Origin of the sequence: Haloplanus rubicundus (assembly GCF_003342675.1) — an archaeon.
GTDB lineage: Archaea > Halobacteriota > Halobacteria > Halobacteriales > Haloferacaceae > Haloplanus > Haloplanus rubicundus.
The window spans coordinates 221,005-442,335 of the sequence record NZ_CP031148.1 but is presented as its reverse complement, the minus strand read 5'-3'; the positions used below and the strand labels follow the sequence as shown (position 1 = coordinate 442,335).

The following is a 221,331-nucleotide window of genomic DNA, read 5'->3' as shown; positions in this document are numbered from 1 at the left end:
CGCCCGAATCCGTCTTCGAGGCGTCCGGCCACCTCGACGGCTTCGACGACATGCTCGTCGAGTGCGGCGAGTGCGGCGAGAGCCACCGCGCCGACCACCTGATCGAGGACGCGAGCGATATCGAGGAGGCCGAGAGCCTACCGCTCCCCGAGGTAGAGGAGTTGATCGCCGAGTACGAAGTGGCCTGCCCGTCCTGTGGCGCCCCCCTCGCCGGCCGGTCGGTCGAGGAGTTCAACCTCATGTTCGAGACGGCCATCGGTCCCGGCTCCGGCCAGCCCGGCTACCTCCGGCCCGAGACGGCACAGGGCATCTTCGTCGAGTTCCCGCGGCTGAAGGAGTACGCCCGGAACAAACTCCCGTTCGGGATCACACAGATCGGTCGGGCCTACCGCAACGAGATCAGTCCGCGCAAGGGTATCGTCCGCACCCGGGAGTTCACGCAGGCCGAGTTGGAGCAGTTCGTCGACCCCGACACCGACGAACCGCCCCTCTCCCGCGTCGCCGACGTGTCGGTGAAACTCTACCCCGCCGACGAGCAGGAGGACCCCGACGGCGGCTACGTCGAGACCACAGTCGGCGAGGCGGTCGAGGAGGGCATCGTCGCCAGCGACTGGGTGGGCTACTACCTCGGCGTCGCCCGCGAGTGGTACGACCGGATCGGCGTCGACGGCGACCGGTTCCGGTTCCGCCAGCACCTCCCCGGCGAGCGTGCCCACTACGCCGCGGACTGTTGGGACGCCGAGAGCGAAGTCGGCGGCGTGGTCGACGACCCCGACGATCCGACCGACGGCGACTGGATCGAAATCGCGGGCTTCGCCTACCGCGGCGACTACGACCTTTCCAAGCACGCCGACCACGGCGACGACGACTTCACCGTTTTCGAGCAGTACGACGAACCCCGGACGGTCGAGCGGGCGGTCGTCGACCCCGACATGAGCGTCCTCGGCCCCGAGTTCGGCGGGCGGGCGGGCGACGTGGCCGACGCTCTGCACGCCCTCGCGGAACGGAACCCCGACGCCTTCGACGGCGACGAGGTGACCGTCGAGGTGGGCGGCGAGGACGTGGCCGTCGACGCCGACGTGGCGAACTTCCGGATCGAGGAGCAGACGGAGGCGGGCGAACACGTCACGCCCCACGTCGTCGAACCCTCCTTCGGCGTCGACCGGACGGTGTACACGCTGATCGCGCACGCGTACGATCAGGACCTGATCGACGGCGAGGAGCGCACGTATCTCTCGCTGGCGCCGGAGGTGGCGCCGACGGACGTGGCGGTGTTCCCGCTGGTGGGCGACGACGCGCTCGAAACGCTCGCCGACGAGGTGGTGAACGACCTCCGCGGCGCCGGTCTGTCGGTCGCCCACGACGACTCGGGCAACATCGGGCGCCGGTACCGCCGGCAGGACGAGGTCGGCACGCCGCTGTCGGTGACGGTCGATCACGAGAGCGTCGAGCGCGACGAGGCGACGGTGACGGTTCGGGACCGCGACACGACGGCACAGGTTCGGGTGCCGGTCGCGGACCTCGCCGAGCAACTGGAGGCGGTTCTCGCCGCCGGCGGCACCTTCGAGAGCCTGCTCGAAGCGTACGACGCGGTCGAGACGGACGTGACGCGCTCCTGAGGATGGCGGGCGCGCGAACGGGGCGGCGACCATGACCACGGGCGCCGAACTCAAGCGGCGCGCCGTCCACGCCAGCGGGGTCGGGTTCCCGGCACTGTACCTGTTCGACGTCGTCGACTGGCCGACGCTCGGCTGGCTTCTCCTCGTCGGCGCCGGCGTCGCTGCCGGCCTCGAAACGATTCGGCTCGGTGTCGGCCTCGACTGGGCCATCTACGAGACGCTCACCCGGGAGTACGAACGCGACAACGTCGCCGGCTACGCGCTCTACATGTTCAGCATGACGGGCGTGGCGCTCGTGTTCGAGCCACCGGTCGCGGTGCCGGGGATGTTGATGCTCGCCATCGGCGACCCGGTCAGCGGCCTCCTCGGCTCGAACGAGGCCGGGCGGGCGAAACGCGTCGGCGTCCTCGGCGTCATGTTCGCCGTCTGTTTCGGGCTCGCGGCGGTAGTGCTGGTGGGAGCGGTGCCCCTCGTGCCGGCCCTCGGCGCCGCCGCCGTCGGCGCCGCGGGAGCGACGGTCGCCGACGGGTTCACACCCGTAATCCGGGGATACGTCCTCGACGACAACCTCACCATCCCGCCCGTAGCGTGTCTGGGCATCTGGGTCGTGTTGCGCGTGGCTGGCTAGGCCGGCACGGGCGAACCGAGGCGGACGGCGACGACGAACGCGCCAACATGCCCCGGAAGTTCAACATCGGCGTCACGGGGTGTCGGGAGGGCTGTGCGCAGGACGCGATCGACGGCATCGGGCTCGAACCGGCGGAAAAAGAAGTGAACGGAGCGGTCGTCACCGGCTTCAACGTCCGGATCGGTGGCGGCCTCGGCGGGCGCGAACCCCGACGGGCGCGTGACCTCGACGTGTTCGTCACGCGCGAGAACGCCTACGAGGTGGTTCGCGGGTTCGGCGAACTCTACCACGAACACGGGCGGCGGGACAACCGCCAGGGGAACCGGAGTCGCTTTTTCATCGACGAGGAGGGGACCGAGGCGATCCGCGACCGCCTGCAGGCGGAGTACGTCGACATCGACCTCCACCGCGCCGGGCAGAACGTCCGCGAGGCGTACACGTACAACGCCGGCAAGCCGCCGGCCGCGGGCAAGGCGGACCACGTCGGCCGGCGGCGTTCGGGACGATCCGGCGGTGCCCACCGAGTAACCGCGCCGAACCTGTCGAGAAACCTATATTCCGTCCGGTGGCGTACGGTGAGGGATGGAAGACGTGGACGACGAAATCGAGGGGCTGGAGGCGAGTCTCACGGAGGCACGGCGCTTTCTCGACGAACAGCTGTCGAGCATCGACAACGTGGATGGGAAGGCGATTCAGCTGTTTCAGGTGGTGACCGTCCTCGTCGGGATACTGCTGAGCCTCCTGTCGTTCGTCTACGAGGGACGTGAAGCGGCGGCGATTGGCTTGCTCAACCCGTTCACGCTCGCCGGAATCACCTTCCTCGTGGGCGCGATGGCCGCCGCGGCGATCACTTACTCGACGGGGGAGTACCACGCCGGCGTCGGCGTCGAGGACCTTCGATGGATCGTCGACGAAGGGTACGCGGACGGCGAATTCCGGCGTGGACTGTACGAGGACCTCCTCGTCGGCTACGCCGACTGGATCGAGGCGAACGAGCGGGCGAACCAGCGCCAGGGCGTGTTCATCACGACGACGATCCTCGCGATCATCTACGGCGTGGCTTTCCTCACCGTCGGCGTCGTGAACGTCCTCCTCCCGGCCCAGTGGCTGCCGTTCGCAGCGGTGCTGGGGCTCCTTCTCGTGGCTATCACCCGGCTACTCGAACCGCTCACACAGCTCCACCAACTGTTGGAACGACGATAGGAAGATAGAGTTATGCTCTCAGCCGTCGTCCGTAGATGCATGGGCAACGAGCGCAACCGCCGTCGTTTCGCGGGCGGGACCGTCCACCGACGGTTCGAACGGGAAGACGAGGAAGAAGAGGAAGAGTAACGCATCGAGCGGGCACGGAGCGTCCGTTCGCAAGATATTTGTAGCGAGCCACGATTTCTAGCGACAATGGACCGGACATCGGCGCTCACAGCCGTCCGCCACGTCCGCCGACCGCGACGACGGGCCCGTTAGGCCCACCTCTCTCTCACTCCCTTCGTTCGACGCTGCAGCCACCCCCCCCACGAGCGTCCCGTTTCTCATTTTATTTCAATTACAAAAACGTAGAATTTAAGTCCGTAAAGGGTCGAGAAGTCGGTAATGACACGTGTGGCACTCGCGTTCTCCGGCGGTCTCGATACGACAGTATGCGTCCCGCTCCTCGAAGAGGAGTGGGGGTACGACGAGGTCGTCGGCGTCACGGTCGACGTCGGACAGCCAGCCGAGGAGTTCGCCGAGGCCGAGGAGACGGCCGAGGCGCTGGATCTGGAACACCACGTCGTGGACGCGACCGAGGAGTTCGCGGCCATGTGTATGGAATCGGTGCGGGCCAACGCCACGTATCAGGGCTACCCGCTCGGGACGGCGCTGGCGCGGCCGGTCATCGCCGAGGCCATCCTCGACGTGGCCGAAGCACACGACTGCGACGCCGTCGCCCACGGCTGTACGGGGAAGGGCAACGATCAACTGCGCTTCGAGGCCGTCTGGCGCGCCTCGGATCTGGAGGTCATCGCGCCGGTGCGCGAACTCGGCCTGACCCGGGAGTGGGAGATCGAGTACGCCGCGGAGAAGGAGTTGCCCGTCGAGGGCGGCAACGAGGGGGTCTGGAGCATCGACACGAACCTCTGGAGTCGCTCCATCGAGGGCGGCGACCTCGAACAGCCCGGCCACGTCCCCGGCGAGGAGATTTACGACTGGACGCGGGCGCCAGCCGGCGACACCGAGGAGATCGAACTCACGTTCGAGAACGGCTACCCCGTCGCCGTCGGCGGCGAGGAGATGGCCCCCGTCGCCCTGATCGAGCACCTCAACGAGGTGGCCGGCAAGTACGGCGTCGGGCGCACGGACATGATGGAGGATCGGATGCTCGGCCTGAAGGTGCGCGAGAACTACGAACACCCGGCGGCGACGACGCTGCTCAACGCCCACGAGACGCTGGAGTCGCTCGTGCTCACGAAAGAGGAGCGCGACTTCAAGCGCCTCGTCGACGACGAGTGGTCCCAGAAAGGGTACGAGGGGCTCGTCGACGCGCCGCTGATGGAGGCGCTGGAGGGCTTCATCGACGCCACGCAGACCCGCGTGACGGGGACGGTCACCATCCGATTCGAGGGCGGACAGGCCCGCCCGGTCGGCCGCGACAGCGAGTACGCCGTCTACGACGAGTCCTTCGCCTCGTTCAACACGGAGGACGTGGGGTCGATTACGCAGGCCGACGCGACGGGCGTCGCCAAGTACCACGGCTTCCAGGAGCGCCTCGCCGCGAAGGTGCTCGCGAAGGCCAAAGAGGAGGAGTAGCCGTGCACGTCGGCCTCCTCTACTCGCGGATCAGGCGGGACGAGAAGCTCCTGCTCTCGGAACTGCGGGAGCGCGACCACGAGGTGACGAAAATCGACGTGCGGAAAGAGCGGTTCAACATCGGCGAGGCGCCCGAAGCGTTCGACGACGTCGACATCGCCATCGACCGCTGTCTCGCCACCAGCCGCAGTCGGTACGTCACGCGCTTTCTCGACGCCTACGGGGTTCCCGTGATCAACGCCGCCGACACCGCCGAACTCTGTGCGGACAAGGTGAAAAACAGCCTCGTGCTGGAGGCGGCGGGCGTCCCCACGCCCAACACCGACGTGGCCTTCACCACCGACAGCGCCCTCGAATCCATCGAGGAATTCGGCTACCCCTGCGTGTTGAAGCCCGTCATCGGGTCGTGGGGACGCCTGATGGCCAAAGTCGACTCCCGGAGCGCCGCCGAAGCGATTCTGGAGCACAAGGCCACCCTCGGCCACTACGAGCACAAGGTGTTCTACATCCAGGAGTTCGTCGAGAAGCCCGGCCGCGACATCCGCGTCGTCGCCACCGACGGCGAACCGGTCGCGGCCATGACCCGGAGCTCCGACCACTGGCTCACCAACGCCGCGAAGGGCGGCGAAGTCAACGAGTTCGAGGTGACCGACGAGGTGGCGGAACTCGTCGAGCGCGCCTCCGACGCCGTCGGCGGCGGCTTGCTGGGTGTCGATCTGATGGAGACCGGCGACTCCTACACCGTCCACGAGGTGAACCACACGGTCGAGTTCAAGGCGCTCGACTCCTGTGTCGACTTCGACGTGCCCGCCGCCATCGTCGACTGGCTGGAGGAGAAGGCGGCCCAGGAGGCGCCGGCATGACGGAGACGTACACCGCGAGCGTCGTCGGCGCGAGCGGCTTCGCTGGCGGCGAACTCCTCCGCCTCCTGAACGGCCACCCCCACTTCGAGGTGGCACAGGCGACGAGTCGGAGCTACGAGCGCAAGACGGTGGGGCACCAGCATCCCAATTTGCGGGGCATGGACCTCCGCTTTACCTCGCCGACGGAACTCGACTCCGTCGACGTGCTCTTCGCGGCGACGCCCCACGGCGTCTCGATGGATCGCATCGACGCGTTTCGGGACGCCGCGGACACCGTGGTCGACTTAAGCGCCGACTTCCGCCTCGGGAGCGAGAAGCAGTACGACGAGTGGTACGACGGGCACACGCGCCCGGAACTGCTCGCGGAGTCGGAGTACGCCCTCCCCGAACTCAACCGCGACAACCTCGCCGGCGCGGATCTGATCGCCTCCGGCGGCTGTAACGCGACGGCGACGATTCTGGGACTCAAGCCCCTCTTCGACGCCGGCATCCTCGCGGGCGACGAACAGGTCGTCGTCGACGTGAAGGTGGGGTCCTCGGAGGGCGGCGCCGGCGGCGGCGCGGCCTCCTCGCACCCCGAACGCTCGGGCATCGTCCGCCCCTACGCCCCGACGGGCCACCGCCACGAGGCCGAAATCGAGGAGTTCCTCGGCCTCTCCGTCTCCTTTACCGTCCACGCGGTGGACATGATCCGCGGCGCGGCCGCGACCTGTCACGTCTTCCCGGACGGCCCGGTCAAGAAAAAAGAGCTGTGGAGCGCCTACCGGGACTCGTACGGCGACGAACCGTTCATGCGCACCGTCGCCGGGGGCGGTGGCGTCTACCGCTACCCCGAACCGAAGGCGGTGGCGGGCACCAACTACGGCGAAGTCGGCTTCGAAATCGATCCCTCGAACAAACGGTTAGTAGTGTTCTCGGCCATCGACAACATGATGAAAGGCTCGGCGGGACAGGCGGTCCACGCCGCGAACGTCGCCCTCGGCATCGAGGAGACGGCGGGCCTGGAGTTCGAGGGGCTACATCCGGTGGGGGCGCCGTAGGATGTCGGTGGTAGTCAAGATCGGCGGCGCGAAGGCGGTCGATCCGGCGGGCGCCGTCGCCGACATCGCCGGCCTCGTCGACGACGGCGAACCCGTCGCCGTCGTCCACGGCGGCTCCACCGCCGTCGACGACCTGCTGGATCGGCTGGGGATCGACCCCACGTACGTCGAGACGCCGGGCGGCGTCGTCGGGCGCTTTACCGACGAGGCGACGATGGAGGCGTTCACGATGGCGATGGGCCGCGTGAACAGCGACCTCGTGGCGACGTTCCGCGAGGCGGGCGTCGACGCCGTCGGTCTATCGGGCGTCGACGGCGGCCTCATCACCGGCCCCCGGAAGTCCGCGGTCCGCGTGATCGAGGACGGCAAGAAGAAGATCAAGCGCGGCGATCACTCGGGGAAGATCGAATCGGTGAACGCCGACCTGCTGGAGACGTTGCTCGGGGAGGGCTACACGCCCGTCGCGGGCCCGCCGATGCTCGCCGACGACGGCGTCCCGGTCAACACGGACGCCGACCGCGCGGCCGCGGCGGTGGCGGGCGCCCTCGGCGCGACGCTCGTCGTCCTCACCGACGTGGCGGGGGTGTACGCCGACCCCGACGACTCCAGTACCCTGATCGAGTCGGTGACCACGCCCGCGGAGTACGACGCGCTCACCGACGCCGCGGAGGGGTTCATGACCAAGAAGGTGATGGCCGCTACCGAAGCACTGGAGTCGGGAGCGAGCGAAGTGATCGTCGCCGACGCCAACGCCGACGCCCCCGTTACGGCAGCACTGGGCGGAAGCGGTACACACATTCATCGGAGTGCTCTAGAGGACCCATGAGCGGTTTCGTCTTTTCCGAGAAACCAATCGGGATCGAACGCGGCGAGGGGGCCTTCCTCTACGCCGACGACGGCACCGAGTATCTCGACTTCGGTGCGAGCTACGCCGTCACGCCCGTCGGCCACTGTCACCCGCGGGTCGTCGACGCCGTGAAGGCACAGGTCGAGGACCTCATGTACGTCCAGGCGTCCTATCCCGTCGAGGCGCGGACGGAACTGTACGGGAAACTGGCGACGGTGTCGCCGCCGGGACTGGACAACGTCTGGCTCTGCAACTCGGGCACCGAGGCCAACGAGGCGGCGATCAAGTTCGCGCGCAACGCCACGGGCCGGGGGAAGATCGTCGCCACGCGCCGCGGCTTCCACGGCCGCACCCTCGGCGCCCTCTCGATGACGTGGAAGGACAAGTACAAGAAGCCGTTCGAACCCCTGATCGACGGCGTCGAGTTCGTCTCCTACGGCGATAGCGAGGAACTCGCGGAGGCGGTCGACGAGGAGACGGCCGCCGTCTTCCTCGAACCCATCCAGGGCGAGGGCGGCATCCACCCCGCGGACGCGACGTATCTGCGTCGCGCCCGAGAAGTGACCGAGGAGGCGGGCGCCGCCCTCGTCTTCGACGAGATTCAGACCGGCGTCGGCCGCACGGGGACGCTCTGGGCCTGCGAACGCTCCGAAGTGGAACCGGACATCCTCACGACGGCCAAGGGCATCGCCAGCGGCCTCCCCCTCGGCGCGACGGTGTGTGCGGACTGGATCGCCGACGCCGACCCCGAACACGGCTCGACGTTCAGCGGCGGGCCGGTGGTCTGTGCCGCCGCCAACGCCACTCTCGACGTGGTCGTCGAGGAGGACTTGCCCACCCGCGCCGCGGACGTCGGCAGTTACCTGATGGAGTCCGTCGAGGACGCCGACCTGCCGATCCGCGAGGTGCGGGGGCAGGGGCTGATGATCGGCCTCGAAGTGAAGCGGGGGTCGAACCGCCTGCTCCGTGACCTCGCGCTGAACGAGCAGGTGCTCGCGCTCCCGGCCGGCCGGACCGTCCTCCGCTTGCTCCCGCCGCTGATCATCGACGAGGAGCACGCCGACCGGTTCGTCGAGTCGCTGGAGGCGGTGTTATGACCGCGAGCGAGGAGGTACTGCCCGACGTGGGCGACGTGGAGTTGACCGAGGCCCAGCGCTTGCTAGTCGACCTCGTCTCCATCCCCTCGCCGTCGGGCGAGGAGGCCGCAGCGGCCGAACGCCTCGTCGACTTCTTCGAGGCCCACGACCGTGAGGTGTGGGTCGACGAGGTGGGGAACGTCCACGCCCCGGCCGACGACGCCGTCCTCCTGACCTCCCACATCGACACCGTGCCGGGCGACATCCCGGTCGAGATTCGGGACGGCGAGGAGGGGAAGGAACTCTGGGGCCGGGGGAGCGTCGACGCCACCGGCCCGCTTTCGGCGATGGCCGTCGCCGCGGTGGAGACGGGCGTGAGTTTCCTCGGCGTCGTCGGCGAGGAAGTCGACTCCCGTGGCTCCCGGCACGTCGTCGAGAGCGGCCGCGCGGAGCCCGGCGCCGTCGTCAACGGCGAGCCGAGCGGGTGGACGGGCATCACGCTCGGCTACCGTGGGCTGCTGGCGGGGACGTACGTCGCCACCAGCGAGTCGGGGCACACCTCCCGCCCGGAAAACAACGCGATTCAGGACGCGATGGACTGGTGGACGCGGGTGGAAGACGAGTTCGACCCCGACGAGTACCTCCCCGTCTTCGAGCGGGTGACCTGCAAGCCGACGGCGTTCGAGGGCGGCCCCAGCGCGGACGGCCTCTCCGTCGAGGCGACGATGGAGGTGCAGTTCCGCGTGCCGCCGAAGTACACCGTCGACGACGTACGGGAGATGGCTGACGGCCAGCTCGACATCGGGACCGTCCACTGGTACGATCACGTCCCGCCGGTGATGCAGAGCCCCCGCACCGACGCCGCGCGGGCGTTCCGCGCCGCCATCCGGGAGGCGGGCGGCGAACCGCGCCTCCTCCGAAAGACGGGGACCGCCGACATGAACGTCTTCGCGTCCGCCTGGGACTGCCCGATGGTCACGTACGGACCCGGCGACTCGGATCTGGATCACGCGCCGAACGAACACCTCCTCCTCGACGAGTACGATCGCTCCATCGAGGTGCTGATCGACGCCTGCCAACGACTACAATGATCGAAGCGACCGACGTCCTCGACGTGGACGACCTCACGGCCGAGGACCTGACGACGGTGTTGGATCGTGCGGCGGCCATCAAGGCCGGCGAAGACGACACGGACCTCGACCGGCAAACGCTCGCGATGGTGTTCGAGAAGCCGAGCACGCGTACCCGCGCGTCGTTCGAGACGGCGATGACCCGGCTCGGCGGCCACGCCATCTTCCTCGGCCCGGACGACATCCACCTCGGGAGCGGCGAACCGGTCAAGGACACCGCCCGCGCGCTCGCGGGCTACGCCGACGCCATCATGGCGCGGCTGTTCGACCACGCCGACGCCGAGGAACTCGCCGCCTACGCCGACGTACCGGTGATCAACGGCCTGACCGACGACGCCCACCCCTGTCAGACGCTCGCGGACCTGCTGACGATCCGCGAGCGGTTCGGCGGGTTCGACGACGCGACTGTCGCGTGGGTGGGCGACGGCAACAACGTCGCGCAGTCGTTCGTCCTCGGTGCGGCGCTCGCGGACCTCGATTTCACGGTGACGACGCCGCCCGAGTACGGCATCGACGACGACGTGCTGGATCGGGCGGCGGCGCTCGGTCGGACGCCCCGATTCGTCGACGACCCCGCCGACGCCGTCGCCGACGCCGACGTGGTCTACACCGACGTGTGGGTGTCGATGGGTGAGGAAGACGTTCGCGAGGAGAAACTGCAGGCGTTCGAGGGCTTCCAGTTGAACGCCGACCTCCTCGCCGGCAGCGACGCGCTGGTGATGCACTGCCTGCCCGCCCATCGGGGCGAGGAGATCACCGACGAGGTGGTCGAGAGCGACCGGTCTATCGTCTGGCAGCAGGCCGAGAACCGCTTGCACGCGCAGGCGGGGTTGCTGGTCGAACTGCTGGCGGAGTAGACCGTCAGACCGGCGTCTCGAGCAGTTCCCGGATGTTGTCGTCGATGGCCTGTTTGTCCTCCTCGAAGATGCCGAACATGGCGAAGTGGCCCCAGAGGCTGGGGATCGGCCGGAGTTCGCTGTCCGGGATCATCGACTCCTCGTGAGCGCAGTCGCTGACGGGGAAGAACATGTCCTCCTCGAAGGGCATGACGAACGTCTTGGCCTCGATGCGGCCGAGCGCGGCTTCGAGGTCACCGTCGGTGTTCCGGCTCACGTCCCCGTTCTGCCACTTTTTGGCCATCGCCAAGAGGTCGTTCGGGTCCATCCGCAGGAACCAGTCCTCCCAGAAGTTAGCCATCAAGTCTTCGACGGACGTGAAGCCGGCCCGCTCCCACGCGCGTTCCTCGTAGTGGTAGAACTGCGTACACAGCCCCATCACCGACCAGATCTGGGCGTGACGCTTGAGACCGGTGATGACCGCGTGCGGGTCGTCGTAGAAGCCGTCGTTCCACGCCGGATCGGACCGGATGGCCTCCATGTGCGCGTCGATGAACAACCGGTCGTGGGGCGTCACCTTCGCCGTCCCCGCGATGGGCGCGGCGCGTTTGACCATCTCCGGGTACCGCACTGCCCACTCGTAGGTCTGCTGGGCGCCCATCGACCACCCGAGGACGAGCTCCAGTTCGTCGATGCCGAACTCCTCGGTGACCAGCTTGTGCTGGGCGCGGATGTCGTCCTCGATGTTCACGTCCGGGAAGTTACCCATGCCGCCGTCCTGTGGCGGCGTGTTGTGCGGCGACGTGGAGAGCCCGTTGCCCAGTTGGTTGGGCATGATCACGAAGTACTCCTTCGGGTCGATGGCCATGTCCTCGCCCACGTACATCTCCATGTCTCGATGGGTGCCCGAGTACATGTGCGGGAAGACGATGGCGTTGTCCTTCCCCTGGTTCAGTTTGCCGTGGGTCTGATAGGCCAGTTTGCAGTCCGGAATCCGCCGGCCCGACGCCAGTTCGAAGTCGCCGAGGTCGAACAGGTCGTAGTCGCCGTGTTCGGCCTGCGTGTAGTACTCGTTCTCCAGATGACGGTCTTCGAGCGTCATAACGTGTTGTTCGCATGAACATTATTAATAATTAACTAGTGTGTCGCGGCCGCGTGGGGGCCGCGCCGGTCGTGTGACTCGTTCGCACAGCACCGAAACGGGCTTATCGAGGCTCGAACATCGTATATGACCCTTTTGACGCCGTGCGCCGCCAGTGCCCGACTCCCGAACGGAAATGTCGTTGTGAGAACTCTTCCCGATCATGTCGACGACGACAGAAACGGTCGGCGAAACCGGCGAACTGGGCGGCAACTGGCAGGCCGGCGTCCTCGGCGGCATCCTCGGGGCGCTGGCGATGGGGGTGCTCGTCCTCGCGATGAGTCCGCCGGTACTGGCGGTGGCGATTCCGTCGCTGTACGGGCTGGCGCCGCCACCGAATCCCGGTCTCGGAATGATCGTCCACGTCTCCCACGGGGCGGTGTTGGGCGTGGTCTTCGCGGGTCTCGTCGGGGCACTGGGAATCGAGGGCACGACCCGGCGCGTCGGTCTCGGCGCCGCGTGGGGCGTCGTGACGTGGGTCGGGCTAGCGGCGCTCGTGATGCCCGTCTGGTTGAGCGTCGTCGGCTCCCCCGCGTCGCCGCCGTTCCCCAACTTCGCCCTGCCGTCGCTCCTGTGGCACGTCGTCTACGGGGCGGTGCTGGGTGGAGTGTACGCGGTGACTGCGGATCGGGTGTGACCCCGATACTTTAATCCCGTCACGCGTAACCCCTCCTGTGGCAGAAACGGCGGGGTACGAGCGGTTCTTCCCCTACGACGACCCGTATCCGAACCAGCGGGAGGCGATGGACCGCATCGCCAACGCCCTCGAACGCGGCCAGGACGTGCTGATGGAGGGCGCACCGGGGACGGGCAAGACGCTCTCGGCGCTCGTGCCGGCGCTCGCGCACGCCCGCGAGCACGACCGGACCGTCGTCATCACGACGAACGTCCACCAGCAGATGCGCCAGTTCGTCGAGGACGCCCGCGCCATCAGGGAGGAGGAGCCGATTCGGGCGGTCGTCTTCAAGGGCAAAGGCTCGATGTGTCACCTCGACGTCGGCTACGAGGAGTGCCGGAGCCTGAAGGAGACGACGCGGTCGCTGGTCGAGGCCGAAACGGACCGGCGCGAACTCGCCGAGCGCAGCGAGGCGCTCCTCGACGACGTGCGCGCAGGGAGCGAGGAGGCGGGCGAGGCCCGCGCCGCCGTGATGGACGAACTCGAAGCGCTGGAAGAGGAGATCGAGGAACTCGAAGCCGCGAACGTCTGTGACCACTACCGCGCGAACCTCACCCGCGACACCGACGCCTTCCACGACTGGCTGTTCGAGGACGTGCGGACGCCGGAGGAGATCTACGCCTACGCCGACGAGCGTGGCCTCTGTGGCTACGAACTCCTCAAGGAGGGGATGGAGGGAATCGACCTCGCCGTCTGCAACTACCACCACCTGCTCGATCCGACGATCCGCGAACACTTCTTCCGGTGGCTGGATCGTGACCCGTCGGAGGTGATCACCGTCTTCGACGAGGCCCACAACGTCGAGTCGACGGCCCGGGAGCACGCGACCCGGACGTGCTCTGCACGGACGCTGGAGGGTGCGCTGGCCGAACTCGACGAGGCCGACGATTCGCGCGCCGGGCGGGCGAGAAACGTGATCGAGGCCTTCCGGCACGGCCTGGAGACGGCCGTCGACGACGCCCTCGGGTTCGGCGAGCGCGAACAGGTTGGCGACGACTGGCACGACCTCGCCATCGCCAACGACGACCGGCGGGACGATCTGACGCTCGCCTTCCTCGACGCCTACGAGGGCGAGGGGATCGATACGGAGGTCGATCTCGCGCTGCAGGTCGGGGAACTGCTGGACGAGGCGTACGAGGAGGCCTACCGCCGTGGCGAGACGACGACCCGGACGGAATCGGCCACCCTGCAGGCCGCGGGCTTCATCGCCGACTGGATGGGTCACGGGACGGACCTCGGACGACATCCGATGGCCGCGGTGCGACGCGACGCCGGGACGGGGGAGGTGTACGGCCGGGCGGAACTCTACACCTGCATCCCGCGGGAGGTGACCGAGGGGCTGTTCGACGAGGTGGCCGCGAGCGTCCTGATGAGCGCGACGCTCCGCCCGTTCGACGTGGTCGGGGACGTACTCGGCCTGAGCGATCCGGTGACGATGGCCTACGGGCTGGCGTATCCCGAGGAGCGCCGGCGGACGTTCGCCGTCGAGGGCCCGGCGCTCTTTGCCAGCGAGCGCGACGACCCCGAGACGCAGGCGACGGTGGCCGAGACGCTCGCCGACGCCGTCCGGATGACACCCGGCAACACGCTCGTCTTCTGTCCCTCCTACGCGGAGGCCGAGCGGTACCACGACCGGCTGGACCTCGCGAACAGCTACCTCGACGAGGCCGGAACGCCGACCGAGGACCTCCGCCAGCGGTTCGTCGCGGGCGGGACGTCTTCGACATCCCGGAACGGTGGCGAGGCGTCGGCGACGCCTCGAACCGCCGGCGAGGAGCGACGCTCCTCGGGCAGCGAGGGACGCGGTCCCTCGGGCAGTCGGCCGGAGGCCGACGACAGCCGGACGCAGTCCGGTAACGGCGAAGCCGGCGGATCGACCCTCTTTACTTCGCTGTGGGGGACGCTCGGCGAGGGCGTGAGCTTCGACGGCGACGACGCCCGGACCGTCGTCGTCGTCGGCGTCCCCTACCCCAACCTCTCGGAGCGCCTCGAAGCGGTACAGGACGCCTACGATCGGGTCTACGACGACCGACGGGAGGCGGGGTGGCGCTACGCCGTCGAGATTCCGACGATCCGCAAGACGCGGCAGGCCCTCGGCCGGGTGATCCGCTCGCCCGACGACTTCGGCGTCCGGATTCTGCTGGACAAACGCTACACGCGCGCCGCCCGCGACATGGGGAAATACGGCGTCCGCGACTCGTTCCCGCCGGAGGAGCGGGACGAACTCATCGACGTCGCGCCGGAGAAACTCAAGTTCGCGATCCTGAATTTCTACGCGGACCTCGACGCGTACGACGGCGACCCGCCGGCGCCGTGACCGGCAGAAAGCATTTCACGCAGGACCGACGGCACCGAAATATGCGGCACGGTGCCCTCCCGCTGATCCTCGCCGTACTGCTCGCGGGCTGTGCGGCCCCGATAGCCGGGCCTCCGGACACCGCCGAACCGACCGACTCAGCGACGGCGACGGCGACGGCGACGCCGACGGCCACGACCACGACCACCCCCCAGCCCGTCGGCGTCGAGTACGCCGTCCGCGCCGGCACGATTCCCGACGAGTTCGAGTCGGTGACCGTCACCCTCCGGGTGGTCTTCGTCGAGCGAACCGAGGACATGGGACCGTGCTGGCGCGAGACGTTCTCCGGGCCGTACGAGCCGACGATAACGCCCATCGCCCCACCGACTGGCGAGTGTCATCGCTCGGAATCGGTCACGGTCGACCTCACCGAACTCGACGGTGAACGCTCGTTCGTGCGGCTCACCGCCCCCGGACGCTTCGCCGCGGGCCACGCGCTGATCGCCACGAACACGACGGCGACGTACCGGAACGGGACGACGGTGACCGGAATGCGGGGGTCGAGCGACAAACTCGTCACCACCGTCGAAGGGCGGCCGGCCGGCCAGCATCGCGTGACGCTCTCGGTCGCGGCCTACGACGACCGGCCGTACGACTACTGGCTGGTGGCCGAGGACGACGGCGCGGGCTGACCGGCCACGCGCTTATATCGCTCCCAGCCCAACGCCGGGCGATGCCCCCGCAGTCACGGTCGCGGTCACGGCCCCCCGGCCCCCGCGGCGAACCCGTCTTCGGCAACAGCAGACAGTACGCGCGCGACCCGTTCGGCTTCCTGACGGCGTGTGAAGCGGTGTACGGTGACGTAGTGAGCGTCGACTTCGGGCCGCTGTCCGCGTACGTCCTCACCAACCCCGCGGACATCGAACGGGTGCTCGTCGGCGACCACGCGCGCTACCGGAAACCGGAGTTTCAGGCGGACGAACTCGGCCGCCTCCTCGGGAACGGCCTCCTCCTGAGCGAGGGTGAGACGTGGCGCCGGCAGCGTAGGCTCGCGGCGCCCGCGTTCGACATGTCGCGGGTCGCGGGCATCGCCGACACGATGACCGCCCACGCCGAGGCGACGGTCGAGAGGTGGTCGACGGGCGACGACCTGGACCTCGAAGCCGAGATGGCGCGGCTGACGGTGCGGATCATCGCCGACGCCATGCTCGGCGTCGACCTCTCGGCCGAGCGGGTGCGGGCGATCCAAGAGACCCTCGATCCACTCGGGAAGCGCTTCGAACCCGACCCCGTCCGCTTCGTCACGCCGGACTGGCTCCCGACCCGCGGAAACCGGGCGTTCGAGGACGCGGTCGAGCGGCTGGAGGGCGTCGTCGACGACATCGTCGAGGAGCGGCGCGGCACCGAGGGCGACGCCGACGCCGACAACCCGCCGATGGACCTGCTGTCGATCCTCCTCCGGGCACGGAATCGGGGCGAGGTGAGCGACCAGCAACTCCGCGACGAGGTGCTGACGATGCTGCTCGCGGGCCACGACACGACGGCGCTGACGCTCACCTACGCCGGCTACCTGCTCGCCGAGCATCCGGCGGCCGAGGGGCGACTCCACGCCGAACTCGATTCGGTCCTCGACGGGGCGCCGACGTTCGCCGACGTGCGGGAGCTGACGTATCTGGATCGGGTCTTACAGGAGACGATGCGGCTGTATCCCCCGGTGTACGCCATGTTCCGCGAGCCGCTCGTCGACGTGAAACTCGGCGGGTACCGCATCCCCGAAGGGGCGGCGGTGATGTGCCCGCAGTGGGCCGTCCACCGCTCGCCGCGATGGTGGGACGACCCCGAACGCTTCGATCCGGACCGGTGGACGCGGGAGCGGGCCGCCGACCGGCCCCGATTCGCACACTTCCCGTTCGGCGGCGGGCCGCGCCACTGCATCGGCAAGCAGTTCTCGTTGCTGGAGGCGACGCTCATCCTGGCCGTGATCGGACGCGAGTACCGCCTCGACTACTGCGGGGACGGCCCGCTCGACCTCCAGGGGTCGCTGACGATGCATCCGGAGGGCGGGATGCCGATGCGGGTCGAGCGGCGCTAGCGCGGCAGCGACACCGTCCACACGGCCTCGCGACGGGCGCGGCTCCAGAGGTGGAGTTCGGAGACGGTCCACGTGATGGGGTCGATGTCGACGGCTCGGAGGCGGTCGAGTGCCGACGCATCGCCGGGGGCCAGCGGCGTCGCCGACGCCTCGCCACCTCCTCGCGCCAGCGTGACGTGCGGGACGTACGCCTCGCCCTCCAGGTCGTCGTGGACCGCGCCGAACGCCGCGACGAGTCGCCGGTGCAGGTCGTGGAGGCCGGGACTCTCGACGGCGAGGTAGACCACCGGGCCGGGACCGTGCGTGGGCGTCTCGAAGGCGTCGATACCCGTAACCTGCGCCTCAAAGGCAGGGGTAGGCGAGAGCGCGACCCGGAGGCGCTCGCGCAGGTGGTCGTACTCGGCCTCGTCGGCCTCGAAGCGCTTGCAGACGAGCGTGTGGCGGTCGCGAATCCGGTCGAAGGCGACGAGTTGCGGGTGGAGGTCGGCCGCGAGGCGCTCGGCCGCGGGGGGGACGGGAACGTTCAGACTGTACACGAGTCGGGATACGCGGGGGCAGAAAAGAACGTACCGGAGCGTCAGATCCGGTCGAGCAACCAGAGGACGATCAGCACGACGATGAGCACTCCGATCACCGTCGGGAAGAGGTTGAGCAGGCCGACGAAGAGGTCGAACACCTCACCGACGATTTCGAGGGCGAGCCAGACGACGACGAGGACGAGGACGACTTTCAGGAGGTCCTCGACTTCGACGGCGGCGCGTGACATGACTGTCGGTGGGCGTGGCGCGCGCAAAAGTGTGGTGGCGGGATTACCGTCGTCGGGCGAGGACGCCGAATCCCGCCAGCGCCAGGAGGGCCGCGAGGGGACCGAAGCCGGGGGCCGAGCCGTCGGTACCGGGCATCGGCGTCGCCGTGGGCGTGGGCGTGGGCGTCGACGGACGAACGGTCGGTTCGGGCGTCGGGGTGGCCGTCGCCGTCGCCGTCGTCGTGGGCGTGGACGTCGTCGCCGCGGCGGTAGGCGCGACGGCGAACTCGGAGAGGTCCGGCGAGACGGCGCGGTAAGTCACGTGCGTCCGATTCTGTGCCCGCACGCGCGTCTGGAGGGCCTGCCAGGTCCGATTCTCCGTCCGGTAGCGATAGAGGCCGACGTTCTCGGCGGCGACGGTTCGCTCGCGCAAGCGCGTCCGATTCAAAGTGAACGTGAACGTGGCGTTGGTGACGTTCGCGTTCGGCACCGTGTGGGTCACGTTGAGGTAGCCGAAGGGTGAGGCGCCGGGGAAGCGCTCGGCACCCGCGCTCGCCCGCGCCCTCGTGTGGACGGCCACCCGATACTCGGGGTCACCGGCGGTGACGGTCATCTCGCGGAGGCGCAGCCCCGTCTCCGGGCTCTCGACCGTACGCCGGAAGCGGACCTGTACGGTGCGGTTCGTCCCGGCGTTGCGAACGGTGATCGAGGCGTTGCCGGGACCCCGGTGGTCCACCGACACGTTCGGCCCGGGACCGGACCCGTCACCGCCACCCGGTGTCCGCTGGCCGTCGCCGCCGTCGCCCCCACCGGGTCCTCCACCACCCTGCTGTGCGACCGGGGAATCGAGCACGATACCCGCACTCCCACCGACGACGACGAGGAGAACGACCACGCCGACCGTGAGTCCGGAGGGCATGATGTTAGATATTTCACATTACATCATAAGCGCTTCGGCGACGGGGCGCGTGGTGTGAACCCCCACGCTGCCGTCGAACCTCAAGGCTTTTTAGACGGAGTACGCTACGGGCACGCTGACAATGAGTCGTGACGCGGTCGACGGCGTGTTGCCCATTCGTTCGAACACTCCCCACTTCGTCCCAGCGTCGTCGCACCAGCCGGTGACGACGGAGCGCATCGACGCCTGATCACGACGGACCAATGAGTGCCTCGTCATCCGACCGCGTCCAGAAGTGGTTCCTGAAGTATCAACACGTCTTCGTGTTCTCGGCGCCGGTGCTGTTCATCGTCGGCGTCGTGTTCGCGGCGCCGACGACGCCGAACGACCCAGGACTGGACTACTGGCTGGAGTTCTGGTGGCTGTTCGTCCCCTTCCTGCTGGGTGCGACCATCGTGAACACCGTGGGGATCAGCGGGTCGGCCATCTTCGTCCCCTTCCTCATCTTCATCTTCCCGCTGTTCGCCAACCCCCTCGAACCCGAGACGCTGGTGAAGGTGGGGCTCATCAGCGAGGCGTTCGGCCTCTCGAGTTCCTCCGTCGCCTTCATCCAGTACGGCCTCGTCGACCGCCGACTGGCGCTCACGCTCGTCGGCGGGGCGATTCCCTTCGTCGTCGGCGGCGCGCTCCTCTCCTTCGTGATTCCGGAACCCGTCTTCCACGCGTTGCTCGGGCTCGCACTGCTCGCGGCCGCCTACCTCCTCTTCAAGACGAATCTGGATCACGGCGGGAGCGAGGACGACGCCGACGCGGCGGCCGACGGCGGGACGGCGGCGGCCGAATCGGCGGCGGCCGATCTCCCCGACGACGCCGACAAGCTCGGCCCTGCGGGCGTCGAGACGGCCGCCGACGGGACGGTCACGCGCGTCGACCGCGACGGCGACGACTACTCCTACACCCGTGGGGGCTACCTGCGCCGGGCGGCGAACTACAGCATCGGCGGCACCTTCCAGGGGCTCGCGGGCTTCGGCATCGGCGAACTCGGCATCATCTCCATGCTCGGGACCAAGGTGCCGGTCCGGGTCGCCATCGGCACGAACCACATCGTCGTCGCGCTGACGGCGATTCTCGCCTCGCTCGTCCACGTCTTCGGCGGCGGCCTCGTCGGCGGCCACTCGCTCTCGATCGCGTCCACCCCGTGGAACATGGTCGTGTTCACCGTGCCGGCGACGGTGACGGGCGGACAGATCGCCCCCTACGTCTCCAACGCGCTCAGCACGCGGACGATCAAACGCTTCGTCGCCGGGCTGTTCGGCGTCATCGCGACGGCACTCTTCCTGATGGCGGCGGGGCTGGGATAGGCGGCGAAAAGGCGTCAGCGCTTCGGATCGAGGGCGTCGACCCGCATGTCTACGTATTTCCGCGGCCACTCCGCGAGATGGGCGGCGAGGCGGCCGAGGAGACTGTGCGAGGTCGGACCGTCCGGGGTCGGTCGTTCGTCTCCCGGAAGGCGAGAGGGATCAGTTTCGTGGCTCATCCGTGTCACCTAGTAGCATATTACCGCCGCGCTATAAACGTTGGTGATAGTTGCCACGACTCCGGCACGCACAGGGAGTGGCGGAAGTCGTCGAACTCCTCAAGCCGTGCTAAGTGTCGGCAACCGACTGAACAGGAAACGCGTGTGGACCGTCTCACCCGTCGCCGCGATTCTCGCGGGCAGTCAGTGCGGCCCACACCGGCATCGCACGCGGGTTCGTAAATGACTGGCGCGGGGGGCGTACGCATCCGGTCTCGAATGTTCCTCGATAGCTACTCTCGGTCCCCCGATGTCCGAGACCCCGAGTCGGTCATCTCGTCTCTGGCGTGAATCTTGGCCTGTTCGCGAGCGCTGGGATTGACTGACTCCTTGAACGGCACCTTCGCTACCGTCGCATAGACGGGGTCGCCGGCCTCCTCCGCGTACTCGTCCGGGAGGTGAACTTCGAACTCCATGTCGACGTCCGCGTCGTATATCGAGTCGTCGAGCGGCACGTCGGTCGCGGCCTGCAGTTTCGCCGCCGGCACGAATGCGAGGGCGAGATTGGCTTCGAGACCCGGATTCCACCACGCCGACGTCACGTAGCCACACTCCTCGCCGGTCTCCGGATCCGAGACGATCCAGAAGTCGGGGGCGTAGTCCCGGATCGGTTCGCCGGCCATCTTCAGGCCGACCAGTTTGTGCGTAAACGGGAACGCACCGTTCTCGATGGCCTCCTGCTGGCGTTCCAGTTCGGTCTTGCCGACGTAGTCCGCGTCCTTGTCGTCGGGAACCTGAAAGCCGAGGTTGACCTGGAACGGCGACGTCTCGTCGTCCATGTCCTGTCCCAGCGACATGATTCCGGCAGCGATACGTCGTTGATGGGATATCCCCGTCACGGCACCGCCGTGGGCTTCGACCGTCTCGAGGACCGGGTTCCACACCCCTTCGGCGTTCTCCGTCGCCTCACGGACGTATATCTCGAACCCCGCCTCTCCGGAGAAGCCGGTCTGACTCACCAGCACCGGGATGTCGTTGACCGTGGCTTCCATCAGTCCGTAGTACGGGATGTCTTCGACCACGTCTCCGACGAGTGCCTCCATCACGGCAGGCGATTTCGGGCCTTGCACTTGCATCGGCGAGACGTCGATCTCGTCGATGTCGACCTCGAAATCGGAGTTGACCGTGACCCCTTGCAGCCACTGTTTCAGGTCGGCATCTGCGATCGAGAACCAGAACTCGTCGTCGGCGAGTCGTAACAGGACGAAGTCGTTGAGGATACCGCCGTCCTGGTTGCAGCAGATGGCGTATTTCCCACGCATCGGCTCGATCTCGGTCGCGTCTCGCGTGATGACGTAGTTGACGAACGCCTCGGCATCGGGCCCTTCGACACGGATCTGACGCTCGACGGCGACGTCCATCAGCGTCACCTCCTCGACCAACAGATCGTACTCGGCGTCCAACCCGCCCTCGTCGGGGTCGATGTACGCCCGCGGGTGGTACATGTGATTGTACACCGTCGCCTGTCGACACCCCGCCTCGACGGAGAGGTGCCAGAACGGCGACTGCCGAACTCGGGTCGATATCAGGAGGTCGACGTCTGCGTCGCCCGTCTGACGGAGATTTCTGGGGATGGTACGATCCGATTGGTCGACGTCGGGGTGGTTCGGATGGTGGTGATTACTCGTCATCGTTGCTCTATAGTGGTGGTCCAGCGTAATAGCCGACTAGCGTCGTCCAGATACGCCGGAACCGACTGGCGTCGAATGCCGTTGAGGCCTTCTCGGGGAGGGAGAATCGTGATGCAGTAGCTCTGGCTCGGTCGCCGCCACTGTGTCTACGTGCCATACCACTGAACGACACATCGTGACCGTATCCCTCTGTAGCTTATTCGTATAACCCGTTTATACGGGGGCGGAAGATGCAGTGTGCCTCTGACTCCGTCCGTCTACTCCGAATCGGTGGCGCTGGCTTCGACGGGCCGCGCTCTTATGTCGGCCCCAACGACCGCCGTCTCACCCACCAGCAGAGACGCTCGCCGGGACGGTCCGGCGAGACTCGCCGGACAGCCGCCCTCTCAGAACTCCGCGTCGAACTCCGGGGCGATGCCGTCGTCGGCGTCGTCGAACGCCCAGTCCTCGCGGAGTTCGCGGATCCGGTCACGGATGTCCGCCGCGAGTTCGAACTCCAGGTTGTCGGCGGCGGCCGCCATCCGCTCTTCGAGCGCCTCGATGCGGGCGCGGGCCTCCTCCTCGCTCTCGGGTGCGTCGCCGGTGACGCCCGAGGTGTCCGTCTCGCTCCCCGGCAGGTTCGTCTCACCCACCTCCTTCTGGATGGTCGTCGGTTCGTGCCCGTGTTCCGCGTTGAACTCCTGCTGGATGCGGCGACGGCGCTGGGTCTCGTCGATGGCCGACCGCATCGAATCCGTCACCTCGTCGGCGTAGAGCACCACCTCGCCGTTGACGTTGCGGGCGGCCCGGCCCATCGTCTGGACGAGCGTCGTCTCCGAGCGGAGAAAGCCCTCCTGGTCGGCGTCGAGGATGGCGACCAGCGACACCTCGGGGATGTCCAGTCCCTCCCGGAGGAGGTTGATGCCGACGAGCACGTCGAAGTCGCCGAGGCGCAGGCCCCTGATCAGTTCGTGGCGCTCCAGCGTGTCCGTCTCGTCGTGCATGTACTCCACCGCGACGCCCGCCTCCGAGAGGTACTCCGTCAGGTCCTCGGCCATGCGCTTGGTGAGCGTCGTGACGAGGACGCGCTCGTCCCGCTCGATCCGGTCGTCGATCCGATCCATCAGGTCCTCGACCTGCCCCGTCGCCGATGCCACCTCGACGGCGGGGTCGACCAGATACGTGGGGCGAACGATCTGTTCGACCACCTGCTCGGAGTGTTCCTGCTCGTAGTCCCCCGGCGTCGCCGAGACGTAGAGCGCCCGATCCGTCTTCTCCTCGAACTCCGCGAAGGTGAGCGGGCGATTGTCGTAGGCGGTCGGGAGCCGGAAGCCGTTCTCGACCAGCGAGTCCTTGCGCGACTTGTCGCCCTCGTACTGGCCCTTGATCTGCGGGAGGGTCTGGTGGGACTCGTCGACGACCGTGAGGAAGGTATCGGGGAAGTAATCCAGCAGGGTGTAGGGCGACTCGCCGGACGCCCGGTCCGAGAGGTGGACGGAGTAGTTCTCGATGCCCGAGCAGTAGCCCGTCTCGCGCAGCATCTCGATGTCGAAGGTGGTGCGCTCCTCGATGCGCTGGGCGGCGACCAGATTCCCTTGCCGCTCGAAGTAGGCCACCCGATCCTGCATCAGCTCCTCGATTTCGTCGATGGCGTTTTCGAGCCGTTCCTCCGGAATGGAGTAGTGTTCGGCCGGGTGGATCAGGGCCGCCGGCTCCTGACTCTTCACCTCGCCTTCCAGCGGATCGAGCTTCGTCAGGCGGTCGATTTCGTCGCCCCAAAACTCCACGCGGACGGCGTAGCGGCCGTACATCGGGAACACCTCGACGGTGTCGCCGCGCACCCGGAAGGTGCCCTGCGTGAAGTCCACGTCGTTGCGGTCGTAGTTCAGGTCGACGAGCCGGGCCAGCAGGTCGTCGCGGTCGATCTCCTGACCCGTCTCGAGGCGCATGGCCATGTCGACGTAGTTCGCGGGGTCGCCCAGCCCGTAGATGGCCGACACGCTCGCGACGACGATGACGTCGTTGCGAGTGAGTAGCGACCGGGTCGCGGAGTGGCGCAGGCGGTCGATTTCGTCGTTGATCGAGGCGTCCTTGTCGATGAACGTGTCCGTCTGCTCGACGTACGCCTCGGGCTGGTAGTAGTCGTAGTAGGAGACGAAGTATTCGACGGCGTTGTCCGGGAACAGATTTCGGAACTCCTCGTACAGCTGGGCGGCCAGCGTCTTGTTGTGGGCGATGACGAGCGTCGGCTGCTGGAGCTCCTCGATCACCCACGAGACGGTGTTGGTCTTGCCCGACCCCGTCACGCCGAGGAGGGTCTGCTCGTCCATCCCGGCCTCGTAGCCGGCGACGAGTTCCTCGATGGCGTCGGGCTGGTCGCCCGCGGGATCGAAGGGCGCGTCGACCCGGAAGGGCCGGTCGGCGTCGGGCCGGTCCGGCTGGAGCGGCCCGGAGTTCGTGTCGCTCACGGTGGAGTGTGGTCGCTCGACGAACTTGACCGATTCGCTCCAACGGAGGAGTGCGCGAAAACGGACATGTCGAGCCGTGAGAGCGAGAGTTAATACCGACTCGCGCGTAGTTACCTCCGGAGAAAATGTAAAATTTCTATCAAGACTCAGACGGCCGAACCGATGTCGGCCGCCACGACGAACGAGTGGCTCGCCGGCGCCGGCGGCGGCTTCGTCGGCAGCGTGCTGTTCGGCCTGATCATGATGTACGTGGTTCCGGCGCCGATGCTGTCGGTCGTCATCCCGGCGATGTACGGCATCGAGGGACCGGCCCTGCTGGCGGGGTGGGCCATCCACCAGTTCCACGGGGTCGCCCTCGGCCTCGCGTACGTCGCGCTCGTCCGGGCGCTGCCGGGACGGGTACGGAGCGCGGCCCGCGACCGCACCGCCGCACTCGGCCTCGGCGTCGCGTACGGTGTCCTGACGACGGCCGTCCTCGCGGTCCTCGTGATGCCGGTGTGGCTCGGCGTCGTCGGCTTCGCGGGCGCGCCGCCGTTCCCGAACGTCTCCTACCCCGGAACGCTCGTCTCGCTGGTCGGGCACGTCGTCTACGCGATTCCGGTCGCCGTCGCCTACGCGCTGACGCCGTCGGAGTGACGGCCGTGTGCGCCCGCCGAGCGCTCGCGCCGCTACGGGGCACACCCGGCGTACTACTTTACGCCCCGGCGCCGGCGTACTACTTTAGGCCTCGGCGTCGTCGTACCGCCCATGTCCGCCGACGACTTCGACCTCAGTCAACCCGAACTGACGACCGAGGACTTCCTCGTCCTCGACGACCCACGCTTCGGCCCGGAGACGGTCGCCATCGTGACGGGCGCGGCGTCGGGCATCGGCCGGGCAACGGCGATTGCCCTCGCGGCCAACGGCCTCACCGTCGTCGCCGCCGACATCGACGAGGCGGGACTGGACGAAACGATGGCAAAAGCCGCCGACCTCGACGCGCCGGGGACGATCCACGCGGTGCCGACCGACCTCACCGACGACGACGACGTGGCGGCGATGGTCGACGCCGCGGCCGAGGCGGGCGACCTCCGCTACGTCGCCAACGTCGCGGGGATGCAACACATCGCCTCCATCCCCGACTTCCCGATGGAGAAGTACGACCTCCTGCTCGACATCATGCTCCGAGCGCCCTTCCTCGTCGCCAAACTCGCCATGCCGCACATCCGGGCGACGGACGACAGCGAGGCGTCTGACGACGCCTCGGGCAACCGGACGCAGTCCGGTGACGGGGTCGGTGCAATCGGCAACATGTCCTCCGTCCACGGCCGCTACGCCACACAGGACAAGGCGGCGTACATCACCGCCAAACACGGGCTGAACGGCCTGACGCGCTCCATCGCCGCCGAGGGCGAGGGTCGGCTCCGGGGGTTCTCAGTCAGCGTCGGCTACGTGCTGACGCCGCTGATGGTGAACCAGATCGAGGACACGGCCGAAGAGCGGGGCATCTCCGAGCGGGAGGTGGTCGAGGACGTGATGCTCGGACAGGCGCGGACGAAAGAGATGATGACGCCCGCGGAGGTGGCCAACCTGTTCGTCTTCGGCTTCTCCAAGCACGGCAAACACCTCAACGGCGGCGACATGCTCCACGACGGCGGGTACAGCACGACGTATGAGTGAGGGCGGGAGCGAGGGACGGGACAGCGACGACGGCGCCGGCGGCGATACCGACGACCCGCTCCCGGTCGCCATCGCCTGTCAGGGCGGCGGGAGTCATACGGCGTTCACCGCGGGCGTGCTGAAGGGGCTGTTCCGCGAGTGGGACGACGACTACCGCCTCGTCGGCATCAGCGGCACCTCCGGCGGCGCGTTCAACGCGCTCGCGGCGTGGTACGGTCTCGTCACCGCGGACGCCGAGCGATCGATCGAACTCCTCGACGCCGTGTGGACCGACCTCGCCGCGGACACGGTGAGCGACCGGCTGACGAACGACTGGGTGGTCGGCCTGAACCGAATCGAGAGCAGCGGCCTGCCCTTCCCCCGCGTCAGCCCGTACCGGAACCCGTGGTCCCGGCTGGGCAAGCGACGCATCGAGCGGACCCTCAACCGCCACATCGACTTCGACGCGGTGCCCGACCTCTGTACCCGCGAGGCGCCCGAACTCGTCGTCGGGACGGTCGACATCAACGGCGGCGTCTTCGAGACGTTCACGAACGAGGACGTGACGCCCGAGGCGTGCTGGCCTCGGCGGCCGTCCCCGACCTGTTCGAGGCGGTGGAAATCGACGGCCACTACCACTGGGACGGCCTCTTCTCGCAGAACCCGCCCATCGACGACCTGCTGACCGTCGACGCCCACCACAAGCCAGCGGAGCTGTGGGTGATCCAGATCAACCCCCAGGAACGCGCCGGCGAGCCCACGTCGCTGGAGGAGATCACCGACCGCCGAAACGAGCTCTCCGGCAACATCTCGCTGAATCAGGAACTGCGGTTCGTCGAGCGCGTCAACGCGTGGATCGACGAGGGCCACCTCCCCGAGAGCGACTTCACGCGAACGGAGATTCGCCGCATCGAACTGGGTCGGACGTACCACTGCTCGACGAAGGTGGATCGGAGCCCCGACTTTCTCGACGAGTTACTGCAACTGGGCGAGGAGCGGGCCGCGGCGTTTCTCGCGGAGCGCTAGCCCCGCCCGCCGGCCAACTTCGCCGCGTCGGGGAGGCGACCGAGCCACTGCATCGAGAGCGTCCCGAGGAGCGGGCCGACGACGAGCGGGGCGAAGGCCCACCGCCAGCCGACGGCGTCGACGACGACGGGGATCAGCTGGATCGAAATCGTCGTGAGGAGGAAGCCGATGGCGGTCTGGAGGGTGAGCGCCGTCCCGACGTAGGACGGCTCGGCCAGCTCCGAGACGGCGGCGGAGAACTGCGCGGAGTCGGCGACGATGGCGACCCCCCAGATCAGGACGAAGGGGACGAGCAGGAGAAGGGAGCGGCCGAAGACGACGCCGGCGGCGAGGCAGGCGAGGCCGCTGACGGCCATGCTCGCGCTGGTGACGCGGGTGCGCCCGAATCGGTCGGCGGCGGACCCGGCGGCGACGGCGCCGACGCCGCCGACGGCGATGGTCGCGAAGGCGAGGAGGGAGGCGAGCCCGGCCGACTCGTCGCCGCCGCTCGCGGCGATGCTGGCGACGAGGTAGGCGGGGATCCACGTCCAGACGGCGTACAGCTCCCACATGTGGCCGAAGTAGCCGCCGTTGGCGAGCATCGTCCCCCGGTCGCGGAGGATGCGCCCGATGGCGCCGGGGTCGAACGGCGCCGCGGGCGCCTGATACGGGCCGGGTTCGATCAGCAGCGCGAGGAGACCGCCGACGGCGGCGAGGACGGCGGAGCCGTACAGCACCACCCGCGGCTGGCCGACGCCGCCGACGGCGCGGATGAGGTGGGGGAGCGCGGAGCCGACCGTGAGCGAGCCGACGAGGACGCCGATAGCGAAGCCCCGGCCCTCGCGGAACCAGCCGGCGAGGAGCTTCATGCCCGGCGGGTAGACGCCCGCGAGGGCGACGCCGGTCAGGAAGCGGAGGCCGATGGCCGGGAGCGCCGAGGAGACGGCGGCGGCGATGGTCGCGGTGAGGACCGCGCCGGCGACGGCCGATCCGGCGACGAGATACCGGGGGCGGATCACGTCGGAGAGCGTGAGCGCCGAGGAGAGGAGGGCGCCGACGACGAAGCCGAGCTGGACGGCCGTCGTCAGCCACGCGGTTTCGGCGTCGGTGAGCCCCCACTCGGCGGCGAGTTCGGGTGCGGCGGCCGTCGCGCTGAACCACAGCGACATCGCCAGCAGTTCGGCGACGGCGACGACGAGCAGGACGCGACGCTTCCGTGACGGCATGCGTGACGGGAGCCGAGCGTCGTGATGACAAAAGGGCACCGAGGACGTGCGAGGGCGACGCGAACGTTACTGAAGTCCCCAGAAGGTGGCGAGCCCGAGCGTCGTCACGACGGTCACGAGGAGTTGGAGGGGAGCGCCGACGCGGAGGTAGTCGGTGAACCGGTAGCCGCCGGGACCGTACACCATCAGGTTCGTCTGGTAGCCGATGGGCGTCATGAAAGCCGTCGAGGCGGCGAACATCACGCCGAGCAGGAAGGTGAGCCGGTTCGCCCCGATCCGGGCGGCGGTGTCGACGGCGACGGGGATCATCAGGACGACGGTGGCGACGGGCGTGATGACGTTCGCCAGGAGGGAAGAGAGGAGATACACCAGCGCGAGCACGCCCAGCAGGGGGAGGACGGCGGCGCTCCCGGCGAGCAGGGAAGAGAGGAGCGCGTCGCCGCCGGTGCGTTGCATCGCCAGGCCGAGCGGGAGGACGCCGGCGAGCAGGAAGACGACGTTCCAGCTCACCGCGTCGTAGGCGTCGGCCGGCTTCAGACACCCGGTGACGATCATCGCTACGACGCCGCCGAGGGCGGCGATGACGATGGGCAACAGACCGAGGGCCGCGACGGCGATGACGGCGACGAGGATGCCCGCGGCGACTGGCGTGTGGGGGTCGAGCGGGGTGGGCGCCGATTCGGCCCGGGCCGCCGCGTCGAGGTCACCCGGATCCTCGGCCTCGTGAGTGACGAACACCTCGTCGCGGTCCGCGAGGTAGGCGACGGTGCCGGCGGTGGTCTGGAGGAGGAGCGTGTCGCCACGGCGGAGTTCCACGTCGTCGAGGTCACGGTTCGTGACCGTGTCGCCGCGGCGGACGGCGAGCACCGTCGTATCGAAGCGCTCGTCGAGGGCGGAGTCGCCGATGCGCTTGCCGACGAACCGCGACTCGCCGGGGATCACCACCTCGACGAGCGTGCCCTCGTGGGGCGTCTCGGACAGGTCGTCCTCGGTCACTTCGTCGCGGTGGCGGTGCCGGAGGCCGTAGTCGGTCGCGACGCGGTTGGCGACCTGCAGGGTCGTGCGGACGGTGAGCAGGTCGCCCGCCTCCAGCTGCCGGTCGGTCGAGGTGGCGAGATACGACTCGCCGTCGCGTTCGATCTGCAACACGTCGAGATCGGCGGCGTCGGCGTCCATCTCCGCGACGGCCTCGTCGACGGTCAGGCCGACGAGCGGGGAGGCCTCGCGGACGACGAGGCGGACGAGGTGGTTCTCCAGCGCGAACGAGCGCGTGAGGTCTGCGTCGGGGTCGATGCGGGCCGGCGTGAGCCACCGGCCGACGGTGAGCAGGTACGCGGCGCCGGCGAGGAAGACGAGGACGCCGAGTTTCGTGAACTCGAACATCGAGAGGGGATGGCCCAGCAGCTGTCGGGAGAGGTCGCTCGCGAGGATGTTCGTCGCCGTGCCGACGAGGGTCAGGGTGCCCCCGAGCATGGCGGCGTAGGAGAGCGGGAGGAGGAGCTTCGAGGGCGAGAGACCGTGTCGTCCCGCGAGGTCGGTGATCATCGGGATGAAGACGGCGACGATGGGGGTGTTGTTCACCACGCCGGCCGCGAGACCCGTCGTCCCGATCGTCGCCCCGAGGAGGCGCCGTTCGCTCCCCCGCGTGGCGCGGCCCAGCAGGTCGCCCAGGCGGTCGACGAGCCCCGTCCGCTGGACTCCCTCGCTCAACATGTACATCGCGACGATGGTGAGCGTCGCGGGGCTGGCGAAGCCCGAGATGGCCTCGGTCGCGGAGACACGAGTCCACGGCTCGAAGACGACGAGGGCGACGACGACGGCGAGGGCGGTGGTGTCGCTGGGAATCCGCTCGGTGACGAACAGGAGGAGGGCACCGGCGATGAGCGCGAACACGAGCACCATGCCGGGCGGAGCGGGCGACGCCATCGGTCGTCGTTGGACGGGTGGAGGGATATAGGTGGAGGGCGACGGAGGAACAGACCCTTGACCCCCACGGGCGTAGCGGCGGACATGGTACACGAGGAACTCCAGCGAGCGAGCGAGGAACTGCAGGCCGCGGCCGAGGCGGCCGACGGCGAGGAACGCGAGCGTCTGGAAGGGCAGGCCGAGGCGTTCGCGAAACTGGCGAAAAGCGGGACGGACCACGGCCGCCTCGCCCGCCACGAGAACGCGCTGCGGGAGATCAAGGCGGCGACGGGTGAGACGGTGGGCGAACACGTCGACGCGGCGATGGCGTCGATCACCGCCTACCGCGAGACGCTGGACGGTGTGTGAGCGCGTCCCGAACCCCTTCGCTTCGGGTGGAAGTAGCCTCCTCAGCAGACGTTTTTCGGCTTGACGCCCATCGACTCTAGCCGTTCGACGTAGTCGTCGTAAGCCGCCTCGACGACGGCCGTCGCGGCGTCGGCGGCACGGTCCCAGTCGTCGTCGGCACACGCCGAATCGAGGGCGTCGACGACGCGGCTCCGGTCGGCGTCGACGCCGTCCCGGAGGTCACGGAACTGGTTGGCCGTCGAGGGGTCGGCGTCGCCGACGAAAAAGCCCACCATCTGCCCGACCGTCCGGTCGAGGACGAGGAGGTAGCCGAGGGCGCCGCCGAGGCGGGAGACGGCCCCGTCGAGGCCGGCGAGGGTGGCGTCGACGCGTCGGTCGGCGGGCGAAACGTCGGCGTCGACGGCGTCTCGGCGGTCGGCCGCCGACGTGGCGAGGGCGTCGAACGTCTCGGCGGCACCGTCCGCGTCGGCCCACGCCCCGAACGTCGCGGCGGCCGCGGCGGCGTCGGCGGCCGCGGCGGCACGGACCGCCTCGCCGGTCATGTCGCCGTCGGTCAGGGCGTACAGCCACTTCGAGGAGCCGAGTCGGGAGAGTTGGGTTTCCAGGTCGTCGGTCACCGTGTCGACGAGCGTCGTACCGTCCATACGCGGCGATACGACGGCCCCTCGTTTGTATGCATCGCCAGCGGCTGGAGGGAGCGAGTTCGACTCGAAAGAACGGGTGGTCGGAAGGGTCGCGGGCGAACGGGCGTCGTCAGTTGCCCTTCTCGATGGGGGCGCCGACGAGGTTGCCCCACTCTGTCCAGGAGCCGTCGTAGTTGATGGTGTCCTCGTAGCCGAGGAGTTCGTGGAGCGCGAACCACGCGACGGAGGAGCGCTCGCCGATCCGGCAGTAGGCGACGGTGGTGCCCTCGCCGTCGATGCCTTCCTCGGCGTAGAGGTCCGCAATCTCCTCGCGGGTCTTGAACGTGCCGTCGTCGTTCGTGACGGCAGCCCACGAGATGTTCTTCGCGCCGGGGATGTGGCCGCCGCGCTGGGCGGTCTCCTGCAGTCCCGGGGGGGCGAGAATCTCGCCGGAGAACTCCTCGGGGCTTCGGACGTCGACCAGCGGCAGGCCGCGCTCGACGGCGTTCTCCACGTCCTCGCGGTACGCGCGGATGCTCTCGCGGGGACCGGACGCCTCGTAGTCGACGGCCGAGAACTCGGGGACTTCCTCCGTGAGCGGATAGTCGTTCTCCAGCCAGTAGTCGCGGCCGCCGTCCATCAGGCGCACGTCGTCGTGGCCGTAGTACTTGAACTGCCAGTAGGTGTAGGCCGCGAACCAGTTGGAGTTGTCGCCGTAGAGTACGACGGTGGAGTCCTCGGAGATGCCGTGGCTGCCGAGCAGGTCCTCGAAGTCGTCCTTCGAGAGGATGTCGCGCGTGGTCTGGTCCTGCAGCTGGGTCTCCCAGTTGAAGCCGATGGCGCCGGGGGCGTGGCCCTCGTCGTACGCCTCCGTGTCCACGTCGACTTCGACGAGTCGGTGAGCCGGGTCGTCGCTCTGGAAGTCCTCGAGGTGGTTTTCCACCCAGTCCGCCGAAACGAGGACGTCCTTCGCGTACGCTGAGTCTGACATAGCACTCACCGGTACGGTACCCTCCCCTATAATCCTCACACAACGGGCAGACACGGCCATTCCTCGGGTTAACCGGAGAATATTGCCACCGTTCGGTCGGACGAACGGTCGTGGGCGACGACTGAAGCGGGAGGACCGCGGACAGCGGAACAAAAAGAAGCAAATATTGTCGGTAAATGGGACGGGATCCGAAACGCCCACAGTATAAACCCGACGGGGCTGTACGACCGGCCATGACCGAGGACATCGTCGTGTCGGTCGACTGGCTCGCGGACCACCTGGACGAGGTGCGCGTCGTCGACGTGCGCGACGCGTGGGAGTTCGACGGCATCGGGCACGTCCCCGGCGCCGTCAACGTGCCGTTCGACCGCTTCCGGAGGGGCGAGGGCGACGAGGGGATGTTGCCCGGCGCGGAGCGGTGGACGGCGCTGATGGAGGAGGCAGGTATCGAGACGGACGACACCGTCGTCGCGTACGACGACGAACACGGCGTCTTCGCCGCGCGCTTTCTCGTCACCGCCCTCCTGTACGGCCACGAGAACCTCCACCTCCTGAACGGCGACTTCAGCGCGTGGAGCCGGGAACACGAGACGGCGACCGAGGCGCCGTCCGTCGAACCCTCGACCTACGCGGTGCGGGAGCCGGCAGCGTCGCCGCTGGTCGATTTCGGGACCGTGCGGGCGGCGCTCGACTCCGACGCCGTAATCGTCGACACCCGTGAGGAGTGGGAGTACGAGGAGGGGCATCTGCCCGGCGCCGTCCAACTCGACTGGCGCGAACTCGTCGACGCCGAGACGCGGGGGCTGAAACCCGACGCCGAACTCGAATCGATCCTCGGCGAGCGGGGGATCACGCCCGACCGCCGGATCGTCCTCTACTGCAACACCGCCCGGCGGATCAGCCACACGTACGTCGCGCTCCGGCATCTGGGCTACGACGATGTGGACTTCTACGAGGGGAGCCTGACGGAGTGGAGGGAGCGGGGGGGGCCGCTGGCCGGCAGCGAAGTGGAGTGAGCGCAGAGGGCGACGGGATTGGGCGAGGAAATCGGGTAGCTCAATCCTCAGAGACGGCCACCTCGTTGAGTTCCTCGGAGAGGTGGTCCCCCATCTCGACGACGAGCGCGACGGCGAGGGGGCCGGCGATGATGCCGACGGGGCCGAGCGTCAGGAGGCCGCCGACGAAGCCGACGAAGTAGAGGCTTCCGGGGAGATCGGCCGTCTCCCGGGCGAGTCGGGGGCGAATCAACACGTCGGGAAGCCACGCCACGAGGACACTGCCGAGGACGAACACGAGCGCCGCCCGAGCCGGATCGCCGACGGCGAGATGGGCAACGGCGAGCAGAGCGATCAGGATCGACGGACCGACCACGGGGAGGAACTGGAGGACCGCCGAGAGAACGGCCAGCGTGAGGAAGTACGGATAGCCGAGCAGGAAAAAGAGAACGAGCGCGACCACGAACGTGCCCGCCGCCGTCGCCGCCTGGAGGACGTAGATGCCGAAGAGGGTGGCGCGGGTTCGGTCGCTCAGCGCTTGGACCACGTTCCGGTAGGTGTGCGGAACGAGGGCGATGATCGCGCGGTGGGTCTCGGCGGTGCGCGAGAGGAGAGCGAAGACGACCATCACGAACACCGTCAGCTTGAGCGCGAGGACGGGAATCGCGAGCGCGAACGACCGGGCGATCTGGCGGCCGAAGGCGACGACTGCCGCCCGAGTCTCGGCGAGGGTGATGGTCGCCGAGACTCCGTAGAGTTCGACCGTGAACGTCGGAGGAAGTGCGGAGAGGAAGGCGATGATGGCGTCGATACGAACGACGACGACGAGGATCAGGGGGAGAGCGAGGACGCCGACGGCGATGACGGCCGCCGCCGTCGAGACGAAACTTGCGCCCCACGGCGAGAGCCGACGCCGGGCCAGTTCCTTGCGGAGGGGAAAGAGCAGGTACGCGACCGTCACGGCGAAAAAGACCGTCCCGAGAACGTCCGCGAGCATGACCGCGGCTCCGACGGCTATGAGACCGAAGAGCGCGCCGAGCACGTACCGCCGGTCGAGCGTCACGGCGTCACGTGCAACAGGGAAGGGGAAAACGGTTTCCCGGTCCCCTCACGGCGGCCAAACGCCACGACTTTAGCCGCGGCGAACCCGGATAGAGTCGAACATGGTTGGCCGACGGCGACGATTCAGGCTAGCGGACACCGCACAGCAGGTCGTGGGCGGGTTCCTGCTCGCCGGACCGTTCGTCGTCACGGAGGAGGTGTGGGTTCTGGCTGCGAATATGACGTGGCTCCAGACGCTGTTGACCGTCGCCATCGTCTTCGGCATCGGCTACGGCGCGCTGTACAAGGCCGACGACCGGGACCCCGAGAGCGAGACGGAGGTGGGTGGCGTGCCGCTCCGGTTCGTCTCGCTCGTCCTCGTGTCGTACTGTTCGGTGTTCGTCCTCGCCGTCGCGTTCGGCGCGCCCGGAACCTTCCTCGCCGACACCGCTGGGGGACGGACGGTCGGGGTGGGCCCACTTCAGGTCGCCGTCCTGACGCTCGAAGTGACGATCAGAGCGGTCAGCGTCGGCGCCGTGTTCAGCGTCGTCGGCGCCGCGACGGCCGACTCGCTGTTTTGAGACCCGCCGAACCGGACCACCCGCAGTCTTAAGTCCATCCGGTCGGAGAAATCGATATGGATTACACGCTCGCCATCGACGGCGCGCCGGAGACCATCCCCGGCGGGACTGGGGTGCTCCTCCTCCACCCGAGCATCGGCGAGACCGACCGGATCGACACCGACTTTCTGAAGACCGACACCGACAACTTCCTCGTCATCTCGACCCGAACCACCGCCCGCGAGGTCGAACAGAAACTCGAACACTACGACGTCGACGAGTCGCGAGCGGACATCCTCGACACCCTCTCCGTCGAGCGGGGCTACTCCCGACGCCCCTCGGATCGGGTTCACTACGTCGCCTCGCCCGACGACCTAGACGGCATCGTCGCCAAAACCGAGGCGTTCCTCGACTCCCACGGCGGGAAGCGCCGGGTGAGCGTCGACTCGCTCACCGAGATGGCGTACTACGCCGACGAGGAGCGGGTGTACGAGGCGACGAAACAGATCCTCGAACTCCTGGCGGAGTACGACGCCGTCGGTCTCTTCCACCTCTCGAAAGAGGTCCACGACGAGGAGACGCTGGAACGCTTCCGCGACCTGTTCGACGGCGTCCTCGATCTCGGCGTCGACGGCGGCGTGGCCGTCGACTTCGTCGACGACTGATCGAGTACCGGTAGCGTCCTCACTCGTCGCCGAGCGTCTCGAACGTCTTGCTCGCCCACCGAACCGCGTAGTCGGCGCCGTAGTCGACGTACGCCGTCGTATCGAGCGCCGCGAAGGGCGCCGGCAAGTCGAGGCCGTGCTTGATCGCGGCGCAGGCGAGTTCGGTCGCGTCCGGGAACTCGGTCTCGCCGCGAGCGACCGCACCGGGCAGGTCGGCGACGCGGTCCCGGAGTCGGTCGCCGGCGTCGACCCACGCGTCGTGGAGCCCGGGGTGGTCGTCGGCCCACGACCGGAAGACAGGCCGGGTCTGGAGTCCCAGCCACCCGTCGTACAGCGCGGCGCCGATCTGATAGACCGACGCGGAGTCGAGCGGCACCGCCGCGTCGAGGTCCGGGTAGCGGTCACCGAAGAAGGGGAGAAACGACTCGGGAACGTCGAGACCCACCTGGACGAGCGCCTCGGCGATCAGAAAGTCGAGGAAGGCGTCTGGCGTGCCCGCCGCACGCGCCTTGCAGAGGACGATAGGGGGATCGGTCTGACGCGTCCACGTGACCGTTCCGTCGCCCGGGAGGCCGATGGTGAAGTCCGATCCGGCGTACCGATGGAGCGGACGGGGGGCGTCGTCCGGCACCCACGCGGCGGGATGCGTGACCGGGTCGAGGGCGTCGACCAGGAGGCCGAGGTCCTCGGCGGCCGCGGGCGGCAGCGTCTCGAAGTCGCTGTCGACGTCGAGAACGATCACGTCGGGGGCGTGGTCGGCGCGAACGGCCGCCAACTCCCCGGAGAGCGACCGGCGCTCGAACATCAGCCGAGGAGGATGCCGACCACGAGCGCGGCCGCGAGGACCGCCGAAATTCCAACCGTTCCGAGCACGACTTTGGTCGCCTGACTCATGCCCGAACAGTCGGCACGGCGTCTTATAACCGTTTCAGTCCCGACGCCAAGGGCGGGTGGACGGGAAACGTCGACGGTGATCCGAGCGAGTCGACCCCTCGACGCAACCGGCACAGCGTCGTTTCTATTCCAGCGGTAATTGGGGATAGAACGACTCAAAGTCGTCAAAAATGGGTATTTGCAGCAGAAACGAAGGGGTTTGTGTCGGAAGCGAGCGGCTGGCCGATAGAAGCGTGGAGCGCGATGAGGGGACGATACGGGCCGGCCCGGGACTGCACGACACGGGGCGGAAGACGTCCGGAGACGAAACGACTGGCGACGCGATAAAAAGGATTACGGCTCGCCGTCGGGCTACGGCTCGCCGTCCCGCCACGTGTCCACGACTTCGATGACGTAGTGGCCGTCCTCCTGGAGCGAGATGATGCACTCCTGGCGGTCGTACAACTCCATCAGATTGAGTTCGTACTGCCCGGGTTCGAGGATTTTGATGCTCTCGAACTGGTCGTTGAGCTCCGCCCGCAGGTCCTCGATGCCGGGACCGTCGGTTTCGTCGTCCGAGTCGGGTGGAATCGTCCGTGCGGCGTCGTCGGCCGAGGGCGGTGGAGTCGTCGCGTCGTCGAGTTCGTCGCGGGTGACCACGTCACGGCGGGCGTCGGCCTGTGCCGTGTCCTCCTCCAGAACGCTCGGGTCCGACTCGGCCTCGATGTAGTCGGCGTCGGCGTCGGGGGTCGGTTCCGGGGCCGACGGCGCGCGACCCGTCGGGGCGTCGGACGGGGTGCCATCCGGGGACGGATTGGAGGCGGCGGTGCCGTCCGGTGACGGGTCGGACGCCGTGCCGTCGGACGGTGACCGGGCGTCGGCGTCGTCGCCGGGTCGAACCGACCGGGTGGGCGTTGGTTCGCCGGACACCTCGGCATCGTCGGTGCCGTCGTCTCCCAGCGTCGGCGTCGGCGTCGACGAATCCGGCTTGAACTGGAACTTGTTGCCGCCGCAGTCGGGGCAGCCGGAAAGCATCTCCTTGGAGCCGTCGGGGAAGACCCGCTCACAGTTCGTGCACTGGTGGGGCATGGCTACTTGCGCGAGACGAGCGCGCTGATGAGGTTTTCGTCCTTGTGGAGCGTCTGGATCTGGTTGGCCGGGCCGATGACGGTGAGTTTCTTCGTCGACTCGCGGCCCATCAACCGGTCGAGGAAGCTCCGGTCGGCCGTCTCGGATCGGGGGTAGGTCTCGATTTCGATACCGTTGAACTCGTCGGGACTGATCTCCGTCATCGTCACCTCGATGAGCTTCGACTCCTCGTCCGGAGAGAGGCCTTCCTCGAGGATGACGATATTGCCGTCGCGGACGCCGTCGAGGATGAGGCGAATCTTCTCCATGCTCGCCATCCCCTCCATCCGGGCGCCGCTGATGAGGTCGATCTGGACGCCGTCCTCGGCGTCGGTCGGAGTGGCTTCAGGCATCTCCATCACCCGAAGTACTCCGCGATCTTGTCGTACACTTCGTCCATGTTGTCCCCCTCGAGCGCCGACAGCGGAATCGTCCGATGCTGGGGGAAGGCGTCCTCGATGCGCTTGACGTTCGAGTCGTCGAGGTCCGTCTTGTTCGCGAGGATGAGCACCGGGAGGTCCTGGCTCTCGATGATGCCGATGAGCATGGTGTTGACCTGCGTGAACGGGTCCTCGGTGCTGTCGAGAACGTAGATGACGCCGTCGACGTCCTCGCGGAGCCAGTGCATCGCCTCGGCGACGCCCTCCGTCGCCTCGCGGGAGCGACGGACCGCGTCCTCCTCGTCGATGTCGTGTTCGAGGAATTCCTTGTAGTCGACTTTCGTCGTCACGCCCGGCGTGTCGACGATGTCGATGGTGACGGTGCGACCGTTGCGTTCGATTTCGACGTTCTCCTTCCGCCGCGCCCGCCGAGTCTCGTGCGGGACGTGACTCTCCGGGCCGATGGCGTCGCCGGTCCAGTCGCGCGCGATGCGATTTGCGAGCGTCGTCTTCCCGGCGTTCGGCGGGCCGTAGATCCCGATGCGTTTGGGATCGCTGGCCGAGAACAGTCGTTCTGTAACTCGTGTAATGCTGTCTCTGAGTCCTGTGAGCAGTCCCATCCTATCCTCCCGCACCTCCCGTCTATCGCCGCGAGAGGGGCGTATGCGGGATGAACGTCACGCCGTTCACTTAAGTGTGCGTCAGACAACCATAAAGGACCTGTCAGTAGTTTCAGGGCGACCGACTGCTCGGCGGCGGACTGGGAGTGGACGACTGACGACTCTCCGGTCGAGAGGGGTGGACGGGAGACAGTAGGCGGGAGGTAACGGACGACACCTCGATCGGGCCGAGGTTGGACGGCACCCGAACGCGAAGCCCCCCACCCCTTCGTTTCGGGTGGAACACCGAACCGCCGGGTGGTCGGACGGCCGGATCCCGGCGTCGACGACCTAGCTTCCCCTTTCCACCCCTACAAAATAACTCTTCTATAAGGAGTACGGATACTGTTTTAGACGGAATGTCTTATACTTTTCCCAGTCTAGGAGCCCGTCAGTGCGCCCTCCCCCCACCCCCTCTCTTATCGCGTTCCACCCGAAACGAAGGGGTGGGGGGGTTGGTCGGGGCGGACTGGGAGGGCAGCGTCGGTGGCCGTCCCGGTCAGCCGCTGGTTCGGCCGTGATCGTGACGGTCGTGTCGACCTCCGATACGTCGGCTCCCGATCCGCCGCCCGAGACGACGACTCCCGCCCCACCGTTTCGTGTCGGTCCGCCGCCGCTCGCTCCCCGAGGGGAAACTTTTTCTACCACCCCCACCACTGTTTCCTCTGGATCATCTCGACGCGTGGTACCGGTGCTGGGGATGGGGGCGTCCGGGTTTCCCAGATACGCTGGCGTCTTCCACTCGAAACGATGGGGTCTCAACGGATGGATTCAAACGATACACCGCCCGACGAACGCCCTGATGCCGAGCGGTCCGACGACACGGATCTCCGTGACGCCCCCGCACGCGACCGGACCGCCGACATCTCCCGCGACGTCGACATCGACGACGTCCTCGACGACGAGGAAGACGACAGCCAGGGGCTGTTCGACGACCTGCTCTCCGGCGAACCGATCTTCGAGAACAAGGAGGTTCTCCGTCCCTCCTACACACCGCACGAACTCCCGCATCGAAACGAGCAGATCAACCAGATGGCGACCATCCTCGTCTCGGCGCTCCGCGGCGACACCCCGTCGAACATCCTCATCTACGGGAAGACGGGGACGGGCAAGACGGCGAGTGCGAAGTTCGTCAGCAAGGAACTCGAATCCACCTCCCAGAAGTACGACGTTCCCTGCGAGGTGGAGTACATCAACTGCGAAGTGACCGACACCCAGTATCGGGTGCTCGCCCAGCTCGCGAACAAGTTCATCGAGAAGAACCGGGCCGTCGTCGAGGATCGGCTCGACGAACTGGCCGACCTCCGCTCGGCGGTTACGGACGGCGGCGAGACGCTCATCGACACCCAGTTCGACTCCCTCGACGCCGTCGAGGACCGGGTCGAGACGCTCGAATCGGATCTGGAGGGGATGGAGCCCGTCCCCATGACGGGGTGGCCGACCGACCGCGTCTACAGTTCCTTCTTCGAGGCCGTCGACTACCACGAGCGCGTGGTCGTCATCATGCTCGACGAAATCGACAAGCTCGTCGAGAAATCCGGCGACGACACGCTCTACAATCTCTCCCGGATGAACTCCGAACTCGACAACTCCCGCATCTCGATCATGGGCATCTCGAACGACCTGAAGTTCACCGACTTCCTCGACCCACGGGTCAAATCGAGCCTCGGGGAGGAGGAAATCGTCTTCCCGCCCTACGACGCCAACCAGTTGCGGGACATCCTCCAGCACCGCGCCGACGTGGCGTTCAAGGGGAACGCCCTCACCGAGGACGTCATCCCCCTCTGTGCGGCCTTCGCGGCGCAGGAACACGGCGACGCCCGCCGGGCACTCGACCTCCTGCGCACCGCCGGCGAACTCGCCGAACGCGGTCAGGCCGACACCGTCGAGGAGGAACACGTCCGGCAGGCCCAGGACAAGATCGAACTCGACCGGGTGGTCGAGGTAGTACGCACCCTCCCCACGCAGTCGAAGATCGTCCTCTTCGCGATCATCCTCCTGGAGAAGAACGGCGTCCACAACATCAACACCGGCGAGGTGTACAACATCTACAAGCGCCTCTGCGAGGAGATCGACGCCGACGTGCTCACGCAGCGACGCGTCACCGACCTCATCTCCGAACTCGACATGCTCGGCATCGTCAACGCCGTCGTCGTCTCGAAGGGCCGGTACGGCCGCACGAAAGAGATCAGCCTCTCGGTTCCCGTCGAGGAGACCGAAGCCGTCCTCCTCTCGGACTCCCGCCTCGGCAACATCGAAGACGCGCAGCCGTTCGTACAGGCGCGATTCGACAACTGAGCGCCCGCCACTCGTTTTCTCACCCCCGTCGTCGACGGACCGGAACGCCGCCCCCGGCGTCACGCCACCCTACGACCCGGCCAGCGCGGCCGTTCGATCCGGAATCGGCGTCGGCTCCGTCGCCGTCGCCCCTGCTCCCGCCGACGCCCCCGTCGACTCCACCGGCGTCACTGCTTCGGCCACCGTCGGCGTCGTCCCCTTCTCGATCATCCCGGGCGTCGAATCGAGGACGACCCCGGAGACGCCGAGGCGGACCCAGCCCAGATACGGGATTCTGACCCGTGCGGTTCCGACGATCCAGCCGGGTTTGACCGGTTCGCTGATTCCGTTCACCTGATCGTACCCCCCGTTGGCGTCGCCTTTCGTCACGAACCCGGCGTGGGGCGCGGGACAGTTCCGCATCTCCCCGCAGTCCGCCGCGCTCACGTAGTCGGGGTCGGCCCGGTCGTACCAGTTCTCCCCCTCATCGACCCAGAAGTGGGCGCGGTGGATCACGGGTGGGCCGGCGTCGCCCGGGTCGTCGTAGACGATCACCGACCCGTAGCCCCCGAACTTCCAGTAGTCGGTGTCGCGGGCCACGTCCCGGGGGACGATGCCGGTGTCACCGTGGGCGGCGTCGGGCGCGAACCGGCCGGTGTCGGTGATGAAGACCAGGTCGCCCTTGTGCATGTGTGGCTCCATGCTCCCGCTCTCGACGGCGACCATCGGCGGCCAGACGCCGCTGATGGCAAAGAGGAGGAGGCCGATGACGACCACGGCGCTGACCGAGAGGGCCGTCTCGCGAACAACTAGGAGGGGACCGTCCGTCGCCGTCAGCACCCGTCGGAGCGGGCCGGTCGCCCCACCGTCGCCACCCTCGGGGCCGTGACCGTCCGGAGGGCGGGGACCGTCGTCGGCGCTCATCGGTTTCCGTTTACCCCCGCCCGAGTTGAAGGTTCTGGACTTCCGGCACGCTTTTGCCCGAACCCACCCACCCCTCGGTGTGCCTCTGGAGACGCCCGCGCGCATCGTTCGCGAACTCGCTCGCCGCGGCTACAACGCCGAACGCGAGGCCGTGACCCTCCTCGCCGGTGCCCCGGACCCGGCGGCCGCCCTCGACGCCGCCGTCGAGGCGGCGCCCGACGACGCCCTCCGACTCACGGTGGCGCACGTCCGCACGACCCTCGACGCGGACGATGTGGCCGACGCCGCGGACGATGTGACTGCCGCCGGATCGACGCCCGCCGGCCCACCCTCGTCCGAGACGACATCTGACTCCTCCTCACCTGACTCCTCCTCACCTGACTCCACGCCCGACGCCTCCACCGAACACCCCTCCGTTTCGACTCCAGCGTCTCCCACGCAGTCGGGGACTCAGGCCCCCGATGTTCCAGTTGAAACGAAGGGGTCTGCGACGGATGGAACGGAAGAGTCCCCGTCGTCCACGGACCCGGACCCGGACCCGGACGCTGGCGGCGTCGACGCCCTCGACCGAACCGTCGACGTCGCCGGCGACGTGACCGGCCGCAGCACCGGCACCGGCGAGTACGGCGACTTCGTCTCCGTCTTCCGCGACCGGTACGAGAAGCTTTCCGGCAAGCTCCGTGGTCGGGTAAACCACCGTCCGGCGTCGGCCATCGCGGACATGCCCGGCGGGAGCGACGCCGCGATGATCGGTCTCGTCAACGACGTGCGTTCCTCGGCCAACGGCCACTGGATCGTCGAACTCGAGGACACGACCGGCACCTTCCCCTGTCTGATCACGAAGGACCGCGACATCGCGCCCCTCGTCGACGAACTCCTCCTCGACGAGTGTGTCGCCGTCGAGGGGACCCTCTCTGACGACGCGGGCATCGTCTTCGTCGACGCCCTCCACTTCCCCGACGTGCCCCGGACGTACAAGCCCTCGACGGCGGATCGCCACGTACAGGCCGCCCTGATCTCGGACGTCCACGTCGGTAGCCAGGAGTTCATGGCCGACGCGTGGGGTCGGTTCGCCGACTGGCTCCACACCGAGGAGGCCGCGGCCGTCGAGTACCTCCTCATCGCCGGCGACATGGTGGAGGGCGTCGGCGTCTACCCCGATCAAGACGAGGAACTCGACATCGTCGACATCTACGACCAGTACGACCGGTTCTCGGAACACCTGAAGGACGTCCCCGGCGACCTGGAGATCGTGATGATCCCCGGCAACCACGACGCGGTCCGCCTCGCGGAGCCACAACCGGGCTTCGACGAGGAGCTTCGGGAGATCATGTCGGCCCACGACCCACGGATCGTCGGCAACCCCGCCACCGTCACGGTCGAGGGCGTCTCCATCCTGATGTACCACGGCGTCTCGCTCGACGAGGTGATCGCCGAACTCCCCGAGGAGAAGGCGAGCTACGACCACCCCCACCGGGCGATGTACCACCTCCTGAAGAAACGGCACGTCGCCCCGAAGTACGGCGGCCACATGCGCCTCGCGCCCGAGGAACGGGACTACCTCGTCATCGAGGACGTGCCCGACATCTTCCATACGGGTCACGTCCACAAACTCGGCTACGGGAAGTACCACAACGTCCTCGCGGTCAACAGCGGCTGCTGGCAGGCCCAGACGGCCTTCCAGAAGAGCGTCAACATCGATCCCGACGCCGGCTTCGCGCCCATCGTCGACCTCGACACGCTCGATCTGACCGTCCGGAAGTTCGCCTAGGCGGGGTCGAGACGATACCGCACCGTCGACTGCCCGTCGAATCGCGGTCCCGAGCCGCGTCGACTGAATCCAGCCGCCTCGGCCGCCTCCCGGATCGACTCGTCGTCCGCGATAGCCAGCAGTTCGACGGTCATCCCCTCCGTCGTGGCGAACCGGACGGGTTCGGCGAGCAGTCGTTCACAGGCTGTCGTCGTCCCCGCCAACTGGGTCACGTGAACGGTACCGTCGCGCACGTCGAAGCTGACGAACCCGGCCACGTCCCGCCCGTCGTCGTCGGCCGTGTCGGCGTTCGGTCCCGCCGTCGTCGCCTCGCGCCGGGCGACCCGGACCGTCCGGTCGTGGATCAGGTTCCGAATTACGTCCGCCGGCACGTCCGCGATGGCGGAGAGCGCGTCGGCGTCGGCCTCCACCGCGTCGCGCACTTCCATACCCGTCTTACTCGCGGGAGCCGTTTAAACGCTCGCTCCGGTGCGGTGGGCACGGCCGGGTCGCCGGTCAGTCGTCGGCCGCCGTCGCCGAGTCCCCACCGCTGGCCTCGATGGCGACGGCCGCGGCCTTGTACTCCGGAATCTTCGCCCGCTCGTCGAGCACGTCGTTCGTGAGTCGGTTCGCCGACGACGCTGCGAAGTGGGGCGTCGTCCACACCGTCCCCTCCTTGATGTCCTCGGTCACCTGCGCACGCACCTCGATTTCCCCGCGTCGCGACCGAAGCGTCACCGTGTCGCCGTCCGCGACGCCGTACCGCTCGGCGTCCGCGGGATGCACGTCGACGAAGTTCTCGGGGTGCTGGCGGTTGAGCGTCGGCGACCGTCGGCTCATCGTCCCGGTGTTGTAGTGTTCGATCAACCGTGCCGTCGTGAGGATCAGGGGATACTCGTCGTCGGGCACCTCCTTCGGCGGCTGGTGGCGCACGCCCTCGATGTGTCCCAACCCGTTCGGCGTCGTGAACGCGTCCTCGTAGAGGTAGGGGTCGCCTTCGTCGCCGGGTTCGAGGCAGGGCCAGTGGATCCCCTCAGTCCCGAGCAGGTCGTAGGTCATGCCGTAGTAGATCGGACACACCTGTCGGAGTTCCTCGAACACGGCCTCGGGACCGTCGAAGTCGAAGCCACCGTCGGCGCCGAACAGCCGGGTTCCGACCTCGGCGAGGATGTCGAGGTCGTCTTTCGTGTTCTCGTACACGGTATCGATCCCGCGCATCAACTGGACGCGACGGTCCGTGTTGGCGACGGTACCACCGCGTTCGGCCCACGAGGTGGCCGGCAACACCACGTCAGCGTAGGCGACGGTGTCGGTCGGGAAGATGTCTTGGACGACCAGAAACTCCAACTCGGCCAGCCGCTTCTCGACCTCGTTGGCGTCCGGTTCGCTCATGATCGGGTTCTCACCCATGACGTAGAGTCCCTTGATCGACCGCCCCGCCTCGTGTGAGATTTCGACGTTCGTCAGTCCCGCTTTCGACGGCACCTCGAAGCCCCAGACGTCCTCGACCGCCGCCCGCAACTCGTCGTCCTCGACGTTCTGGTAGCCGGGCAGGGTGTTCGGCATCGCGCCCACGTCACAGGTGCCCTGGACGTTGTTCTGCCCGCGCAGGGGGTTGACGCCCGTCCCCGGCCGACCGACGTTGCCCGTGATCAAGGCGAGGTTGATCTCGTTTTGCACGTTGTCGACGCCGCAGGTGTGTTGGCTCATCCCCATCCCGGTGAAGATGGCCGCGTTCTCCGCCGTGGCGTACACCTCCGCGGCGCGTTCGATGTCCTCGAGGGGGACGCCACAGATGTCGGCGGCGGCCGCCGCGTCGAAGTCCCCCAGCGTCTCCACGAGATGGTCGAACCCCTCCGTCCGCGCCTCGACGAACTCCTCGTCGACCCAGTCGTTCTCCAGAATCGTCTTGAGGACGACGTTCAGGAGGGGAATGTCCGTCCCCGGTTCCACCTGGAGATGCTGGTGTCGCTCGGTCCCCTCGATGTCGAACGACCGCGTCGTCTTGTTGGCGTGGGGGTCGATCTGGATGACCGTCGCCCCCTCCAGCACCGCCTGCCGGAAGTAGACGCTGTTGGCGATGGGGTGTTGCTCGGCCGGGTTGGCGCCCTGAATCCAGAGCACGTCGGCCGACTCCATCAGGTCCCGCATGCTGTTGGTCATCGCGCCCGCGCCCAGACTCCGGCGGAGGGCGTACACCGTCGAGGCGTGGCACATCCGCGTGCAGTTGTCGACGTTGTTCGTGCCGTAGCGCCGCGCGAGTTTCTGGAGGAGGTAGTTCTCCTCGTTCGTCGCCTTCGAACAGCCGAAAAAGCCCATCGCGTCCGGACCGTGTTCGTCGCGAATGCGCTCCATCTCGTCGACGATCAGGCCGTAGGCTTCGTCCCACGTGGCCTCGTGGAGTTCGCCGTCGTCGCCCCGTATCTGGGGGACTTTCAGTCGGTCCTCGTGTTCGACCACCTCCATCGCCGCACCCCCCTTGATGCAGATGCGTCCCTCGTTGACCGGTGCGTCGCCCCACGGCGCGAACCGCATATCCTCGGTGATCGCGATGCCACACCCGACGCCGCAGTACGGACAGATCGTGTTGGTTTGCTCGGTCATCTGAATCTCCCAAGTGTTATTCTATTGACTCCAACGAACAAAAGACCTCCTGCGGGCGGCGGCCGCCGCGGCCGCCGCGGCCGGCGCGTGGCAAGTGAACACAGTTATTACCGTCCATCTCGCTACCACCGGCCATGCCTGCATATCCGTCTGCCATCGTGGAGGCTCCACGATGCGCGTAGTCGCGAAGTTCGGCGGGACGTCGCTCGGGAGCGGCGACCGGATCGAGCGTGCGGCCGACACCGTCGCGAAGGCGGTCGAAGAGGGTCACGAAGTCGCCATCGTCGCCAGCGCGATGGGATCGACGACCGACGAACTCCTCGAAGAGATTACGTTCGAGGCCGACGACGCCGACCGCGCCGAAATCGTCAGCATGGGCGAGCGGACGAGCGTCCGGATGCTGAAGGCGGCGCTGCGCTCCCGCGGCGTCGAGGCCACCTTCCTCGAACCCGGCAGCGAGGACTGGCCCATCATCACCGACGAGTACGGCGAGGTCGACGCCGAGGAGACGCTGAAGCGCGCCCAGTCGCTCGCCGCGGAACTCGATCACGTCGTCCCCGTCATCACCGGCTTCCTCGCCCAGACCATCGACGGCAAGGTGACGACGCTCGGCCGCGGCGGCAGCGACACCACCGCCGTCATGCTCGGGAAGTTCATGGACGCCGACGAAGTCGTCATCGTCACCGACGTCGAGGGCGTGATGACCGGCGACCCGCGGGTCGTCGAAGGCGCCCGCAACGTCGGCCACATCACCGTCGACGAACTCCGTAACCTCTCCTTTCGCGGCGCCGAAGTCGTCGCCCCCAGCGCCCTCTCGTATAAGGACGAGGACCTCTCGGTCCGCGTCGTCCACTACCAGCACGGCGACCTGTTGACCGGCGGCACGAAAATCGAGGGCCAGTTCCAGAACCTCATCGACATGCAGGACGAACCCCTCGCCTGCATCACCGTCGCGGGGCGCGCGCTGCGGAACCGGCCGGGCATCCTCGCGGACCTCGCGCAGGCGCTCCGGAGCGAGGACATCAACATCGACGCCGTCGCCAGCGGCATGGACTCGGTCACCTTCTACGTCAACGAGGACCTCGCCGAGGACGCCGAGTACATCCTCCACGAACAGGTGGTCGACGACGAGACGCTCTCGTCGGTCACGGTGGAGAGCAACTACGCCGTCATTCGCGTGACCGGCGGCGAACTCCCCAACCGCCCCGGCATCATCCTCGACATCGTCCAGCCCGTCTCGGAGGCCGGCATCAACATCCACGACCTCATCACCTCCGCCACCTCCGTCGCCATCTTCGTCGGTTGGGACGACCGCGAGGAGACGCTCGAAATCGTCCAAGAACAGACGATATAGCTCAGCGCCCTTCCAGCAGCCGCGTCCCGATCCGGCTCGGCAACCCCGCTTCCGTCACCGCCTCGACGACCGTGTCGACGTCGTACGCCACCCGTCGCTCCTCGACCGTCACCGCGTCGCCGCCCGATCCCTCGCCCAGCTCGACGACCGCGTAGGCCGCGTCCGGGTCGCCGTCGCGCGGCTGACCGACGCTCCCCGGATTCATCACCACGCCCTCCTCGAAGACGCGGTGGCCTTGGACGTGGGTGTGACCCGTCACCAGCAGGTCCTCGCCCCGGAGCATCCGCGGAGAGAACTCCTCGGGGTAGGTGTAGCGGTCCGGATCGTCCGGGTGGCCGTGGACGAGTTTCACCCGCCCGTCCGCGACGGTTCGCTCGGGCGGCAGGTCCGCCAGCCACGCGAGGGCGTCGTCGGCCAACTGTTCGCGGGCGTAGTCGACGCCCGCCGCCGCCATCGAGTTGAAACGGAAGGGCGTCTCGCCCGCGACGGCCCGGTCGTGGTTGCCCATCACCGTGGGGATCGACCGCTCGCGGACCGCCGCGACACAGTCGGTCGGCCACGGGTTGTAGCCCACCACGTCGCCGGCACAGACCAGCCGGTCCACCTTCGGCATGTCGTCGAGGACGGCTTCGAGGGCGACCCGGTTGCCGTGTACGTCGGAGATGACGCCGAGGCGCATGGGGGCGCTTGCGGCCGGCGGCGGTTAGGCCTTGTCGTGCCCCCAATCCCGACGCGTACCGGGGTCGCCCCGGCTCTCCCTGCGCGACGCCGTGCGCCGCCGCGACCTCCCCGACTAGTCGTTCACGATAGCCGTCGTCACGCCGTCGTCGACGGCGACGCCCGCCGCACAGACCGCGTGTTCGAAGTCGCAGTCGTACGCCTCGCGGGCCGCCCCCGCCGCGTCCGTCGCCGCGAAGTCGAACGCCCGCGGCTCGTCTTCCTCGTAGGTGGCGACGAGCGTCGGTTCCGTGACTTCCTCGACCAGCAGGGCGTCCCGGCGGACGATACCGACCGTCGCCGCGTCGTCCGCGACCACACCTGCGATCCGGGGCGTGTCGTAGTCGTCCTTCTCGTAGTCGAGCGAGAGCAGCGCCGTCGCCAGCGCGTCGCGGGCGGGGTAGCCCATGTCCAGTTTTTCCGTCACCGGGTCGACGTGGGAGCCGTTGCCGAGGACGGCCCGCCCCTCGCTCTCGCGGACGCAGTTGTACGCGATGTAGGGGTTGTCCGTCTCCGGGGCGTCCGGCGTCGGGGTGACGGTGAGGGTGCCCTCGCGCTCGACGATCTGTCGGTTCGGAAACGACCGGGACGAGACGCGGTAGGCGCCGACGCCCGGGCCGACGACGATGAAGCGGCCGACGTACATGCTCCATGCTCGCATCGACCGCCGAATGTAGGTGTCGGTTCCTCCGCGCCGCAAGCGCCTTGACCCCGCCCTCGTTTCACCACACATGGTCGCCGCCGCGACGGTTCCCGGCTGGCCCGCCGTCGGCTCCCTCGCCGCCGGCGTCGGCTCCCTCGCGCTCGCGCGCTTCGTCGTCCGCTATCGCGACCAGCCGGGCGCCACGTGGTTTCTCGGCGTCCTCGCCGCGCAGGCGCTGTGGTGTTTCGCCTACGGCGTCGGCCTCCTCGTTTTCGACCCGACGCTCCGCGTCGCCTTCGAGGCCACCGTCTGGGTCGGCATCGTCTGGACCGGCCTCACCTTCCTCGCGTTCGCGCTCTCGTACACCGGCCGCGGCGACGTGGTGTCCAGCCCCGCGTTCGGTGCGGTCGTCGCCGTCGGCGTCGGCGTCTCCCTCCTCGCCGTCACGAACCCGCTCCACGGCGCCCTGTGGACGGACTTCCGGCTCGCCCCGGTCTTCGGCGTCGCCACCGTCACCTACCGCCTTCAGCCGCTCGCGTATCTCACCCTCGGCGTGGCGACGCTCGCCGTCGTCGCGAGCGTCGTCCTCCTCGTCGACACCTTCCTCAACTACGGGCCGCTGTATCGCCGCGAGACGGCCGCCGTCGCCGTCAGCGCCCTCCCGCCGGGGCTCGCCCTCCTCGCGTGGGCCGGCGGCGTCGGTCCGGTGCCACAGCTCAACCTCGCGCCGATCATGTTCGTCCCGCACGTCGCGCTCGACGCCTACGCGTTCGGCCGCGCCGAACTGTTCGAGCGCAACCCGACGACGGTCCGGGCCGCGGAGCGCACCGCCATCGACGACCTCGCCGACCCCATCGTCGTCGCCGACCGCGAGGGGCGGGTCGTCAGCCTCAACGACGCGGCGCGGGCGGCGTTCGCCGGCGACGCCGCCGACCCGCTCGACCGCCCCGTGTCCGCCCTCCTCGGTCTCGACCTCACCTTCGACGGCGACAACGACCCCTTCGAGACTCGGGTCGACGGCGAGCGCCGAACGTACGCGGTGTCGGTCTCCCGGCTCGCCGATCCGGGGGGCACCCACGTCGGCTGGACCGTCGTCCTGACCGACGTGACCGAACGGGAACGCCGTCGCCAGCAACTCGAAGTCCTCAATCGTGTTCTCAGACACAACCTCCGCAACGACGCGGGCGTCGTCCACGGCTACGCCGACTTCCTCGTCGACCGACTGGACGACGCCGAACTGGTTCGGATGGCCGACGCCATCGAGCGCCGTTCGGCCGCGCTCGAAGCCCTCGGGGAGAAGGCGCGGACGGTCGAGACGCTCGTCGACGGCGAACCCCGGTCGCCGGTAGCGGCCGGCTCGCTCGTCGAACGGATCGTCGCCGACGCCCGCGAGGCGACGCCCGACGCCGAGGTCCACGTCGACGTTCGCACGGACGCCACCGTCTCGGTCGCGGAGCGAGCGCTCGCCGCGGCGGTCGAGAACCTGCTCGAGAACGCCGTCCGCCACCACGACGGCGAGGGGATCGAGCGCCCCGACGGCGGGCCGTGGGCGACGGTCACCGTCGACCGCGTGGACGGCGCGCTCGTCGTCCGCGTCGCAGACGACGGGCCCGGCATCCCCGACGCCGAACTCGACGCCATCGAGGCGGGCGAGGAGACCGACCTCCAGCACGGCTCCGGGCTCGGCCTCTGGGTCGTCCACTGGGCCGTCGCGACCCTCGGCGGCGACGTGACGTACGCCGACCGGGAGCCCCGCGGCACCGTCGCGACCCTCCGGATGCCGGTCAGATGAGATCGAGCAGTCGCTGGTAGGTGGCGCCGAACGCGTCGTCCGAGCGCTCGCGGGGGCGCTCGATCCCCACGTCGACGACTTCCCGCACCCGCCCCGGTTCCTTCGCCATGACGACGACGCGGTCGGCGAGTTTGACCGCCTCCTCCACGTCGTGGGTGACGAAGAGGATCGTCTTCCCCGTCTCCCGCCAGATGTCGAGGAGTTCGTCCTGCAGCATCTTCTTCGTCTGGGCGTCGACGGCGCCGAACGGCTCGTCCATCAGGAGGAGACCGGGATCGACCGCGAGCGCCCGCGCCAGCGCCACCCGCTGTTTCATGCCGCCCGAGAGGTCGCGCGGGTAGGTGTCCACGAAGCCGTCGAGACCGACCAGTTCGAGCAGTTCGTCCACGCGTCGCTCCCGTTCGGCCGTCGCCACCCCCTCCTGTTCGAGGCCGAAGCCGACGTTGCCGGCGACGGTCCGCCAGGGGAACAGGTGATACTCCTGGAAGACGAGGCCGAGGTCGGTGCTGGGGCCGTCGACTCGGTCGCCGTCGAGGACGACCCGGCCCGTGGTGGCGGGTTCGAGGCCGGCGATGATCCGAAAGAGGGTCGTCTTCCCACAGCCGGAGGGACCGACGATACAGACGAACTCGCCGTCGGCCACGTCGAAGGAGACGCCGTCCAGCGCCTGGACCGGGCCGTTGCTCCCCTCGTATCGCTTGCCGACGCCGTCGACGCGAACCCGCGGGGCTACCGCCACGACAGCGCCCTCCGTTGGAGCGCCCGGAACGCCACGTCGACGACGAGGTAGGTGAGGCTCAGGACGAGGATGTAAGTGATGACCACGTCGACCTGGAGGTTGTTCGACGCCCGGAGGATGCGCCGGCCGATGCCGGCGACGCCGAAGATTTCGGCGGCGACGACCAGCATCCAGCACCGACCGATGCCGGTCCGGATCCCGGTCGTGATCTCCGGGAGCGACGCCGGGACGACGACGGTCCGGATGAGGGCCAGATCACCCTCGACGCCGAGGCTTCGGGCCACGTCGAGGAGGTCCTCCGAGACGCCCTCGACGCCGCCGTAGGTGGCGTAGAAGTTGATCCAGAACGCGCCGACGGCGATGACGAAGGCCGCCCCGGCGTGGTTGATGCCGAACCACGCGATGGCGAAGCCGATCAGCGCCAGCGGCGGCACCGGGCGGAGGACGCGCACGACGGGCGAGGTGACGTCGTCGAGATACGGGCTCCAGGCGAGCGCGATGCCCGCGGCGACGCCCAATCCCGTCCCGAAGACGGCGCCCGGAATCCAGTGGAGGACGCTGTTGCCCAGCGCGACGAACATCTCGCCGCTCGCCGCCTGTGCGACGAACGTCTCCGCGACGACGAGCGGGGAGGGAAGGACGTAGGCCGGCTGGGTGAGCGATGCCCCGGTCCAGACGAGGAGGAAGGCGAGGAGGCCGACGAGACCACGGACGATCCGCCGTGCGTCGACGTCCGCGACGCTCCCGCCGAGCGCGCCGGTCGCGTGGTCGACGTCCTCGGATACGTCGATGGCCATGTTACAGGTTCTCGTAGACGCTGTAGTCGAAGATCTGCTCCAGCGACAGCTCCTCGTCGATCTGCCCGTTCTCGGCGGCGAACTCCGAGAAGATCGCCGTCCCGTTCTCGATCGCTTCGGGGTCGGTCACGAAGTTCGAGAGCGGGCCCTGGAGCGCCGAGAGTGCCTGCTCGGCGTCCATGCCGATGCCTGCCTCGACGATGTCGGCCGTCGCTTCCGGGTTCTCCTGGATGAACTCCGTCGCCCGGACGTGCTGTTCGAGGAACTGCGTCGCCGCGGGCGTCCCGCGCACGTCGTCGCTCATGAGCGTCACCGCCGCCGGCTGGCCGGGCATGATCTCCGCGGCGGTTCGGAACGTCCGGACGGCGACGCCCTCCCGTGCCGCCCGCGTCGGTACCGGCTCCATGATCGACGCGCCGTCGACTTCGCCGTTGGCGATGGCCTGCCACACCGCGTTCGCGCCGTTGATCTCGACGATCTCGACCGCCGACGCCTCGACCCCCTCCTGTTGGAGCCAGTACCGCAGGAGTACGTCCGGCACCGACCCCTGCGGGAAGGTGCCGAAGCGGAACTTTTGGCCCGTCTCTTCCTGCCAGACGGAGAACGCGTCGGCGCCGTGGTCGTCCCACATCGCCTGCAGGTCCTCGTGGGCCATGATCGCCATCGGCTCTTTGATGTTCGCGGCGGTCACCTTCGCCGGGATGCCCCGGTCGATGACGATCATCGACGGGACGATGCCGAACATCGCCACGTCGAGTTCGCCGCCGCCGTACGCCTGTACGATGGCCGGGCCGTCGGTGAACTCGCTGCCTTCGACCGTCGCGTCGACGTTCTCGAAGTAGCCCTCCGACTCCATCACGTAGTACTGGAGGTCGGGAAAGATCGGCATGTGCGCCACCGCGAGCGAGTCGCCGCCGCCACCGCCCATGCAGCCGGCAACCCCGGCCGTCGCGGCGGCGCCCGCCCCCGCGAGATAGGTTCGGCGTGAAATCTGCGTCATGTCCGCGGTAGTCGACAGATCGGTATAACCCGCCGGGAACTGGCAAGGCTGTTCCGTACTCCGGATCGACCCAAACGGCCGGAATAGCTGGTTTCGCCCCGTCTATCCGTCGAATCTCGATTCTATTCGTTCCCCCGCCTCCAAGATAGCAGTAATATTCCCCGCTACTGTCGTCCGGTGCGGAGGCGTCCGCGCCCAAAGAGCCTTGAGCGTTCCCGCCGATCTAGCCCCGTGTTCGACCCGGCCGACTACGACCCGAACGAACTCCGCTCGCTCGCCGGCGTCGACGACGCCGACGCGGGGACGGGCGTCAGCCTCCCGCCCGTGGAGGGATCGGGCTACCGGCCGGCGGCGCCGGACGAACCCTCCCGCGAGCAGTGCGAGCGGCTGGTCGCCATCGGCGGCGTCGACCCCGCGGCCCTCGGCGAACGGCCCTACCTCCCGACGTTCCCGGACGTGCCCGCCGGCCGCCGCGTCGGGCGCGACTGGATCGCCTATCTCGTCCGAACCGCGGGTGAGGCGGCGACGCGGGACGCCATCGGCCGCTACCGCGCCCTCGGCTGGCTCGGCGAGGACGCCGCGGCGACGCTCGACGCCCGCGTCGGCGACGCGGTGGCGGTACTGGATTCGGGTGACGACGACCTCGACCGGGCCGATCACCTGCTGAGTTTCGCGCACGTGATCCGGTTGCTGGGGATCGAGGTGGAGTGACGTGGTTCGGGCGGCGCCGGAACTCGGTCAGTCGACTCGCACCCAGCGTTCGAGCGTGAAGTCGTCGTAGTCGGTCCGTTCGCGTCGCATCCACGCGTCGCGGTCCCAGTCGGGAAAGTACGCATCGCCCGCGTACGTCCCCGGAATCCGACTGAGAACCATCTCCGTCACGACGGGCTGGAACAGTTCGTAGATCGTGGCGCCACCGAGGACGTACGTCCGCTCCGCCGGAAGCGTCGCCGCGGCGGCGACCGCCTCGTCGACGCCCGTAACGTACTGCACCGTATCGAGCGACGCTTCACGTGCGCTCCGACTCAGGGCGATCTGTGCGCTCCCGGGCGGGTCCGCCCGCATTGAGTCGAAGGTCCGGCGACCGAGAATCACGGGGTGGCCGGCGACGCGGGCGCGATACTGCCGTCTGTCCGCCGGGATGGCGGGCCACGGCAATCCGTCGTCCGTGCCGATCACGCCGTTGTCAGCGACGGCGGCGACAGAGACGAGATCCATGCCTCTTCCTCGGCCGTGAGGGAATAATCGTTGTCGCTCACCGTGGGTTCGATGACGCTCCGACCGATCCGGACCGCACCGACGCCTCGTCCCGACTACCGCCCCGACCCGTGCATCTCGATGTACGGCCGCGCTCATGATCGCGTGTGCGTCCTCTCGATCGTCGAGCGGTCAGTAGCGGCTATCTACGACTGTGTGGATCGGTTCATAACTGGCCGTTCTCCCCGCAAGTTACGGAAAATTCGAGGCGAAAGCCTCGCCCTTTCAGGGGCATGGCGAGAGCGAAGCTCTCGCTGCAACCGAAAAGCTCCGCTTTTCGAGGACGGGGATGAAGCCGACCAACAGTATTCAACCGACGACGACAGCATAGACGGGGGTCCAACGCAATCCTTAAGCCGACCGACTGTGATAGTATGCATAGATGGTAAAGAGTACCCGTCACGCGAAATATGAACTCTATTACCACATAGTATTCGTGCCGAAGTATCGGCGTTCGAACCTGACGGGGAAGACGAAGGAACGTCTCGAAGCCATCTTCGCGGAAATCTGTGAGGACAAGGGCCTCGAACTGGCCGAGTGCGAGGTCATGCCCGACCACGTACACCTGTTCATCGGGAGTCCACCCAAGAACGCCCCGTCACTCATCGTCAACTGGGTCAAGGGCATCTCCGCGCGGAAGTACAACCAGCGACACGAAGATCGCGTGAAGTGGACTCGTTCCTACTACGTCGGTACGGCGGGAAGCGCCTCGAAGGGCGCTGTCGAACAGTACATCGCTGAACAAGAAGGTGGAGACGCATGAAGCGCGTCAACACCTTCGAGGTCGTCCCACAGACCGAGAACGACAAAGAGTGCCTCCTCCGACTACTTGACGCCTCCGCATCCCTGTGGAACGAACTCACCTACGAACGCCGTCAGAACTACTTCGGTGACGGCGACGTGTGGGACACCTCCGAGTACCGAGGACGCTACAACGGCGTCGTCGGCAGTGCGACCGTCCAACAGGTCACGCGCAAGAACAGCGAAGCGTGGCGGTCGTTCTTCGCCCTCAAGGAGAACGGCAAGGACGCCAACCCGCCGTCGTACTGGGGCAACGAGGAAGACGGACGCGAACTCCGCACCTACATCCGGAACAACCAGTACACGATTCAGTGGGGCAAGCGTAGCCGTCTCGAAATCCCTGTCGGGCAAGAACTGAAAGACGAATACGGACTCGGCTACCACGAACGACTCCGCCTCGAACTCCGAGGCAACCCGAAGTGGGACGGCAAACAGGGTCGTCTGGAACTCGAATACGACGAGGTTAACGACACGTTCAGGGCTTTTCAACCAGTCACCGTCCCTTATTCTCGACTGGATTCACCACTGGCTTCCGAAGAAGCCGCCCTCGACGTTGGCGCAAACAATCTCGTCGCCTGTTCCACGACCACTGGGAACCAGTACCTCTACGACGGGCGGGAGTTGTTCGGACGGTTCCGCGAGACGACCGACGAAATCGCCCGCCTTCAGTCGAAACTCCGAGAGGGACGCTACAGTTCCAAACGGATTCGACGGCTGTACCGACAGCGGACGAAACGCCGTGACCACGCACAGAACGCGCTGGTGCGCGACCTCGTTGAACGACTGTACGACGAGGGCGTGGCGACGGTGTACGTAGGCGACTTGACCGACGTGCTGGAAACGCACTGGTCGGTCAGGGTGAACGAGAAAACGCACAACTTCTGGGCGTTCAAGAAGGTCACCCACCGTCTCGCGTGCGTCTGTGAGGAATACGGCATCAGTCTCGAAGTCGAGTCGGAAGCGTGGACGAGCCAAACGTGTCCCGAGTGTGGCGACCACGAGGAGACGGTTCGCCACGAGGAGACGCTGACGTGTTCGTGTGGCTTCGAGGGACACGCCGACCTCACGGCGTCAGAGACGTTCCTTCGAGAAAACAGCGATACGGAAGTCAGGCCGATGGCACGGCCCGTGCGATTCGAGTGGGACGACCACGAGTGGTCGGGGAAACCACACCCTCACGACAGTCCCAAAGAAGTGCGCACAAACCCGCAAGTTGCCTCCGTGGGTCGGTAGTCGAACCCCCAACGGAGGAATCCTCGCGCTTTAGCGCGGGGAGGATGTCAAGAGATGCCGGACGCCGTGACGCCGCCCGAGGCGGACGGTGAGACGTCGCTCGGACTGGAGTAACTGCCCGCCGACGCACCGACTTCGCAACACTCATATGCGATTCGCGGCTACTGGTTAATGCAGATTCCGACGAAGCGTACGGAATCAAACATGTCAAGTCCCATGGGGTAGCGGCCAATCCTGAAGCCTTCTGGGGGCTTCGACCCAGGTTCGAATCCTGGTGGGACTATTCTACTAACTCACTTTGAGGCTTCTTACGCCACTTCAACGGATAATTCGTGAATAGCCGCTGTTGCGACTATAGCCGAATTCCGCTCTGTCCGAATGACAGAATTTTTATGTTCTCGGCTGGGTCGCCGCTTGTCGCACTCTCCTCCTTGCGCTTGCGGGACTGTCCGTTCGGGATGGCCTCACCACGATTTTGAGAGCGCGTTCCGGGACTGAGGGGTCACCACGTCGGCGACCGGATCGCGTCGGTGTCTCTGCCAGTTTCGGACAGCCGGTGCTGTCGCTCAACTTGGTGCTGGTCCGCTATCGAACTCGGCCCATGTGGCGCAACATGTATGTTGGAGACGCCGGTACGATCACGTATGACAACCGACGAGGCACCGGAAGAGACGACGGTTAGCGACCGGGGTATGGTCACGATTCCGGCGTCGCTCCGCCGTCGTCTCGACATCGAGCCAGGGGATAAGTTCCGCTGGCAGATCGATGAAGAAGGCAATCTCTCCGTCGAAGTGGTCAAACAGCGCTACCGGGCCTTCGAGGACGACGACATGAAGGCTCCAATGGGAGGTGACAGCCTCGACACACACGACTTCGCCGGGAACGAAACGGACCCCGCGTTCACGGAGGATGCCTGAATGGCGGTTTCGGTAGTCGATTCTAACATCCTCATCGACTACAAAGACACGAGTTCGGACACTCGCCACGACCGGGCGGAACGTATCGTCTCCGCTATCGACGGTGGCTCCCTCCCGACCGCCCGAATCACGAACTACGTGCTGCTGGAATCGCTGAACTGGATTCACGAGCGACAGCGCCACGATATCGCCGTTGACCTGCGGACCCGCCTCGTCAAGTCCGCAGGCTTCGAGTTGGTCCACTGTGCACAGAAGGATTTCACCAGAGCCGTTGACCTCTTCGAGACACACGAGCGTCTCGCCTTCGGCGACGCGACGACCGTCGCGTACATGGAGCGCGAGGGGATCGAATATCTGTATAGTTTCGACGACGATTTCGACGTGATCGAAGGGATCACGCGACTATCGACGGCGGACGATCCGTTCGGCTGAGAACAGGGTCGTGGGATTCGCCAGCCTCTGACTGTCGTCGTCACTCTCTCATTTTCTCCGTCCTGCGACTCTAGTAGGTCGTCGGCGTCGTTGACCGCGTCGGGTTGCAGCAGGGAGAACCCCCACGACGGCAGTGAAACGCGCCGTCCCACCAGTCTCGTGGCGTCGAGATGTCGGAAGGCACAGCGAGGAGAGTCCTTCCGACGGAAGTGAATTCCGAGGCCGACCGAGCGCGGCGGCGAGAGTGGCGGCGCTTGCGCGCAGCGGACTAGTCATCCACCAGATCCAAGTGTGTCAATACCTAACACGAATGTGGGCCAATGCACGTGCCCAGCGTCCACACGGACCGATCGGCGTTTGACCGCATCCGCGACGCCATCCTCAACCGCGAGGACCCGGACGACGAGAAACCGACGGGACCCGGCGCGCCGACGCCGGGCTGAGCGCCGGGTCCCGCGTCGGTCCTTCGCCCGTCTCACGCCGCCGCCACGCTCGCCGTTTCCTACCGCCCGTACCGGAGATACGAGTAGCCGAGGAACCCCAGGACCGTCCCGCCGACGATGCCGAGCACGAACCCGGGCGGCCCGGCGACCGACCGGAGGGCGAGGCCGACGAGGACGCCGACGACGGCGCTCCCCACCACGACGAAGAAGCCGGTCTGCCAGTCCTCTATCAGGTCGACGACGGTGCGGTCGGCCATGGACTCACCTCAGTTCGACCCGCTCCCCGTCGGCAGTTTCGGGATGAGCCACGAGAGAAAGGCGTCGGGACTTCGGGTCTGGGTCCAGACGGTGCCCTCGCCGCTGAACTCACAGACCAGCCCCTCGCCGCTGAACAGCGTCGACTTGAGGCCGCCGACGCGTTTCACCTCGAAATCGAGCGTCTCCTCGAACGCGACGACGTGGCCGGTGTCGACGATACGCGTCTCGCCGGGGTCGACGTGGTGTTCGTCGATGGCGCCGTAACTGGAGATGAACGCCGGTCCCGTTCCCGACAGTTTGAGCAAGAAGAGTCCCTCGCCGCCGAAGAAGGTCTTGCCGCCCCCGAACTTCGTGTCGACTTCGATGCTCGGGTCCGAGGCGACGAACGAGGTGGACTGGACGAACAGCGTCTCGTCCTCCAGTCGGTGGTGTTGCACGTCGCCCGAGAGCGCCGGCGCCAGGTCGAGGTGGCTCTCGCCGTTCGCGGTGAACGTGTTCATGAAGAAGGATTCGCCGCCGAACACCGACCGCGAGAGCGACTTCAGGAGTCCGCCCTCGGCCCCCGTCTCGATGTCCAGGTCGCCGGCGTAGCTCACCATCGCGCCGGCCTCGGCGCGCACCGACTCGCCGGGGGCGAGCGAGAGCGTGAGCTGGGCGTACGACGGACGGTGGGTGATTTCGTGATCCATACGGGGCGTTCGACGAGCTGACACATAGGTGTGGTGCCGGACGACGATTCCTGCGCCCGTACCACTATATTCCTCCGGCGTGACCCCTCGCCAGCATGCGGACACCCTCCCGTCGCGCCGTCCTCGGCGCCATCGGCCTCGCCGCGACCGGCGGCGTGGCCGGCTGTCTCGACGTCCCCCGATCGACCCCCGGCCGCATCGACGACGACGGCCTCCCCGCGTCGGCCGTCGCCACGACGACGTTTCGGGGTGGTCTCCGCCGCCGCGGCGTCTCCCCCGACGCGACGGTGCCCGACGAGCCACGGGTCGCGTGGACCATCCGCGACGTGAACACGGGGGATCACACGGCGGCGAAGGCGAGCCCCGTGGCGACACCCGACGGCGACGTCGTGGTCCCCGGCGACACCGGCGAGGTGTGGCGGGTGACGCCGGGCGGCGACGTCGTCTGGACGGCCGCCGTCGAGGAGGCGGCGCGGGGCATCCACGGGACGCCGACCGTCGTCAACGGGACGGTCTACGTCGGCGCCTACGACGGCGCGCTCTACGCGTTCGACCTCGACACGGGAGAGCGGTTCTGGCGGCGAAAGCTCGGCGACGCCATCGGGTCGAGCCCCGGCTATCACGACGGCGTCGTCTACATCGCCGTCGAATACTACGCGCCGAGCGGCGCGATGTTCGGCGTCGACGCCGTCACCGGCGAGGTGGTCTGGGAGGACCGGCGACCGACGGATCACCCGCACTCGACGTGTGCGATCGACCGCGACGCCGGACGGCTCGTGGTCGGATCGAACGACGGCCGGCTGTACGCGTGGACGTATCCCGATCTGACGTTCGCGTGGGCGTTCGAGACCGGTGACGCGATCAAGGGGCCGGTCGCCACCCACGACGGCAGCGCCGTCTTCGGCTCGTGGGACGACCACGTCTACCGGGTCGCCCTCGACGACGGGGTCGAGGAGTGGGCCGTCGAGACGGGTGGGATGGTGATGTCCGGCCCGGCGGTCGAGGCGGCGACCGACACCGTCTACGTCGGGGGCCACGACTCCCGGCTCCGTGCGCTCGACGCCGCGACCGGCGACGCCCGGTGGACGTTCGACACCGACGGGTGGATCACCGGCTGTCCGACCGTCGCCGGCGACGCCGTCCTCGTCGGCTCCTACGACCGGCGGTGTTACGCGCTGGAGAAGCGGACGGGCGAGGAGCGCTGGGCGGTCGAGGGCGTCGGCGACGTGACCAGCGCGCCGACGGTCCTCGACGGCGCCGTCTACTTCACCGACCGGGCGTCCGCGGCGCATCTCGACGGCGGCGACGGGCCGACGGGCGGGCTGTACAAGCTCGTAGAGGCCCAAGACGGGTGAGCGTGCCGTCGGGTCGGCGCGGACGGAGGGCCTAAGAGTCCGACGGGCCTACCGGCCCCAATGAGCGAGGCACTGCTGATCGTCGCGCACGGGTCACATCTGAACCCGAAATCGAGCACGCCGGCGCAGGACCACGCCGACGCCATCCGGGTCGCGGGCGCGGTCGACGAGGTGCGCGAGGCGTACTGGAAGGAGGAGCCGTCGCTGCGGAACGCCCTCCGGACCGTGACCGCCGACGAGGTGTACGTCGTCCCCCTCTTCATCAGCGAGGGCTACTTCACCGAGGAGGTGCTCCCCCGGGAACTCCGCCTCGACTTCGACGCCGACGACTGGGACTCGGACGGCACGAGCGCCGACTTCGTGACCTGCACGCCCGCGGACGTGGCCAAGGCGGTCCACTACTGCGGGCCGGTGGGCACCCACGACGCGATGACCGACGTGATCGTCCGCCGCGCCGAGACGGTGACCGGCGACCCCGAGGTGGGCGCGGGCGTCGGCCTCGCCGTCGTCGGCCACGGCACCAAACGCAACGAGAACTCCGCGAAGGCGGTGGAGTACCACGCCGACCGGGTGCGCGACCGGGGGCGATTCGACGAGGTTCGTGCGCTGTTCATGGACGAGGACCCCGAAATCGACGACGTGACCGACCACTTCGAGAGCGACGACGTGGTCGTCGTCCCCCTCTTCGTCGCCGACGGCTACCACACGCAGGAGGACATCCCAGCCGACATGGGCATCGCCGACGGTGTCGGAGGGTACGCGGTCCCGACGCGCCTCGACGGCCACGACATCTGGTACGCCGGCGCCATCGGCACCGAGGCGCTGATGGCCGACGTGATCCTCGAACGGGCGGCGGACGCGGGGGCCGACGTCGACCGCGGCACCGGGAACCGCACGCCGACGGCGGCCACGGACGGTGACTGAGATGGTCGATACCGCCGCGGCCCTGCGCGAGGCCGCTCGCGACGGCGTCGACTTCGACGGCCTCCGGGCTGCCCGGACGCCCGACGGCTTCCGCTTTGCCGTCCCCGGGACGAGCGCCGACGGACTCTCGGCGGCGGCGTTCGACGAACTCGCCCGCGACCACCGCGCGTACGTCGACAACTGGCTGTTCTGGCACGCGGACGCGCCACAGGCCGAGGCCGAGTGGGCGTTCCTCCGGTGGCTCGAACGGGCCGACGACCGGTCCGTCCCGGAGCGATACGACCGACTCGCCGACGGCTGCACCCGCGAGTGGGGGCAGGTCGCCGTCACCGTTCGCCGAGACGACGGCCGGCGCCGCTACGCGCTCCGACACGTCGACGAGGCGGACGCCGACCCCCCGTCGACGTACACCGACCCCTACGAGGCCCGCCGCCTGCGGAAAGTCGACGACGGCGGCGACTACCGCCCGCTGTCGACGGCGCCGACGCTCCCGCACGGCTGGGCGTTCGTCGACCTCGACGCGACGGCCGTCGTCCGGGCAATCGACGGCTTCTATCCGGCGACGATAGCGAACTGGCACCGCGAGCGCGAGGGGGACCTCGACGTGACCCACTGGCACGACGCCGTCAGCCGGCAGACCGGCATCTACGGCGTCGTCCGGACGTGGGATCGCGGCGAGGGCCACGACCACGTGAACTGGGTCGCCGAGGCGTGCTGTGCCGACTCGCAGTGTCTGAAGCGCCGCGAGTGGGGGTACGACGCGGAGACGCCGCTGGACGTAGCGGGCGGCGACGGCGTCTTCCCCTGCCGCGAGCCGTGTTCGCTGGTGATCGCCGCGGCGCGCACGTGGACGCGCCTCGAATCCGAGCAGTCCCGCACCTACACCTTCGACCTCACGCCGAGCGAGAAGGAGCAACTGGAGGGAATCGTCGACGCCGTCGCCGACGGCCGGGTCGACGAGATTCGCGACGGCGACACGAGCGACGGTGCCAACCGGTTCCGGGCGCGATTCCTCCGGGCGAAACTGTTCGACGACGACGGCAACCTGTGTGGGGTGCCGACGGGCGCGGACGCGGAGTGAGTTCCGGCGAACCCTCCGCTGACGACAGTGTGAGCCGCTGACACGAGTTCTCGAATCGGATAGATCACTTGGCGTGGCGCGAAGACTTCCCCCGAAGTAGACAATCTTAACACGCGATAGCGACAACTTCGTAGTGATGACTGGGTCAACCGACTGGTGGCCGAATCAACTCGATTTGGACATCCTCAAGCAGAACGCGCAGCAGCCCGACCCGCTCGGCGAGGACTTCGACTACGCCGAGGAGTTCCAGCAGCTCGATCTCGATGCGGTGAAGGCGGACATCGAGGAGGTCATGACGGACTCTCAGGACTGGTGGCCGGCCGACTACGGCCACTACGGGCCGCTGTTCATCAGGATGGCGTGGCACAGCGCCGGCACGTACCGAACCAGCGACGGGCGCGGCGGCGCCGCCGGCGGACACCAGCGGCTCCCGCCGATCAACAGCTGGCCGGACAACGTCAACCTCGACAAGGCACGTCGCCTGCTCTGGCCGGTCAAGCAGAAGTACGGCAAGCAGCTCTCGTGGGCCGACCTGATCGTCCTGGCCGGGAACGTCGCCCTGGAGTCGATGGGCTTCGAGACGTTCGGCTTCGCCGGCGGCCGCGAGGACGACTTCGAGGGCGACGACGCCGTCGACTGGGGGCCGGAGACCGAGTGGGAGGCCACCTCCGAGGAGCGCTTCGACGAGGAGGGACGCCTCGACGACATGCTCGGCAACACCGTGATGGGCCTCATCTACGTGAACCCGGAGGGCCCGAACGGCGAGCCGGACCTCGAAGGCTCCGCGGCGAACATCCGCGATACGTTCGGCAACATGGCGATGAACGACAAGGAGACGGTCGCGCTCATCGCCGGTGGCCACACCTTCGGCAAGGTCCACGGCGCCGACTCCGGCGACAACCTCGGTCCCGAACCCGAAGCCGCCCCCATCGAACAGCAGGGGCTCGGCTGGGAGAACGAGTACGGCGAGGGCAAGGGTGCCGACACCATCACCAGCGGCATCGAGGGGCCGTGGACGAGCGCGCCGACCCAGTGGGACATGGGCTACGTCGACAACCTGCTCGACTACGAGTGGGAGGCCCACCTCGGTCCCGGCGGCGCGTGGCAGTGGCGCCCCGCCGGCGACGGACCGGGGGCCGACATCCCCGACTCCGTGCCGGACGCCCACATCCCGGACGAGTTCGTCGACCCGATGATGCTCACGACCGACATCGCGCTGAAGAAAGATCCCGACTACCGGGAAGTGCTGGAGGAGTTCCAGGAGGACCCGGCGGAGTTCCAGGCAGCCTTCGCGAAAGCGTGGTACAAGCTCATCCACCGCGACATGGGCCCGCCGGAGCGGTTCCTCGGTCCCGAGGTGCCCGAGGAGACGATGATCTGGCAGGACCCGCTCCCCGACGTCGACTACGACCCCATCGACGACGAGCAAGCCGCCGAGCTCAAAGCGGAGATCCTCGACTCCGATCTGACCGTCGCGCAGCTAGCCAAGACCGCGTGGGCGTCGGCCTCGACGTTCCGCAAGAGCGACAAGCGCGGCGGCGCGAACGGCGCCCGCATCCGGCTCGAACCCCAGACGAGCTGGGAGGTCAACGAGCCCGAGGAGCTGACGACCGTGCTGCGGACGCTGGAACACATCCAGGAGGAGTTCAACGCCTCGCAGTCCGACGACACGCGCGTCTCGCTCGCCGACCTCATCGTGCTGGGCGGCAACGCGGCCGTCGAGCGGGCGGCGGCCGACGCCGGCTACACCGTCGAGGTCCCCTTCGAGCCGGGGCGGGTCGACGCCGCCCCCGAACAGACCGACGTCGAGTCCTTCGAGGTGCTCGAACCGGACGCCGACGGCTTCCGTAACTACCTCGGCGACGGCGACGAGGGCCAGCCGGAGGAGCTGATGGTGGACAAGGCGGAACTGCTGAACTTGACCGTCGACGAGATGACGGCCCTGGTCGGCGGCATGCGCGCGCTCGGTGCGACCTACGGCGACTCCGACCGCGGCATCCTCACCGACCGCCCGGGCACGCTGACCAACGACTTCTTCGTGAACCTGCTCGGCATGAACACCGAGTGGGAAGCCGTCGACGACGACGAACGGCTCTTCGAGATTCGCGACCGCGAGACGGGCGAGGTGGAGTGGGAGGCGACCCGCGTCGACCTCGTCTTCGGCTCGAACTCCCGCCTCCGCGCCATCGCGGAAGTCTACGGCGCCGACGACGGCGAAGAGCAGTTCGTCCACGACTTCGTCGACGCGTGGCACAAGGTGATGACCAACGACCGGTTCGACCTCGACTGAGCCACACCGTTCGCCTCGACGACGGGCCGGAACGGGCCCCTGACTTCGCCGGCTTCCGTCCGCACCGCCCGACCGGAGCGTATTCCCGTCCCGCCCTCCTACCGCGGCACCGATGGTCTCTCAACGTGCCGCCGACGTGACCCCGTTCATCGCCATGGACGTGCTCGAACGGGCGAACGAACTCGACGACGTGATCCATCTGGAGGTGGGCGAACCGGACTTTGCCCCGCCCGACCGCGTGATCGAGACGGCCGTCGACTCGCTGCGGGCGGGCCACACGACCTACACCGCCGCGCGGGGCAAGCCCGAACTCCGCCGCGCCATCGCGGCCCACTACGACCGCGAGTACGGCGTCGATATCGACCCCGACCGGGTGGTCGTCACCCCCGGCACCTCGCCCGGCCTCTTTCTCGCGATGGCCGCACTGGTCGATCCCGGCGACGAGGTGGTGCTCACCGACCCCCACTACGCCTGCTACCCCAACTTCGTGCGGGTCGTCGACGGCGAGGTTCGGACCGTCACCCTCCGCGCGAGCGAGGGGTTTCGGCCCCGCGTCGACGACTTCGCGGCGGCGGTCGGCCCCGACACGAGCGCCCTCCTCTGCAACTCGCCCGCCAATCCGACGGGGGCGGTGATGGACGGCGAGACGCTCGCGGGCCTCGCCGAGGTGGCGGCCGACGCCGACGCGACACCCGTCGTCGACGAGGTGTATCACGGCCTCTCGTACGACGCCGCGGAGCACACGATGCTCGAGTACACCGACGACGCGTTCGTCCTCAACGGCTTCTCCAAACGATTCGCGATGACCGGGTGGCGGCTGGGGTGGGTGATCGTCCCCCCCGACTACGTCGACGCGGTGAACCGCCTCGCCCAGAACGTGCTGATCTGTGCGCCGAACTTCGTCCAGGACGCGGGCGTCGCCGCCCTGGAGACGCCGGCCGACCGACTGGACGAGATTCGGGAGACGTACCGCGAGCGCCGTGACCTGCTGGTCGACGCCGTCGAGGGCTGGGGACTCGACCTCGGCTACACGCCACAGGGGGCGTACTACCTGCTGGCGGACGTGAGCGACCTGCCGGGCGACGCCCTCGACGTGGCCGACCTGTTTCTGGAGGCGGGTGTCGCCGTCACCCCCGGCGTCGACTTCGGCGACGCCGCTTCGGACTACCTCCGGTTCTCCTACGCGACCGACGCCGACGCCATCGAGACGGCTATCGAACGGATCGACGCGCTGTTGGCGACGGTCGAGCGGTAGTCACGTGTCGGCATCCCCGTCGACGTCGCCGTAGTCGCCGTGACGGTCCAGCCGTGCGCCCTCGACGTCCGTCGTCTCACGCCCCGCCAGCTATTTGCTCGCGGTCCGTCTCTTGGCCCCATGGGCGGCTACGCCACCCTTCCCCGGTTGCTCGACGCCCGTCGCCTCCGAGCCGCCGGCCTCGCCCTCCGGGCCGATCCGGCCGCGACCGCTCCGCCCCACGACCCCGACCCGTCGCTTCTCGCGGCGGTCGAGGAGCCGTTCGACACCGTCGACGGCGTTCTCGACCGGCTGCGTGCCCTCGAACGTCGCCTCCGGGCCGCCGGCGACCGCCGCGCCGTCTTCCTCACGATATACACCCGCATGACCGCGGCGGTCCGCGACGCCATCGCTGCCGGCCAGTTCCACGATCCCGACTGGATGCGCCGCTACACCGTCGCCTTCGCGGACTACTACCGCCGGGCCTTCCGCGACTTCGAGCGCGGCGCCCTCGACGCCGTCCCCGATCCGTGGATCGTCGCCTTCGCCACCGCCGTCGAGGGGTCGGCCCTCGTCGCACAGGACGCCTTCCTCGGCATCAACGCCCACATCAACTACGACCTCGCCCTGACCCTGCGGGACGTGGGGATCGACCCCGCTCGCCGGCGGAAACGCGCCGACCACCGCGCGATCAACGGCGTGTTGGCCGGCCTGATCGACGCCCAGCAGGTCGCCCTCGCGGAGCTGTACGCCCCGGGAATCGACGACATCGACGCGACGCTCGGTCGGTTCGACGAGGCGCTCTCGCTGTTCTCGATGACCGAAGGGCGGGCGTGGGCGTGGCGGGTCGCGACCGCCCTGACGGACGTCCAGTGGAGTCCCGTGCGCCGGGCCGTCCGCTGGCTCCTCCGGACGACGGCGACCGGCGGCGCGACCTTCGTCCGCTCGCCGCCGGTCGATCCGGGGGTGCTGGGGGCGCTCCGACGGATCGAGGCGGGCCGGTCGCTCGACGACACCCTCGCCGCCCTCGGCGCCCGCCTCGACGGGGCTATCGGCGGCTGAACTCCGCCCACAGCGGGTAGTGATCCGAGATTCGCCACGAGAGCGACGCGCGCGTCAGGTCCCGTCGCGGGAGCGCGACGTCCACGAAGTCGAACGATCCGCCGCGGACGTAGTCGAGGGAGAGGGCGGGTTGGCCGGCGTCGCCGGTGAACCACGCGATCTGATCGTAGAAATGTTCGCCGGGGTCGCCCGGGTCGGCGAAGATGGTCCGCGGCACCGCGTGGAGGTCCGCGGGCACCTCGAGTCCCGTCGAGACGAAGGCGTCGTAGCGCTCGTCGCCCCGGCGGTCGATGTTGAAGTCGCCGAGGGCGATCAGGTTGTGATCCCACGCGTTCACGTCCCGCGCCCACTCGTCCAGCCACTCGGCGATGGCGCGGAGTTCGGGCGTGCGTTCGTCCGGTCGATCCCCCCAGAGGACGTGGAGGGTCACGAGCACGAACGTCTCGCCGCCGGACTCGAAGGCGACGGCGTAGGGCGTCCGCGCGAACTGCCGGTCGAGGGCGTCGGGGTCGATGCGGTCGAACTCGTCGGCCGGAACGACCAGTTCGCCGGCCAGCCCGCTGATCCGGGTCGTCCGCCGGTCGAAAATAAAGCCCAGGCGCTCGTCGTTCCCGGGGTCGCCGCGGGTCACGTCCGTGAGGACGAACCCCCAGTCCGGCCCGAGTGCCTTCATCGTGTGTCGGAGCGCCTTCAGGTCGCCCCGTATCTCCTGGACCGCCACCACGTCGAACCGGCGGATGATCTCCGCGATGACCCGGATCGAATGCAGGTCGCGTTTCGGGCTGTCGTCGTCGCCCGCCCGCCACTGCTCGGTGAGGCCGCCGAAGTGCCGGACGTTCCAGGTGCCGATCAGCAGGTTGCGGTCGATGGTCCGTGCCGGCAGGCACTCGTCGAGCGCGTCCCGGAGGCCGCGCAGGTCGCGCGCGACCGCCTCCGGCGGTGCGTCGGTAACGTGGGGCACGCTCACGCCTCCGGCGAGACGGGATGACACCGATTCATACCGTCGAATGATCGCGCAGCGACATATACGTGTGCCTCGTTGGCACGGGACGTTCTCTAGCGACACTCTAGACCGATCTGGTTCGAATTATGTTGATAGTTTGAAAAATATTCATGCCCTCGCCCGCCGCCGATACCGGTGGAGGCGAGACGCCTCCCGATCGCTATGACAGGACATCGACCGACGCGACGACGGCTGCTTCGCTACGGCGCCGCCCTCGGTGTGGGCGGCGTCGCCCTCACCACCTCGGCGGCGGCGAACCCGGGGAAGGGCGACGAGCGCGGGAACGGCAAGACGTTCGGGCGCGTCTACGCGAACGACGTGCTCTGGCGGACACACGTCGTGAAAATCCTCGACGACCGGCCCGATCCGGAGGACAAAATCTACTTCCTCCACGACGGCAGCGGGCCAATCGTCGACAATCCGGACGCGAGCGACGACCAGGCGTCGCCCTTCGTCTCCGAATCGGCGCCCGGGGACCGCGACTGGAACGGCGGCAAGTGGACGCACTTCTCGGCGGAAGTGACTGACCTCGACGCGTTCAACGAGGACGCCCCGCTGACGAACGTCGACGACGTGCTCGACGCGGACTACGTCGAGGTGACGCTGGGGCGGCCCGGCTTCGGCCCGCCGGACTTCTTCATCTGCCCGCTCAACGGGCGCGCGTAACGGCCTCGATCAGTCGTCGGCCACCGCCGCGTCCGCGTCGTCCGACACGGCCGGGTCGACACCGCGCCGGCGGCCGTCGAGCGCCGAGAGGCCGTACACTAGCCCGACGAGTGCGACGACGCCGACCGACAACAGGAGCCACGGCGTGATGCGGGTGTATCCCCACACGACGAGCAGGGCGGCGGCGACGACTCCGACGGTGACGGCGTAGTACAGTTGGGTGCGGACGTGATCGACCAGGTCCGCACCGGTAAAGGTCGCGGAGAGGACGGTCGTATCGGAGATGGGCGAGGCGTGATCCCCGAAGATGGCGCCGGAGAAGACGCTGCCGACCAGCGCCGCGACCATGGTGTGATCACCGGTCAGCTCCCAGGCGACCGGGACGGCGATGGGGGTCACGATCGCCATCGTCCCCCACGAACTCCCGGTCGAGAACGCGACGAACGCGGCGGTACCGAGCACGACGACGGGCAACAGCGCCGGATCGAGCACCTGTCCGGCGACGCCGCCGACGTACTCGCCGGTCCCGAGCGCCTCGACGACGTTGCCGATGGACCACGCGAGGACGAGAATCGTCACCGCGGTCAGCATGATCCCGAACCCGTCGATGGTCGTGTCGACGCTCTCGCCGAGGGTCAGCCGGCCGGTGGTGTAGCCGAGGACGTACGTCGAGACCACCATCGCGAAGGAGCCGAAGATGAGCGCCACCGCGTAGTCGGCGTCGATCACCGTGTCGTACAGCGAGGCGCCCGGCGCGTACCCCGTCCAGAGCGCCGTCCCGAGCGTCGCGACGACCAGCACGCCGATGGGGAGGAAGAAAGCGAGCAGCCGCGGGTTCTCGACGCTCGGTTCGCCGAGTTCGGCCGCCACGTCCTGCATCGGCCGGGCGTCCTCGCGGGTGACCCGCCCCGTCTCGGCGGCCCGATGTTCGGCGGCGAGCATCTCGCCGTAGTCCCGGCCGCTCAGGACGACGATACCCACCATCGCGATGGCGAGGATGGCGTAGGCGTTGTACGGGATCGATTCGAGAAACACCGCGAAGGCGTTCGGCACCTCGCTGGCGGCGATGTCGGCCGCCTCGTAGCCCGACTCGATCATCGACAGCTGAAAGGCGACCCACGAGGAGACGGCGAGCGTCGCCACCGGGGCGGCCGTCGAGTCGACGAGATACGCCAGCTTCTCCCGCGAGATCCGCAGGTGATCGGAGACGTCGCGCATCGTGCTCCCGACGACGGCCGTGTTGGCGTAGTCGTCGAAAAAGAGGAGGAGGCCGAGCAGCCACGTCGCGACGCCGACCTTGCGCCGCGTGTCGAGGCGCTCGATGGCCCAGTCCCGCACCGCGTGGGAGCCGCCGAGGCGCCAGATCATCGCGACCGCCGACCCGAGCAACAGCGTGAAGATGATGATCTGGGCGTGGAACGTGCTGTCGCCGATGGCGGCGGCGATCCACTCGAACGTCTGCCCCAGCCCGAACCCGCCCGTGAAGATGACTCCCCCCGCCCACACGCCGAGGAAGAGCGACAACACCGCCTTTCGCGTCACGATAGCTAACCCGATGGCGAGCAACGGGGGAACGAGCGAGAGTGAGCCGAACTCGGCCATGCGCCCCCCTACTCCCCATCGGTAGTAAAAGCTCGTGCCACCCGTTCGTGACGGGTTTTATTTTGTCCGCGGCCCTTCCATCCCGTATGGTATCCACCGGCGACACCGCCCCGATCTTTACCGCGACGCGTGGCACGGCCGAACACGAATCGTTCGACCTCGACGACCACCTCGGCGACGGTCCCGTCGTCCTCGCCTTCTTCCCCGGCGCCTTCACCCCGCCCTGTCGGAACGAGATGCTCGGGCTGCAGGATCACCTCGACGACTTCCACGACGCCGGAGCGACGGTGTTGGGTATCAGCGCCGACTCGCCGTTCTCACAGGGCGCGTTCCGCGAGGAACACGGCCTGGAGTTCGACCTCGTGAGCGACATGGACGGCGACACCATCGAGGCCTACGGGCTGACGATGGACATCCCCGACCTCGGCCTCTACGGGATCGCCAACCGCGCCGTCTTCGTCCTCGACGACGAGGGCACCGTCACGTACACCTGGGTGGCCGACGACCCGACGAACGAACCCGACTACGAGGCCGTCCTCGACGCCGCCCGGTCGGCATAGGCATACTGTCGGCTGGAACTGTTTCAAAACGTTCGCCACCCCGGGTGGCGAACGTCTCGATTGACTTACAGCCGACAGTATCACTCGCGCCCGTCGTCCATCTCGACGCCCCGCACGTCGATCCGGGCGCCGCCCGCGCCGCTCTCGCTCACGGCGACGGTCCAGCCGTGGGCGGCGGCCATCTTCTCGACGATAGATAGTCCGAGCCCGGTTCCGGTCGCCGTCGTCGAGTAGCCGCGCTCGAACACCCGAGCACGCTCGTCCTCGGGGATCCCGACCCCGTCGTCTTCGACGTAGAACCCGTCGTCGAGGACGCCGATGCGCACCGTCAGTCCGTCGTCGTCGGTCGAGCCGTGCTCGACCGAATCACCGGCGTCTCCGCGCCGGTTGTCCGTGGAGCCATGCTCGACCGAATTCCGAAACAGATTCTCCAGTAGCTGTCGCAGCCGCGCCTCGTCAGCCAGAATCGGGGCGTCGCCGTCGAGACGGAGTTCGGCCGTCCCAGTTTCCACCGTCTCCCAGCACGCCCGCGCCGCCCACCCCAGCGCCACCGGTTCGGCGTCCGTGACGACCGCCCCCTCCCGCGTGAGCGTCGTGAGGTCGTCGACGAGCGACCCCATCCGGTCCAGCGCGCGTCGGCAGCGGTCGAACTGTTCGGTCTCCCCAGTCGCCTCGGCGAGTTCGAGCGCGCCACCGAGCACGGTGAGCGGATTGCGCAGGTCGTGAGAGACGATGCTCGTGAATTCCCGGACCCGTTCGTTCTGCGTGCGGAGGCGGGCGTTGGTCTCGTGGCGGTCGAGTGCGACGCCCACCCACCGCGAGAGCAGGTCGACGAGCGTCAGCTCCCACTCCGAGAACGCCCCGTCGTGGGGGTCCGTATCGTAGAAACAGAACGTCCCGTCCGTCTCGCCGTCGATCACGACGGGGGCGCCGACGTAACACGCGAGGTCGGACTCGGCGGCGGGCGTCCGGGCGTCGCAGTCCGGGTCGTCGCTCACGTCCGCGACGGCGACCGTCTCCCCGCTCCGGACGACGCGCTCGCAGTTCGTCGCGGTCAGCGCGACGGTGTCGCCCTCGGCCGGCCCGCCGTCCCCGACCGCTTTGCCGTCCTCGTCGGGCGCGTGGACCACCTCGAAGGCGTACTCGTCCCCGTCGACGCGGGAGAGGATGCCGTACCGAACGTCGAGGACGTCGGCGCCGATCGCCAGGAGCCGCCGAACCCCCTCCTCGACCGACAGCGACGGGTCGGCGATCACCTCGTACGTCTCGCGGAGGACGCGCTCCCGCCGTCTCAGTTCCCGCTGGCGCCGCACCCGGTCGGTCACGTCCTGTGTCATCGCGATGCCGCCGTCGACGGCGCCCGTCTCGTCCCGCACGGGCGCGACGTGGGCCTCGAAGGTGCGGTCCGCGTACTCGAACTCGAAGGTTCGCTCCGCGCCGTCGAGGACTGCCCGGTAATGCTGGAGGTAGGCCTCGCAAAACGCCGTCGAGTGGACGGCCGTCAGCGCCTCTCCCTCCATGTCCTCGGGCGAGAGGTCCAGGTCATCGAAGACGGCGCCCCCGACGACGGTGTATCGGAGGTCGGTGTCGAAGAGGGCGATTGCGCCGTTGGGGAGGGCGTCAACGAGCGTCCGGTAGTGGCCTTCCTTCCGGGTCCGTTCGGCCGCTCGCCGCGATTCGAGTCGGCGTCTGGTCTCGGCCGCTTCGAGCGCCCGACCGATCGTCTCGCCGAGTTCCTCGAGGACGCTCAGCTCCACCTCGTCGAAGGCGTGTGGGCTGTCGGCGTAGATGGCCAGGATGCCCGTCCGGCCGCCACCGTACGACAGCGGCACGACCGTTACCGACTCGTAGCCGTACCGTTCGGCCACGTCGTGCCACGGTGCGAACGAGGGGTCGTCCGGAATGTTCTGGGCGACCTGGAGTTCGTCCGTCCGGATGGCGCGGCCGCCCGGCCCCTGCCCGCGCGGCCGGTCGTCGTGGTAGATCGTCACCTCGTCGAGGTAGTCGTCGGCGTCGCCCGCCGAGGTCCGGGGGACGATTTCGCCGTTCGCTTCGGGTTCGCCGATCCACGCGAACCGGAAGGGGGTGGCGTTGGTGAGCGTCCGACAGACGGCGCCCTCGATGTCTTCGACGGTGTCGGCGGCGACCAGCCGGCGGTTGCTCTCCCTGATCAGCGTGTTGATCCGCTCCTGTCTGGTCGCTCGGGCACGGATTCGCGCCGCCTCGACGGCGTTGACGATCCGGTTGAGCAGAATCTCGTACTGTTCGCTCCCCGGAGCCTTCTGGAGGTAGTCGGTCACGCCGGCCGAGATGGCCTCGCTCGCCACCTCCTCGCTACCCTTCCCGGTGAAGAGGACGAACGGACGGCCATCCCCCGACGCGCGGACGCGTTCGAGGAAGTCGATACCGTTCAGTCCGGGCATGTCGTAATCGGAGACGATGCAGTCGACGTCGGCATCGTCGAGGCGTTCCAGCCCCTCGTCCGCGCTCGTGGCCGTGGCCACCTCGATCCGGTCGTCCTTGCGTTCGAGTAACGTCGCCGCCACGTCGAGGAAGGCGGGGTCGTCGTCGACGTGAAGTACGCGGATCGGGTCGGTTCCGGGTCCCATCTCCACCTACGCCCTCGCGGAGTGAACGGATAAGTAATCCCCCACGGTCATCGGCGGCCGAGCACCGCTCGGAGCGACGCGAGCAGCGTCTGGTCGGTCGATTCGAACCGGCGGAGCTGTGCCGCGTCGGTGAACGCCGCGCGGCCCAGCAGGAGGCTGGCCGTCATGCTCGTCAGCCCGCCGGCCGCGAAGATCATCCCCATGATGACGAACTGGTACTCGGCGGCGTAGATGGGGTTTGCGCCGCCGAGGATCATCCCCGCCATCATGCCGGGAATGTAGACCAGCCCGAGCGTCCGCATGGCGTCGACGACGGGGATGAGCGACGCCCGGACGGACTCGGTGACGAACGCCGAGATGGCGCGTTCGGGGGGGACGCCGAGCGCGAGGACGGCTTCGATCTCGTCCCGGTTCGACTCGATCTCCCCCTGGAACCGGTCGAGGGTGAGCGAGTTCGTCTTCATCGCGTTCGCGATGATCATCCCACCGACGGGGACGAGGTTGCGGACGGTCCGCTCGATGGCGCCCGCGGCGACCATGGTGACGATGACGACGGCCGAGCCGACGGCCAGCGAGACGACGGAGATGCGGAAGGCCCGGGGGACGCCGTCGCCCCGCTTGCGCGACTCCCACGCCGCGTAGACGACCATCGCCGCGAGCAGGAGGCCGGAGAAGGAAAGCGGGATGGTAAAGAGGACGCCGATCAGGGCGCCCATCGCCAGCACCTGGACGAACCCGCGGACGAACGACCCGCCGAGTTCCCGCTCCAGTCCCAGATCGCGGATCGACGAGATGCCGATGACGACGGCCGCGATGGCCGCCGCCGCCGCGACCTGAAACAGCCCCTCGATCACGACGGGATCGGTCAGCCCCTCGGGGAGGGCGCTCACGCTCACGTGATCACCTCCCGCGGCGTCCCCACGGCGACGATCCGCCCGTCGGCCATCCGTGCCACCCGGTCGGCCAGCCGCTCGGCCTGTCGCTCGTCGTGGGTGACGAGGACGACGGTCCGCTCGCCGGACGCGAGGAGGTCGGCCAGCAGGCGTTCGACCTCCGCCTCCGCCGCGCTGTCGAGGCTCGCCGTCGGTTCGTCGAGCAGGAGTACCTCCGGATCGTTGATCACCGTCCGGGCGATGGCGACTCGCTGGGCCTCACCACCCGAGAGGTCGCCCGCGTCCCGGTCGGCGTAGCCCGCGAGCCCCACGGCGTCGAGGACCGCGGCGAGTCGTTCTTCGCTCACCGACTCCCCCCGCAGCCGCGGGCCGATGGTGACGTTGTCGCGGACGGTACCGTCACGGAGCGCGGGGTTCTGGGGCACCAGCCCGACCCGCTTGCGGAGCCGTTCGGGCGGGAGCGTCCGGTAGTCGGTGCCGTCGAGGTAGACCGTCCCCTCGGTCGGCTCGTCGAGGCGGTTGCACAGTCGGAGCAGCGACGACTTGCCGGCACCCGACGGTCCGACGATGGCGACGGTCTCCCCGCTCGCCACGTCGAGGCTCACCCCGTCGAGGATGCGCTCGCCGTCGACTTCGTAACTCAGTCCGTCGGCACGCAGATGCGTCATGAGTCCCCGGGCGTGCGGTCGATTCGCGCCCGTATCGAGCCCTTGCACCCCGGCGCGCATGAACGTTCGGCCCCGAAAGACCGAAGGTCCATTCTTGTGAATAGTTGTCATATGACAGTCGACACCGGCGAGGCACCGATCACCGGAGCGGTCGTCGAGCGCGTGGCCCAGGGGGTCGACCCCACGCCGTCGGCCATCGCCGACGCGCTCCTCGCGCTCAACGCGGAGTTGATCGGGCGTCACGGCGAACTCGAACGGCGGGCGGAGCACGTCACCGTCGACGGCACGCGTGCGTATCGGGTCGGCCGCGACGAGTGGGCGGCCCTGCTCGACGACTTCGACTTCGACGAGTCGACGGCCGCGGCCCTCCGTCTCGCCCACACCGAACAGGCGCGGCTCCTCTTCGCGACGGCCGTCGGCGCCGACGACCGCTTCACCTCCGACGAGGCGGGTGTCGTCGTCGGCATCGACACCGCGGAGCAGTTCTGATACCCTTCCGAGCGGGAAGCGCTCCGCTGTCGGACTGTCCGCACACCGGATCGCACGACGGTGTCCGATGACTCACGAACGCTACTCTAACAAGCCGCGGGTCCCACGTCGACACCGTGTCGGACCTCGACGGCGGGTTGGCGGTCGTCCCCTGGCGCTCCTCGACGCTCTACGTCATCCTCTCGTGTTCGCTGATGGGCGTGATGGGCGTCTCGCTGGTCAGCCCCGTCCTCCCCGACCTGCGGCCCGTCTTCGGCGTCACCGACGCACAGGTGGGGCTGGTGATCACCGCCTACACCCTCCCCGGCGTCGTCGTCACGCCCTTCGTGGGCCTCGTCGCCGACCGGTTCGGGCGTCGGCGGGTCGTCGTCCCCCTCCTCGTCCTCTTTGCCGTCGCCGGCGCGGGCGTCGCCTTCGCCCGCACGTTCGCCGAGGTGATCGCCCTCCGCTTTCTCCAGGGCGTCGGCGCGAGCGCGCTCATCACGCTCGCGGTGACGCTCATCGGCGACGTCTACGAGGGGCCGCGACGCGACGCGGTGATGGGGGTCAACGGGAGCACCATCGGCACCGGCGCGGCGTTCTACCCGCTTCTGGGCGGCGCACTCGCCGGGATTCGCTGGTCGGCGCCGTTTCTCTTCTTCGGCGTCGGTGCCGTCGTCGCCGTCGTCGCCGTCGTCGCCCTCGAGGAACCCGACGCCGAGCGCTCGACCGACGTGCGGACGTATCTCGGCCGCCTCCGGGCCGTGGCTACCCTGCCGCAGGCGCTCGGGGTCTTCGTCGCGCTCTTTGCCGCCTTCCTCATCTTCTACGGCGCCGTCCTCACCGCCCTCCCCTTGCTCCTGCGTGACGCCTACGCCCTCGGCACCGGTCGGATCGGGGCGACGCTCTCGGCCGTCGCCGTCGCGAGCGCCGTCGTCTCCTCGCAGTACGGCCGTCTCTCCGACCGGCTGGCGGCGCCACGCCTCGTCGCCGTCGGCTTCGTCGCCTACGGTCTCGGGCTGTTCGGCGTCCGACTCGCTGGCTCGCCCCGCGCCGTCGCCGCCGCGCTTCTCGTGTTCGGCGTCGGCTTCGGCGTCGTGATGCCCGCCATCGATACGACCGTCGTCACGCTCGTCGACGACGACCTCCGGGCGGGCGTGATGGGGCTTCGGACCAGCGTCCTCCGCCTCGGCCAGACGGTCGGCCCGGTCGCCTTCACCGCCACCGCCGATATCGCGTTCGAAAGCACCGTCGCCGGCTACCGGACGCTCCTCGTCGTCGCCGGCGTCGTGGCCGTCGTCGCCGGCGGCGGCTACCTCCTCCGGACGCGGTAGCGTACTACGCTTCCGCCTTCCGCTTCTGTTCGACCGTCACCACGGGCACGTCCGCGTTGGCGAGAATGAGCTTCGAGACGCTCCCGAGCAGGATCTTGCCCAGCCCCGTCCGCTTGCGCGAGCCGATGACGATGTAGTCCGGGTCGATATCCTCGGCCACCTGCAGGATGTGATTCGCCGTCCGACCGGTGGGCAGGTCACGGCGCGTCTGCTCCGGCATGATCCGGAGGTCCACGCCCTCGAGGGTTCCGATCACCGACGTGACGATGTCCTCGACCTGTTCCCGTGCCTTCTCCTCGTTCCCGTCTTCGGGCACGACGTGGAGGATCACCAGCTCCATGTCCATGCTCGTCGCGAGTTCGTACGCCGTCTCGACGACCCCTTTACAGCCGGGGTCCCTGTCAATGGCTGTCAGTATCACCATGCGAACAGTAATTCCTAACGATAATTAAAGCACTTTCGACCGCGTCATTCGTTACTATCCGCAGTCGGTCTCGCCCGCCCCACGTAGACGGGATATCGTACTGCAGTCGGGCGATTCGCCGCGTCGGGATCGTATTAAATGACCTTAAGGAATATGGACTTCATGATAAATCATGCAAAAAGTGCACCTTTCCGCATTTATACCACGTTCACTATCTTTCGTCGGGTTGGACATGCGGCAGAGACCATCACGACTCATCTCCACGCCGAGCTCTCTCGGCACCCCCGGACGTATCGCTCAGCTGCAGCCAGGTTTCACACGGACGGGTGGTGACCCGACGTGAGCACCGGCACGGCCGACGCGACGGAGCATCGGATCTCCGAGCCGCCGTCGTCGATCAAGGAGTTCCTCAGTTACATGGGGCCGGCGTGGGTGTTCACCGCCTCCCAGATCGGCGGCGGTGAGGTGCTGAGCGTCCCGCTCGGCGGCGCGTACCTCGGCATGGAGGGCATCTGGCTCATCCCGCTGATCACGTTCACGAAGATCTTCGGCCAGTACTACCTCGTTCGCTACGGCGTCATGACCGGCGATACGTTCCTCGACGCGCTCTACGAACGCAGTTGGGCGCTGAAGTGGATCTTCTACTACGTGTTCCTCGGCGGCCTCATCTACGCCATCGGCCTCTCGGGCCACCTCGGCGAGACTGCCGGCGCGTTCAACTCACTGCTTCCGGCCATCGGCACGACCGGCTGGATGCTCATCACCGTCGCCGCCGGCCTCCTCGTCGTCGGCGTCCGCTCGTACGGCCTGATCGAGAAGCTCGCCACGTCGCTGCTGTGGATCTTCCTCATCCTGATCGCGTTCGTCTCGCTCCAGACCGCCGGCGTCTGGGCGCCGAACCTCGCGTCCGGCCTCGTCCCGTCCATGCCCGGCCGCGTCGACGGCCTCGGCGTCGGTGGCATGGCCTTCATCCTGACCATGTTCGGCTGGATCGGTGCCGGCTTCGGTCCGACCGTCTCCTACGTCTGGTTCGCGAAGGACAAGGTCATGGGGATGTTCGAACCGCTCGACGACGGCGTCGAAATCGACAAGTACGACCTCACGGACGAGGAGGTGTCCCGCCTCAAGGGCTGGGGCGACATCGTCCTCTGGCAGAACCTCCTCTCCTCTGTCATCCTGGCCGTCTTCTCCTTTTTCATGTGGACGGCCGCCGCCGCGACCCTGCACGTGCAGGGCATCCAGCCGAGCGGCTTCACCGTCATCCCCGAGATGGCCGCCATCTTCACGACGCAGTTCGGCGAGTGGTCCGCCATCCTGTTCCTGCTGACTACCGTCGCCGCGCTGTTCTCGACGCTGATCGGCCCGCTGTACGGGATGTCCCGCCTCTGGGAGGACGCCTTCGCGCTCCACGGCGTCTTCGACAACTACAACATCACCCGGGACACGACGTTCCGGGCGACCATCGTCCTGTTCGCGGCGATTCCGCTCTCGCTCAACCTCTTCATCGAGGCGCCGCTGATCCTCTTTGCGCTCTCCGGCGCGCTCTTTGCCCCCGCGATCGGACTCATGTACCTCTCGGTGATGTACATGTCCTTCGACATCGACATCGACTCGCTCTCGCCGGTCCGCAAGTGGGCCGTCGCCCTCGCCGTCTTCGCGGGCGTCGTCATGATCGTGTCCGGTCTCTGGGAGGCACGTGGCTCGATCGAGACGATCGTGGGGCTGCTGTAATCGGCCACCATCCGACGGGATCGCCCCGTCCGCGTTCCTTCTTCGATCGCACTACCTCGCCAGTGGCGACGCCGCTCGCCGTTGGAACGCCGGATATTTGCTCGTCGCCCCCGTAGCTGCCGAGCGCATCCGATGCCCTCCACACGCTCCGACGGACGCTCGCGACGACACGCCCTCGCGGGACTTGGAACGGCGATCATCGGGAGTCTCGGCGGCTGTAGCGGCCGCCTCGGTCCCGAACGCCTCGACGCCGAAGCGACGGTCGAGGACGGCGAACTGCGCTGGCAGTATCCCCCCCGCGACGGCGACCGTGACGGCCTCGGCGACGCCGGGGTCGCGGTCGACGGTCGTCGCCGTCGGGCGTCGCTCCCGCCAGCCCTGCGGCTCACGCTCGACTCGACTGTCGGCGGTATCGCCGCGAGCGAGCCGTACCGCGACTATCGGCTCGACCGGGTCCGGTTCCGACTGTGGCCGCCGACGACGTACGAGGCGACGCTCCACCACAGCGTCCGGGTCGCCCCACCCGGGCAGTGGGAGGCGTTCTCGACGTACTACGACCTCCGCGGGGACGTTCGCCGGACTACCGTCGAACTCCGGAACGTCGAGACAGGGGGGACCGTCGAGATACCGGCCGTCTTCGACCCGGGGACGGCCCCACTTCCGGAGCGGCTGCACTGTTCGTTCACGCTACAGGCATCCGGTCCCGGACTCCTCGAAAAGACGGTTCGCGTCACCGGGCGGGCGACCCTCCCGCTGGCGGGGTAGTCGGCCGCGGGCCGCGCTCACCCGAGTCGCGGTCCGGGGTCGTCGACGTGCTTCCGCGCCTCGTCGAGCTGGAGCTTCCGCTCGGCGCGGGCGACGACGCGGCGCACCTCGTCGACGGCGTCGATGTTCGACGAGAGGGAGGTGATCCCCTTCTCGACGAGGAACTTCGCCATGTCCGGGTGGGACCCCGACTGGCCGGTGATCGTCGTGTCCACGTCGTGCTCGTTACACGCCTCGATGACCTCCGCCATCGCCTCCAGAATCGTGGGGTGGAAGTCGTCGAAGCGGTCGGCGACCTGCGCGTTGTTGCGGTCGACCGCGAGCATGAACTGTACGATGTCGTTGGTGCCGAGGGCGACGAAGTCGATGCCCTCGTCGATGATTTCGTCGATGGCGCGGATGCTGGCCGGCGTCTCGACCATCGCGCCCCAGTCGTGTTTCTCCCGGTCGATGCCCACCTCGTCCATCAGCTCCCGCGCCCGCCGCACGTCCGACGCGTCGTTCGGCAGCGGGAACATGACCTCGACGTTGTCGTAGCCCATGTCGTGCAGGCGCTTGAACGCCCGCAGTTCGAGTTTGACCATCTCCGGCTCCTTCAGCGACCGCCGGATGCCGCGGTAGCCGAGCATCGGATTGTGTTCGTGGGGTTCGCTCTCGCCGCCCTCCAGCTCCGCGAGTTCGTCCGTCGGCGCGTCGAGGGTCCGGGCACGGACCGGCCGTGGGTAGAACGCGTCCGCCACCTTCCGAATCTCCTCGGAAATCTCCTTGACGAACGCCTCCTCGCCGTGGTCGGCGACGTACTTTTCCGGCGTCTTGCTCGTCGAGAGCAGGATGTGTTCCAGCCGCAGGAGCCCCACGCCGTCGGCGCCGGTGTCGGCCGCCCGCTGGGCCGCGTCGGGGATGGAGACGTTCACCTTCACCTCGGTGGCCGTGGTCGGCGGGCCGCCGCTGCCACCTTCCACGTCTCGACTCCCCTCCGGTTCGGCGTCCTCGACTTCTTCTTCCGCGACGACGACCGTTCCCTTCTGCCCGTCGAGTGTGACCCGCTGGCCGTCGGTGAGCACGTCGGTCGCGTCGCCACAGCCGACGATGGCGGGGACGCCGAGTTCGCGCGAGACGATGGCCGCGTGGGAGGTCATCCCGCCCTCGTCGGTGAGGATGCCCGCGGACCGCTTCATCGCCGGCACCATGTCGGGCGCGGTCATCTCGGTGACGATGACGTCGCCCTCGTCGATGCGGTCGGCCTCCTCGATGTCCTCGATGATCTTCACGGGGCCGGTCGCGACGCCGGGACTCGATCCGTAGCCCGTCGTGAGTTCCGTTCCCGGTTCCAACTCCTCGTCGACTGCCTCGGTCTGGTTTGCCATTTAAATGTCGCCGATGCCCATCACGTCGTTCGTCAGTTCGATGCTCTCCTCGGCGTCGGCCTCGCCCATCATCGCGCGGATGGCGTCCACGTTCTCCGGCACCACGTCGCTCTCGCGGTGGATGGACTGGAAGAGGTGGAGCTGCGGCCCGTCCATGCTGATGGAGTCCTCGAAGATCTGGTTCTCGTAGAGGTTCATCCGGTCGCGGCCCCGGTCGAGGGCGAACTCCTGCAGCTCCCACCCCGAGTCGATGCCCAGGTCGCCGTCGACGACGTGGATGCGCGACTGCGAGGCGAGCAGGTCACGGACCTCCGCGGCGCTCGGCTCCGCGCCGAGTTCGACGTTGATGCCGTGGAAGTGGTGCCGAACCGTCGGCACCTTCATACCCATCGTCATCACCGGCCCCATGTCGGGGATCACTTCGAGCGCGTCCGGGCCGTGGTGGGAGGGGAGACCGACCGGATCGGCCGAGATGACCGCGTGCTCGCCCCGACAGCGCACGAGCGTGATGGACGCGCGCTCGACGCCGTACTCCTCGTGGAGCGGCGCGAACATCCGGTTCAGCCCCGTCGTGTTACAGGAGACGATCCGGACGTACTCTTTGTCCGTCGCTTCCGAGTAGTTGGCGCGGGCGGTGAAGCTCGCCTCGGCCACGTCCGCGCCCTCGCCGCCCTGGAACAGGGCGGGGGTGTCGTGGTCCTCGTAGATGGGGCGGTACTCCGCGCCCATCCCGGCCGGCGTCGCGTCGGCGACGATGTCGCTCGCGTCGATGAGATCCTCGATGTCACCCGCGACGGCCATCCCCACGTCGTCCCAGCGGTCCTCGCGCCCGTCGGGGACGTAGATGTCGTAGCCCCGCTCCGCGGCCGCGTCGGCCGTGTGGTTCGGACTGGCCTTGCCGATGCCGACGAGTTCCATGTCGGGCATCGAGTTCACTGCGTCGGCAACGCGTTTGCCGATGGTACCGTACCCGTTGACGCCTACGCGAATCATACCGGTCGTTGACCGCTACCTCATATAGTGTCGGCGCCAGTCGCATATTTTGCATGAACTTTCGTCTTTAATGATCGGGGACCCCCAGCACAGCCAGCGTCAGATGTCTATGGTCAATCCGAAACAACAGGTCTCGAGTCGTGGTATCCGTCTCCTCGGTGTCTTCGTCGCCGTCTACCTCCTGATCGGGTCGTACATGTACTTCTACCTCGAACTCCCCGACCTCGCGTACGTCGCCTACGGCATCCTCAGCTGGCTCGGCGGGATGCTCCTGTTTTACTACCTCCACGTCTCCTACATGGCGAGTTTCGACCCCTGATCGCCCGGCTCCTCGTTCGACGCCACCCGGCGAGCCGCATCTGTCAGTAATGATCATTTACGTTATCGGCAGAATCCTTCAGTATCGTTCATTTTAATCACGGTCGATAATTACCTCGTTAAATATATTTGGATCCCTCCATAATTTGCAAGGAGAACGATGGCCGCCGTCGACGACCTGAACCAGTGGAAGACCGGGGTAGGGAGCGGCGTAGACAGCGCGCGGGTCGCCCTCGGCGCAGTGATGCTGGCGACAGCCGCCGTCGTCGCCCTCGCTGCACACGTTTTCGGGCCGGCGACCGCCGCCGCGGCCGCGGTCGCGATGCTTCCGATTCTGTTCGTCTCCACGCTCCGGGCGCCGCTTGACGGCTGCTCCGTCTACGGCTCCCTCGCCCGTCGCCGGTAACCGACCCTCCGACCCCGCGTCACGCCCCTCGACACTCCCCCCAGAGCCGCCGCCCGACTTCGTTTCGAACCCGCTGGATCGGCTGGGTGAGTCCCGCCGCCCGCGCTCGCCGATAGAGCCGCCGCGTCCACGTCGCGTCCATCACCTCGGCGTATCGCTCCGGATACTCGCGTTTCAGGCGCCGCTCCAGCGCCGGATCGAACGCCGTCCGTGGCACCTCCGGGTGACACATCCGAAACGACGGCTCGAAGCGACAGCGCCCGTCGGCTTCGGCCTCCATCCGCCACCCGAACTCCACGTCCTCGCGCCACTCGGAGAACGCCGACCGGAACCCCCCCACGTCGAGGGCGGCCGCCCGCCGGGCCGCGAGGTTACAGCCGACGTAGTGACGCGGGCCGAAGCTCCGACAGCCGCCGTACACCGGCCCCTCCAGACAGACCAGGTCGGGGTTGGCGTCGAAGGCCGCGTACGCCGTCGCCAGCCAGTCGTCCGGTGGCCGCGTATCGTCGTCGGTCATCGCCACCACCTCGGCCGACGCCGCCTCGAGCCCCCGGTTCCGGGCCGTCGACCGGTCGGCGCTCCCGTCGTCGACGAGCACGATTTCGTAGGGCACGGCCACCTCCTGGGCCGCCAGCCGGGCCATCGTCGGTTCGTGGTCGTACGCGGGTACCGACGGCACGACGACGGATATCGCCGGCTCCCGCGCCCGCTTGACGTACTCGACTCCCATGCCCGGTCCGTGGGGCGCGTGGCCGATAAGCGTGCGCCACGACCCCATCCGTTTTATCGATCGGCGTGGTACCGTTCCTCATGGCATCCGCGTTCGAGACCGAGTCGCTCACGCGCCTCCACTGGGTCGGCATCGTCCTGGCGTCGATCACCGGGGTCGTCCACCTCTACTTCGGCGCCCTCGCCCTCGACACCGTCCAGGGGGCCAGCTTCGTCCTCGCCGGCATCGCCTTCTTCGTCGCCATCGTTCTCCTCCTCCTCGACGTTCGCCGCCGGCTGCTCTATCTCGTCGGGATTCCCTTCACCGGACTCCAGGTCGTCCTCTATTTCTACCTGAACTGGCCGAACGTGCTCAACCCCGGCGGCATCGGCGACAAGGTGGTGCAGGTCGGCCTGATCGCGATTCTGGTCGTGCTCTACCGTCGGGAGTCGCAGTCGGCTTCAGCCGTCCGGTGACTCCGCCCCGCCCGTCCCGTCGCTCGCCACGAGCATGACCGCGGTGACGACGCCGCCACCCAGCGTCGGCATCCAGAAGGCCGCGGCGCGGTAGACGAGCGTCGCCGCGACGGCGACGGGTGCCGGCACGCCGCCGACGGCCACGAGCAACCCAGTGAGCAGCGCCTCCGCGCTCGCGGTCCCGCCCGGCGTCGGCGAGGCGCCCGCGAGCCGCGCGACCGGGACCACGACGGCGACCCGGACGGGCGAGACGGCGGCGTCGAGCGCCGCGAGCGACAGCCACAGCGTCGTCGCCACCGCCAGGTGCCCACCGACGCCGAGCAGGAGGACGGCACCGAGTCGCCGCCGCGACCCCCCGACCCGTTCGAGCGCCGCGACGAACCCTGCCGCTCGGTCGACGACGACCCCTCGATCCGGCGGCTCGACCCCCGGTATCGCCCGCCCGACGCCGACGAGCGCCCGCCCGAGTCCCCGGCCGACGCCGACGGCGAGTCGCTCCCGTCGCCGCCACGTGAGCACCGCCGCGACGCCCACGCCCGCCACCAGCGCCAGCGCGACGCCGAGGGCGGCGCGGACGGCGGCGTCCCCGGCGGCCGTCGCGAGGAGGACGCTCCCCCCGACGACGCCGAGGCCGACCACCGCGACGGCGTTGGCCGCGCCCACGCTCACGACGCCCGCCAGCCCCCGTTCGAAGGGGACCCCGCCGACCCGCGCCACCAGCGCCCCGCCGAGCGGATCACCGCCCGCCTGTCCGAACGGCGTCACGTTGTTCAGAAAGCCCGCCGCCGCGAACAGTCCGACGGACCCCGGGAGCGTCGTCGGCACGTCGAGGCCCCGGAGCACGAGGTGGAGCGAGCCCCCCCAGAGGAGGACGGGCACCCACCCGACGGTGACGAGTACCGCGGCGTCGACGGGGGCGACCCGACCGAGCGCCGCCGCGATGGCGCCGACGCCGACGGCCCGCACGTAGAGTGCGAGCCCCAAGAGCGCGACGAGCGTCCACGCCGCCGTCCGCCGTCGCCGGGCGCGCATCGCTACCCGGGAACGCGATAGAGCACGTCGTAGCCGTGAGCGACGTAGCTCAGTTCGCCGGCGTCGAGTTGGCGGCGACGGGTCCGCAGCCAGTCGGTCGCGCCGTCGACCCGCCCTTCGATTGCCGCGGCGACGAAGTCGAGAATCGTCGCGAGGAACCCCCGCTCGTCGGCCGGATAGGGCGGATAGACCACCCAGTCCGACGCGCCGACCGCGAGCAGGTCGCCGTCCCGCGCCCGACACCGGTCGAGCAGGTGGCGGCCGGCGCGGCTGTCCCGCCCCGGTTCGGCGTCGATGGCATCGTGATACGCCGCCACGACGGCGTCGTCGGCCGGGTGGTCGGGCTGGAAGGCCGTCTCGCCGTCGAAGGTGATCGGCGCGTACACCAGCCCCCCCGGACGCAGGGCGTCGACGAAGGCGTCCAGCGCGTCGTCGACGGGCACCAGATCGAGAAACGCCTGCGCGACGAGACAGTCGGCGCCGTCGCCCGCGAACGCCGTCAGCGCGTTCCCCTGCTCGAACCGGACGGTCAGGTCGTCGACCCGAAACCCATCCGTTATCGCCTCGCCGCCACACTCGCTCGCTCGCCGCTCCCGGGCCAGCGCGACCACGTCGGCGTCGCGGTCGACGCCCACGTAGTCGCCGGCGGTGACGCCCCAGTCCAGCAGCCGCGGCACCGTGACGCCCGTCCCGGCGGCCGCCTCACGGATTCGGGGCGCCGCGGGGAGTTCGTCGAGAAACCGGTCGCGGACGCGCCGGTCGAGCGCCCGGTCGTCCACCGTCCGTTTCGCTTCGAGATACTGCCCGTCGGCGTGGTTCATCGGAGGGTGCGCTCGTGGCTCGCCCACGCGTCCTCGTCTTCCCACATCCGGACGGTCAGTTCCGTGGGCACCTCGGTGGGTACCCGGTCGACGAACCGGTCGCCGAACAGGCGGGCGAATCGCTCGACGCTCGGATTTCGCCCCTCGAACTCCGGTAGGTCGTTCAGGAGCGCGTCGCGATACCGGTCCTCGAGGGCGTCGAGCGCGTCGTTCACGGCGTCGATGTCGACGAGGTAGCCGTACTCGTTCAGTTCGGGACCGGCGAGACGGACGGCCACCTCGAAGTGGTGGCTGTGGACCTCCCCCTCCGGGCCGGGGTTCGGGACGGTGAGGAAATGCTGGGCGACGAAGTCCCGTGAGACCGAGAGCCGGTACATATTCGTTCGTGGCCCGGGAGCGACTTATACTGTCGGCCGCGTGTCGCCTACTCGTGGGTCAACAGCACCTGCAGCGCGTTCTCCGGCCCCTCGTCGAGCAGGCGGTAGGCCTCCGCGGCGTCCGCGAAGGGGACGCGGTGGGTCACGAGGCGGTCGGTGGGCACGTCGCGCAGGCGCTCCCACGCGGTCCCCATCCGGCGCTCTTTCGTCCACCGTCCCCGCAGGTCTGGCGCGAGCGTGCTCACCTGACTCGACGAGACGTCGATCCGGTTGCGGTGGAAGAAGCCGCCGAGATCCGTCTCGGCGCGCTTGCGCCCGTACCACGATCCGACGACGACCCGCCCGTCGTAGCCGACGGCGTCGATGGCGTCGTCCAGCGTCGCAGGCTGGCCGGAGAGTTCGTACGCCAGGTCGGCCCCGGGCGGGTCGCCCCGCGTCCCGACCTGCGCCGCGTCGGCGGGCGTGAGCGTCTCGTCGGCGCCGAGGGTCGCCGCCATCTCCCGCCGGTGGGAAACGGGTTCGACCACCGTCAGTCGCTCCAGCGGGAACTCGGCGAGGATGCTCGTCGTGACCAGCCCGACCATCCCGGCGCCGAAGACGACGACCCGTTCGCCGACCCGCGGGCGGCCGTCCATCACGAGCGTCGTCGCCGTCTCCGCGGTGGGGAGGAGGGCGGCCGTCGCCGGCGACACGTCCGCCGGCACGGGCACGAGGTCGGCCGGCTTCGCCGTGAAGTGGCTCTCGTGGGGATTGAACGCGAAGACCGTCCGGCCGCGCCAGCCGTCGTCGACGTTCCCCCCCGTCGCGGCCACGTCGCCGACCGTCGCGTAGCCGTATTTGAGCGGGTACGTGAGGTCACCCGCGAGGGCGTCGATGGTTTCGTCGGCCGGCAGGTCTTGGGGCATCTCCCCCCGGTAGATCAGGAGTTCGGTGCCCGAACTCACTGCCGAGACGCGCGCCTCGACGATCACCTCGTCCGGGCCGGGGTCGGGCACCGTCTCGGATTCGATCCGTACCGTTCGGGGGCCGGCGAAGTAGAGTGATCGGCCGCTCGTTGGCGGGTCGACACCGGATCGCCCGCCCTCGACGCTCCCTGTCACGCCCACCCTAGCGTCGCGGCTCACTTCATACTGCCGCCCTCGTCGGTCGGCTCCGACGCGACCGACGGTACCGATCCCAGCCGCCCCGTGACGGCCAGATAGTCCCGCGCGAACACCGCGAGCGACGGCGCAACGACGACGAGGGCGAGCGGGTGGAGCACCGACGCCGGCAGGACGGGTGCCAGCGCGACGGCGATGAAGCCCATCTGGAGCGCGGCCAGTGGGCGGCGAATCCGGCTCGGGGGCAGGTCACCGACCGACCGTCCCCGGTACTCTCGCCACCCGATCCCCGCCCGGTAGACGTACCGCGCGGCCGACAACGAGAGGTACGCGACGGGGAGGCGACCCCACGCGACGGCCACCAGCGGCGCGACGAGGAAGCCGAGGGTGTCGAACGCGAGGTCGAGTTTCGCCCCGAGGTCCGTGGTGCGCCCGGTCCGCCGGGCGAGGCTCCCGTCGACGTAATCGAGGACGACGCCCGCCCCGTAACACGCCGCGGGCACCCACCGTATCGTCGGGTCTGGCGCTACGAAGACGAACCCCGCCGTCGCGGCGTACAGCCCGCCGCGGACCAGCGTAACCAGGTTCGGCGGGGCGAACGCCGAGCCGACGCCGTCGGCGTCGAGATGGTACGCGAGGTAGGCGACTTCGTACGCCAGCACCGCCCCGGCGACCAACACCCACCGGTTCGCCGCGTCGTGCGAGGCGGCGTCGGCGACGAGCGTCCACCCCCCGACGGCGACGGCGGCCGCCGCCGCCCCGACCGTCGCCGTCGCCGCCGCCCGCCGTCGCTCGTGGACGGTCTCCCCGCTCATCGGCCGAACTCCGGATCTTCGAGGGTCGCCAGGCGCTCCCGGTCCGCGTCGGTGAGGCGATAGCCCGCGGCGGCGAGGTTCTCGACGACGTGGTCGGAGTCGGTGCTCGACGGGATGGGGACGACGCCCCGGTCGACGTTCCAGGCGACGACGGCCGCCGCGGGCGAGACGCCCATCTCCGCCGCCGTCTCCCGGACCGCGGCGTCGTCGAGGAGCCCCGGCGCCGACAGCGGCGAGTGGGCGACCACCCGAATCCCCCGCTCGTGACACCACGACACCAGGTCGCGCTGTGGGCGGTATGGGTGGTGTTCGACCTGCACGACCGCCGGTGGCACCCGTGCGAACTCGACGACCCGCGATAGCGTCGCACGGTCGACGTTACAGACCCCGAGCGACGCCGCGAGGCCGCGGTCGTGGAGGGTCTCCAGCCCTCGCCACGCCTCCTCCAGACTCACGTCGGCCGTCGCCCGCTCCCCGTCGTCGTCCTCCGGGAAGGTGCGTGCCTCCTGCTTCGCGACCGGCAACTCGGCGAGGCGGCGCAGGGGACCGGTGTATTCCCACGCGTCCGGCCAGTGGAGCAGGTAACAGTCGAGGGCGTCGACGCCGAGTTCGTCGAGCGTCGTCTCGCAGGCCTCCGCGACGTGGCCGTGGTTCGTGTTCCAGACCTTGCTTGCGAGAAAGAGCGCGTCGCGGTCCGGGGTTCCCGGCGCCGCCAGTAGCTCGCCGATCCGCGCCTCGTTGCCGTACAGCTCCGCGGAGTCGAGCAAGCGGTAGCCGGCGTCGAGTGCCGTCGCGATGGAGTCCCGGCGGTCGACGTACTCGTCGCCGCGGTAGCGCGAACAGCCGAAGCCGACAGGCGGGAGGCGGAGCGCGGCGTCGGGCGGGTGGGGGGCCTCCTCCGCGCCGCACCACGCCACCCGCTGCCGGTCGGGTCGGTCGACGCCGGCGTCCGTGACGGCGACGCTCGTCCCCGCCTCGTCGGCCCGCTCGACGGCGTTACAGACGGCGACGACGTGGCTCGCGCGCCGCGCCGACGCCCGGTCGGGCCGCCCCCGCCGGACGCTCGCGGCCAGTCGCTCCGGTCCGGCGAGGTAGGGGGTCCGCCGCGACGGCTTCTGGATGGGCATCGGCGCGTAGCCCCGCCCCTCGCGCCCGAAGGCGACGCGGTGGCCCGCCTCGCCGCCGAGGTCACCGGCGTCGTCGAGGTAGAGCGAGCCGTCGTCGCCGTGCAGTTCGAGGCTCGTGAACTCCCGGCTCCGGTGGGGGGCGTAGAAACTCGCCGTCAGGCGGACCAGCGGGCCATCGGCGAACGCGAGCGTCGCCTCGACGTGACTCGGTCGCGCCGGCCGCTTCGCCTCGCGGTCCGGCCACGGGTCGGTGGCGTCGGCGACTCGAACCCGCTCGACGGGACCGAACCACGCCACGAGGAGGGTGAGGGGGTAGACCGCACCGTCGTACAGCGGCCCGACCCGGAGGAAGGCGTCGGGGTCGTCGTGCCACGCGGTCACCCGGCCGACGTGGGCGTGGGCGTAGGCCAGGCGCACCGTCCCGAGGCGGCCGTCCGCGAGCGCCCTCCCCGCGTGTCGCTGGGCCTCGCAGTCGGCGTTGATCGGCGCACAGCCGAGCGCCAGCCCCCGGCGCTCGGCGAGCGCGACCAGTTTCCGCGCCCGGTCGGCGTCGACGGCGAGCGGTTTCTCGCTCCAGACGTGGCGCCCCGCCCGCAGGGCGCGCTCGGTCACCGCGGCGTGGGCGTCGTGGCCCGTGAGGTTCAGCACCAGAGGGACCGCCTCGGCGTCGAGCATCGCGTCGAGGTCGGTGTACGCCGCGGCGTCGTGGTCGGCCGCGAAGGCAGCGGCGCGGTCGGCATCGAGGTCACAGACCGCCGTCACCGAGAGCGCCGAGGCGTCGACCGTGGCGGCGTACTTCCGGGCAACCGCCCCACACCCCACGAACGCACACTCCATACCTCCTGGCAGGGTGCTGTCGTGAAAAGTCCCGCGCCGGATGGGAGTTGATACTGCCGGCTGTAAGTCAACCAAGACCCCCGTCACCCCGGAGTGACGGGGATCTTGAAACAGTTACAGCCGGCAGTATAAGACGGTCGCCCCCCGACGGGCAGACATGGCACGGGTGGCGGTCCTCCACAACACGCTCGACGGCCGCGGCGGCGCCGACACCGTCTGTCTCCACGTCTGCGAGGCGCTTCAGGCCGTCCACGACGTGACGCTGGTCACCCTCTCCCGCTCGTCGCTCGCGGAACTCAACGCACTCTTCGACACCGACGCCGATGTGCGGGTCCGCCGACCGCCCGGGACCGAACTCGTCTGCCGGGGGTTCGATGCCCTCCCCGACCGCTACGGCCCGCAACTGGCGGCGCGGAGCGTCCTGCTCCGCCGCCTCTTCGCCCCGCACGCCGCCGACTTCGACGCCGCCGTCAGCACCGCCAACGAGTTCGCCCTCCCGCTCCCCTCGCTCCAGTACGTCCACTTCCCGCAGTTCAATCGCCGGCACGCCCCGGCCGGCGGGACGCCCCGTCTCGACCCGCTGTGGAGTCGGTTGGCCGGCGTCGGCGACCGACGGCTCCCGGACGACGCCCGTCTCCTCGCCAACTCCGCGTGGACGGCCGACGCCGTCGAAGCCATCTACGGACGGCGCCCCGACGTGCTCCACCCGCCGGTCGATCCCGTCCCGAACCCGCGGCCGTGGGCCGAGCGGGAGACCGGCGTCGTCGTCCTCGGCCGTCTCGCGCCGGACAAGCGCCCGCTCCGGGCCATCGACGTCGTCGACGGCGTCCGCGCTCGGGGGTACGACCTGCATCTCCACCTCGTCGGGTCGTCGTCGACCATCTACGCCGACTACGGCCGACGGGTGGCGGCCGCGGCCGCCGACCGGCCGTACGTCCACCTCGACCGCGACGCACCCCCCGAGCGGGTGACGGAGCTACTCGCCACCCACCGCTACGGCCTGAACTGCAAGCCCGAGGAACACTTCGGGATGGCGGTCGCCGAGTACGTCGCCGCGGGGATGGTGGCGTTCGCGCCCGACGCCGGCGGCCAGCGGGAGGTGCTCGCCGGCCGTTCGGACCGGCTGTTCGATTCGACGCCCGACGCCGTGGCGACGATTGCCGCGGCGATTGTGGACGACGCCCGGCCCACGCTCCCGCGGGACCGCTACGCGAGCGACCGGTTCCACGCGGCGGTTCGTGAGGGAGTCGCGGCGCTCCTGCGGGCGGAGAGCGAGCGCGGAGGATAGCGCCCTGCGGACGGGATCAGTTCCCCTCGGCGTCGTCGCGCGTCTCGCTCAGGTGTTCCCAGATTTCGGTACAGCCAGCCCCGGGTTCGACATCAGAGAGATGGTTCCGTGCGTCCGCAGCCTCGTCGTCGTCGGTTTCCTCCGACGGCGTCGTCACAACCTCGCTGTTCTCGGTCATCGAACACCGGTAAACGGTACGTCTGCATAAGGCCGCGTTCGGGCATAATTGCTACCCGTTCTCCCGTATTGGGGCGGTCCTTTCCGGTATCCGTGACGGGCGGTTTCGGGACGAATCCCGACCTCGTCCGTCGATCACGCCCGAATCACCCCCCAATTTCCCGTCCGAGGACCGGCAAGCGTCGCAGCCGCCGACGGGCTTACCGCCGTCGGGGCGGTATCGGAGGTCATGACCACCTCGGTTCACCAGCTTGACGACGGGGCGTGGGTCAGCGTCAACGACTCCCGCGAGGTGAACGTCAGCGATCTCTGGCGGCTCGCTCGCCACGATTTCTGCCCGTGCCGGCTCGCCGACTTCCTCGCCGAGGGGTTCGTCGAAGTGGCCCCCGACGGCGCCGACGTGGAGGCGCGGGTCGCCGGCCAGTGCATCCAATGTGGCACGAGCGGCGTCACCGACTGGCTCACCCTCGGCCGCGTCGACCCCGACACCGGCGCGTTCCGCCCCGTCGTCCCCGAGAGCGTCCACGTTCCTGGTCGCCGGTCCCGACGCGCGACGCCGCTTCGACGATAGCGGCAACATTTGTCGTGTCCCCGGAGAGCCGGGGAAGGTTGACGACGTGCCCGACCGTATATGTTCGCGTCTATTCTAGCTCCCCATGCCAACCAAGGTCGAACGCTGGAAAGACGAGACCTACGGGATGGAGATACGCGACCATCTCTTGCGGTTCGCCGAGGAGGGATGGGACGCCATTCCGGAAGACGAGCACGACGCCTGGTTCGAGCGGTTCAAATGGTGGGGCCTGTACCACCAGCGGAAAGGACAGGAGAGCTACTTCATGATGCGCATCGGGACGCCGATGGGCCGGATGACGCCGGAACAGCTTCGGACCGTCGGCGAGGTGGCCAAGGAGTACGCCACCGGCCCCGTCGAGAACCCCGAGTTCGGCGACGCCTACGCCGACTTCACCACCCGCCAGTCGATCCAGCTCCACTGGATCAAGGTGGAGGACATCGCGGACATCTGGGACGAACTGGAGTCGGTCGGTCTCTCGACGATTCAGGCGTGTGGCGACTCGTGGCGCAACATCGTGGGCTCCCCGGTTGCCGGCCGCGACGCCGACGAACTCATCGACGTCTGGCCGGTCGTCCAGGAACTCCACGAGACGTTCAAGGGCAACGACCTCTACGCCAACCTGCCCCGGAAGTGGAAGGTGGCGATGACCGGCGACCGCCGCGGCTCCGGGCAGGGCGACATCAACGACCTCGCCTTCGAACCCGCGACCAAGGAACTGGACGGCGAGGAGGTGGCCGGCTTCAACGTCAACGTCGGCGGCGGCCTCGCCCGCAAGGAACCCCGGTTCGCCCGCGACATCGACGTCTTCTGCCGCCCCGAGAACGCCACGGACGTAGCCGCGGGGCTCTCGGCGCTCTTCCGTGACTACGGCGACCGCGAGGACCGCTTCAACGCCCGCATCAAGTTCCTCGTCGACGAGTGGGGACCGGAGAAAGTGCGCTCGGTCCTGCAGGACGAGTACGTCGACTACGAACTCCCGACCGCCGGCGAGGGCCTTCGCGACGAGTACGACTACAACGCCGGCCGCGCCGACGCCCCCGGCGACTACATCGGCGTCCACGACCAGCACGACGGCCAGAACTTTCTCGGTCTCTACGTCCTCGTCGGCCGCATGGCCGCCGACGACGTGATCCAACTCGCCGACCTCGCCGAGGCGTACGGCTCCGAGATGATCGGCCTGACCCAGCGTCAGAACGTCATCGTCGGTGACATCGCCGACGAGGACCTGGACGACTTCCTCGCCGAGGACCTCCTCGACGACTACTCGCCGGACCCACACCCGTTCCTGCGCGGCTCCATCGCGTGTACGGGCACCGAATACTGCTCGCTATCCATCGTCGAGACGAAGAACCGAATGGTCCGGTACGGGCGCTGGCTGCGGGACAACGTTCCCGTTCCCGAGGGCGTCGAGGACTTCCACATCCACCTCTCGGGCTGTACCGCCTCGTGTGCCCAGCCACAGATCGCCGACGTCAGCCTGCGCGGCATGAAGACGCGCAAGGACGGCGACGCCGTCGAGGCGTTCGACGTGGGGCTGGGCGGCGGCCTCGGCGAGAACCCGCAGTTCGCCGACTGGGTGAAGATGCGCGTCCCCGCCGACGAGGTGCCCGGCTACATCGCCAATCTCCTCGAAACGTACGAGGAGGAGCGCGCCGGGCCGGAGGAGTCCTTCCGTGACTTCGTCGCCGACCGCGACGAGGACGAACTCGCCGCCCTCGCCGAGTCCGAGGAGACGAGCTACGAGGACCCGTACCTCGGCAACACGAAGATGACGTGGTATCCCTACGCCGAGGACACGTCGATGGACGCCTCGCCCGCGCCGACGGACGGGCAGGGCGAACCGCTCCCCTCCGACGACTGACCATGGCCGACCGCGTGCTGAAGGTCAACGCCTTCACGACGTTCGACCTGCTCGACGCGAGCGTCGAGGGCCACGGCTTCGAGGAGGGAGCGTTCGCCACGCTCAACGTGCGGACGGCCCGCGAGAACCCCGAGGAGATCACGCTCGAACTCGAACTCGACAACACCGAGTTGGAGTCGGTGCCGCCCCACGCCGACCGGGTGACGCTCTCGGCCGCCGAGGCGCGGACCCTCGCGGACGAACTGGGGAGCGCCGCCGACCGCGTGGCGGCCGCGGAGGGGGAGTGACGTGAGCACCATGACGACCGGCACGGTGTATCTCGTCGGCGCCGGTCCGGGCGACCCCGAACTCGTGACGGTGAAGGCCCGGCGCCTCCTCGATTCGGCCGACGTGGTCCTCCACGACTCGCTCGTGGGCGACGGCGTCGTCGACACCATCCCCGACGACGTGCGCGTCGAGAACGTCGGGAAACGCGCCAACGGCGACCGGACGCCGCAAGCCGAGATCAACGACCGGCTGATCCGGGAGGCCAAGGCCGGCCGCGAGGTGGTCCGCCTGAAGGGCGGCGACCCCACCATCTTCGCCCGCGGCGGCGAGGAAGCCGAACACCTCGCGCGCCACAACGTCCCCTTCGAGGTCGTCCCCGGCATTACGAGCGCCGTCGCCGCGCCCGGCGTCGCCGGCATCCCGGCGACCCACCGCGACCACGCCTCGGCGCTCGCCGTCGTCACCGGCCACGAGGACCCGACGAAGGCGGACAGCGCCCTCGACTGGGGCGCCCTCTCGGATCTCGTCTCCGCCGGCGGGACGCTGGTGATCCTGATGGGCGTCGGCCGCCTCCCCGACAACGCGGCCGCGCTCCGCGCCGCGGGCGTCGATCCCACGACGCCCGTCGCGATGGTCGAACGCGCCACCCTTCCCGACGAACGGGTCGTCACGGGGACGCTCGACACCATCGTCGACGTGGCGGACGCGGCGGCGGTCGAACCTCCCGCCGTCACCGTCGTCGGCGACGTGGTCGGCGTCCGCGAGACGGTCGCGCGCTGTCTCGGCGGCAGCGACGCGATGGCCGAAGCGCCGCTCACGGCCGCCAACGGCGTCGTCGGGGTGACCGACAGTGACTGACGCCGCCGACGGCGACTGGCCGCTCAAGCGCCTCATGACCGAGGTGGTGGGCTCGGGGACGAAATCCGCGGAGGACATGACCCGCGAACAGGCCGCCGAGGCCATGCGCCGCATCTTCGACGGCGACCCCTACCCGACCACGCTCGGCGCCTTCTGGCTCGCCAACCGCTGGAAACACAACACGCCCGAAGAACTCGCGGCCTTCACCGACGAGATGTGTGAGCGCGCCGAGTACGCCACCCCCGACGCCGACCCCGTCGACTGCGGCGCCAACTACGACGGCAAGGGCCGGACCGCCATCCTCGGCGTCGCCGCGGGCGTCGTCGCCGCCGGCGCCGGCACGCCCGTCGTCGCCCACTCCGGCGACCGGACACCCACCCAGAAACAGGACGTGTACAAACACGTCCTCGACGAACTCGGCGTCGCGACGGAGTTGACCCCCCGCGACTCCGCCGCCATGGTCGACGAGACGGGCGTTGGCTTCTACTACCAGCCCGCGTTCAACCCCGCCGTCGCCGACCTGTTCGACGCCCGGGACCGGATGGGCGTGCGCACGTTCGTCAACACCGTCGAGACGCTCGCCAACCCCGCCGGCGCGAGCGTCCACCTCGGCTCCTTCTACCACCTCGCGTTCGCGAAGAAGGTGGTCGAGACGTTCGCGGAGAGCGCGTTCCACGACCTGGATCGAGTTGTCATGTTCCAGGGGATGGAGGGCTACGACGACATCCGCCCCGGCTACACCAAGGTGGCCGACTGGTCGGCGACCGGCGGCTTCGACGACTACGAAATCGAGACGGCCGCGTACGGCATGGACTTCGCGGAAGAAGACCTACAGGTCGACGACGTGGCCGAAGACAGCGCCCGCCTCACCCGCGAGGTGGTCGCCGGCGACCGGACCGACCACTGGTACGACGCCGTCGCCCTCAACGCCGCCGTCCGGATCTACGCCCGCGACGACGCCGACTCCCTCGATTCGGCCCTCGACGCCGCCCGTGCGGCCGTCGACGACGGGTCGGCCGCCGCCGTCCTCGACGACCTGCGGGCGTTCTAGCTTTATCCCCCCGCCGCCACTACCGCACCCATGACCGACACCGACGACGTACTCCGCCCGAGCGACGTTGGCGACGCCGACGCGCCGCCCGTCGACGAGAAGCCGTACAAGATCATCTTCGAGGCGAACAAGTGCATCGGCACCGGGAAATGTGCCGAAGTCTCGTCGAACTGGGCCCTCGACCTCGACACCGGCCTCGCCCGCCCGAAGACGTACTACGTCGGCGAGGACGATCTGGATCACAACGTCCGCGCCGCCGAGGTCTGTCCCGCGAAGAAGGGCCGGGGGGTCATCCACGTGATCGACCGCCGCACCGACGAGGAGATCGCGCCCGACCCCGCGGGCGACGGCAGCCTGAGCGTCGACTGGTAGTTGGACTGCCGGCTGTCCGTCGACCGTATCAGGCGTCGTCGCCGTCGTCGCCGAGCGCGTCCGCCAGCACCCGCTCGGCGGCCCCGCGTACCGCTTCGCCGTCACCCTCGCGGGCCGCCGTCCACACCGCCTCGGACTCGGCGACGGCGCGGATCGCCGCCCGCCGTCGATCCGGCTCGACGCCCCGGTCCTTCAACGCCGCCCGAAGCTTCCCCACCACCCTCGCCACGGCCCCCGCGCCGTCGACGACTGACTCCAGTTCCCGGCGCAGGTACCGGCTCACCGCTGGACTCGTGCCCCCCGTCGTCACGGCCACGCCGACCGGACCGTCGTCGACGGTGGCGGGGACGACGACGCTCCCGCGGCCCCGCCCGCCGCTCCGGTCCGCGCGGTTGACGAGGACGCCTCGGCCCCTCGCTGCCGCCTCGACGGCGGCGTTGAGCGCCGCATCGTCGGTGGCGGCGACGACGAGCGCCGGGTCGGCGGCGTCGAGCCACGAAGGGACGTCGTCGGGGCCGGGCGCGGCGCGGACGAACTCGCTCTCCCCGAAGTCGGCGTCCGCGAACGTCGGGCTGACGACGACGACCCGCGCCTCGCGGGCGAAGCGACGCGCCTTCCGGGCGCCGACGGTCCCGCCGCCGAAGACGAGGACGGTCTCGCCGTCGAAGTCGTGGACGAGTGGGATCACGGTCGATCCTCGCCGCGGGCGGTGAAAAGTTCCCCCGAACTGTTTTGTCGTCGACGCCGTATCTCGGCCCATGCTCGGGCGGGTGCTCGCGTGGCTCGGCATCGGGGACGACGACACCGACACCGACCTCGACTGGACCGACCCCGACGCCGCGTACGGCGGCGACGGCCCGCCCCGGCGCTACACGTGCCCGGAGTGTTCGGCGACCGTCGAGGGCGTCGGCCCCGACGAACAGGTGACCTGTCCCGAGTGTCACACGACGTTCAAGGGGGTCCTCGTCCCCGACTGTGCGATCTGCCCGGACTGTGAATCGCGGATCGACGACTTCGCGTTCTACCCGGCGACGCGGCGCGACACCGAGTACGCGTCGTGTTCGTGTGGCTACCGGTGGGAGAGCGATCCGCGCTAGCCCCCGCCCTCGATCAGCGTCGTCTCTTCGCCCTCGGCGTGGTGGAGGGTCACGTCGTGGCGGGTGTGACGGGCGTGGGTCCGCGCCCAGCGCCGGGCGGCCGTCTCGGAGAGGCGTTCGACGCCGTCCGGACACCGCCGACACACCGCCCGCCACGTCGACACGCCGTCCGGATAGTGCCCCGTGTGGCGTTCGTGGTCGAGCGCGAACTGTTCGATAGCGCGATTGCCGGCCATCAGTTCGTCGAGTTCGTACGAGAGCTCCCACTCGCGACCGCACCGTTCGCAGGTGACGGTCGGGACGTTGTCTGACACGGGGAGGAGTACGGCCGCGACGCTATTGAACGTGTAGCCGTCTCGATCGGCTCGCCGACGTTCGAAAGGGGGGAGAAACCGTGGCAGGGGGGGACGCCACGGTTCGCGATCGGCGATCAGCTGTCCACCGGCACGACGATAATCGACGTGTGGGGTGCCTCCACTGACCGGCGGACGGCATAATACTCGGATCGGACTGTGGTAATCTTTTCCATTCCATTCTATCCCCCCTGACAGACCAAGCCGGCTGGGGTCGACCCCCAGACTGCCGCGTTAGAAGAGACCGCTGACGTTGCCGTCCGCGTCCACGTCCATCCCCTCCGCCGCGGGTTCGGCGGGGAGGCCGGGCATGGTGAGCACGTCGCCCGTCAGGACGACGACGAAGCCGGCGCCGGCGTCGGGGTAACACTCACGCACCGTGAGCGTCCAGTCGTCTTTCGGCGCGCCCTTCCGCGTCGGATCGTCGGTCGTCGAGTGCTGGGTCTTCGACAGGCAGACCGGCATGTCGCCGTAGCCCTGTTCCTCCAGTCGTTCCAGGTCGTCCTGAGCGTCCTCGGTGAAGTGGGCGCCCTCGGCACCGTACACGTCCGTGGCGACGGTTCGGATCTTCTCCTCCAGGCTCGCGTCGAGGTCGTAGAGGGGTTCGAAGTCGCCCTCGTCGCTGTCGGCGAGATCCTTCGCCGTCTCGGCGAGTTCCGCGGCGCCCTCCCCGCCGTCGGCGAAGGCGTTCGAGACGACGACCGGGTAGCCCTGTTCCTCGCAGTGGTCGACGATGGCCTGAATCTCCGCGTCCGTGTCCGTCGGGAAGCGGTTGATGGCGACGACGAAGGGCACGTCGAACCGCTCGACGATGCCGGCGTGGTGGTCGAGGTTCACCATGCCGTCGCTCACGGCCTCGGGGTTCGGTTCCTTCAGTTCGTCGTAGTCGACCGGCCACATCTCCAGGCCGTGGTACTTCATCGACCGGACGGCGGTCGTGAGCACCACCGCGTCGGGCGCGACGCCGTGGCGGGAGACGATGTTGCCGAACTTCTCGAAGCCGAGGTCGGCGGCGAAGCCCGCCTCGGTGACGAGGTAGTCGCCCAGCGCGAGGCCGAGTTTGTCCGCCACCAGCGAGTTGGTGCCGTGGGCGATGTTGGCGAAGGGACCGCCGTGGACGAACGCGGGCGAGCCCTCGATGGTCTGGACCAGGTTGGGCCGCAGGGCGTCCTTCAGGAGCATCGCCATCGCGCCCTCGATGCCGAGGTCCGAGACAGTGACGGGGTCGCCCGTCGAGTCGTAGGCGACGATGGTCCGCGAGAGTCGTTCCTTGAGGTCCGCGAGCGAGTCCGCGAGACAGAGCACCGCCATCACCTCCGAGGCGGCCGTGATCTGGAAGCCGTCCTCCCGGGGCGGGCCGTTGGTCGAGCCGCCGAGACCGACCACGACCTCCCGGAGCGCCCGGTCGTTCATGTCGAGCGCGCGCTTCCAGCTCACCTCGTCGACGTCGACGTCGAGTTCGTTGCCGTAGTGGATCTTGGTGTCGAGGGTGGCCGAGACGAGGTTGTGCGCCGTCGTCAGCGCGTGGAGGTCGCCCGTGAAGTGGAGGTTGATGTCCTCCATCGGGAGCACCTGCGAGTAGCCACCGCCCGCGGCGCCACCCTTGATGCCGAAGACGGGACCGAGCGACGGCTCGCGGACCGCGACCACGCCGCGCTCGCCGAGGTGGTTCAGCCCCTGGCCGAGGCCGACGGTCGTCACCGTCTTCCCTGCGCCCTTCGGCGTCGCCGTCGTCCCCGTGACGAGGATGAGGTTCCCCTCCTCGGCGTCGGTGAGCGTCCGCTGGATCGCGTCCTGTTCGATCTTGGCGATGCCGTTGCCCTGCGGGTCTAGGTCCTCGGGACCGAGCCCGAGATCACCCGCTACGTCCTCGATGGGGCGCGTCTCCGCCGCGCGCGCGATCTCCATGTCCGTCGGTGCGTCCTCGCCGTCAGTGTCATCCGAAGCCATTCTGGGAAGATACAGGATGGGTGCCTATGTAAGCGCCGGGGGCGTTTTTGACACGGGTTTTTACCGGAACCCCCGCCGCTCTTTAGGGACGTCCCCGCCTGACCGGTCCGCGACGACCCGTCGCCTCCCTCACTTCTCCACGTCGAGCAGCGCGACCCGTTCGGCGACGAGGTCGGTCAGGTCGCCGTCCGTCGCGTCGAGTTCCGCCGCGGTCACGTCGAAGAAGGCCCGCACCCGGTCGGCGTCGTAGTCGTCGAGCGTCGCCGCCGGATCGAGCAGGGCCGCGACGTCGTCCGCCGCGGCCGCCTCCCTCGACCCGTCGCCCGCGGCGTCGCTGACGACGACGGCCGCCGGCGTCCGCCCCTCCTGTACTCCCATCGCCAGCGCGTCGTCGATCTGTCGGCGGCCGGCCGCGTACAGCAGGATCTCCACGCCCCGCTCCCGCGCCACGTTCTCCTCCCGGGCGATGGCCCGGTCCGCCAGTTCGACCGCGCGTTCGAGGTGGCCCCGGCCGACGACGTAGCGCGCGTCGAACGCCTGTACCGTGACGCCGTGGTCAGCCGCAATCCCGTCCAGTCGGGCGAGGAAGGCGTCGAGGTCGGCTATCTCCGCGACGCCTTCGACGACTCTCATCCGAAATCACCCAGGCTGGCCTGGCCGTCGGCGTCTCGGGCGTCCGAGGTGTCGCCCCCGTCCTCCACGTCGACGCTCACCGTCTCCATCGACGGGTCGCGCCGCCCCGCGTTCTCCAGGATGCGCTCGGCGGTCCGCTCGCGCCCCCGGAGCGCGCCGAGGACGACGGCCTTGTCGGCCTCGCGCAGGTCGGCGCGGGACTCGACCCCCGCCTCGTAGAGCCGGCGGGCGCGCTTGCGCCCCACGTTGCGCACCCCTGCCAGATCGAGCAGTTCCTCGCGGACGCCGTACTGGACGCGCTTTTTCGCCTCCCGGACCGCGACGACGCAGTCGAGGTCGAGGTCGGTCGCGAGTCGCTCGGCCGCGCCCAGCAACCACTCCGCGGTGTCGACTTTCCCCCGCACGTCGCCGGGACCGACGCCGTAGCGCTCGGTGATTCGGTCCTCGTCCACCTCGCTTGCCCAGTCTTCCAACAACTTCGCCGTCTTCAGCGCCGACAGCCACTCCTCGAAGCGCACGTCCTCGAACTCCGAGGGGACGCGTCCGAGGAACTCTTCCTCCCGTTCGTAGCAGAGTTCGGTGTAGGTCTCCCGATCCCCCGACTTCAGGTAGAGTTCGTACATGTCCGGCGTCCGGCAGACGAGGTGATAGCATCCGAGCGGGGTGGGGTCGTCGGCGTCGCGGAGGCCGCCCACGATTTCGGCCGCACTCATCGGGTCGAGGTAGAGCCGAGAGACGGTGTGGCCGAGGCTCGTGGCGGTCACCTCGTCGCCCTCGTGGTCCACGAAATCGTTGGCGGCGAGGTAGTCGAGCGTCGAGTCGACGACCGACGCCAGCCGGTCCCCCTCGTCGGTCTGGGCGGCGTACAGCGTCCCCTCGAGGAAGTCGAGCAGGCCATCGCGCGTGCGGGCGAATCCGGACGCCACCGTCGCCAGCAGGTGGGTGCGCATCGCCGGCTCCCGGGCGAGTTTCGACCGCACTGGCTCCGGATCGGCCCACACGTACCGCTCGAACAGTTCGTCCATGGTGTCGTGGTCCTTTGCCAGCAACACCGCCTCGCCGTAGGGGTCGAGTCCGGGCCGGCCCGCGCGGCCGAACATCTGGTGGACCTCCAGCGTCTCGAGGGGTTTCATGCCGCCGAACTCGCCGTCGTAGCGCCGCCAGTCGCGGACGATCACCCGCCGGCTGGGCGTGTTGACGCCGGCCGCGAGCGTCGGGGTGGCACAGATGGCCTTCAACTTCCTGTCGCGGAAGGCGTCCTCGACGAGCGACCGGTGGTCGGCCGAGAGGCCGGCGTGGTGGAAGGCGGCGCCCTTCCGCACCACCGCGGCGAGGTCCTCGCTCGTCTCGGTGTCGGAGGCGGCGGCCACCTCGTCGGCCACGTCGGCCAGTGCCGCCCGCTCGTCGGGCGTCAGGGCGCTCTCGGTCACGTCGGCCAGCCGCCGCGCCGCCGCCTCCGCGTTCCGACGGGAGTTGACGAAGACGAGCGACGAGCCGTCCTCCTCGAGGGTGTCGGCGACGAGGGCGGCCGTGGGGCGTTCCCCCCGGCCGACGGGCACCTCGCGTTGCTCGCCGTCGTCGAAGGTGATGGCGTCGCCGTAGTGGACGCCGGTCCGGAGGTCGATCGGCCGCCAGTCCGACTTGACGAGTTCGGCGTCGAGCCAGTCGGCCACCTCGTCGGCGTTGTCGACGGTCGCCGAGAGCGCGACGACCTGTAGCCCCGAGTTGATCCGCCGGAGTTTCGCGAGCGTCACCTCCAGTGTCGGGCCGCGATTCGGGTCGTCGACGAGGTGGACCTCGTCGGCGACGACGCAGGTGAGGTCGTCGATCCACGGCGCGCCGTTGCGCACCAGCGAGTCCACCTTCTCGCTCGTCGCGACGACGATGTCGCGGCTGGAGAGCCACTCCTCGCTCGACTCGTAGTTGCCCGTCGAGACGCCCACGTCGACGTCGAAGTCGGCCCAGCGCTCGAACTCCGCCTTCTTCTCGCTGGCGAGGGCGCGGAGGGGGACGACGTAGAGCGCCGTGCCGCCGCGCTCGACGCTCGACAGCATGGCGAGTTCCGCGATCAGGGTCTTGCCGCTGGCCGTGGGGACGCTGGCGACGAGGCTCTCGCCGTCGGTCACGCCGGCGTCGACGGCGGCGGCCTGTGGCGGGTAGAGTTCCTCGATCCCCGACTCGACGAGATGTTCGGGGACGCCCGGCGGGAGGCCGGGCACGTCCGTCGGGTGCATCTACCCGGCTTTGGCGCGTCCCCGCGTTTAACTTGTCGGGTCCGGACTCGCGCCACGATTAAGTCGCGTCCGTCCGACCATCCGTCGATGGCGACCCAGACCATCGAGGCGGGCGAGTGGACCGCGGCGGAGATTCTCGACGCCCTCGATTCGGGCCAGCGCCTCGTCGTGCGCGTCGAGATGCTCGGCGGCACCCACGAGGTGACGCTCCGTCACGACGGCACCACGTACTACTGTGATACGCCGACGACGCTTCACAAACATCGGTCGGTCGAGGAGATGCGGACGTGCATCGAGAACATGGGGTACAGCCGGGACGCGTAGCCGGGATGGGAGAGAGCCACGCGGCCGTGCCGCAGTTTTAACGTCACCCGGGGCCAACGACGGGTATGTCAGACACCGACACCGACGCGCCCGACATCGAGGAGCTCGTCGGCGTCGAGGAACCGGGATTCCAGCACGTTCTCTCCTGTGTCTTCGGGATTCAGGACCACGAGAGCCGAACGTACCTCGTCCTCCTCGACAACCCCGGAAGCACGGTCGCCGAACTCGCGGAGGACCTCGACCGCGACCGGAGCAACGTCAACCGGTCGCTCACGACGCTGCTGGAGAAGGGGTTGGCCGACCGGGAACGCCGGCTGCTCGACCCCGGCGGCTACGTCTACCAGTACACCGCGACGCCGCTCCCCGAGGCCAAGGAGCTGATGCATCGCACCCTCGACGCGTGGGTCGAGCAGGTTCACGAGGCCATCGAGGGCTTCGGTGCGGAGTGAGAACCCGTCCCGTTTTTCCCTTCGCGGCCCAACCCTCCGCCAATGAGTACCAGCCTCGACCTGGCCGCCCCGGCTCCCTCGGCGCCGGCAGTGGCCGACGACGGCGTCTGGCTCGCCTGTATCGCCTGTGGGGAGACTTTTGCCCCCTTCGACGCGATCCGATACACCTGCGATCACTGCGACGGCCTGCTGGAAGTCCGCTACGCCGACCCGCCGACCTTCGACGACTTCGAGGGCCGCGGCGTCTGGCGCTACGCCGACGCCCTCCCCTTCGAGGAGGGCGTCTCGCTCCCCGAGGGCGACACGCCGCTCCATCACGTCCCCCGGCTGGAGGCGGAGGTGGGCGTCGAACGCCTCCGGATCAAACACGAGGGGATGAACCCGACCGGGGCGTTCAAGGACCGCGGCATGACCGTCGGCGTCCGCGTCGCCCAGGAACTCGGCGTCGGCCGCCTCGCCTGCGCCTCGACGGGTAACACGAGTGCCGCCCTCGCGGCGTACGGCGCCCGCGGCGGGATGGAGACGCTCGTGCTCCTGCCCGCGGGGAAGGTGGCGTCGGGCAAGATCGCCCAGGCCGCCCTCCACGACGCCCGCATCCTCGAAGTCGACGGCAACTTCGACGACTGTCTCGACATCGTCCAGGAACTCGCCATGGCCGGCGAGGCGTACCTGCTCAACTCGCTGAACCCCTTCCGGTTGGAGGGCCAGAAGACCATCGGCCTGGAGATTCTGGAGGAGTTCATGGCCGACCACGGGACGTATCCGGACCGCATCGTCCTCCCCGTCGGCAACGCGGGCAACACCGCGGCGCTCTACAAATGCTTCCGGGAACTCGTCCAGAGCGGGGCGCTCGACCCCGCGGACGTGCCGAAACTCACCGGCGTGCAGGCCGAGGGTGCGGCACCGATGGTCGAGGCGGTCGAGGAGGGCAACGACGAGATTCGTCGGTGGCCCGAAGTCGAAACCATCGCCACCGCTATCCGCATCGGCAACCCGGTGAACGCGCCGAAGGCCCTGCCGGGCATCCGGAACACGGGCGGCACCGCCATCGCCGTCTCCGACGAGGAAATCACCGACGCCCAGCGTGCGCTCGCGAGCGAGGGCGTCGGCGTCGAACCCGCCTCCGCCACCTCGGTCGCCGGCCTCCGGAAACTCCGCGACCGGGGCGTCGTCGACGCCGACGAACAGGTGGTCTGTCTCACGACGGGCCACCTCCTGAAAGACCCCGACGCCGCCTTCGAGGCGGGCAACGACCCCGAACCCGTCCCGAACGACGCCGAGGCGGTGCTGGACCACATCGCGGAGTAAGTGTCGGCGCCGGGCGATTGAATTCCCTCCGGAGCCAACCGTCACGCATGGTTCTCCCGCTCGCGATGGGGTGGCGACACCTGCTGTTCGAGAACTGGCCGGTCGATCCGGCCGTGATGGACGCACACCTCCCCGACGCGCTGAGCCCCGACACGTACGACGGGACGGCGTGGCTCTCCATCGTCCCGTTCACCAACGTCGCCGTCCGTCCGAAGGGACTGCCCGCGTCCGTCGGCGTTCGGCTACCCGAACTCAACGTCCGGACGTACGTCACCCGCGACGGCGTCCCGAGTGTCTACTTCTTCAGCCTCGACGCGCAGGGCGTCGCGAGCGTCCTCGGCGCCCGCCTCTTCCATCACCTGCCGTACTACTACGCGCGCATCTCGCTCGACGCCGCGGACGGACGGGTTCGGTTCAGCAGTCGCCGCCGCCATCCGGGGGCACGGCCGGCCCACTACGAGGGGACGTACTGGCTGACCGGCGAGCCGTTCGCGGCTCCCGACGATCCCTTCGCCGCTTTCCTGGTCGAGCGGTACAGATTCTACACCGAGGCACAGGACGGCTCGCTCCGGTACACGGACGTGAGCCACGATCCGTGGACGCTGTCTCCGGCGGCGGCCGATATCGAGACGGACACGCTCCTCCGGTCACACGGCTTCGCCCGGCCGGACGCCGATCCGGTCTACTACTACAGCCGGGGTCTCGACGTGGTCGCGTCGCGGAGCGAGCGTGCGCCGCCCTGAGGCACTCTCAGGCGCCGACCCTCGGATCGGCCGCCAGGTCGTCGAACCCGGCGAGTCGGTACGGCCGCGAGTCGGTGCAGTCCGCGTCCGCGGCCGCCAGGTCGCCGATGGCGCGGTCGAACCGGTGGCCGAAGGCGTCGTAGTCGTCGACGTCGGCGACGGCCTCGACCAACGCCTCGACGGTCAGGTCTTCGTCGACGTCCTCGCGGAACGCCGCCGCCTTCGCCGCGGCGGCGGCCGCCTCGTCGGCGTCGGCGTCGAATCGGTCGGCGAACGCTTCGCTCACGGCGTCCTCGAAGTCCTCGCTCATGGTCGGTTCGTCGGGCCGTCCGTGCCTATACGTTTCGTCCGACGGCCGTCTGACGGGGCTTTTTGCGCGTGTGGCTGTGACTACCACCCATGCCTCCGAGTGGTCTCCCGACTGGAACCGTGAGTAGCGGTCGCGACGGGCCGTCGGCCACTCGCGACCACGGCCGGCGCCCCCGTGACCGCGACGCCGACCCCGAGACGCGCATCGCCGAACTGGAACGCGAGAACGAAGCGCTTCGCGCCGCGGTGGAAAAACAGCGCCGCGAGAACGAACGGATCGTCGAGCGGTACGAGCGGTTGCTGGACCGCGACCGGTCGTGCGACGGACCGGACGACGAAACGGCCGACGACCGGCCGGAGCGGACGCCCCCCGAATCGACCGGTGCCGTCGCCCGCGTGGCCCGCTTTCTCGGCCTCTAGTCTTCGTCGTCGCCGTTGCCGAGCGTGATCCCTTTCACGTCGATGATGCGCTCGTCGGCGCGAATCTCCTCGACCACGGCGTCGGGCACCGGTTCGTCGAGGTTGTAGACGGTCATCGCCTCGCCGCCGAGGGTCTCGCGGCCGTTGAACATCCCCGCGATGTTGATGTCGTTGTCGCCGAGGACTGTCCCGATCAGGCCGAGGACGCCGGGCCGGTCGTAGTTGCGCACGACGAGCATCTGCCCGTGGGGGACGGCGTCGACCCGATAGCCGTCGAGGCGGACGATCCGGGGGTCGTCGCCGGCGAAGAGGGTGCCACAGGCACCGATTTCGTCCTCGCCGTCGCCGACGGTGACGGTGACGAGGCTCTGGAAGTCCTCGCTCTGTCGGGTCTTCTCCTCGGTCACCTCGATCCCGCGTTCGTCCGCGATTTTCGGCGCGTTGACGGCGTTGACCTGCCACTCCAGGGGTTCGAAGACGCCCTTGAGCGCGCTCGCGGTGACGAACTCCACGTCCTCGTCCGCGATGTCGCCCTCGTAGCGAACGCGCACCTCGGAGATGCGGCCGTCGAACATCTGGGCCGCGATCTTCCCCGCGGTCTCCGCGAGGTCGATGTACGGCTGGACGCGGGGGAACGCGCTCTCGTCGATGGAGGGGGCGTTGAGGGCGTTCGCGACGGGTTCGTCGTTGAACGCGGCGACGATCTGATCGGCGATGCTCGTGGCGACGTGTTCCTGTGCGGCCTCGGTCGAGGCGCCGAGGTGGGGCGTGACCACGATGTCCTCGACGGCCAGCAGGGGGTTGTCCGGCGAGACGGGTTCGTCCGCGAACACGTCGACCGCGGCGCCCGCGAGCGTGCCGTCTTCCACCGCCGCCGCGAGCGCCGTCTCGTCGACGACGCCGCCGCGCGCGCAGTTGACGAGGTAGCCACCCGCCAGCAGATCGAGCTCGTCTTCGGCGATCATCCCCTCCGTCTCGGGCGTGAGAGGGGTGTGGACCGTCAGGAAGTCCGCGCGTTCGAGACACGTCTCGAAGCCGACGAGTTCGGCGCCCAACTGCTCGGCCCGCTCCTCGCTGATGTAGGGGTCGAACGCGACGAGGTCCATCCCGAGCGAGCCGAGTCGCTTGGCGACCTCCTGCCCGACGCGGCCGAGGCCGACGACGCCGAGCGTCTTGCCGTTGACTTCGGTGCCGAGGTAGTCGCCTTTCGCCCACTCGCCGGCCCGGAGGCGGACGTGCGCCTGTGGGATGGAGCGGGCGGTGGCGAAGGCCATGGCGACGGTGTGTTCCGCGGCGGCCCGGACGTTCCCCTCCGGGGCGTTGGCGACGATGACGCCGTGGTCCGTCGCGGCGTCGATGTCGATGTTGTCGACGCCGATGCCGGCGCGTCCGACGATCACGAGGTCGGGCGCCGCCTCGAACACCGCTTCAGTCACGTCCGTCCCCGAACGCACCACGAGCGCGTTGGCGTCGGAGACGGCCTCGAGGAGCGCGTCGCCCTCCACGTCGTAGGCCGTCTCCACCTCGTACCCCGCCTCGCGAAGGCGGTCGAGTCCCGCGTCTGCGACCGGGTCCGTGACGAGTACCTTCATACTCGAACCTACCGAGTACGGCTGTTAAGGGTTTCCAAACGCGTCTCGCTCGGCCACTGGGCGCTCGGGTCGGGACATTCAACTTCCCCGCCGGCGAGGGGCCGGTATGCGACTCGTCGCGTTCGACTTCGACGGCACGCTTTCGGACTCCGAGATGACGGTCCTGCTCGGCGAGCAGTGCGGCGTCGCCGACCGGATGGCCGAGGTGACCGAGCGGGCGATGAACGACGAGATCAGCTACGCCGACAGCCTGCGCGAGCGCGCCGCGTTGCTCGACGGCCTCCCCCTCGACGACGCCGAGGACGCCTTCGCGCAGGTCCGCCTCCGCGAGGGGGCCGCCGACCTGCTCGCCCGTCTGAACGACGCCGGCCACCACACGGCGATCCTGACCGGCGGCTTCGAGCGCGGCGTTGCCCGCGCCCTCGACCGCGAGGGCGTGACCGTCGACACCGTCGTCGCCAACCGCCTCCCCGCGAGCGGCGGTCACCTCACCGGCGGCGTCGAGGGCCCGCTGATCGAGGGGACGAAAGACGAGGCCCTGGAGTCGCTGGCCGCCGACGTCTCCGTCCCGCTCTCCCGGACCGTCGCCGTCGGCGACGGCGCCAACGACCTCCCGATGCTCGAAGTCGCCGGGCTCTCGGTCGGCTTCCTCCCCAAGCCCGCGGTGCGTCCCGCCTGCGACGTGGTGGTGGCGTCGATGGATCGGCTGGGACGCGTCTTCGAGGAACGGGGACTGGTCGACGCCCGATGACCGTCGTCGTCGTCTCGACCGGCGGCACCATCGCATCGACCGAAGACGACGGCGGCGACGCCACCCCCGACCTCGGCGGTGCGGACCTCGTCGCCGCCGTCCCCGGCCTCGACGACGTGGCCCTCCGCGTCGAGGAGTTCTCGACGATTCCCAGTCCCCACTTCACCGTCGAAGGGATGCTCGACCTCGCGACGCTCGTCCGTGACCTCGACGCCGACCCCGCGGTCGAGGGCGTCGTCGTCACGCAGGGGACGGACGTGTTGGAGGAGACGGCCTACTTCCTCGACCTGTGTTACGAGGGCGAGACGCCCGTCGCCGTCACGGGCGCGATGCGGAACCCGTCGCTCGCGAGCCCCGACGGCCCCGCGAACCTGCTCGCGGCGGTCCGGACGGCGCTCGACCCCGACGCCCGCGGCCGGGGCGTCCTCGTCGCCTTCGCCGGGCGCGTCCTGCCCGCCCGCGAGGCGACCAAGGTCCACTCCCAGATGGTCGACACCTTCCGATGCCCGGAGTTCGGCCCCGTCGGCGTCGCCGAGGAGGGGTCGGTCACCTGGCGGCGGCGCGCCGAGCATCCGGACCCGACGTTCGATCCCGATCCCGACCGCCTCACGAACGACGTGGCCGCGGTGTACGTCACCGCCGACGCGCCCGCCTCCCACCTGTCGGCCCACGCCGACGCGGCGGCGGTCTGTCTCGCCGCCACGGGTGCGGGGCACGTCCCCGAAACCATCGTCGACGCCCTCGAAGACCTCCGGACGGCCGAAATACCGGTGATCGTCACCACCCGGTGTCCGGAGGGCCGCCTCGCCCGCGAAACGTACGGCTTCCGGGGGAGCGAGCGGACGCTCCAGCGTCTCGGCTGTCGGTTCTCCGATCTGAACCTCCAGAAAACGCGGATTCGAGCCATCGTCGCCCGTGCCGCCGGTCGGCTGGACGACGCGTTCGACGAGGCGTAGGCCCCCTCAGGTCGCCGCGTCGATGGCCCCTTCGAGGTCGGCGACGATGTCCTCGACGTCCTCCAGGCCCACGGAGAGTCGGACCATGTCGGGCGTGACGCCCGCCGCCTCCTGTTCCGCCTCGGTCAACTGCTGGTGGGTCGTCGAGGCGGGGTGGATCACCAGCGTCTTCGCGTCGCCGACGTTGGCGAGCAGGGAGGCGAGTTCGACCTCGTTCACCGTCCCCTTCGCGGCCTCGTAGCCCGCCGAGAGGCCGAACGTGATCATGCCGCCGTACCCACCGTCGAGATACTCGCTCGCTTCCGCGTGGGTCTCGTGGCTCTCCAGACCGGGGTAGTTCACCCACGCGACTTCGGGGTGATCCTCTAGGAACTCGGCGACGGCCATCGCGTTCTCGCAGTGGCGCTCCATCCGCATCGGGAACGACTCCAGTTTCTGGAGCGTGACCCACGCGTCGAACGGCGACTGGGTGTTGCCCAGATCACGGAGGCCGCGGGCGATGGCGGCGTAGGTGAAGCCCGCGGGGGCGAACGTCTCGTGGAAGTTGACGCCGTGGTAGGCGGGGTTCTCCTGCCCGATTTCGGGGTAGTCCTCCGCGTGGGCGCCCCAGTCGAAGGTGCCGCCGTCGATCAGGGCCCCGCCGACGGTCGACCCCGACCCGTGGAGCCACTTGGTCGTCGAGTCCCACACCAGATCGGCACCGTGTTCGAGGGGGCGACAGAGGTAGGGGGTGGCGAACGTGTTGTCGACAAAGAGTGGCACCCCGTGGTCGTGGGCGATGTCCGCGATGCGTTCGATGTCGGGCGTGATCAGCGCCGGGTTGCCGATGGTTTCGAGGTGGACGTACGCGGTGTCGTCGTCGATGGCCTCCGCGTAGGCGTCGTAGTCGAGCGTGTCGACGAACTTCGTCGTGATGCCCCGGCGCTCGACGGAGTGAGTGAAGTAGGTGTACGTGCCGCCGTACAGCGCCGACGCGGTGACGATGTTGTCGCCCGCCTCGGCGAGGAGGAAGGTGGCGAGGTCGAGCGACGCCATCCCCGACGCCGTGGCCGCGGCGCCGACGCCGCCTTCGAGGGCGGCGAGGCGTTCCTGCAGAGTACCCACCGTGGGGTTCATCAGCCGCGAGTAGATGTGGCCCTCCTTCTCTAAGGCGAACTGCCCGGCGGCGTCGTCGGCGTCGTCGAAGACGTACGACGTGGTCTGGTAGATGGGCGGTGCGCGCGCGCCCGTCGATGGGTCGGGCGACTGGCCGGCGTGCAGGCTTCGCGTGTAGAATCCGGGTCCGTCTTCGTCGTCTGGCATAGCCGGGTGTTCGGCCGCGTGGTGGTAAAACCGGCGGACAGAAGCAGGGACTGCCGGTGTCTGCGACGGCGTCCTCACGAAACGCGGCTCCGTCCGCGGGAGTCGAGGTGTCGCGCGAGCGTCGCCGCTCGGCTCAGTCGGTGCCGAGGTAGAGTTCGGCCACCTCCTCGCTGTCGAGCAACTCCTCGCCGGTCCCCTGGAACCGGTTCTCGCCCATATCGAGGACGATGCCGCGGTCCGATCGCTTGAGCGCCGCTCGGGCGTTCTGCTCGACCATCAGGATCGGCGTGCCGGCGTCGTTGATGTCGACGATCTTCTCGAACATCTCCTCGACGAGCTGGGGAGCTAGCCCCGCCGACGGCTCGTCGAGGACGAGTAGGTCGGGATCGAGGATCATCGCGGTCCCCATCGCGACCATCTGCTGTTGCCCGCCACTGAGCGACCCCGCACGCTGGTCGGCACGTTCCTCGAGGACGGGGAACTGCTCGTACACTTCTTCGAGTCGCTCGTCGAAGTCGAACCAATCCTCGCCTTCGGCGGGCCACGCCCCCATCTTCAGGTTCTCCATGACCGAGAGGTTCGGGAAGATGTTGTCGTTCTGGCGGACGTAACAGACGCCGTGTTTGACGATATCCTCCGGCGGTTTGCCGGCCAGGTCGGTGCCCTCGAAGACGACCGACCCCTCCCGGGGCTCGACCACGCCGACGATGGTCTTCAGGAGGGTCGACTTCCCCGCACCGTTCGGGCCGATGATCGTGACCATCTCTCCGTCGGACATCTCCATGTCGACGCCGTGGACGATGATCGCGTCACCGTAGCCACTGACGACGTTCTCCAGTTCGAGTAGCATCAGACTTCGCCTCCCAGGTACGCTTCGAGCATCCGCTCGTCGGACTGCACTTCCTCCGGGGTCCCCTTCGAGAGTACCCCCCCGTCGTGCATGCCGATGACGGTGTCGGAGATCCGCATGATCGCCTCGATGTCGTGTTCCACGACGAGGAACGTCATGTCTCGCTCGTCGCGCAGGTCCATGATACGCTGGAGGAGGCGATCGGTCAGGTCGGGGTTGACGCCGGCCATCGGCTCGTCGAGCAACAGGAGGTCCGGGTCCGCCATCAGCGCCCGACCGAGCTCCAGTAGCTTCCGCTGCCCGCCCGAGAGGTTGCCGGCGTACTCCTCGCGCAGGTCCCAGAGCTCGAGGAACTTCAGTAGTTCCTCGGCACGGTCGCGGGCATCACCCTCGTAGTCGCGGACGCTCCCGGTGTTGGCGGCCGCCGCGAGCACTTTCTCGCCGGGGTGGTTCTGTGCCGCGAGCAGCATGTTGTCCATCACTCGCATCCCGGTGAGTTCCTGTGCGATCTGGAAGGTCCGCACGAGGCCACGCTGGGTCCGCTCGTTGGGTGCGAGCTCCGTCACATCCTCGCCGTCGAACACCACGGTCCCCTCGTCGGGTTGGTGGAAGCCGGCGAGCAGTTTGAACATGGTGGATTTGCCGGCCCCGTTCGGACCGATGACGCCGACGATCTCCGTGCGATCTACCTCGAAGGAGACCTCGTCGACGGCGACGATGCCACCGAACGTCTTCCGGAGGCCGTTGGCTTCGAGCAGCGTCATCGCGTCGCCTCCCCGAACAGGCCGTCCGGACGTGTGAGCAGCCCGACGATCAGCGCCACGAGTCCGACGCCGAACTTGTACTCGGATGGAATCACGGCTACGCTCACTTCCTGTGCGACGCCGATGGTGTAGCCACCGGCGACGGCACCCTTGGGGTCACCGATGCCGCCGAGGATGACCGCCGCGAAGATCGGAATCAGGGCGGTGAAGCCCATGTTCGGTCGAAGCTGTGCGTCGAGACCGAGCATGATGCCGCCCAGACCGGCGATGGCGCCGCCGATCAGCCAGACGTAGAGGACGAGCTTCTCGGTGTCGACGCCGCGGATACGCGAGAGCATCCGGTCGTCGGACGCCGCCCGCATCGCGATGCCGATTCGGGTCCGCCGGAGCAGAGCGTACACGCCCAGCAACAGGAGGAGACTCACGACCATGATGGCCACCTGCTCGACGCTGAATCGGACGCCCAGGAACGACGGGTTGGCCTCCATCGGCAGGTCGTAGAAGTGGCCGCTCGGTCCCCAGATGGCACGGATGAAGTTCCGAATGATGAAGGCCAGTCCGATGGAGACGATGAGCAGCGTGATCGGGCTCCGGGTGCGGAAATGCTGGAACACGAGTTTGTCGAGGACGACCGCACCCACCGACATGGTGAGGATGCCGGCGACGATGGCGACCCCGAGCGGGAGGCCGACCTGTGCGTTGACCGCCCAGGCGACGTACGCGCCGGCGGCCATGTAGTCGCCGTACGCGATGTTGATGAAGTTGAGAATGCCGAAGATGAGCGTCAGTCCCAGCGCCGAGACGGCGATGATGCTTCCGACGACCAGTCCGTTCCAGACGAGTTGTGGGTCAAGTACCATCGATGATCACTCCGAAGTACCGGCTTGCAGTCGTTCGGCGTCGCCGAGGAGTCCCTCCGGCCGGTAGTAGAGGACGAGGATCAACACCGCGCCCACGACCATCAGACGGATGTACGCGAGCTGGTCGCCGAAGGGCACGTCTCCGGGGATGAATCGCGTGATCTGCCGGAGGAAGACGATGACGCTGGCGCCCACGATCGCGCCGGCGTAGCTCCCGGCACCGCCGATGATGACCGCCGCCCAGATCAGGAAGGTGATGCTGGGCAGGAACATGATCGACGAGATGGCGTAGACGTAGTGGGCCCACAGCCCACCGGCGAGGCCGGCGATGGCGGCGCCGATGCCGAACGATTTCAGTTTGAACGTGGTGATGTTCTTCCCGAGTGCGAGCGGGACGTCGTCGTTCTCGCGGATGGCGTGGAGCACTCGGCCGAACGGGCTGTGCGAGAGCCGCGTGAACAGCAGATAGCAGACGCCGACGATGGCCCACACGAGGACGAAATAGAAGACGTCGTAACTGACCGGAATCGTCCCGCCGGGCGACACCATCCCGCTGAGCGGGCGGGGAATGTTCTTCAGCGTCTGGGCGCCCGTCGTCAGCCACGCCTCGTTGTGTATCATCAGCCGGATGAGTTCCGCCGAACTCAGCGTCACCATCGCCAGGTAGTCGCCTTCGAGACGGACGCTGGTGATGGCTATCAACACGCCGACAAGTCCGGCGAGGGCGGTCCCCGCGAGCAGCCCGACGAGGATGGGGAAGTCGAACCCGACGACCCGCGTCGCCAGATCGCCCGTCGCCGGCGGCGTCGTGAGTATCGCGGACGTGTACGCACCGACCGCGAAGAAGGCCGCGTGCGCGAAGTTCAACAGACCGGTGTCGCCCCAGTGCATGTTCATGCCGATCGCCAGCAGCGAGTAGACGCCGGCGATGATGCCGACGACCAGCAGGAGGTCTACGAGTGCCATAGTTCGGTGTGGTGCATATGTTGAATATTGGAGTTGATGTGTCGTCTGCGAGCGTCGCAGACGGTCGTCAGGCGGTCAGCTCTTCGGCCGAGAACGTCGTCAGCTCGGTCCACTCGCCGCCGGTGACTTCGAGGACGGAGAACGGCCCGACTGGGTCGCCGTCGTCGTCGAAGTCCTGCGGGTTCGAGGCGCCCTGGTAGTTGATTTCGTTACCGGCTTCGAGTTCTTCTTTCCCCTCCGAGAACGTCGACACCTTGGTGCCTTCGGGACGGGCCACCGAGTTGACGTTGTCCGTGATGGCCTGACGGGTTGCCTCGCCGGCGCGCTGGGCCGCTAGCGCGATGAGGTTCATCGCGTCGTAGCCGGCCGCCGAGAAGGTGCCGGGTGCCTCGCCGTGCATGTCCTGATGGGCCTGCTGGAACTGGTCGTAGGCCGGACCGGGGGCGGGAGCCTGCCCGAAGATCGGTGCCTCGGCCATCGCGTCGGCGCCGATCCGTTCGATGAAGCTCTGGGTGATGACGTCGTTCCCGATGAAGATGGGGATGTCGAGACCGGCCTCCAGGTAGTTGCGCATGAACAGCGCGGACACCTCGGTCCCGGCGGTCATGGAGATGACGTCGGCACCGGAGTCGGCGATTTCCTGGATCTCACTGCGGTAAGAGTCGGAATTGATACCGAGGGCCACGTCAGCAACCTGCTCACCGCCCTGGCCAGTGAAGTAGTCGGCCACCGACGCCGAGAAGCTCTGGGAGCCCTTGTCGTCCTTGTACGTGACCGCCATCTTGGTGTAGTCGTTGTCGAGGGCGTACTGTCCCTGAGCGCGTCCGGCGATGGAGTCGCTCGGCACCGTCCGCCACAGGTATTCGCCGGGGCCGCCGACGTCGTCCATCTGGGTCGTCCCCGCGGAGACGGAGAGCGTCGGGAGGCTCGCGTCCTTGATCGGCTGGAACAGGTTCGGCATCACGGTACTCGACGGGCCGAGCATGGCTACGACGCCGGCCTCGTCCAGCGTGGTGAACCCGGAAACGGCCGCCTGCGGGGTCGTCTCCGTGTCCTGTTCGTTGATCTCGACCTCGCTACCGACGACGCCGGCGTCGTTGATGTCGGCGAGGGCGACGTCGCGGCCACGGGCGGCGTTCCCGCCAACCCAGCCGAGGCCCTGGCTGAACGGGGCGAGGGTGCCGACGAGAATGGAATCGCCGCCACCGCCACCGCCCCCGTCGCCACCGCCACCGCCCCCGTCGCCACCGCCACCGCCTCCGTCGCCACCGCCGCCCCCACCGGAACAACCGGCGAGACCAACGATACCTGCGGTACCTGCTGCCTTGACGAACCGCCGTCGCCGTACGCTACGGTCGGACATTCCAGTCCAAACTGGGTCGATTCACCCGCATTAATTATTGTGGTATTGGACTGTGAGAACAGGGCTCATATCGCGTTAATCTTACATCTGTTTTACATTAATTTCCATCGAAGAATATCCGATCCGATCGGAGACCGCCAAGCGCCGCTGTTCGGTGATAATCCGTTTTTCGACCCACTGTGACGGCCGAACAGGTGCGCTACCCGCCGAACAGCGAGTTGTGGACGGGCGCGAAGTCCGCCTCCTCGTCTCCCTCGTCCTCCTCGGCGGTGTCGTGGACGGCCCGTCCCGCCAGCCCGTCCGCGAGGAAGTCCCGGAGCGGCGGTCCCACCTTCTCCGGTTCGACGAGGAAGGCGTCGTGGCCGTGGTCGGACTCGACGACGTGGTGGGCGACGGGGACGCTCGCCGCCCGACACGCCTCCGCCAGCGACTCCGACTGCGCGACCGTGAAGTGCCAGTCGCCGGTGAAGGACATGAGCAGCGCCTCGCCCTCGTAGGCCGCGAGCGCGTCCGCGTCCCCCTCGTACCCCTCGCTCAGGTCGTAGTCGTCCATCGCGCGGGTGAGATAGAGGTAGGTGTTGGGGTCGAACCGGTCGACGAACTTCTCCGCCTGGTAGTCGAGATACGACTCCACCTCCCGATAGGGGAAATAGCCCGCGGCGCGGTCGGCGGGGAAGGAGCGTACGGCGTCGCGGCCGGCCGCCCGGCGGCCGAACCGCTCGCCCATCGACGTCTTCGAGAGGTACATGACGTGCCCGATCTGTCGGGCGAGTGCGAGGCCGTCCGTGGGTCTGGCGCCGCCGTAGTAGTCGCCGCCCTGCCAGTCGTCGTCGCTCGTGATGGCGCGGCGGGCGATGGCGTCGAGGGCGAGACACTGGGCGTCGAGGCGGGCCGCGGCTGCGACGGGGACGATGCGGGCCACGTCGTCCGGATACTGCACCGCCCAGTCGAGGACGTTCATGCCGCCGGCGCTCCCGCCGACGACGGCGTGCAGGCGCCCGACGCCGAGTTCGTCGAGCAGGCGGCGCTGGGCACGGGTCCAGTCGCCGATGGTGACGGGCGGAAAGTCGGTGCCCCACGGCTCGCCCGTCTCCGGGTTCTCCGCCGGCGGACCCGACGACCCGTAACAGGAGCCGGGGACGTTGGCACAGACGACGTAGTACTGCGTGGTGTCGATGGCCTTCCCCGGACCGACGATGTCGTTCCACCACGCGCGGGCCTGCCCGGAGGTGCCGGGGACGCCCTCACTGGCGACGTTCTGACTCCCGGTGAGCGCGTGACAGACGAGGACGGCGTTGCTCCCCTCGCCCTGCGGTTCGAAGTCGCCGTAGGCCTCGTAGGCCACCTCCAGGTCGTCGATGGACTCCCCGCACTCGAAGGTGAACTCGCCCAGGCTCCGGGTGCCGCTCTCGACGGAGGTCATGGCAGCCCCCGTTCCAGGTCCGCGACGATATCCTCGACGTCCTCCAGCCCCACCGAGAGCCGCACCATGTCGGGCGTGACGCCCGCGGCGCGCTGTTCGGCCTCGCTCAACTGGGAGTGGGTGGTCGAGGCGGGGTGGATCACCAGCGTCTTCGCGTCGCCGATGTTGGCGAGGAAGGAGGCGAGTTCGACCGTCTCACACAGGTCCTTGGCCGCCTCGTAGCCGTCCGCGAGGCCGAACGTGACCATGCCGCCGTAGCCGTCGAGATACGTCTCGGCGTTTCCGTGGGTCTCGTGACTCTCTAGGCCGGGATAGGTCACCCACCCGACCGCCGGATGGTCGTCGAGGAACTCCGCGACGGCCGTCGCGTTCTCGCAGTGGCGCTCCATCCGGAGCGGCAGGGTCTCCAGCCCCTGCAGGGTGACCCACGCGTCGAACGGCGACTGGGCGCTCCCGAGGCTCCGGAGCGAGCGGTAGCGGACGGCGGCGGCGAACGCTCGCTCGCCGAAGCGCTCGGTGAAGTCGAAGCCGTAGGCGGGGTTCTCGCCCGCGAGTTCGGGGTAGTCGGCGTCGGGGTGGTCCCACGGGAAGGTGCCGCCGTCGACGAGGATTCCGCCGAGCGTGGTCCCCGAGCCGTGGATCCACTTGGTCGTCGACTCCCACACCGCGTCCGCGCCGTGTTCGAGGGGGCGACAGAGGTAGGGGGTGGCGAACGTGTTGTCGACGACGAGCGGCGCCCCGGCGTCGTGGGCCACCCCGGCCAGCCGCTCGAAGTCGGGGGTCACCAGCGACGGGTTGGCGAGCGTCTCGACGTGGACGAACGCGGTGTCGTCGTCGACGGCGTCGGCGTAGGCGTCGTACTCGAGGGTGTCGACGGTTCGGACGTCGACGCCGCGGCGCGACGCCATCTTCGTGAAGTAGGTGCTCGTCCCGCCGTACATGTCCGCCGAGGCGACGACGTTGTCGCCGGCTTCGGCGAGGATGCTCGTGCCCGCGTCGAGGGCGGCCATCCCCGACGCCGTAGCCACGGCGTCGGTGCCCGCCGACAGCGATGCCAGTCGACGTTCGAGGATACGGGTCGTCGGGTTCGAGAACCGCGAGTAGATGTCGTCTTCCACGTCGAGGCGGAACCGCTCGGCGGCGTCGTCGGCGTCGTCGAAGACGTACGAGGTGGTCTGGTAGATGGGTGGCGCGCGCGCACCCGTCGCCGGGTCCGGCTCCTGCCCGGCGTGGAGGCTACGGGTGTGAAAGCCGTCGGTCATGTTTAGAGTGCATAATCCTCTAAGAACTTATAACCAGTAGTTACGGAATCGGCGTGACGGGCCACGTCGCTACGCCCGTCCTGACAGTTCGCGCCTTCTAGGGAGTCGCGATCAGGCTGCCGATCCCTCGTGAAATCATACGAAATATTATGGTTATCTCCACCGTACGCAGCGTATGGTCTCACTCACCAGCCGTGCGGTGCCAGCGGCGCTGCTCGTGACCGCGCTCGTCCTCGCCGGGGCCGTCGGCCCCGGGACGGCACAGACGGACTGCGGGACGGCATGTCTCGACCCCGGTGGTGACCGGCCCGACGTCGACGCCGGCCCGCCGGGATTCACGACGCCGGTGGTCGAACTGTTCCTGAAGGCGAAGAAGGCCTTCACCGACGAGTTTCAGGCGTTTCTGAAGGCGAAGAAGGCGTTCTGAGTCGCTGTCGGGACGGCATCAAAAGGTCCATGCCGCCTCGCGCCCCGCTAGCCGGTACCCAGCCCCTATGACGAGGAAACGCGAATACACGGACGACTACCCCGACAAGACGCTCTACATCCCCGGTCCGACCGAGGTGCGCGAGGACGTGATCGAGGCGATGGCCCAGCCGATGTTCGGCCACCGGATGGACCGGATGACCGACCTGTATACGACCATCGTCGAGGACACGAAGGACTTCCTCGGCACCGACAACGACGTGATCGTTCTGACCGCCTCCGGGACGGAGTTCTGGGAGGCGTCGACGCTCAACCTCGTCGACGACCGGATGCTCGTGCCGACCTGCGGGAGTTTCAGCGAGCGCCACGCCAACGTCGCGGAGCGCCTCGGCAAGACCGTCGACCGACTGGAGTACGAGTGGGGCGAGGCGGTCAAACCCGAGGACGTGCGGGCGGCGCTCGAAGAACCCGGCGCCGACTACGACGTGGTCACCTGCGTCATGAACGAGAGTTCGACCGGCGTCCGCAACCCCATCGAGGAAATCGGCGACGTGGTCGCGGAGTATCCGGACACCTACTTCGTCGTCGACGCGGTGTCGGCGCTGGGCGGCGACTACGTCGACATCGACGCCCACGACATCGACGTCATCTTCGCGTCGACCCAGAAGGCCTTCGCCATGCCCCCCGGCCTCGCCGTCTGCGTCGTCAGCGAGGACGCCTACGACCGCGAACTCGACACGGACTCGGCGTCGTGGTACGGCGGCTTCCAGCGCTGTCTCGACTACTACGACCGCAAGGGGCAGACCCACTCCACGCCCGCCATCCCCATCATGCTCGCCTACCGGACACAGATGAAGCGGATGCTGGAGGAGGGACACGCGGCCCGCGACGAGCGCCACCGCGAGATGGCCGAATACACCCGCGAGTGGGCGCGCGAGCACTTCGACACCTTCCCCGAGGCGGGGTACGAATCGCAGACGGTGAGCTGTATCGAGAACACGCAAGGCATCGACGTGGCCGCGACCATCGACGCGGTGTCCGAGAAATACGACATGGTGTTTTCGAACGGCTACGGCTCCACCCTCGGCGAGAAGACGTTCCGCATCGGCCACATGGGCGAACACGACCGCGAGAGCATCGAGGCGCTCACCGACGCCATCGAGGACGTGGCCGACCTATAGGTCCGCTTCCTGGAACCACAGCAGGCCCAGCAGGGGCGGCACGAGGATCCACACCAGCAACATCAGGGTGGCCGACACCTGCATGTTCACGCTCCCCTCCGTGTAGAGCGCGCCCTGCAGGAAGGCGTTCGAGACGATTTTGAACGAGCCGGTCGGGTTGATCAGGCGGAGCATCCGCAGCACCTGCTGGCCCGTCAGTGGGAGCCACGACGGGCCGCCTCCCATCCCCAGATACAGCTGGAGCGGGAACCGGACCGCCCCCCACAGCGGGACAAAGAGGAAGTAGGTGCCGACGGCGCCGGCTATCGCCCGCCGACTCGACGACGCGGCCGTCGAGAATCCGACGGCGATGCTGACGAAGACGACGCCCAGAATCGCCGTCAACAGCGTGTAGCCGACGTAGGAGAGCACGTCGAAGTTCACCGCGGGGACGACGAGCAGGATTACGGCGGGCAGGAGAAAGCCCACGCCGATGGGGGCGGCGATGGCGCCCGACCGCCCGAGCACCTTCCCGAACACCACGTCGGCCCGCGAGTGTGGGAGCGAGAGCAGGAGCTTCAGCGACCCGGACTCCCGTTCACCGACGACGGCGTTGTACGCCACGATCAACGCGATCAGGGGGACGAGCGTCGTCACGAGGGCGTCACGAACCACCAGCGAGTTGAGGACCTGATTCGAACTGATCGTCTGCCCCGGCGCCGGTCGGACCAGATACGCCGCCGCCGAGACGAGGAGGACGAACAGCGCGGAGAGGCCGGCCACCCACCGCGACCGGATGGCGTCCTCGAAGTCCTTGCGCGCCACCGCCGTCCACGTCATACCGACACCTCCTTCCCTTCTGTGTAGGCGAGAAACAGGTCCTCGAGCGACGTCTCTTCGGTCTGGAAGTCCTTGACCGTCACTCCCACATCCTCCAGCGCGCCGATGACGGCCGTCTTCGCGTCGGCGTCGCAGGTGACGGTCACCGTCCCGCCGTCGGTGACGGCGTTGCTCACGCCGTCGAGCGCCCGCACGGCGTCTAGGTCGTCCTCGCTCGCGGCGTCGACGGTGATGACGAGCGTCTCGCCGCCCTCGACGGCCTCCCTGAGCCCGTCGATGCTGTCCTCCGCGACGAGTTCCCCCTCGCGCATGATGCCGACGCGGTCACACACCGCCTCGACCTGCCCCAGGACGTGACTGGAGAAGAAGATGGTCGCGCCACGGTCAGCCTCCTTGCGCACGATGTCGCGCATCTCGCGGGCGCCGCCCGGGTCGAGGCCGGAGGAGGGTTCGTCGAGGATCAACAGGTCGGGCTCGCCAACCAGCGCCATGCCGAGGACGAGGCGCTGGCGCATCCCCTTGGAGTAACCGCCAGCCTTGCGGTCGGCGGCGTCGGCGATACCGACCCGTTCCAACACGGCGTCGGGGTCACCGTCGACCTCTTTCGAGCGCATCGCGAACTCGACGTGTTTCCGCCCCGTGAGGCGGTGGTACACGTCGTAGCCTTCGGGGAGGACGCCGGTTCGGCGGCGCACCGCGACGCTCTCGCGCCCCGCGTCCAGTCCGAGCACCCGTACCTCGCCATCCGTCGGGCGGACGAAATCGAGCAACATGTTGATCGTCGTCGACTTCCCCGCGCCGTTCGGGCCGAGGAAGCCGAACACCTCGCCCTCGGGGACCGTGAGGTCGAGGTCCGAGACGGCTGTGACGTCACCGAAGCGCTTCGTCACGCCGTCGAGTTCGATTGCGGCCATGGGAACCCGTTGGGCCAGTCTCCGTTAAAGGGTTTAGGTGTCTGATTCGAAACGCCGACGCCGATCACACCGTCTCCTCGGGGTCGTGGCGCTCCACCATTCGCGCCGCCTCGGCCGCGTACCGTTCCTGCAGGTCGTCGTCGTCGACCGGTTCGAGCGCCTCCGGATCGGCGTCGACCGCCGCGGTGACGCCGCCCGACCGCTCGACGGCGATGGGTGCCCGTTCGATCCGCCGCACGGCGTCCCCGTCGGTCGTCGCGTACACGAGCGAGATGAGTCCCTTGTCGTCGTAGGTGCGTTCGACCAGCCACAGTCGCGTCTCCATGGACGGCCATCGCCGCCGGCGGTGTTTAACCCTTTACCGCCGGCCGTCCGCCTTGAGTTCCGCGACGCTGCGCTGGAGTTCGTCGACTGCCCCGTCGGCCTCGTCGGCCGCGGCGACGATCCGATCCGCCGCGTCGGCGGTCTCTTCCGCCCGATCACGGAGGTTTTCGATCGTCGCAGTCAGTTCCTCGGCGGTCGCCGCCTGGTCGTCGGCCGTCCGCGACACCTCGGCGACGCCGTCCGCCACCCGGTCGATGGTGTCGGCGATGTCCTCGAACGTCGCCAACACCGCGTCGATCCGGTCGCTCGCCTCCTCGATCCGGTCCAGCGAGTGCGTCGCCGCGTCGACCGTCTCGCCCGTCTGTTCCTGGAGCGCCTGGATGTCGTCGGTGATCGCCTCGGTGTGATCGTGGGTCTGCTCGGCCAGCGACTTCACCTCCTCCGCGACGACGGCGAAGCCGTCGCCGTCCTCGCCCGCCCGCGCCGCCTCGATGTTGGCGTTCAGGGCGAGTAAGTTCGTCCGATCGGCCACCTCCGAGATGACCTCCACCACCTCCTCGATGTCGTCCATCCGGTCGCCCAGCACGGTCACGTCCTCGACGAGGTCCTCGCCCACGTCGACGACGCTCTCGGTCGCCGTGCGGGCCTCCTCGCTGGCGTCCTGCCCCGCCGCCGCCGCGTCCCGTGCCTCCTCGGCCGCCGACTCCACCTCGTCGGTCGTGGCCGCGACTTCCTCGATACTCGCACTGAACGACTGCATCTCGTCGGCCCCCTCCGAGAGCAGGTCGTTCTGGTCCTCGACGTTCTCGGCGATGGCGTCCGCCGCCGACGCCGTGCGGTCGATGGCGTCAGCCAGCGATCGCGTCTCGCCGTCCACCTCGTCGGCGAGGCTCTCGAACTCCTCGGCCGTTCGGTTCAACTCCTGGACGACCAGCGCGAGTCGGTCGTCGACCTCCCGTTCGTCGGCGTCGAACGTCGCCCGCGCGTCGAGATGTCCCTCCGCGAGGTCGTGGAGCGTTCCCCGAACCTCCTCGACGAGGTCGGCGACCGCCTCCCGCCGCTTCACCGCCGCCGTCCGGTCACGGATCGCCTGGATGACCGCCACGAACTCGCCGTCCTCGTACAGCGGCATCGACGTATGCCGGAGGTGTCTCGTCTCGCCCCGTCGATCCGTGATCGTCTCCTCCGTCGCGTACAGCGACAGCTCCGGGTCCTCGAGTTCGACGGTCGGGTGGTCGTCCGCGGACTCCGGCGCGTCGAGCACCCGCTGGGCGAGCATCTCCGTCTCGCGACCGTCGGGGTAGAACACCGTACTCGGCCGCGTCGCCCCGATTGCGGCGTCGTCACCGTTGCCCGTCAACTGCTCGATGCTGTGGTTCCACGCCGCGATAGCCCCGTCACGGTCGAGGACGAACACCGGCATCCCGACGCCGTCGATCAACACGTCGTCGTCGATGTTCAACTCCACCGCGGCGGTGGCGTCCGGTTCCTCGAACGCGACGGCGTCGGCACCGACCCCACCGTCCGTTTCGAGCGCGTCCGGCGACGCCTCCGCCGGCCGTTTCCCTCCTTGTGACTCGGGACCGTGATCCATACGCCAGCGGTCGATACCCCCGTTCTTAACGGTTTCTGACGATTATCACTGGCGAAAACCCGAGCGGACGCGTCAGGCTCATTGGCCCGCGACGGCTACGACGCTCCTGATGAACGCGACGGCGGTCCGAGAACGCGCGGCCGACCTCCCGTCCGATCCGGGCGTCTACCTCTTCTACGAGGGCGAGCACGTCCGCTACGTCGGCAAGGCGGTCGATCTCCGAGCGCGCGTCCGTTCCTACGCCGATCCACGGAGCGACCGCATCCGGCGCATGGTCGACGCTGCCGACCGGATCGACGTGGCCGTCACCGACACCGAGACGCAGGCACTCTTGCTGGAGGCGAACCTCATCAAGCGCCACCAGCCGCGGTACAACGTCCGACTGAAGGACGACAAATCCTACCCGCTGGTCCAGCTCACCGGCCACGACGCCCCGCGGATCGAGGTGACGCGGGACCCCGACGAGGGCGCGACGGTCTTCGGCCCCTTCACCGACAAGAGCCGCGTCGAGACGGTCGTGAAGGCCATCCGCGAGACGTACGGCCTCCGCGGCTGTTCCGATCACAAGTACCGCGGCCGCGACCGCCCCTGTCTCGACTACGAGATGGGGCTGTGTAGCGCCCCCTGCACCGGCGAAATCGACCCCGACTCCTACGCCGAGGACGTCCGCGCCGCCGTCCGCTTTTTCGAGGGCGAGACCGGCGCCCTGGCCGACCCGCTCCGCCGGGAAATGGAGGCCGCGGCCCAGGCCCAGTCGTTCGAACGCGCCGCGAACCTCCGGGACCGACTGGAGACCGTCGAGTCGTTCCACGGCGCCGGCGGCGACGCCGTTGCCGACCCCGCCGACGAGCGAACCGTCGACGTCCTCGGCGCCGCCGTCGAGGGCGACCGGGCGACCGTCGCCCGCCTGCACAGCGAGTGCGGGCAACTCGTCGACCGCTCGCGCCACCGACTCGACGCACCCGACGGCGAGGACCGGGTCGGCGCCCTCCTCGCCGCCTTCGTCCCCCAGTACTACGCAGACCGCGAGTTGCCGGACGCCGTGCTCTGCTCCGAACGACCGGACGACCCCGAGGTGATCGCGTGGCTGGAGACCGAGGGCGTCTCGGTCCGCGTTCCCGGCGCCGGCCGCGAGGCCAAACTCGTCGATCTCGCGCTGAAAAACGCCCGTCGCCGGTCCGGCGGCGACGACGCGGCGGTGCGTCTCGCCGACGAACTCGGCCTCGACGGCCGGATCGAGCGGATCGAGGGATTCGACGTGAGCCACAGCGGCGGAAAGGCGGTCGTCGGGAGCAACGTCTGCTTCGTCGACGGGAGCGCCGAGACGTCCGCCTACCGCCGGAAGAAACTCACCGAGCGCAACGACGACTACGCGAACATGCGCGAACTGGTTCGCTGGCGGGCGGCCCGCGCCGTCGACGGCACCGACGACCGACCCGATCCGGACCTCCTCCTGATCGACGGCGGCGACGGCCAACTCGCCGCCGCGCGCGACGCCCTCGCGGAGACGGGCTGGGACGTGCCCGCCGTCGCGCTGGCGAAAGCCGACGAACGGATCGTGACGCCCGACGGCGTCCACGACTGGCCCGCCGACGCCTCCCACCTCCATCTTTGCCAGCGGGTGCGCGACGAGGCCCATCGCTTCGCCGTCCAGTACCACGGGACCGTCCGCGACGAGGTGTCGACGGCGCTCGACGACGTGCCGGGCGTCGGCCCCGAGACGCGGCGGCGACTCCTCCGGCGGTTCGGGAGCGTCGAGAACGTCCGCGAGGCGTCTGTCGACGACTTGCGAGACGTCGAGGGCGTCGGCGAGAAGACGGCGGCGGCGCTGGCGAGGCGACTGTAGCGAACAGGTGGCGCCTCTCGTGGCAGCGGCCACGAGTGGCAGCGGCCACGCCCGCGGGACGTGGCGCCACGCTCCCGCGAGCGCCCCGCGGCCGGACTCAGATCACGGGGCGACTGGCCGCGCTACCGAATATAAACGTCAGGCGATCTCGGCGTACTGCTCGCGCAGTTTCTCGGCGGCGTCGTCCATCAACTCGGCCTCGTAGTCGTCGAGGTCCCACTCCACCACTTCTTCGACGCCGTTCGACCCGAGCTTGACCGGGACGCCGAAGGCGGTGTCCTCGTAGCCGTACTCGCCGTCGAGGACGACGCTACCGGGGAGGACGGCGCCGGTGTCGCGGATGACGGCCTCGACCATGTGGGCGACGCCCGTCGCCGGGCCCCACTCCGTCGCGCCCTTGCGCTCGATGACGTCCATCGCGGACTCCTGCAGGTTGCCGAGAATCTCCTCGCGTTCGTCGGCCGTAAACTCGGGGTCGCGGCCGTCGACGCGGACCTTCGAGAAGACGGGCACCTGCGCGTCGCCGTGTTCGCCGAGGATCGTCGCCTCGACGTTCTGGACCGGCGCGTCGAACCGCTCGGAGAGGACGTAGCGGAAGCGCGCGGAGTCCAGACGACCGCCGAACCCGATCACCGAGTGCCGATCCCGGTCGCCCGTCTCGTAGAGGTGGCGGTTGAGGAGGTCCACCGGGTTCGAGGTGGTGATGGAGACGAAGTCATCGTTGTACTCGGCGATGGAGGAGCCGATGTCCTCCATGATCGGCGCGTTGTCGCCCGCGAGGTCGATGCGGGTCTGGCCGGGTTTGCGGGGGATGCCGGCCGTGATGACCACCACGTCCGAGCCCTCGGTCGCCTCGTAGCCGCCCTGCCGGACGACGGTGTTGGAGTCGTAGGCGATGCCGTGGTTCGTGTCGGCGGCCTGTCCCACCGTCTCGGCCTCCATGTCCGGAATGTCGACGAAGACGAGTTCGTCCGCGATGTCGCGGAGCGCGATGTTGTACCCTGCCGCGGCCCCGACGGTCCCTGCCGCGCCGATGACGCTCACTTTCGTCATATCACGTATCGATGGCGGCGGATTCCGATTAAACGCTTCGGAAGCCCCGTATTCAGCCCGCAGTCGGCGTACGACCGCTCGACGACCGTCGAAAATCGCGTCCCGACCCCGTGGGGTTTTTCGACCCCGACCGCCTTGTCCCTCCCATGAGCGGGTTCGACGAGGAGGCCGAGCGCGAGCGTCTCCGGGAGAAGTACGAACAGGACCAGGAGAAGCGCGCGAGCACGCAGCGGATGAGCGAACTGCTCCTCAAGGGGGCGACGATGACCAACAGCCACTGCGACACCTGTGGCGACCCCATCTTCCGCCACGACGGCCAGGAGTTCTGCCCGACGTGTCAGGCGGCAGACGGGAAGGGGGCGGCCGCGCAGGAGGCGACCGCCGACCCCGATCCCGCCCCGACCGCCGCCGGGACGGAGGCGGACGCCGATGCGACGCCGGCGCCCGAAGCCACGACGCCCGACCGCCGCGCCTCACCCGAGTCCGGCGACGACGCGAGTGACGGACAGGGTCGTGCGCCGGCCGCGGAGTCGGACACGACGCTGTCTCCGCCCCCGTCGTCGCGTTCCGCCGCCGCTCCGCTCGACGACGCGCGTGCGTCGCTCTCGCGGACGCTCCTTCGGTACGCGCAGGCGGCCGAGGAGACGGACGACCCGCGGCGGGCACAGGAGTTCCTCGCCGCCGCCCGCGAGGCGGCGGAGACGCTCTCGGCGCTGGAGCGTTAGCGGTACTCGCTGCCCACCACGTCGCGGATACGGTCGGCGGTGACCTCGCCGACCCCGTCGACCGCCAGCAGATCCTCCTCGCGGGCCGTCATCACGGCCTCGACGCTCCCGAAGTGTTCGAGCAGCGACCGCGCCGTCACCGGGCCGATGTCGGCGATGGCGCCGACGACGTACTCCTGCTGTTCGGCTAGAGTCTTCGAACTCTTCTCCCCGTGGACGCTCACGGCGCGGTCGCGGGTCGTCTGCTCCCGGCCGGCGAGCACCGCGAGGAGGTCCGCGGTGTCGCCCTCGTCCTCCGTCCGCAGGACGCTCACGCCGAAATCGACGGTGAGCGACGCCAGTGCGCCCCGGATGGCGTCGGGGTGGACGTTGCGCTCCTCGTAGAGGCCGTCGCCCTCGATCAGGACGACCGGGCGGGCGTAGTGTCGGGAGAGGTCGCCCACCTGTTCGAACAGCGAGCGGTCGCCGCCGGTGAGGGTGTCGAGGAAGTCGGAGACGGTCTTGCGCTCGATTGCGACGCGGTCCGAGACGACGTAGTCGCCCACCGCGAGCGTCTCCAGCCGCGTCGCCATCCCCTCGCGGGTCGAGAGGTCACGCGCGATGGCCGAGTCGAGTTCGCGCTGGTCGACGACGATCTCCACCTCGTCGTCTTCCTCCGTCCCCGCGGTGGCGACGACGGCGTCGTCCGTCTCGGCGTCCCCGTTCTCGTCGGTCGCCTCCGCGTCGCCGTCCTCGGTCGCCGTCCCGAAATCCGCCAGCCCCGGTTGCGCCGCCGCGCCACCGTCCGCTTCGGTCGCCGTGTCGCCGTTCGTCTCGACGTCAGCACTCGCTGCGCCGTCGAACGAGTCTAGTGCCGTCTGGGAGTCGTCGAGTTCCGCCTCCACCTCGTCGGCGACGCCTTTCAGTTCCTTCAGTTCGTCCTCCATCTCCTGTTCGCGCCGCCGGGAGATCCAGAAGAAGGCCTCGTCGCGGGTGTCCTCGGCCATCAGGACGATCACCCGCCCCTCGTCCTGTCGGCCCGTCCGCCCCTTCCGCTGGATCGACCGGATCGCGGTGGGGACGGGTTCGTAGAAGAGGACGAGGTCCACCTCGGGCACGTCCAGGCCCTCCTCCGCGACGGAGGTGGAGACCAGCACCTCGAACTCGCCGTTTCGAAAGGCGTCGAGCGTCTCGCCCTGTTCGGTCTGGGTCATCCCGTCCGAGCCTTCCTTGTCGCCCTGCCCGACGAACCGCCGGGTGTCGAAGCTCTCGCTCAGGAAGTCGGTCAGCGCCTCGGCGGTGTCGCGGGATTCGGTGAAGACGATGACGCGCTCGCCGCCGCCGATTCCGAGGGTCTGAGCGAGGAGGACGCGCGTCTGTCGGAACTTGGGGTGTAGGTCGTCGAACGCCTCGGCCTTCCGCATCGCCTCCCGAACCTTCGGCTCCGAGACGAGCCGTTGGCTCGCCTTCGGCGCCCCGGAGGCGCGCGCGGCGTTGCGCTGGCGTTCGAAGTAACGGCGAAGCGACTCCACCGACTGCGTCTCCGCGAGTTCCACGGCACGACGGAGCTTCATCACCTCCGCGTGGATCGACATCCCCTCGTACCCCTCCGACTGGTCGGCGTCGATGAGGTCCTGTAACTGCCCACGCATCGAATTGAGGTCGCGCTGGGAGAGGTCGGGGCTCGTCTTGTTGGTGACGCCGAGGTCCTTCAACTGCGACAGCCGGTCGGTGATGACCTCGTTGATGGCGTCCCTGATCTCCAGTACCGGTTCGGGCAGGGTTACCCGCTCCCACTCCACCTCGGTGTCGTGGGTGTAGTCGGCCACGTCGGCGTCGTCCTCGGTCATCACCGCCACCTCGCTCAGGCCGAGGTTCTCACAGACGGTGAGGATGGCCTCCTCGTCGCCGCCGGGTGAGGCGCTCATGCCGGTGACGAGCGGCGCCTCGGCGTCGGCGTGGTAGCGCTCCGCGATGTAGACGTAGGCGTAGTCGCCGGTGGCGCGGTGACACTCGTCGAAGGTCAGGTGGGTCACGTCCGACAGGGAGATCCGACCGCCGATCAGGTCGTTCTCGACCACCTGCGGCGTCGCGATGACGATGCGACTCTCCGCCCACAGCGCGGCCCGGTCGTCCGGCCGCACCTCGCCGGTAAAGACCGTAATCTCGTCGTCGGGAATCGAGAGGGCCTCGCGGTAGAAGTCGGCGTGTTGCTGGACGAGCGGTTTCGTCGGCGCGAGAAAGAGCGCCGTGCCGCCCACCTCGTGCAGGCGGTCGGCGGTCACGAGCAGGCTCACAGTCGTCTTGCCCAGGCCGGTGGGCAGACAGACCAGCGTATGCGACTCGCGGGCGTCGGCCGCGAGCTGGAGCTGGTACCGTCGCTGTTCGATGAAGCCCGGTTCGAGCAGCGGATGATCGACGTACGCCTGCCCGTCGTCGGTGGCCGCCATTACGCCCGATTCGTCGTCGTCGTGGTTAAGGGTTGGCGAACCGCGGTGAAAGTGATCTCGCGTCTCGGAGCCTCGGAGAGCGACGGCACGATCCGGCCGGCCCGTTCGCCACGGAGCCGCGGTCGCCGGCCCCGCTAGACGATCTGCTCGCCGTCGTCGTCGTACAGGCGGATGGCGTCGACCGGACAGGTGCGGGCGGCGAACTCGGCGTCGAGTTCCGCCCCGTCGGGCACCTCGCGGACGAAGACGTCGGGTTCGGTCTCCTCACTCTCCGCGAGGTCGGCCTTCCCGTCGTCGCGGTTCTCCTCGAACGCGTCCCACTCGTCGGTACACTGGAACATTCCGATACAGGTGTCGCGGTCGAACTCGACGTGCATGCGGCGTGATAGACGCGGCGGCGAGAAAGGTGTGGCGTCTAGTTCGTCGTCGACTTCGATTCGCCGCCGTTTGGCGGCGGTTCGACGCCCTCGACGACTTCCGCCACCTCGGTTTCCTTCTCGGTGTCGACGTGCCAGCGGTCCACTCGGTCCTCGTAGTCGGCGAGCCGGTCGCTCACGACCGCCTTGACCTCGTCGTCGTTGACGTTCACCTCGAAGATGAACTGGTCTTCGTCGCCGCCGCGGGCCGTCTTCTGGACGTTCGCGCTCACGAGTTCGTTGTCGAAGTAGTAGGGGGCGAGCTGGGTCATCACCTTCCGATACACCGTGTCCTCGACGGCCCGGAGCGCCTTCCGGCCGGCGGAGTCGGCGGCGCGGGCGACGTAGTTGATCGAGTCCTGCCAGCGCTCGACCGCCCCCTCGTTGTCCCCCTTCTCGACGCGTTCGTAGGACTCGGAGAGCTTTTCGCCGGCCGTTCGCAGGTCCTCGTCGGGCTCTTTCCCGGCTTTCTCGCCTTCACCCTCGTCGACGCTCGCCTGTTCGGCGGTCTTTTCGCTCACGTCCTCACCGAGGCGTTCGTGGGATTTGGGTCGCCACTCGTCCCACTCCTCGAACGCCTCGCCGTCGGCTCCGGCCTCGCGGAGCGCGCGCGTTATCCGCTCGCCGTGCTCGACGATATCCGCCCACGTTCCCCGGCATTTGAAGCCGGACACGCTCTCTTCCATCGCTTGTCAGGCCTCCATGGTCCCAGCGTACAAAACGGTTCCGCGCTACCGGCCGTACGTGAGTCGGGTCGCGTACTCGTCGATCCGACGCTTGACCCGCGCGAGCCACGCCGCCGGCGAGACGGCGCGAAGCTGCCGCTCGTCCACCTCGATGCGGGCGCCCGCATACGGGTCCCGTTCGTCGCCCTCGTCGTCCGCCGAGGCCACGCCGACGACCGAGCTCATGGCACATCGGCCGCAGGTTTCGGTTTCTTTGCCACCCATCGTACCTGCGTGTACGGCTACGGGCGGATTAAACCTTGCCGTGCCGGTGACGACGAGCTTTTTGTCCCGCCCGTTCAGTGGACGGATATGGGTTACCACGTCGTCGACACCGACGAAGTCGAGCCGGATCCCGACCGCCCCTGCACGCGCCGGTCGCTATCCGACCTCGCCGGCCTCACCAACATGGCCATCAACCGCTACACGGCCGAACCGGGTGAGGAACTGCCGCTCGCCTACCACTACCACGACGAACAGGAGGAGGCGTTCTACGTCCTCTCGGGCACGCTCCACGTGAAGACGCCGGAGGGCGACTTGGAGGCCGGGCCGGATACGTTACTCACCGTCGAGCCCGACAGCCCCCAGTTCGCGTACAACCCCGAGGACGCCGAGGAACCCGTCGACGTCGTCGCCATCGGGGCGCCGGCAATCGACGGCGACGTCCACGCGTACGATCCGGACTCGTGAGCGACGACGGGGTGCCGAGCGGCGGCGCGGAGACGGGCGTCGACGCGGACGCCGACGGCGACGTGCCCGACGACGTCCCCCACTGGGACGACGAGTACGTCGACCGGGTCAGCGACCGCCTGATGTTCAACTACGACCTCGAGCGCGACTACCGGGTCGACGCCGAGTCGTTCGACCTCTACGGCCGTCTGGAGATCCACACCCAGAAGAAGTTCTTCCATCCCGCCATCACCTACGGCCACCACGAGTCGTACGAACACCTGTTTCTCCGCCGCGCCGACGGCGTTCGCGTTGCGACGCTCGAACGCCTCGTCGCCCTCGCCGCCGACCTCGCCGACCGCTGGATCGAGGCCGACGAGGAACACTACGCCACGGAGTTTACGTTCGTCGTCGTCGTCCCCACCGTTCCCGACGACGTGCGCGAGTTCGTCGCCGGCTTCTCCGACCGGAACATGCTCAAGTACGGCTACAACGGCTACTACGAGACCCACCTCGCGGTCGTCGCGCCGGAGCGGGAGGACGTGGTGACGAGCCAGCGCGCCGACGTGGGCGACGCGCTCACCGTCTGGCGCCCCATCGACGCCGACGCCCCCGGCCCGCTCGAACGGCTCAAGCGCCGGCTGTTGGGGTAGCCCGCCGCCGACGGTCGTCCACTCGCCGCACACGACCGACGCGACACTGAAGGACCGCGCCCGTCGAGATGTGCGCATGTTCCGGCGTGTGCTCCCCGTCCTCGCCCTCGTCGTCCTCGCCGGCTGTGCGGGGGCCGGCGGCGGCGCGACGCCGACCCCCGACCCCCCGCTCCACGCGACTGCGGCGCCGGCGACGCTCGATCCAGCCGTCCTCTCGGCGACGGGCTACGCCGAACGCCGCGCCGACGCGCCGTGGTTGAACGCGACGGTCACGGCCCGCATCGAGGGGGACGTGACGCTCCAAACCACCCGCGACGTGCGGGCGACGACCGCCCGTCGGGTGTACGCCCGGTCGACGCCGGACGGTCCCGTGGTCGTCGGGCTCCACGCGGTCCCGAGCGTGAAACCCTTCGAGAACGCCGACCTGCGGAAGGACCCGGCGGCCGGCCTGTCACCCGCCGACCGACTCGCCCGCGCCCAACCCGTCTACGCCGACGTGCGCGTCCGCTCGACGGCGGGCGAGCGGTCGGTGACGGTGCTCGGGAGCGAGGCGACGCTCACCCGGTATCGGGGGACGGCACGGGTCAACGGCACCGACCGCCCCGTCGCTGCCGCTCTCGTCACGGTCGCCCACGGCGACGACTACGTGACGGTGGCCGCCATCGCCCCGCGCGGTGTCGACGCGTCGCTCCCCCGACTTCTCGGGGCGGTGCGTCACGAAAAAGGGTAGTCGCCGCTCAGTCGTCGTCCGTGGGTTCGCCGCCGTCGGCGACGGCCGCACTCGTGCCACGGACCTGTCGGATGTTGCTGATGCCCATGTAGGCGAGCGACAACGCCAGCCAGACGAGCACCAGTGCGATCACGATCTGGACGCCGGCAGAGGCCATCTCGACGGTCGTCCCGCCGCCGGCCCAGTTGCCCTGGATGAACTTCTGATAGAGGTTCTGGTAGAAGGCGAGATACAGCAAGGCCGTCGTGGTGATGACGAACATGAACGCCATCGGCGCGCCGGTGGAGATGAGCTGTTTCTGGTCGTCCCAGTTGGCGAGCCAGATGGTCGCGACGAGCAAGGCGAGCGCCGCGAGCGTCTGATTCGCGCCGCCGAACAGGGGCCAGAGGTCGGCCCACCGACCGGAGGCGACGAGGACGTACGCCGGCGCCACCTGCAGGAAGGCGTTGACGTAGCGGTTGGCCGCCACCTCCTGCACCTGCGTCTCGGGCGTCCCGACGAGTTCCTCGACCATGTACCGACCCAGCCGGACCGCGGTGTCCGTGCTGGTGAGCAGGAAGCTCACGAGGACGAGCCCCATAAAGGGTGCGGCGATGCTCTCCGGGATGCCGAAGCCGACGTTGAGGATGAGCCCCCCGCCGGACGCGAAGTTGGGCAGGGCGAGGCCGATACCGCCGCCGGTCGGCACCTGCGTGTACACCGCGACGGTGACGATGGCGACGGTGGCGAGCAGGCCCTCCCCGAGCATACCGCCGTACCCGATGGTGCGGGCGTCGGTCTCCTTGTCGAGCTGTTTGGCCGTCGTCCCCGAGGAGACCAGGGAGTGGAAGCCGCTGATCGTCCCGCAGGCGATAGTGACGAAGAGAAGCGGGAAGAGTGGGAGCGTCGTGTCCACCAGCGCGCCGCCCCAGAACCCGGCGAACGCGGGGGCGTCGATGACGAGCTGGGACGCGCCGCCGGTGAACGTCCCGACGATGACCGCAAGCAGCGTCCCGCCGACGCCCGCGTACAGCAGGCTGGACGTGAGGAAGTCACGCGGCTGGAGCAGCACCCAGACCGGCAGGACGCTGGCGATGAAGCCGTAGACGAGGATCACCGGAATCCACGTCGCGATGTTGACGCTGCCGAGCACCGGCGGGAGCGGGCTTCCCGACAGGAGGACGATGGTGCCCGCGGGGTAGTCGCCCGGCACCAGCGCGAGCGGGTACTGGACGCCGACCCAGACGCCGGCGAAGACGGCCGCGACGAACGCGAGCGTCCCCGGCAGGAACGGGAGGTCGAGTTGGTAGAGATACACGCCGAACACGAGCGCCAGCAGGATGTAGACGAGCGACGCCGTCGCGGCCTGTGGGTACGCGTTGAACACCAACGCGATCACGAGGCCGAACACGGCGACCACGAGGACGATCGTCAGGAACGCGAACCAGAGGATCATGTCCTTGCCGCGTTCGCCGACGTACTCCCCGATGATGTAGCCGATCGACTTCCCCTCGTGGCGCATGCTCGCCGTCAGCGCCATGAAGTCGTGGACGGAGCCGAACAGTGGGTTGCCGATGGCGACCCACAGGAACGCCGGCACCCAACCCCAGACCACGGTCGCCGTGATCGGGCCGACGATCGGTGCTCCCCCCGCGATGCTCGAATAGTGATGCCCCAACAACACCGGCTTCTTCGACGGGACGTACTCCTGCCCGTCCCGATACTTGTGTGCTGGCGTCTCACGCTCGTCGTCCAGGTCGACGAACTGTGACAGGTACCGCGAGTACCCGAGATACGCGACCGTGAACGACACGAGCGTGAGTACCACCACTGTAATAGCCTGTACCATGTGTGTGTGACCCAACTCGAAGTCACGAAAAATTATTATTTAAACGTTGGGCATCTGCCCGCGCGGCGCACACGCGCGTTACTCCGGCGACACCGCCACGTCGAGTTCGGCGGCCACCTCGTCGAGTAGCGATCCTTTCACTTCCCGGACCCGAGTCTCCACCTCCGCGATCACCGGCTGTTCGAACGTCTCGTGGAGTTCCCGGAGTCGGTCCCGCTCGGTCGCGACCCGGTCGCGGAGATACCGGGCCCCGCGGCCGTCCTCGTCGTCGTCCGGCGACGGCGTCAGTTTGTTCACCGCCAACCCCTCGACTCGAAGGCCGTGGTCCGCGAGGCCGTCGACCGCCCGTCGCGTCTCCCGGATCGACAGTTCGTCCGGGTTGACGACGAGGAAGAACGCGGCCTCCTCTTGCAGGGTCTCTTTCGCGAACTCGAAGCCCTCCTTGCGCTCCTGCAGGCGGGCGATGATCGGGTCGCCGTCCATCAGCCGTCGCGGTTCCTGGTTACCGATGGCCGCCCGTTCGTACAGCTTGACGCTCTGTTTGCGCTTGTGGAGGAGGCGGTCGACCCACCCCGCCAGGAACTCGGGGAGGCTCAGCAGCCGCAGGGTCCCGCCCGTGGGCGAGGTGTCGAAGACGATCCGGTCGTAGGGGTCGGGATCACGCATCACGTCGATGAAGCGGTCGAACAGCGCCGCCTCGTACGCCCCCGGGGTCTGGTGGGCCATCTCGATCTGGCGGTCGATCTCGTTGACCATCGCCGCGCTCACCTGATCGCCGAGGGCGCGTTTCGTCTCCATCAGGTGTCGTTCGAGTTCCTCGTCGGGGTCGATCTCCATGACGCTCAGTCCCTCGACCCCCTCGACCGATCGGGGATCGTCGGAGAACTCCTGATCGAACACGTCGGCGGTGCTGTGGGCGGGGTCGGTCGAGACGACCAGCGTCTCCAGTCCCGCCCGCGCACACTTCAGGCCGTAGGCGCTCGACATCGTGGTCTTGCCGACGCCGCCCTTGCCGCCGAAGAAGACGAAGCGGTCCATCAGAAGTGGTACTGCTCGCCCTTGCGCTCCAGGAGCGACCCCCGATTCCACATCCGACGCTCCCACGCCTCGAACTCGTCTTCGAGGTAGGGTAGGAGTTCGGCGGTGTAGTACGACACCGGGCTCGGGATGCCGAAGGCGTCGGGGAAGCAGGCGAGCATGAACGTATCCTCCCGATCCTCGGCCTCCTTCTCGATTTTCTCGTAGGCGGGGTGGGAGATCAGCCCGTGATACAGGCCGCGGAGCCACTCCTCGGCCACCCGCCGGAACCGCTCGATCCGTTCCGCGAGGTCCATGCCCCGTTTCCCCGCGGCGTGGGCAAAAGCGTGTCGTCGGTCGCCCGTCGCCGGCGCACGTCCGCGGGGTTAAGGGGCGTCGACGCCCTGTCCTCACCCATGTCTCGCGACCGCGACGCCATCCCCGTCACCATCCTGAGCGGGAGCCTCGGCGCCGGCAAGACGACGCTGCTCAACCACCTCCTCGCCGGGGCGGGCGACCGCGACATCGCCGTCCTCGTCAACGACATGGGCGACATCAACGTCGACGCCGACCTCGTGAGCGGGAACACGGACCTCGCCGTCGACGGCGGCGTGGCCGAACTCTCGAACGGCTGTATCTGCTGTGAACTCCGGGACGACCTCGAAACCGCCGTCGTCCGCCTCGCCCGGGAACGGGGCTTCGACCACCTCGTCGTCGAGGCGTCGGGCATCTCCGAACCCCGGCCCGTCGCTCGCCTCTTCACCACGGGGTCGCAAGCCGCCGCCCGCTACGACGTGGCCTCTGTCGTCTCCGTCGTCGACGCCCGCCAGTTCCACGACGCCTTCGGCGACGAGGGGGTCGCAGCCCGCCGTGGCACCGGCGACGACGACACCCGCCCCCTCTCCGACCTCCTCGTCGAGGGCGTCGAGTTCGCGAACCTCGTCGTCCTCAACAAGACGGACCTCGTGACACCCGACGAACTCGACGCCGTCGAGGAGATGGTGCGGGCGCTCCGCCCCGACGCCGAGGTGGTCCGCACCGAACACAGCCGGGTCGATCCGGGCGTCGTCCTCGAACGACGGTACGACCCCGCCACCGCCGACGAGGCGGGGTGGAAGCGGGCGCTGGAGGGGGACGACCACGACGACGACCACGCGCACGACCACGCCGACCACGCACACGACCACGCCGACCACGCACACGACCACGACGCCCACGCCCACCCCGAGGCCGTCTACGGCGTCACCTCCTTCACCTACCGTCGCCGGCGCCCGTTCCATCCCGCCCGACTCCGCTCCCTGCTCGCCGACCTGCCCCCCGCAGTCGTCCGCTCGAAGGGCACCTGCTGGATCGCCACCGGTGCCGACTGCTCCTACACGATGGGGCAGGCTGGCCCCTCGGTTCGGGTGGAGGTCGCCGGCCCCTGGATCGCCAGCCTCCCCGAGTTCGAACAGGACGCCTACCGGCGCAACCGCTCGAACCTGGAGTGGGACGAGGAGTGGGGTGATCGGCGGACGGAACTCGTCTTCATCGGCCGGGGGATGGACGACGACGCGCTGATCGCGGCGCTCGACGACTGTCTGCTCACCGACGACGAGATGGCGGCCGACTGGGACGGCTTCGGGAACGCGTTTCCGACCGAGGCGGGCGAGGAACTGGTCGTGACCGAGCCCTAACAGGCACACCCGGTCGATCCGGGCGAGCGCTCGAACTCCATCTCGTCGCCACAGGCCGGACACGTCGGCGCGTCGTCGCCCTCGACGTCGGTGTCGAGAATCCGTTCACTACAGTCGTGACACCAGTACGCGCCCTTCGACTCGCCCGCGCCGCTCCCCCGGTTCGAAGACGAGGACGAGGCCTTCAGGGTGTCCGTAATCGTGTTCAACAGTCCCATACCGAACGGTTCACGCGCCGACGGGTAAAGTCTCGGTCGGCTGTCCGCCCGCGGCGCACGGCCGCGACGGTCGTACGGTTTATTGTAAGTCAGTACCAGTAGTTTGCCGGACCGTCTCGGCGAACCACTGGTAAACAGTTACAATAATCGGTATCAGGCGTCCTCGTCCGTCGCTTCGGACTCCACGGCCGACACCCGGTCTTCGAGGGCGGCGATCCGGTCGGAGCGTGCGCCCCACCGGGCGCCGACGGCCGCCCCGACGACGACGCCGGCGGCGATGCCGACCGGGCCGAAGACGCCGCCGACCATCCCGAGGACGCCGGCGAGGGTAATGGTCACGAGGTCACGCCAGTCCATGGTCGTCACTCGGGCGGCGACTACTTCAGGTCGCCGCCTCCGCGAGTGCGTCCAGCAGGCGTTCCAGCTCCCCCCGGCGCTTCCACGTCGCGATCCGATCGGTCAGCGCCGGGACGGGGAGGCCGAGGCTCACCGCCGACCGAGCCGTGACGCGTGATCCCTCGTTTTCGGCCGTGACGATCAGATCGGTCGTCATGGCGTCGAACGGCCCCGCCGACCCCGCCTGGGTGTAGTGGAGGCCGTCCGCCCGCTCCTCGAACCGGAGCGTGAGTTCCAGCCCCCGCGCGCCGGCGGTGACGAGCGTCCCGTCCGCCCCGTCGGTCACGTCGCGGACGGTGAAGCTCCCTTCGCTCTCGACGACCGTCGCTGGTGTCAGGACGCGTTCGACCGCCGTCGGCGTCGCTCGGACGAACCGTGAGACTTCCACCTCGCGCATCGTCGGGTCTTCGCGTCACCGCACCAAAAGCGGGAGGGAGAGGGCAACGAGGACCGCAGCCCCCACGAGCGCGGCGTACAGCAGGCCCTTGATGCGCTGCTCTGGCGACAGCTCGCCTCGCAGTTCCGGGTGGGCGGTGTAGACGAGGCGGTGATACGCCACGGCGACGGCGGCGAGACAGGCGACGGTCGGCAGGCCGAACACCGCCGGTCCCGACAGGCCGATGGCGATGGCGTAGATGGGGCCGAAGGAGAAGCAGACGAGGCCGGCCATCGCCGTCACGACGAGGAAGGGCACCGCGTCGACGGCCGTCCCGTCCCGGTTCCGGAGGCGCATACCCGACCGTACGGCTCGACGGGCAAAACTCGCGCGCCGATCCGAAGGTTCAGGCCCCTCGCCCGACTTCCCCCAGCCATGCCCACGGTCCGCGCCGAGGTGGTCGGCGAGGGTGTCGAGGAGGTCGACCTCGCGTCCGACGCCACCTACGGCGACGTGCTCGCCGCCCTCGGATTCAGCTCCCACGAGGCGACGGTCCTCGTCGACGACGCGCCCGTCCCCGAGGACCGTCCGGTCGACGCGGATCGGGTGCGCGTCCTCCGCCTGGTGAAAGGGGGCGCACCGGATCGACGGTCGATCCGGATTCGCGCTGCCGACGCGGCCGATCACCTCGACGTAATGCGAATTCTGGACGGCGCGATGCTCGCCGTCGACGCGGCGACGGTGCGCGAGCGAATCGACGACGACGAGGTGCTGGTGGCGATAGTGGACGGCCGCCCCGTCGGCGCCCTCGTCCGCGACGGCGACCGGGTGACCGCCGTGGCGACCCGGCGCCGCCACCGCGACCGGGGGGTCGGGAGCGCGCTGATCGCCGCGGCCCTGGAGACGCGCAGCTGCCTCGTCGCCGCGTTCGACCCCGACGTGCGTCCGTTCTACGAGTCGCTGGGGTTCGACATCGAGGCGGTCGGGGACGGCGACGGTCGGCTCCGCGGGACGTTAGGGAAGCCGCCGCGAGACGGCGACGCCCACCTCGTCCGCCCAGTAGAGGAGGGCGACGGTGAGCAGGAAGACGGCAGTCGAGAGGTCCCAGGCGAGGCCGGTTAGCGTCGACCCGAACAGCGCGGTGGCGCCGAGCAGGGGGAGGAGGATGGAGAACGTACAGCCGACACAGGAGACGAGACCGAGGACGCCCGAGAGCACCGCCCGCGTCGCGTCGAGCAGGCGGGCGTAGACGAGGTAGGTCATGGCGACGTAGCCCACCACTTTGAACGGAATGATCGAGAGGCGGATCCGCGGAGTGCCGTAGACGACGATTGGACCCAACCCGGGAATGTTCCAGTGAATCGAGGCAACCGCACCACCGTTGAGCGGTTCGCTGATCCCGAGTTGGAGGGTGCCGGCCGCGACGAACAGGACCAGCAGATAGCCGACGGCTACTGCGGTTGCCACGGCCCACTGCCGACGGTCGACACTCGGCGTCTTCGTCCGAATCATCGCCCACACACCGACGTTGATCCAGAGGAACGGATACACGACGTAGCGAGGTTCGACAACGGTCACAGTCGGGGTGACGGCGAGGTACGCGGTGACGAGGGCGAGTTCGGCGGCGAGGACGAGACTCCACCACCGGATGGCGGCCGTCTCCGCGAGGAGGAGCCGACGGACCCGCGCGAGCGGGTCGTAGGCTTCGCTCACGTCCGCACCTCCCGTCGACCGACGGTCGCGGTCATACGTTGCACTCGGTCGCGGAGGACTATGGAAATGTCGACTTCCGCGCCGGCGTCACTCGCCGCCGTGGACGACGGCGTCGAGACGGCCGACGAGGCGGCCGGCGAGCGTCTCGAAGCGGGCGGTGCTCCCGGCCGCGACGACGACGGCGCCGACGGCGTTGAACACGAGGTCGTTGACGATGTCCGCGGTGCCGTACTGCGCGAGGAGCGCCTCGCCGCCGACGACCGCCGCGAGGCCGCCGCTGGCGAACTCCAGAATCTCCCAGCCGACGCCGACCGCGAGGACGAACAGGACGACGAACGCGGCCCGGAACCGCCGGTCGAAGTCGACGCTCCGGGAGTGACGCTCGACGCCCCGAGCGACGGCGTAGCCCCCGCCGGCGACCAGCGACGCCGACAGCGCGTGGGCGACGCTGTCGTACCACCCGAACGCCGTGTAGAGGCCGGCGACGGCCATCGTCGCGACGACGACGAAGACGGCGGCGAACCGGGGGGTCATCGACAGCGAGGTGAACACGTCGAGGACGACGACGACGAGAAGCGTCAGCGCCGCCGCCGCGAAGAAGGCCGTCACGCCCGGGAGCAGCCCGGCCGCCCTGACCACGAACGGGGCGGCGGACAGCGCCAGGAGTTCGGCGGGGACCGTGACCCCCGGGTCGCCCGCGAGCACCGCGACGCCCGCGACGAGCACCGCGAAGACCGCCCAGTCCGGCTCACCGCGCCGGAGGAGGACGACGGCGGCCACGGGGAGGGTCGCGGTGACGCCCCACGCCGCGCCCGCGTCGACGCGCCGGCGGACGAGCAGCGACCGGAGCGACGTCATCGCCCCGGCGGTACGGGGAGTCGCGTGTAAAGCCTTCGGGCGGGGGCGTCAGACCAACTCGGCGACCAGCGCCCGCCCCTCGTCGAGCAGGTCGTCGACCCGGTCACGGCTCCCGGCCTCGGCGTACACCCGCATCTTCGGCTCGGTGCCGCTGGGGCGGACGAGGAGCCACGAGCCATCGGTCAGGAGGAGTTTGAAGCCGTCGAGCGTGACGACGTCCTCGACCGCCTCGCCGGCCACGCGGTCGGGGATGGCGTCGCCGAGGGCGTCGATCACGCCCGCCTTGCGGTCGTCCGGACAGTCCACGCTCACCTTGTCGGCGACGATGTCGCCGTGTTCGTCGAGCAGGCGGTCGACCCGGTCGTCGAGCGACTCCGTCGCGGCGGCGTCGGCCGCGAGCGCCGCCATCAACACGCCGTCCTTCTCGGGGACGTGCCCGCGGATCGAGAAGCCCCCGGACTCCTCGCCGCCCATCAGGGCGTCCGCGTCGACCATCGCCTCCGCGACCCACTTGAACCCGACCGCCGTCTCGATCACGTCCTCGTCGTGGGCGGCGGCGATCCGATCGATCAGGAAGGTGGTCGAGACGGTGCGCACCGCCGGTCCCGAGTCGTCGTCGAGCAGTTCGTCGTAGACGGCGGCGAAAAACAGGTTCTCGTCGAGGAAGCCCCGGTCCGGCGTGACGAGGGCGAGGCGGTCGGCGTCGCCGTCGTTCGCGATGCCGAGGTCGGCGTCGTGGGCCGCCACGGCGTCGACGAGGCCCGTGAGATGTTCGGCGCTCGGCTCGGGCGGTGTGCCCCCGAAGGACGTGTCCCGGTCGCAGCGCCGCCGGATCACCGTCGCCCCCGCGGATTCGAGGAGGGCGTCGGTGACGCCCCGACCGCTTCCGTGCATGGCGTCGTAGACGACGGTCAGGCCCTCGCAGCCGGGGGCGACGAGCTCGCGGACCTGTTCGGCGTGGGGAGTCACGAAATCGACCCGCTCGACGGAGCCGCGGGGACCGTCCGCGCGCGGCTCGGCGAGTCGCGCCTCGATGTCGTCGGTCACGTCGGGGAGCGCCGGCGCGCCGTCCGACGGGATGAACTTCACGCCGTTGTACTCGGGCGGGTTGTGGGAGGCGGTGACCATCAGCGCCCCCGAGAGGTCGCGGTCGACGACGGCCCACGCGACCAGCGGCGTCGGGCAGTCCCGTTCGGGGAGCAGGGCGTCGAAGCCGTTGGCCGCCAGCACGTCCGCGAGCGACTCCGCGAACCCCTCGGAGGTGGCCCGCGCGTCGTAGCCGACGGCGACCGGGGCGTCGTGGCCCGCGTCGGCGAGGTGGTCCGCGACGGCCTGTCCGACCATCCGCACCCGCTCGTCGGTGAAGATGTCGAGACGGGCGCGCCACCCGTCGGTGCCGAAGGAGATGGCGTCCATATCCTCCCCTCCGTGGCGGACGAGAAAAAGGTGGGCGTCGGGCGGTCCCGGGCGACGCTGTCGTCGCGCTGGACGAACGTCCAGTTTCGAAGCTGCGGCGAAAGAGTGTTACCATGTGACACGGTAGCTCTTAACTGGGGGAGACGTATGTCACTCGTAGACAGCCTGAAACGGGTGTTCACCGCCGACGAACGCATCGTCTATCGGTGCGACGCGTGTGGGGCGACGTTCCGCACCGACCCGGACATCGACGAGCCGACGTGTTCGAAGTGCGACTCGGCCGAGGTGCGCCAGATCAATCGCGTGTAGCGCCGTCGACCAGCCGTTCTTTTTCCTGCCGCGAGAGCGACTTGATGCCGTGTTCGCGGCTCATCGCCGCCGACCGTGTGCCGTACTCCTCGACGTGGACGAGTTCGACCGGCGTCCGACCGCGGGTGTACTTCGCCCCCTCGCCGGCGTCGTGTTCGGCCACGCGTCGCTCCACGTCCGTCGTGTAGCCCGTGTAGTAGGTGCCGTCCGCACACTCGAGGACGTAGACGTAGTGCACTCGTCCGTCGAGACGGAGCCGTCGGTATAATGGTTGTCGTCCGCCGTCGCCGTGGCCCTCCCGCGTCGCCGGGCGTCAGCCGTCGGTGTGCCCGTTCCGCGGCGAGTCGCCGGACTGCGGTGGCGAATCGGGGAGACGGGCGCCCGTTCGGGGGCTGACGACCGAGCGGACACGAACTGTGCGTGGAAGGCGGCTTCGCGTGGTGGTCGAACGTCGCTGCAGTGGTTACGCGTTTGGGGTGCGACGCCTCGATGCCTCCGCGATACCGGCGTTGGCCGAGCAGCTTGGACAGGCGAGGATTCGCCCACTGGCGTCGGCGAACACCCGTGCGAAGCGCTCCGAGACGTGTGACCCGCAGTGATCGCAGCGTGCCATGATTGAACCGGCTACCACCGGTGCCGGCAAGTCCGTGTACGGTACACACACCTAAAGGAGCATCGCGCGCGTGCGTGTACGGTTTACGAACGTCCAAAAACTGTGTCTCAGGGGCTGATTCGGTCGGTTCTCAGCCGCAGCGCGCACCCGCAATCGCCCGGGCGATCAGTCCCGCCTGGGCGCCTGCGGTGAAGCCGTCGTCGATGTTGACCGTCGAGAGAACCGTACACGACTGGAGCATGCTGGCGAGTGCGGACTCGCCCTCGCCGCCGTGGCCGTAGCCGGTCGAGACGGGCAACCCGATCACCGGCGTGTCGACGAGGCCGGCGACCACCGTCGGGAGCGCCCCCTCCCGCCCGGCGGCGACGACGGCCACGTCGGCCGCCCGGAGCGTGTCGAGGTGGTCGACGATGCGGCCGAGGTGGGCGACGCCCACGTCGTCGACGCGTTCGACCGTCGCCCCCACGGCGTGGGCGAGGGCCGCCGCCTCGCCCGCCGCCGCCGCGTCGGAGGTGCCCGCGGTGACGACGGCCACCGTCGCGTCGATGGTCGGCGGGTCGAAGTCGGGCGCGTGGACGACGAGTGTCCGGGCGCGTTCGTCGTGGTCGACCGTCGCGTCGGCCGGCAGGCCGTCGGTGACGGCGGCGACGTGGGCGTCGTCGGCCCGGGTGATCAACGCCCGCCCCGTCGTCTCCAGTGCCGTCTCGGCCATCGACGCCACCTCCGCCGGTGTCTTGCCCTCCGCGAGGACCGCTTCCGGAATCCCTCGCCGACGCTCGCGGGCGGCGTCGAACCGGCCCGCGTCCGTCGTGGCGTACCCGACGAGTCGGGCTTCCGCCTCGGCCGGCGAGAGGTCGCCGCTCGCCACCGCGTCGAGAATATCGCGCATACGCCCCGTCCGGTCGTCATACGGATTATTGTAACTGTTTGCCGGTGGTTCGCCGAGACGGTCCGGCGAACCACCGGTGCGGACTTACAATAAACCGTATCAGACACTCGTAGATGTCGGTTTCCGGCCCCAGTATTTATATATCTGGGGCGAAACGCGCGAGAACGGCCCCTGTGGCGGTACGTGCGGCCGATTTGGGAAATCTTATTAATAAGGGTCAGTATGTGTAGGTCGTATGGCAGACCTTATCGTCAAAGCCGCTGTCAAGGAAGCGCTCCAGGACAAGAACGTCGCTTCGGACTTCTACGATGCCCTCGACGAGGAAGTCGAGGAACTGCTCGCCGACGCCGCCCGTCGCGCCGAGCAGAACGACCGAAAGACCGTCCAGCCGCGCGACCTGTAAGTCGGCTCGACAACTTCTCACGTTTTTTCAGCGGTCGAGCGACCGCTATCGCTATCGGTCGTCGGCGCGCCGTACCGTCACGCCGTCCTCGCGTCCGACGTGTACCTCGTCGGCTAGCCCGACGAACAACCCGTGTTCGACGACGCCCGGAATCGTCGCGAGATCCGTCGCCAGCGCTCTCGGCTCGGCGACGGTGCCGAAGTCGGCGTCGAGGACGAGGTTGCCGTTGTCCGTCACGACGGGTCCGTCCTTGCGCTCGGCCGTTCGGAGCGTCGGCGTCCCGCCCAGGTCGCGGAGCGCTCGCCGGATCGTCGCTCGCGCGTCCGGGAGTATCTCTACCGGGACCGGGCGGTCCAGTTCCGGCGTCTCCTTCGAGGGGTCGACGACGACGACGAACCGGTCCGCCGCCGAATCGACCACCTTCTCCCGGGCGTGGGCCGCGCCGCCGCCCTTGATCAGCGCCAGGCCGTCGTCGACCTGATCCGCCCCGTCGATGGCCACGTCGATCCGTTCGACCGAATCGAGCCCGACCACCGGTATCCCCACCTCGCGGGCGAGGTCACGCGAGGCGTAGGAGGTGGCGACGCCGCGCACGTCGAGACCGTCGTCGACCGCCCGGCCCAGCGCGCGGATGGCGTGGGCGGCGGTGCTGCCAGTCCCCAACCCCACCACGTCGCCGTCGGTCACGACTTCGGCGGCGTGTTCACCCGCGCGACGCTTCGCCGCGTCCGATCCGCCGGGCGTCTTCATGCGCGTAGCCACCACCGGCGGCGACAAAAACGGCCCGGTCGACGGAACTACGTCCCTCACCGGCGTCGGTCCCGGTATGGTCCCCCTCCCGCTCTCCGCCGCCACCCACCTGTTCGTCCGCTGGCTACACGTCCTCGCGATGGCCGTCGCCCTCGGCGGGGCCATCCTCGCGTGGGGCGTGAGCCGCGTCGCCGACAGCGAGACGACCCTCGCCGTCGCGACGACCTACGAGTTCGCGTTCTGGGGGGCACTCGGCGCCCTCGTGATGACGGGCATCGGCAACCTCGGCGCCCTCGCGCCCGCCATCCCTCGCGGCCGGTGGGGCACGGCGTTGCTCGCCAAACTCGGCCTCCTCGTCCTCGTCCTCGTCGGCTCGGCGGTCCGGTCGGCGACGGTCCGGGCCGCTCGCGACGCGCCCGCACCGGCGACGAGGACCATCGAACGCGGCTACGCGCTCACCGCCGTCGCCTTCGCTACCCTCGTCGCCCTCGCGGCGGTGATGGCGCATGGCTGACGGCGATGGGACGTCCGCTCCGGCCGCGGACGGGGCGTCGCCCGCACCCGACCCCCTCCTGCGGTGGGCGCTGGCGTCGTTTCACGCCGCGACCCTCCTGGTCGTTCCGCTCGCCATCCTCTACGCCGTCGACGCCCTCGGCTCGCTCCTGCAGGGCGTCCACACGGCCACCGGCCTCGGCCTCTATCTCGCGCTCTGGGGGCTCACCTGGTGGACGAACGGGCGGTGGCTGGCGGCGACGCGACTCGACGGCCTCCGGGAGACGATCCGTCCGGCCGCGACGTGGGGTGCCGTCACCGGCGTCGGGTTCCTCTTCGTCCTCCTCGTCGCCGTGGCCGTGGCCCTCCCCGACCCCGTCTTCGTGGCGGTGCTCGCCCTCGTCGGGGCACCCGTGTCGGCGCTGGTCGGCGCCGTCGCCGGCGTGGGCTTCGCGGCCCTCGATCTGTTGATCGTCGCGGCGGGCGAGCGACTCGCCGGTGCGGCGTGAGCGGCCGAACCGTTTTGTCCGCGCCGACCATCGCCCCACCCATGACACGAACCGCCGTCGTCGCCGGGGTCGGCCCGGGCCTCGGTGCCGCCGTCGCCCGCCGATTCGCCGCCGAGGGCTGCCGGGTCGCGCTGCTCGCCCGTTCCGAACCGTACCTCGACTCGCTCGCCGCGGAACTGGGCGACGCCGAGGGGGAGGCGCTGGGCGTCCCGACCGATCTCACCGACGCCGAGGCGGTCGAATCGGCGTTCGAAACCGTCCGCGAGACGTTCGGGCCGACGGACGTCCTCGTCTACAACGCGAGCGGGACGCCGTGGAAGGGGTTGGACATCGCCGTCGACGAGTTCGACGACGCGCTGGCGACGGGGCCACGCGGCGCCCTGCTGTGTGCGAAGGAAGCGGTGGCGGACATGCTCGGCAGCGACGGTGACGGCGACGACGAGGCCGGCACCGTCGTCTTCACCGGCGCCACCACCTCGGTCCGGGGGAAGGAGGGGGCGCTCGGCTTCTCCGCCACCAAATTCGCGATCCGGGGGATGGCACAGTCGCTCGCGCGCGAACTCGGCCCCGAGGGCGTCCACGTCGCCCACGTCGTCCTCGACGGCTCGATCCGGCCGCCGGACGTGGTCCCCGGCGACCCGCCGACACACCTCGACCCCGACGCTATCGCAGCGCAGTACTGGGATCTGGTGACGGCCGACCTCGCCACGATGCCCTTCGAGGTTCACCTCACGAACGGGCCGGGCGGCGCCGTCGAGTTCGTCTAGATGCTCGTGAACGCGAACAGGCGACCGTCGGTCGTGATGCTGTAGAGGTAGCCGTTGGCGGCCATCACGTCGACGATGGGGTCGTAAATCTCCTGTTGCCACCGGAGTTGCCCGGACGCCGCGTCGACGGCAGCGAGCAGGATGCGCTGGCTCGTCGGATCGCTCCGGCCCACGGCGTAGAGCACGTCGCCGACGAAGATCACGTCGCCCCGGACGCCGAAGGGGAGCGACCAGCGCTCCTCGCCGCTCGACACGTCGAGGCCGTGGAGCGTCCGCCGCGTCCCGTAGACGGCGACGCCGTCCGACACGGCGAGCGTCGCCGGCCGGACCGACGCGTCGCTGGTGGCGGTCCACAGTTCCTCGCCGCTCCGTGGGGCGAAGCCGGCGACGCCGTCGCCCGTCGTCGCGACGACGACGCCGTCGGCGACGGCGATGCGGCCCACTGGGCCGCTCATCGGAACGTGCCACCGCATCCCCGGGACCGACGGATCGACTGCGTACAGGTGGCCGATTTCGGTCGTCGGCTCGCCGTCGGGGTAGCCCGTGCCGATGTAGGCGACGCCGTCGCCGACGGCCGCGGCACGGATCTTCCGGTCGCGGCGGTCGGAGTCGCGCACCTGATTCGGCGTGAACGACCAGCAGTGCTCGCCGGTTCGGGCATCGACGACGCGGTAGGCGTCCTCGCTCGGCATCACGAGGCTGGTGCCCGCCGTGCCCAGTTCGCCCACGAACCGGCCGGGGAGGTCGTAGGTGTTCCGCAACTCCCCGTTCGTGCGGTCGATGGCGAGGACGCGGGCGTCGTCGCGGGGGCCGAAGGGGACGTACACCAGCCCTGCGGCGGCCACCGGCGGACCGATGGGCATGGCGTCGATCTTGTATCGCCACTGGATCTCGCCGTTGCGTCGCGGGTCGTGACACAGCACGGCCGCCGTCGGCACGCTCGGATCGGAGTCGGGGTCCGCCGCCACCAGATAGACGAAGTTCTCGTCCGCGACCGGGAAGGTGACCTGCGCGTCGACCGCGGACATGGTCCAGCGTTCGTTGAGGGGGAAGCCGGTCGGGCCGTTGGCCGTCGGCGAGGCGTTCGTCCCCGCCGGATCGCGGTGGACCATCGGCCACGTCCCGTCGGGGATCGGGTCCGCCGCCAGCGCACAGGTTCCCGGCCCCTGCTCGAACGATTCGTCGACTGCGGCCATCTCCCCGTCGCCGGCGGTCGCCGCTGCACGAGTCGCCGTCTCCGTCGGCGTCGCCCGCGTGGTCGTCGGGGGCGGCGTGGTCGTCGCCGTCGTGTCTCGCCCCGCGTCGGATCGCCCGCCACAGCCCGCGGTCACTCCCCCGGCGAGTACCGCGAGCCAACCCCTGCGTGTGAACGTTTCACGCGGCATCTTCTATCACCACGCGGGATTCCGTGGCTAAATGTGTTCCGGCGGGTGTGAAACCCGGGAACTCGTCATCCGGGAACGTGGCGATAGAACAGTCTGCCGTCGACGAGTAATCGGGCCGTACGACCGACGCGGACACGCTCGACCGTCGTCTCGCCGGCGCGCGTCGCCGTCTCGACGCCGATGGTGATCGTTCCCTTCGGGTGGCCGATGGTCACGTCCGGTCCGTCGGTCCCGCGGACGAACTCGGCCGGGATCGTCCCGTCGAGTCGGGTCGCCGCGGCGAGGCACATCGCGCCGGTCGTCGCGTAGGAGTGGTGGGGCGTCCCCGTCGTCACGATACGGGACGTGATGTCGATGTCGTCGTCGTCCACCCGTCCGCCCGAGACGGTCCCGAACGACTGCGGGTCGGACACCAGCGCGATCTGTGGGATCGCCGGTCGCTCGTCGACCGCATTGCGTCTATCGTCGACGAGACCGAGTCGCTCGCACGCTGCACCCCGTATCAGTTCGAGTCGGTCCAGCAGGTCCGGGTCGTCCAACTCGTCCGGAAGCTCCGTGCCGTCGAGCCCGAGATCGCGCGCCCTGAGGAACACGTTGGGGTTCGCGACGTCGACGATGGAGACGGGGTAGTCCTCGCCGTCGACCGTGACCGTCTCGCGGCGTTCGCCGGTCGGCAGTAGCTGGCCGGTGACGGAGCCACCCGGGTCCCGGAAGTACGAATCGATCCGCGCACCCGTCCCCGGAATTCCGTCGACGTGGTACTCGCCGTGGACCGCCGGTTCTCCGTCGGTGATCGGAACGACCTGATCGACGTACGTGTCCGTGTTCGTATTGTAGAGGCACAGCTCCGTCTCCGGGCTCTCGGCGCTGGCGAGCCCCGACAACAGCGCGAAGACGCCGACGCCGCTCGTCAGATTCCCGCAGTTGCCCGACCAGTCGACGGTCGCGTTCTCGATCCCGACTTGGCCGAACGTGTACTCGATATCGGCGTCCGGACGGTCGGACTCGTCGACGATCATCACCTTGCTCGTGTGGGAGTTCCCGCCGCCGATGCCGTCGATCTGTAGCGGGTCGGGCGTTCCGAACAGCTCGACGAGAATCTCGTCCCGCCGCTCGCCGGCCGGCGGCAACCGGTCGGGTGTCACGTACAGCCCACGGCTCGTTCCGCCGCGGAGCAGGGTGCCCCGAACGGATCCCTGCACCGATTGATCGACCATGCCGGCGGGTTCGTGTGCCCCCGGCGTAGGTGTTGTGCCGGATCGGGGGGTCCCGCCCCGGCCGCTCGCGAGGTCAGCCGGAGTCCGCCCGGAACCGCCCTTCGAGGTCGTCGACGGCCGGTTTCCCGATCAGGTCCGTGTAGGTGTCCCAGTCGACGACGGCGTCCGGTGCCTCGTACTCCTCGCGCGTCTCGACGGCCGTCGCGAGTTCCTCGAGCCCACGTTTCATTCCTGCGGTCGCCGCAGCGGTGATGAGCCGCGGATAGATGACGACCGCGACCCCCATCTCCTCGAGACGCGCGGCCGGGATCAGCGGCGTCGTCGGGCGGCTTCGAACCCCGAACCCCATGTTGACCGACAGCGGGGCGTCGACGTCGGCCGCGACGCGACGGATGTCATCCGCCGAGCGGAGCGCGTCCGCGAAGACGACGTCGGCGCCGGCGTCGGCGAACGCGTTCAACCGCCTGATCGCCTCGTCGAGTCCGTCCGGCTCGGTCGCGTCGGTCCGCGCTTTCAGGAGCATGTTCGGCGCGTGTTCGTCGCGTGCGTCCGCCGCCGCTTCGATCTTCGTGACGGCCTCGTCGAACGGAACGACTGACTTCCCCGCCATGTGGCCACACCGCTTCGGCCACTCCTGATCCTCGATCATGACGGCCGCTGCGCCCGCGTTCGCCAGCTTTCGGACCGTGCGATGGACGTTCACCGCGTTTCCGTAGCCGGTGTCGGCGTCGACCCAGATCGGGATATCGACCGCGTCCGCGATCTCCCGCGACTGGTCGGCGACGTCCGGCAACGTGAGGAAGCCGACGTCCGGCTGTGCGAGGCGGCTGTTGGAGACGCCGGCGCCGGAGAGGAACCCCGTCTCGAAGCCCTGTTGCTCGACGAGTCGCGCACTGATACCGTCGTAAACCCCCGGAACGACCGTGATTTCCGGTTCGGCGATCATCTCTGCCAACCGCTGACGCCCGTACATACGCGGCAGATGTCGTCCGAACTATAAAGTATCGGCCGACTGGCGGGCCGCGTCAGGACGAATCGAACAGCCAGAGGAGCAGGGAGAGACCGGTCGCGACGAGCAACGCCGCCGTGAGGATCCCGAACGCCGGCCGCAGCCCGGCCGTCTCGGAGAGCACGCCGACGAGGGCGGGGGAGGCCGCCCCGGCGACCATCTGTATCGTCCGTACCGCGCCGAGGCTCCCACCGGCGACGGACGTGGGGATGACCGACATCAGGTACGCGCCGCGAACCGGGCGGTAGCCGTGCGCGCCGAGCCCGAGACAGACGACGGCCCCGCCCAACACGAGGGGGCCGGCGACGTCGGTCAGGAGGAGTATCGACCCCAGTCCCGTCGTCGCCAGCCCGACCGTGAGTGCGACGAGCGGGAGTGTCCCCGTCCGGTCGCTGATCTCGCCGGTGAGTAACTGGACGACGCTCACCGCGAACAGCGCACTGAACAGCAGACTCGCCGTGGTCGAGTCGAGTCCGACCTCCCGCGTGAAGTACAGCGGAAGGAAGGCGAGCGTGGCGTTGTACGAAAAGGAAAAGAGGGTCGTAACGAGGACGAACACGGAGAATCGCCACTCCCGGAACAGCGCCCCGTACTCGCGGATCGGGACGGCCGTTCCGGCGTCCGTCTCGTTCGTCTCGGCGTCCGGAAGCCGCCGGGGAACCCGGGCGACGAAGGCGACGGTGACGACGACGCCGACGATGCCGGCGACGAGGAACGTCGTCCGCCAACTGGCACCCACCACTCCGGGCAGGCTCGTGAACAGGACCACCGTGGCGGGCGCCGCCGCACCGCCGAACGTCCCGATGGTGTCGAACACGCCGAGCGCGCGGCCGGTCCGCTCCGGATACGTTCGCGAGAGCACCCGGATGCCGACGGTCTTGACCGGACCGGTGCCGGCGCCGATAGTCAGCATGGCACCGACGAGGACGACCAGCGGACTGTCGACGGCCAGCGCGAAGGCGCCGACGGCCGCGAGCGACGCTCCCGCCCCGATGACGGCCACGGAACTGAACCGATCCGCGAGCAGGCCCGACGGGAACTGCATGGCCGCGTAGACCAGGAGGAGGCCGCTGAACGCCGTCCCCAGGACCGCCGCCGAGATGTCGTACACGCTCGCGAGCTGTTCGAACAGTGGCGGGAACGCGAAGCGAACGAACTTGGTCAGAAACCACAGGGCGGAGGTGAGGACGATCGCGTCGAAGTGGCCGATCCGCCCGGATAGCGACCGACGGTCCGCCGTCATCACGGGTGCTCTCGGCCTTCGAATCCGGTCGGCGTCGTGGCTCCGCACCGACGCCGTACGACGTGTGGCTCGTTCGACTGGGTGTCCGAGGGCGGACGAGACGACTGGCGTCCCGTCATGTCGGTTGCCAGTGCGATCCGAGGGTTCATAACAGTCAGCATGTTAGGCGGGAGCAGCATGGACCGACGTGAACGCGGGATTCCGTTGCTGGTGAGTGAGACGCCCCGTCTGGGCGTGACCGCCGCTCGCGACCCGGCCAACAGCGTACGGAGATGACGCTTCTCGACGTCGACGACCTCGTGGTGCGGTACGACACGCGGGAGGGACCGCTCCACAGCGTGAACGGCGTCTCGTTCAGCATCGAGGACGGGGTCAACTACGCGCTCTCCGGCGAGTCGGCCTCGGGAAAGTCGACGACGGCGAAGGCGATTCTGGGACTGCTGCCGGACCACGCGGAGATCGAATCGGGCGTGATCGAGTTCGAGGGGCGGGACCTCCGCTCGCTGACGCCGTCGGAGCGACAGGACCTGCTCTGGGAGGAAATCGCGTTCATCCCACAGACGGCCATCGACGCGCTCGATCCGGTCATGACGGTCGGCGCACAGATCGAGCAGGCGATCCAGACACACCGGGAACTCTCCGAGCGCAACGCCAGTCGGCGAGCTCGTGAACTGTTCGGGACGGTCGGGCTCGATCCCGACCGTGTCGACGACTACCCCCACCAGTTCTCGGGGGGGATGCGCCAGCGCGTCGTCATCGCGATGGCGCTCGCGCTCGAGCCGAAACTCATCGTCGCGGACGAGCCGACGACCGGTCTCGACGTGATCGTCCAGGACAAGATCATCGACAACATCCTCCAGATTCAGGAGGAGACCGATAGCTCGCTCCTGCTCATCACCCACGACCTGAGCGTCATCGCCGAGACGTGCGACGAGATGTCGGTGATGTACGGCGGGAAGGTGATGGAGCAAGGGCGCGTCGAGAACCTCCTGCTCAATCCCACGAACCCGTACACGATCGGGCTGAAGAGCGCGTTCGGGGCGCTCGAAGATGGCGACGGTGACCTCGTCTCGATTCCGGGGGAACCGCCGAGCCTCGACTCGGAGCCGACGGCCTGCGTCTTCGAACCCCGGTGCCCGTTCGCGGGCGAGGAGTGTGCAACGACCGAACCGGCGTTGGAGACGCTCCCGTATCGAAACCAGCGGGTCGCGTGTCACAACGCGGATCGAGCGGCGCGGATGCGCCGCGACGCCGAGGACGCCTCCACGTGGGGCGGGAGTACGGGCGGGTCCCGGTCCGACGACGGCGAAGTCCTGCTCGAAGTCGACGACCTGTGCAAGTGGTACGAGCGCTCGGGGTCGCTGCTGGGGTGGCTCCCCTTCGGTGGGGTTTCGCCCACCGTGACCGGGTTCTCGAACAGTATTCGCCGGTGGTACGAACAGCGCGGCGAGATCCTCACCGAGATGCTCAACGACGACGGGTCCCACGTCCGCGCCGTCGACGGCGTCTCGCTGTCCGTCGCGCGCGGGGAGATCCACGGCGTCGTCGGCGAGTCGGGGTGCGGAAAGACGACGCTGGGCCAGACGCTCGCACTTCTGGAAGATCCGACCGACGGCGGGTTCCGGCTCGACGGCCGTTCGTACGAGCACTACCGGGAAGGTAACCTCCAATCCTTCCGGCAGAAACTGCAGATCATCTTCCAGAACCCGTACGATTCGCTGAACCCGCGGATGACGGTCGAACAGTTGGTCAAGGAGCCGCTGACGATCCACGGGTACCGGACCGACGAGAAAGCCGCGGCCGTCCGGGAGACGCTCGAACAGGTCGGGATGGCGCCCGCCGAGCACTATCTGGAGAAGTATCCGAACGAGCTCTCGGGGGGCCAGCGACAGCGCGTCGCCATCGCCCGCGCGCTCGTCATCGACCCCGACTTCCTCATCTGTGACGAGCCGGCGTCGATGCTCGATATCTCGCTTCAAGCGGAGGTGCTCAACCTGCTTCGGACGCTGGCGAACACCCGAGGGATCGGCGTCCTGTACATCTCTCACGACATCGCGAGCCTCACGCGAATCGCCGACCGACTATCTATCATGTATCTCGGACGGTTCGTCGAGCGGGGGCGCACCGAGCACATCGTGAACCGCCCGCAACACCCCTACACCGAGGCATTGCTCTCGGCGGTCCCCGAGACGGACCCGCGAGGGAGCCGCGAGCGCGTCACCCTCGACGGGAAGCCGGCCGACGCGGAGGGGGAGTTTCCGGGCTGTCGGTTCGCCCCCCGCTGTCCGAAAGCGGACGCGGCGTGTCTGGAAGACGAACCCGACCTCGACGTGTGGACGGCACGGGACCACTCGGCTGCGTGTTTCCGGCCGGCGGAGCGTCCGGACCCCGACGGGCCAGCACGGGTCGGGGAATCGGCGGACGACGACTAGGGGTCTCTCGGAAGGCGTCACGGCTTCTCACCGGGCCGTTCCGGCGAGCAGTCGTCGACGGGCATCCGTGGGACTGCGAGACCGACCGCCGCTCGTGACCAGCCACCGAACTTTTCCACCGACGGTCCGTGTCGACAGCATGGTTCAGCGCTCGCTACTGTACTCCCCCGGTGACGATCGCCGTATGCTGGAGAAAGCGGTCGAGACGGCCGCCGATACGGTCATCTTCGACCTCGAGGACGCGGTTGCACCCGCCTCGAAGGAGGGGGCACGACGAACCGTGCGGTCGACGCTCGATGCGCTCGACGACCCGGTCCCGAACGTCGCCGTCCGCGTCAACCCGTACGACCTGTCCGGCCGGGCGGACGTCGACGCCGTCGTCGGCGACGTGGCGACGCCGCCGGATAGCGTCCTCCTGCCGAAAGTGAACGACGCCGACCCGGTCGAGGCGCTCCACGACCAACTCGCGGATCTCGGGGCGTCGGACGTCGGTATCGTCCCGTTGATCGAGACGGCGGCGGGCGTCCTCTCGGCCGACGACATCGCGGCCGCACCGGGAGTCACGGCCGTCGCCTACGGCGACCAGGATTTCACCGCCGACATCGGCGCGACCGTGACCGACGACAAGACCGAGTCGCTGTACGCTCGCCAGCGAACGGTCGTCGCCGCGGCCGCGGCCGGCGTCGATGCGTTCGACACCGTCCACACCGACATCGAGGACGTCGCGGGGCTCCGCGAACAGACCGAGTTCGTCGTCGAACTCGGGTTCGACGGCAAACTCGCGATCCACCCGAACCAGATTCCCGTCATCAACGAGGCGTTCACGCCGGCGAGTGACGAACTCGAGTGGGCCGAGAAGGTGCTCGCCGGTCAGGAACGGGCGAGCGAAGCGGACGCCGGGGTGTTCACCGTCGACGACCAGATGATAGACCCACCGCTGGTCGAACGCGCCCGAACGATCGTCCGACGGGCGGAGGCCGCCGGGATTCGGTAGCCGCGTCGGAAGCCACCGTCCGGTGCCTCGGAGCCCATCCCTCGCGGGGCGCCGTTCGACCGTAATAAAGGACGATTACTATGGCGTCGCTTCGGGGGCAGGTACAGGCCCGTCTACGGAGTAGCGGCTCGCATGGAACCCATCGACCCGTCGCTATCGAGCGCCGATCCCGCGATCCCGGAACTCGATCCGCTGTTCGACCCGGACTCGGTCGCCGTCGTCGGCGCCAGTCCAGACTCGTTCTACTCGGGGAACCTCGTGGCCAATCTCCTCGACTACGGCTTCGAGGGGACGCTCTACCCCGTCAATCCCGGCCGGGACGAGGTCTGGGGTCGTGAGTGTTACGACGACATCGACGACCTGCCCGAAACGGTCGACCTGGCCGTCGTGAGCGTCCCGCGAGAGTACGTCGTCGACGTGGTGACCACGGCGGGCGAGCGGGGCGTACCGGTCGCGCTCGTCCTCACGGCCGGCTTCTCGGAGGCCGACGAGGAAGGGCAGCGCCTGGCGTCACGACTCGCCGAGACGGCCGCCGACACGGATATTCGTATCGTCGGGCCGAACTGCATCGGCGTGATGGCCGCCCGTGGCGCGACGCTCACGTCGACCTGTTCGCGCCAGCCCCAGCCCGGCCGGATCGGCCTCGTCAGCCAGTCCGGCGCCTTGGCGTTTACCACCTTCTTCGAGCGGGCGGCGGACCGCGATCTTCACTTCAGTCACATCGTCTCGACCGGCAACGAGGCGGATCTCACGCTGACCGACTACGTCGCCTACCTCGCCGAACGGGAGACCGTCGACGTCATCTGCACCTACGTCGAAGGGATCGAAGACCCCGAACGGTTCATGCGCGTCGCGGAGCGGGCGACCCGCGACGGCACGCCGGTGCTGACGGTCAAGATCGGGCAGTCGGACCTCGCCGAGGCGGCGACGCTGTCCCACACCGGATCCCTCACCGGGAGCGACGACGCCTGGCGGGCGGCCTTCGATCAATCCGGCGTCCAGCGGGTGCCGGACATTCCGGACCTGCTCTCGCGGGCGAACGCCCACACTGCCTACGACACGGTCGACGGCGACCGTCTCTGTATCGCCTCGACCAGCGGCGGCCTCGCGAGCCTCCTCGCCGACATGGCGGCCGAGCGGGACCTCGCGCTCCCCGACATCGACGGGGCGACCGAACGGGCGCTGCTGGACATCGACGAACTGCTGACCTACGGCGGATTCAACAACCCCGCCGACATCCGCGGGTACGGCGCCGAGGTACTGCCGGCGATCGCCGACGCACTCCTGTCCGACGACGCGTTCGACGCGTACGTCTTCGCGATCGGGCTCCCGGGGGTCGACGACCGTGCCGAAACCATCGCCGCCGATCTGGAGCGGATCGTCACGGCCGCCGACGATCCGGTGTACGTGCTCTGGACTGGGCGGAAGGAGCCGGACGACCCGACCGTGACGCCGCCGTACGCGCGCCTCCGGGAGTCCGTGCCGGTGTACGAGGACCCGGGACGCTGTCTGGACGCGGTCGCGTCGACGACCGAGTACGTCGCGGACCGCGACCGCGTGGCCGATCGGCCGTCCAGACGCGAACTCGCGGCTGCCCTCGACGTGCCCGACCTCGACCTCCCCCGAGGACGGGTCCTCGAGTGGCGGGAGACGGAGCCGCTCTTGGACGCCTTCGACATCCCCGTCGTCGAGACGCGCGTCGCGACCGATCCGGAGGCGGCCGTCGCGGCCGCCGAGGCCGTCGGCTATCCGGTCGTCCTGAAGATCGATTCGCCGGCGCTCCCCCATCGGACGGACGTCGGGGCCGTCGCGCTCGGCCTCGACACCCCCCAGGCGGTCCGCGAGGCCTACCGAGACGTGCGGGAGGCGGCGTTGGCACACGTCGACGAGTCGGACGTGGCCGGCGTACTGGTCCAGCCGATGGTCGGCGACGGCGTCGAGGCCATCCTCGGGGTCGCGCCCGGGGACGTGTTCGACTCGGTCGTCACCGTCGGTCCCGGCGGCGTCCTCGTGGAGGCGCTGGACGAGAGCGCGACGCTCGTCCCGCCGTTCGCGCCGGCCGACGCACGGCGCGCCGTCGAGGAGACCGCGCTCGCGGATCTGCTGACCGACCGTCGCGGCGGCGACGCGCTCCCCGTCGAGGACGTCGTCGACCTCCTGGTGAACGTCGGTGACTTGGCTGCGTCGGTGGACGCCGTCGCCGAAATCGATCTCAACCCGGTCGTGATCGCGGCGGACGGGCCGGTGGCGGTCGACGCTCTCGTCCGAACGCGCGACTGACTGCTGTCGTCCCGTTCGAGGGTCGGCCCCATCGCCCCGTCGGCAACCGCGTCCGACCCGTCGGAGCGGATACGAGCGGATGCCGACCGGCGAAGACGCCGCCGGCTACAGGGTCATCTCGTCGCCGAGCGCTCTCGCTCCGTCGTCCTCCTGTTTGGCGGCGTAGCGTTCCAGGAGTTCGGTCTCGACGTCCTCGACCGGGAAGTAGCAGGCCGCTTCGTGGCCGTCGTCGGCGAACGCGGACCGGTCCGGCTCCTCGCCGCGACACTCCTCGGTCGCCTTCGGACAGCGGGGCGCGAAGTTACAGCCGTTCGGCAGGTTGACTGGGTTCGGCGGCTCGCCGGGCAACAGCACCCGCTGACGGTCGATGTCGGGGTCGGTCCTGGGTGACGCGGCCAGGAGCGACGCCGTATACGGGTGTTTGGGCGACTGGACGACGTCCTCGGTGTCCCCGAGTTCGGCGATCCGACCGAGATACATCACCGCGAGGCGGTCGGCGATCTGCGTGAGGCTCGCGAGGTCGTGCGAGATGTAGACGATGCCGATGTCACGCTCGTCGGCCATCTCCCGCAGGATGTTGAGGATGTTGGCCTTCAGCGAAACGTCGAGCATCGACGCCGGCTCGTCACAGATGAGCAGCCGCGGTTCGAGCACCAGCGCCTGCGCGATGGCGACGCGCTGGCGCTCCCCGCCCGAGAGCTGGGCCGGCAGTTTGTCGAGGTACTTGTCGACCGGTTCGAGGCCGACGTCGGCGACGGTCTGTCTGACCCGTCTGTCGATGGTCTCGGCGTCGAACCCCTGGATCTTCAACGGTTCGGACACCGCCGCACGAACCCGCTGCCGTGGGTTGAGCGAGTCGAACGGGTCCTGGAAGATGAACTGTACCTGGGAGCGGAACTTCTTGGCACTCTTCCCGAGCAACTCGTCGACCGACGTGCCGTCGACGAATATGTCGCCGCCAGTCCGGTCCTGGAGCGCGGCGATCACCTCCGCGAGGGTCGACTTCCCGCAGCCCGACTCGCCGGCGACGCCGACGATTTCGCTCTCGTGAACCGTGAGATTCACGTCGTTTACCGCCTTGACGTAGTCGGGATCGTTCCCTCGCAGGTCGTCGAGGATCCCCTGTGGCTGCTTGAACCACTTCTCGAGGCCGCGGGTTTCGAGGATGACGTCGCCGGTTTCGTCCCTCCTCGCGCTCCGGTCCCGCGGCTCTATACCCCACGTCGTGGGGTCGTCGGCGTTTGCCCGCATCTCGTCGGCCCGGTCCGTGTAGTGACAGGCCGATAGCTGGCCGTCGGTCTCGACCAGCGGCGGATGGCTCTGTTCGCACTCCTCGGTCGCGAACGGACACCGGTTCCGGAACACACAGCCGGTCGGCTCGCCGGTGAGGTCCGGAAGCGATCCGGGGATCGAGATGGCCTGCTCGTCGAATTCGTCGACCTCCGGGAAGGCGTTTTTCAGCCCCATCGAGTAGGGGTTCGTCGGCGCCCTGAACACCTGGTCGGTGTCGCCCTGTTCCATCACCTTCCCACCGTACAGGACCGACACCTCGTCGCACGTCTCGGCGACGACCCCCACGTCGTGGGTGATGAGCAGGAGCGAACTGTCCGTCTTCTCCTGAATCTCCAGCAGTTTGTCGATGATCTTGTCCTGGACGATCACGTCGAGACCGGTCGTCGGCTCGTCCGCGATGATGAGGTCGGGGTCCAGTGCGAGCGCCATCGCGATGGTGACGCGCTGGCGCATCCCCCCCGAGAACTGGTGGGGATAGTCGCCCGTTCGTGCGGGATCGAGCCCGACCATCTCGAACACCTCGGCGACGCGCTCGTTCGCGGTCGCTTTCGAGACGTTCCTGTGTTTGCGGATGGCCTGTCGGATCTGTGCGCCGACCGTCATCACCGGGTCGAGTGAGTCCATCGCGCTCTGTGGGATGTACGAGATTTCCTCCCAGCGGACCGACCGCCAATCCCGTTCCGAGAGGTCGATCAACTCCCGGCCGTCGAAGCGAATGCTCCCCGAACGGATCTCGCCGTTGTCGTCGAGCAGTCCGAGGACGGCCTTTGCGAGCGTCGACTTGCCGGAGCCGGATTCGCCGACGAGTCCGTAGTTGTCCCCCTCTTCGATAGAGAAGGAGACGTTGTTGACGGCGTGTATGTCCTTGTCCGGCATCCGATACGTGATTTTCACGTCGTCGACTTCGAGTAGACTCATTCTTGCTCCGTTTGTAGGTCGGGATTGACTATCTCCTCGAACGCCCGGCCGACCAGGAAGACGGACGTCGTGACGGCGCCGATACCGATTGCGGGTGGGAGCACCCACCACCACGCGACGCGGATGGCGCCCGAGCGGAACACCTGCTGGAGCATCCGTCCCCACGAAGTGGTCGTCGGATCGCCGAAGCCGAGAAACGCCAGCGACGCCCCGGCGACGATCGACCAGCCGACGGCGTAGGCGGTGTAGAGGAAGCCGATCCCCAAGACGTTCGGGGCCACGTGCAGGAACATCGTCCGCATGTGACCGGCACCCCTCGCTCGGGCGGACTTGACGAACGTCCGCTCCTTGACGGTCATCACCTCCGACCGGATGACCCGCGCGGGCATCTTCCAGAGGAAGACGACCAAGACGGCGGTGATCAGCCAGACGCTCGGGGTCACGAACGAGAGGATCACGAGCGCCATCGGCAGGAACGGGAGCGCGAACGTCAGGTCGGTCAGCCGCATCAGGAGTTCGTCGACGCGGCCGCCGAAGTAGCCGCTCGTGAGGCCGACGAGGAATCCCAGCACGCCGGTTCCGACGCCGCCGAACAGGCCGACGATGAGCGTCGGCCGCGCACCGGCGAGGAACTGGCTCAGGACGTCCTTCCCGAACGACGTCGTCCCCAACAGGGCCTTCCCGCCGGGGTCCTGGAGCCGCATCATCGACCCGCCCTGTCGGAGCGTGTCCTCGATGGGGTGGTACGGGGCGATGTACGGCCCGAAGAGGCCGAGGAAGACGAACCCGACGAGGGTCACGAAGCCGACCTTCGCCGCGTTGTCCTTGAGGACGTAGCTGAGCGTGCGTTTCGCCCGTCCGAACTCCGAGCGGAGTCGATCTTTCGCGGTGTCGCTATCGAGTGTGGACCCCGCCATCAGACGTCACCTGCCTCGACGGTCGGGTCCAGTTTCGCGTACGCCACGTCGGCCGTGAGGTTCATCACGATGACCGCAAGTGCCATGATGAACACGGCCGCCTGCACCGTCGGGTAGTCCTGGTTGAGGATCGCCTGGACCAGTGCGCGACCGATGCCCGGCCACGCGAAGACGACTTCCAGCGTGATGACTCCCTGGAAGAGCATCCCCGTCCGGAGTGCGAAGTACGTCACCAGCGGCAGCAACGAATTCCGCCCGGCGCGACCGAGTTGCTCCATGTCCGACAGACCCTTGGCACGGTGGAGCATGAGGAACTCCGAGCCTTTCCGCTCGACGACGGAGTTGCGGGCGAGCATCAGGAAGTCGCCGCTGTAGAACAACACCGTCGCCGTGAACGGGAGGATGTAGTGTTTCAGGAAGTCGACGGAGAGATACGTCTCCAGGTAGCCGTCCGGATTCGCCAGCGGACTGCGCATCCCGAACGCCGGCAGCCAGCCCAACCCGTACGAGAAGATGATGAGCAGGAAGATCCCGGTCACGAAGATCGGGACCGCGCGGAAAACCGTGGTCGCGACGATGCTCGACTGCTCGAACCACGACCCGCGGTTCCACCCCGCGTACATGCCGGCGACCGAGCTGACGATTGCCGTCACGACGAGTGCGGGCAACAGCAGCACCATGGTGTTCATCAGCGCCGGAATGATGATCTCCCCGACCGGTCGCTGCTGGGTGAGCGAGATTCCGAACTGGAACGTGAACAGGTTCTGAACGTACTTCAGGTACTGGACGTAGATCGGTTCGTCCAGCCCGTACATCGCGCGAACCCGTTCCACTTGCTCCGCCGTGAGCGATCCGGATGCGACGAGTCCGCTGAACGGGTCCGAGGGTAACAGCCGCAGGGTGACGAAGATGACACTGACCGCTATCAGCGTCAGCAACGCCGCGATCACCGTTCGTTTTAACAGGAAGCGTCGAAAGCTCATTTGGAATCGTGGTGACCGTCTTACGAGAAGTCCGACTGTTCGAGCTCTGAGCGGGTGGCGTGTCCGTTTTCGACGCGCTCGGCGAACGCGTCCCAGGCGTCGCCCTCGGGCCAGACCAGCATGTCGTTGTTGTCGAAGGTGTACCCGCCCTGGCGGAGCAGTTGCCGGGCTCGGTCGACGTTGTACTCGTACGGCTCCGTCTCGCCGTAGAACGGCGTCAGCAGCGGGGTGAGCAGGTTCTGCCCCTGGATCGCCTCACCGCGTCCGCCGAGCGTGTTCTCGACGAACCCTTCCTTGTCGAAGGCGTGACTCAACGCGACGCGGAACGTCTTGTCGCGGAACAGCGGGACGAGGTGGCTGAGGTGGACGTCCGTGGGGACGTAGTTCCGTGCGGTCTGTTTTTCGACGCCGCTCGCATTGGACGCGCGGTTGGCCTGCTGGTTCGAGACGGTCGTCCCGATGGCGTCGATATCGCCGGACTGCATGGCGCCGATGAGCGTCGAGACGTTCCCGACGTTGACGTGGACCATCTCGTCGATGCCGTCGCCGGGGACGAAGTAGTCGCCGAGGAGTTCCTGGCGGATGTCGTCGTCCCACATCCAGTTGTTCTCGTGTTTCTCGAGCCTGAGCTCGGAGCCCTGTTCCCAGTTGACGAAGGAGAACGGCCCGGTACCGACCGGGTTGTCGGGGTTGTGCTGGGCCGGACTGTCGACGTCCTCCCAGCGGTGCTTCGGCATGATGGCACTGCGGACGACCCGCTGCGTGAGGAACGCTGCGTCGGGCTCGGTGAGGTTGAACCTGACGCGGCCGCCGCCGCTCTCGGACAGTATCTCGACGCTGTCGATCGTCCGGACGAACGCCCCCTGCTGGGGCGCGTTGTTCTCCTTGTACATCTCGACGCTGAACTTGACGTCGTCCGGGCCGAACGACTCCCCGTCGTGCCACTCGACGCCCTCACGGAGGTCCATCTCGACGGTCGTGTCGTCGACGACGTCGGCGTTCGTCGCCAGTGCCGGGACGATCTCGAGCTCCGGCGAGGCGTCGAACAGCCCGTCGTAGACGTTGAGGAGGCGCTTCTCCTCCTGACCGCCGCTGGAGAACGGGAGGTTCGTCCCCTGCATCCCCGAGGTGACGCCCTTGACCCAGGTCGTCGAGTCACCCTGCGGCTGGAGGTTCACCTGCGTCCAGATGAACGAGTCCCGGGTCGTCCCGTTGCCCGGCGTCGGGACGTACCCTTCCCAGTTCGCGGTGTTCGCGACCGTGATGACCTCCGGGAAGTTCGCCGCGATGAGGTAGGCGTCCTGACTGAGCTTGCGCTGGATCTCCTGACAGATCTCGGCCCGCGCTTCCACGTCGCCGATCGTCTGGGCCTGTTCGTCGAGGAGTTCCGTGACCTCGTCGTTCTTGTAGTTGTAGTAGTTTCCGCCCGTCTCCGGGTGCGCACGCATGAGGAACGGGTTCGGGTCGAGCCCACGCTGGGGGTCCGGCCCGTGGAGGTTCATCGTCACCGGCACCGGGTGCCCGATGTCGGCTCGCCAGAACTCGCCGTACCGGGTGCTCGGCTGGACGGTGATCAGGTTCACCGGAACGCCGATGTCGTTGAACGACTGCTGGACCTGCAACGCGAACTCGCGCATCCACGGGGTCTCCGCCTGCGCGAAGTGGGTGTCGACTTCGGGGACCGACTGTCCCTCGACGGCGGTGTACTCGAACTGGATCGCCTCGTCGTTGACGTCGACGCCTTTCGTCTCGACCGGCCACTCGTCCCAGAACCGCGTCTCGATGGATTCTCCGCCGCCGTCACCGCCACCGCCATCGCCGCCGTCGCCGCCGTCGCCGCCGTCACCGCCGTCGCCGCCTTCACCACCACATCCCGCCAGCCCAGCGGCGCCCGCCACGCCCGCGATCCGCACGAACCGTCGTCGCGATACGTTCCCGGTCGTTCCCCGCTCCATCTCGTATGGCTTGTCCTGTGACATTCCAGGTGCTCATCTCGACGGTATCAGCCTCAACCTGTCCCCGATGGCCTCCAATGCACATCATCTTTTATTACCCCCCTGCCGCAGAGCGTGGCGTCCGACCGAGCCAGCACCCGTCCACCGGTATCGTCCGCCGCTTCGATACCCGTCCGTGCGAGCGGCGCGAACGTGGTGGCGTTATCCCTCGTCGGCGTCGCCGGCCGGGTCGCTCTCCGATCCCGAGAAAACGAGGTCGAACAGTCGATTCTCCGCGAGTCGGAGCCGTTCGCTGAGCGTCGACTGCGCGATGCCGAGTTCCGTGGCGATATCTTCCGCGGATGCCCGTCGTGGCACGTCGAAGTAGCCGAGTCTGTGAGCGGTTTGCAGCGTCGTAAGCTGTTCCTGCGAGAGCTCGTTCCGTAGGACACGCCCGAGTTGTCCGCTTCCGAACGGTTCGCCGGTGGTTTCGACCTGATTGACCCGCAACAGCTCGAACTGCCCGAACTGTTCTTCGATCCGTTCCGCGAGCGCCCGAAACGTTTCCCACTCCTTGACGGTGACGACCCCGTCGAAGGAGCTGTCGTGAAGCTGGAGTCGGTTGGGTATCGCCGTTCCACGCAGGATGACGCCGAGGAGAAAGGGATACGGCTCCTGAGCGACGACGGTCAGCCGGTAACTCGCGTGGTCCACCGAGCTGTCCGACACCCGTTCGTGGTGAAATAGCTCGACACGCGAGAGCTCCCCGACCACCGACTCCGGATCGAACGGGGAGCGGGCCGTGACGAGGAGCGACTCGATCCAGTTGCCCTCGTCGGCGTAGAACGCGTTCTCGAACTCGATGCGTTCGCCGTCCGGAATCCGTTCCATGAGGTCCCTCACGACCCCGGATGCGACCGTGCGGAACTCGATTCGGAGAATGCTAGATCACCACCGGCCGTAGAGCGGACGTTACCGCGACCCGAATATAACCTTTTATATGGATACCTGTCACGAACGACCCTCCCGCCGTTCCTGCGTACGTCCGTGGACATCACGGCGGATCGTCGTTCGGAACGCGCCGCGTTCATTCGGAGGGTTTTGGTGCCCGAATCAGTGCCTTCGGACTGCCGAACGATCCGACTGCACCGTCCTCGAACCTGACGTCGAAGAAATCGAGTACCGGTTCGGGAGCCTCCGCCAAAGTCCGCCGAACGCGCGCTCCCTCTTCGGCATCGAGTGAGTGTATTCGGTCGATCCACGCCTGGACGTCCAGTCGCTTCACGAGATGCGCCGTCTCCGCTACGGCGAATCCGGTGTTCTCCATCCACCGGTGCCACGTCGACGTCCTGTACGATTCGACGTGCGTCGGATCACGCATCTCCTCGACGCGATTGAGGAACGAACCGAGCGTGTCGTCGTCCGGGACGACGTTGTCCTCGAACGCGAAGACGCCCCCCGGACGAAGCACTCGGCTCACTTCGTCGAGGAACGTTTCGGGGTCCGGGAAGTGATGTGCCGCAATTCGACACGTCACAGCGTCGAACGTCTCCGCTGGGAACGGGAGTCGTTCGGCATCGGCGACGACGCCCGCGACACCGGGAAACGAGTCGACGCTCGTGGCAACCATCGAGTGGGATGCGTCCGCGGCGACGACGTTCGGGACGCCCGTGTCCACGAGCGCTCCTGCAGTGTGGCCGGCGCCCGTTGCGACGTCGAGTGCCCACGACGCCTCGTCACACCAGGAGGCCAGTCGTTCGAGGTCTGCCCCTTCCCGGTGGGTGGTACTACTCAGATACCCGTCGGCGCTCGCGCCGAACGAATCGGCAGTAGCCGTTTTCCGGTTTGCCCCGTCTTCCATACGACTCCCACTCACCGTAGCCCCATGAGTCACACGAACGTCGACCGTCTCGCTCCAGTCGACGACCTCACCCGCGTCACGCTCACGTTCCGTCGACGACGTGGCCTACAGCCGATCCAACACCGCGTCGGCGTCGTAGGAGAGCGTGAGCGACCGCGAGCGCCCCCGCCCCTCCACGTCGGCGTAGTCGGCCTCGATGACGCCCAACTGATCGAGTTTGTTGACGATCTCCGTATAGCGCGTGTAGCCGAGGTCCGTCGACTCGTGGAACGCCTCGTACACCGTTCCGGCCTGTTCGCCGTCGTGTTCGGCGATGGTCTCCACCAGCGCCCGCTCCGACTCCGTGAGTTCGCGCAGACACCGCGAGAGGTGGACGTACTTCGACTTGTCGTACGCCGTCTCCACGTCGTCGACGCTGATCGTCCGACTCGCGCGCATCTCGGCGTTGAGTCCCGCCCGCCGCAACAGGTCGATGCCGACCCGGAGGTCGCCGCTCTCGGCGGTCAGTTCGGCGACGCGGTCGAGTTCCTGTGGCCCGATCACGCCGTCGTGGAACCCGCGGTCCACCCGCTCTCCCAGGATGTCGACGATTTCGTCGGCGTCGTAGACGGGGAAGTACACCTCCTCCGGCCGGAAGACGCTCTGGACCCGGCCGTCGAGTTCCTCCATGATGTCCAGACTCAGGTCAGAGGAGACGACGATGACGCCGATCCGAACCCCCGCCGATCCCTCGTGGGCGCGCAACAGCGAGTAGAGGGTATCGGACGCCTCGTTCTCGTAGAACAGGTAGTTCACGTCGTCGAGCGCGACCACGAGCACTTCGTCGTCGTCGACGAGGCGGTCGGTGATCTGCCCGAACAGCTTCTTGAAGGAGATGCCCGAGGAGGGGGGTTCGTAGTCGAAGACGTTCTCGAAGACGCGGGAGAAGACGGCGTAGCGGGTCGAATCCAGTTGGCAGTTGACCCGAACCGTCCGCACGCCGGGCTGTCCCGTTAGCTCGCCGAACAGCTTCAGGACGGCCGTGGTCTTGCCCGTTCCCGGCGGGCCGCGGACCATCGTGTTGAGCGGGCGGGAGCCACGGACCGCCGGGCGGAGGGCGTATTTCAGGTTCTCCAGTTGCGTCTCCCGGTGGTCGAACGTCTCGGGAACGTAGTCGATTTCGAAGACGTGTTCGTCACGAAAGACCGACTCGTCCCACGACAGCATCCCCTCCTCCGGGTCCTCTGTCATCACTTTCACCTCGCTCACGTGACCACTTAACCCTTGTCGCGCGCCGCACGACGACCGTCTGACGGCGGCCGGTCACGCGCCCCCGTCGTCCGCCTCCGTCTCCACCGCTGCTCCGTCCGCTCGCTGCTTGACCCGGCCGACGGCCTCGCGGGCGCCGCGCCGCGAGGCGTAGCCCTCGCCGCCGTCGGCGACGATTTCGCCGTTTCGGTGGCGGAGCCGCCACCGCCACTCGCCCGCCCGGTCCTCGTACACCTCGAACGCGGCGTCGTCGACGTCGAGTACGTCCGCGTCGGGGGCGGCGGCCCGCACCCGTTCGGCCGCCTCCCGCGCGTTGCGCTTCGAGACGTAGCCCTCGCCGCCGTCGGCGATGATCTCCCCGTTCGCCGCGACGAAGCGCCAGCGCCACTCCCCGGCGGCGTCCTCGAACACCTGAAAGGTCGGTGCCATGTGTCGGCGTTCGGCCACCGGCGTCCTATACCTACGGGTCAGAACTTCTCCAGCAGGCGGCCGTAGAACTCCCCGTCTCCCTCCCCCGCCAGCTTCTCGACGATGAGTTCGGGCGTCGACCGGGCGAGGTGGTCGGTCACCGGCGAGCGGTTCACCCGGAGTTCGCCGTCCACTAGCCCCACGGCCTCGATGCCGTCGACGGCCACGTCGACCCCCGCGGCGTCCCGAATCTCGCCCGCGAGGTGGGAGACGAACACCGCCGTCACCGCCTGCCCGTCGAGCGACTCGAGGATGCCGGCGATGATCTTCGCGCTCGCGCCCGGCTCCGTGATGCTCTCCAGTTCGTCGACGAGGACGAGCCGCGAGTCCGTGCCGCGGGCGAGGTCGGCGAAGTCCCGGAGCGTCGCCTCGAACGCCCCCGCGTCGAGGGTCCCCTGACTCTTGGCGTAGTAGTGGAGTTCGGAGACGCGTTCGACCCGCGCCGACTCCGCGGGGACGGGAAGCCCCATGTGCGCGAGGATCGTCACCAGCGCCAGCAGGTCGAGCGTGGAGGTCTTGCCGCCGCTGTTGACGCCCGAGAGGAGCGTCACGCCCGAGACGGCGTAGTCGACGGGTTCCACGTCCTCGAACGCCACGTCCAGCAGGGGCGAGCGCCCGCCCTCGACGGCGACGCCCGTCACGTCCGCCCCGACGTCGGGGAGCGTGCAGTCGAAGTCGTCGGCGAAGCGCGCGAGCGCGAGTTCCACGTCGCGTTCGAGCGCCGCCCGCACCAGGTCGTCGGCCGGGTCGCGGAGCGCGCCCAGATCGGTCGCCAGATCGGCCTTGAGCCGCGCCGCCCGGCGGTCGCGGGCGGCCTTCAGTTCGGTCCGGAGCCGGGAGACGGCCTCCGCATCGTGCTCGACGGGGAAGGTGGGGTCGTCCCCGAAGGCCCGCTCCGCGAGGTCTGCCTCGTCGCCGAGGTCGAGGCTGCCGACCAGATGGTCGCGGGCCTTCTCGACGGCGCGGTCGAACTCGTCGGCGAGTTCCCGCGAGAGCAGGGCGTCGACGCGGGCGCCCTGTTCGACCAGGGAGAGGAAGTCCGTCCCCTCGATGGTCACGTCCCGCTCCCGGATCACCTCCCGGAGGTGGTCGTTGGCGACGGATTCGGCCGTCCCGACGGCGGCGTCCAGGTCGTCGACCGCGACGGTGAGCCGGTCGAGTTCGTCGTCGCCGACGGGCGTGCCGTCGTCGTCGAGGCGGTCCAGGGCGTCCCGGAGGGCGTCGAGGTCACAGGGCGGGTCCATGTCGGCCGTCTCGTGGACGCGAGCGGCCGCGAGCAGGGACTCGCGGTTGGCGGCGAAGAAGCTGAGGAGGCGTTCGGGCACCACCTCGGCGGGGTGATCGAGGGCGTCGGGGCGCACCCGCACGTCGCCGGCCACGTCGACGCCGGCGAAGGACTCGTCGAGGGCGATCACCGTCGCGTACGACCGCGCGAGCTCCGCCAGCCCGCGGGCGTCGTCGACCACCTCGACCGAGAGCTCCGGTATCGTGTCGGACGCTTCGGCGTACGTCTCCGCGTCGGTCGTCGCGAGACAGCGGTCGCGGACCCGCCTCGTCGGCGGGTCCGCGAGCGGCTTCACGTCGGTCAGCGCGTCGAGCGTTTCGTCGTCCACCTCGCGGCTCCGCGCCCGCTCGACGAGTTCGCGCACCTCCGCGATGCGCGACTCGGCGCCCGTCGGGACGAACGTCTCCACCCGCCGGGCGGCGTAGTCGGTGACCGTCCGCTCCTGCAGGAGCGAGAGGACGGACTCGAAGACGTCGCGGGCGCGGTCGGTCGCGAGGAAGTCGCCCTCGGCGCCGTGTTCGTGGCGGACGGCCGCGCGGGCGATGGCGGCGGCGCGGCCGGCGGAGATCCCTGGCGCCCGCGAGAGCGCCGCCACGTCGCCGTCCCGGAGCGCCCGTTCCGGATCGTCGAGGTCGGCGAGCGCCGCCGCCGTCTTCTCGCCGACGCCCGGGATGGCCGTAAACTCCATTCGGCGCAGTGTATCGCCCCATCCGGCAAAACGTTGCGGGTCGCGGGCCGTCTACCGGCGGCGTCCGACGGCTCACCGACGAACCCGGACGGCGACGGCCACGGCGACGTAGCCGGCGATGGCCACGAGGACGACGGTGCCGCCGGCGGCCACGTCGTACAGATACGAGAGGGTGACGCCGGCGAGGGTCGCGACCTGCCCCGCGGCGACCGCCGCGACGAGCGCGCGCTTGAATCCGGTGACCGCCGTCGCCGTCGCCACCGGGATCACCAGCATGGCGGCGACGAGGATCACGCCCATGATCTGCATGGCGGCGACGACGACGACTGCCGTCAGCACGGCGAGGACGCGGTTGTAGCGCTCGACGTCGAGGCCCGCGGCGCGGGCGCCCACGGCGTCGAACGTGACGTAGAGGAGCGGGCGATACGCCGCGGCGACGACGCCCCCGACGACGACGCTCGACGCCAACAGGATCGCGGCGTTCGCCCGGGACACCGTCGCGAGCGACCCGAAGAGGTAGGCGTCGATGCCGACGGCGATGCCGCCGTCCGTCGCCGTCACGAGCACGCTCCCGACGGCGAACGACCCGGTCAGGACGATGGCGAGCGAGGTGTCGCGATACGTGCCGGCGTAGTCGACGAGCGTCTGGACGAGGAGCGCGGCGACGGCGGCGACGACGAGCGCCGTCAACAGCGGCGGGACCGTCACCGCGAAGGCGGCGTTCACGAACAGGCCGGCGGCGACGCCGGCGAACGCGGAGTGGGCGAGCGTGTCGCCGATCATCGCCATCTCCCGGTGGACGAGGAAACTCCCGACGACCGGCCCGATGAAGGCGATACAGACGGCCGCGAAGTACGCCCGCTGCATGAACGGGGACGCGAGCATCTCGATCCCGGTCAGCGCCGACAGGAGGTCCAGCCCGGCGCCCCAGCCGTCGAGCACCGCCTCGAAGACCCGTCCGACGACGGCGACGAACGGGACCACCGGCTCGGTGGGCGGAATCGGCGTCATCAGTGATCGTGGTGGACGACGCCGTGTGAGCCGCCGTAGGCCTCGGCGAGTGCGTCCGTCTCGACGAACGTGTCGGGGTCGCCGTGGAAAAACAGCGTCCGGTCGAGACAGGCCACCTCGGTGGCGTGGGTCGTCACGACGCCGATGTCGTGTTCGACGAGGACGATCGTGAGGCCGTCGTCGTTCAGGTTGCGGAGGAGGTCGTAGAACGCCTCACGGGACTCGGCGTCGACGCCGACGGTCGGCTCGTCGAGCGCGAGCAGGTCGGCCTCGCTCGCCAGTGCCCGGGCGATGAAGACGCGCTGGCGCTGGCCGCCGGAGAGGCGGCCGACGCGCCGGTCCGCGAGATCCGTGATCCCCACCCGGTCCAACGCCGTCCGGACCGCCCGGCGGTCGTCGCCGTCGAACCGACCGATCCACCGGTGTGGATAGCGTCCCATCCGGACGACCTCCTCGACGGTGATCGGGAGGCCGTCGTTCGCGGTCGTCACGTTCTGGGGGACGTAGCCGATGCGCTCGCCGTCGTCGAAGCGGTGCGCGGGCTCGCCGAACAGCGTGACCGATCCGCTATCGGGGCGCCGGAGGCCGATCAGGAGTTCGAGTAGCGTCGTCTTCCCGGAGCCGTTCGGCCCGACGAGCCCCAGAAACGCGCCCTCGGCGACGTCGAGTGTGACGCCCTCGACGACCGGCCGATCCCCGTACGCGAACGTGACGCCGCGGGCTTCGACGGCCGTCACGCGTCCAGCACCCGCTCCAGCGTCGGGAGGTTCACGCGCTCCATCACGTCGACGTACCCCCAGTCGTTCGCGTCCCACTCGTCGGTCAGTCCGGGCATGGCCGTCAGCGGGAGGACTGCCTCGGCGCCGGTCTCCGCGACCAGTTGCTCGGCGGCCCGCTGGGATTCCAGCGGGTCCGCACAGACGTACCGCAGGTCGCGGTCGTCGACGAGTCGTCGCGCCCGCTCGACGTCGCGTGCCGTCGGCCGGTCGTCGGGCGAGGCGTCGGTCAGCGAGACGACGTCGAGGCCGTAGCGATCGGCAAGATACCGGTGGGCGTTGTGTCCGGCGACGAGAATCGTCTCGGTCGATCCGTCGACCACCGCCGACGCGATCCGGTCGTGGAGGTCGTCGAGTCTGGCTCGGACGGTGTCGGCGTTCTCGGCGTACGCGTCCGCGTTCCCCTCGTCGACGGCGGTCAACCCCCGTCGGACGTTCCCCACCGCGTCCTTCACGCGGAGCGGGTCCATCCAGAAGTGCGGGTCCGCCCCATCGCCGTGGTCGTCGTGTGCTTCCTCGCTCGCGTGGTCGCGAGTCTCCTCGTCGGCGTGCTCGTCGTGAGCCCCTTCGTGCCCGTGGTCGTGTCCCGACCCGGTGGCGAGCAGGTCGATCCCGGCGCTCGCGTCGACTGTGGTCACGTCCGCCCCGTCGGCCGCGAGGTCGCGAGTGATGGCGTCCACCCACGGCTGGAACCCCGGCATCCCGTGGACGAACAGGTCCGCGCCGCGAATCTCCTCCCGAATCCGCGGTCCGGGCTCCCACCCGTGACCGTGCTGACCGACCGGGACGAGCAACTCCGCGGTCGCGGTGTCCCCCGCGACTCGCGCGGTGAGGTCGCCGAAGACGAAAAACGACGACCGCGCGACCGCACCGTCGCTCGACGCCTCGGCCGCCTCCCCGGCGGCGCCACCACCGAGACACCCCGCGAACCCGCCGATGCCGGCCGTTCCTGCCGCCGTCACCAACCGCCGTCTGGTCAGGTGCATCTTGGTTATTAACTCAATAGTATAGTATAATAACTTTACCACTACAGACGAAAGTTGAATATTAATCCCCGGTCGGTGCGCTCGCCCGGCCGCACAGACAACGCGCTTTTGCCCGTCGGCGCAGTAGGCGGGGCCGATGACTGCCCTCGACGCGAAACTCGACGCCGCCCGCGACGACTTGGCCGCCCGCGACGGCGTCGTCGTCGCCTTCTCCGGCGGCGTCGACTCGGCCGTCGTCGCCGCCCTCGCCCACGACGCCCTCGACGACGACGCCGTGGCGTGTACGGCCCGGAGCGAGACGCTCCCCGCCGCGGAACTCGACGACGCCCGCCGTGTCGCCGACGAAATCGGGATTCGACACGAGACGGTCACCTTCTCCGAACTCGACAACCCCGACTTCGTCGCAAACGACGGCGAGCGGTGTTACCACTGTCGGACGATGCGGCTGGGGAAGATGTACGAGGTGGCCCGCGACCGGGGTATCGGGACCGTCTGTGACGGCACGAACGCTTCCGACCCCGGCGAGGGCCACCGTCCCGGACTGCGCGCCGTCGAGGAACTCGAAGTGTTCTCGCCGCTGCTGGCACACGACCTGAGCAAAGCCGAGGTGCGCGAGGCCGCCGACCGCTACGACCTCTCGGTCGCCGACAAACCCTCGATGGCGTGTCTCTCCTCCCGTATCCCGACCGGCCTGGAGGTGACCGAGGAGAAGCTGACGCGCGTCGAGAAAGCCGAACGCCTCCTGCGGACGTGGGGGTTCTCGCAGTTCCGCGTCCGCGACCACGACGGCCTCGCGCGCATCGAGGTGGCGCCCGACGAACTCGACGCCGCCCTCGACCGCGAGTTCGCCCGCGCGGCCCGCGAACACCTCACCGACGCCGGCTTCGACCACGTCACGCTCGACCTGCACGGCTACCGGACGGGGAGCGTGAGTCCCGAGGGCGACGGGGCTGACGCCGGTCCCGATCTGGAGCAGGAGTATCCGGTTCGCGAGGACTGATCGATCCCCGTCGGTTCGGGCCGGGGGTGTGTCCGCGACGACGAGCTACGCCGGCGCTTCGTCGAGGAAGTCCGTCCGGTTCTCCGCGACGACCCGCGACGCGCCGTTTTCGACCTGCAGTTCGTTCAGCGCGCAGTTGTGCTGTTCGCCCTCCACTACCGCGGAGACGATGTCACGGTCGTCGACGGCGCCGAGGAGGAGATAGAGCGGGCCGCCGTGAGCGACGATTGCCACCGTCTCGTCGTCACTGCTCTCGGCGAGGACCCGCTCCCAGCCGGAGAGGACGCGTTCGCGCACGTCGCGGAGGCTCTCGCCGCTCTCCGGCCGGGCGTCGACCGCGTCCCGGCCGGCGCGGGCGAGCGACAGGCGCTCGTGGTCCTCGAACACCGTCTCGTGGGGGAGGCCCTGGTATCGGCCGAAGTCGCGTTCGCGCCACGCCGACTCGAAGGTCGGGTCGCGACCCACGTGGTCGGCGAGGTAGGAGGCCGTCTGTCTGGCGCGTCGGAGGTCCGAGGCGACGACCCGGTCCACGTCGTACTCGGCCGCGACGGCGGCGGCGAGCGCCCGCGCCTGTTCGTGCCCGCGGTCTGTCAGCGGCGTCGGCGCCCAGCCCTGCAGTCGCCCGTCGCGGTTCCACGTCGTCTCGCCGTGTCTGGCGAGGAGGACCGTCGGCATGGAGGGCCGTAGCACCGTCGCCTACAAGAGCGTTGCTCGGAAGGAGAGTGGACGACATCCGACCGCTCCGTTCGCCAACCGTTCTCACCCGAGATCAGTTGCCGGTCCAGCGCAGGAGCGCGAGCGTCCCCTCGAACAGGGTGATCATCGTCGCCGCGACGATGATGGGTGCCATCCCCGTCGGATCGGGGCTGATGAGGAAGGCGACGCCGAGGAAGCCGCCCCAGAACAGGAGGCGACGGTCTTCCAGCCACACCCGCGTGGTGAGGTTCATCATGATCGCCAGCATAATGAAGAGCGGAATTTGAAAGACGAGCGCCATGTAGCCCATGAGGACGAGAATGAGGCTGAACGTTTCCTTGAGGCCGAACGCGACGACGGCCGTCCCCGTGGTGTAGGCGGTGAAGTACGCGAAGATGGCGGGGAGGACGACGAAGTGGGCGAAGGCGACGCCGATCAACGCGAGAATGAGGCTGGTCGGGACGGCGGCGAGGTAGTAGCGGCGTTCGCGGGGAAAGAGACCGGGGCGCATGAACAGATACGTCTCGTAGACGGCGATGGGGAGGCCGACGACGAAGCCGGCCAGCGCCGCCACCTTGAGTTCGGTGACGACGAGTTCGAGCGGGCCGTAGAGCCGCGGCCGCCGGTCCGCGATAGTCGACGCACCGGGGATGTGGGAGTTCCAGAGGAAGTTGATCAGTTGGTCGGCGACCGGAAACACCGCGAGCGCGACGATGCCCCCGACGACGAGCACTACCGCCAGCCGGCGCACCATCTCCTCGATGTGGGCCGCGAGCGGCATCTCCTCGTCCGTGGCCGGTCCCTCCCCCACCAACCCCTCGTCGATGGCGTCGGCCGCGTCGTCGTCGGCCGCCGTGAGGTCGGCCGCCGTCTCCCCGTCGTCGACCGACGGTGCGGTCGTCTCGGCGTCGTCGACGGATGGCGATTCGGCGTCGGTCTCCACGACCGACTGGTCGTCCGTCTCCACGACCGACTGGTCGTCCGCCTCCACGACCGACTGGTCGTCCGCCTCCACGACCGACTCCGAATCGGCGTCGGTGTCGACGACCGACTCGTCGTCTGCCGTGTCCTCCTCGTCGTCCACCCGTCGATGCCGCGGTGCCGTGGAGTCGCGCATCTCCCGACCGGTTCGGGGGGCGTCGTCGGTTGCTCCGTCCTCGTCGTCGTCCGCCGCCACGACGCTCGGGTCGAGTTCGAGGTCCGGGTCCGCTTCGAGTTCGGAGTCGGAAACGGGGGCACCGACGGCGTCCGAGACGCTGCGGCGTTCGTCCTCGTCGAACGGGTCGGCCGTCCCCGTCGCCCCCATCGGCGCCCGTTCGTCCGCCGCGACGACGGACTCGTCGTCGTCGAGATAGTCCTCGATGGAGCCGCCGGGAACGTCGTCGTCGTCCGGCGAGTAGACCGTGTCCGTCTCGGGGTCGAACTGGCTGTCGTCACCGGCGTCGTCCCCGGCCGCGTCGCTCTCCCCCTCCGGGCGACGGTCTTCCGAGTCCGACGGCTCCTCGTCCGTCGGACCCGACGGTGGTCCCGACTCCGATTCCTCAGCCATTCACCCGACATATCCCCCGTGCTGTTATAGGCCTTTTTCCATCGTGTCGCGACGGGCGCGGACGATGGAGAGAAAAGATTGATAGCGGCGAGACGGTTTCGATAAGCCATGTCGAGCGCGCTCGATGAGGACACCCGGCAGACGCTGGACGCGGGCCGTGAGACTGCCGGCGCGATGCTCCGGTCCGCCCAGAAGGATCTGCAGAAGGTGTTCATCGTCTTCCTCGTCGGGTTCATCGGTTCCTTCTACGCCCTCCGACTGTACGTCTGGGGCTTCCTCGAAGGGATCACTCGGTCGCGGCTGGACGAGGTGGCGTCGGGCGAACTCCAGATCATCGCCCAGACGCCCTTCGACGTGATCCTCCTGCAGGCGAAAATCGGCCTCGTCGCGGGCATCATCCTCGGACTCCCCGTGTTCCTCTACTTCTCCCGCGACGCGCTTCAGGAGCGGGGGTTGTGGCCCTCGTCACCGGTGTCGCGGTGGAAACTCGCCCTCGGCGGCCTGCTCGCGGCCGGCCTCTTCCTCGCCGGCCTCGCCTACGGCTATCTCGTCTTCTTCCCCGTGATGTTCGCGTTCCTCGCCAACAACGCCCTCTCGGCGGGCTTCACCCCCACCTACTCCATCGTCCTCTGGGCGCAGTTCATCTTCCTGCTCACCCTCTCCTTTGGCCTCGCGGCCCAACTGCCGCTGGCGATGAGCGCCCTGTCCTACGCCGAAATCGTTCAGTACGAGACGTTCCGCGACCGCTGGCGGTACGCCGTCGTCGCCATGTTCGCCTTCGGCGCCCTCTTTACCCCGCCCGACCCGTTCACGCAGATCATGTGGGCCATCCCCATGCTCGTGCTCTACGGGTTCAGCCTCTATCTCACGAAGGTCGTGATCACGGCCAAGCGGGGGAGCGAGCAAATCAGCGTCGGCGCCGCCGCCGCCGGCCACTGGAACTTCATCCTCGGGTTTGGGCTGATCGGCGGCCTCCTCGTCTACGCCTTCTTCACCCGCGGCGGCCTGCCCCTCGCCAACGACGCCTTGGCGTGGGCGGGGAGCAGTCGGCGCCTCGCCGCCCCCGGATCGACCCTGCCGCTCTCCCGGACCGCCGGCCTCGCGCTGTGGACCGCGGTCGGCACCCTCCTCGCGGGCGTCGTCGCGTTCATGTACTACGTCTACGCCGAACTCGACGCCGCGGTCGACCCCATCGAGGTGGGCGATCCGACCGAAATCGACCTCGCCGAACTCGACGCCGCCGGGATTCGCGCCGCGCCGCCCGAGGCCTTCGCCGACCTGAGCGAGGACGACGCCGTCTCGATGGCCGGCGACGCGATGGACGCGGACGACAAGGAGAAGGCCCGCGCCATCCTCGACCGGTTCGACGAGGCCGAGACGGTCCGGGAAGCGGAAGGCAGCGCCGACGCCCCCCAGTCGACGACCGAGGAGATCGGCGACCGGGCGAGTCGCGCCGGCGGCACCTTCCTCGACGAGTTCACCGACGGCGAGACCGACGAGGACGACATCGGCGGCTACTACACCGACGTCGCCTTCATCCTCGACTCGCTCACCTCGCGCGCGTTCCGCATCGCCGCCGTCTTCGGTATCGTCCTCGCGTCGACGTTCGGGTGGCTCTACACCGGCGGCATCGGCCGCGTCTTCGAGCAGTTCCTCTCCCAACTCCCGAGTCAGGTGACGCCCGAGGACATCAACGTCGTCGCCCTCCACCCGATGGAGGCGCTGATCTTCGAGGTGAAGTTCTCGACGCTCATCGCCGTCTTCGTCACCCTCCCCATCGTCATGTACTACGCCTGGCCGGCGCTCCGGGAACGCGGGTTCGTCCGCGGCAACCGCAACGTCATCTTCGGGTGGGCCGCCGCCCTCGTCGTCGGCCTGTTCGGCGGCTTCGTCCTCGGCTACACCACCGTCGCGCCGACGGTCATCTCCTATCTCGTCGCCGACGGCGTCCGGGCGAACATGATCATCGCCTACCGCATCACCAACTTCTTCTGGCTCATCTTCTTCACCACCGCCGGAATCGGCTTGCTCGCGGACGTGCCCGTCCTCATGCTCCTGCTCAACACCGCGGGCGTCTCCTACCGGACGATGCGGGACCGCTGGCGCGAGGTGACCGTCGGCATCATGGCCTTCGCCGCCGTCGCCACCCCGGCCGACGTGATGACGATGTTCATGGTCACGATTCCGCTGATGGTCGCCTACGGAATCGGACTCGTCGTGCTGTTCGTGGTGACACTCGGCGGGCGGCGTGACCTGTCGCGGAGCCGGAGTGCGAACGCGTAGGATCAGGCGGTCGGCAGCCGTATCGTCACCACGCTCCCCCGCGGCTCGTTCTCGTGGAAGGCGAGCTGTCCGTCCGACTGCTGGACGATCAGCGTGACGAGCCAGAGGCCGACGCCGCTTCCGTGATACAGCGGTTCGATGTCGCGTTCGGTCGTCAGGATATCCCGTTCCATCTCCGGGATGCCCGGGCCGTCGTCGGCGACGCTGATCACGGCCGTCCCGTCGTGGACGGCCACGTCGACGGTCACGGTCGGCGTGTCCCGGTCCGAGTGATCGATGGCGTTCGTCACCAACTCGTCGATGGCGAGTCTGATGTCTCGGGTCGCCCGCACCACCACGTCCGCCGGCTGTTGGACAGTGAGGGTCGCCCCGTGACTATCGACGTTCGAGACGACCGACTCGATCAACGGAGCCAGTTCGACCGGTTCCGGCGACTGCGGGTTCGACAGCCGTTTGGTGATCTCGTGTTCCTTATCGACCGTGTGGAGCAGGCGCTCGCTCCGGTCGACGACGATCTCGGCGCATCTGGCGACCTGTCCGTCGCCGCCCGCCTGAATCATCTCGGCGTAGCCTTTGATGACGTTCATGTCGTTGTGGAAGTTGTGCCGGAGGATGCGGTCGAACACCCGTAGCTGTCTGAGGCTCTCCCGGAGGTCGTTCTCCAGCCGTTTGCGGTCGGTGATGTCCGTCTGGATGGTGACACTGCCCTGTTGCTGCCCGTCGGGACCGAAGATCGGTGCCCTCGTTCGACGGGCGTGGTACCGTTCGCCGTCAGCGCGACGATAGACGCGTTCGTCTTCCCGGTCGTGGCCGGGCGCTCCGGTCTCGCCATCCGTGTCGCTCGCGTCCGCCGCTCGCAACACGTCCGGGCGTTCCCCGAGGACCTCGTCCGCCGCGTAGCCGGTGAGCTCCTCGAACGCGGGGTTCACGTAGTCGATGCGACCCTCGCCGTCGGTGATGTACACCGCATGCCCCGACGCGTCGATGGCACGGTTCATTCGACGCAGGTCGTGTGCCTGTTCCCTGAGCCGTTCGCTCATGCGTCGTTGTTCGCGCAGGAAGCCGAGCAGGAAGTACGACGTGAGACTCGCGAGCAGATTCGCCCCCGTCTCGACGAGTTCGCCGAAGGCGTCGAGCGAGCCCACGTCCCGCGCGTACTGCACGGCTTCGTTCGCCTGATGGGCCGCCATGAGTCCCAGCAGGGCCACCAGCACCAGCGGCCGGTAGTCGTCGAGCCGCCGGATCGAGACGAGGGAGTAGGCGATTCCGAGGCCGAGTGCAATCGCCGGCACGAGGGTGAAACCCACGAAACCGGCCGGCGTCGTCATCGTGCTACGTGAGTGATGGGTGTGAAAATAGCTTGGGGTCCGAACGGCCGGACGGGCGTACGACGTCCACCGTGACGGTGGTCATCTCACTCCTCGACCAGCGTCAGCCGGAGGTCCATCACGTTCGTTCCCGTTGCCCCCGTGAGCACCGCGTCGTCGACGGCCCGGAGCGCCGGCGTCGCGTCGTGGCGGCGCAGGTGGTCGCGGGGGTCGATTCCTCGATGCCGCATCCGCGGGACCGTCGTCCCGTCGACGAGGCCGCCCGCCACGTCGGTGGGCCCGTCGGTGCCGTCGGTGCCGAGGGCGAGCGTCGTCACCGTCCCCTCCCCGTCGAGTTCGAGCGCGCTGGCGAGCGCGAACTCCTGGTTCGGCCCGCCCTTCCCACTCCCCTCGCCGACCCGCACCGTCGTCTCGCCGCCCGAGATCAGGACACAGGGCGGCTCAGCCGGGCGGTCGTACGTCGCCGCTTCCGCCGCGATGGCGGTCAGACAGGTCGCCACCTCACGGCTCTCACCCTCGACGGTCGTCGAGAGGATCAGCGGCTCGTAGCCAAGTTCCGTGACGCGCGTTTCGGCCGCTTCGGCGGCGTCAGCCGGCCCCGCGAGGACGACGACGTGGCCGGCCGTCCCGTGCGGCGTCTCCGACACCTCGCCGTCGCGGCCGCGCCGGAGGTGGTCGACGATCCTCGGGGACACGGCATCGAGCAGGTCGTACCGTGCGAGTACGTCGAGCGCGTCGGCGAACGTCGTCCCGTCGCCGACGGTCGGTCCCCACGGCTCGCCGGCCACCTCGTCGACGACGACGAGCGTGACCGCCGTCGCCGGGGCGATCCGCTCCGCGAGGCGGCCGCCCTTGATCGCCGAGCAGTGCTTGCGCACCGCGTTGATCTCGTCGATCCGGCAGCCGGCGTTCAACAGCGTCTCCGTCGTCGACGCGAGGTCGTCGAGCGTGAGGCCGTCGGCCGGGGCGACGAGCGTCGCCGACGCCCCGCCGGTAATGGGGAGCAAAACGAGGTCGTCCGGTCCGGCGGCGTCGGCGACGGCGAGCGCCCGCCGTCCCGCGTCGAGGCTCCGGTCGTCCGGGATGGGGTGTCCGGCGGCGACGACGTCGATTGCGTCGGGAACGCTGTCGATCTCGCCCGTTTTCTCGGCGACGACGCCTCCCGCGATCCGGTCGTCGAGGATCGCGGCCAGTTCGGCCGCGACCGCTCCCGCCCCCTTGCCGGCGCCGACGACGTACACCTCCCCGACGGCACCGAGGTCGTACGTCCGGTCGCCGACGCGGAGGCGGTCGCCGTCGCGGGCCACGGTTCGGGGAACGGTGGTTCGGGGGTGGACGGCGTCGACGGCCGCCGTCGCGACGTCGAGGAGGGTCTCCCGGGCCGCGCGGTTGCCGTGATCGACGAGTGACTCGCGGTTCCGGATCATCGGAGGGCGTCGCCGGGCGGGCCGAACGTCGCGGCGTCACCCAACTCGGCCTCGATTTCGAGCAGGCGGTTGTACTGCTCCGTCCGCTCGCCGCGCGTGACGCCCGTCTTGATCTGGCCGGCGCCGAGCCCGACCGCGAGGTCCGCGAGCCACGTGTCGGGGGTCTGTCCCGACCGCTCCGACACCTGGACAGCGTAGCCGTTGCGGGTGGCGAGCCGCGCGGCCTCGGTCGCCTCGGTGACGGTGCCGATCTGGTTCACCTTCCACAGCAGGGCGTTCGCGGCGCCGTGGTCGATCCCCTCCTGCAGCCGCTCCGGGTTCGTCGTGAACAGGTCGTCGCCGACGATCTGGACGTCGAGGCGGTCGGTGAGATCGGCGACGCCCGCGAAGTCGTGCTGGTCGAGGGGGTCCTCCAGCGAGACGATCGGGTAGTCGGCCACGAGGTCCTCGTAGAAGCCGAGCAGTTCGTCGCGCGTCATCGACTCGCCGAGCAGCGCGTACGTCCCCGTCTCGGCGTCGTGGAAGTGGGAGGCCGCCACGTCGGCCGCGAGGGCGAACTCGCCGCCGTAGCCACACGCCTCGACCGCCCGGAGTTCGAGGTCGAACGCCTCCCGCGGGTCGTCGACGCCGAGGGGGTTGTACCCGCCCTCGTCGCCGACGTTCAGCGACGCCTCGCCGTACTCGTCCCGGAGGATGTCGCCGAGTTCGTAGTAGACTTCGGCGGTCCAACGGACGGCCTCCGCGACCGAGTCGGCGCCGACGGGCACCACCTGATGCTCCTGAAAGGGCAGGTCGCCGCCGGCGAGTTCGCCGCCCTCGATCAGGTCGAAGAAGGGGAGGGGGAGGACGCCCGCGTCGGCGCCGCCGACGTAGCGATAGAGCGGGAGGCCGGTCGCCGCCGCGCCCGCCCGGAGGGCGGCCAGCGAGACGCCGGTGACGACGTTCCCGCCGAGCCGTTCTTTCTTCCGTGTCCCATCGAGGTCGAGGAGGGCCGCGTCGACGCCGCGCTGATCCGTCGCGTCGTGGCCGACGAGGGCCGGTTCGACGTCCTCCTCGACGGCCGCGACGGCCTCTTTCACCCCCTGACCGCGATACCGGTCGTCGCCGTCGCGGCGGTCGTGGGCCTCGTGGGCGCCCCGGGATCGGCCCCGCGGAACGTCGGCCCGTCCGGTTCCGACGGGGGTCTCGACGGTGACACGCAACGTCGGCTCCAGTCGGTTGTCGAGAATCTCGCGGGCGGCGACGGACTCGATGGGTGAGGCTGTCATCGGTCGCGCCTACTCCCGGTGGCTGTAAGTTCGTACCGGTGTTCGCTACCGCGGGGTCGTGACTACCGTGGACGGGTGACAGCCGCCGGTGGACGACGGCCAGCCGCTACGATACCGCCGGTCGGTCGGGGCGACGGCCTCACCCGTCGCGTCGCCCCTCCAACCGCTCCGCCTCGTCCCGAATCTCGTCGAGTTCGCACTCGACTTCGTCCCCGCCCCCGCCGTGGGCGTAGCGGACCGACGCGCCGAGTGGGGAGGGGACGAACCGGGCGTCGTTCGACTCCGTCCCGTCGTCGCTCCGGAGGCGATGGGCGAGTCGGGCCAGGAGTCCACCGATCATGTCAAATGGTACGGAGTCGCGCCGCATAAGCCTTCATACGGATGGTTGTAACTGTTCACCGGTGGTTCGCCGGACCGTCGTGGCGAACACCGGTACCGACTTCCAACGAACCGAATCAGCCGCCTCCGGACGGGCGCGTCGCCGACCGATCGTGGGGTCGCGACACGCGTCGGCCGAACCCGTCGCGTTTAAACCACCCATCGGTCAATATGCGCTGAAGAACACCATGCGAATATCACGGGGAGTCATCGGCTGCGGAGGTGCGTCGGTGTGAGCAAGATCAGCGTCGAAATTCCGGACGAACTGCTCGCGGATCTGGACGAACACGTCGGCGACGACGCGAAGTACGTGAATCGGAGTGACGCGATTCGTGCCTCGATCCGAAAGAATCTCGACGTCCTCGACGACATCGACGCCCGACACGGGCGGCTGGAGGACGAATGAGCGCCGACGACTGGCCGGTCGGCCGTGTCGCCATCCTGGCGCTGTTCGTCACCGCTCTGGTGACCGCGCAGTTGACGGCGTCGAAGCTACTCGCCATCCCGCTTCCGACCGCCGTACCGCGGATCGGGAACACCATCTTCCTGCCTGGGGCGGCGCTCGCGTACGCGCTCACCTTCTTCGCCTCCGACTGTTACGGCGAACTCTACGGCCGCCGCGACGCGCAGGTGATGGTGAACGTCGGCTTCGTGATGAACTTCGTCCTGCTCGCGCTCGTGTGGTCGACTATCCTCGCGCCCGCCCGCAACCCCGAGTTCGCCGCGCAGTTCGAGGGCGTCCTCGCCCCGGCGACCAACATCGTCGCCGGGAGTCTGCTCGCCTACCTCGTCAGCCAGAACTGGGACGTGATCGTCTTCCACCGCCTCCGCGAGGCGACCGACGGTGACTTCCTCTGGCTCCGGAACATCGTCTCGACGGCGACGAGTCAGGCCATCGATACGGTCATCTTCGTCGGCATCGCGTTCTACCTGCTGCCGCGGTACGTGGGGATCGGGATGGAGACGCCGTGGTCGGTGGTCGTCACGCTGATGCTGGGTCAGTACCTGCTGAAACTACTCATCGCGCTCGTCGACACGCCCTTCGTCTACGCCGTCGTCGGAATCGTCCGGTCGCGGGCCGACGCGGCCGCGAAGGCCGCCGCGGCCGCCTCCGCGGGTGAGACCGAATCGGTCGACGACTTCTAATCGAGCCGCTCGGCGAACGCGAACCGCGGTTTCACGTCCTCGATCCGCACGTCGACTTCCTCGCCCACCGCGGCGTCGGGGACGAACACGGTGAAGCCGTCGACGCGGGCGATGCCGTCGCCCTCGCGTCCCTCGTCGCTGATCTCGACGGTCAGTTCGTCGCCGGCGGCGACGGGTGCCGTCAGATACCCCTTGGCGACGAGGTAGAGTTCCGAGGAGGAGTCCCGGGAGGCGTCCGGGCGGATCGAGCGGACGTACTCGAATGACTCCTCGATGTCGCTCCGGAGGTCGGCGAGGTCCGGGCCGTCGAACACCTTCACCACGAAGTCGCCGCCGGGGGCGAGACAGTCGCGTGCCACGTCGAACGCCTGCCGGGCGAGGTGGACGGAGCGGGCGTGATCGACGGAGTACTCGCCCGTCATGTTCGGCGCCATGTCGGAGACGACGACGTCGACGCCGGCCGGCACGAGGGCCTCGTGGAGGCGGTCGACCGTCGCCTCCTCGGTCATGTCGCCGCGGACGGTCTCGACGTTGTCGGCCTCCAGCGGGCGGATGCGCTGGCGGTCGACCCCGACGACGGTCCCCGACTCGCCGACCGCTTCGGCGGCGACCTGGAGCCAGCCCCCCGGCGCGGCGCCGAGGTCGACAACACTGTCGCCGGCGTCGAACAGGTTCGCCGCCGCGTCGAGTTGCTTGAGCTTGTAGGCCGACCGGGCGCGGTAGCCCTCCTGTTTCGAGCGGTTGTAGTACTCGTCCCGGCCAGTCATACGTCTCCCCCCGGACGGGTCTCGAAGCCTGACGAATCGGTGGTCATACTCGCTCACAGGCGGTCGATCCGGAAAGGTACGTCGGATCGACCCGGCGGATGGGTCGAACGGCCGCCGTACGCCTCCCCCACGCCCCCACCGACCGTATCAGACCTGTTCCAAGAGCCGTTCGACGAGTGGTCCACCGCCGTACTGGACCCCCGACCGGTCGGACGTGTACTCGACGATGCCGGTCGTCTCGAGTTTCGGCAGGTGGACGTGTTGAAGCGAGACGACCAGTCGGTCCGGATCGGGGTCTCCGGGTTCGCGTGCCGCTAGCGTCTCGGCGAGCGCCGGCACGGATATGCTTCCCTCGCGCGTCTGGAGGATGCGGATGGTGCGCCGTCGACGCGCGTCCGATAGCACGCCGAAGACCGCATCCACTCGTTCCTCACTCGTCCGGTGTCGATTTCCCCCCGATCCCTCGCTCGTCGTATCGCCGCTTCGGTTGACGTTTGACGTTGTCATTGACACCCCCCCTGTGGTGTGACAAGTGATTCTCCGGGAGGACCCATGAACTTGTTGAATAGAAATACTGTCACTTCCGGTGTCACTCCCCCTCCTCGAACAACAGAGCGTTGGTGACGAACGTCACGATACCCCGGCGGAGCCGTTCGGTGACGGCCTGATCGGAAATGCCGAGTTCGTCGGCGAGTTCGATGGTCGTACACCGGCGAGGAATGTCGTAGTATCCCCGTTCGACCGCGAGTTCGAGCGTCCGGCGCTGTCGCGGTGTCAGTCCGTACCAGGCGCCGGCGTCGCGTCTCGTCGGGTTGTACACTCGCTCCACCTCGGCACCCAGTTTCGCTTCCACGCAGGCCGACCGGAACGCCGCCAGCGCGTCGTGGGACGGGAACCGCGTCTCGAAGGTCCACGTGTCGGCCGTCCCCGTCCCCCGGCGAACGATGCCGTCGTAGTCGTCGAGGAGCCCGAAGAACGGATCGACGCTCGGCTCCCACGTGATAACGTAGAGTTTCTGCCCGTCGAACTCCTCCAGCACTTCGAGTCGACACTCCTCTACGTCGACGAACGGATCGTCGATGCCGCTGGCCGGCCGCTCCTCGAAGGGTTCCGAGAAGGAGAAAATCGACGTCTCGCCGTCCCCCACCGATTCCACCCGTTCGATCTCCGTGGCGTCGCCGTTACGCACCGGAAACCGCCGACCGAATTCGAACTGGTGGGTCGGTATTCGTACGTCTGCAATGACACCCATAGATAGTCCGTTGGGGGATTGCTGACGGAGGATCATAGCAGGTATGCTTGGTTCACCATGTTTCGTTCGTCGCCCAGGGGACGCTGATAAATGCCGACCCGTGGCGGGCGGCCGACGACGGCGTGTGGTACGCTCGCGGCGAACAGCGGGTATTTTTAACGCCCCGGGCGTACCACTCGGTACATGTTCAAGGCCATCGTGAGCGCGTCGACGCTCCGGGATGCCCTCGACTCCGTGAGCGTGCTGGTCGACGAGTGCAAGGTACGGCTCAACGAGGACGGCCTGTCGATCCGTGCGGTCGATCCGGCGAACGTGGGCATGGTCGATCTCTCGCTCGATTCGGCCGCCTTCGAGTCCTACGAGGCCGACGGCGGTGTCATCGGCGTCAACCTCGCCCGTCTCGAAGACATCGCCGGTATGGGCAACGCGGGGGACCTCGTTCACCTCGAACTCGACGAGGAGACCCGCAAGCTCCACATCCGCATCGACGGGCTGTCCTACACGCTCGCGTTGATCGACCCCGACTCGATCCGGCAGGAGCCGGACATCCCCGACCTCGATCTGCCGGCACGGATCGTCGTCGAGGGCAACCAGCTCGACCGCGGGATCACGGCCGCGGACATGGTCTCCGATCACATCAACCTCCGCGTCGACGAGGACGCCGAAACCTTCCACATCGAGGCCGAGGGCGACACCGACGACGTGGACTTCGAGATGGGTCCCGACGACCTCATCGATCTGGAGGCCGGCCCGGCCGACTCGCTGTTCTCGCTCGACTACCTCAAGGACATGAACAAGGCGATCCCCGGCGACGCCGAGGTCACCATCGAACTCGGCGAGGAGTTCCCGGTGAAGCTGCACTACGAGTTCGCCGAGGGTCTCGGCAACGTGACCTTCATGCTCGCGCCGCGCATCCAGAGCGACTGATACCGCCGACTGTCCTCCGACGGCGAACACTTCGACACGGTACCCGACCCACGCTCACGCTCGCCTTCTCCGTTCACCCGCTCCGGTAGCGACCACGCTCCAATCGCCGGCCAGCACAGCAGTTATATACTTCCGAACATCAGCGGGTCTCAAATTGTCAGAATTATTGCCGATATTCCGACGGATCTATAAGTGTTCGACGCTTTGGGCAAAACCTTTATATGTATAGCAAACTAACACAGGGTTAAGAAGCGTCACGGCGGCTGGTCCCCCGCTCGGCCGGTCGTGGCGTCAACCCCCATCATGACTGAAACACGCGTCTGGACGAGCAGCGACTCGGCGGTCGGCGAGCGAGAGCGACCGGCGAGCGAATCGGAGCAGGAACACGTCTGTCCCGAGTGTGGCGGCACGCTCGTGACCGACGAGGAACACGGCGAGACTGCCTGCAGCGACTGCGGCCTCGTCGTCGAGGAGGACGGCATCGACCACGGTCCCGAGTGGCGCGCGTTCGACTCGCGGGAGCGCGACCGGAAGGCCCGCGTCGGGTCGCCCACGACGAAGATGATGCACGACAAGGGGCTGTCGACCACCATCGACTGGCAGAACAAGGACGCCTACGGCAAGACCCTCTCGGCCGCCCAGCGCCGGAAGATGCAGCGCCTGCGCACCTGGAACCGCCGGTTCCAGACCAGCGATCACCAGGAGCGCAACCTGCGGCAGGCGCTCGGCGAAATCGACCGGATGGCGTCGGCGCTCGGTCTCCCCGAAACCGTCCGCGAGACGGCGTCGGTCATCTACCGCCGCGCGCTGGAAGAGGACCTCCTGCCCGGCCGCTCGATCGAGGGCGTCGCCACCAGTGCGCTCTACGCCGCGGCCCGACAGGCCGGGGTCCCCCGGACCATCGACGAGGTGGCCCGCGTCAGCCGCGTCGACGAGGAGGAGTTCAAGCGCACCTACCGCTACGTGGTGCGCGAACTCAACCTCGAAGTCGCGCCCGCGGATCCCGTGAGCTACGTCACCCGGTTCGCGTCGGAGCTCGACCTCTCGGACGAGGCCGAACGCCTCGCGCGCGAGATGCTCGACGCCGCCAAGGATCGGGGCATCCACAGCGGCAAGAACCCCGTCGGTCTCGCTGCCGCCGCCGTCTACGCCGCGCCCCTCCTCACCAACGAGTCGGTGACGCAGGGCCAGGTGAGCGAGGTGGCCGACATCTCGGAAGTGACCATCCGCAACCGCTACCGCGAACTCCTCGCGGCCTACGAGGACGCGAGCGCCGAGACGGCCTGACACTCCTCGTCGGCGCACTCTCGCTCGCCGACTCGGTGGCATACGTGGCTGCCCGCCCCGCCAGAAACCCGTCGCTGGACTCACAGTAACGGAATTCTTTTACTCGGCACTTCCCTACACGAGTCCAACTATGGGTATGGGCTCGGATATGTACCGACAGCAGATTCTCGACCACTACAAGAACCCCCGCAACCACGGAGAACTCGACGAGCCGACGTTCTCTCACGTCGGCGAGAACCCGTCGTGTGGCGACACCATCAAGATGGACGTGCGCCTCGGCGACGACGGCGAGACCATCGAGTACGTCAGTTTCTCCGGCGACGGCTGTGCGATCAGTCAGGCGAGCGCGAGCATGCTCACCGAACGGCTCCCCGGGACGACCCTCGACGAACTCGACGCGATGGACACCGACGACGTGGTGGAGATGCTCGGCGTCGACATTAGCCCCATGCGGATCAAATGCGCCGTCCTCGCCGAGAAGGTGGTCCAGGACGGCGCGAAGATCCACGCGGGTGAACTGGAGATCGACGAGACGACGACCGAGGAGTAGTCTTACCGCTCCAGTTCCCGCCCGATTCCTCTCGCGAGCGCAACCAGAAACGCGAGTCCACGCTTGACCTCCGGATCCCGGAGCGCCCGCAGGAGGCCGAGTGCACCCACCTCCCGGTAGGTCGTCTCGGGGTCGCCCGCGTCGCCGAGCGCCCGCAGGAGCGTTCGTGCGCCTCGGACCGTCTCCGGGTCCGCCGCCTCGTCGGCCAGTTCTCCCAGTGAACCGGCGGTGCCGGCCACCGACGACACCATCTCGTCGTCGGCCGCCTCGGTCGCGAGCGCCAACACGTCGAGGAGTTCGTTCACGTCGTCGAGCCGACGGACGAACGCTGCCACCGCTTCGGGGTCCTCGGCGAGGGCGGCCGCCAGGTCGTCGTCGGGGGTGCCGCTCGACGTCGCCTCGGCGTCGTCGCTCATCTCAGATCAACCCCCGTGCGGTCAGCCAGTACGACTCGTTGTACGCGCCCTTCGCCCAGTGAACGAGTGTCGACTCCTCGCGCAGGTCGGGCAGGGAGTCGTAGTCGAAGGAGACGAACGTCGCCTCGTCCATGCCGGCCTCGAGGAAACAGAGCACCTTGCCGTCGTACGTCGCAGTCGGGTGGTGACCCCGAACTCGGGCCGCGATCCGGTCGGCGACGACGCCCGCTTGGTAGTGGGCGACGCTCCCCGCCATCGGCCGCTCGATGTCGGTCGTGTCGCCGATGGCGTACACGTCGTCGGCGCGGGCCGCTTCGAGCGTCCGCGGGTCGGTCTCGACCCAGCCGTCGTCGCCGAGGCCGGCCTCGGTCACCAGGTCGACGCCAGCGTGCGGCGGGATGGTCACCAGCAGGTCGTAGTCGAGCGCCCGCCCGTCGGCCGCGTGGAGCGTCCGCTCCTCCGGGTCGACCCGCTCTACTGCGAAGCCGGTGTAACTCTCGACGCCGCGGGCGTCGAACCGCTCGTCCGCCCAGTCCGCGACCGGCGGGAGCTTGTGTGACCGCTCGGTCGGGGCGGTGTAGACCACCTCGCTCGCGTCCCGCAAGCCTCGCTCGTGAAGCCAGTCCTCGACCATCAGCGTGAACTCCACCGGCGCGGCCGGGCACATGTGCGGCATTCCGGCGACCGACAGGACGAGTCGCCCGCCGTCGAACGCGGCGAGGGCCTCCCGGAGCCGTTCGGCGCCGGCCTCGCTGTAGAAGTCGTGTGCCCCTTCGACGAGGCCGGGAATCCGGTCCGGGACGAGCCGTGCCCCCGTCGCGACGACCAAGTGGTCGTAGTCGAGTCCCGACGTTCCGTCGACGGTCAGCCGTTTCGCGTCCGTGTCGATGTCCGTCACCCGGCCCGTCCGGAGCCGTACCTCCCGGTGGAGCAGGTCGTCGAGCGGCCGCCGTCCCTCCGCCGGGTCGGCGTCGCCGAAGGCCACGTAGAGCCAGACGGGTTTGTAGACGTGGACGCCGGTTTCGTCGATCAGCGTCACCTCGGCGTCCCCCCGATCGAGTTCGTCGTCGAGCTTCGACGCGAGTTTGTTCGCCAGGACGGTCCCTCCGGTCCCCCCGCCGAGGACGACGATGCGGGCGGTCATTGCTGAATCACCGTCCGGAAGGACGCCCCGCTGTTATGTAAAATTGTACGATGATCACACGACTGTGAGAACGTCCTACTCGGGAACCAGTCCGGCGTCCTGGACCCGCATCACGGCCTCGCCGTCGGCGAGGTTCGGCGCGTCGACGAGGCGGACGATCCGTTTGTCGCCCTTGGACTTGCGGAGATACATCCGGAACGTCGAGGTGTGACCGAGGATGTTGCCGCCGATGGGTTGGGTCGGGTCGCCGAAGTAGGAGTCGGGGTTCGAGGCGACTTGGTTCGTGACGAGGACGGCGGTGTTGTAGAGGTCGCCGATCCGCATCAGGTCGTGGAGGTGTTTGTTGAGCTTCTGCTGGCGCTCGGCGAGTTCGCCACGGCCGACGTACTCGGCGCGGAAGTGGGCGGTGAGCGAGTCGACCGAGAGCAGTCGGACGGGCCACTCGCTGTCCTCGTGTTCGCTCGCGAGTTCCTTCGCCTTCTCCGCCAGCAGAATCTGGTGGTTGGAGTTGAACGCCTTGGCGACGTGAATCTTGTCGAGGACGTCGGTGACGAGCGCCTCCATCGCCTCCTCGTCGCCGGGCGAGCCCTCGATGTCACGGTCGTCCATCGTGGCCTGGATGACCTCGTCGTCGAGGCCCCGGACCATGTCGTCGATGCGTTCGGGACGGAACGTGTCCTCGCTGTCGACGAAGATGGCGCTGCCGCGGAGGCCGCCGTACTCCTCGGGAAGCTGGACGTTCACGGAGAGCTGGTGGGTAACCTGCGATTTCCCGGCGCCGAACTCGCCGTACACCTCGGTGATCGACTGCGTCTCGACGCCGCCGCCGAGGAGTTCGTCGACTTCGGGGACGTTCCAGGTGAGCTTCCCGATCTGTTCGCGGCGTTCGAGCACGGCCGCCCCGCTCTCGAACCCTCCGATGTCCGCGGCGTCGCGGGCCGCGTTGATGATGTCGCTCGCCGTCGACTCGCCGATGTCGGCGGTGTTGGAGAGTTCCGCCGGACTGGCGACCGCGATGCTCTGGTAGCTTTCGAAGCCCGCTTCGACCAACTTGTCCGCCGTCGCCGGCCCGACGCCCGGAAGGGTCTCGAGGTCGTCTTCTGCCATGGACGCTTGCTTGTGCCGGCCCGTACATAAAGCCTCGTTAACACCAGAGTGAAAGTAAAACCAGCCGACAGCGTGGTGCTCGTTCACAAGCGACGACGACGTTCAAATCCGATGGCGCGGCATCGCCTCGACGGGGCCTACTCCCACGGGTGGCCGTCCGCCCCGTCCGGCCACAGTGGATACCAGTACGACTCGTCCCCGTCGACGTCGAGTTCGCCGTCGAGGACCGACTGCAGTTTGAATTCCAGTCGGTTGTCGCGTTCGTGGCGCCCCGTCGGCGCGAAGGGGTAGTACGCGCCCCGGCGGAAGGAGTAGATCCAGTAGGCGCGGGCGCCGTCCCGCGGGCGCTCGAACCCGAAGACGGCGGCGAGCAGTCGCGAGCCGAACCCCTCCTCGACGAACGTGTCGGCCGCGAAGTGGACGCTCGTCACGAGGTCCTCGGGGTCGCTGTCCTCGAGGACGACCCAGTGGTAGCCGTGGTCGTCCTCGTGGCGGCCGAAGGTGGTTCCGGTGTCCTCCTCACCCACGTGCAGGATGGTCTCCACCTCGTCGACGGCCGCGGCGAAGTCGGTGCTGTCCACGGACGAAAAACAGAGCGCCGCGGCGCCGACGGGGACGAACTCCAGGTCCGCCTCCATGGTCACGTAGGCGGTCGACATCCCGAACAGGTCCTCGGGGTCGGCCTCCCGTGTCGCGTCCGCCTCGGCGCTCAGGCCGAAGACGGAGCGGATGGAGTCGAACAGGCCCATTACCGCTCCATCTCTCCCGCCATCTCGCGGAGCCGTTCGACGCGCTTCTCCGTCGGCGGGTGCGTCGAGAAGATTCGACCGACGAAGTCGCTCTTGATCGGGATGACGAAGAAGGCGTTCATCTCCGACTGCTCACGGAGGTCCTCTTTGGGCACCCGGTCCATCCGCCCCGAAATCGTCAGGAGCGCGGAGGCGAGCGCCGAGGGGTTGCCCGTGATCGCCGCGCCGCCCCGGTCGGCCGAATACTCGCGGTACCGCGAGAGCGTCCGGATCAGGACGAAGGAGACGATCCAGACCACGAGCGAGACGAGGATGGCGACGATCATGCCCCCGCCGCCCTGACGATTGCGCCCGCCGCCGAACAGCCACCCCCAGCGCACGATCAGGAACGCGATGGTCGAGAGGAAGGAGGCGATGGTCATCACCATCACGTCGCGGTTCTTGATGTGGGCGAGTTCGTGGGCCAACACCCCTTCGAGTTCGTCCTCGTCCAGCGTCTGGAGGAGTCCCTGCGTGACACAGACGGTCGAGTTCTTCGGCGAGCGCCCGGTCGCGAAGGCGTTCGGCACCCGCGTATCCGCGACGGCCACCGTCGGCTTCGGCAGGTCGGCCTGCTGTGAGAGGCGGCCGACCGTCGCGTGTAGCTTCGGGTACTCGTCTTCCTCCACCGCCGACGCGCCCATGCTGTAGAGCGCGAGGCGGTCGCTGAAGAAGAACTGTCCCAGCGAGAACAGCCCCATCACGACGACGACGCCGAACAGCCCCATGTACTGCGACAGGATGCCGATGAAGACGATGTAGAGGGCAAAGAGCAGGAACATGGTCAGGACCATCCGGCCCCGCAGTCCCCAGTCGGGTTTCCACTCCATAGGTGAAAGTAGATGCCCGCGAAGGTAAACAGTATCGCTCGATGTCGCGGGGCTTAACCGCCGCAACCGACTACCGGGGGCAATGAGCGATAGCGAGTCCCGGGAGTTCTGCCCCCGCTGTGGCGATCCGGTCCCGGCGCGAGCGGAGCCGCTCCCCGGCACCCCTCGCGACCGGGACGCCCGCCTCTGTGACGCCTGCTACTTCGACGACTACGAGATGATCGACGCGCCCGAGCGCATCGAGGTGCTCGTCTGTTCGGGCTGTGGCGCCGTCCAGCGCGGCAACCGCTGGGTGGACGTGGGCGCCCGCGACTACACCGACGTGGCGGTCGACGAGGTGAGCGAGGCCCTCGCCGTCCACGTCGACGCCCGGAACGTCACCTGGGCGGTCGACCCCGAACAGGTCGACGAGAACACCATCCGCATGCACTGTCAGTTCACCGGCGTCGTCCGCGAGACGCCCCTGGAGGAGTCGGTCGTCGTCCCCGTCAAAATCTCGCGGGGCACCTGTGATCGCTGTGGCCGCATCGCCGGCGGCTACTACGCCAGCACCGTCCAGATTCGGGCGACAGACCGCACGCCCACCCCCGAGGAGCGTGCCCGCGCCGTCGAAATCGCCGAATCCCACGTCGCCGACAAGGAGGGCGACGGCGACCGCGAGGCGTTCGTCACGGAGGTGAAAGAGACCGACGACGGCCCGGACGTGAAGCTCTCGACCAACGGGCTGGGCGAGGAGGTGTCGAAACGCATCGTCCGCGAACTCGGCGGGAGCGTCGAGAGCTACCCCACCCTCGTCACGGAGGACGGGGACGGCAACGAGGTGTATCGGGTCACCTACGCCGTCCGCCTGCCGAAGTTCACGCCCGGCGACGTGATCGATCCCGACGACGGCGACGGGCCGGTGCTCGTCCAGAGCGTCAGCGGGAACCTGAAGGGCGTCCGACTCGCCTCGGGCGACGCGTACGAGGAGCCGTTCGACGGCGAGACCGACGCCCGGCGTCTCGCCACCCGCGACGACGCCGTCGAGACGACGGTGGTGACCGTGGAGGACGACCACGCCGTGCAGGTGCTCGACCCCGAGACGTACGCGGCCGAGACCGTTCCCCGCCCGGACTTCTTCGATCCCGACGCGGAGACGACGCCCGTCGTCAAGACCCGCGCCGGCCTGCACTTGCTGCCGGACTAATCGCCCCGCGTCGTCCCCACCGCTGCCGCCATCTCCGCGTCGGAACAGCCGGCGTGTCGCGCCGCCTGCGAGAGCGTGAGTGTGCCGCTACGATACAGGACGACCGACGACTCGAACGATTTGTTGCTCATTCGTCTACACTCAGTCCAATATGATGCTACAACCTAAATCTTTCTACGGGAAACAGCAGTATAACAGCAGTAGAAAGAAGAATAACAGACCATACGTTATATTATTGTGTGGGGTGGTATCGCGTCTCACTCCCCCCACACGTCGGAGAGGGGGTGATCCGTGTTCCCCGCGTCGTCGGCGCCATCGTCCGAGCCGTCGGTCCGCCGCCTCGACGACCGAGACCGGTTCCGACCCGAGGGTTCGGAGCCGCCGCCGGTCGCGCCGGGCGTCGCCGCCGTCCCGGCGAGCGCCGCCGCGGGGTCGAATTCCGGGAGCGCCGGCCGGCTCATCCCGTCCACGGCGTCGGCGAACCAGTCGGGCATGTCGCCCCGGGCGCGGTCGAACAGGTCCAGCAGGCTCGAATCCGCGAGGTAGGTCGCGCCGTGGTCGTCGGGGGCGCGGACGACCCGGCCGGCCGCCTGGATCACCGTCCGGAGCGCGACCCGGTAGTACCACGCCCACTGCCCCTCCGCCAGCCGTCGCGCCACCCGCGAGTCGTTCGTGTTGAGATACGGCGCCTTACAGCACACCTGCCAGCGCGCCAGATCCCCCCGGAGGTCCAGCGCCTCCTCCATCTTCACCGAGCAGAACACGTCGGGGTCGTCGGTCGTCTTCCACTCCTCCAGCGCCGCGTCGCGGTTCTCGCGGTCGTGTGACCGGACGCGCGCCCCGACGCCGAAGTCGTCGAGGCGGTCGGTCAGTCGTTCCTGGATCGCGTAGGAGTGACAGTGGACGATTCCCTTCTCCTCGGGGTGGCGCGCCATCAGGCGGACGAGCAGGCGCGCCACGTTCGGCAGCGTCTCGTCCCGGTGCTCGTAGGTCATCTTCCCCTGTGTCACGTCGTAGAGCGGGCGGTGTTCCAGCGGGAACGTGTGGGGCACGTCGACGAGGGCCACGTTCGAGGGGTCGAGACCGACGCCGCGACAGAACGCCGCCTTGTCCAGAATCGTCGCGGAGAGGAGGGCGAACTTGTTCCCCCGGTCCCAGACGGTGTGGTGGAGGTAGCGGCCGGGGTCGAGCGGTTTGATCGTGATCGGCGTCCCCTCGCCGTCGGGTTGGTCAACGACCCACGTCGTCGTGCTCGTCGGGTCGCGGTAGTCCGAGACGAACCAGTCGAGGTCGGAGCGGAGGTCCTGAAGTCGGTCCCGGCGGGCGGCCTCCCCCGGCGTCAACTCGTCGCTGGCGACGAGGTCCTCGGCCACGCGTTCACAGACCCCGGCCAGCGTCTCCGCGAAGCGCGCCGTTCGCTCCAGCGGGTCGTCCGCCTCGGTCACGTCCGGGACGCCCACGTCGTCCCAGACGGGGACGGTTCGGGGGCGCAGGTCGACCGTGGCGTACATCTCCGCCCACTCCGAGAGGCCGTGGGCCTCGTCGATCACCACCACGTCCCGCTTGCCGAACACCTCCGAGCCGGCGGTCTGCATGAAGTAGGCGAGCGTCATCGCCGCGATGGCGCGATTGGAGGCGATGGCGCGGTCGGCGTAGTACGGACAGCGGTGCTGGATCGAGCAGTCGTAGCCCGACTGCCGGGCACAGGGCGCGCGGTCCACCGGCGTCGTCGTCTCGTCCGGCAGGATGCAGGTGTAGTTTCCCTTCCCCCGGATCACGTTCAGATCCGAGAGCAGGTCGTCTTCGGCCACGTCGTCGAGTTGGGACACCTGCGGCGTGGTGTAGTAGGCACCTGTCGCCTCCGCGGGTGCCGCCTCCTCGGGCGTCCGCGCCGCGCCGGCGATGGCGCGCGCGAGGAGGGATTTCCCGCTCCCCGTCGGCGCCCGCACGAGGACGGCGTCGTTGCCCGCGGCGAAGGCGTCGCGGATGGCGCGCAGGGCCTCGCGCTGGTTGCCGCGAAACGACGGAGCCGGGAACGAGGGCGGAATGCGGTCGGGGTCCACGGTGGACCCTGCCTGTGGTCGCAAGTAATTCTGTCGGACGCCCCCGTCCCCACGGTATCGGCGGTCACTCCTCCGGCATCCGGTACTCCCCGAAGTCGTCGACCGTTCCGTGCGGCGGGGCTCCGAACATGAGCCACGTTCGCGCCTCGTCGCCGTCGTTCCGGACGCTCCGCACGGCGTCCGGGCCGACCCGGACGACGCCGCCCGCCGGCACCTCGTGCAGGGTCCCCTCGATGCGAACGTGGCCTCCGTCGAGCGCGACGTACACCTCCTCCTGGCGCTCGTGGGCGTGGGGTGCCGTCGCCTCCCCGGGATCGAGGGTCACCGCGTTCACTCGCATCTCGATACAGCCCAGCGCCTCGGTGAGTTTCCGGTGGCAAATTCCGGACTCCGGAAGCGGCTCCTCGTCCATCGCCTCCAGCCTGACGACGCCGAATTCGTCGGTCATACCGTCCCGGTCGGTCGGGACCCACAAGGTCGCTCGTGTTGAACTATCGGCGTGTTGATATACACCCCCGACTACTCGGACAGCGCCGCCACGTCCGCCGCCGTCACCTCGCGGTCGTCGGGCAGGCGCTCGATGCAGTCGAAACAGAGGAAGTGTTCGCTGCCGTCGGCGAGTTCGAGCGTCATGCCGCCCGTCGCCTCGGCCTCGAACGTCCAGAAGTCGCCGGCGCCGCCCGCGACGGGCACTTCCTCGCCACAGCCGTCACAGGGATCGGAACTCATCGGTCGGACCGAACGGGCCGAGCGGCAAAGACCTACCGTCACGCACACCCGCTCGTGTCCGCGGCGACGCCGAGCGAGAACGACACCCCGTCCGTCTGGACGACGTTCGGGGCGTCCGACGGGAGGTCCCACCGGAACCGGGCCGTGTGCGTCCCCGGTGCCACGCACGTCCCCGTCAGGGCGACCCATCCGTCACGGGCGTCGAGTTCCGCGAGCGTCCCCTCGTAGACCACCCGTTCGCCGCCGCTGACGGCGCCGTCGCCGTCGGCGTCGTACCACAGTTGGACCCGCACGTACTCCTGCAGTTCACCCGTCCCGCCGGCGTCGCCCGCGCTCCGTTCGGCCTCGGTCGTGCCGCCCTCGTCGACGGCCGTCACGACGCCCCGGATCCAGAGCTGCGCCGGCGACCCCGACAGCGTGAGCGAGAGGTCGACTGTGCCGCCGTCGCCGGGTTCGACGTCGGAGACCGACATCGGTGGGGTCGACGTGGCGACCAGTTCGCCGCCCGGCGTCCCCGTCGGTGATCGGGGGTTGTCGTTCGGGTTGTCCGACTCGTCGTCGGGGTCGTCGCGCCGGGGCAGAGTGCCGGACGTCGAGTCGTCCGCGTCGGTCCCCGTCGTGCCGTCCGGCCGTTCCGACGGGTCCGTCGCGCCGTCGGCGCCGCTCTCGCCGCCACCGGGTGTGGGCGTCGGCGTCGGTGTCGGCGTGGGGGTCGGGACCGGTTCGTCAGGCGTCACGTCGTAGTCGACGGAGAGGTCGACACCGTCCTCGTCGTCCCCGTCGTCGCCCCCGAAGAATCCGGTCCCCGCGCCGAGTAGCGCGAGGAGGGCCGCGGCGAGGAGGGCGAGCAGACGGCGACGCGAGGACTCCTCGTCGGACGCACCGCTCACGCGGCGTCACCGGTGGCGTCGAACCACCGTCCGACCGGAGGGAGGGCGACCTGTCGCGGGAACGGAATCGGATACACGCCGACATCTACACCCCCCGGGGTCATAGGTAATCGGATACTAGCCGACCGGCGGAGTCGGCTCAGGTCGTCCCTGAAGCCTGAGCCTCCCCGCGCCCGACCGCGCAGGCCGATCCTGAACGCCGACCGCGAGCGTTAACGTCGCGCCGCCCCCATCGGTCGGTATGCGCGTACTCGTCACCGGCGCCACGGGCTTCGTCGGGCGTCGCCTCGTCCCCGCCCTCGTCGACGCGGGTCACGAGGTGACCGCCCTCGTCCGCGACGCCGGGCGCTACGACCCGCCGCCCGGCGTCCGCGTCGTCGTCGGCGACCTGCTCGATCCGGACTCGTTCGAGGATGCCCTCGACGTCGAGGCGGCGTACTACCTCGTCCACTCGATGACGGCCCGCGACGACTTCGAGGCCCGGGATCGCCGGGCCGCGCGAAACTTCGCCGACGCCGCGAGCGCCGCGGGAGTGGGGCGGGTGATCTATCTCGGTGGCCTCGGCGAGGAGCGGGACCGGCTCTCCTCGCATCTCCAGTCCCGTCGAGAGGTCGAACACGTCCTCGCGACGGGGACGTACGACCTCACGACGCTCCGGGCGGCCATCGTCGTCGGCCCCCGGAGCGCGGGCTTCGAGATGGTCGTCCAGCTCGCCTCCCGCCTGCCGGTGATGGTGACGCCGCGGTGGGTGCGGACGCCCTGTCAACCCATCGCCGTCACCGATCTGCTCGCGTATCTCGTCGGCGTCCTCGACGTTCCCGAGACGGCGGGCGAGACGTACGAAATCGGCGGGCCGGAGGTGTTGACCTACGCCGAGATGCTCCGGCGGACGGGCCGACACCTGGGTCACGAGCCGATCATCCTCGCCGTCCCGGTGCTGACGCCGCGGCTCTCCGCGTACTGGGTCGGGCTGATGACCGACGTGCCCTGGAGCGTCGCCCGCCCCCTGATCGAGGGGCTGAAAAACCCCGTCGTCGTCAACGACGACCGACTCTCCCGGCTCGTGCCGGTCGATCCGACCCCGTTCGACGAGGCGGTTCGGCGGGCGATAACCGAGCGGTCCGCGGAGGCCGCGGCGTGATCGGGACCCGCACCGCCGTCGACGGCGACCCCACCTTCGGCGACACCTGGGTGTACGAGAGCCTCGTGGGCGGGATTCCGGGCCTCGACCTCTCGGCTCGGCAGGCCATCGGCATCCAGTTTCTCCTCTTCGAGACGCTGGTCGTCGGTCTCACCGTCGGCTACGGCCTGCCATCCTCCGCCCTCGTCGCGGGCACCGTCGCCGTCGCCGTCGCCGCCGCGGGGAGCGTCGCCATGCTCTACATCGGCGCCGCGACGCGCGAACTCGCCCTCCCCGACGCCCACCGTCGCCTCCTCTTCGGCACCGGCGTCGAGACGCTATTCGGTGTCCTCGGGTTCGTCGCGGTCGTGACCTATCTCCTCACCGGGGCGGGACCGACGCCGTTCGAGACGCTCGTCGGCGGGCGATCCCCCGCCCCCGTGACGTTCGTCACGCTGTTGATCCTGTGGGACCTCTGTTACCGGATCGGCACCTCGTGGTGGACGGCGCTGGTGTCGCTGTGGCGGTCGCTCCGCTACCGCGTCACCTCCGAGACGGCCCGCCGGTGTCGCCGTATCGACGCCGCCACCGTCGGATTCAGCCTGCTCGAACTGGCCTTACTCCCCTTCGTCCTCGACCGGGCGCTCCTCGTCTGGGCGCTGGTCGGCCACGTCGTCGCCGTGACCGCCGTCTCGACGGCGGCGATACTACTGCTCAGAACGGAGTCGTGAGCTACTTGCCCTGTAGCTGTTTGAACTGGTCCAACAGCGCTTCCGTCGAGTCGCCGGACTCGTACGAGAGGGTCCCTCGGAACTCCGACCGCTCGTCGTCGAACTCCGTGTCGACCTGCCCCGTTTTCTGCGCGCGGCGTTCGTGCTCGTCTTCGTCATAGGCACCCATTGACATGGTACGAGTTGGCTTGGACATCTCCGAATATATATGTAACGGACGATGCACCGCAATCGGCGGGTGGCGAGCCCACACGTTTTTGCTCGGCGGACCGAAGAGACGGACATGGCACGGCAACGCAAACCCGACTGGCTGCGGATGCACCCCCCGTCGGGTGAGCGGTTCACGGAGATCAAGGCGACCCTCCGTGACCGCGACCTCAACACCGTGTGCGAGGAGGCGAACTGCCCCAACCTGGGCGAGTGCTGGAGCGGTCGCAACGGTCCCGGCACGGCCACCTTCATGCTCATGGGCGACCGGTGCTCCCGCGGCTGCAACTTCTGTGACGTGGAGACGGGCGGGATGGAGGCGCTCGATCCCGACGAACCCGCGAGCGTCGCCGACGCCGTCGCGGAGATCGGACTGGATTACGTCGTCCTCACGAGCGTCGACCGCGACGACCTGCCCGATCAGGGCGCGGGCCACTTCGCCCGCACCATCGAGGCGATCAAGGAGCGCGATCCGGGGGTGCTGGTGGAGGTGCTCATCCCCGACTTCCGAGGCGAGGCCGACCTCGTGGACCGTATCGTCGACGCCGGCCCGGACGTGCTCGCACACAACGTCGAGACGGTCGAACGCCTCCAGTGGCCGGTCCGGGACCGCCGCGCCGGCTACGAGCAGTCCCTCTCGGTGCTCGAACGCGCCGCCGACACCGCGGGCGTCTACACCAAGACGAGCCTCATGCTCGGTCTCGGCGAGTACGACCACGAGATCTACCGGGCGCTCTCCGACTGCCGCGAGGCCGGCGTCGACGTGGTGACGCTCGGCCAGTATCTCCAGCCCTCCCGCTCCCACCTCGACGTGTACGAGTACGTCCACCCCGACGCCTTCGAGACCTGGCGCCGCGTCGCCGAGGAGGAACTCGGCTTCCTCTACTGCGCCAGCGGGCCGATGGTCCGGTCGTCGTACCGGGCGGGGGAACTGTTCGTCGACGCCGTCCTCCGCGACGGCCGGAGCGTCGAGGAGGCCCGGCGCGAGGCCCACGCGGCGACGTGAACATGGTCCGAACGCATAAGACGCGGCGGCGCGAGCACCCGGCCATGGCGAGGCCCGAACCGTGAGCGACGTGTTCGACCGCGAGCCGGACGACCCCGTCCGGGTGCTCGACGTGTCGGGCGAACTCGTCGGCGACCGTCCCGACCTCTCCGACGACGAGTTGCTCGCCCTCTATCGCCACATGCGCCTCGCCCGCCACTTCGACGAGCGGGCGGTCAACCTCCAGCGACAGGGACGGATGGGCACCTACCCGCCGCTGGCCGGGCAGGAAGCGGCACAGGTGGCCAGCGCCATGGCGCTGGAGCCGCGAGACTGGATCGCCCCCAGCTACCGCGAACACGCCGCCGTCCACGTCCACGGCCTCTCGCTGTCGGACATCCTGCTCTACTGGATGGGCCACGGCGCGGGCGGGTGGCGCGCCGACGTGAACGTCCTCCCCGCCGCGGTGCCCATCGCGACGCAGGTGCCCCACACGACGGGGTTGGCGCTCGCGTCGAAGCTCCGGGGTGACGATGCGGTGGCCTGTGCCTACTTCGGCGACGGCGCCACCAGCGAGGGCGACTTCCACGAGGGGCTGAACGTGGCCGGCGTCTTCGACGTCCCCGCCGTCTTCGTCTGCAACAACAACGGCTGGGCCATCTCGGTGCCGCGGGAGCGCCAGACCGCGAGTCCGACGCTCGCGGGCAAGGCCGCCGCCTACGGCATCGACGGCGTGCAGGTCGACGGGATGGACCCGCTGGCGACCTACGCGGTGATGCGCGCGGCCGTCGAGAAGGCCCGCGAGCCGGGCGACCGGCCGCGCCCGACGCTGATCGAGGCGGTGCAGTACCGCTTCGGCGCCCACACTACCGCCGACGACCCCACCGTCTACCGCGACGAGGCGGAGGTCGAGGCGTGGCGCGAACGCGACCCGATCCCCCGACTCGAACGCTTCCTGCGCGAGACGGGGCGCCTCGACGACGACCGGATCGACGCCGTCGAGGCGAGCGTCCGCGAGCAGGTGAGCGAGGCCATCGAACGCGCCGAGAACACCGCCCGGCCCGCCCCCGACGCGATGTTCGCGGACGTGTACGCCGACATTCCCCCCGAACTGGGCGAGCAACGCGCCCACCTGCACCGACTGCGCGACCGATACGGCGACGATGCCTTCCTGAGGGACTGATATGAGCACTGACACCGACACGCAGAATCTGACGCTGGTACAGGCGGTCCGGGACGGTCTCCGGACCGAAATGCAACGCGACGACGACGTGATCGTCCTCGGCGAGGACGTGGCCAAGAACGGCGGCGTCTTCCGCGCCACCGAGGGCCTCTACGAGGAGTTCGGCGACGACCGCGTGATCGATACGCCCCTCGCGGAGTCGGGCATCGTCGGCACCTCCATCGGCATGGCCGCCTACGGCCTCCGGCCCGTGCCCGAAATCCAGTTCATGGGCTTCATCTACCCCGCGTTCGACCAGATCGTCAGCCACGCGGCCCGCCTGCGCACCAGAACCCGCGGGCGCTTTACCTGCCCCATGGTCGTGCGCGCCCCCTACGGCGGCGGCATCCGCGCGCCCGAACACCACTCGGAGTCGAAGGAGGCCTTCTTCGTCCACGAACCGGGGCTGAAGGTGGTGATCCCCTCCACCCCAGCCGACACGAAGGGCCTCCTCGCCTCGGCCATCCGCGACCCCGATCCCGTCGTCTTCCTCGAACCCAAACTCATCTACCGCGCCTTCCGCGAGGACGTGCCGACCGGCGACCACACCGTCCCCCTCGGCGAGGCTGCCGTCCGCCGCGAGGGGAGCGACGTGTCCGTCTACACCTGGGGGGCGATGACCCGGCCGACGATGGAGGCCGCGGGGACCCTCGCCGAGGACGGCGTCGACTGCGAGGTGATCGACCTGCGGACGCTCTCGCCGCTCGACCGCGAGACCATCGTCGACTCCTTCGAGAAGACGGGCCGGGCCGCCGTGGTCCACGAGGCGCCGCGGACCGGCGGGCTCGGTGGCGAAATAACGGCGATCCTGCAGGAGGAGGCGCTGCTCTACCAGGAGGCGCCGATCGAGCGGATCACCGGCTTCGACACGCCGGTTCCCCTCTACGCGCTGGAGGACTACTACCTCCCCTCGCCGACCCGAATCGAGGACGGGATTCGGGAGGTCGTCGACTTCTAATGACCGTCGAGACGTTCAAACTCCCGGACGTGGGCGAGGGTGTCGCCGAGGGCGAACTCGTCCGGTGGCTGGTCGAGGTTGGCGAGGACATCGAGGAGGACCAGCCACTCGCCGAGGTGGAGACGGACAAGGCGCTGGTCGACCTCCCCTCCCCCTTCGCCGGCACGGTCACGGAACTCCACGCCGAGGAGGGCGAGATGGTGCCCGTCGGGGCGGGACTCGTCTCCGTCGATGTGGGCGGTGACGAGGACGAGGGGGCGGCGGAGTCGAAATCGGACCCGGAGACCACCGCCACCGACGCCGCGGCGGACGACGGGAGCGAGGCCGCCGCTGGCCGCGTCTTCGCCTCCCCGAGCACCCGCCGACTGGCCCGCGAACTCGGCGTCGACCTCGCCGGCGTCGCGGGATCGGGACCGAGCGGGCGCGTCACCGACGCGGACGTGCGGGCGGCGGTCGAGGGGACGGACCAACCGACGCCGCGGTCGCCCGACGAGTCGGCGACGAGCGTCGTGACGGAGCGCGACGCGACGGCCGACGCGGAGTCCCACCGCGAATCGGCCGACGTCGTGACGACGGCCGCGGAAGCAGCCGGGCGAATGGGGTCCGCGGACCGCGAGCGCACCCTCGCCGCCCCGGCGACCCGACGGCTCGCCGACGAACTCGGCGTCGACCTCGACGCGGTGCCGACCGACGAACGGCGGGACGGCGAGGCGTTCGTCACGCCCGCGATGGTGCGGGAGTTCGCGGAGAGAGGTGGCGAGGCCGAACCGGAGGCGGAGGCGGAAGCGGCGTCCCCACCCGCCGAAGCGGCCCCGCCGACCGACGACGGCCCGCGTCCCGGCGACCGCATCCCCTACCGCGGCGTCCGCCGCGCCATCGGCGAGCAGATGGAGCAGGCGAAGTATACGGCGCCTCACGTCACTCACACCGACGAGGTGGACGTGACGCGGCTGGTGGAGACGAAAGCCGAACTCGAATCCTACGCCGAGGCCGAGGGCGTCTCCCTCACCTACCTCCCCTTCGTCATGCGCGCGGTGACGCGGGCGCTCCGTGAGTTCCCGCAGGTCAACGCCTCGCTCGACGAGGCGGCGGAGGAAATCGTCTGTCACGACGACTACAACCTCGGCGTCGCGACGGCGACGGACGCGGGTCTCATGGTCCCCGTCGTCGAGGACGTCGATCGGAAGGGACTGCTCGACCTCGCAGCCGAGACGGCGGGGAAGGTGGAACGCGCGCGTGACCGGTCGATCAGTCGCGAGGAGATGCAGGGCGGTACCTTCACCATCACGAACGTCGGCGTCATCGGCGGGGAGTACGCCACACCCATCGTCAACCACCCCGAGGTGGCGATCCTGGCGCTCGGCCGGGTCGCGGAGCGCCCCCGCGTCGTCGACGGCGAGGTGGTGCCGCGGCACACCCTCCCGCTCTCCCTGTCGGTCGATCACCGCGTCGTCGACGGCGCGGTGGCCGCCCGCTTCACCAACCGGGTGATGGAACTACTGCGCAGTCCGGCCCGGTTGCTGGTCGACTGATCGCCTACAGCCGCTCGCTATTTAAACACCCGTTTGCACCAAGCACGGCACTTATTCGGCCGGTACGCGCAGGATGCCGTATGACGGAGACTGTCACGCTCGCGGATATCGAAGCCGCCCGGGGCCGGTTCGACGACCCGGCCATCGTCAGGCAGACGCCAATCGAGACGAACCGCTCGCTCTCGGAGATGTCGGGCGCTGACGTCCATCTGAAGATGGAGCATCTCCAGCGGACGGGGTCGTTCAAGACTCGTGGGGCGTACAACAAGCTGAAACAGGAGGCGGCGGCGGGTGGCGACAAACACGTCGTGGCGGCGAGTGCGGGCAACCACGCCCAGGGCGTCGCGCTCGCGGCGACGACGGTGGGGCTGGAGTCGACCATTGTGATGCCGGAGAACGCCCCGCAGGCGAAAATCGACGCCACCCGGAGCTACGGCGCGACGGTCGAACTCCACGGCTCGACGTTCGGCGAGGCGATGGCTTACGCGAAGTCGCTGGCCGAGCAGCCGGGGATGCTGTTCGTCCACGCCTACGACGACCCGGACATCGTCGCCGGCCAGGGCACCCTCGGGCTGGAGATTTACGAGCAGGTGCCGGACGTGGACACGGTGATCGTTCCCATCGGCGGCGGTGGCCTGATCGGCGGGATCAGCACGGCGTTGAAGGCCCTCGACGACTCGGTGCGCGTGATCGGCGTGCAGGCCGAACTGGCGTCGACGGTCCACGAGAGCCTCCGGAAGGGGGCGCCGGTCGACGAGGAGTCACCGAAGACCATCGCGGACGGCATCGCCACGGGCAGTATCTCGGAGCTAACCCTCGGACTCATCGAGGAGAACGTCGACGAGGTGGTGACGGTGAGCGACGACGACATCGCGCGGGCCATCCTCGTCGTTCTCGAACGCGCGAAGCAGTTGGTCGAGGGGGCCGGTGCGGCCTCCGTGGCGGCGATGCTGAGCGACGAGGTGGACGTCGAGGGGGAGATGGTCGTCCCCCTGCTCTGTGGCGGCAACATCGACATGTCGATGCTCCAGACGGTGTTGACCCACGCCCTGACCGACCGGAATCAGCTGCTTCGCCTCCGCATCCGCATCCGCGACCAGCCCGGCGAGATGGGGCGGATTTCGGGCATCATCGGCGAGCAAAGCGCCAACATCCGGACGGTGAGACACGACCGCGCCGTCGGCGACCTGCACGTCGGCGACGCCTACCTCGTCTTCCAAGTGGTGACGAGCGGCGAGAGTCACGCGAAGTCGGTCATGGCCGCCATCGAGGACGCGGGCTACGAGGTCGAGCGCGTGAACTGAGCCGGAGAACCGACCGAGCATCCGGCTGGCCGAGATATAAACGACAAATCACAATCAAATTGTCGCAAAGTAAAACGATCCGTTACCATCGTTGCCTTTTAATTAAAAATAGTGGCGTCCCGGGCCCCAACTTAAACGCCCGCACATAGCCAGCGTAATGGTGATTCGTGACACTGTTGCATAGCCTATCGTGACGCGGTGGGACGCGATGTCTGTCCGGCCGCGAGTCGATCACCCACTATGACCAACGATCACGACCTCACGCGGCGGCGGTACATGAAGGCGGCGACCGCTAGCGCCGCGATGGCCGGTGCGGCCGGCTGTCTCGGCGGGAGCGGTGGCGGCGGGAGCGAGGGGAACAGTTGGCGGACCCAAGAACTCGCGACGGTGCCGGCTGCCTCGGATGGCGCGCTCTACGAACCCACCGAGGCAGACGAGACTGGGGAGACGATCAACCACCTGACGTGGACGGGCTACGACGCCTCGAACGTTCAGGACCCGTTCCGCGAGCAGTTCAGCTGCCAGACGCAACTGGACCTGTTCACGTCGAACCCGAAGGCGTTCAACCGCCTCCAGTCCGGGGAGTGGCAGCAGTTCCACCAGGCCACGTTCGACATGGCGTGGATCCCGCGACTGGCCGAAGCCGGTCTCATCCGGCCGATGAGCTACGAGGACTGGAAGCCGTACACGTTCGATCAGTACATCGACCTGTTCAAAAAGGAGAACGGATACAAGTACGCGTTCGTCAACGAGGACGACTACACGTTCGACATCGACGGCACGATGTACGGCGCCCCCCAGCGGTTCGGGTGGGCCTCCTTCGTCGTCAACACGGACAACGTCCCCGAGGACGCCTACACGAGCTACGACGCGGCGTGGTCCGACGAGTACAACGTCGGTGTCTACGACCTGATGTTCTGGGGCATCCAGATCATCATGCTCCGCGAGGGTATCGACCCGTTCAAGGAGCACACCGAAGCGGAGGTCGAACAGGTCAAACAGGCCACGTTCGAGCTATTCGACAACGCCAAGACGCTGCTTCCGGACTTCGCGTCGATGAACCAGGCGATGAAGTCGGGCGAGATCGACATCGGCTTCATCTCGGGCAACTGGATCAACGGGACGCTCCGCCGCGGCGGCAACCTCGAGTTCCAGGCGGTCGTGCCCGACGAGGGAAGCGTCATCTGGGTCGAGACGACGGCCTTCGTCAAGGGCGACCAGCCCACCGTCTCCGACAACTACCTCGCGTACATGCAGCGCGGGCAGAACGCGCTGAAGCTCTCGTGGCCCACCTCGGGCGGGACGAACGTCGTGCCCCACCAGACGGCGTGGGAGAACTACAACGACCGGCAGCGGGAGGTGCTTCGCGTCGACGAGGTTCGGGACATCATCGACCGGTCGGTGTTCTACACCGGGATTCCGGATCTGGAGAAGTTCGAGCCGATCTGGCGCCAGGCCAAGAGCCGGCTCTGATAGCGACGGTTGTAACGACCCCGGTCGACCGTCTTCGCGGACGGTCCCGCCGGTGGTCACTTACAACCGTGCCCACGCGGCCCTCGTGCCGCGACGATATATCAATGTTACAGGCAACAAATCTACGAAAGGAGTATGGCTCGCTCGTCGCGGTCGACGACGTCGATCTCGAGATCGAGACCGGTGAGTTCGCGACTATCGTCGGGCCGTCCGGGAGCGGGAAGAGCACCCTGTTGCACATGCTCGCCGGACATCTGAAGCCGACCGGCGGCCGAATCACCCTCGACGGCGCGGACATCACCGACACCAAGCCACAGGAACGCCCCACGAGTCTCGTGTTCCAGTCGTGGGCGCTGTTCCCGCATATGACTGTCCGCGAGAACATCGAGTTTCCCATCCGAACCACGGGTCGGGAAGTGAACGGCCAGGTCGAGGAACTCCTCGAACAGGTGGAGCTCGACCCCGAGATTCAGGCCGACAAGAACGTCTCCGAACTGTCCGGCGGCCAGCGCCAGCGGGTCGCCCTCGCACGTTCGCTGGCGTACGACCCGGATATCCTCTTGCTCGACGAACCCCTCGCGTCGCTCGACTACGTGTTGCAGAAACAGCTCCAGCGCGAACTCGCCGACCTCAACGTCGAACTCGACATGACGTTCGTCTACGTCACCCACTCGCTGGAGGCCGCACTGGTCATGAGCGACAAACTGTTCGTCATCGACGAGGGTGAGCTGATCCAGACCGGGCCACCCGAGGAGATCTACCGCGAGCCGAACAACAAGTTCATCGCGGAGTTCATGGGCGACGCCAACGTGTTCGCCGTCGACGCCGGCGAGTCCGACCCGGGGACTGCGACCGTCTCCAGCGACGAGTTCGAGGGGACGGCCACGGTGGCCACCCACGTCGACGGTGACCTCGCCCACCTCGTGGTACGGCACGACGACTGCGTGGTCGAACCGACGCTCACCCGTCCGCTCGGCGCCGAAGTCGCCATCGACAACATCCTCGTCCGGGGGAACACAGTCCTCGTCGAGTGCTCGTCGACGGCGACCGACGACGACTACGTCGCCGAAATCGATTACGACCGATACGAAACCACCGACATCGCCGTCGGCGACACGGCCTACCTCCAGTGGGACGCCGACAAGTCGATTCTGGTCCCAGAATAATGTCCACGATCGATACACTCCGTGGTCGGATCGACGCGGCGACGGAGAGCGACAACCCGCTCATGGCGCTCGTTCGCCCGCCGTACGTGCTCTTGCTGCCGTTGGCGATCCTGCTGCTCGTCATGTTCGTCGGGCCGATGCTCGCCATCGTGATGTTCTCCGTCCAGCCCGCGAACTCCATCTCGCTGAACCCCACGGTGTGGACGTTCGAACACTACGCCGAGATCATCGGTGGCATGGCCAGCGGTCAGGGAGTGTACGGCGACGTACTGGTCAACACCGCCGCCGTCAGCGCCGTCACGACGGTCGCCACGCTCGTGTTCTCGTACCCCGCGGCGTACGCGCTGGCGCGGAAGATCGACCGGTACAAGACCGTCTTCCTGCTTGTCCTCATCATCCCGCTCTTCACGAGCGTGAACATCCGGGTGTTCGGGTGGGCGCTCTTTCTCGTCAAAAACGGCGTCCTCGACAGCGTCGTGAGCCTGTTCGGCGTCTCGAACTACCCGACGATGATGTACCAGCGCTGGACGATCATCCTCGGGACGACCTACGTCTACATGCCGTTCATGCTCTTTCCCATCTACCTCTCCCTGCTCTCGGTCGAGGACGAGACGATCGCGGCCGCCCGCGACCTCGGTGCGACGCGATGGACGCTGTTCCGGAAGATCATCCTCCCGTTGAGCAAGCCCGGCGTCATCATCGGCTCGCTGTTCGTGTTCATCCTCAGCCTCGGTGCCGACGTGGAGGCACAGATCCTCGGCGGCGGCTCCATCTTCACCATGGCCAGCAACATCAACTACTCGTTCGGGTACAGTCAGAACTGGCCGCTCGGCTCGGCACAGGCGGTCGGCCTCCTGATCATCACCCTCGTCTGTGGAGTGATCATCCTCCGGACGATCAACCTGAAGGAGATCGCATCGCGGGGTGACGCATGAGCGTCGAATCCCGCGGGCTGATCGACCGTCTCGGCGCCGGTGCCTGGTACGGCTACGTCGCCCTCGTCGCCCTCTTTTTCCTGACGCCGCTGTTCTCGCTCGTGATCGCGTCGTTCTACGACGGCCGCTTCTTCTCTATCGTCGACTACGAGTTCTCGCTCGGCTGGTACGAAGCGGCGCTCGCCTCGGGGAGCATCCGATCCGCGTTCATGAACACCGTCCGCATCTCGGTGCCGGTGACGATCCTCAGCACGATCATCGGCACCGGCGGCGCCATCGCGTACACGCGCTACGAGTTCCCGTGGCAGGAGCGGTTCAAACTGCTGGCCCTGCTCCCCATCTTCTTCCCGCTCATCCTGCTCGGCCTCGGGATGTCGATGTGGGCGAGTGTCCTCGGCCTCGGCTACGGCATCGTTCCCTCGATCATCGGCGAACTCGTCTGGATCTCGCCCATCGTGATGTTCGTCGTCTCCATCACGGCGCTCGGCATCGACCCGAACGTCGAGGAGGCGGCCCGCGACCTCGGCGCCGACACGATCACGATGTACCGGCGGGTCACGCTCCCGCTGATCAAAGACGGCGTCGTCTCCGGCGCCATCTTCGCGTTCGTGCTCTCGTGGAACAACTACTACATCGTCTCCTACCTCTCCGGCGCGCAGAGCACGATCACCACCTGGATCCACGGCCGCATGACCCAGGGGTTCACGCCGGTCGTCCCCGCCGTGGCGTCGCTGATCTTCTACGTCTCGCTCCTCTTGGTCGTCGCGGCGTTCATCGTCGAGTTCCGCGAGGAGAGCGGCTGACTGTCACTTCTTTTTCCCGCCGTCGATTCCCGGTGCCCGCGACCCGCCGGGCCCGCCGCCCCGCCGAAACATGACGTGCAATCGACGACAAACCGTAAATATGTGGGTAGCCAAGTGTGTCGAAGTACCGTGGGAGCGGGACGATGCTCGAATACACGTTCAGAATCAGACACAAAGGCTGTTGGACTGAGACGGTAAACGAGGCCTTCCCGGGCGTCTCGGCGACGATCATCTACTCGTACCGGCTGACGGGGACGAGCATCACGATGATCGAGGCCACCGGCGTCCACGAGGAACAGGTCGAGCCACTGGTCGAGTGGCTCGCCGACCACGAGGTCATGACCACGGCGCAGCTAGTCAGCTACCACGAGGCACGGGAGACGGCGTTTATCAGCCTCGAAGGGGACTACCGCACCGACACCGAACCCGTCCTCAACGTCCTCCTGCGGAACAACTGCTTTCCCACGATTCCGGCCACCGTCTCGAACGGCCGCGAACACTGGAGCGTCCTCGCGTCGACCCACGACGAGGTGAGCACGACCCACGACGAACTCCGGGATATCGGCTCCGTGGAGGTGGACGCGCTCCGCCAGCCGGAACTCGGCCGCCTGCTCACCGGACTCACGGAGATCAAACAGGCCGTTCAGGCCCTCTCACCCCGACAGACCGAGGTGCTCGCTCGCGCCATCGAACACGGCTACTACGACTCGCCCCGGGCCTGTAACATCGAAGAACTCGCGGCGATGGACTCGGCGAACACGTCGACCGTCGGCGAACACCTCCGGCGCTCGGAAGCGAAGATTCTGGAAGCCGTCGGGACGATGCTGGATCGGGACTAGAACTCGTCGATGTACTCCTCGCGCTCCCACTCGGTCACCGAATCCATGTAGCGGTCGAACTCGTCGCGTTTCAGCTTCAGGAACTCCTCGACGAGCGGTTCGCCGAGCGCCTCGGTCAACACCTCGTCGGCCGCCAGTTCGTCCAGTGCCGCCCACAGCGTCCGCGGGAGGCTGTCGTAGTCCTCCTCGTACGCGTTGGCGAGGGTCGGTTCGCCCGGCTCCGTCTCGTTGCGGATGCCGTCCAGTCCCGCCGCGAGCGTCGCTGCGAGGCCGAGATACGGGTTACACGCCGAGTCGGGGACCCGGTGTTCGATGCGGGCGGCCGGCCCCAGTTCGGGCGGGATCCGGAGGATCGTCGAGCGGTTGTCCGGTCCCCACGCGACGTTGACGGGCGCCCAGATGCCCGGCAGGAGCCGCCGGTAGGAGTTCACGGTCGGGGCACAGATCGCCGTGAGACCCTGCATGTGATCGAGGAGTCCGCCGATGAAGTGGTGGGCAGTCTCCGAGAGCCCCGATTCGCCCGCCGGATGCTTGCCAGCCGGGAACTGCAAGTTGCCCGTCTCGCTGGCGAACAGGTTCTCCTCTGCCGCCTCGTCCCACAGGCTCAGGTGGAAGTGGAGGCCGTTGGCGTCCTCGCCGGAGTACGGTCGGGGCATGAACGAGGCCTTGTACCCCCGGTCGCGCGCGATGGCTTTGGCGGCGTGCCGGAAGAACATGAGCGAGTCCGCCGTCGTCAGCGCGTCGTCGTACTCGATGTTCACCTCGTACTGACCGGGCTGGGACTCCTGGTGGACCCCGAGTACCGACGATCCCGCCGTCTCCATGGCGTCCGACCACGCCCGGACGAGGTCGTCGGCCATGTCGACTGCGCTCATGTCGTAGGAACACCGGGTGTTGTACGGCTCCCAGTCGCCGTCGCCGTCCGGCTGGAGCACGGAGAACTCGGCTTCGATACCGGCGAAGGGGTGAAAGCCCTCGCTTCGCAGGTCCTCGATCACCCGCCGGAGCGCGCCACGGGCACAGAGGTCGAACGGCGAGTGATCGACGTTCGTGAGGTCGGTGAAGACGGCGGCCGTGTCCTCGGCCCACGACACCTCGCGCAGCGAGTCGGGGTCGGCGACGGCCATCATGTCTCCGCCCTCCGCGCCGTAGCGCGGCTCGTCGAGCAGTCCCGGTTCGAGCGTCAACTCCGCCACGCCGTTGGCGAAGCCGACCCCCTCCTCCACCGCGTCCTCGTACTCGCTTCCCGGCAAGGAGATACCGCGCGCGACGCCGTTCAGGTCCGTCCAGAACAGCCGAACCCGTTCGTACTCGGTCATTGTAACAGGGTAACGAGAGACCTACCAACTCATAGCGGTTCACCCGGGGACTTGCGAGTGAATAAATACGGTGGCGGGCCGGGACGGTGGTTCGGGGCGCTCACCAGCGCCGATCTCTTATAAATGCCCACACATTCGGTGGACAACGCTTAGGCCGAGTCGCGGGGGAGTCGCCGCATGGAGAGTCACGAATACGACCTGGTGATCGACGGGGAGCGCCACGATGCCGCGACGACCCTGTCGGTCGAGAATCCGGCGACCGGCGAGACGGTCGGTCGGGTAGCGAGCGGCGACGCCGCCGACGCGCGCGCCGCCATCGACGCCGCGGGCACGGCGGCCGACGACTGGGCGTCGGCGTCGCCCGCCGACCGCGCCGCGCCGCTCAGAACGGTCGCCGACCGCATCGAGAACGACGCCGACGAGCTAGCCGCCCTGCTGGCGGCCGAGGCGGGCAAACCCCGCCCGACCGCCGAGGGCGAAATCGCCGAAACCGTCGCCCAGTTCCGCTTCTATGCGGGCGTGACCGACAAGGTCCGGGGCGACACGGTGCCGACCGCCGAGAACCGGCTCAACTACACCAAGCGGTCGCCGTACGGCGTCACCGCCCACGTCGTCCCGTGGAACTATCCGCTCCTCCTCGGGACGCGCGGGTTCGCGGCTGCGCTGGCGACGGGCAACACGCTCGTCGTCAAGCCACCGAGTCTCGCCCCGCTGTCGACCATGTGGGTCGGGGAGGTGATGGCCGAGGCGTTCCCGGACGGCGTCGTCAACCTCGTCCCCGGGCCGGGGAGCGAGGTGGGTGCCGAACTCGCCGGCAGTGGCGGCGTCGACGCCATCACGTTCACCGGATCGACCGGCGTCGGCCGGGGCGTCCTCGAAGCCGCGGCCGAACACGTCACGCCCGTCGACGTGGAGTTGGGTGGCAAGGCGCCCGCCATCGTCCTCGACGACGCGGACGTGGAGAACGCCGCCCGCGGCGTCGTCGCCGGCATCTTCTCCAACGCCGGCCAGAACTGCGTCGCCACCTCCCGCTGTCTCGTCCACGAGGACGTCCACGACGAACTCGTCGCGGCGGTCGTCGAGAAGACCGAGCGCATCACGCTCGGCGGCGGCGACGATCCGGAGACGGACATGGGACCGGTCATCTCGGCGGACGCGAAAGCCGACGTACTGGGCTACGTCGACTCCGCGGTCGAGGAGGGTGCGACGCTCCTGACCGGCGGCGGAACGCCCGACGACCCCACCCTCGCGGACGGCCACTTCGTCGAGCCGACCGTCTTCGACGACGTGACCCCCGATATGACCGTCGCCTGCGAGGAGATATTCGGTCCCGTCCTCTCCTTCGTCACCGTCTCCTCGACCGAGGAGGCCATCGCGGTGGCGAACGACTCGCCGTTCGGCCTCGCGGCGTCGCTGTGGACCGACTCGCTCGACGCGACGCAGCTGGCCGACCGGTTGGACCACGGCCTCGTCGCCGTCAACACCTTCCCCGTCTCCATGCCCCAGAGCCCGTGGGGCGGCAACAAGGAGAGCGGCATCGGGCGCGAGGGCGGACTGGAGGGCGTCGAGGCGTTCACGACCGTCGACAGCGTCGTGATCGAACACGACGACATGGGGGACCCCTACCTGTGAGCGACACCGTCCTGATCGGACAGATCGAACACGAGACGAACACGTTCTCGGCGCTCCCGACGGATATGTCGGCGTTCGCCGACGCGTCGCTCCACTACGGCGACGACGTGATCGCCGACCTCGAGGGGACGAACACCGCCGTCGGCGGGTTCCTCCGCGTCGCAAGCGAGGAAAACTGGGACGTGGTGCCGACCGTCGCCGCCGACGCCACGCCCGGCGGCGTCGTCACCGCGGAGGCCCGCGAGACGTTGCTGGAGGCGGTCCTGACGGGCATCGAGCGGACCGATCCCGACGGCGTCCTCCTCGCCCTCCACGGCGCGATGGTGAGCGAGGGAGAACGAGACGGCGACGGCTACATCCTCGACCGCGTCCGCGACGCGGTCGGTGACGACGTGCCCGTGATGGCGTCGCTCGACCTCCACGCCAACATCTCGACGCGGATGGCGACCCACGCGGACGGCCTGTTCGGCTACGACACCTACCCGCACGTCGACATCGGCGACACGGGCGAGACGGCGGCGCGGGCGATGGCCGCGACGCTCCGTGGCGAACTGGCCCCCGAAATCGTCGTCGAACGCGCGCCGCTCCTCCCGCCCCTGCCGGAACTCCGGACGGAGACGGAACCGATGGCCTCCCTGCTCGCCGCGGCGGCCGACGACGAAGGGGACGGAATCCCCGACGTGTCGGTCTTCGGTGGCTTCGCGCAGGCCGACGTGGACCACGCCGGATTTTCGGTCGTCGGCGTCGCGGACCGGTCCGTTGCCGACGACGTTCGGGAGCGTTGTCGCGCCCTCGCGGACGAGGCGGTCGACCGCCGCGACGAGTTCGACCGCGACTACACGAGCGTCGCCGACGCCGCCGCGGAGGCGGCGACGTGGGACGGGGACGCCCCCCTGCTCCTCGCGGACATCTCCGACAACCCCGGCGGCGGGAGCGCACAGGACGGCACCGCCCTGTTGGCCGCCCTCCTCGACGCCGGCGTCGAGGACGCGGCGCTGGCGACGATCTACGACCCCGAAGCCGTCGCGGCGGCGGCCGAGGCGGGTGTCGGCGCGGAGCTGTCGCTGTCGCTCGGCGGCCGGAGCGGCGAGAACGGCGACCCGCTGGACGTGACGGGGCGGGTGCGCCTCCTCTCGGACGGCAACTACCGCAACTACGGGCCGATGTCGACGGGACTCGACGTATCGTTCGGCCGGACGGCCCTCCTCGACGTCGACGGCATCGACGTGCTCGTCGGTTCCCACCGCCAGCAGCCGTACGACCCCGAAGCCTTCCGGAGTCAGGGGATCACGCCCGAACGCGAACGCGTCCTCGTCCTCAAGAGTACGGTCCACTACCGGGCGGCGTTCGAACCCCTCGTCGGCGCGGTGCGCGAGGTGGCGACCCCGGGGCTGTGTAGCCCCGACCTCTCGGCGTTCGACTACCAGCACGTTCCCCGGCCGATCTACCCGCTCGACGACGTGGTGTGAGGCCCCGTCCCACGAACTTAACTGCCCGTCGATATGTGACACAACGGACTTGCGCCGAAACGGGAACGTATGGCATACGCGGCGGCCACGTCACGCGAATCCGTTTCGCCGGGCCGGCCGCCCGATCACTGTCCCGGCTACGACAACAGGAACCTAGATACTATGACCTCGACTCATCAGATGTGGAACGTACCGAACCGAATGCTCTTCGGCTGGGGGGCGGCGACCGAACTCGGCTCGTATCTCGACGAGTTCGACGCCGAGCATCCCCTCGTCATCACCGACGAAGGGGTGCGGGCCGCGGGCGTTCTCGATCCGTTGCTCGACGCCATCGAGGCGTCGGGGCGTCGCTACTCCGTCTTCGACGGCGTCCAGCCGGACCCGACGGACGTGGTCGTTCACGAGGCGGCGTCGGCGTACGACGAGGCCGGCGCCGACCTCGTTCTCGGCGTCGGCGGCGGCTCCTCCATCGACACCGCGAAGGCGGCGAGCATCCTCGCGACCAACGACGGCCACATCCTCGACTTCGAGGGGAGCGGTAACGTCCCGAACGACCCACCGCCGACCGTGTTCGTCCCCACGACGGCGGGGACGGGGAGCGAGGTGGGCCACTGGACCATCGTGAAGGATTCCGACACCTCGATCAAAGAGGAGATCGGTGACGTGAGCCTGCTGGCCGATCTGGCTCTCGTCGACCCCGAACTGACCGCGAGCGCGCCGGCGCCGGTCAAGGCCGCGACGGGCATGGACGTACTCACCCACGCCATCGAGGCCTACGTCTCGATCAGGGCCCAGAGCCAGACCTCGGCGCTGGCTATCGACTCCGTCGAGAAGGTCGGCGAGTACCTGCCCCGCGCGGTCGAGTACCGCGGCGGCGACCGCGAGGCGCTGTCGAAGATGGCGAAGGCGAGTTCGCAGGCTGGCATGGCGTTCAACGGCGCCGGCCTCGGCGCCGTCCACGCCGTCTCCCACCAGGTCGGTGGGACGTTCGGCGTGCCCCACGGGCTGGCCAACGCCATCCTCCTCCCCTACGTGATGGAGTACAACCTCCCGCAGGTGCCCGAGAAGATGGTGGACATCGCGGCGGCGCTGGGCGAGGACGTGGACCGGTCGAAGCCGGCGCGGGCGGAGGCCGAGAAGGCGGTGTGGGCGGTGCGACGTCTCGCGGCCGACGTGCGCATCCCGGAGACGCTCGCGGAGACGGCGGCCGAGCGCGACGCCATCCCGCAGTTAGCGGAGCAGGCGATGGACGACGGCTGTCTCACCGGCAACCCCCGGGCGACGGACCCGGACGACTTGGCCGACATCCTAGAACGGGCGTTCGACGGCGAGTTCGAGACGACCCACTAATGTCATGATCGACCACGTACCCCACCTCACAACGCCGACTATATACGTCGAGCGGCCTGAGTCCGATTGACATGCCGTACGCGACTCACTCCGACGCGGAGCGGTCGGCGATGCTCGACGCAGTGGGGGTAAGCGACCCCGACGCGCTGTTCGACATCCCCGAATCGGTCCGGTTCGACGGCGACTACGGGATCGACGCCCACTCGGAGCGGGAGACCCGGGCGGCCGTCGAGGGCATCCTCGACGAGTCGCCCGACCTGACCGAGTTCCTCGGCGGTGGTCACTACGACCACTACGTCCCCTCGGTGGTCGATCACCTCTCCCTGCGCTCGGAGTTTCTGACCAGTTACACGCAGTACCAGCCGGAGATCACGCAGGGGTTCCTGCAGGCGCTGTTCGAGTTCCAGTCGCTCGTCGTCGAACTGACGGGCCTCGGCGTCGCCAACTGCTCGATGTACGACCGCGCGACGGCGCTCGGTGAGGCCGCCCTCCTCGCCGACCGGGTGCGGCAGTCGAGCGGTGAGATAGTCCTCGTGCCCGACGACCTGCCCGACCGGGTGCGCTCGGTTCTCGACAACTACACCGACGGTCCGGGCATCGGCGTCGACACCTACCCCACGAGCGAGGGAACGGTCGACGTGGACGCGCTGGCCGACCGGGTCGACGACGAGGTGTCCCTGATCTACGCCGCGACGCCGAACGCGCGGGGCGTCCTCGAACCGAACCTCGACGCGGTGGGTGACCTCGCGGACGACCACGACGCCCTCTTCTGTGTCGGCTCCGACGCCGTTGCCCTGTCGGTGCTCGAACCCCCCGAGTCGTACGGCGCCGACATCGTGGTCGGCGACGCCGGCGTCCTCGGCCTGCCGACGACCTACGGGATGGGTCTCGGCCTCTTCGCGTGCCGCGAGGACTTCCTCCGGCAGGTGCCCGGTCGCCTCGTCGGCATCAGCGAGGACGACGCCGACAACCGCGCGTACACGCTGACCCTGCAGACCCGCGAACAGCACATCCGCCGGGAGCGCGCCACCTCGAACATCTGCACCAACCAGGCGTGGCTGGCGCTCCGGGCGGCCATCCACGCGGCGTGGCTCGGTCCCGACGGCCTGACCGGGCTGGCCGAGGAGTGCGTGACCGGCATCCGGGAGGCCTGCGAGCGCATCGACGCCCTCGACGGCTTCACCGCCCCCGTCTACGACGGCCACCACTTCCGCGAGGCGCTGATCGACACCGACGAGTCGGCGGCGGCCGTCGTCGAGCGCTGTCGAGAGGCTGGCCTCGCCCTCCGGACCGTCGACGACGGCGGCGAGGAGCGGCTGGCCGTCTGCGTGACCGACACCAACCGCGAGAACGTGGACGCGCTGATCGACGCACTCGCGCCGGAACGGGAGGTGAGCGCGGTATGAGTCAGGAACGGCGCGAACGGCCGGACGGAGCGGACGGGGCATCCGACCCGCCCCACCAACAGACGCGCTGGTACGCCGGTGGGCAGTACGAACCCCTGCTGTCCGAGAAACGCTCCGAGACGGTGGCCGTCGAGTCGTCGCTGCCCGACGACCTGACCCGCGACGAACTCACCCTGCCCGCGCCCGCGGAGCCGGAGGTGGCGCGTCACTACACCCGCCTCTCCCAGATGAACTTCGGCATCGAGTCCGGCTCCATCCCGCTGGGGTCGTGTACGATGAAGTACAACCCCAAATTCACGGAGGACGTGGCGGCCCATCCGGGCAACCGGGTCCACCCACTCCGCGCCGACGCGGACAAACAGGGGATCCTCCACCTGCTGTACGACCTGCAGGAGACGCTCGCCACGATTGGCGGGATGGACGCGGTGACCCTGCAGCCCCCCGCCGGCGCGGCCGGCGAGTTCACGGGCATCCAGGTGGCCAAAGCGTACCACGACGCGAACGGCGACGACCGGAACGAGGTGATCGTCCCCGAGTCGGCCCACGGCACCAACTTCGCCAGCGCGGCGATGGCCGGCTACGACGTGGTCGAACTCCCCTCGAACGAGGCGGGCCGGGTCGAAGTCGACGCGCTGGAAGCGGCCGTGAGCGACGACACCGCGCTCCTGATGCTCACCAACCCCAACACGCTGGGGCTGTTCGAGCGCTCCATCGAGGAGATCGCGGAGATCGTCCACGACGCCGGCGGTCTCCTCTACTACGACGGCGCGAACCTCAACTCCCTGCTCGGGAAGGCTCGCCCCGGCGATATGGGCTTCGACATCATGCATTTCAACCTGCACAAGACGTTCGCGACGCCCCACGGCGGCGGCGGGCCGGGGCAGGGGCCCATCGGCGTCGGGGCGGATCTCGCGCCCTTCCTCCCGACCCCGCAGGTCCGCGAGACGGACGACGGCTACGAGACGTACGCCCCCGAACACAGCATCGGGCGCGTCCACGAATTTATGGGCAACTGGCTGGTGCTCGTGAAGGCCTACGCCTACATCCTGCGTCACGGCGACGAGGGGCTGGAGAACGTGAGCGAAACCGCCGTGCTCAACGCCAACTACCTCGCCTCACAGATCGAGTACGAGGTGCCGTACGGCCCCTTCCACCACGAGTTCGTCGCGAGCGCCAACGCGGACGCGGGCGACGTGGCGAAGTCGATGCTCGACTACGGCGTCCACCCGCCGACGACGAAGTGGCCCGAAATCGTCGACGAGGCGCTGATGACGGAGCCGACGGAGACGGAGTCGAAGGCGAGACTCGACGACCTCGCGGCGGCGTTCAACGCCGTCGCCGAGATGGACGCCGACGACCTGACCGAGACGCCGCGGACGACGACGGCCCGGCGGATCGATCAGGCCTCCGCGGCCCGGAACCCGCGGCTGTCGTGGCACGCGCTGGAGTAGCCGCGACGGTCGAATCGACCGTCGATTCGGACGGTCTCGACGCGCAGATACAGTTATGTCGTCTTGATGTCATCTAGTACGGATGAATACGTTCGCACATCAGATAGACGCGCAGTGGGAGCGTGAGGAGCCGCTCGGGGTCGATTTCGTCCGCGGACTGCTCGGGCAGGTGTGGGACGCGGACCGGGAGGCAATCGACTCGGCCGCGTCGAGAGGGCTCGTCGAGGCTCTGGACGACAACCTGTGGTTGCTCGACCCCGACGGCCTGCCGCCGGCGATCAGCTTCATCTGTGCGTACTGGGCCGACAACCCGACGTATCGGGGGAACCCCTTCACGACCCTATTCGAGTACCGGGACTTCTGGGACGACCCCTTCGATTACGCGTTCGTTGAGGAGTTGCTCGCGCACGTGTGGGACCCGACCCGCCGAGAACTGAATCGGGACGCGGCGACGTTGCTCGCCCGGGCGCTGGAGCCCAACCTGGATCGGTTGGAGCCCGACGCGCGGGCGTTGGCGACCGACTTCTACGCGACCCACTGGACGCCCCCCACGCCCGCGGAACCGCCTGCGCGCTCGATATCCGCCACGCCCGCGGAACCACCTGCGCGCTCGGCGATCGTCGCCGTCTCCACGGGCGAGCGTCAGTGTCCGGCCTGCGCCGGGTCGGGGCAGACGGCCTGTGGCTCCTGTGGTGGCATGGGTGGCCGATACCAGTCCCGCATCGAGTACGACTACGACTCGACCCCGATCTATCGCGACGAGTGGGTCGGCTGTTTCTGCGACGGTGGCTCCGTGGCCTGTGGCGTCTGTAACGGCTCGGGGACTGTGTTCCGGTAACCGGCTATCCGGCGGTGGAGCACCCCGATTCCACGGGAAAGTTTGTGACGAACCACGCTACTTATTCCGCTGTTTTCCGTGGGCCTAGCCGTGACATCGAGCCATTCGCACCTCGAAGAGACCGACCCGGCGGTCGCCGAGGCCATCGCCGGCGAGGAGCGCCGACAGGAAGAGAACCTCGAAATGATCGCCTCGGAGAACCACGTCTCGGAGGCGGTGATGGAGGCCCAGGGAAGCGTCATGACGAACAAGTACGCGGAGGGCTACCCCGGGGAACGGTACTACGGCGGCTGTCAGCACATGGACACCGTCGAGAACCTCGCCATCGACCGCGCGAAGGAACTCTTCGGCGCCGAGCACGTCAACGTCCAGCCCCACAGCGGGACGCAGGCGAACATGGGCGTCTACTTCGCCACGCTGGAGCCGGGCGACCGCATCATGTCGCTCGACCTGAACCACGGCGGCCACCTGAGCCACGGCCACCACGTCAACTTCTCCGGCCAGCTCTACGAGGTCGAACAGTACGGCGTCGACCCGGAGACGGGCTACATCGACTACGACGAGGTGGCAGCACAGGCCGCCGAGTTCGACCCCGACATGATCGTCAGCGGCTCCTCCGCGTACCCCCGCGAGTTCGAGTGGGAGCGCCTCGGGTCGATTGCAGACGACGTGGACGCGTACCACCTCTCCGACATCGCCCACATCACCGGCCTCGTCGCCGCGGGCGTCCACTCCTCGCCCGTCGACCACGCCGACTTCGTCACGGGGAGCACGCACAAGACCATCCGCGCCGGTCGCGGCGGGATGATCATGACGACCGAGGAGCACGCCGACGCGGTGGACAAGGCCATCTTCCCCGGCGGGCAGGGCGGCCCCCTGATGCACAACATCGCGGGCAAAGCCGTGGGGTTCGGCGAGGCGCTCGATCCCGAGTTCGTCGACTACGCCGAACGAGTCGTCGCCAACGCGAAGACGCTCGCGGACGTGTTCACCGACGCGGGCATCCAGCCGGTGTCGGGCGGCACGGACAAACACCTTCTCCTCCTCGACCTGCGGGAGTCTCACCCGGACCTCACGGGCGAGGACGCGGAGGACGCCCTCGACGACGTGGGCATCACCGTGAACAAGAACACGGTGCCCGGCGAGACGCGGTCGCCCTTCGTCACCAGCGGGATCCGCATCGGGACGCCCGCGCTCACCACCCGCGGCATGGGCACGGATGCGATGGCGACGGTGGGCGAACTGATCGTCGAACGGCTGAACAACCCCGACGACGCGGACGTGGCCGGCGAGGTGCGCAACGAAGTCGACCGGCTCTGTGCCGAGTTCCCGGTGTACGAATAAGCACCCGCCCATCCCTGCCAGTTTTTATAACCGGTCGTCCCCCGAGTTGGACCACTGATGGTCGTCGGAGACGTCACTACCGGAACCGAGGTACTGGTTATCGGCGCGGGACCGGGCGGCTACGTCGCCGCCATCCGCGCAGCCCAGCGCGACCTGGACG

223 protein-coding genes, 1 tRNA gene and 4 pseudogenes (2 of these 228 cut by a window edge) are annotated in these 221,331 nt (G+C 68.6%); 109 read left to right on the top strand and 119 right to left on the bottom strand.

The features are described 5' to 3' along the window. The 11 genes and pseudogenes from glyS to argF all read left to right on the top strand — a co-directional run. A protein-coding gene (glyS, locus tag DU484_RS03110) for a glycine--tRNA ligase (protein WP_114605084.1) crosses the window boundary here: on the top strand, window positions 1-1,619 show its 3' portion. 199 nt of this gene lie to the left of the window's left edge; 1,619 of the gene's 1,818 nt are visible here — the last part of the coding sequence; its start codon lies off the left edge, out of view; the stop codon is at window positions 1,617-1,619. A gap of 31 nt (window positions 1,620-1,650) precedes the next feature. After that, on the top strand, window positions 1,651-2,247 hold the full coding sequence (locus tag DU484_RS03105) for a diacylglycerol/polyprenol kinase family protein (protein ID WP_114584732.1): 597 nt from the start codon (window positions 1,651-1,653) through the stop codon (window positions 2,245-2,247). 26 nt (window positions 2,248-2,273) lie between these two features. Next, window positions 2,274-2,735, top strand: a pseudogene (locus tag DU484_RS20270) (ferredoxin--nitrite reductase); the annotation flags it as partial. A gap of 94 nt (window positions 2,736-2,829) precedes the next feature. Next, complete coding sequence (locus DU484_RS19890; protein WP_262342921.1) at window positions 2,830-3,450, top strand: hypothetical protein; 621 nt, start codon at window positions 2,830-2,832, stop codon at window positions 3,448-3,450. Between the two features lie 387 nt (window positions 3,451-3,837). Further along, window positions 3,838-5,031: an argininosuccinate synthase gene (locus DU484_RS03090; protein WP_114584729.1), complete on the top strand. Its 1,194-nt coding sequence runs from the start codon at window positions 3,838-3,840 to the stop codon at window positions 5,029-5,031. A gap of 2 nt (window positions 5,032-5,033) precedes the next feature. Next, the gene (lysX, locus tag DU484_RS03085) at window positions 5,034-5,894 is read left to right on the top strand and encodes a lysine biosynthesis protein LysX (protein WP_114605081.1); all 861 of its coding nucleotides are present in this window, start codon (window positions 5,034-5,036) and stop codon (window positions 5,892-5,894) included. Further along, window positions 5,891-6,934: an N-acetyl-gamma-glutamyl-phosphate reductase gene (gene argC, locus DU484_RS03080; RefSeq protein WP_114605080.1), complete on the top strand. Its 1,044-nt coding sequence runs from the start codon at window positions 5,891-5,893 to the stop codon at window positions 6,932-6,934. Before lysX ends, argC begins: the two co-directional genes overlap by 4 nt. Before the next feature lies 1 nt (window position 6,935). Next, window positions 6,936-7,760 carry an acetylglutamate/acetylaminoadipate kinase gene (locus DU484_RS03075; RefSeq protein ID WP_114584726.1) on the top strand — a complete coding sequence of 275 codons (825 nt, stop codon included), beginning with the start codon at window positions 6,936-6,938 and terminating at the stop codon, window positions 7,758-7,760. Continuing rightward, window positions 7,757-8,878, top strand: a complete 1,122-nt coding sequence (locus DU484_RS03070) for an aspartate aminotransferase family protein (RefSeq protein WP_114605079.1) — start codon at window positions 7,757-7,759, stop codon at window positions 8,876-8,878. Before DU484_RS03075 ends, DU484_RS03070 begins: the two co-directional genes overlap by 4 nt. After that, complete coding sequence (locus DU484_RS03065; protein ID WP_114584724.1) at window positions 8,875-9,948, top strand: [LysW]-lysine hydrolase; 1,074 nt, start codon at window positions 8,875-8,877, stop codon at window positions 9,946-9,948. The genes DU484_RS03070 and DU484_RS03065 overlap by 4 nt, the downstream gene beginning before the upstream one ends. Continuing rightward, entirely contained in the window at window positions 9,945-10,844 is a 900-nt protein-coding gene (gene argF / locus DU484_RS03060; protein ID WP_114605078.1) for an ornithine carbamoyltransferase, read from the top strand. The genes DU484_RS03065 and argF overlap by 4 nt, the downstream gene beginning before the upstream one ends. Window positions 10,845-10,848: 4 nt before the next feature. On the opposite strand, the gene DU484_RS03055 is transcribed toward argF, so the two are convergent. After that, window positions 10,849-11,925 carry an alpha/beta fold hydrolase gene (locus DU484_RS03055; protein WP_114605077.1) on the bottom strand — a complete coding sequence of 359 codons (1,077 nt, stop codon included), beginning with the start codon at window positions 11,923-11,925 and terminating at the stop codon, window positions 10,849-10,851. Window positions 11,926-12,127: 202 nt separating this feature from the next. Here DU484_RS03055 and DU484_RS03050 point away from each other — a divergent pair, with 202 nt between their 5' ends. From DU484_RS03050 to DU484_RS03035, 4 genes are read left to right on the top strand one after another with little or no spacing between them, the layout of a single operon-like run. Continuing rightward, window positions 12,128-12,601: a DUF6789 family protein gene (locus DU484_RS03050; RefSeq protein WP_114605076.1), complete on the top strand. Its 474-nt coding sequence runs from the start codon at window positions 12,128-12,130 to the stop codon at window positions 12,599-12,601. A 37-nt stretch (window positions 12,602-12,638) separates the two neighbouring features. Continuing rightward, a complete protein-coding gene (locus tag DU484_RS03045; RefSeq protein ID WP_262342836.1) occupies window positions 12,639-14,957 on the top strand; it encodes an ATP-dependent DNA helicase in 2,319 nt (772 codons plus the stop codon). Between the two features lie 41 nt (window positions 14,958-14,998). Next, window positions 14,999-15,628: a hypothetical protein gene (locus DU484_RS03040; protein ID WP_114605075.1), complete on the top strand. Its 630-nt coding sequence runs from the start codon at window positions 14,999-15,001 to the stop codon at window positions 15,626-15,628. A 41-nt stretch (window positions 15,629-15,669) separates the two neighbouring features. Then, window positions 15,670-17,028, top strand: coding sequence for a cytochrome P450 (locus DU484_RS03035; protein WP_114584717.1), 1,359 nt, complete (start codon window positions 15,670-15,672; stop codon window positions 17,026-17,028). Here the strand turns inward: DU484_RS03035 and DU484_RS03030 are convergent. The 3 genes from DU484_RS03030 to DU484_RS03020 are packed head-to-tail and all read right to left on the bottom strand — an operon-like array spanning window position 17,025 to window position 18,692. After that, window positions 17,025-17,564, bottom strand: a complete 540-nt coding sequence (locus DU484_RS03030) for a 2'-5' RNA ligase family protein (protein ID WP_114584716.1) — start codon at window positions 17,562-17,564, stop codon at window positions 17,025-17,027. The genes DU484_RS03035 and DU484_RS03030 overlap by 4 nt on opposite strands. Window positions 17,565-17,605: 41 nt before the next feature. Further along, on the bottom strand, window positions 17,606-17,794 hold the full coding sequence (locus tag DU484_RS03025; protein ID WP_114584715.1) for a DUF7554 family protein: 189 nt from the start codon (window positions 17,792-17,794) through the stop codon (window positions 17,606-17,608). 43 nt (window positions 17,795-17,837) lie between these two features. Beyond that, on the bottom strand, window positions 17,838-18,692 hold the full coding sequence (locus DU484_RS03020) for a PGF-pre-PGF domain-containing protein (RefSeq protein ID WP_114605074.1): 855 nt from the start codon (window positions 18,690-18,692) through the stop codon (window positions 17,838-17,840). Between the two features lie 242 nt (window positions 18,693-18,934). Here DU484_RS03020 and DU484_RS03015 point away from each other — a divergent pair, with 242 nt between their 5' ends. Next, a complete protein-coding gene (locus DU484_RS03015; RefSeq protein WP_114584713.1) occupies window positions 18,935-20,032 on the top strand; it encodes a sulfite exporter TauE/SafE family protein in 1,098 nt (365 codons plus the stop codon). Window positions 20,033-20,046: 14 nt separating this feature from the next. Here DU484_RS03015 and DU484_RS19375 read toward each other — a convergent pair whose 3' ends face one another. The 3 genes from DU484_RS19375 to uvrB form a co-directional block, all read right to left on the bottom strand. Then, window positions 20,047-20,217, bottom strand: a complete 171-nt coding sequence (locus DU484_RS19375; RefSeq protein WP_157969239.1) for a hypothetical protein — start codon at window positions 20,215-20,217, stop codon at window positions 20,047-20,049. Between the two features lie 263 nt (window positions 20,218-20,480). Continuing rightward, entirely contained in the window at window positions 20,481-21,878 is a 1,398-nt protein-coding gene (locus tag DU484_RS03010) for an aminomethyltransferase family protein (protein WP_187347752.1), read from the bottom strand. Window positions 21,879-22,264: 386 nt separating this feature from the next. Further along, complete coding sequence (gene uvrB, locus DU484_RS03005; protein ID WP_114605073.1) at window positions 22,265-24,325, bottom strand: excinuclease ABC subunit UvrB; 2,061 nt, start codon at window positions 24,323-24,325, stop codon at window positions 22,265-22,267. A gap of 162 nt (window positions 24,326-24,487) precedes the next feature. Here uvrB and DU484_RS03000 point away from each other — a divergent pair, with 162 nt between their 5' ends. The 3 genes and pseudogenes from DU484_RS03000 to DU484_RS02990 all read left to right on the top strand — a co-directional run bounded on the left by DU484_RS03000 (window position 24,488) and on the right by DU484_RS02990 (window position 26,989). Next, the gene (locus tag DU484_RS03000; RefSeq protein WP_262342835.1) at window positions 24,488-24,961 is read left to right on the top strand and encodes a hypothetical protein; all 474 of its coding nucleotides are present in this window, start codon (window positions 24,488-24,490) and stop codon (window positions 24,959-24,961) included. 111 nt (window positions 24,962-25,072) lie between these two features. Continuing rightward, window positions 25,073-25,984 (top strand): SDR family oxidoreductase, encoded by a 912-nt coding sequence (locus DU484_RS02995; protein WP_114605072.1) that lies wholly within the window; start codon window positions 25,073-25,075, stop codon window positions 25,982-25,984. Beyond that, window positions 25,977-26,989: pseudogene (locus DU484_RS02990) on the top strand (patatin-like phospholipase family protein). Before DU484_RS02995 ends, DU484_RS02990 begins: the two are co-directional and overlap by 8 nt. Here DU484_RS02990 and DU484_RS02985 read toward each other — a convergent pair. Next, window positions 26,986-28,194: an MFS transporter gene (locus DU484_RS02985; protein WP_114584709.1), complete on the bottom strand. Its 1,209-nt coding sequence runs from the start codon at window positions 28,192-28,194 to the stop codon at window positions 26,986-26,988. The pseudogene DU484_RS02990 and the gene DU484_RS02985 sit on opposite strands and share 4 nt — an antisense overlap. 66 nt (window positions 28,195-28,260) lie before the next feature. After that, window positions 28,261-30,120, bottom strand: a complete 1,860-nt coding sequence (locus tag DU484_RS02980) for an SLC13 family permease (RefSeq protein WP_114605071.1) — start codon at window positions 30,118-30,120, stop codon at window positions 28,261-28,263. Between the two features lie 84 nt (window positions 30,121-30,204). On the opposite strand from DU484_RS02980, the gene DU484_RS02975 reads away from it, so the two are divergent. Further along, complete coding sequence (locus tag DU484_RS02975; RefSeq protein ID WP_114584707.1) at window positions 30,205-30,468, top strand: DUF7553 family protein; 264 nt, start codon at window positions 30,205-30,207, stop codon at window positions 30,466-30,468. 41 nt (window positions 30,469-30,509) lie between these two features. Here the strand turns inward: DU484_RS02975 and DU484_RS02970 are convergent, their stop codons facing one another. Together DU484_RS02970 and DU484_RS02965 are read right to left on the bottom strand one after the other, a co-directional pair. Next, window positions 30,510-31,112 (bottom strand): transcription antitermination protein, encoded by a 603-nt coding sequence (locus tag DU484_RS02970; protein ID WP_114584706.1) that lies wholly within the window; start codon window positions 31,110-31,112, stop codon window positions 30,510-30,512. A gap of 109 nt (window positions 31,113-31,221) precedes the next feature. Next, the gene (locus DU484_RS02965) at window positions 31,222-32,082 is read right to left on the bottom strand and encodes a sulfurtransferase (protein WP_114584705.1); all 861 of its coding nucleotides are present in this window, start codon (window positions 32,080-32,082) and stop codon (window positions 31,222-31,224) included. A 233-nt stretch (window positions 32,083-32,315) separates the two neighbouring features. On the opposite strand from DU484_RS02965, the gene DU484_RS02960 reads away from it, so the two are divergent. Then, the gene (locus tag DU484_RS02960; RefSeq protein WP_114584704.1) at window positions 32,316-33,098 is read left to right on the top strand and encodes a sulfurtransferase; all 783 of its coding nucleotides are present in this window, start codon (window positions 32,316-32,318) and stop codon (window positions 33,096-33,098) included. 40 nt (window positions 33,099-33,138) lie between these two features. Here DU484_RS02960 and DU484_RS02955 read toward each other — a convergent pair whose 3' ends face one another. Next, window positions 33,139-34,140, bottom strand: a complete 1,002-nt coding sequence (locus DU484_RS02955) for an AI-2E family transporter (protein WP_114584703.1) — start codon at window positions 34,138-34,140, stop codon at window positions 33,139-33,141. A gap of 100 nt (window positions 34,141-34,240) precedes the next feature. On the opposite strand from DU484_RS02955, the gene DU484_RS02950 reads away from it, so the two are divergent. Both DU484_RS02950 and DU484_RS02945 read left to right on the top strand, forming a co-directional pair. After that, window positions 34,241-34,699, top strand: coding sequence for a DUF2391 family protein (locus tag DU484_RS02950; RefSeq protein ID WP_114584702.1), 459 nt, complete (start codon window positions 34,241-34,243; stop codon window positions 34,697-34,699). A 56-nt stretch (window positions 34,700-34,755) separates the two neighbouring features. Then, on the top strand, window positions 34,756-35,343 hold the full coding sequence (locus DU484_RS02945) for a DUF7090 family protein (RefSeq protein WP_114584701.1): 588 nt from the start codon (window positions 34,756-34,758) through the stop codon (window positions 35,341-35,343). Window positions 35,344-35,362: 19 nt separating this feature from the next. On the opposite strand, the gene DU484_RS02940 is transcribed toward DU484_RS02945, so the two are convergent. The 5 genes from DU484_RS02940 to DU484_RS02925 form a co-directional block, all read right to left on the bottom strand. Then, window positions 35,363-36,148, bottom strand: coding sequence for a DUF7089 family protein (locus DU484_RS02940; protein WP_114605070.1), 786 nt, complete (start codon window positions 36,146-36,148; stop codon window positions 35,363-35,365). After that, on the bottom strand, window positions 36,148-36,237 hold the full coding sequence (locus tag DU484_RS20800; protein WP_449405119.1) for a hypothetical protein: 90 nt from the start codon (window positions 36,235-36,237) through the stop codon (window positions 36,148-36,150). Before DU484_RS20800 ends, DU484_RS02940 begins: the two co-directional genes overlap by 1 nt. Window positions 36,238-36,588: 351 nt before the next feature. Next, on the bottom strand, window positions 36,589-37,305 hold the full coding sequence (locus DU484_RS02935; protein ID WP_114605069.1) for an OapC/ArvC family zinc-ribbon domain-containing protein: 717 nt from the start codon (window positions 37,303-37,305) through the stop codon (window positions 36,589-36,591). A 2-nt stretch (window positions 37,306-37,307) separates the two neighbouring features. Then, window positions 37,308-37,697 (bottom strand): DUF2073 domain-containing protein, encoded by a 390-nt coding sequence (locus DU484_RS02930; RefSeq protein WP_114587144.1) that lies wholly within the window; start codon window positions 37,695-37,697, stop codon window positions 37,308-37,310. A 5-nt stretch (window positions 37,698-37,702) separates the two neighbouring features. Next, window positions 37,703-38,344: an Era-like GTP-binding protein gene (locus DU484_RS02925; protein ID WP_114584698.1), complete on the bottom strand. Its 642-nt coding sequence runs from the start codon at window positions 38,342-38,344 to the stop codon at window positions 37,703-37,705. An 804-nt stretch (window positions 38,345-39,148) separates the two neighbouring features. Here DU484_RS02925 and DU484_RS02920 point away from each other — a divergent pair. Beyond that, window positions 39,149-40,681, top strand: coding sequence for a Cdc6/Cdc18 family protein (locus tag DU484_RS02920; RefSeq protein ID WP_114605068.1), 1,533 nt, complete (start codon window positions 39,149-39,151; stop codon window positions 40,679-40,681). A 69-nt stretch (window positions 40,682-40,750) separates the two neighbouring features. Here the strand turns inward: DU484_RS02920 and DU484_RS02915 are convergent, their stop codons facing one another. Continuing rightward, on the bottom strand, window positions 40,751-41,584 hold the full coding sequence (locus tag DU484_RS02915) for a S26 family signal peptidase (protein WP_187347751.1): 834 nt from the start codon (window positions 41,582-41,584) through the stop codon (window positions 40,751-40,753). A 79-nt stretch (window positions 41,585-41,663) separates the two neighbouring features. On the opposite strand from DU484_RS02915, the gene DU484_RS02910 reads away from it, so the two are divergent. Further along, window positions 41,664-43,355 (top strand): DNA-directed DNA polymerase II small subunit, encoded by a 1,692-nt coding sequence (locus tag DU484_RS02910; protein ID WP_114605067.1) that lies wholly within the window; start codon window positions 41,664-41,666, stop codon window positions 43,353-43,355. Here DU484_RS02910 and DU484_RS02905 read toward each other — a convergent pair. Together DU484_RS02905 and fdhF are read right to left on the bottom strand one after the other, a co-directional pair. Further along, window positions 43,352-43,783: a hypothetical protein gene (locus DU484_RS02905; RefSeq protein ID WP_114584694.1), complete on the bottom strand. Its 432-nt coding sequence runs from the start codon at window positions 43,781-43,783 to the stop codon at window positions 43,352-43,354. The two genes, DU484_RS02910 and DU484_RS02905, sit on opposite strands and share 4 nt — an antisense overlap. Window positions 43,784-43,850: 67 nt before the next feature. Beyond that, window positions 43,851-45,938, bottom strand: a complete 2,088-nt coding sequence (gene fdhF / locus DU484_RS02900; RefSeq protein ID WP_114605066.1) for a formate dehydrogenase subunit alpha — start codon at window positions 45,936-45,938, stop codon at window positions 43,851-43,853. 172 nt (window positions 45,939-46,110) lie between these two features. Here fdhF and DU484_RS02895 point away from each other — a divergent pair, with 172 nt between their 5' ends. Then, window positions 46,111-47,292, top strand: coding sequence for an aspartate kinase (locus DU484_RS02895; protein ID WP_114584692.1), 1,182 nt, complete (start codon window positions 46,111-46,113; stop codon window positions 47,290-47,292). 1 nt (window position 47,293) lies between these two features. Here the strand turns inward: DU484_RS02895 and DU484_RS02890 are convergent, their stop codons facing one another. Further along, window positions 47,294-47,971, bottom strand: coding sequence for a metallophosphoesterase family protein (locus DU484_RS02890; protein WP_114605065.1), 678 nt, complete (start codon window positions 47,969-47,971; stop codon window positions 47,294-47,296). Window positions 47,972-48,085: 114 nt separating this feature from the next. Beyond that, window positions 48,086-48,655: an IMP cyclohydrolase gene (locus tag DU484_RS02885; RefSeq protein ID WP_114605064.1), complete on the bottom strand. Its 570-nt coding sequence runs from the start codon at window positions 48,653-48,655 to the stop codon at window positions 48,086-48,088. A gap of 85 nt (window positions 48,656-48,740) precedes the next feature. On the opposite strand from DU484_RS02885, the gene DU484_RS02880 reads away from it, so the two are divergent. Next, on the top strand, window positions 48,741-50,444 hold the full coding sequence (locus tag DU484_RS02880) for a histidine kinase N-terminal 7TM domain-containing protein (protein ID WP_114605063.1): 1,704 nt from the start codon (window positions 48,741-48,743) through the stop codon (window positions 50,442-50,444). Here the strand turns inward: DU484_RS02880 and DU484_RS02875 are convergent. From DU484_RS02875 to DU484_RS02865, 3 genes are read right to left on the bottom strand one after another with little or no spacing between them, the layout of a single operon-like run. Further along, window positions 50,437-51,183 (bottom strand): ABC transporter ATP-binding protein, encoded by a 747-nt coding sequence (locus DU484_RS02875; protein WP_114584688.1) that lies wholly within the window; start codon window positions 51,181-51,183, stop codon window positions 50,437-50,439. The genes DU484_RS02880 and DU484_RS02875 overlap by 8 nt on opposite strands. Continuing rightward, window positions 51,174-51,980: an ABC transporter permease gene (locus DU484_RS02870; protein WP_114584687.1), complete on the bottom strand. Its 807-nt coding sequence runs from the start codon at window positions 51,978-51,980 to the stop codon at window positions 51,174-51,176. Before DU484_RS02870 ends, DU484_RS02875 begins: the two co-directional genes overlap by 10 nt. A gap of 1 nt (window position 51,981) precedes the next feature. Further along, on the bottom strand, window positions 51,982-52,980 hold the full coding sequence (locus DU484_RS02865; RefSeq protein ID WP_114584686.1) for an ABC transporter substrate-binding protein: 999 nt from the start codon (window positions 52,978-52,980) through the stop codon (window positions 51,982-51,984). 231 nt (window positions 52,981-53,211) lie between these two features. Between DU484_RS02865 and DU484_RS02860 the strand changes: the two genes are divergently transcribed. After that, on the top strand, window positions 53,212-53,691 hold the full coding sequence (locus DU484_RS02860) for a FlaD/FlaE family flagellar protein (RefSeq protein ID WP_157969238.1): 480 nt from the start codon (window positions 53,212-53,214) through the stop codon (window positions 53,689-53,691). 27 nt (window positions 53,692-53,718) lie between these two features. On the opposite strand, the gene DU484_RS02855 is transcribed toward DU484_RS02860, so the two are convergent. Continuing rightward, window positions 53,719-54,198 (bottom strand): dihydrofolate reductase, encoded by a 480-nt coding sequence (locus DU484_RS02855; RefSeq protein WP_114605061.1) that lies wholly within the window; start codon window positions 54,196-54,198, stop codon window positions 53,719-53,721. A 421-nt stretch (window positions 54,199-54,619) separates the two neighbouring features. Here DU484_RS02855 and tnpA point away from each other — a divergent pair, with 421 nt between their 5' ends. The 6 genes from tnpA to DU484_RS20260 all read left to right on the top strand — a co-directional run bounded on the left by tnpA (window position 54,620) and on the right by DU484_RS20260 (window position 58,063). Further along, the gene (gene tnpA, locus DU484_RS02850) at window positions 54,620-55,000 is read left to right on the top strand and encodes an IS200/IS605 family transposase (RefSeq protein WP_114605060.1); all 381 of its coding nucleotides are present in this window, start codon (window positions 54,620-54,622) and stop codon (window positions 54,998-55,000) included. Beyond that, the gene (locus DU484_RS02845; RefSeq protein WP_114605059.1) at window positions 54,997-56,271 is read left to right on the top strand and encodes an RNA-guided endonuclease InsQ/TnpB family protein; all 1,275 of its coding nucleotides are present in this window, start codon (window positions 54,997-54,999) and stop codon (window positions 56,269-56,271) included. The genes tnpA and DU484_RS02845 overlap by 4 nt, the downstream gene beginning before the upstream one ends. A 210-nt stretch (window positions 56,272-56,481) precedes the next feature. Further along, a tRNA-Gln gene (locus tag DU484_RS02840) sits at window positions 56,482-56,554 on the top strand. Between the two features lie 361 nt (window positions 56,555-56,915). After that, complete coding sequence (locus tag DU484_RS02835) at window positions 56,916-57,188, top strand: AbrB/MazE/SpoVT family DNA-binding domain-containing protein (protein ID WP_114605058.1); 273 nt, start codon at window positions 56,916-56,918, stop codon at window positions 57,186-57,188. Next, complete coding sequence (locus tag DU484_RS02830; protein WP_114584680.1) at window positions 57,189-57,620, top strand: type II toxin-antitoxin system VapC family toxin; 432 nt, start codon at window positions 57,189-57,191, stop codon at window positions 57,618-57,620. It begins immediately after the preceding gene. A gap of 320 nt (window positions 57,621-57,940) precedes the next feature. After that, entirely contained in the window at window positions 57,941-58,063 is a 123-nt protein-coding gene (locus tag DU484_RS20260) for a hypothetical protein (protein WP_262342831.1), read from the top strand. Window positions 58,064-58,122: 59 nt separating this feature from the next. On the opposite strand, the gene DU484_RS02825 is transcribed toward DU484_RS20260, so the two are convergent. Continuing rightward, window positions 58,123-58,320: a hypothetical protein gene (locus DU484_RS02825; RefSeq protein ID WP_114605057.1), complete on the bottom strand. Its 198-nt coding sequence runs from the start codon at window positions 58,318-58,320 to the stop codon at window positions 58,123-58,125. A gap of 9 nt (window positions 58,321-58,329) precedes the next feature. Beyond that, on the bottom strand, window positions 58,330-59,010 hold the full coding sequence (locus DU484_RS02820; protein WP_114584677.1) for a TIGR00266 family protein: 681 nt from the start codon (window positions 59,008-59,010) through the stop codon (window positions 58,330-58,332). Between the two features lie 95 nt (window positions 59,011-59,105). On the opposite strand from DU484_RS02820, the gene DU484_RS02815 reads away from it, so the two are divergent. The 6 genes from DU484_RS02815 to DU484_RS02790 all read left to right on the top strand — a co-directional run bounded on the left by DU484_RS02815 (window position 59,106) and on the right by DU484_RS02790 (window position 66,956). Next, window positions 59,106-60,365: an outer membrane protein assembly factor BamB family protein gene (locus DU484_RS02815; protein WP_114605056.1), complete on the top strand. Its 1,260-nt coding sequence runs from the start codon at window positions 59,106-59,108 to the stop codon at window positions 60,363-60,365. Window positions 60,366-60,425: 60 nt separating this feature from the next. Next, the gene (locus tag DU484_RS02810) at window positions 60,426-61,289 is read left to right on the top strand and encodes a CbiX/SirB N-terminal domain-containing protein (protein ID WP_114605055.1); all 864 of its coding nucleotides are present in this window, start codon (window positions 60,426-60,428) and stop codon (window positions 61,287-61,289) included. 1 nt (window position 61,290) lies between these two features. After that, the gene (locus DU484_RS02805) at window positions 61,291-62,370 is read left to right on the top strand and encodes a DR2241 family protein (RefSeq protein ID WP_114605054.1); all 1,080 of its coding nucleotides are present in this window, start codon (window positions 61,291-61,293) and stop codon (window positions 62,368-62,370) included. A 136-nt stretch (window positions 62,371-62,506) separates the two neighbouring features. After that, window positions 62,507-64,660, top strand: a complete 2,154-nt coding sequence (katG, locus tag DU484_RS02800; RefSeq protein ID WP_114605053.1) for a catalase/peroxidase HPI — start codon at window positions 62,507-62,509, stop codon at window positions 64,658-64,660. Window positions 64,661-64,772: 112 nt separating this feature from the next. Next, the gene (locus DU484_RS02795) at window positions 64,773-65,915 is read left to right on the top strand and encodes a pyridoxal phosphate-dependent aminotransferase (RefSeq protein WP_114605052.1); all 1,143 of its coding nucleotides are present in this window, start codon (window positions 64,773-64,775) and stop codon (window positions 65,913-65,915) included. 120 nt (window positions 65,916-66,035) lie between these two features. Continuing rightward, on the top strand, window positions 66,036-66,956 hold the full coding sequence (locus DU484_RS02790) for a DUF5995 family protein (RefSeq protein WP_114584672.1): 921 nt from the start codon (window positions 66,036-66,038) through the stop codon (window positions 66,954-66,956). Here DU484_RS02790 and DU484_RS02785 read toward each other — a convergent pair. Continuing rightward, the gene (locus tag DU484_RS02785; RefSeq protein ID WP_114606699.1) at window positions 66,943-67,917 is read right to left on the bottom strand and encodes an endonuclease/exonuclease/phosphatase family protein; all 975 of its coding nucleotides are present in this window, start codon (window positions 67,915-67,917) and stop codon (window positions 66,943-66,945) included. The genes DU484_RS02790 and DU484_RS02785 overlap by 14 nt on opposite strands. A 204-nt stretch (window positions 67,918-68,121) precedes the next feature. Between DU484_RS02785 and DU484_RS02780 the strand changes: the two genes are divergently transcribed. Further along, window positions 68,122-68,625, top strand: a complete 504-nt coding sequence (locus tag DU484_RS02780; RefSeq protein WP_114587140.1) for a hypothetical protein — start codon at window positions 68,122-68,124, stop codon at window positions 68,623-68,625. Window positions 68,626-68,634: 9 nt separating this feature from the next. Here the strand turns inward: DU484_RS02780 and DU484_RS02775 are convergent, their stop codons facing one another. Then, entirely contained in the window at window positions 68,635-70,227 is a 1,593-nt protein-coding gene (locus DU484_RS02775; RefSeq protein WP_114605051.1) for a Na+/H+ antiporter NhaC family protein, read from the bottom strand. 86 nt (window positions 70,228-70,313) lie between these two features. On the opposite strand from DU484_RS02775, the gene DU484_RS02770 reads away from it, so the two are divergent. Then, the gene (locus DU484_RS02770; protein ID WP_114584667.1) at window positions 70,314-70,787 is read left to right on the top strand and encodes a redoxin domain-containing protein; all 474 of its coding nucleotides are present in this window, start codon (window positions 70,314-70,316) and stop codon (window positions 70,785-70,787) included. 80 nt (window positions 70,788-70,867) lie between these two features. On the opposite strand, the gene DU484_RS02765 is transcribed toward DU484_RS02770, so the two are convergent. Genes DU484_RS02765 through DU484_RS02755 form a run of 3 tightly spaced genes read right to left on the bottom strand, consistent with a single transcriptional unit; the run spans window position 70,868 to window position 74,957 of the window. Continuing rightward, on the bottom strand, window positions 70,868-73,396 hold the full coding sequence (locus DU484_RS02765; RefSeq protein ID WP_114605050.1) for a GAF domain-containing protein: 2,529 nt from the start codon (window positions 73,394-73,396) through the stop codon (window positions 70,868-70,870). Window positions 73,397-73,443: 47 nt separating this feature from the next. Beyond that, window positions 73,444-74,292 (bottom strand): ABC transporter permease, encoded by an 849-nt coding sequence (locus DU484_RS02760; RefSeq protein WP_222844874.1) that lies wholly within the window; start codon window positions 74,290-74,292, stop codon window positions 73,444-73,446. Next, entirely contained in the window at window positions 74,289-74,957 is a 669-nt protein-coding gene (locus DU484_RS02755; protein WP_187347750.1) for an ABC transporter ATP-binding protein, read from the bottom strand. Before DU484_RS02755 ends, DU484_RS02760 begins: the two co-directional genes overlap by 4 nt. A gap of 111 nt (window positions 74,958-75,068) precedes the next feature. On the opposite strand from DU484_RS02755, the gene DU484_RS02750 reads away from it, so the two are divergent. Next, window positions 75,069-75,446: a hypothetical protein gene (locus tag DU484_RS02750; RefSeq protein ID WP_114605049.1), complete on the top strand. Its 378-nt coding sequence runs from the start codon at window positions 75,069-75,071 to the stop codon at window positions 75,444-75,446. Between the two features lie 116 nt (window positions 75,447-75,562). Next, window positions 75,563-76,759: an MFS transporter gene (locus DU484_RS02745; protein ID WP_222844873.1), complete on the top strand. Its 1,197-nt coding sequence runs from the start codon at window positions 75,563-75,565 to the stop codon at window positions 76,757-76,759. 4 nt (window positions 76,760-76,763) lie between these two features. On the opposite strand, the gene DU484_RS02740 is transcribed toward DU484_RS02745, so the two are convergent. After that, the gene (locus DU484_RS02740; protein ID WP_114584663.1) at window positions 76,764-77,183 is read right to left on the bottom strand and encodes a universal stress protein; all 420 of its coding nucleotides are present in this window, start codon (window positions 77,181-77,183) and stop codon (window positions 76,764-76,766) included. Between the two features lie 339 nt (window positions 77,184-77,522). Here DU484_RS02740 and DU484_RS02735 point away from each other — a divergent pair, with 339 nt between their 5' ends. Together DU484_RS02735 and DU484_RS02730 are read left to right on the top strand one after the other, a co-directional pair. Beyond that, a complete protein-coding gene (locus tag DU484_RS02735; protein WP_114605048.1) occupies window positions 77,523-78,914 on the top strand; it encodes an Nramp family divalent metal transporter in 1,392 nt (463 codons plus the stop codon). A gap of 132 nt (window positions 78,915-79,046) precedes the next feature. Further along, the gene (locus tag DU484_RS02730) at window positions 79,047-79,679 is read left to right on the top strand and encodes a hypothetical protein (RefSeq protein WP_114605047.1); all 633 of its coding nucleotides are present in this window, start codon (window positions 79,047-79,049) and stop codon (window positions 79,677-79,679) included. A gap of 17 nt (window positions 79,680-79,696) precedes the next feature. On the opposite strand, the pseudogene DU484_RS02725 reads toward DU484_RS02730, so the two are convergent. Beyond that, window positions 79,697-81,004 (bottom strand): annotated as a pseudogene (locus DU484_RS02725) (putative PEP-binding protein); the annotation flags it as partial. A gap of 42 nt (window positions 81,005-81,046) precedes the next feature. After that, window positions 81,047-82,039, bottom strand: a complete 993-nt coding sequence (locus DU484_RS02720) for a type II glyceraldehyde-3-phosphate dehydrogenase (protein ID WP_114584659.1) — start codon at window positions 82,037-82,039, stop codon at window positions 81,047-81,049. A gap of 70 nt (window positions 82,040-82,109) precedes the next feature. On the opposite strand from DU484_RS02720, the gene DU484_RS02715 reads away from it, so the two are divergent. Together DU484_RS02715 and DU484_RS02710 are read left to right on the top strand one after the other, a co-directional pair. Continuing rightward, window positions 82,110-82,358 (top strand): hypothetical protein, encoded by a 249-nt coding sequence (locus DU484_RS02715; protein ID WP_157969492.1) that lies wholly within the window; start codon window positions 82,110-82,112, stop codon window positions 82,356-82,358. A 159-nt stretch (window positions 82,359-82,517) separates the two neighbouring features. Beyond that, window positions 82,518-82,763, top strand: a complete 246-nt coding sequence (locus tag DU484_RS02710; RefSeq protein ID WP_114584657.1) for a hypothetical protein — start codon at window positions 82,518-82,520, stop codon at window positions 82,761-82,763. Window positions 82,764-82,782: 19 nt separating this feature from the next. Here the strand turns inward: DU484_RS02710 and DU484_RS02705 are convergent, their stop codons facing one another. Further along, window positions 82,783-83,493 carry a glycosyltransferase family A protein gene (locus tag DU484_RS02705; protein WP_114605046.1) on the bottom strand — a complete coding sequence of 237 codons (711 nt, stop codon included), beginning with the start codon at window positions 83,491-83,493 and terminating at the stop codon, window positions 82,783-82,785. Window positions 83,494-83,573: 80 nt separating this feature from the next. Here DU484_RS02705 and DU484_RS02700 point away from each other — a divergent pair, with 80 nt between their 5' ends. Then, entirely contained in the window at window positions 83,574-83,948 is a 375-nt protein-coding gene (locus DU484_RS02700) for a DUF7475 family protein (protein ID WP_114584655.1), read from the top strand. Here DU484_RS02700 and DU484_RS02695 read toward each other — a convergent pair. Genes DU484_RS02695 through DU484_RS02670 form a run of 6 tightly spaced genes read right to left on the bottom strand, consistent with a single transcriptional unit; the run spans window position 83,934 to window position 90,057 of the window. After that, window positions 83,934-84,980: a lysylphosphatidylglycerol synthase transmembrane domain-containing protein gene (locus tag DU484_RS02695; RefSeq protein WP_114605045.1), complete on the bottom strand. Its 1,047-nt coding sequence runs from the start codon at window positions 84,978-84,980 to the stop codon at window positions 83,934-83,936. The two genes, DU484_RS02700 and DU484_RS02695, sit on opposite strands and share 15 nt — an antisense overlap. Before the next feature lie 2 nt (window positions 84,981-84,982). After that, window positions 84,983-85,801, bottom strand: coding sequence for a class I SAM-dependent methyltransferase (locus tag DU484_RS02690; RefSeq protein WP_114605044.1), 819 nt, complete (start codon window positions 85,799-85,801; stop codon window positions 84,983-84,985). Further along, entirely contained in the window at window positions 85,798-86,178 is a 381-nt protein-coding gene (locus DU484_RS02685) for a 6-pyruvoyl trahydropterin synthase family protein (RefSeq protein WP_114605043.1), read from the bottom strand. The genes DU484_RS02690 and DU484_RS02685 overlap by 4 nt, the downstream gene beginning before the upstream one ends. A gap of 47 nt (window positions 86,179-86,225) precedes the next feature. After that, window positions 86,226-87,278 carry a zinc-dependent alcohol dehydrogenase gene (locus tag DU484_RS02680; protein ID WP_114584651.1) on the bottom strand — a complete coding sequence of 351 codons (1,053 nt, stop codon included), beginning with the start codon at window positions 87,276-87,278 and terminating at the stop codon, window positions 86,226-86,228. A 20-nt stretch (window positions 87,279-87,298) separates the two neighbouring features. Then, entirely contained in the window at window positions 87,299-88,093 is a 795-nt protein-coding gene (locus tag DU484_RS02675; RefSeq protein WP_114584650.1) for a CDP-alcohol phosphatidyltransferase family protein, read from the bottom strand. Continuing rightward, window positions 88,090-90,057, bottom strand: coding sequence for an aldo/keto reductase (locus DU484_RS02670; RefSeq protein WP_114605042.1), 1,968 nt, complete (start codon window positions 90,055-90,057; stop codon window positions 88,090-88,092). The genes DU484_RS02675 and DU484_RS02670 overlap by 4 nt, the downstream gene beginning before the upstream one ends. Before the next feature lie 157 nt (window positions 90,058-90,214). Here DU484_RS02670 and DU484_RS02665 point away from each other — a divergent pair, with 157 nt between their 5' ends. Beyond that, on the top strand, window positions 90,215-91,345 hold the full coding sequence (locus DU484_RS02665; protein ID WP_114605041.1) for a glycosyltransferase family 4 protein: 1,131 nt from the start codon (window positions 90,215-90,217) through the stop codon (window positions 91,343-91,345). 16 nt (window positions 91,346-91,361) lie between these two features. On the opposite strand, the gene DU484_RS19885 is transcribed toward DU484_RS02665, so the two are convergent. Further along, complete coding sequence (locus DU484_RS19885; protein WP_187347749.1) at window positions 91,362-91,523, bottom strand: hypothetical protein; 162 nt, start codon at window positions 91,521-91,523, stop codon at window positions 91,362-91,364. Between the two features lie 228 nt (window positions 91,524-91,751). On the opposite strand from DU484_RS19885, the gene DU484_RS02660 reads away from it, so the two are divergent. The 6 genes from DU484_RS02660 (at window position 91,752) to DU484_RS02635 (ending at window position 96,505) form a co-directional block, all read left to right on the top strand. Then, entirely contained in the window at window positions 91,752-92,093 is a 342-nt protein-coding gene (locus tag DU484_RS02660) for a hypothetical protein (protein ID WP_114584647.1), read from the top strand. An 85-nt stretch (window positions 92,094-92,178) separates the two neighbouring features. Further along, window positions 92,179-93,957 (top strand): nitrite/sulfite reductase, encoded by a 1,779-nt coding sequence (locus DU484_RS02655; RefSeq protein WP_114605040.1) that lies wholly within the window; start codon window positions 92,179-92,181, stop codon window positions 93,955-93,957. 2 nt (window positions 93,958-93,959) lie between these two features. Continuing rightward, window positions 93,960-94,244: a DUF6360 family protein gene (locus DU484_RS02650; RefSeq protein ID WP_114605039.1), complete on the top strand. Its 285-nt coding sequence runs from the start codon at window positions 93,960-93,962 to the stop codon at window positions 94,242-94,244. Between the two features lie 10 nt (window positions 94,245-94,254). Beyond that, complete coding sequence (gene cobA / locus DU484_RS02645; protein WP_187347801.1) at window positions 94,255-95,082, top strand: uroporphyrinogen-III C-methyltransferase; 828 nt, start codon at window positions 94,255-94,257, stop codon at window positions 95,080-95,082. A gap of 34 nt (window positions 95,083-95,116) precedes the next feature. Continuing rightward, complete coding sequence (locus DU484_RS02640) at window positions 95,117-96,133, top strand: anthranilate phosphoribosyltransferase (protein WP_114606697.1); 1,017 nt, start codon at window positions 95,117-95,119, stop codon at window positions 96,131-96,133. A gap of 30 nt (window positions 96,134-96,163) precedes the next feature. Next, the gene (locus DU484_RS02635) at window positions 96,164-96,505 is read left to right on the top strand and encodes a ferredoxin (RefSeq protein WP_114584643.1); all 342 of its coding nucleotides are present in this window, start codon (window positions 96,164-96,166) and stop codon (window positions 96,503-96,505) included. A gap of 28 nt (window positions 96,506-96,533) precedes the next feature. Here DU484_RS02635 and DU484_RS02630 read toward each other — a convergent pair whose 3' ends face one another. After that, window positions 96,534-97,193: a precorrin-2 dehydrogenase/sirohydrochlorin ferrochelatase family protein gene (locus DU484_RS02630; RefSeq protein ID WP_114605038.1), complete on the bottom strand. Its 660-nt coding sequence runs from the start codon at window positions 97,191-97,193 to the stop codon at window positions 96,534-96,536. A 70-nt stretch (window positions 97,194-97,263) separates the two neighbouring features. Here DU484_RS02630 and DU484_RS02625 point away from each other — a divergent pair, with 70 nt between their 5' ends. Further along, a complete protein-coding gene (locus DU484_RS02625) occupies window positions 97,264-97,602 on the top strand; it encodes a hypothetical protein (RefSeq protein ID WP_114605037.1) in 339 nt (112 codons plus the stop codon). On the opposite strand, the gene DU484_RS02620 is transcribed toward DU484_RS02625, so the two are convergent. The 4 genes from DU484_RS02620 to DU484_RS02605 form a co-directional block, all read right to left on the bottom strand. Then, window positions 97,599-97,916 (bottom strand): hypothetical protein, encoded by a 318-nt coding sequence (locus DU484_RS02620; protein ID WP_114584640.1) that lies wholly within the window; start codon window positions 97,914-97,916, stop codon window positions 97,599-97,601. The two genes, DU484_RS02625 and DU484_RS02620, sit on opposite strands and share 4 nt — an antisense overlap. A gap of 273 nt (window positions 97,917-98,189) precedes the next feature. Beyond that, entirely contained in the window at window positions 98,190-99,905 is a 1,716-nt protein-coding gene (locus tag DU484_RS02615) for a formate--tetrahydrofolate ligase (RefSeq protein WP_114584639.1), read from the bottom strand. A 129-nt stretch (window positions 99,906-100,034) separates the two neighbouring features. Next, a complete protein-coding gene (cgi121, locus tag DU484_RS02610; RefSeq protein ID WP_114584638.1) occupies window positions 100,035-100,538 on the bottom strand; it encodes a KEOPS complex subunit Cgi121 in 504 nt (167 codons plus the stop codon). After that, window positions 100,535-102,772, bottom strand: coding sequence for an ATP-dependent DNA helicase (locus DU484_RS02605; protein ID WP_114605036.1), 2,238 nt, complete (start codon window positions 102,770-102,772; stop codon window positions 100,535-100,537). Before DU484_RS02605 ends, cgi121 begins: the two co-directional genes overlap by 4 nt. An 87-nt stretch (window positions 102,773-102,859) precedes the next feature. Between DU484_RS02605 and DU484_RS02600 the strand changes: the two genes are divergently transcribed. From DU484_RS02600 to DU484_RS02585, 4 genes are all read left to right on the top strand, one after another. Then, a complete protein-coding gene (locus DU484_RS02600) occupies window positions 102,860-103,096 on the top strand; it encodes a hypothetical protein (RefSeq protein ID WP_114584636.1) in 237 nt (78 codons plus the stop codon). A 65-nt stretch (window positions 103,097-103,161) separates the two neighbouring features. Further along, window positions 103,162-103,545, top strand: a complete 384-nt coding sequence (locus DU484_RS02595; protein ID WP_114605035.1) for a helix-turn-helix domain-containing protein — start codon at window positions 103,162-103,164, stop codon at window positions 103,543-103,545. 42 nt (window positions 103,546-103,587) lie between these two features. Then, complete coding sequence (gene thrC / locus DU484_RS02590) at window positions 103,588-104,853, top strand: threonine synthase (RefSeq protein ID WP_114584634.1); 1,266 nt, start codon at window positions 103,588-103,590, stop codon at window positions 104,851-104,853. A gap of 47 nt (window positions 104,854-104,900) precedes the next feature. After that, window positions 104,901-105,596 (top strand): YqjF family protein, encoded by a 696-nt coding sequence (locus tag DU484_RS02585; RefSeq protein ID WP_114605034.1) that lies wholly within the window; start codon window positions 104,901-104,903, stop codon window positions 105,594-105,596. Window positions 105,597-105,603: 7 nt separating this feature from the next. On the opposite strand, the gene DU484_RS02580 is transcribed toward DU484_RS02585, so the two are convergent. Next, on the bottom strand, window positions 105,604-105,906 hold the full coding sequence (locus DU484_RS02580) for a hypothetical protein (protein ID WP_114584632.1): 303 nt from the start codon (window positions 105,904-105,906) through the stop codon (window positions 105,604-105,606). An 89-nt stretch (window positions 105,907-105,995) separates the two neighbouring features. Between DU484_RS02580 and DU484_RS02575 the strand changes: the two genes are divergently transcribed. Then, window positions 105,996-106,325, top strand: coding sequence for a mediator of RNA polymerase II transcription subunit 21 (locus DU484_RS02575; RefSeq protein WP_114584631.1), 330 nt, complete (start codon window positions 105,996-105,998; stop codon window positions 106,323-106,325). On the opposite strand, the gene serA is transcribed toward DU484_RS02575, so the two are convergent. Next, entirely contained in the window at window positions 106,322-107,917 is a 1,596-nt protein-coding gene (gene serA / locus DU484_RS02570) for a phosphoglycerate dehydrogenase (RefSeq protein WP_114605033.1), read from the bottom strand. The genes DU484_RS02575 and serA overlap by 4 nt on opposite strands. A gap of 106 nt (window positions 107,918-108,023) precedes the next feature. Here serA and serB point away from each other — a divergent pair, with 106 nt between their 5' ends. Further along, complete coding sequence (gene serB / locus DU484_RS02565; RefSeq protein WP_114584629.1) at window positions 108,024-108,668, top strand: phosphoserine phosphatase SerB; 645 nt, start codon at window positions 108,024-108,026, stop codon at window positions 108,666-108,668. Then, window positions 108,665-109,624, top strand: a complete 960-nt coding sequence (locus DU484_RS02560) for an asparaginase (protein ID WP_114605032.1) — start codon at window positions 108,665-108,667, stop codon at window positions 109,622-109,624. The genes serB and DU484_RS02560 overlap by 4 nt, the downstream gene beginning before the upstream one ends. Window positions 109,625-109,630: 6 nt before the next feature. Here DU484_RS02560 and DU484_RS02555 read toward each other — a convergent pair whose 3' ends face one another. The 8 genes from DU484_RS02555 to DU484_RS02520 form a co-directional block, all read right to left on the bottom strand. After that, entirely contained in the window at window positions 109,631-110,926 is a 1,296-nt protein-coding gene (locus DU484_RS02555) for an O-acetylhomoserine aminocarboxypropyltransferase/cysteine synthase family protein (RefSeq protein WP_114584627.1), read from the bottom strand. A 133-nt stretch (window positions 110,927-111,059) separates the two neighbouring features. Then, window positions 111,060-111,776: an ABC transporter ATP-binding protein gene (locus tag DU484_RS02550; protein ID WP_114584626.1), complete on the bottom strand. Its 717-nt coding sequence runs from the start codon at window positions 111,774-111,776 to the stop codon at window positions 111,060-111,062. Continuing rightward, window positions 111,776-112,540, bottom strand: coding sequence for an ABC transporter ATP-binding protein (locus tag DU484_RS02545; protein WP_114584625.1), 765 nt, complete (start codon window positions 112,538-112,540; stop codon window positions 111,776-111,778). Before DU484_RS02545 ends, DU484_RS02550 begins: the two co-directional genes overlap by 1 nt. Continuing rightward, window positions 112,537-113,400: a branched-chain amino acid ABC transporter permease gene (locus DU484_RS02540; protein ID WP_114584624.1), complete on the bottom strand. Its 864-nt coding sequence runs from the start codon at window positions 113,398-113,400 to the stop codon at window positions 112,537-112,539. Before DU484_RS02540 ends, DU484_RS02545 begins: the two co-directional genes overlap by 4 nt. A gap of 6 nt (window positions 113,401-113,406) precedes the next feature. Further along, entirely contained in the window at window positions 113,407-114,366 is a 960-nt protein-coding gene (locus tag DU484_RS02535) for a branched-chain amino acid ABC transporter permease (RefSeq protein ID WP_114584623.1), read from the bottom strand. 67 nt (window positions 114,367-114,433) lie between these two features. After that, window positions 114,434-115,729 (bottom strand): ABC transporter substrate-binding protein, encoded by a 1,296-nt coding sequence (locus DU484_RS02530; protein ID WP_114605031.1) that lies wholly within the window; start codon window positions 115,727-115,729, stop codon window positions 114,434-114,436. A 199-nt stretch (window positions 115,730-115,928) separates the two neighbouring features. Next, window positions 115,929-117,152 (bottom strand): homoserine O-acetyltransferase MetX, encoded by a 1,224-nt coding sequence (gene metX / locus DU484_RS02525; protein WP_114584621.1) that lies wholly within the window; start codon window positions 117,150-117,152, stop codon window positions 115,929-115,931. Further along, window positions 117,149-118,414 (bottom strand): O-acetylhomoserine aminocarboxypropyltransferase/cysteine synthase family protein, encoded by a 1,266-nt coding sequence (locus DU484_RS02520; RefSeq protein ID WP_114605030.1) that lies wholly within the window; start codon window positions 118,412-118,414, stop codon window positions 117,149-117,151. Before DU484_RS02520 ends, metX begins: the two co-directional genes overlap by 4 nt. A 175-nt stretch (window positions 118,415-118,589) precedes the next feature. On the opposite strand from DU484_RS02520, the gene DU484_RS02515 reads away from it, so the two are divergent. Together DU484_RS02515 and DU484_RS02510 are read left to right on the top strand one after the other, a co-directional pair. Further along, window positions 118,590-118,841 (top strand): hypothetical protein, encoded by a 252-nt coding sequence (locus DU484_RS02515; protein WP_114584619.1) that lies wholly within the window; start codon window positions 118,590-118,592, stop codon window positions 118,839-118,841. Window positions 118,842-118,908: 67 nt separating this feature from the next. Further along, the gene (locus DU484_RS02510) at window positions 118,909-120,021 is read left to right on the top strand and encodes a pyridoxal-phosphate-dependent aminotransferase family protein (RefSeq protein WP_114584618.1); all 1,113 of its coding nucleotides are present in this window, start codon (window positions 118,909-118,911) and stop codon (window positions 120,019-120,021) included. Here the strand turns inward: DU484_RS02510 and DU484_RS02505 are convergent. From DU484_RS02505 to DU484_RS02490, 4 genes are all read right to left on the bottom strand, one after another. After that, window positions 120,016-120,840, bottom strand: a complete 825-nt coding sequence (locus DU484_RS02505; protein ID WP_114584617.1) for an ABC transporter permease subunit — start codon at window positions 120,838-120,840, stop codon at window positions 120,016-120,018. The genes DU484_RS02510 and DU484_RS02505 overlap by 6 nt on opposite strands. Continuing rightward, entirely contained in the window at window positions 120,837-121,754 is a 918-nt protein-coding gene (locus DU484_RS02500) for an ABC transporter ATP-binding protein (RefSeq protein WP_114584616.1), read from the bottom strand. The genes DU484_RS02505 and DU484_RS02500 overlap by 4 nt, the downstream gene beginning before the upstream one ends. A gap of 64 nt (window positions 121,755-121,818) precedes the next feature. Then, window positions 121,819-122,079 (bottom strand): hypothetical protein, encoded by a 261-nt coding sequence (locus tag DU484_RS02495; RefSeq protein ID WP_114605029.1) that lies wholly within the window; start codon window positions 122,077-122,079, stop codon window positions 121,819-121,821. A gap of 33 nt (window positions 122,080-122,112) precedes the next feature. Beyond that, on the bottom strand, window positions 122,113-123,672 hold the full coding sequence (locus DU484_RS02490; protein ID WP_187695750.1) for a methyl-accepting chemotaxis protein: 1,560 nt from the start codon (window positions 123,670-123,672) through the stop codon (window positions 122,113-122,115). Between the two features lie 109 nt (window positions 123,673-123,781). Between DU484_RS02490 and DU484_RS02485 the strand changes: the two genes are divergently transcribed. Continuing rightward, window positions 123,782-125,518 carry an excinuclease ABC subunit C gene (locus tag DU484_RS02485; RefSeq protein ID WP_114605028.1) on the top strand — a complete coding sequence of 579 codons (1,737 nt, stop codon included), beginning with the start codon at window positions 123,782-123,784 and terminating at the stop codon, window positions 125,516-125,518. 138 nt (window positions 125,519-125,656) lie between these two features. On the opposite strand, the gene mdh is transcribed toward DU484_RS02485, so the two are convergent. Beyond that, a complete protein-coding gene (mdh, locus tag DU484_RS02480; protein ID WP_114584613.1) occupies window positions 125,657-126,571 on the bottom strand; it encodes a malate dehydrogenase in 915 nt (304 codons plus the stop codon). A 146-nt stretch (window positions 126,572-126,717) separates the two neighbouring features. On the opposite strand from mdh, the gene DU484_RS02475 reads away from it, so the two are divergent. Continuing rightward, window positions 126,718-127,296: an Sjogren's syndrome/scleroderma autoantigen 1 family protein gene (locus tag DU484_RS02475; protein WP_114605027.1), complete on the top strand. Its 579-nt coding sequence runs from the start codon at window positions 126,718-126,720 to the stop codon at window positions 127,294-127,296. Here DU484_RS02475 and DU484_RS02470 read toward each other — a convergent pair. From DU484_RS02470 to DU484_RS02455, 4 genes are all read right to left on the bottom strand, one after another. After that, window positions 127,293-129,725, bottom strand: a complete 2,433-nt coding sequence (locus DU484_RS02470; protein ID WP_114605026.1) for a DEAD/DEAH box helicase — start codon at window positions 129,723-129,725, stop codon at window positions 127,293-127,295. The genes DU484_RS02475 and DU484_RS02470 overlap by 4 nt on opposite strands. 134 nt (window positions 129,726-129,859) lie before the next feature. Next, window positions 129,860-130,102, bottom strand: a complete 243-nt coding sequence (locus tag DU484_RS02465; RefSeq protein ID WP_114584610.1) for a ferredoxin — start codon at window positions 130,100-130,102, stop codon at window positions 129,860-129,862. Window positions 130,103-130,140: 38 nt separating this feature from the next. Further along, window positions 130,141-130,827 (bottom strand): DUF5828 family protein, encoded by a 687-nt coding sequence (locus DU484_RS02460; RefSeq protein ID WP_114584609.1) that lies wholly within the window; start codon window positions 130,825-130,827, stop codon window positions 130,141-130,143. Window positions 130,828-130,872: 45 nt separating this feature from the next. Then, on the bottom strand, window positions 130,873-131,052 hold the full coding sequence (locus DU484_RS02455) for a hypothetical protein (protein WP_316043100.1): 180 nt from the start codon (window positions 131,050-131,052) through the stop codon (window positions 130,873-130,875). A 126-nt stretch (window positions 131,053-131,178) separates the two neighbouring features. On the opposite strand from DU484_RS02455, the gene DU484_RS02450 reads away from it, so the two are divergent. From DU484_RS02450 to DU484_RS02440, 3 genes are all read left to right on the top strand, one after another. Beyond that, a complete protein-coding gene (locus tag DU484_RS02450) occupies window positions 131,179-131,556 on the top strand; it encodes a cupin domain-containing protein (protein ID WP_114605025.1) in 378 nt (125 codons plus the stop codon). Then, on the top strand, window positions 131,553-132,188 hold the full coding sequence (locus DU484_RS02445) for a hypothetical protein (protein ID WP_222844872.1): 636 nt from the start codon (window positions 131,553-131,555) through the stop codon (window positions 132,186-132,188). The genes DU484_RS02450 and DU484_RS02445 overlap by 4 nt, the downstream gene beginning before the upstream one ends. A gap of 76 nt (window positions 132,189-132,264) precedes the next feature. Beyond that, the gene (locus tag DU484_RS02440; protein ID WP_114605024.1) at window positions 132,265-132,918 is read left to right on the top strand and encodes a DUF6517 family protein; all 654 of its coding nucleotides are present in this window, start codon (window positions 132,265-132,267) and stop codon (window positions 132,916-132,918) included. Window positions 132,919-132,925: 7 nt separating this feature from the next. Here DU484_RS02440 and DU484_RS02435 read toward each other — a convergent pair whose 3' ends face one another. From DU484_RS02435 to DU484_RS02425, 3 genes are all read right to left on the bottom strand, one after another. Continuing rightward, window positions 132,926-134,746: a carbon starvation CstA family protein gene (locus DU484_RS02435; RefSeq protein WP_114605023.1), complete on the bottom strand. Its 1,821-nt coding sequence runs from the start codon at window positions 134,744-134,746 to the stop codon at window positions 132,926-132,928. Between the two features lie 78 nt (window positions 134,747-134,824). Continuing rightward, a complete protein-coding gene (locus DU484_RS02430; RefSeq protein ID WP_114584604.1) occupies window positions 134,825-135,784 on the bottom strand; it encodes an ArsA family ATPase in 960 nt (319 codons plus the stop codon). Further along, window positions 135,784-136,080 (bottom strand): hypothetical protein, encoded by a 297-nt coding sequence (locus tag DU484_RS02425; protein WP_114584603.1) that lies wholly within the window; start codon window positions 136,078-136,080, stop codon window positions 135,784-135,786. Before DU484_RS02425 ends, DU484_RS02430 begins: the two co-directional genes overlap by 1 nt. A 99-nt stretch (window positions 136,081-136,179) precedes the next feature. Between DU484_RS02425 and DU484_RS02420 the strand changes: the two genes are divergently transcribed. Beyond that, window positions 136,180-137,439 (top strand): CobW family GTP-binding protein, encoded by a 1,260-nt coding sequence (locus DU484_RS02420; RefSeq protein ID WP_114605022.1) that lies wholly within the window; start codon window positions 136,180-136,182, stop codon window positions 137,437-137,439. Here DU484_RS02420 and DU484_RS02415 read toward each other — a convergent pair. The 4 genes from DU484_RS02415 to DU484_RS02400 all read right to left on the bottom strand — a co-directional run bounded on the left by DU484_RS02415 (window position 137,436) and on the right by DU484_RS02400 (window position 138,786). Continuing rightward, window positions 137,436-137,657, bottom strand: a complete 222-nt coding sequence (locus DU484_RS02415) for a hypothetical protein (RefSeq protein WP_114584601.1) — start codon at window positions 137,655-137,657, stop codon at window positions 137,436-137,438. The genes DU484_RS02420 and DU484_RS02415 overlap by 4 nt on opposite strands. Window positions 137,658-137,810: 153 nt before the next feature. Next, window positions 137,811-138,014, bottom strand: a complete 204-nt coding sequence (locus DU484_RS02410; RefSeq protein ID WP_114605021.1) for a hypothetical protein — start codon at window positions 138,012-138,014, stop codon at window positions 137,811-137,813. Window positions 138,015-138,039: 25 nt separating this feature from the next. Continuing rightward, window positions 138,040-138,450 (bottom strand): SRPBCC family protein, encoded by a 411-nt coding sequence (locus tag DU484_RS02405; protein ID WP_114584599.1) that lies wholly within the window; start codon window positions 138,448-138,450, stop codon window positions 138,040-138,042. A gap of 15 nt (window positions 138,451-138,465) precedes the next feature. After that, window positions 138,466-138,786, bottom strand: a complete 321-nt coding sequence (locus DU484_RS02400; RefSeq protein ID WP_114584598.1) for a hypothetical protein — start codon at window positions 138,784-138,786, stop codon at window positions 138,466-138,468. Between the two features lie 78 nt (window positions 138,787-138,864). Between DU484_RS02400 and samp2 the strand changes: the two genes are divergently transcribed. Further along, window positions 138,865-139,551, top strand: coding sequence for a ubiquitin-like small modifier protein SAMP2 (samp2, locus tag DU484_RS20680; protein WP_394338753.1), 687 nt, complete (start codon window positions 138,865-138,867; stop codon window positions 139,549-139,551). On the opposite strand, the gene DU484_RS02385 is transcribed toward samp2, so the two are convergent. The 3 genes from DU484_RS02385 to DU484_RS02375 all read right to left on the bottom strand — a co-directional run bounded on the left by DU484_RS02385 (window position 139,444) and on the right by DU484_RS02375 (window position 142,416). Next, complete coding sequence (locus DU484_RS02385) at window positions 139,444-140,142, bottom strand: DUF7546 family protein (protein WP_114584597.1); 699 nt, start codon at window positions 140,140-140,142, stop codon at window positions 139,444-139,446. The genes samp2 and DU484_RS02385 overlap by 108 nt on opposite strands. Before the next feature lie 87 nt (window positions 140,143-140,229). After that, window positions 140,230-141,000 carry a hypothetical protein gene (locus DU484_RS02380; RefSeq protein WP_114605020.1) on the bottom strand — a complete coding sequence of 257 codons (771 nt, stop codon included), beginning with the start codon at window positions 140,998-141,000 and terminating at the stop codon, window positions 140,230-140,232. A 48-nt stretch (window positions 141,001-141,048) separates the two neighbouring features. Beyond that, window positions 141,049-142,416: a phosphoglucomutase/phosphomannomutase family protein gene (locus tag DU484_RS02375; protein WP_114584595.1), complete on the bottom strand. Its 1,368-nt coding sequence runs from the start codon at window positions 142,414-142,416 to the stop codon at window positions 141,049-141,051. A gap of 147 nt (window positions 142,417-142,563) precedes the next feature. Here DU484_RS02375 and DU484_RS19880 point away from each other — a divergent pair, with 147 nt between their 5' ends. Next, on the top strand, window positions 142,564-142,725 hold the full coding sequence (locus DU484_RS19880) for a zinc ribbon domain-containing protein (RefSeq protein WP_187347748.1): 162 nt from the start codon (window positions 142,564-142,566) through the stop codon (window positions 142,723-142,725). Here the strand turns inward: DU484_RS19880 and DU484_RS02370 are convergent. The 3 genes from DU484_RS02370 to larB all read right to left on the bottom strand — a co-directional run bounded on the left by DU484_RS02370 (window position 142,712) and on the right by larB (window position 144,227). Next, complete coding sequence (locus DU484_RS02370) at window positions 142,712-142,963, bottom strand: GIY-YIG nuclease family protein (protein ID WP_114584594.1); 252 nt, start codon at window positions 142,961-142,963, stop codon at window positions 142,712-142,714. The genes DU484_RS19880 and DU484_RS02370 overlap by 14 nt on opposite strands. Window positions 142,964-143,188: 225 nt before the next feature. Then, window positions 143,189-143,338, bottom strand: coding sequence for a DUF7563 family protein (locus DU484_RS20795; protein WP_251342124.1), 150 nt, complete (start codon window positions 143,336-143,338; stop codon window positions 143,189-143,191). A gap of 130 nt (window positions 143,339-143,468) precedes the next feature. Further along, window positions 143,469-144,227: a nickel pincer cofactor biosynthesis protein LarB gene (gene larB, locus DU484_RS02365; RefSeq protein WP_114605019.1), complete on the bottom strand. Its 759-nt coding sequence runs from the start codon at window positions 144,225-144,227 to the stop codon at window positions 143,469-143,471. A gap of 235 nt (window positions 144,228-144,462) precedes the next feature. On the opposite strand from larB, the gene DU484_RS02360 reads away from it, so the two are divergent. Further along, window positions 144,463-144,630, top strand: a complete 168-nt coding sequence (locus tag DU484_RS02360; RefSeq protein WP_049937578.1) for a DUF1931 family protein — start codon at window positions 144,463-144,465, stop codon at window positions 144,628-144,630. A gap of 51 nt (window positions 144,631-144,681) precedes the next feature. Here the strand turns inward: DU484_RS02360 and rpiA are convergent, their stop codons facing one another. Beyond that, window positions 144,682-145,380, bottom strand: coding sequence for a ribose-5-phosphate isomerase RpiA (rpiA, locus tag DU484_RS02355; protein WP_114605018.1), 699 nt, complete (start codon window positions 145,378-145,380; stop codon window positions 144,682-144,684). Between rpiA and DU484_RS02350 the strand changes: the two genes are divergently transcribed. From DU484_RS02350 to DU484_RS02340, 3 genes are read left to right on the top strand one after another with little or no spacing between them, the layout of a single operon-like run. Continuing rightward, window positions 145,379-145,894, top strand: a complete 516-nt coding sequence (locus tag DU484_RS02350; protein WP_262342829.1) for a hypothetical protein — start codon at window positions 145,379-145,381, stop codon at window positions 145,892-145,894. The genes rpiA and DU484_RS02350 overlap by 2 nt on opposite strands. Beyond that, window positions 145,887-146,381 carry a hypothetical protein gene (locus DU484_RS02345; protein WP_114605017.1) on the top strand — a complete coding sequence of 165 codons (495 nt, stop codon included), beginning with the start codon at window positions 145,887-145,889 and terminating at the stop codon, window positions 146,379-146,381. Before DU484_RS02350 ends, DU484_RS02345 begins: the two co-directional genes overlap by 8 nt. A 41-nt stretch (window positions 146,382-146,422) precedes the next feature. Next, complete coding sequence (locus tag DU484_RS02340) at window positions 146,423-147,148, top strand: SDR family NAD(P)-dependent oxidoreductase (RefSeq protein ID WP_114605016.1); 726 nt, start codon at window positions 146,423-146,425, stop codon at window positions 147,146-147,148. Here the strand turns inward: DU484_RS02340 and DU484_RS02335 are convergent. From DU484_RS02335 to DU484_RS02320, 4 genes are all read right to left on the bottom strand, one after another. Continuing rightward, on the bottom strand, window positions 147,145-148,533 hold the full coding sequence (locus DU484_RS02335) for a PQQ-binding-like beta-propeller repeat protein (protein ID WP_157969491.1): 1,389 nt from the start codon (window positions 148,531-148,533) through the stop codon (window positions 147,145-147,147). The two genes, DU484_RS02340 and DU484_RS02335, sit on opposite strands and share 4 nt — an antisense overlap. A 65-nt stretch (window positions 148,534-148,598) precedes the next feature. Next, on the bottom strand, window positions 148,599-149,750 hold the full coding sequence (locus tag DU484_RS02330) for a PrpF domain-containing protein (RefSeq protein ID WP_114605014.1): 1,152 nt from the start codon (window positions 149,748-149,750) through the stop codon (window positions 148,599-148,601). Between the two features lie 73 nt (window positions 149,751-149,823). Further along, window positions 149,824-150,723 carry an isocitrate lyase/PEP mutase family protein gene (locus DU484_RS02325; protein WP_114584586.1) on the bottom strand — a complete coding sequence of 300 codons (900 nt, stop codon included), beginning with the start codon at window positions 150,721-150,723 and terminating at the stop codon, window positions 149,824-149,826. A gap of 52 nt (window positions 150,724-150,775) precedes the next feature. Further along, window positions 150,776-152,002, bottom strand: coding sequence for an MFS transporter (locus DU484_RS02320; RefSeq protein ID WP_114605013.1), 1,227 nt, complete (start codon window positions 152,000-152,002; stop codon window positions 150,776-150,778). 272 nt (window positions 152,003-152,274) lie between these two features. Between DU484_RS02320 and DU484_RS02315 the strand changes: the two genes are divergently transcribed. The 3 genes from DU484_RS02315 (at window position 152,275) to DU484_RS02305 (ending at window position 157,708) form a co-directional block, all read left to right on the top strand. Beyond that, window positions 152,275-154,434 (top strand): dipeptide ABC transporter ATP-binding protein, encoded by a 2,160-nt coding sequence (locus DU484_RS02315; RefSeq protein ID WP_114605012.1) that lies wholly within the window; start codon window positions 152,275-152,277, stop codon window positions 154,432-154,434. 139 nt (window positions 154,435-154,573) lie between these two features. Further along, window positions 154,574-155,428, top strand: a complete 855-nt coding sequence (locus DU484_RS02310; protein WP_114605011.1) for an HpcH/HpaI aldolase/citrate lyase family protein — start codon at window positions 154,574-154,576, stop codon at window positions 155,426-155,428. 132 nt (window positions 155,429-155,560) lie between these two features. Next, window positions 155,561-157,708, top strand: coding sequence for an acetate--CoA ligase family protein (locus tag DU484_RS02305; RefSeq protein ID WP_114605010.1), 2,148 nt, complete (start codon window positions 155,561-155,563; stop codon window positions 157,706-157,708). 105 nt (window positions 157,709-157,813) lie between these two features. On the opposite strand, the gene DU484_RS02300 is transcribed toward DU484_RS02305, so the two are convergent. The 12 genes and pseudogenes from DU484_RS02300 to DU484_RS02245 all read right to left on the bottom strand — a co-directional run bounded on the left by DU484_RS02300 (window position 157,814) and on the right by DU484_RS02245 (window position 172,076). Further along, window positions 157,814-159,919 (bottom strand): dipeptide ABC transporter ATP-binding protein, encoded by a 2,106-nt coding sequence (locus DU484_RS02300; RefSeq protein ID WP_114605009.1) that lies wholly within the window; start codon window positions 159,917-159,919, stop codon window positions 157,814-157,816. Continuing rightward, window positions 159,916-160,836 carry an ABC transporter permease gene (locus DU484_RS02295; protein WP_114605008.1) on the bottom strand — a complete coding sequence of 307 codons (921 nt, stop codon included), beginning with the start codon at window positions 160,834-160,836 and terminating at the stop codon, window positions 159,916-159,918. Before DU484_RS02295 ends, DU484_RS02300 begins: the two co-directional genes overlap by 4 nt. Beyond that, entirely contained in the window at window positions 160,836-161,819 is a 984-nt protein-coding gene (locus tag DU484_RS02290; protein ID WP_114584579.1) for an ABC transporter permease, read from the bottom strand. The genes DU484_RS02295 and DU484_RS02290 overlap by 1 nt, the downstream gene beginning before the upstream one ends. A gap of 20 nt (window positions 161,820-161,839) precedes the next feature. Continuing rightward, the gene (locus DU484_RS02285) at window positions 161,840-163,798 is read right to left on the bottom strand and encodes an ABC transporter substrate-binding protein (protein ID WP_114605007.1); all 1,959 of its coding nucleotides are present in this window, start codon (window positions 163,796-163,798) and stop codon (window positions 161,840-161,842) included. 177 nt (window positions 163,799-163,975) lie between these two features. Then, the gene (locus tag DU484_RS02280) at window positions 163,976-164,644 is read right to left on the bottom strand and encodes a helix-turn-helix domain-containing protein (protein WP_114584577.1); all 669 of its coding nucleotides are present in this window, start codon (window positions 164,642-164,644) and stop codon (window positions 163,976-163,978) included. Window positions 164,645-164,840: 196 nt separating this feature from the next. After that, a complete protein-coding gene (locus DU484_RS02275) occupies window positions 164,841-165,614 on the bottom strand; it encodes a class I SAM-dependent methyltransferase (protein ID WP_114605006.1) in 774 nt (257 codons plus the stop codon). A 105-nt stretch (window positions 165,615-165,719) separates the two neighbouring features. Beyond that, window positions 165,720-166,844, bottom strand: a complete 1,125-nt coding sequence (locus tag DU484_RS02270; RefSeq protein WP_114584575.1) for an ORC1-type DNA replication protein — start codon at window positions 166,842-166,844, stop codon at window positions 165,720-165,722. Between the two features lie 72 nt (window positions 166,845-166,916). Further along, window positions 166,917-167,282 (bottom strand): annotated as a pseudogene (locus DU484_RS02265) (YegP family protein); the annotation flags it as partial. A 47-nt stretch (window positions 167,283-167,329) separates the two neighbouring features. Next, complete coding sequence (locus DU484_RS02260; protein WP_114605004.1) at window positions 167,330-169,303, bottom strand: MutS-related protein; 1,974 nt, start codon at window positions 169,301-169,303, stop codon at window positions 167,330-167,332. A 72-nt stretch (window positions 169,304-169,375) separates the two neighbouring features. After that, window positions 169,376-170,314, bottom strand: coding sequence for a metal ABC transporter permease (locus DU484_RS02255; RefSeq protein WP_114605003.1), 939 nt, complete (start codon window positions 170,312-170,314; stop codon window positions 169,376-169,378). Continuing rightward, entirely contained in the window at window positions 170,314-171,051 is a 738-nt protein-coding gene (locus DU484_RS02250; protein WP_114605002.1) for a metal ABC transporter ATP-binding protein, read from the bottom strand. The genes DU484_RS02255 and DU484_RS02250 overlap by 1 nt, the downstream gene beginning before the upstream one ends. After that, window positions 171,048-172,076, bottom strand: a complete 1,029-nt coding sequence (locus tag DU484_RS02245) for a metal ABC transporter substrate-binding protein (RefSeq protein ID WP_114605001.1) — start codon at window positions 172,074-172,076, stop codon at window positions 171,048-171,050. The genes DU484_RS02250 and DU484_RS02245 overlap by 4 nt, the downstream gene beginning before the upstream one ends. Before the next feature lie 136 nt (window positions 172,077-172,212). Between DU484_RS02245 and larE the strand changes: the two genes are divergently transcribed. After that, window positions 172,213-173,076 carry an ATP-dependent sacrificial sulfur transferase LarE gene (larE, locus tag DU484_RS02240; protein ID WP_114605000.1) on the top strand — a complete coding sequence of 288 codons (864 nt, stop codon included), beginning with the start codon at window positions 172,213-172,215 and terminating at the stop codon, window positions 173,074-173,076. 45 nt (window positions 173,077-173,121) lie between these two features. Here larE and DU484_RS02235 read toward each other — a convergent pair whose 3' ends face one another. Both DU484_RS02235 and DU484_RS02230 read right to left on the bottom strand, forming a co-directional pair. Beyond that, entirely contained in the window at window positions 173,122-173,751 is a 630-nt protein-coding gene (locus tag DU484_RS02235; RefSeq protein WP_114604999.1) for a histidine phosphatase family protein, read from the bottom strand. 94 nt (window positions 173,752-173,845) lie between these two features. After that, a complete protein-coding gene (locus tag DU484_RS02230; protein ID WP_449405126.1) occupies window positions 173,846-175,078 on the bottom strand; it encodes a twin-arginine translocase subunit TatC in 1,233 nt (410 codons plus the stop codon). 351 nt (window positions 175,079-175,429) lie between these two features. On the opposite strand from DU484_RS02230, the gene tatC reads away from it, so the two are divergent. Further along, window positions 175,430-177,604, top strand: a complete 2,175-nt coding sequence (tatC, locus tag DU484_RS02225) for a twin-arginine translocase subunit TatC (protein ID WP_114604997.1) — start codon at window positions 175,430-175,432, stop codon at window positions 177,602-177,604. A 2-nt stretch (window positions 177,605-177,606) separates the two neighbouring features. Here the strand turns inward: tatC and DU484_RS02220 are convergent, their stop codons facing one another. The 4 genes from DU484_RS02220 to DU484_RS02205 all read right to left on the bottom strand — a co-directional run bounded on the left by DU484_RS02220 (window position 177,607) and on the right by DU484_RS02205 (window position 181,967). Continuing rightward, window positions 177,607-178,932 (bottom strand): PAS domain S-box protein, encoded by a 1,326-nt coding sequence (locus DU484_RS02220; protein ID WP_114604996.1) that lies wholly within the window; start codon window positions 178,930-178,932, stop codon window positions 177,607-177,609. Between the two features lie 86 nt (window positions 178,933-179,018). Next, complete coding sequence (locus tag DU484_RS02215) at window positions 179,019-180,359, bottom strand: glycerate kinase type-2 family protein (RefSeq protein WP_114604995.1); 1,341 nt, start codon at window positions 180,357-180,359, stop codon at window positions 179,019-179,021. Continuing rightward, window positions 180,356-181,627, bottom strand: coding sequence for a phosphopyruvate hydratase (gene eno / locus DU484_RS02210; protein WP_114604994.1), 1,272 nt, complete (start codon window positions 181,625-181,627; stop codon window positions 180,356-180,358). The genes DU484_RS02215 and eno overlap by 4 nt, the downstream gene beginning before the upstream one ends. A 139-nt stretch (window positions 181,628-181,766) precedes the next feature. After that, a complete protein-coding gene (locus tag DU484_RS02205; RefSeq protein ID WP_114604993.1) occupies window positions 181,767-181,967 on the bottom strand; it encodes a hypothetical protein in 201 nt (66 codons plus the stop codon). A 270-nt stretch (window positions 181,968-182,237) separates the two neighbouring features. On the opposite strand from DU484_RS02205, the gene DU484_RS02200 reads away from it, so the two are divergent. Both DU484_RS02200 and DU484_RS02195 read left to right on the top strand, forming a co-directional pair. After that, complete coding sequence (locus tag DU484_RS02200; protein ID WP_114584561.1) at window positions 182,238-182,411, top strand: ribbon-helix-helix domain-containing protein; 174 nt, start codon at window positions 182,238-182,240, stop codon at window positions 182,409-182,411. After that, window positions 182,408-183,151 (top strand): queuosine precursor transporter, encoded by a 744-nt coding sequence (locus tag DU484_RS02195; RefSeq protein ID WP_114584560.1) that lies wholly within the window; start codon window positions 182,408-182,410, stop codon window positions 183,149-183,151. Before DU484_RS02200 ends, DU484_RS02195 begins: the two co-directional genes overlap by 4 nt. On the opposite strand, the gene DU484_RS02190 is transcribed toward DU484_RS02195, so the two are convergent. From DU484_RS02190 to DU484_RS02180, 3 genes are all read right to left on the bottom strand, one after another. Next, a complete protein-coding gene (locus DU484_RS02190; RefSeq protein WP_114604992.1) occupies window positions 183,148-183,918 on the bottom strand; it encodes a 23S rRNA (uridine(2552)-2'-O)-methyltransferase in 771 nt (256 codons plus the stop codon). The two genes, DU484_RS02195 and DU484_RS02190, sit on opposite strands and share 4 nt — an antisense overlap. A gap of 147 nt (window positions 183,919-184,065) precedes the next feature. After that, a complete protein-coding gene (locus tag DU484_RS02185) occupies window positions 184,066-184,425 on the bottom strand; it encodes a DUF7344 domain-containing protein (protein ID WP_114604991.1) in 360 nt (119 codons plus the stop codon). A gap of 82 nt (window positions 184,426-184,507) precedes the next feature. After that, on the bottom strand, window positions 184,508-185,107 hold the full coding sequence (locus DU484_RS02180; RefSeq protein ID WP_157969490.1) for a helix-turn-helix domain-containing protein: 600 nt from the start codon (window positions 185,105-185,107) through the stop codon (window positions 184,508-184,510). A gap of 246 nt (window positions 185,108-185,353) precedes the next feature. Here DU484_RS02180 and DU484_RS02175 point away from each other — a divergent pair, with 246 nt between their 5' ends. From DU484_RS02175 to sufU, 3 genes are all read left to right on the top strand, one after another. Further along, window positions 185,354-186,097: a DNA polymerase sliding clamp gene (locus DU484_RS02175; RefSeq protein WP_114604989.1), complete on the top strand. Its 744-nt coding sequence runs from the start codon at window positions 185,354-185,356 to the stop codon at window positions 186,095-186,097. Window positions 186,098-186,400: 303 nt separating this feature from the next. Further along, the gene (locus DU484_RS02170) at window positions 186,401-187,384 is read left to right on the top strand and encodes a transcription initiation factor IIB (RefSeq protein WP_114584555.1); all 984 of its coding nucleotides are present in this window, start codon (window positions 186,401-186,403) and stop codon (window positions 187,382-187,384) included. Window positions 187,385-187,514: 130 nt separating this feature from the next. Continuing rightward, window positions 187,515-187,934 carry a Fe-S cluster assembly sulfur transfer protein SufU gene (gene sufU, locus DU484_RS02165; protein WP_114584554.1) on the top strand — a complete coding sequence of 140 codons (420 nt, stop codon included), beginning with the start codon at window positions 187,515-187,517 and terminating at the stop codon, window positions 187,932-187,934. 2 nt (window positions 187,935-187,936) lie between these two features. Here the strand turns inward: sufU and DU484_RS02160 are convergent, their stop codons facing one another. From DU484_RS02160 to htpX, 5 genes are all read right to left on the bottom strand, one after another. After that, the gene (locus DU484_RS02160; protein WP_114584553.1) at window positions 187,937-188,350 is read right to left on the bottom strand and encodes a DUF1641 domain-containing protein; all 414 of its coding nucleotides are present in this window, start codon (window positions 188,348-188,350) and stop codon (window positions 187,937-187,939) included. Window position 188,351: 1 nt separating this feature from the next. Then, window positions 188,352-189,494, bottom strand: coding sequence for an NAD(P)/FAD-dependent oxidoreductase (locus DU484_RS02155; RefSeq protein ID WP_114604988.1), 1,143 nt, complete (start codon window positions 189,492-189,494; stop codon window positions 188,352-188,354). A gap of 75 nt (window positions 189,495-189,569) precedes the next feature. Then, window positions 189,570-190,601: a DNA repair and recombination protein RadA gene (gene radA / locus DU484_RS02150; RefSeq protein ID WP_114584551.1), complete on the bottom strand. Its 1,032-nt coding sequence runs from the start codon at window positions 190,599-190,601 to the stop codon at window positions 189,570-189,572. A gap of 137 nt (window positions 190,602-190,738) precedes the next feature. After that, window positions 190,739-191,350 carry a PspA-associated protein PspAB gene (gene pspAB / locus DU484_RS02145; RefSeq protein WP_114584550.1) on the bottom strand — a complete coding sequence of 204 codons (612 nt, stop codon included), beginning with the start codon at window positions 191,348-191,350 and terminating at the stop codon, window positions 190,739-190,741. Further along, window positions 191,350-192,219: a zinc metalloprotease HtpX gene (gene htpX, locus DU484_RS02140; RefSeq protein ID WP_114584549.1), complete on the bottom strand. Its 870-nt coding sequence runs from the start codon at window positions 192,217-192,219 to the stop codon at window positions 191,350-191,352. Before htpX ends, pspAB begins: the two co-directional genes overlap by 1 nt. Window positions 192,220-192,301: 82 nt before the next feature. Between htpX and DU484_RS02135 the strand changes: the two genes are divergently transcribed. Next, window positions 192,302-193,405 (top strand): 60S ribosomal export protein NMD3, encoded by a 1,104-nt coding sequence (locus tag DU484_RS02135; RefSeq protein ID WP_114584548.1) that lies wholly within the window; start codon window positions 192,302-192,304, stop codon window positions 193,403-193,405. On the opposite strand, the gene DU484_RS20255 is transcribed toward DU484_RS02135, so the two are convergent. From DU484_RS20255 to DU484_RS02115, 5 genes are all read right to left on the bottom strand, one after another. Next, window positions 193,402-193,536, bottom strand: a complete 135-nt coding sequence (locus tag DU484_RS20255) for a hypothetical protein (protein ID WP_262342826.1) — start codon at window positions 193,534-193,536, stop codon at window positions 193,402-193,404. The genes DU484_RS02135 and DU484_RS20255 overlap by 4 nt on opposite strands. 126 nt (window positions 193,537-193,662) lie before the next feature. After that, complete coding sequence (locus tag DU484_RS02130; protein WP_114584547.1) at window positions 193,663-195,468, bottom strand: helicase C-terminal domain-containing protein; 1,806 nt, start codon at window positions 195,466-195,468, stop codon at window positions 193,663-193,665. Between the two features lie 64 nt (window positions 195,469-195,532). Continuing rightward, window positions 195,533-195,916: a cupin domain-containing protein gene (locus tag DU484_RS02125; protein WP_114584546.1), complete on the bottom strand. Its 384-nt coding sequence runs from the start codon at window positions 195,914-195,916 to the stop codon at window positions 195,533-195,535. Between the two features lie 71 nt (window positions 195,917-195,987). Next, entirely contained in the window at window positions 195,988-196,197 is a 210-nt protein-coding gene (locus tag DU484_RS02120) for a DUF7561 family protein (protein ID WP_114584545.1), read from the bottom strand. 38 nt (window positions 196,198-196,235) lie between these two features. Next, the gene (locus DU484_RS02115) at window positions 196,236-197,087 is read right to left on the bottom strand and encodes a hypothetical protein (RefSeq protein WP_114584544.1); all 852 of its coding nucleotides are present in this window, start codon (window positions 197,085-197,087) and stop codon (window positions 196,236-196,238) included. 241 nt (window positions 197,088-197,328) lie between these two features. Between DU484_RS02115 and DU484_RS02110 the strand changes: the two genes are divergently transcribed. Further along, window positions 197,329-198,228 (top strand): NAD(P)H-binding protein, encoded by a 900-nt coding sequence (locus DU484_RS02110; protein ID WP_114604987.1) that lies wholly within the window; start codon window positions 197,329-197,331, stop codon window positions 198,226-198,228. Then, a complete protein-coding gene (locus DU484_RS02105; protein ID WP_262342825.1) occupies window positions 198,225-198,938 on the top strand; it encodes a DUF7530 family protein in 714 nt (237 codons plus the stop codon). The genes DU484_RS02110 and DU484_RS02105 overlap by 4 nt, the downstream gene beginning before the upstream one ends. 1 nt (window position 198,939) lies before the next feature. On the opposite strand, the gene DU484_RS19875 is transcribed toward DU484_RS02105, so the two are convergent. Continuing rightward, the gene (locus DU484_RS19875) at window positions 198,940-199,113 is read right to left on the bottom strand and encodes a DUF5786 family protein (protein ID WP_394338752.1); all 174 of its coding nucleotides are present in this window, start codon (window positions 199,111-199,113) and stop codon (window positions 198,940-198,942) included. Window positions 199,114-199,158: 45 nt separating this feature from the next. Here DU484_RS19875 and lipA point away from each other — a divergent pair, with 45 nt between their 5' ends. The 10 genes from lipA to DU484_RS02055 all read left to right on the top strand — a co-directional run bounded on the left by lipA (window position 199,159) and on the right by DU484_RS02055 (window position 210,362). After that, window positions 199,159-200,151 carry a lipoyl synthase gene (gene lipA, locus DU484_RS02100; protein WP_262342824.1) on the top strand — a complete coding sequence of 331 codons (993 nt, stop codon included), beginning with the start codon at window positions 199,159-199,161 and terminating at the stop codon, window positions 200,149-200,151. Between the two features lie 61 nt (window positions 200,152-200,212). Beyond that, window positions 200,213-201,313 (top strand): pyruvate dehydrogenase (acetyl-transferring) E1 component subunit alpha, encoded by a 1,101-nt coding sequence (pdhA, locus tag DU484_RS02095; protein ID WP_394338751.1) that lies wholly within the window; start codon window positions 200,213-200,215, stop codon window positions 201,311-201,313. A gap of 1 nt (window position 201,314) precedes the next feature. After that, entirely contained in the window at window positions 201,315-202,310 is a 996-nt protein-coding gene (locus DU484_RS02090) for an alpha-ketoacid dehydrogenase subunit beta (RefSeq protein ID WP_114584541.1), read from the top strand. Beyond that, window positions 202,310-203,842: a dihydrolipoamide acetyltransferase family protein gene (locus DU484_RS02085; protein ID WP_114604986.1), complete on the top strand. Its 1,533-nt coding sequence runs from the start codon at window positions 202,310-202,312 to the stop codon at window positions 203,840-203,842. Before DU484_RS02090 ends, DU484_RS02085 begins: the two co-directional genes overlap by 1 nt. 80 nt (window positions 203,843-203,922) lie before the next feature. Then, on the top strand, window positions 203,923-205,146 hold the full coding sequence (ilvA, locus tag DU484_RS02080) for a threonine ammonia-lyase (RefSeq protein WP_114604985.1): 1,224 nt from the start codon (window positions 203,923-203,925) through the stop codon (window positions 205,144-205,146). 240 nt (window positions 205,147-205,386) lie between these two features. Further along, window positions 205,387-206,619, top strand: a complete 1,233-nt coding sequence (locus DU484_RS02075; RefSeq protein WP_114584538.1) for an ABC transporter substrate-binding protein — start codon at window positions 205,387-205,389, stop codon at window positions 206,617-206,619. Between the two features lie 104 nt (window positions 206,620-206,723). After that, a complete protein-coding gene (locus DU484_RS02070) occupies window positions 206,724-207,785 on the top strand; it encodes an ABC transporter ATP-binding protein (RefSeq protein ID WP_114584537.1) in 1,062 nt (353 codons plus the stop codon). Beyond that, window positions 207,785-208,720, top strand: coding sequence for an ABC transporter permease (locus DU484_RS02065; RefSeq protein WP_114584536.1), 936 nt, complete (start codon window positions 207,785-207,787; stop codon window positions 208,718-208,720). The genes DU484_RS02070 and DU484_RS02065 overlap by 1 nt, the downstream gene beginning before the upstream one ends. Next, entirely contained in the window at window positions 208,717-209,523 is an 807-nt protein-coding gene (locus DU484_RS02060) for an ABC transporter permease (protein ID WP_114584535.1), read from the top strand. Before DU484_RS02065 ends, DU484_RS02060 begins: the two co-directional genes overlap by 4 nt. A 116-nt stretch (window positions 209,524-209,639) precedes the next feature. Next, window positions 209,640-210,362 carry a helix-turn-helix domain-containing protein gene (locus DU484_RS02055; RefSeq protein ID WP_245957275.1) on the top strand — a complete coding sequence of 241 codons (723 nt, stop codon included), beginning with the start codon at window positions 209,640-209,642 and terminating at the stop codon, window positions 210,360-210,362. Here DU484_RS02055 and DU484_RS02050 read toward each other — a convergent pair. Next, on the bottom strand, window positions 210,359-211,681 hold the full coding sequence (locus DU484_RS02050) for a glutamine synthetase family protein (protein ID WP_114604984.1): 1,323 nt from the start codon (window positions 211,679-211,681) through the stop codon (window positions 210,359-210,361). The two genes, DU484_RS02055 and DU484_RS02050, sit on opposite strands and share 4 nt — an antisense overlap. Window positions 211,682-211,858: 177 nt before the next feature. Between DU484_RS02050 and DU484_RS02045 the strand changes: the two genes are divergently transcribed. The 8 genes from DU484_RS02045 to lpdA form a co-directional block, all read left to right on the top strand. Then, window positions 211,859-213,313 carry an aldehyde dehydrogenase family protein gene (locus tag DU484_RS02045; RefSeq protein WP_114604983.1) on the top strand — a complete coding sequence of 485 codons (1,455 nt, stop codon included), beginning with the start codon at window positions 211,859-211,861 and terminating at the stop codon, window positions 213,311-213,313. Beyond that, window positions 213,310-214,782, top strand: a complete 1,473-nt coding sequence (locus DU484_RS02040) for a M81 family metallopeptidase (RefSeq protein ID WP_114604982.1) — start codon at window positions 213,310-213,312, stop codon at window positions 214,780-214,782. Before DU484_RS02045 ends, DU484_RS02040 begins: the two co-directional genes overlap by 4 nt. A 201-nt stretch (window positions 214,783-214,983) precedes the next feature. Then, on the top strand, window positions 214,984-216,132 hold the full coding sequence (locus DU484_RS02035; RefSeq protein WP_245957274.1) for an iron-containing alcohol dehydrogenase family protein: 1,149 nt from the start codon (window positions 214,984-214,986) through the stop codon (window positions 216,130-216,132). Window positions 216,133-216,203: 71 nt separating this feature from the next. Continuing rightward, window positions 216,204-217,538 carry an aminomethyl-transferring glycine dehydrogenase subunit GcvPA gene (gene gcvPA / locus DU484_RS02030; protein WP_114604981.1) on the top strand — a complete coding sequence of 445 codons (1,335 nt, stop codon included), beginning with the start codon at window positions 216,204-216,206 and terminating at the stop codon, window positions 217,536-217,538. Beyond that, window positions 217,535-218,989, top strand: a complete 1,455-nt coding sequence (gcvPB, locus tag DU484_RS02025; protein ID WP_114584529.1) for an aminomethyl-transferring glycine dehydrogenase subunit GcvPB — start codon at window positions 217,535-217,537, stop codon at window positions 218,987-218,989. The genes gcvPA and gcvPB overlap by 4 nt, the downstream gene beginning before the upstream one ends. An 82-nt stretch (window positions 218,990-219,071) precedes the next feature. Continuing rightward, window positions 219,072-219,827: a zinc finger-like domain-containing protein gene (locus DU484_RS02020; protein WP_114604980.1), complete on the top strand. Its 756-nt coding sequence runs from the start codon at window positions 219,072-219,074 to the stop codon at window positions 219,825-219,827. Window positions 219,828-219,917: 90 nt separating this feature from the next. Next, a complete protein-coding gene (locus DU484_RS02015) occupies window positions 219,918-221,171 on the top strand; it encodes a serine hydroxymethyltransferase (RefSeq protein ID WP_114584527.1) in 1,254 nt (417 codons plus the stop codon). Between the two features lie 57 nt (window positions 221,172-221,228). After that, on the top strand, window positions 221,229-221,331 hold the beginning of the coding sequence (gene lpdA / locus DU484_RS02010) for a dihydrolipoyl dehydrogenase (protein WP_114584526.1). It continues 1,322 nt past the right edge of the window; the window shows 103 of its 1,425 coding nt (coding positions 1-103); it begins with the start codon at window positions 221,229-221,231; its stop codon lies beyond the right edge, outside the window.

Excerpts from the sequence above, each read along its gene's own strand:
- DU484_RS03105 (WP_114584732.1), top strand. The coding sequence starts at position 1,651 with ATGACCACGGGCGCCGAACTCAAGCGGCGCGCCGTCCACGCCAGCGGG.
- DU484_RS19890 (WP_262342921.1), top strand. The coding sequence starts at position 2,830 with ATGGAAGACGTGGACGACGAAATCGAGGGGCTGGAGGCGAGTCTCACG.
- DU484_RS03090 (WP_114584729.1), top strand. The coding sequence starts at position 3,838 with ATGACACGTGTGGCACTCGCGTTCTCCGGCGGTCTCGATACGACAGTA.
- argC (WP_114605080.1), top strand. The coding sequence starts at position 5,891 with ATGACGGAGACGTACACCGCGAGCGTCGTCGGCGCGAGCGGCTTCGCT.
- DU484_RS03075 (WP_114584726.1), top strand. The coding sequence starts at position 6,936 with ATGTCGGTGGTAGTCAAGATCGGCGGCGCGAAGGCGGTCGATCCGGCG.
- DU484_RS03070 (WP_114605079.1), top strand. The coding sequence starts at position 7,757 with ATGAGCGGTTTCGTCTTTTCCGAGAAACCAATCGGGATCGAACGCGGC.
- DU484_RS03065 (WP_114584724.1), top strand. The coding sequence starts at position 8,875 with ATGACCGCGAGCGAGGAGGTACTGCCCGACGTGGGCGACGTGGAGTTG.
- argF (WP_114605078.1), top strand. The coding sequence starts at position 9,945 with ATGATCGAAGCGACCGACGTCCTCGACGTGGACGACCTCACGGCCGAG.
- DU484_RS03055 (WP_114605077.1), bottom strand. The coding sequence starts at position 11,925 with ATGACGCTCGAAGACCGTCATCTGGAGAACGAGTACTACACGCAGGCC.
- DU484_RS03050 (WP_114605076.1), top strand. The coding sequence starts at position 12,128 with ATGTCGACGACGACAGAAACGGTCGGCGAAACCGGCGAACTGGGCGGC.
- DU484_RS03040 (WP_114605075.1), top strand. The coding sequence starts at position 14,999 with ATGCGGCACGGTGCCCTCCCGCTGATCCTCGCCGTACTGCTCGCGGGC.
- DU484_RS03035 (WP_114584717.1), top strand. The coding sequence starts at position 15,670 with ATGCCCCCGCAGTCACGGTCGCGGTCACGGCCCCCCGGCCCCCGCGGC.
- DU484_RS03025 (WP_114584715.1), bottom strand. The coding sequence starts at position 17,794 with ATGTCACGCGCCGCCGTCGAAGTCGAGGACCTCCTGAAAGTCGTCCTC.
- DU484_RS03020 (WP_114605074.1), bottom strand. The coding sequence starts at position 18,692 with ATGCCCTCCGGACTCACGGTCGGCGTGGTCGTTCTCCTCGTCGTCGTC.
- DU484_RS03015 (WP_114584713.1), top strand. The coding sequence starts at position 18,935 with ATGAGTGCCTCGTCATCCGACCGCGTCCAGAAGTGGTTCCTGAAGTAT.
- DU484_RS03010 (WP_187347752.1), bottom strand. The coding sequence starts at position 21,878 with ATGACGAGTAATCACCACCATCCGAACCACCCCGACGTCGACCAATCG.
- DU484_RS03000 (WP_262342835.1), top strand. The coding sequence starts at position 24,488 with ATGTCGGCCGCCACGACGAACGAGTGGCTCGCCGGCGCCGGCGGCGGC.
- DU484_RS02995 (WP_114605072.1), top strand. The coding sequence starts at position 25,073 with ATGTCCGCCGACGACTTCGACCTCAGTCAACCCGAACTGACGACCGAG.
- DU484_RS02985 (WP_114584709.1), bottom strand. The coding sequence starts at position 28,194 with ATGCCGTCACGGAAGCGTCGCGTCCTGCTCGTCGTCGCCGTCGCCGAA.
- DU484_RS02980 (WP_114605071.1), bottom strand. The coding sequence starts at position 30,120 with ATGGCGTCGCCCGCTCCGCCCGGCATGGTGCTCGTGTTCGCGCTCATC.
- DU484_RS02975 (WP_114584707.1), top strand. The coding sequence starts at position 30,205 with ATGGTACACGAGGAACTCCAGCGAGCGAGCGAGGAACTGCAGGCCGCG.
- DU484_RS02970 (WP_114584706.1), bottom strand. The coding sequence starts at position 31,112 with ATGGACGGTACGACGCTCGTCGACACGGTGACCGACGACCTGGAAACC.
- DU484_RS02965 (WP_114584705.1), bottom strand. The coding sequence starts at position 32,082 with ATGTCAGACTCAGCGTACGCGAAGGACGTCCTCGTTTCGGCGGACTGG.
- DU484_RS02960 (WP_114584704.1), top strand. The coding sequence starts at position 32,316 with ATGACCGAGGACATCGTCGTGTCGGTCGACTGGCTCGCGGACCACCTG.
- DU484_RS02950 (WP_114584702.1), top strand. The coding sequence starts at position 34,241 with ATGGTTGGCCGACGGCGACGATTCAGGCTAGCGGACACCGCACAGCAG.
- DU484_RS02945 (WP_114584701.1), top strand. The coding sequence starts at position 34,756 with ATGGATTACACGCTCGCCATCGACGGCGCGCCGGAGACCATCCCCGGC.
- DU484_RS02940 (WP_114605070.1), bottom strand. The coding sequence starts at position 36,148 with ATGTTCGAGCGCCGGTCGCTCTCCGGGGAGTTGGCGGCCGTTCGCGCC.
- DU484_RS20800 (WP_449405119.1), bottom strand. The coding sequence starts at position 36,237 with ATGAGTCAGGCGACCAAAGTCGTGCTCGGAACGGTTGGAATTTCGGCG.
- DU484_RS02935 (WP_114605069.1), bottom strand. The coding sequence starts at position 37,305 with ATGCCCCACCAGTGCACGAACTGTGAGCGGGTCTTCCCCGACGGCTCC.
- DU484_RS02930 (WP_114587144.1), bottom strand. The coding sequence starts at position 37,697 with ATGCCTGAAGCCACTCCGACCGACGCCGAGGACGGCGTCCAGATCGAC.
- DU484_RS02925 (WP_114584698.1), bottom strand. The coding sequence starts at position 38,344 with ATGGGACTGCTCACAGGACTCAGAGACAGCATTACACGAGTTACAGAA.
- DU484_RS02920 (WP_114605068.1), top strand. The coding sequence starts at position 39,149 with ATGGATTCAAACGATACACCGCCCGACGAACGCCCTGATGCCGAGCGG.
- DU484_RS02915 (WP_187347751.1), bottom strand. The coding sequence starts at position 41,584 with ATGAGCGCCGACGACGGTCCCCGCCCTCCGGACGGTCACGGCCCCGAG.
- DU484_RS02905 (WP_114584694.1), bottom strand. The coding sequence starts at position 43,783 with ATGGAAGTGCGCGACGCGGTGGAGGCCGACGCCGACGCGCTCTCCGCC.
- fdhF (WP_114605066.1), bottom strand. The coding sequence starts at position 45,938 with ATGACCGAGCAAACCAACACGATCTGTCCGTACTGCGGCGTCGGGTGT.
- DU484_RS02895 (WP_114584692.1), top strand. The coding sequence starts at position 46,111 with ATGCGCGTAGTCGCGAAGTTCGGCGGGACGTCGCTCGGGAGCGGCGAC.
- DU484_RS02890 (WP_114605065.1), bottom strand. The coding sequence starts at position 47,971 with ATGCGCCTCGGCGTCATCTCCGACGTACACGGCAACCGGGTCGCCCTC.
- DU484_RS02885 (WP_114605064.1), bottom strand. The coding sequence starts at position 48,655 with ATGTACGTCGGCCGCTTCATCGTCGTCGGCCCGGGCGTCGGCGCCTAC.
- DU484_RS02880 (WP_114605063.1), top strand. The coding sequence starts at position 48,741 with ATGGTCGCCGCCGCGACGGTTCCCGGCTGGCCCGCCGTCGGCTCCCTC.
- DU484_RS02870 (WP_114584687.1), bottom strand. The coding sequence starts at position 51,980 with ATGGCCATCGACGTATCCGAGGACGTCGACCACGCGACCGGCGCGCTC.
- DU484_RS02865 (WP_114584686.1), bottom strand. The coding sequence starts at position 52,980 with ATGACGCAGATTTCACGCCGAACCTATCTCGCGGGGGCGGGCGCCGCC.
- DU484_RS02855 (WP_114605061.1), bottom strand. The coding sequence starts at position 54,198 with ATGGATCTCGTCTCTGTCGCCGCCGTCGCTGACAACGGCGTGATCGGC.
- tnpA (WP_114605060.1), top strand. The coding sequence starts at position 54,620 with ATGGTAAAGAGTACCCGTCACGCGAAATATGAACTCTATTACCACATA.
- DU484_RS02845 (WP_114605059.1), top strand. The coding sequence starts at position 54,997 with ATGAAGCGCGTCAACACCTTCGAGGTCGTCCCACAGACCGAGAACGAC.
- DU484_RS02835 (WP_114605058.1), top strand. The coding sequence starts at position 56,916 with ATGACAACCGACGAGGCACCGGAAGAGACGACGGTTAGCGACCGGGGT.
- DU484_RS02830 (WP_114584680.1), top strand. The coding sequence starts at position 57,189 with ATGGCGGTTTCGGTAGTCGATTCTAACATCCTCATCGACTACAAAGAC.
- DU484_RS20260 (WP_262342831.1), top strand. The coding sequence starts at position 57,941 with ATGCACGTGCCCAGCGTCCACACGGACCGATCGGCGTTTGACCGCATC.
- DU484_RS02825 (WP_114605057.1), bottom strand. The coding sequence starts at position 58,320 with ATGGCCGACCGCACCGTCGTCGACCTGATAGAGGACTGGCAGACCGGC.
- DU484_RS02820 (WP_114584677.1), bottom strand. The coding sequence starts at position 59,010 with ATGGATCACGAAATCACCCACCGTCCGTCGTACGCCCAGCTCACGCTC.
- DU484_RS02815 (WP_114605056.1), top strand. The coding sequence starts at position 59,106 with ATGCGGACACCCTCCCGTCGCGCCGTCCTCGGCGCCATCGGCCTCGCC.
- DU484_RS02810 (WP_114605055.1), top strand. The coding sequence starts at position 60,426 with ATGAGCGAGGCACTGCTGATCGTCGCGCACGGGTCACATCTGAACCCG.
- DU484_RS02805 (WP_114605054.1), top strand. The coding sequence starts at position 61,291 with ATGGTCGATACCGCCGCGGCCCTGCGCGAGGCCGCTCGCGACGGCGTC.
- katG (WP_114605053.1), top strand. The coding sequence starts at position 62,507 with ATGACTGGGTCAACCGACTGGTGGCCGAATCAACTCGATTTGGACATC.
- DU484_RS02795 (WP_114605052.1), top strand. The coding sequence starts at position 64,773 with ATGGTCTCTCAACGTGCCGCCGACGTGACCCCGTTCATCGCCATGGAC.
- DU484_RS02790 (WP_114584672.1), top strand. The coding sequence starts at position 66,036 with ATGGGCGGCTACGCCACCCTTCCCCGGTTGCTCGACGCCCGTCGCCTC.
- DU484_RS02780 (WP_114587140.1), top strand. The coding sequence starts at position 68,122 with ATGACAGGACATCGACCGACGCGACGACGGCTGCTTCGCTACGGCGCC.
- DU484_RS02775 (WP_114605051.1), bottom strand. The coding sequence starts at position 70,227 with ATGGCCGAGTTCGGCTCACTCTCGCTCGTTCCCCCGTTGCTCGCCATC.
- DU484_RS02770 (WP_114584667.1), top strand. The coding sequence starts at position 70,314 with ATGGTATCCACCGGCGACACCGCCCCGATCTTTACCGCGACGCGTGGC.
- DU484_RS02765 (WP_114605050.1), bottom strand. The coding sequence starts at position 73,396 with ATGGGACCCGGAACCGACCCGATCCGCGTACTTCACGTCGACGACGAC.
- DU484_RS02755 (WP_187347750.1), bottom strand. The coding sequence starts at position 74,957 with ATGACGCATCTGCGTGCCGACGGACTGAGTTACGAAGTCGACGGCGAG.
- DU484_RS02750 (WP_114605049.1), top strand. The coding sequence starts at position 75,069 with ATGACAGTCGACACCGGCGAGGCACCGATCACCGGAGCGGTCGTCGAG.
- DU484_RS02740 (WP_114584663.1), bottom strand. The coding sequence starts at position 77,183 with ATGGTGATACTGACAGCCATTGACAGGGACCCCGGCTGTAAAGGGGTC.
- DU484_RS02730 (WP_114605047.1), top strand. The coding sequence starts at position 79,047 with ATGCCCTCCACACGCTCCGACGGACGCTCGCGACGACACGCCCTCGCG.
- DU484_RS02720 (WP_114584659.1), bottom strand. The coding sequence starts at position 82,039 with ATGATTCGCGTAGGCGTCAACGGGTACGGTACCATCGGCAAACGCGTT.
- DU484_RS02715 (WP_157969492.1), top strand. The coding sequence starts at position 82,110 with ATGATCGGGGACCCCCAGCACAGCCAGCGTCAGATGTCTATGGTCAAT.
- DU484_RS02710 (WP_114584657.1), top strand. The coding sequence starts at position 82,518 with ATGGCCGCCGTCGACGACCTGAACCAGTGGAAGACCGGGGTAGGGAGC.
- DU484_RS02705 (WP_114605046.1), bottom strand. The coding sequence starts at position 83,493 with ATGGGAGTCGAGTACGTCAAGCGGGCGCGGGAGCCGGCGATATCCGTC.
- DU484_RS02700 (WP_114584655.1), top strand. The coding sequence starts at position 83,574 with ATGGCATCCGCGTTCGAGACCGAGTCGCTCACGCGCCTCCACTGGGTC.
- DU484_RS02695 (WP_114605045.1), bottom strand. The coding sequence starts at position 84,980 with ATGCGCGCCCGGCGACGGCGGACGGCGGCGTGGACGCTCGTCGCGCTC.
- DU484_RS02690 (WP_114605044.1), bottom strand. The coding sequence starts at position 85,801 with ATGAACCACGCCGACGGGCAGTATCTCGAAGCGAAACGGACGGTGGAC.
- DU484_RS02685 (WP_114605043.1), bottom strand. The coding sequence starts at position 86,178 with ATGTACCGGCTCTCGGTCTCACGGGACTTCGTCGCCCAGCATTTCCTC.
- DU484_RS02675 (WP_114584650.1), bottom strand. The coding sequence starts at position 88,093 with ATGAGCGGGGAGACCGTCCACGAGCGACGGCGGGCGGCGGCGACGGCG.
- DU484_RS02670 (WP_114605042.1), bottom strand. The coding sequence starts at position 90,057 with ATGGAGTGTGCGTTCGTGGGGTGTGGGGCGGTTGCCCGGAAGTACGCC.
- DU484_RS02665 (WP_114605041.1), top strand. The coding sequence starts at position 90,215 with ATGGCACGGGTGGCGGTCCTCCACAACACGCTCGACGGCCGCGGCGGC.
- DU484_RS19885 (WP_187347749.1), bottom strand. The coding sequence starts at position 91,523 with ATGACCGAGAACAGCGAGGTTGTGACGACGCCGTCGGAGGAAACCGAC.
- DU484_RS02660 (WP_114584647.1), top strand. The coding sequence starts at position 91,752 with ATGACCACCTCGGTTCACCAGCTTGACGACGGGGCGTGGGTCAGCGTC.
- DU484_RS02655 (WP_114605040.1), top strand. The coding sequence starts at position 92,179 with ATGCCAACCAAGGTCGAACGCTGGAAAGACGAGACCTACGGGATGGAG.
- DU484_RS02650 (WP_114605039.1), top strand. The coding sequence starts at position 93,960 with ATGGCCGACCGCGTGCTGAAGGTCAACGCCTTCACGACGTTCGACCTG.
- cobA (WP_187347801.1), top strand. The coding sequence starts at position 94,255 with ATGACGACCGGCACGGTGTATCTCGTCGGCGCCGGTCCGGGCGACCCC.
- DU484_RS02640 (WP_114606697.1), top strand. The coding sequence starts at position 95,117 with ATGACCGAGGTGGTGGGCTCGGGGACGAAATCCGCGGAGGACATGACC.
- DU484_RS02635 (WP_114584643.1), top strand. The coding sequence starts at position 96,164 with ATGACCGACACCGACGACGTACTCCGCCCGAGCGACGTTGGCGACGCC.
- DU484_RS02625 (WP_114605037.1), top strand. The coding sequence starts at position 97,264 with ATGCTCGGGCGGGTGCTCGCGTGGCTCGGCATCGGGGACGACGACACC.
- DU484_RS02615 (WP_114584639.1), bottom strand. The coding sequence starts at position 99,905 with ATGGCTTCGGATGACACTGACGGCGAGGACGCACCGACGGACATGGAG.
- cgi121 (WP_114584638.1), bottom strand. The coding sequence starts at position 100,538 with ATGAGAGTCGTCGAAGGCGTCGCGGAGATAGCCGACCTCGACGCCTTC.
- DU484_RS02605 (WP_114605036.1), bottom strand. The coding sequence starts at position 102,772 with ATGCACCCGACGGACGTGCCCGGCCTCCCGCCGGGCGTCCCCGAACAT.
- DU484_RS02600 (WP_114584636.1), top strand. The coding sequence starts at position 102,860 with ATGGCGACCCAGACCATCGAGGCGGGCGAGTGGACCGCGGCGGAGATT.
- DU484_RS02595 (WP_114605035.1), top strand. The coding sequence starts at position 103,162 with ATGTCAGACACCGACACCGACGCGCCCGACATCGAGGAGCTCGTCGGC.
- thrC (WP_114584634.1), top strand. The coding sequence starts at position 103,588 with ATGAGTACCAGCCTCGACCTGGCCGCCCCGGCTCCCTCGGCGCCGGCA.
- DU484_RS02585 (WP_114605034.1), top strand. The coding sequence starts at position 104,901 with ATGGTTCTCCCGCTCGCGATGGGGTGGCGACACCTGCTGTTCGAGAAC.
- DU484_RS02580 (WP_114584632.1), bottom strand. The coding sequence starts at position 105,906 with ATGAGCGAGGACTTCGAGGACGCCGTGAGCGAAGCGTTCGCCGACCGA.
- DU484_RS02575 (WP_114584631.1), top strand. The coding sequence starts at position 105,996 with ATGCCTCCGAGTGGTCTCCCGACTGGAACCGTGAGTAGCGGTCGCGAC.
- serA (WP_114605033.1), bottom strand. The coding sequence starts at position 107,917 with ATGAAGGTACTCGTCACGGACCCGGTCGCAGACGCGGGACTCGACCGC.
- serB (WP_114584629.1), top strand. The coding sequence starts at position 108,024 with ATGCGACTCGTCGCGTTCGACTTCGACGGCACGCTTTCGGACTCCGAG.
- DU484_RS02560 (WP_114605032.1), top strand. The coding sequence starts at position 108,665 with ATGACCGTCGTCGTCGTCTCGACCGGCGGCACCATCGCATCGACCGAA.
- DU484_RS02555 (WP_114584627.1), bottom strand. The coding sequence starts at position 110,926 with ATGCCAGACGACGAAGACGGACCCGGATTCTACACGCGAAGCCTGCAC.
- DU484_RS02550 (WP_114584626.1), bottom strand. The coding sequence starts at position 111,776 with ATGCTACTCGAACTGGAGAACGTCGTCAGTGGCTACGGTGACGCGATC.
- DU484_RS02545 (WP_114584625.1), bottom strand. The coding sequence starts at position 112,540 with ATGACGCTGCTCGAAGCCAACGGCCTCCGGAAGACGTTCGGTGGCATC.
- DU484_RS02540 (WP_114584624.1), bottom strand. The coding sequence starts at position 113,400 with ATGGTACTTGACCCACAACTCGTCTGGAACGGACTGGTCGTCGGAAGC.
- DU484_RS02535 (WP_114584623.1), bottom strand. The coding sequence starts at position 114,366 with ATGGCACTCGTAGACCTCCTGCTGGTCGTCGGCATCATCGCCGGCGTC.
- DU484_RS02530 (WP_114605031.1), bottom strand. The coding sequence starts at position 115,729 with ATGTCCGACCGTAGCGTACGGCGACGGCGGTTCGTCAAGGCAGCAGGT.
- metX (WP_114584621.1), bottom strand. The coding sequence starts at position 117,152 with ATGACCTCCGTCGAGAGCGGCACCCGGAGCCTGGGCGAGTTCACCTTC.
- DU484_RS02520 (WP_114605030.1), bottom strand. The coding sequence starts at position 118,414 with ATGACCGACGGCTTTCACACCCGTAGCCTCCACGCCGGGCAGGAGCCG.
- DU484_RS02515 (WP_114584619.1), top strand. The coding sequence starts at position 118,590 with ATGGTCTCACTCACCAGCCGTGCGGTGCCAGCGGCGCTGCTCGTGACC.
- DU484_RS02510 (WP_114584618.1), top strand. The coding sequence starts at position 118,909 with ATGACGAGGAAACGCGAATACACGGACGACTACCCCGACAAGACGCTC.
- DU484_RS02505 (WP_114584617.1), bottom strand. The coding sequence starts at position 120,840 with ATGACGTGGACGGCGGTGGCGCGCAAGGACTTCGAGGACGCCATCCGG.
- DU484_RS02500 (WP_114584616.1), bottom strand. The coding sequence starts at position 121,754 with ATGGCCGCAATCGAACTCGACGGCGTGACGAAGCGCTTCGGTGACGTC.
- DU484_RS02495 (WP_114605029.1), bottom strand. The coding sequence starts at position 122,079 with ATGGAGACGCGACTGTGGCTGGTCGAACGCACCTACGACGACAAGGGA.
- DU484_RS02490 (WP_187695750.1), bottom strand. The coding sequence starts at position 123,672 with ATGGATCACGGTCCCGAGTCACAAGGAGGGAAACGGCCGGCGGAGGCG.
- DU484_RS02485 (WP_114605028.1), top strand. The coding sequence starts at position 123,782 with ATGAACGCGACGGCGGTCCGAGAACGCGCGGCCGACCTCCCGTCCGAT.
- mdh (WP_114584613.1), bottom strand. The coding sequence starts at position 126,571 with ATGACGAAAGTGAGCGTCATCGGCGCGGCAGGGACCGTCGGGGCCGCG.
- DU484_RS02475 (WP_114605027.1), top strand. The coding sequence starts at position 126,718 with ATGAGCGGGTTCGACGAGGAGGCCGAGCGCGAGCGTCTCCGGGAGAAG.
- DU484_RS02470 (WP_114605026.1), bottom strand. The coding sequence starts at position 129,725 with ATGGCGGCCACCGACGACGGGCAGGCGTACGTCGATCATCCGCTGCTC.
- DU484_RS02465 (WP_114584610.1), bottom strand. The coding sequence starts at position 130,102 with ATGCACGTCGAGTTCGACCGCGACACCTGTATCGGAATGTTCCAGTGT.
- DU484_RS02460 (WP_114584609.1), bottom strand. The coding sequence starts at position 130,827 with ATGGAAGAGAGCGTGTCCGGCTTCAAATGCCGGGGAACGTGGGCGGAT.
- DU484_RS02455 (WP_316043100.1), bottom strand. The coding sequence starts at position 131,052 with ATGAGCTCGGTCGTCGGCGTGGCCTCGGCGGACGACGAGGGCGACGAA.
- DU484_RS02450 (WP_114605025.1), top strand. The coding sequence starts at position 131,179 with ATGGGTTACCACGTCGTCGACACCGACGAAGTCGAGCCGGATCCCGAC.
- DU484_RS02440 (WP_114605024.1), top strand. The coding sequence starts at position 132,265 with ATGTTCCGGCGTGTGCTCCCCGTCCTCGCCCTCGTCGTCCTCGCCGGC.
- DU484_RS02435 (WP_114605023.1), bottom strand. The coding sequence starts at position 134,746 with ATGGTACAGGCTATTACAGTGGTGGTACTCACGCTCGTGTCGTTCACG.
- DU484_RS02430 (WP_114584604.1), bottom strand. The coding sequence starts at position 135,784 with ATGGACCGCTTCGTCTTCTTCGGCGGCAAGGGCGGCGTCGGCAAGACC.
- DU484_RS02425 (WP_114584603.1), bottom strand. The coding sequence starts at position 136,080 with ATGGACCTCGCGGAACGGATCGAGCGGTTCCGGCGGGTGGCCGAGGAG.
- DU484_RS02420 (WP_114605022.1), top strand. The coding sequence starts at position 136,180 with ATGTCTCGCGACCGCGACGCCATCCCCGTCACCATCCTGAGCGGGAGC.
- DU484_RS02415 (WP_114584601.1), bottom strand. The coding sequence starts at position 137,657 with ATGGGACTGTTGAACACGATTACGGACACCCTGAAGGCCTCGTCCTCG.
- DU484_RS02410 (WP_114605021.1), bottom strand. The coding sequence starts at position 138,014 with ATGGACTGGCGTGACCTCGTGACCATTACCCTCGCCGGCGTCCTCGGG.
- DU484_RS02405 (WP_114584599.1), bottom strand. The coding sequence starts at position 138,450 with ATGCGCGAGGTGGAAGTCTCACGGTTCGTCCGAGCGACGCCGACGGCG.
- DU484_RS02400 (WP_114584598.1), bottom strand. The coding sequence starts at position 138,786 with ATGCGCCTCCGGAACCGGGACGGGACGGCCGTCGACGCGGTGCCCTTC.
- samp2 (WP_394338753.1), top strand. The coding sequence starts at position 138,865 with ATGCCCACGGTCCGCGCCGAGGTGGTCGGCGAGGGTGTCGAGGAGGTC.
- DU484_RS02380 (WP_114605020.1), bottom strand. The coding sequence starts at position 141,000 with ATGACGTCGCTCCGGTCGCTGCTCGTCCGCCGGCGCGTCGACGCGGGC.
- DU484_RS02375 (WP_114584595.1), bottom strand. The coding sequence starts at position 142,416 with ATGGACGCCATCTCCTTCGGCACCGACGGGTGGCGCGCCCGTCTCGAC.
- DU484_RS19880 (WP_187347748.1), top strand. The coding sequence starts at position 142,564 with ATGTCACTCGTAGACAGCCTGAAACGGGTGTTCACCGCCGACGAACGC.
- DU484_RS20795 (WP_251342124.1), bottom strand. The coding sequence starts at position 143,338 with ATGGCACGCTGCGATCACTGCGGGTCACACGTCTCGGAGCGCTTCGCA.
- larB (WP_114605019.1), bottom strand. The coding sequence starts at position 144,227 with ATGCGCGATATTCTCGACGCGGTGGCGAGCGGCGACCTCTCGCCGGCC.
- DU484_RS02360 (WP_049937578.1), top strand. The coding sequence starts at position 144,463 with ATGGCAGACCTTATCGTCAAAGCCGCTGTCAAGGAAGCGCTCCAGGAC.
- DU484_RS02350 (WP_262342829.1), top strand. The coding sequence starts at position 145,379 with ATGCGCGTAGCCACCACCGGCGGCGACAAAAACGGCCCGGTCGACGGA.
- rpiA (WP_114605018.1), bottom strand. The coding sequence starts at position 145,380 with ATGAAGACGCCCGGCGGATCGGACGCGGCGAAGCGTCGCGCGGGTGAA.
- DU484_RS02345 (WP_114605017.1), top strand. The coding sequence starts at position 145,887 with ATGGCTGACGGCGATGGGACGTCCGCTCCGGCCGCGGACGGGGCGTCG.
- DU484_RS02340 (WP_114605016.1), top strand. The coding sequence starts at position 146,423 with ATGACACGAACCGCCGTCGTCGCCGGGGTCGGCCCGGGCCTCGGTGCC.
- DU484_RS02335 (WP_157969491.1), bottom strand. The coding sequence starts at position 148,533 with ATGCCGCGTGAAACGTTCACACGCAGGGGTTGGCTCGCGGTACTCGCC.
- DU484_RS02330 (WP_114605014.1), bottom strand. The coding sequence starts at position 149,750 with ATGGTCGATCAATCGGTGCAGGGATCCGTTCGGGGCACCCTGCTCCGC.
- DU484_RS02325 (WP_114584586.1), bottom strand. The coding sequence starts at position 150,723 with ATGTACGGGCGTCAGCGGTTGGCAGAGATGATCGCCGAACCGGAAATC.
- DU484_RS02320 (WP_114605013.1), bottom strand. The coding sequence starts at position 152,002 with ATGACGGCGGACCGTCGGTCGCTATCCGGGCGGATCGGCCACTTCGAC.
- DU484_RS02315 (WP_114605012.1), top strand. The coding sequence starts at position 152,275 with ATGACGCTTCTCGACGTCGACGACCTCGTGGTGCGGTACGACACGCGG.
- DU484_RS02310 (WP_114605011.1), top strand. The coding sequence starts at position 154,574 with ATGGTTCAGCGCTCGCTACTGTACTCCCCCGGTGACGATCGCCGTATG.
- DU484_RS02305 (WP_114605010.1), top strand. The coding sequence starts at position 155,561 with ATGGAACCCATCGACCCGTCGCTATCGAGCGCCGATCCCGCGATCCCG.
- DU484_RS02300 (WP_114605009.1), bottom strand. The coding sequence starts at position 159,919 with ATGAGTCTACTCGAAGTCGACGACGTGAAAATCACGTATCGGATGCCG.
- DU484_RS02295 (WP_114605008.1), bottom strand. The coding sequence starts at position 160,836 with ATGGCGGGGTCCACACTCGATAGCGACACCGCGAAAGATCGACTCCGC.
- DU484_RS02290 (WP_114584579.1), bottom strand. The coding sequence starts at position 161,819 with ATGAGCTTTCGACGCTTCCTGTTAAAACGAACGGTGATCGCGGCGTTG.
- DU484_RS02285 (WP_114605007.1), bottom strand. The coding sequence starts at position 163,798 with ATGTCACAGGACAAGCCATACGAGATGGAGCGGGGAACGACCGGGAAC.
- DU484_RS02280 (WP_114584577.1), bottom strand. The coding sequence starts at position 164,644 with ATGGAACGGATTCCGGACGGCGAACGCATCGAGTTCGAGAACGCGTTC.
- DU484_RS02275 (WP_114605006.1), bottom strand. The coding sequence starts at position 165,614 with ATGGAAGACGGGGCAAACCGGAAAACGGCTACTGCCGATTCGTTCGGC.
- DU484_RS02270 (WP_114584575.1), bottom strand. The coding sequence starts at position 166,844 with ATGACAGAGGACCCGGAGGAGGGGATGCTGTCGTGGGACGAGTCGGTC.
- DU484_RS02260 (WP_114605004.1), bottom strand. The coding sequence starts at position 169,303 with ATGGAGTTTACGGCCATCCCGGGCGTCGGCGAGAAGACGGCGGCGGCG.
- DU484_RS02255 (WP_114605003.1), bottom strand. The coding sequence starts at position 170,314 with ATGACGCCGATTCCGCCCACCGAGCCGGTGGTCCCGTTCGTCGCCGTC.
- DU484_RS02245 (WP_114605001.1), bottom strand. The coding sequence starts at position 172,076 with ATGCACCTGACCAGACGGCGGTTGGTGACGGCGGCAGGAACGGCCGGC.
- larE (WP_114605000.1), top strand. The coding sequence starts at position 172,213 with ATGACTGCCCTCGACGCGAAACTCGACGCCGCCCGCGACGACTTGGCC.
- DU484_RS02235 (WP_114604999.1), bottom strand. The coding sequence starts at position 173,751 with ATGCCGACGGTCCTCCTCGCCAGACACGGCGAGACGACGTGGAACCGC.
- DU484_RS02230 (WP_449405126.1), bottom strand. The coding sequence starts at position 175,078 with ATGGGGGCGACGGGGACGGCCGACCCGTTCGACGAGGACGAACGCCGC.
- tatC (WP_114604997.1), top strand. The coding sequence starts at position 175,430 with ATGTCGAGCGCGCTCGATGAGGACACCCGGCAGACGCTGGACGCGGGC.
- DU484_RS02220 (WP_114604996.1), bottom strand. The coding sequence starts at position 178,932 with ATGACGACGCCGGCCGGTTTCGTGGGTTTCACCCTCGTGCCGGCGATT.
- DU484_RS02215 (WP_114604995.1), bottom strand. The coding sequence starts at position 180,359 with ATGATCCGGAACCGCGAGTCACTCGTCGATCACGGCAACCGCGCGGCC.
- eno (WP_114604994.1), bottom strand. The coding sequence starts at position 181,627 with ATGACAGCCTCACCCATCGAGTCCGTCGCCGCCCGCGAGATTCTCGAC.
- DU484_RS02205 (WP_114604993.1), bottom strand. The coding sequence starts at position 181,967 with ATGATCGGTGGACTCCTGGCCCGACTCGCCCATCGCCTCCGGAGCGAC.
- DU484_RS02195 (WP_114584560.1), top strand. The coding sequence starts at position 182,408 with ATGAGCGCCGACGACTGGCCGGTCGGCCGTGTCGCCATCCTGGCGCTG.
- DU484_RS02190 (WP_114604992.1), bottom strand. The coding sequence starts at position 183,918 with ATGACTGGCCGGGACGAGTACTACAACCGCTCGAAACAGGAGGGCTAC.
- DU484_RS02185 (WP_114604991.1), bottom strand. The coding sequence starts at position 184,425 with ATGACAACGTCAAACGTCAACCGAAGCGGCGATACGACGAGCGAGGGA.
- DU484_RS02175 (WP_114604989.1), top strand. The coding sequence starts at position 185,354 with ATGTTCAAGGCCATCGTGAGCGCGTCGACGCTCCGGGATGCCCTCGAC.
- DU484_RS02170 (WP_114584555.1), top strand. The coding sequence starts at position 186,401 with ATGACTGAAACACGCGTCTGGACGAGCAGCGACTCGGCGGTCGGCGAG.
- sufU (WP_114584554.1), top strand. The coding sequence starts at position 187,515 with ATGGGTATGGGCTCGGATATGTACCGACAGCAGATTCTCGACCACTAC.
- DU484_RS02160 (WP_114584553.1), bottom strand. The coding sequence starts at position 188,350 with ATGAGCGACGACGCCGAGGCGACGTCGAGCGGCACCCCCGACGACGAC.
- DU484_RS02155 (WP_114604988.1), bottom strand. The coding sequence starts at position 189,494 with ATGACCGCCCGCATCGTCGTCCTCGGCGGGGGGACCGGAGGGACCGTC.
- radA (WP_114584551.1), bottom strand. The coding sequence starts at position 190,601 with ATGGCAGAAGACGACCTCGAGACCCTTCCGGGCGTCGGGCCGGCGACG.
- pspAB (WP_114584550.1), bottom strand. The coding sequence starts at position 191,350 with ATGGGCCTGTTCGACTCCATCCGCTCCGTCTTCGGCCTGAGCGCCGAG.
- htpX (WP_114584549.1), bottom strand. The coding sequence starts at position 192,219 with ATGGAGTGGAAACCCGACTGGGGACTGCGGGGCCGGATGGTCCTGACC.
- DU484_RS02135 (WP_114584548.1), top strand. The coding sequence starts at position 192,302 with ATGAGCGATAGCGAGTCCCGGGAGTTCTGCCCCCGCTGTGGCGATCCG.
- DU484_RS20255 (WP_262342826.1), bottom strand. The coding sequence starts at position 193,536 with ATGAGCAACAAATCGTTCGAGTCGTCGGTCGTCCTGTATCGTAGCGGC.
- DU484_RS02125 (WP_114584546.1), bottom strand. The coding sequence starts at position 195,916 with ATGACCGACGAATTCGGCGTCGTCAGGCTGGAGGCGATGGACGAGGAG.
- DU484_RS02120 (WP_114584545.1), bottom strand. The coding sequence starts at position 196,197 with ATGAGTTCCGATCCCTGTGACGGCTGTGGCGAGGAAGTGCCCGTCGCG.
- DU484_RS02110 (WP_114604987.1), top strand. The coding sequence starts at position 197,329 with ATGCGCGTACTCGTCACCGGCGCCACGGGCTTCGTCGGGCGTCGCCTC.
- DU484_RS19875 (WP_394338752.1), bottom strand. The coding sequence starts at position 199,113 with ATGTCAATGGGTGCCTATGACGAAGACGAGCACGAACGCCGCGCGCAG.
- lipA (WP_262342824.1), top strand. The coding sequence starts at position 199,159 with ATGCACCGCAATCGGCGGGTGGCGAGCCCACACGTTTTTGCTCGGCGG.
- DU484_RS02090 (WP_114584541.1), top strand. The coding sequence starts at position 201,315 with ATGAGCACTGACACCGACACGCAGAATCTGACGCTGGTACAGGCGGTC.
- DU484_RS02085 (WP_114604986.1), top strand. The coding sequence starts at position 202,310 with ATGACCGTCGAGACGTTCAAACTCCCGGACGTGGGCGAGGGTGTCGCC.
- ilvA (WP_114604985.1), top strand. The coding sequence starts at position 203,923 with ATGACGGAGACTGTCACGCTCGCGGATATCGAAGCCGCCCGGGGCCGG.
- DU484_RS02075 (WP_114584538.1), top strand. The coding sequence starts at position 205,387 with ATGACCAACGATCACGACCTCACGCGGCGGCGGTACATGAAGGCGGCG.
- DU484_RS02070 (WP_114584537.1), top strand. The coding sequence starts at position 206,724 with ATGTTACAGGCAACAAATCTACGAAAGGAGTATGGCTCGCTCGTCGCG.
- DU484_RS02065 (WP_114584536.1), top strand. The coding sequence starts at position 207,785 with ATGTCCACGATCGATACACTCCGTGGTCGGATCGACGCGGCGACGGAG.
- DU484_RS02060 (WP_114584535.1), top strand. The coding sequence starts at position 208,717 with ATGAGCGTCGAATCCCGCGGGCTGATCGACCGTCTCGGCGCCGGTGCC.
- DU484_RS02050 (WP_114604984.1), bottom strand. The coding sequence starts at position 211,681 with ATGACCGAGTACGAACGGGTTCGGCTGTTCTGGACGGACCTGAACGGC.
- DU484_RS02045 (WP_114604983.1), top strand. The coding sequence starts at position 211,859 with ATGGAGAGTCACGAATACGACCTGGTGATCGACGGGGAGCGCCACGAT.
- DU484_RS02035 (WP_245957274.1), top strand. The coding sequence starts at position 214,984 with ATGCTCTTCGGCTGGGGGGCGGCGACCGAACTCGGCTCGTATCTCGAC.
- gcvPA (WP_114604981.1), top strand. The coding sequence starts at position 216,204 with ATGCCGTACGCGACTCACTCCGACGCGGAGCGGTCGGCGATGCTCGAC.
- gcvPB (WP_114584529.1), top strand. The coding sequence starts at position 217,535 with ATGAGTCAGGAACGGCGCGAACGGCCGGACGGAGCGGACGGGGCATCC.
- DU484_RS02020 (WP_114604980.1), top strand. The coding sequence starts at position 219,072 with ATGAATACGTTCGCACATCAGATAGACGCGCAGTGGGAGCGTGAGGAG.